The organism is Mucilaginibacter sp. UYP27 (genome assembly GCF_040547175.1).
Classification (GTDB): Bacteria; Bacteroidota; Bacteroidia; order Sphingobacteriales; family Sphingobacteriaceae; genus Mucilaginibacter.
The window spans coordinates 1,557,131-1,760,149 of the sequence record NZ_JBEPPE010000001.1 but is presented as its reverse complement, the minus strand read 5'-3'; the positions used below and the strand labels follow the sequence as shown (position 1 = coordinate 1,760,149).

Genomic DNA, 203,019 nt, shown 5'->3' with positions numbered 1-203,019 from the left:
AATTAATTATGGCAGCCTGACAGCCTGTAAGAGGCAATAAGGTCAAGGTGGAGAGCAAATAACTTTTAGGAACATGGAATAAATGGGTAGAGCAATGGCATCGTGGGTTTATGCCGTGAAAGCTCTAAATTTTTTGATACTACCTTGGATTGTGGGAGTAAGTGGGAAATGGCCACCGTTTGCGGCTTAACTGGCTAACTTTGCTTGCCAGTATTGATTATATTATGTATGTGTGGTGGGTTCCGCACATTTTTTATACAGAATAGATACTCTTATACCCTTTTGGAATGGAATGTAGGCGTTATTATAAATAGCCTCCCTTATTTTAGATAAGAGAGGCTTAAAGTCCGTAACTCCTTTTATAAGCTTACTTGCGACAAAACGGAATCAACCAGTTTGTTTACAAGTCCCTTTCTTCTTAAAAACCCAGGGTGATATGTACGAAACGTAAACTTTGGCAAATTCGGATGCCTGAGAACACAAAGTTCTTTTACATTCCAGCTATCGATAGCTATAAATTCAAGATCTCTGTAAAGGTTTTTCAACCGATAATCAGAATTATGGCTCGTGAAAAATACACAAATAGTAGGGTTAATAATTTTAATCTCTTCAATGATGATATCATCTAATTCACGAATTGGGCCTATTTGCTCTTCCGTCTTAGGTCTGCCACCCCGAACGTCAAATTTGTTTAAATTCAGTGCTGCACATGAATAGCGTGCATTACCAAGAGCCTCTTCCATCTTTCTAGCTACTGACCAAAACGGCGATGGATGTGTTTTGCCAACTTGGAATTCTTCATACGATTTCATTTGGCTAATAATGTCAGGATGGTTTTTCCAGCCATAAGTTTCTTGGCCAATTATGAGCAGCTTGTTGGCTTTTAGTAAGTATAGTTCAGTTGGCGAACTTAGATAAGGACCATGAATATCATGGTCTTTCAGAGTCTCTCTTACTAATTCAAATCGTGCTTCGTTTTCTGTGTAAAGGGCTTCTAATTGTTGAGTTAACATATAAGGTTTGTTTTATGTGTTTGGATTTCTTAAAATTATATTGATGGTTTACTTTTCGCAGAGCGCGATTAAGTTTTCAACAGCGGTTGTTATTGGAGTTAAGCGCGCTAACTGTTCATATTGTTGATGAGATGATAGTAAGCCTTTTAATATAATAATTTCTTGAAGGTGATGTTTTAAACTGATGTTGACTTTAGTTTTAGCCCTTTTGGTTAACTTATTAAACGCAGCAGCACTGTTGTTGATGTGTAACTTTATTAAGTTTAGGTCGTAGCTTTCCAGGAAAACATCGTTCTTAATTATAATAGTATTTTCAATGGTACCGAGCACAACTTTTGAACCTTTTGACATAGACGAGATCAATTTACTTAATGGATTATAGGCCTCGATTGAATTGTTATTTTCGTTGATTAGTACATAAAAATGCGGGGCTGATGCTACAACCTTTGAATTCGATACTTCGATAGAAGATATCACTTGATTGCCTTCATCATATACATTGAGGAAACCTTGATTGATAATTACTTTAGAAATCATAAAGAGTTTATTAAGTGAAATATTTTGAATTGCGCCCAAGGCTATAAACCCTTATAAAAGACGGATTCTTATTCACGGTAAGTTAAAGCCCTTAATTACCCTTAAAGTTCGTTTGGCTCAAGTATTCAAAGCCGTTATTGCTAGCTATGGTAACCAGCGGTTGTATCTGTTCAAAAAACTTCTCTTTATTAAAGTACGCGGTTGAAAGGTCAGGAAAGATAGTAAGGTAGTCTTGCAGAAATTTACTTTTAGGAAGTTTATAACTTATGACCTCTACAGCTTTCTGTTGAAGATTATAAAACGGTGTGAAGTGGCTTTCAAGAATAGGCAACTTGTCACTTTTCGTGCTATTGAAAGACCTATCAGCAGGAATTAGATTCCAAATCAAATCATGTGATACGAATGCGTAAGGCACAAAGTGCTCAACAGCATAATCTCCTATATGCAATGCCCGGTTTGTATAAATACAGTCGACGCTACCGAGTTCTTCAATTACTATATCCCAGTACTTCTTGCGTTGCTCATTTAGTGCTTTCCGAACAGGTAACTTAAAAAGTTTATTGGGTATGTCGGGAACGTTAGGGTTTTTTGATTGGAGATACATTGCCAGGTTCCAATAGCAAAAATCCTTTAACAAACGAGCATTCCTTTGTAGGTATGTAACCCAAGCCGGATTGATTTCTATCTGGTCTCTATACAAAGCATATAAACAATTATTGGTAAAAGATTGGGAAAGAGTGTATGCTAAACTTGAATTGTCGGCCTTGAACCAAGGACTCAGGAAGCGATGGGGCACTTCTGCATTGAAGTATTGCAATTCTTTATTCGTGTCCTTATGAGTGGTGCTCGACAATCGGCTAATTATTTTAAGTCGGTTCGCGTCTATTGTCAACCCCTCGATTAGTTTGATCCTCTCGACAGCTTTTTGTAACTGATCTTGTTTACCAAATGAAATATGAAAATAGTTAACTGTAAACCATGAATGGGCAACCATACTTATAAACAAATCTCGTTTACCGATGGTAGTGATGCCTGTCTCTACTTTTTCTAATATGGAAAGAAACCAGTAAAACTTATAGGTAGCTGATGTATTGTTAAAACTGGCAGCTAATAGATTTATAGGTAATTCCGGTTCGTAGGGTAGGTTCACATTGCTAAGATAAACCTATTCTTTAAAAGTTAGACTTCGAAACTGCCAGGAACGGTACCTTTTAGGAAAGAGGCTTATATTCTATCCTGAGTAGATGAATGTTGTTTTCTCCAACAACGGACGGTTGATTAAGATTTCCCAACTTCTTAAAGTAACTGGTTTTAATTAGTATCAGATGTAGTTTGGTATCGTATATTTTGTAAATTAGTTTTTCAAAAGAAATGTACAAATTCTAATTATAGAGTTACCTTAAACCTTAATTACATGAAAACAAAACTACTTCTAATGCTTTCAGCGGCATTATTCGCTGTTACTACCTGCTTTTCTCAAGAACTACCGATGATCAAAGGAGATACGCTGTATACAACGTCTGGATTCAAAATCATTAAAGGGCAAGATTTAAAAATTGGCACAGGGACGATGCCTGATGGCGATTTCAAGTTTATAAGAATAAATCAGGCCTCCTTATTTAGTTATTACTCCACAACCGGATATCAAGGATTAGCTAATCAAGCTAACGCACTATCAAGAGGCAAATCGGGCTCCTTAATGAAAGTAGCAAAGCTTCAAAAGAGAGGAAGTGAAAAGAAAGGGTTTATGTACTATGTTTTACTTTCAGGATTTACAAGATATGAGGTCGATGTTGAGAATGCGATAGCCGCTGGTGAGATCGTAGTACCTGATGAATATAAGTCGAAAAACACCATTGCGGCACAACCCGTAAGCGCAGCAGATGAGATTAAAAAGTACAAAGCGTTGCTAGATGCAGGTGCAATAACTCAAGCTGAATTCGATGCCAAGAAAAAGCAATTGTTGGGCTTATAAAACATAAGCGAAAGGAAAAATGAGAAACGCCAAGCTGAGGAGCCTGGCGTTTTTGTTTTATAACTAACTTACGATAGTTAACCTATTGTTTACGTTGCTTATTTACATTTGTCTTATGAGAAAGTACCTTGCCTTAAGCATCATCAGTTGCGTTTCCCTTTTCTTGATTTCCTGGGGAGTAGTCGGCCACAAAACAGTCGCAACAATTGCATACAACCACCTAACACCACAAGCAAAGGCAGCAGTAAAAGCTTTACTTGGTGATACAACAATGGCTGATGCAGCATCTTGGGCCGATCAAGTGCTTAGAGAGCCAACTTATAAACATACTTCATCCTGGCATTACTTAAATGTCCCTTTAGGTTTAAGCTATAAGACCTTCGCGGATTCGGTTACCCTGTCAAAAAACGAAAATGTTTATTCTGCGATTCAAAAAGCAATTCATGTTCTTAATCATCAAAACAATTCAATTGAAAAACAACGAGAGGCATTGAAGTTTTTAATTCACTTTGTTGGTGACTTACATCAACCGATGCACGTATCACGAAAGGAAGATAAGGGTGGTAACGCTATTCAAGTTCAATATGACGGTAAAGGGACAAATTTGCATTCGCTTTGGGATAGTAAGTTAATAGCCACTGAAGGCGACGATTTTACTCGAATGGCTGTTGACTATGACCAGGCCTCTTCAAAACAAATTCAACAATGGCAAGCTGATAAGCCAATGAAATGGCTTTGGGAAAGTTATCAGATAAGTACGAAGCTTTATGCTGAAGTTGCACAAAATAATAAGCTTGATCACAGCTACTATGAATCACACATCAATATCGTCCACGAGCGTATCGAGATGGCTGGAATCCGTTTAGCTGGTATTTTGAACGACGTTTTTAAAGGCGACAATTTTGAAGATGTAGTAGGCACTCTTGACGGAGCTGTTAACATAGACAAACAGTCAAAAATATTAGCTACTAATGCTACTAAACGTATAATTAGAAGTGTTGAAATTAAGGATATTGACAAGTGCGTTGGTCAGACAGTTCTAGTATGTGCTAAAGTTTACGGTTACAAAGTTTTTGAGAATATGACTTTATTAAATCTTGGAGCTGAATACCCTAACCAACTACTTACGGTTGTTCTTAAAGGGGAAGCCAAGAATAGATATGAAGGTTTAAATTCAATGACTGCATGTGTCACCGGTAAGGTAATAGAATATAAAGGCAAAGTAGAGATAGTTGTTACTAATCCTGATAATATCGGCTTGGCCGGCACCTTACATTAAACTTAAGACGCTAAGAACGCTCCCGTTAATGATTAGTGCTGCTTACCCAAATCAAGTACTAACTATTGTTTTAAAAGGTAATGCGCTTGAGGCCTATAACAAGATGGCTTGTGATGAAGTCGGTGCAATTGGTAAGGTAGTTCTTTATAAAGGTAAGCCTGAGATTATTGTAAGTGACCCCTTTAATTTGATCTGCAAATCAATCGTCTACTAGGCACTTTGAATATTTAACAGCTACATTGTAATTCGCTAACTGCGGTATTATTTTTAATTTTGTCGGTATAAACTAAAATATTGTCAATAACTACCGCGCCTAAAGAACTCCCAAAAGATAGAATTACTACACTTGATGGTTTTCGTTGCATCTGCATACTATGGGTGATGCTCTGCCATTATTTCGTGGCTTATACGCCAAACGAAACGGGAACGGATTTCTACCCCTTTCACGAAAGGTTTGTTCATATTGCTTTGATTAGGTATGGTCACTTAGGAGTACAATGTTTCTTTATCATTTCGGGTTTTGTAATTTTCATGACGCTTGAAAAAACGAAAAACATTAAGCAGTTTGTCATTAAGCGATTTATAAGGCTATGGCCGACACTATTTATTTGCTCGATCATTACATTTATAACATTAAGTATTATACCATACAACGGCTTACGCCCGGATATTTTTTCCTTTTTGCCGTCGCTAACCATTACACAACCTTATATATGGAACCGCTATTTTGGCATTAATACTCACTTCCTAGATAGTGTTGAATGGACTTTGGTTATTGAGGTTAGCTTTTACGCTATATCTTCAATCCTTTACTTCACTAACAAAAAAAGCTTTTTTAACAATTGGCTGATTTATTTAACGGTGCTTATAGCGCTGCACTTTGCTATTCAACCGTTAGGAAAAACTAAACTTAACTATTGGCTGGAATTGTATTTATTCCCAACACTGATGGTTTATTTTGCGGCAGGTATGTATTTATATATGCTATATGAAAAGCGCGCCTTGAAGCTTATACATCATCTTATAGTTGCTGTGCTCGTGGTAGTTCAGCTTGTCTTTTGGCAAAATATTGTAGAAGATATATTCATTCTTGCATTCTTAGGGCTGTTTTTCCTTTTTGTTTACAAACCGAAAGCAATCTCTTTTCTATCCAATGGCATCGTTACCAAAATAGGCTTGTGGAGCTATAGTATTTATTTGATACACAACTGGGTTGGAATTGCATTAATTAACAAATTTTCGGTGCTCTTTAAAACCGATTCCCCTGTGTTGATTATACTGCCAACAGTAGTAATCGTTGCCATATTAGTTGTAGTGATAGAAGCCTTAGCAAAGGCCCTCACAGACAAAATAATCAAGCCTATACTTTCTCGACTATGATTTTTGTTTTGTTAATCGCTAGCTTACCTTAGTTTAAGAAAGGAATAGAACAAAATGATACCTGATGAATTTGAGAGTTTAGATGAAGCTGAACAAGCAGATATTACTTGGAACGGTGTTTTTCTTGAAACGCGTATAGGATTTGGCTACAGGGTATTACTTTACTCTGTAAGCAATTTCTATGTAGAGATGTATTACAGTCCGTTGCTTAATGAGATATTCCAGATCAAAGCATTTAAAGATATTGAAGGGCTCGACCCTTATTTGAACAAGAAACGCCTGGCTGATTAAGCCAAGCGTTGAAAGTTCGATTAGTTAGCGTCTCCGAGTTGTAATTCATCAAGTCCATCAACAATCTTTTTAACAGATGAACCGTCTATATTACATGAGTAAAGTGAGCCTTTATCAGTAACCGTTGTCTTAGCTTGGAATATTAGCTTAGAAGCATCTTTCGTTAGTTTAAATGCACCACCATCGTTTACGTTAAACTCAACACCTGCTGGCAACACAATGTTGATCTTCTGATTTTGTGAACCATCTATATTTACTTTCCATATTTCTGTTTTAGTAGCGTTAAGTTTTGAGTATACCACTATGTCAGCAGATGTTGGTGAATTCGTCGATACAGCAGATATTTTACCTGTTGCATCAATTTTAATTGTGGTACCATCCGGTTTAACTAATCCAAGAGTGTTCGTAGTTGCGATTGGCGCACTTAAAGTAGGAGTTTCGGCAACCGCATCCTTTTTACAACTGATTTGAAATAAAACGATGGACAATGAGAAAGCGATTAGCACCACAGTGCTAAGTAGAATTTTTTTCATAAATGTGATAATTTTTAGTTGGCTCGAAGGTAGTTAAAGCATTGCACACTTCAAAACAGTGTGGCTTGTATACCATTAACAGATGCAATAATCTAACTGGTTGGAATAGTGTATCAAATATAGGTTTTGCGGCAGTACCTTTTAAATCATGTAGGCAGATGTAGCTTTCGTCAGCCTTGGCAAATTCTACAAAGTATGGCACATGATAGCCATTAACAATAGTTGTATTTGTCTTGTAACCTCTGTAAAATTCATTGCTAAGCGTATTTATGTGAGCAATCTCTCCAGTAAGAGAGTTAAGCATAATGTTTACTATTGCCATTTTGCAGCAGGTAATATCAAGGTCTGCACCATAAAAGTGAATATGCCGGTTTATCTTTGCAGCAGCAAGTAACATTCTACCTGAACCGCAAGCAGGGTCGCAGATGGTTTGACCTGGTCGTGAATTATCACCAATGCTCATTGCGCTCATCATATCACATATAGGTGTAGGTGTAAAATATTGTCCATTGTGGCCATTTGAAATTGCTTGCATACATAGTTCACCCAATGGGTCTTCGAAACCATCTGAAGGTCGCGAATGATGTTAATGAGCGATATAAGTTGGGTAACGTTAGGATGTGACTGGTAAATTTCCAGTGCTTAATTAATGCGAAGCTATTCACAAATAATCTGTTCTTTATTCATTTAAAGCACTTTTGAGAAAGCGTAGCTTTTTTAGATTGATTGTTTTAGCAAGACGTAAACGTAAGGTTTCCATCTTCAAATTGTAAGTTTCTTTGCCTTTTAATTTTTTAAATCGAAAGGCTAATAGAGGTAATAAATAGTCTTTGCCAGATACAATTTTGATAAGGGATTCAATATTGGAAGGCCATAAACTTCTACGGGTGTAGATTGTGTCGTTGTAATATTCGTCACTTGTTTTAGCAATAATATTGGTTCTTAAAGTGTTTATTAAACCTTCAACTTTGGCAATATCTAATACAGTTAAGCCTTTATCTTGCTTACATAAAGTTGCTACAGGAATTGAAACTGTTTTGGTGCCAAGGACGCATTCATGACAAATGGAGTAATGTAAAAATAGTTCTACAAGGATGTGAGCAATACCTTTAAGCCACTTTTCAAGACCTAAAGAAGCAGTAATTTTTTTCTTGTCAAGTATGACGCAATCATGAAGTGTTTCGATTATACCATCTTCGTCAATAAGTAAATTCTCTATACAATAATGATCAAGAACAAAAAGATGTTTTAAATCTTTACGATTGTTGTCAAATATCAAATCTAAGTCTCCATCAACAATGTATAATCTTTTGCGCTTTCTGTAGTCTTGGTCGGCTTCACATGCTGCAATGACTCGTTGTTTGCAGCCAAGTGATATGAGTTTATCAATTTTTACCTTTTCTATTACTAATCGATGCAAAAGAGATTTATAGAATTCTTCGTCATTTGAATCCTCTATAAAAACATCGATTTCGCTTTTAGATTTAAAAAACAAAGAAATTGTTGGAAGTACTTTGCTAGTATATCTAAGCATCATAGTTCCACGTTATGTAAATCAACACAAAATTGCTCGTTTTCAATAGCTCCAATTATAGTTGGTGAGTGTGTAGCCATTATAAATTGGGTGTTTGGACTTGCTTTCAGAATTGATGCCACAAAAATTTCTTGCCAACCAAGATGTAACGATAACTCTGGTTCGTCGATTATAAATACTTGACGTTTTGAGCCGAAGATAAGTTGTACTAACATCACCAGGATTTGTTTTTCTCCAGAAGATAATTCAAATATCGAAAATGGATCACCATTCGGAAAAGTAACTTCAATTATTCCGTTTTTCGTTATGCCAAGAATTTTGCCGCTATCTTTGAAAAACTCGTTTATAAGATCTTCAAAAATTATAAACATCTTATATGCTTCTTGAATTTTTGATTGTGCGTCTTCGTATAGTTTTATAATACTATCTATTCTTTGAAGTTGAGGAGAATTAATAAACCATTGTCTTAGTAGATTTAAGTAGTTACTCTTTGTTTTTTTTAGTAAGTCCTTATTCACCTCTTTCTTTAATTCTTTTTGAATTCTTTTTAATTCAATAAAATAATCTTTGATATTGGATTCTAAACCGGTTACATCTATGTTTTTTGAAGCCTCTGTAACTCGAATTTGCTTCGATTCCAAATCAACGTTATGATCAGTTTGGAAATTAAATGCATCATCCTTGATAATTGTAAATGATGAATAAATAATTTCATTCTTTAATTTGGATGAGATTTGGGCTTGTTTTTGAGAATAATCTAAAAATGCAGTCTTAACAAGGTTTTCGACGTCTAATAAGCTTTCATGTAAATTACCTTTAATACTTTGAGTAAAGTCTCGATCACGGGTATATGTGTCAAAATTAATTAAATCTATTTCGCTACCTATATGTATTCTACGATCAAGTCCTAAAAATATCGGCGTTATCAAACTCCTGATTTTTTCAACAACATCTAATTCCAAAAAGTGACTTTCGTACCGTGAATATCGATTTACAATTTGGGTTTTTTCGAACCTACTCAGATTTTCAATTTGACCCTTAGGAATATTTATTCCTTTAATTGTACCTTGAAGAATTGTGTCAACATTATTATCAACAGTAAGGGTTAGTCTTACTTTATCTCCATCTAAAGATTCAGCTTTAACGCCAATCATCTGCGATTCAGATTCGCAAACAACTTCAGCAAAATCGTATTTTATTTGAGTGAGATTAAACCAACTAGGACTTAACAGGCCTAGAATAAGTCTTACAGCAGTTGTTTTACCTGATCCATTATTACCGATTAAAAAATTTAAGTTACTGTCGAAAACGGCGTTAAAATTTAGATACCCATGTACGCCAGAAGCTTTAAAGCTGTTTAATTTCACTTGATATTTAGGTTTAGTATATTGCATATATAAGCATTTTTTTACAATAGGTAATAGTAAATAACAATATCGTTCTTATTAGCGAACCTACCTGCGAACAGAGCAAAACGTCTGTGAAGGGAGAGCCGATAGGCGGCTTCACAGAATGCTTCACAAAAGGCTGGCGTTGCATTTGTCCTGGTGGGCTGTGTAGTGGCAAACTCAAATGCCATGACAGCATTGAAGCGTTTTGCGAGATGCAGGTGAGCTAAAATTATGATGAGCGTATAGACTTTTAAATGTTGAGCGAAAACAAAGCTTTAGCGTAGTTACAGCGATGCGTTTAAAAGGATAGCAAGAGCGAATGTGAAGTGGCGACTCTCCGAAAATCAAATCGAATGACAAGCCGGCATCGACGGTTAAGCGTTAATGTGCTTTGAAAAAGCTTATTGATGCTTAACGAAGCTTGGCGTGATGGTTTGATGAGGTTAGAGCAACGTAACACCTATCTTCCTGGTGTGTGAAAGGCCCGGAGCGCAAAGAACAGATTTAACCATTCCCTCTTAAGCAACTCTTAGGAAATGGTTGAATATGGTTCTGTTTGCAATACTGCTAGCACTCTTAATCACATATAGTTAATTAACATCCGAAGAAGAACATATCATACTACACAAAGGTCCCGAGCGGCCGTTTACCAGTGCGTTGCTGAATAACAAGGCCGAGTGTGTTACGCTGTAAGCACTAAAATGTGTTACGCTGTAAGCACTAAAATATTTAACTATAAACTTCCGAATTAAAATTTAAATCGCACTGTGGCTGGCCGAATTTTGATGACGAAAGAGCCGGTGCCGTAAAAGGGAAACCCATGCTGATGGCCGCTGTACAGAAATACTGTGCGCTAATTGCGGTGCTCACCTGAGCCATGTTTAATAGGGAGAACACCTTACGCTAAATACCAGGCATTGCGCTAAATCAGTCACCATTTAATTTGAACTGGTTGACAAACTGAAAAAATAAGTCAGTGTGAACGTCCGCGGAGCCAGTAAAGTTTCAATTCCTGTCTATTTTTAGCGGGATTGTTTCTTTTTCCACATGGTGTCTTGTTAATTAATCAGTTACGAAAAGTTGACTTTTCTTCCTGTTAAAATGCAGGTTGAGTGGTTTTACCGTTGGTATTACTATAATCTTTAGGGCTGTTAACAACGTGTTTATATCCTGCAAGGACAACCCGTTTTTTATTTTCCGATTATCAATTTAACGCTTCAACATGTGGTAACCGCTTGTCTCTTAACAGATTGATTTTTTTGTCATGCCATAATAATATTGTCTTATTAAAACATATTGTGGACAACTTAGAGGGGATGTTAAAAACTTAGACTAACATACAAAGGCCTGTTACGCTATCTTTGAATTACAAGTTCTTACAGACAAGTTAATTTCGCGTAAGAATGAATGCTACCATTATAGTAAATGGTACTACTAAGAGATAAAGTGTAAGAACCTACTCTCTTGGTGAAAAAGGGAACTCCCCAATATAACGGGGTTATCCGATATAGATGAAACAGTACTGGGAACTAACCTAGTATTCGACGGTAAAATTCCGTCCGGCCTTCTTAAGACCTCAGGACTCGTACTCCTGGGGTTTTTTGTTACAACAAAGCTACACGGTCACTGACACTTGTACAAGTATATTAATCAATACTTTTAAACACGATAATAGTAGCAACTATGCATGATTAGCGTCTTTTATAACATCTTGTTGAAAACTTGTACAAGCTCTATACTCTGTAGCTGTATTATCACTATCATTATTGGTTCAATAGCAACTTCCATTTTATTACTCTATATAGTACAGCTATTACTATCGACTTGTACAATAACAGACACAATATCAATATTACTTGTATCTGCTACTGCACTTTATCTAATCAAATTTGAATACGATTCTTCAGAACGCTACTTTATTATCATTGACCAACATCAACCAACCATTTCGATACGATCAAACGACTTTGGAGATAAATTAAAATTGGTACCATCCCATGTAGCTTCACTGCTCGCCAAACGAAATGTATCTCCTTGATTCCATTTGGTTTCAATAATATCTTCTATAAGGTCACTTAGTATGACCGTTTCGCCTATAGCAATATCAGAAGGTATTAGATACGCAGCAAATGGCGATTCAAAATGATGAGGGTAATAAAATGTAAAAGGAATAACAGTATTATTTAGCGACTCTTCTTTGGCAACTAAACTGGCATCATCTGTTTCGCCAAAAGGATTTGAAAAACCTGTTGGTTCAATTTCAAGTATATAGTTGTCATCTCTTAAGTCATGTATAACGTTAATCTTGCCTGTTACTTTATCTTGCACTACTGCATACTTGCTTTTGATTTTAGGTGATGGTACTACCGGCTTAACTAAAGGCCAGTAGCCTTTTGCAACTGCATCGTTAATCGCTTTCTCGCTTCTTGCAGTTTTTATAACTCTTAGCTTCTTATCGTTCATTGGTATTGTATGTGATGGTTAGGTTACTTTGATTAAGGTCGACTTTTAGGCAAGTGTGCTCGTTGCTTTTTACTAGGCTTATCAATTCATCATCCTCGAACAATGACGTATCATAAACAGTACTTTGGCAATGATCGCACATCTTACCTTTTAATAAATCAGTTTGGCTTAGTTCTTCCCATTGCTTTGACAATGGACAGTGCAGCTTTTTTAAAAATGCGTTAGCATCTGTGTACAATTCTTTTGTAATTGGGTTGTATTTCATTCAAAATAAAAGACCCTACCAAAGTAGGGCCTTAAGTAAATGTAGTTAATTTTCCTTGTAATTGAGGATTTCAAACTGATAGCCATTGTACTCAATATCAAGTTTCTTTTCAGCTATAAATCGATGTGCATCGGCAGATCCATCACTAGTAAATCCTTGACCACCCTCTTCGTCAAAATACGAATCATATTCATTTTTTGAAAACACTAATTGGTCTTTGTAATAGAATTTAAAAGACTTTTTATTTGAACCTATTACTAACTTCCCAAAGCCTTCGCTAATCGGCGTATATCGCATTCGTGTATTATTGTTTTCAATTGTTTTCTTGTAACAAGTGCAGTTACCTGAATAGATAATAAAAGTAGGGTTTACATCAGGATTCATTTGTTTTTGGTTCGCATTTTCATCTTGTAGTTTCGACAGCGAGTTCGTTGGCTGTGGATTTTGGGATTTGTAAGAATTATTTGTGGTTATTGCGGCGGCCTTCGCTATCCTTTTTTGATTCCATTCATATATTGAGCCGATTCCACATATTATTAAAACTGCAAAGAAGATCAAAATGACGATACCCGCAGTACCTAAACTTTCCTTCTCAGTTGCGACTGTATGGGCAGAAGGTTTTGTGTTGTTGACGATGTCAATCTTTCCATTCTCATTAGGTTTTATTCTAAGCCCGCAATTTGAACAGTCGAAAGAGATATTTTTATCTACATATGCACGCCATGCCTTTCCGCATGATGGGCAATTAAAATCCATAATTGGCATTGTGATAAGTTTAAGGTATCAGCAGCCCTAACTGACAGGTTCGTAATCATTGTAGCGGACATACTACAACGCTAAATTAAGAATTTACTTAGTTATAACTAAGTAACATGTAAGGTTTGTTTTTATTCTTTCGTTGTTGATGGCAGCGAATCTTAAAACAGATATTGAAGCTTATGTAATTAACAAGGTGAAGGAGAAAAGAGAAGCTTTCAAGCTTACTCAATCAGAACTCGCTGTTCAATTAGATTTATCAGATGGGTTCATTGGACAGGTTGAAAGTTCCAAGTTTCCTGCTAAGTATAACCTAAACCATCTCAACAAGCTTGCTGTAATTTTCAAATGCTCTGTTAAGGATTTCTTGCCGGAAGAGCCATTTAAGTAAGAGCCGAAGCCCTTACTATAGTTAAGCAACCGCTCTCATTTGTTTTCTTTTAACACCACTTGCTTTATAAGGGAGTTGCTTAAATACGTGGTATTTATTGCGTTCTTCAATGTATTCATAAGCATCAGAGCATGAATTGAGAAGCCAGTCGGTCCGTATAGCCATTTCGATATTTATGGCTCCTGATTGTTTTGTTGTAACTGCGTAGAGTGCTCTGATAAACCTCGATGTAATATTGCTTAGAAGCTCATTGTTTTGAACTTGCTCTATTCCAAAATGGATAAAGAATGAACTGTCATTTTCTGCTTCTAATCTGAGATAAAGCAACGGATTAACAAACTCATGGGCGATGTAGCCGGTGCTGGTTGGGTTATCACTTCTTATAAGCGTATAACGTAACTCATCTTGCTCAATGGTGCAAAGCATTTGTTTTGCTTTTCTAAGTACTTTGTGATATGCCTTCACGACTGCTTCATTGTAAGGTGACTGGTTTTTTAGTTTTCTCATTATGTATTTGGTTTGGAATTGTGTTTAAATGAAAAATGCCTGGTGAATCTCACCAAGCATTTGTAATGTTGTTTGTAATGCAATTAGGCGCAGTAACCTTTAAGAAATAAGGTTGGAATAGATTTACCCTTGCGGTTCAATCTCTCCCATATAATTGCTTATATCGCCAACCTGCACTTCAAGCATGCGTTTGATGGGCACGAAGTAGGCCGAATCGTGATATTCCTGGTCGTCGGATGCATTGTGCAACAAACATTCTTTTCTGAACCAAGTGTATTCCATTAGATCCTGTACCCACGGCCATAGAACTAAAACATAAACGCTATCGCCTGGCGTCTCTTCAACAAAAGTTAATTCTGCTTTATTCATTATATTAAGGTTTTAAAGTGTGTGGATGTATTGAGGTTTTTGATAGGCCAATACCGCTGTATAGAACGCTGCAAGCGTTGGTTGTTTAGTAACCTCTCTAATGTATTGGGCTAAGTGAAACTCACGGAATAACGCTCTTATAGCGCCCTCGTGTGGGCAGTTCTCAAATTGATAGGTAACGTTAATATCGTAAAGCAGATCACATTCAATATCCCACCAAAACGTCTTCGTTAGGAAACTGTAGATGGTAAAAGGATTTTCATTATCAATTTTAAAGTTACGTTCATAGCAAACTTCACCCGAGTTTGCGTATAGCTGCTTAACTTTTTCAAGCACCAGTTCATATTGAATAATCCTTGTATCAATGGTTTGTTTAAGCTTATTCGGGTGTGATAAGTCACTAACTCTTCTCCATCGTTTTGAGATAGGTCTAACTTTTGTGAATGTAGGTGTCGTTATTGGTTTTTCAGGCTCTTCATGGTACTCTTTCATGGGTTTATGAGGGTTTTTAAGTGTCGATAATGATGTGAAATTGGTTTGGAAAGTTTCAAATGGATTGCGATTAGGCAGCATTCTTTGGAATTTGGGATATGCTTTACCATCTCTTGCGAAGGGAAGATATGTGGCGCGTTCATGACAGCCTGGCTGTGCGAACATCACGCTATATATAGCTTTTCCCTTCGAGACAAGGTAAGGGGGTCAAATCAGAGCTACAGGTCTGTTTAAAACACACTCAGAATATTTTTGAGAGAAGTGTTTTTCTATAGGAAAGGCAACTTTATATTGAAGCCCCAGGGGGGCGGCTTAATGGGGAGGGGCATGTTTGTATTTAACCTAAATTGTCGCAGTTGAACATCACCAGACTTCTTTCTTAAAGGTTACTTTTCGAAGCCTACCTTATAAAGAATTAGGGTAAACAGCACTTAAAATGGCTACAGAGAGGCTTTAAACAAAAAAAGCTGCACTATGGCAGCTTCTTTATTTATATAGAGAGATGATCTAAAATATTTTGTGTGACTTGTCCTGCTATTTCGTGTGTGAGATTGATATTCTCAGGCCTTTGACCCAACATTAATAACATCACAAAGCAATTAACTAGTGAGGCTACTTGTTTAATAGAACATTTACCATCCTCGAAAATAACATTATTAATCTCTATCAAGTTTCTGAAATCTTCATTTTCAGGTTGTACGCGGGACATTGCTAACGCCTCAAATGGCGCTAAGATATTATAGATAAAACTGCGTAATGTTATGTCTGTAACATCACTATCTGAAAGGTTTGATAATCTCGTAGTAGCCTTAGTGGTTAAAAATAATTGCGCGTTTGTTAGCGTTTCTGTGGTGTTCATTATAATTATATTGTTTCATATTTACTTCAATTATCTAATGTGCAGAGGGAATCTAAAAACAGCTGAAAGAAACAACAAACTATCAAATCGGCTATTCATAACATACTATCTTCCAGCTGTTTATTAACATAAAGATACGAAAATAAGACTGATTTAGCAAGTGAAATAGTTTACATTAGTTACTTGAAATACTTGCATATATCAATACTCTCGCCCTCTTTTTTAAAAGGTACTATTCGACATTCTATTCCTTAAGCTATCACTAAGCAATCAATGGTCTAGTAACCTTTTCTAGCCTAAGTATAAACTCAATTTGCCTTTCTAAATGGCCTGTCAATTCTACCCATTCTAAAAACCGCTCCTTACCAAGCAATATTTGATTTGTTGCAGTGTTCCAATATCCAGCATCAGGCAATAGATTTGATGATTCAGCTACTTGTATACTAATTACCTGTTTACTTAGCTTATCAAAGAAGGAGATGGTATGTTTTGATGCCACAGGCGTAATAATGGTGCACACAAAGGTAAATATTAAATCTTCAAAAATATTTCACAGGAATGGTACCTGATAATGAATATGGTAGATATGCTATCCATTATAACATCAGAAATATATTAACCAAGGCTACCCAAAAGTAGCCTTGGTTTTATTTTATGCATAATTTACTATCTTTCTATAAAATATGGCTCCCTCGTATGAAAACGAATCCTCAACTGTTAATAAGTCGAATCGATATATCTTAGCTCTTTCAGCTACTTCACTGGGTACAACGTAATATTTCTCGTGATTTGGATCGGGTTTTGGTAAGCCTAACACTTTGCCAATTTTTTTAATGAATATAGGGGCACCTCCTACTTTACTAACTTGTTCGAACTGTACTGAATCAAATCGGGCCTTGCCGACTGATGGTAAGATTATTAAAGGACTACCTGATGTATTGGTTAATCCTACGTCTTTACCTGTGTAATTTAGTATTTCCATTGTGGAATATATGTTAGATGTTTAAATGTTTATTTAAGTACTTTTAAGGCATTTGCGACACTTAGAAAAAAGGGGTATAAAACCCCTAATTCCAAATGTCGTGTAGCAATTATTACGTTTTTACTTTTTGTTATATATAGCCAATATAATATATCCTTTTACCTCCTTTCCTTCTGCGTTTCTTCCTATCGTTGTACGTGATGATATCTGACAATATTCTCTTAATAATTTGACCCCTGGGGTAAGTAACTTAAGGCCATTGTCGGTTAAGCAGTTTCGCAACCTATTGACAATGGTTCCCGATGAGCACTTTTCACCTTCTGAAAAAGCATCCTCTATTGAATTAACAAAGCCAAAGTGTGTTTTCTGACCGACTAACTCTTTCTCTTTTATAGCTTTACGAATTTTAATATGGTCAAATCCCAATTCTTTGGCTACATCAAGACCAATTTTGTCAAAAGCCACAAAAACCTCCGGGTACTCTTGTTGCATATCTTTTAATTGAAACTGCCACATAAAACCTAATTGATCTTCCATATCATACAGTGCCTTTATTTTTGGCATAACGACCTCAAATACGGTTTTCAAACGCTCTGCTGAACCAGCTTTGAATCTATCCCAATCGCTAAACTCATAGACCTCAGTAATAACGTTTAAATTAAAGTGTTTACCTGTATTGTATGATGCCGTCAAAGCATCAATCGACTGATAATATGATTTTACTTTTTCTTCGTATACATAGTTATCCTGCATGAAGTAGTTCTTGGTACCATCAGTATTTAAGTACTTTTTAAAAAATGAAAACCCCATCAACTCTTTAACCACTTCTCTGCCTTCTGATGTAGTAGAGCCATTATACCAGCTGGTTAAATATCCGTGAATAGTTTCCCACATATTGATATATGCAATACACGCCTCTTCTGTTTTGAAAGACACTTGCTGATCAATATTAGTTATGTGGAGTATTTCATTTACAGATTTGACACCTATTTCCTTTCTAAAACGCCCGACAATTTGTATAGCTTCACTTTGTGGATCTATCATGGTGTGGGATGCCATAGCCAGCTCAGTTATCATTATGATGGTCGGGTTTACAATACCTTCAATATCCACTGCGGAGAAGAACCTACTGGTGAAAAAGTTAAATTTTTGAAATGTGGCTATGTCAGTCGATAGATGCTTGAAACCATTAACGCGTAATTTATTCTTGCTCTCCTTTGCACAAAACACAGCACTCTCTTCAAGTATTCCCATAGCCAGAATTAGCGCCGCGATGGAATCAGTTGAGCTAAAAAATATAAAGTATTGCTCCCTGGGATTCTCCTCAATAAACTTTTTGAAAGTATAATGCACATTATTAGTGTGTATCAGCTTTAGTTTTTGTTTAAAATCAAAGTCGGGCTTGATGTAAATGTGTTTAAAACCCTGCTTAACAAAGGTTGGGTCAGAAGGAATTATAGGTGTTGCGGAAATAAACGCCTTATTTTGAAATTGAAAAAAGTCTGCAATCGGCAATATTATTTTGGCACGATAGCCAACATCCTGAACTGCTTTCTCGCATTCATCCCATAGCATAAAGCTGTGGGCGAAAATGTCGATATCCAACTCAGAAAACGCTTGTTTCACCTTGTAGTAAGACTCGGGGGTAGTTAAAATTTTCTTTGCCTTAACATCTGACTTAAGGTAGTCTATAATGGTGTCAACAGTTACACCCTCCCAAACGCCAAGAATAACCTTGCCATTTTTACCCTTGTTGTATTTTTTGCACTTTCCTTTGATAACCGGGAGGTTAGCTTCTATTATAATGCTATTTCGAGACAAATATTTTATCTCTAGCGTCGTTGCACCTATACCGGTCAGCATTTTAAACAGAATAATCAAGGATGGTATACATTCAATTATATCCTCTAAATACTGGCCCTCGCCAATATTAGGAAATGGTAGTAGTTTCTTTTTCATTTTTTGAGCATAATGATCCCTCAGCTCCTATTGGGCTTTAAAAATTTAGCAAAAGTGTTTTAAGATAAGGGTGGCAGATTTACCACCCTTATTTATCGGTAATTACTCGACGTTCATGCTTTTAATAATTTCATCAAAGCTTGGCACGTTTTGAATGCGGCCGGTTGCGTAGTCCTTTACGAAATCGTACATACCACACTCATTCAAAATTTGAAGATTTTGGCGCGTTTTGCCGTAGCTAAACCGGCACCAAATTATTTCCTGTCCATCGTCTTTCGACAAAGAAGGTTCGCCCGAGAGGCTCCTGCCTAACGCCATGTTATCAATCACGGTTTTAAGGTTGTCTACCCAAAACGGTTTAACCTTCTTTTGCCTTCTTAGACTGGCTAAGAAATCTTCTTGGCTAGTGTAGCCTTCAACGTCATTGTCGTTAAAAAAAACGAATTTACGAGGTTCCTTTGGGTCTTCAGAGCGACCTAACAGCTCATCAAGTAATTTACTCATGTGTTTGATATTTAAATATTTTAAACTTCAAACGAGGCCTCATTTTCCGTTTTGTGAGCTACAAATTTACCTAATGTTTAAAATGAGATTTTATGTCCTCAACCAATTTATAAAAAATATTTTTTTTATTATTTTGGTCGAGCTAATTAAAAAAACTCATGCCTTTGTGTAACTACGCTCGTAAATACGACGAAGATCTTTAGGAGAAATTACTTCTTTAATATCAGTTAGTTTAATGACATAATCACCTTGGTAGAAGCCGAAAATGTTTAAATATACGTCTATAAATTTCGCTTGAGGGCCAGTAATTCTTATATTTCTCACACCCTTACTTGGCGGGAATTGTGGCAAAAGTATTAGATATGATAAAAGTTTTGATATATATATAGCGATTTTAATATCAGCATCTGGTTTAAATCCACCTAAACCTGATTTTAATTTTTCATTCATAAGAGCAAGGGTGACAGGTTGTTTGTAACCTTTCCATAAGTACCATTTTTGTCCGAATCCTTCAGCAGTCTCAAAGTAGTATTTTAAAACAACGTCGCAAATGCGTTTAAATAATTCCTTAGAATTATTAGCTTGAGGTAAATTATATTTGTGACTAACGTTTCCTATTTTTATCGACATTGATAACTTTAGTAGATTTTCCTTATCTTTTAGTGATTGTACATTTAAAAAATCTACAAGTTTTGTAAACCAATCAAAATCACTATCTATGGCGTCCGACGTTAAAAAATCAAACTGAAAATCACGTAAAGCAGAGTAAATGAAAATTAATTCTTCGATTTGTTTTTGTAGATCCAATTTCGGTACTATCACCTTGTTATTTCTAGTTACCAGGTTCGCTAACATATTTTCTAGTTTCTTAATATCCGACTGACTCAAACCAAGTTTTGCCTTAACATCAGTGAAGATTGAAACCTCAGATGCAATTGCCATTTCATCACTTATACTGAGTCCACTCGCAAAACTTTCTAATCGCCCCCAATTTGTTTGGTCAATCTTAAATTCGACATCCATTTTTCCTGGAAACTTTTCGCTCTGAACAAATTTCATATTCATCACCAAATTTAAAAAAAGAAGGACAGTTACCCATCCTACTCTTAAACTTTATAGTTGAGGTGCTGCATCCCTAAGTTCCTCGCTGTTAAATTCACCAAGGCTTCGGAGATACTTAAGTGTGACGATTATATTAGAATGCCCTAGGAGCTTTTGGAGAAGATAAACATCTTTCGTCTTTCGGTAAACTTCGATGGCAGCGGTGTGTCGAAATGAATATATAGTTTGGTTTTCGAATATCAATCCTAAGGCGAACATCTTTTTATAGGCTCTTGACCAGGTGGTATTGAAATAGGATTCGTTAAAAGGCTCATTTGTTAAGCTAAAAATATTATCCTTCCTACCCAACTCGGAAAGCACGGGTAGAAGTACCTCGCGGGCGTAGTCAGGAATATAGACTACTCTAACTTTGCCACCCTTGTTATCACCGCCTGACAGGTGAATCTCCGTCCAATCTTTTTTAAAATCTTCGAGTGTTAATAGCCTAATCTCTTCATGGGGTCGGAGCCAGGAACTATAAGTAAGTAAACAGCATAAGTAAAGATTGGGATAATGGACTTTTAAATAATTGAGAATAGGTTTTAGTTGTGTTTTATCATAAGCCTTGTGCAGTTTTGCTTTTGCTTTCCGACGTTTTGTTTCCTTCACGGCCTTTACTTCTATATTATCAAGCCTACCAGCAGCAGAAAGTATTACTCCTAAATTTCTACGCTTGTTCATATAATATGTTCCAGAGGAACCAAACTGTGATAGAAATTTCTCTATTCTTACAGATGTTATTTCAATTATGGCTCCTTTTGCTTCATCGGCAAGGATGAAGTTTCTAAATTCTCTATAGACACTTTTTAAATCTCGTTTATAGGTTTTACTTAAATCTGAGCGTAATTTGTTCTTGATCGCCTCAAACATCAACTTTATAGCAGATAATTCCACTTCGGATTTTTTTGAAGTTAACTGTAAAGATTCGATGTTAATTACCGGATAACTTCCAGCATCTAAAGATTTATGAAGCTCAAATTGAAGCTTCTTAAGCAATTGACCCTTTTCTTCTAAAGAACTTGCGCGGTTGGGATTGATTTTAAGCCCAACATTCTTCCCATGATACTCTTTTTGTATTTCATCATTAAAGTAAAACGTAATATAAGAACGATGTTGAAGATTATCGTTGGTAACAATTTTTGGTTCCGTGTAATTTGTGATTTGTAAAGACATCTTGGCGCACTTTTGGCGCACTTATTACCTAAAATCGTAAAAAACGGCTTTTAAGCGCTTGTTAAGTTGGTAGAGCAAAGGACTGAAAATCCTTGTGTCGCTGGTTCGATTCCAGCTGGCACCACACCTTAAATTAGAAAGCCTTTAGTCGAAAGATTAAAGGCTTTTTGCGTTCTTATTAGTTAGAAAGTAACTCGCATGTAAATGTAACCGAAACAAATCATCGGTTAAATGGAACTGCTGTTTTACCGCTTCATAATTTCTGAAGTTTACAACGGACTTGTATGCACCCACCCGGGATAATTACGTATCTGAAGCTGGGGGATTTGATATCCACTATTTCAGTTAAACGCTTAAAGTAATTTAAGTGGAAGTTGCCGGTAGAAAACTTGGTTATGACGCAACAATATAATTTGTTATGCGTATAACCGTACTTTATATAACTTATGAATTTTTTAATATACTTTGCAATCTTCTTTTTGGCGATTGCCATACTCCTTATATTAGCAATATTATTCTTTAGCTTTCTCAAGTTAATTAAAAGGAAATATTATCCAAATTGGAAGTTCCCTGATTATGTTAGCGTAGGGTATGCGGAATATTTATATCATAAATATATTAAGAGAGACTTGAAGTAGAAATTTAACAATTTTTACGTTTATTAAAAGGTTTTATCTGCCGATTTACTATATCACAAACCACTATAGCCATCAAAAACCCAAAGCATTAACTCCAACGCCAATAACGCTTTACGTTGGGTAATTATTTTATTACCATTACAGCCGGCCCTCCTGTTTCATGGGCATAATTATTGCCGCAAGTTTAATACACTTTTTTTGGTAACTTAAAAGCTGCCGGGATGCCGCTAAATAATTAAAGCATTTTATAATATTCCATAATAATATCATGCAGCAAAATACCGAGATCATCTCATTTTTAGCAGATTCTTCTTTTTTTTACTCTATAGGTATAGGAATGGATGGCAATTACACTTATGTCAGCGCTAATTATGACAGGAATTTCGATTTTTTGAATGAATCTTTACTTGGGAAAAATTTTTCTATCACCCTTCATCCCGATGACATCGCTATTTGTGAAGAAGTTGGGGGAAAGTGTTTTGCAGAACCAGGCCGGCTTTTCCCGGCCACCTTACGCAAGCACGATGGGAAAGGCGGTTTTGTTGTTACCCAATGGGAAATGAAAGCCTATTTTGATGAAGACGGGCAACCAGGCGGCATATTTTGTATCGGCTATAATATTACAGAGTATATGGATACAAAATCAAGATTAGCTGACGCAAATTCGGAACTGTCAAACAAAGAAACGAGGCTTCAGGAAATCGGTTTCATTCAATCCCACCTCGTTCGTAAACCGCTGGCAAATATCATTGGGCTGGTCAATATCATTAATACCATGGATGTAAGTAAAAACATCAAAAATCTGAATGACATGTTATTAGAAAGTTCCGTTGAATTAGATGGTGTAATTAAATCCATCTCTAATAAGACATCATCGGATTAGCATTATGAAAACGGTAGGTGGGAGCCAGATGTGTGGATAACACTCTTTAGATATATTACTTACAGAAAAAATTTATCTTATATCTGTGGGCAGATCTTTACCTTGCTCCTCCCCATGCAAACGCCCACCCTCGAATCCTACTACCTAACCAAGCCCGAGCCTTACCAAAGCTGCCTGCTGGCTTTGAGGGATATTATTTTGCGGGTAGATGGTGAGGTAATTCACGAACGTAAATTCCAGATCCCGTTCTTTACCTACAGGGGCAAAAAGCTGGCCTACCTATGGCTTGATCGTAAGAAACTTAAAATGGGGTTCTGCCTTGATAAAAGTTTGCAACCTATACAGGAGGGCATCAAACCAAAAGACCAGTATGAATCAATCCTGATAGATCCTAATGAAGATTTCCCGGTAGAACTTATCTTACAAAAACTAAGCGATTATATAAACCAAATAAAAACCGATAGCTTGTTTTAAAGGATATAAACCAAGTTTGTATCTTAGCGGGCACTAATCCCCTAAACTGATGAAGCAAGCGCTTACCCGGCTTATTTATAATAAGCCTTTTGTGTACTCCTTATGGTTTGGCGTGTGCCTGCTTTTGGCTGTTAAAGGGTTATTGACGCAGCAATCCGTCAATAATTACCTCATATTTAAGCATAACTTTTTAAACACCATTCACCAGCAAAGCCTGTACGTTCAGCAGCCCGAATTTTATTACGACCGCAACCATTACGGGCCCATATTTTCGCTGATCATCGCACCGTTTGCCCTATTGCCGGATAATATTGGCGTGGTACTTTGGGTAGCGTTTAGTGCCTTTATATTATTTAAAGCCATACAGCTGTTACCCCTGGGGCCAAACAAGTATGTGATTGTTTTGCTGCTTTGCGCTAACGATCTTGTGGGGTCTACCATTTACTTTCAGTTCAATCCTATTATTGCAGCGCTTATAATCCTTAGCTTTAATTTCATTAAAAGGAAGCAAGATTTTTGGGCTGCGCTGATGATAGCCCTGGGTACGTTCACCAAACTTTATGGTATTGTAGGCCTGGCGTTCTTCTTCTTTTCGGATAACAAACTGAAATTTATTGCCAGCTTTATATTTTGGTCGGCAGTGTTATTTGTGTTGCCGATGGCTATCTCATCGCCATCGTTTATCATACGCACTTATCACGATTGGTTTTATGACCTTATTGCCAAAAATGCGGAGAACGAGGCCTCTAAAATGCAGGATTTTTCGCTGATGGGAATGATCCGCAGGTTGTTTAATTATCCTGCTTTAAACAACCTGTTTGTGATAGCCCCCGCATTAGTTCTTTTCGGCCTATCTTATTTGCGTATCAAATATTACAAAACCACCCAATACCAACTGCTTATCCTGGCATCGGTATTAATTTTCACCGTAATATTTAGCACATCGGCCGAGTCGGCAACTTTCATCATTGCTTTCGCGGGTGTAGCTATCTGGTTCATGAATTTGGACAAACTTACGGGCTTCGAGATCTTCCTGCTGGTTTTTGCCATTATCTTTACCAGCTTTGCCGCGTCTGATCTTTTCCCAAAAACCATTAATAAAATCTATATTCAGCCTTATCGATTAAAGGTGCTGCCCTGTTTCTTGATTTGGCTTAAAATAATTTATGAAACCTTATTCCGCGATTTCTCGCGCCAACACCTCGCCGAAAAGCATGCATAATTAGCTATCGTAAAACAAATGTCATTTAAATAAGTAGCCGCCTTTTGCAGGTGCTATTATCGTAATATTTTTATATTTGTAACGTAAATGTTACGCTAATTGATTGTTGTATCATTCCTGTTATAAAAATGATTATTTTAAAAAAGCAATGTAGCGTTCCAACTTAAATTAGCGTAACATACTTATTACAATTACCAAGCGACTACAGAAATAACCGATCACAATTATCCCCTAACCTATTGTTTAACATGGCATCCCTTGTAAAAAAGAAGATCTCTATTGTAATCCCCTCTTACAATGAAGAAAAAAACATCGCTTTTTTGATTGGACAGATCAACGAGACGCTGATGCCCACCGACTATGATTTTGAGCTTATTTTTGTTGACGACGGAAGTAAGGATAATACCCTTAACGAACTGAAATTTAATGCAGAACTGCATCACAACATTTACTATATAGAACTTTCGCGAAATTTTGGTAAAGACCACGCGCTTAAAGCAGGCATTGGCATGGCAAAAGGCGATGTAGTTATAACCATGGATGCAGATATGCAACACCCGCCCGAGATGATCTTAAAGATGCTGAACTATTGGGAAGATGGTTATGATATTGTTTACACTTATCGCCAAAACGCAAATCCGCATGCCAAAGGTTATCAAAAGGCAACATCAAAAATGTTTTATAAAGGCATCAACATGCTGTCGGACATTAAGCTGGAAAATGGCACCGCCGATTTTAGGCTTATGGATGAAAAAGTGGTAAAACAATTAAAGCAGATAGATGAGTACGAAATATTTTTACGGGGAATTATTAAATGGACGGGGTACAAACAGCTTGGCATCCCTTATACCCCATCTAAAAGGCATACCGGCGAAGCCAGTTACTCGTTTTTTAAGCTTTGCAAACTGGCTATCAGAAGCATCACCACGTTTAGCGCCCGCCCGCTTTACCTTGTAAGCGGTGTTGGCCTAACTTTTTCTACGCTTGCTATTCTCTACATTCCGTATGTGCTAATAAGTTATGTTACCGGTAATGCTGTTACGGGTTGGGCATCTATTATAGCTACTATAGCGTTTTTTGGCGGCCTGCAACTATTGGTATTAGGTATTATAGGTATCTATGTAGGTAAAATATTTATGCAGTCGAAAAACCGCCCTAATTATATCATCCGTTCCACCAACCTTATGCTTGTTAAAAATGATCTTGTTGGGGTTTGATGTAGAAGAATTTGACATGCCTTTTGAATACGGCAAATCGCTCCCTTTTGATGAGCAATTAGCAATTTCAACGGCCGGCACTGCACAAGTGTTAACCATGCTGCAGGCCGCCGGTATAAAAGCAACCTTTTTTTGCACTGCTAATTATGCCATCCATCAGCCGGATATGATCCGCAGTATTGTTGACCAGGGGCACGAAATAGCCTCGCACGGATATTATCATTCCAATTTTGAGACAGCACATTTAAAAGAATCAAAGCTTAAACTCGAAGAAATTTCGGGCACACCGGTAACCGGCTTTCGTATGGCGCGGATGATGCCGGTAGATGAGGCAGAGATTGAAAAAGCAGGGTACACCTATAACTCATCCCTTAACCCTACCTGGCTGCCCGGGCGCTATAATAACTTTGATAAACCGCGCACCTGGTTTTACGACCATAAGGTTTTACAGATCCCGGCATCAGTATCGCCCCTGGTTCGGATCCCTCTGTTTTGGCTCAGTTTCCATAACCTGCCCTTACCGTTTATTAAATGGTTGAGCAGGGCTGCTTATAAAAAAGATGGCTATTTAAACTTGTACTTTCACCCCTGGGAATTTACTGACCTGAACGATAAAGATAAATTAGGCCTGCCCGCATATGTCACCAAAAACTCCGGAGAACCATTTGTAAACCGGCTGAAAGATTTTATTGGCTGGGCGCAGGGCAAAGGATATGCTTTTGGTAGAACCTGCGATTTTGCGGATGGTATAAAAAACACCTGATAACGGTTACTTAAGCCACCTTGCATACACCGTTAATGCGCACCACCTTTTTGTATTGCCAATTTAGTTTGTAGATTTATCATTCAATATAAACCATTTATGAAAAATACACCTGTTTCAAAGCCGGGGCTTGTTGCCCGCTTTTTCGGCATTAGCCTGTTGGCGTTAACCTTAATTTGTGGTATTAAAGCTTCGGCACAAACCGCTGTAATGGCTAAAGATCCTGATGTGATTGGCCGCTGGGATATTACTATGGAGAAAGACGGTAAAAGCATCCCATCGTGGTTAGAGGTTCAAAAATCGGGCACGCATACGCTTATTGGCCGTTTCACTTATGCTTTCGGGAGTGCCCGCCCTATTTCAGAAGTTAAACCTGCCGGTGGTAAGTTCAGCTTTTCTATCCCGCCGCAATGGGAACAAGGCGACCGCAATATGGATTTTGAATTTGACGTAAGCGGCAACAGCTTAAAAGGCACCATGGTTTATACCGATGGCAAAAGTTACAACTTTACCGGTGTACGCGCGCCTGCACTTATCCGCAGTAAAGCACCGGTATGGGGCAAACCCATTCGCTTGTTTAATGGTAAAGACACTAAAGGTTTCCACACCGATGGCAAAAACCAATGGATTGTGGAGAATGGCATTTTACGGAGCCTAAAATCGGGCGCCAACCTTATCAGCGATAAGAAATTCAATGATTTTAAACTGCATATCGAGTTCCGTTACAAACAGGGCAGCAACAGCGGCGTTTACCTGCGCGGCCGTTACGAGATACAGGTGATAGATACCAAGAGCGGCGAACCAGAGCCTATCAACAATCAATTCAGTTCGGTATATGGATTTTTGCCGCCAAACAAAATGATGGCTAAAAACCCCGGCGAATGGCAATCATATGATATTACACTGGTTGGCCGCATGATAACCCTTTCGGCTAACGGCACCGAGGTTATTACCCGCCAGATTATACCCGGCCTTACCGGTGGCGCTATGGATAGCAAGGAAGGCGAACCAGGCCCATTATTCATTCAGGGCGACCACGGCCCTATAGATTACCGCAACATTGTGATAACCCCTGCTAAGTAACCGGCTAACTGTACACTTATTCGCTATATTTATGAAAGGGCTGTCTAAATAATAGACAGCCCTTTCTGTTTTCTGTACATCAAATTAAGGCATTTAGGTTGATCAATATTGCCGGATTAAAATTGGCACGGATTTAGATTAACCCTTATCATGAAAGTTGTACATATCAAAACAATCAGCACCGTAAAAACAATAGAGGCTAAAGTTATAAGCTTGTTCAGGAAAAAAGCATTTAGCCTGCGCGCTTTTAATCAACAGCAATTTACAGGCTTTATTGCCTGATCTATATATACCATCTACCTATGGAAAATAAGCTTCTCACAAGGGGCTTTTTTTATGAGTAACAATTATGAGCACCAAAGTAACTATATCATACTACTGTTTTAACAAAGCCTGTTTTGGCTCGGTTTATAACCATAAATATGCACAGGTGCTTCGGTTACCTTACGAGCTATCTACCTTTCGCCAAAAACATACCTGCCTGTTATGCTGCTCTAACTTAATATCTCTTGTAGACCTTGATATAAGACAGGTAATGGGCGATGGCATATCATTAGCTGCATAATCACCTCTTAACTCTACTTATTTAGAATACCATTTACTGCACTTCGTCCAGCTGGATCACCACGCTGGTATGGTAAGAGTTTACCTGCGGGTTGATGCCTACATTCATTAAAAAGTCTCCTTTGTATTTAGGTTCAGTTTCCAGTACAGTGCCTGTGCCGGGGTAAAGGTTTATCTCCTTCACTGAGTAGGTTTTATTAGGGTCGAGGCCTTTGAAACGGATAGGCACTTTGGCACCCGCATTATAACGGTTGTTCACCAAATAATTAAAAACCACAGCCTTTGATCTTGCATCGTTTACATACATCAATGATGCTACGTCGTTTGTCCACGGGCTTTGCAGGCGATATTGGTCGCCGTGCCAGATCACATCTTTTAGGGCATCGTAGTTTTTGAGGGCAAGATGGGCGTAAGCCAGTTCCTGTTCGCTTAGTTTACCTACTACAATATCAAAGCCCATTTTACCCATCATAGCCACATCTATCTTAAATTTAAGCGGCTGTTTACCCCAATCTGTAACGTGGTTAGAGCTGGCTATCGCCGGGAAGAAATAAGAATACTCCCATTGGATAAAGATGCGTTCCAACGGATCGGTATTATCGCTTGGCCAGTACTCTGTAAAATATTTAAGCGCGCCATAATCAACCCGGCCGCCACCGCCAGAGCAAAGCATCAGCGGTACTTTAGGGTATTTAGCACGCACCCTATCCAGCACTTTATAAAGCCCGCGAATGTAATCGGTGTACAGGTTCGATTGATCCTTCTTTAAGTAAGCCGAGTTAGCATTATAAATAACCGCGTTGCAATCCCATTTAATATAGGCAACTTTCGGGTTTTTGGTGAACAGGTTATCAACCACGCCGAATACAAAATCCTGCACCTTAGGGTTGCTCAGGTCAAGCACCAGCTGGTTACGAAAATACTTTTCGGGGCGGCCGCTTTCCTTGATCACCCAATCCGGGTGGGCTTTGTAAAGATCGCTGGCGGGGTTAACCATCTCAGGCTCTATCCAGATCCCGAACTTTACGCCATTTGCATCCGCCTCTTTCACCAGCGAACCAATGCCATTTGGCAGTTTCAACTTGTTTTCCTGCCAGTCGCCAAGGCCTGCATTATCGCCATTGCGGGGGTGGTTATTGCCAAACCAGCCATCGTCAAGCAAAAACAGATCAACGCCAAGCTTTTTGGCATCCTTTATCAGCCCGGCAAGTTTCTGCTCGTTAAAATCAAAGTAGGTAGATTCCCAGTTGTTAAGCAGTGTAAGCCTGGTGCCTTCGCCGTCCACAATTTTATATTTGCGTGCCCAGCGATGCATTTTGCGGCTGGCATCGCCTGTACCGTGGTCGCTGTAGGTATAAACCAGTGCGGGGGTTACAAAATCTTCGTTAGGTTTTAGGTGATACTCGGCAGCGGCGTTGTTGATGCCCGCAATAAGCCGCAGGTAGTTTGACGGCTCGGGGCTTAGCTCAAAATCAACCCTAAAATTCCCAGACCATTCCAATGAGCCCAGCAACACTTTGCCTTCGTCCTCGGTAGCGGGTTTATCCATCGATATGATAAAAGTAGACGGCTCGTACAGGTTGGCACGGGTGCCCAGTTTGCTGTCGATGGTTTTAATGCCGTGGGTAAGCTTGCTTTCTTCGGGCTTCATTTCTGATGCCCAGTTGCCGTGATATTGTTTCAGCCAAAAACCATCAGCCTTAAAATTAAGGTTGGCAGACGCAAATTTGTTAAGCGTAACCACCCCCTTCTCGTTATGTTTTATTACGCTCCATTGCTCGGTAACGTCCTCTTTAAAAAATGTTTTATAGTATAGCTTCACCTCGAACGGGTAAGCGGGATCTTTAAGCGTCACCGTTAACAACGACACGTTATCATCAACCTTGGTTACGGCGTGGCTTACATATTGCAGGACCAGCGATTTATTGCCATCGGCATGGGTAACCGTAATGGCAGGCTCTGCAAGGTTGGCCGATCCCGACGGCGTGTAAGCAACATCCAATATGCCCGAATCATCATTTGGTTTGTACATTTTTGCAATGCCTGCATACTCCTTAGCATCGCTAAGTTTGGCGCCGAAGTAAACCATCTTCAGGTTTTTGCCGGCATCGGTCTGTAACACCAGGGCATTGTGCTGGGTTTCTACCGGGATGGTCACTACTTGTGCATTGGCTATGAAAGAGGCCGCAATAAGGCATGCGGTGAACAGGTAATTTTTGCTTCTCACGTTGGATAAATTGATTGTATTGGCTATAGGCAATATTACGGTAAAGTAATTTGTAATTATTGCGCGCAAATAAATTTATCATTTTTGCACAATACATTACCAATATCGCTTATTAAATTGATGGGTAAATTTAGCCATTATAGTAACTTTTATAATGGACAAAAACTATAATATGATGGACATTCTTGTTAATTTACACCACCCATGATACGACAAGCAACCCCTGCCGACGCACCTGCCATATCCCGCCTTATTGCACTGGCCATGGGCCCGCTTGCCGCCAAATTCGCCAATAGCGATGACCCTGCAAAAGCACTCGAACTATTTGAACGCTTTGCCCGGCTAACCGGCAATCAATACAGCTACACTAATATTTTAGTTTGGGATGAACAAGGCGAAACCACAGGCATGATCATGGCCTACGACGGCGCAAAACTTGACGACCTGCGCAAACCCTTTTTAGATTACACCCGCACCCAATTTGGTTTCGCCGGTACACCCGAAGGTGAAACCCAGCCCGGCGAATATTACATCGACTGCCTTGCGGTATTCCCCGGCCACCAAGGCAAAGGCATCGCTAAAAAACTGATCACCGCCTTGTTTGGCCGTGCTAAAGAATTAGGACACCATACCGTTGGCCTGTTGGTAGATAAAGGCAACGATAAAGCTAAAAAGCTCTACACCGATCTGGGTTTTACCGAGCAAGGCGAAAAGCGATTACTGGGCGGCACTCATTACCATTTGCAACGCCCGGTATAACAGCCAAACATCCGGCAGGCAATAGCTGTTAATTAGCTATGGCCGATAAACCCTCGTACCTTAATTTTGATAAAGCCGCCTATCCATGGAAACCGGATATCGATTACCGCAAGCAGCCCGGGCATTACCGTGTGGGCAAAGGGGAACAAGGTGTGCTTATTTGCGAACCTTACAAAAGCGAGATAGGCCAGCACTGGCGTTTTAAAACCGAAGCCATCGCGCGGCAAAGCAGCGAGATAATTTACAGCATGTTTAACGACTATCTGGAACACGATAACTTTGTAGGCGCCGATATGGCCCGCAAGTTTTTGCAAATGGGCTACACCCGCGCCCGCCGCTATGCCAATTATAAAGGCGGCAAAAAATACGACGAGCAAAATAACTACGCGCAACTGGAACGTGGCACCGGCGAGGACGAAAAAGCCCGGGCAGCAGCCGTATTTTACAAGCTTTATAAACAAGCCGAAGCCAACCCGAAATACAAAGCCATGAAAACCGCGTGGAAGAAAGAAAAGGGATAGCCCACCAGGCAATACCTTAAAGATTATAAGGCAGGTAAATTCGATCAGCCAAAATCACCGGAATAAGCCTTCCTAAAACTTAATAACACGCCACCAAACTTTTTATCTGTTGAGAATTAATGCATTAGCCTTTAGCCCACCGAAACAGACAATTTACCGACAAACAAACCACAATATCAGGCGTTTTTATACGTCTCTATAGGACATCGCTCTACAACTACCTGCTATATATGAAACACAAAATTAAACTGCCCGATGGTACCGCTCAACTTATAGAAATTACCAGCGCTTACTTTAAAACCTGGCACGTGTGGAACATAAAATTCGCCGACGGCAAAGCTGCCACCTTGTTTAAACTGGGCAGCGAATGGATGCAGCGTAACGAAGATTTTTTAGACGAACAGATCCTTAACGCTATTGGTAAGCGCATAGATAGTATTTTGGTGAGAAGGAAGATGGCGTTTTAAGCAATTTATTGTATTGCGTTTTTAAGATAGTCCAGCGCTTTTATGAACGGCAGTCCGCTCATTGCCGCGGAGGGCTACTTCTTTTGTGTTGATACAAAAGGAAGCAAATACCAAGCGACAGCGAGCTCATGAACGCCTATAAAAACAAACAAAATGTGAATAAATCAGACAAAAAAATCCTTCCCCCCACAGGCATTTGCCCATCGGCCCCGGTTTTTTGTCGGCCCTACGCTCTTCAATAATTTAACAGTTAATCAATAAACAGTCACCCATTTTTTATTACCAGGTTTTCCTTTCCCCGTCAGACAAAACAGCTTCGCCTGAAATTGGGCAGAACAATGGTGGCCTTGTGCGCGGCAGGGGCATAGGGAACTTTTGCAGAAGCGGGGGATTGTGAAGTTGGGCAAAAGATTTCAAGCCCGTGGTTATGGCCGATTTGCGGCGGCGGGCCCGTGCGGCAAAGAAGCCTTTTTGCTGACTTGATTTTTGGTTACTTTGTATCAAGACAAAGTAACAGCCCTCCGCGGCTATTGAGCGGGCTACCGTAAATAGTAGCACTAACCGCATAACCCACCCACAAACTCATCTGATTGCCACGCTATCGCTCGCAATCACGGCTTTTTTAAAACCCCAACCACTCACTCCCCAACCACTCCCCACTCACTAAAACCACTCCCCCACTCATTACCCTAAAAACATAACCGTAAGGCAGTTATACTTGTATCAACAAACAAACAACCGCCATGAAAACATTAAAACTATCCATTGCCGTTCTGCTAACCTTGGCCATATCGGCCTGCAGCCAAATGAAAACCATAGGCCAAAGCATGCAGATGCCCGCCGGGATCGATAATACCGCGCCCCTGCCCACCGGCACCTATTTTATCGTGAATGGGTCTAAAGCCCTAACGCCTCTGCAGCCAACGGTTGCCCAAAACGTATTTCTGCGGCCATACAGTGGCAGCGGGATGCAAAAGTGGGAAGTAAAACAATTCCGCACTAAAAAAGGCTTCAGCTACACCATGCGTTTGGCGGGGACGGATAACATGTTCCTACAGCCAAATGCCGTTAAAGACCATACCCCAATGATAGGCCCTGCAGGCGCGGGCACAAGCTTCCGCATCTCGGCCGGGCCGGGCGCCAAAGAATGGTTCATCAAAAGCACATTTTATAATGGCGACGCCCTGCGCAGCTTTGTATATAGCGCCGATTCGGCAACCGAGATCCGTTTCGAAGCGGCCGAACCAACCGATAAATTCACCTGGAAATTTATCCCCACCACCACCGAATAATAAGCCGAAACAGTTCATAGTTAATTACCAATGCAAAGCCGCGTCCACTCGTTTGAGGATGCGGCTTTTGCTTTTTGGAGTCAATAAGGTTTTTATGAAAAGTAACGGCAGTTGTGCATGGGATGGGGTGATTCCGCTATGCGCTTATATGCACATAGGCCTTGCTCCCAATTATAGCACGCGGCATGCATGCGCCGGCAGGGGGTCTAAGCAACGTCAGGTAACGTGAACCAAAAGGACGACCCCTGCCCAAGTACACTATCTACTCCCATTTCGCCCCCATGCTGTTTTACGATCTCTGAACTAATGTAAAGCCCTATTCCGAGACCGGACTGGCTGTGCTGCCCATTGTCCGCCTTTTTAAAACGCTTAAAAATCGAAGTAACATCCTTATCGGCTATCCCGATACCCTTATCCTTCACCGTAATTTTAATAAAATGATCTTTATGTTCAACGCTTATCGAAATAGTTTTAGAATTTGGTGCATACTTTACCGCGTTATTAAGCAGATTAATCATTACCTGGTCAATTTTATACTGGTCAGCAAAGATCGGCAGTTTCATATCACCCGACTTTTCTACAGTATTTGTTCCATTCATAGCGATGTGGTTACAGCACCCATCTATTACGTCAGAAAATAAAAACATCGTTTTATTGAGTACAAGTTCTTCGTTAGACAGCACCGTCGTGATCAGCAGATCGTCAACCAACGCTCCAAGTTTTTTGGCATGGCGTTCCGAATTTTTCGCTAATTCAATCAGACGCTTATCTTCTATTTTTTTCTCCTGAATGATCCGGTTCATCAATTGAAGTGTTGCCCGCAAACTGGTGATGGGTGTTCTTAACTCATGGCTGGCAAGGTTTGTAAATGCATCTTTTTGCTTTTGCATTCTTAACTCCAGTTCTAAGGAGATCTCTTTCTGCTTTCTTAATGTAATATCGTTTTGTATGCCGATGTAATGGGTAACAATACCCTCCCTATCCTTTATAGGGGCTATATACAACTCGTTATAAAACATCGAGCCGTCTTTACGGTAGTTTGCCAGTTCAACATAACAATCAGAGCCAGCAGACAAGGCATCCTGTACTTTGTATCTTCCTATTTGTTCGCGGTTTTCTAATTGCAAAAACCTGCAGTTTTTTCCTAATATCTCTTCCCGGCTGTAGCCTGTCATTTCCTCAAAGGCGCTGTTGCAATATATAATAGGGTTATCCTCTTGCTGCCAGTCGGTTATTACCACTCCGCTTATAGATGCCCCCAAAGCTGCAATAAGTAATTGCTCCTGCCCCTCAATACTTTTTAATAATAATATGCCACGATCATCCATTTTCTTTACTGTATGTATAAATATATACAGCTAAAAAGTTGATTTGTGACAATTTTTTTAATTTTTAATTAAAAAGCTTACTCAGCTACTATTGGCTAACCAACAGGGCAGTTTTTAAGGCGTTAATAATGATTTCTTTAGTGATTTTTTTTGGATGTATTACAGGGGCGTGGAAGTTTTCTCTTCGCACCACCACATAACCGCTGTCCTGGCTCATTCGAAATGACAACGTGGTTATGGACACACGCGGCACGCGTGCGACAGCAAAAGGGCTGTCATGCTGAGCGATAGCGAAGTATCTATTATTGAACTGTGCAATCTCCGCCATGTAATCACTAACCGCACTCTCCACACTGTCATTTCGAGGGAAGCGCAGCGTCGAGAAATCTTCTGTAAGCGATGTGTAAACGTGCTGGGCGTAGAAGATTTCTCTTCGCCCCACCGCGCAGCCTTACCCTGACTCATTCGAAATGACAGGGTGATTAGAGACACACGCGGCACGCGTGCGCCAGCAAAAGGGTTAATTTAAGCATACGCAACATACTTGCGCAGTAAAACAAGCTAACATATATCAATTGACTACGAAATACCAACTGAATCCCGGCGTCTTTTTTCTCATATATTTTTTTATCTCATTAATACTTGATACCGTAATGCATGAGGTCTTTGTCTTTATAGTAATTGGATTTATAAAAGTATAAAACGAAGGTGGTATTGATAAATTACCACTTTTTATCAAAAAATCCTCCTTAGGGTAAATTTTATAACCTATCCCTGTGCAACAATCTCCTCTAGCCGCGATAACCTCTCTACTTTTAAGTCTTAAAGAATCTGTTACCCGTCCTTGGATTTTAGCCATATCTTGACCAACGTAAATCTGAACGGTATCGCCACTATTATTCCTTACGTATAACTTATATCCTGGATCACAGCTACTAAATGACCACAAAAAAAAGCAGGCTAACAATGTTTTAATAATCTTCATATCTTACGAGTATCAGTTGTTGCGTTTTTGTGTTTAGTTACTAAAAACGATTACGGTAGAATCTTTCATAATATCTTTTTCCGATAATATAAACAATTTCAGCACCTTACTTTCCAAGATCTGTGGCTTCGTTTGATACTTCATACACGTATCAGCATTTAGTACATAAACCATCAATCTACTATTGGGATTATATTTTAAAAACTCCTTTACACTTTTCATGTGGTCAACAAAAAGCATTTCTTTATGTAAAGGTGTGGTAAAGTAATGGTTTGGTGTCTGGAAATACAAAACGCTCATTATTAAACGCACTGTCTTTTAATAGTCTAATTTCATGAAATTCTGTGATATTGAACTTTGAGTTATTTAATAAATAGATTGAATTGTCAAATGGATGGCAACCTGCGATACTAATATCAAAATGCAATAAATTGCAATTTTCTTACTCATACAAACCTTTATAATTACTTATTAAATTTAATAAGTTTTAGATTTTCATTAGAATTGGATTTAAAGTAAACCGTTTTTTTCACCCCATCAACGCTATAACTCAAATTGGTCAATCCAAAACGAGCTTTTATTTTAAGTATATCAGCAATCCGCACCTCAAATTTGGCTTTATATAACGGTTCTACTATTAGTATCTCGTCATTTTGATTGTAATACACATCCTCTAACAATGGATACCTCCAAATTCCACCTACGAGAAATTGGAGTAACGCTATAACTAAATAAGCGATGGAAAAGGGCCAAAAATTAATGTTTATAATGCCCACAATTAAAAATATGTGAACCACTACCCCTAAGCTTGAGAATATAATTTTGTAGAAGACAAGGTTATCGGTTGAAAGCTTAATCATACAACTAAAATACTGTGAAATTATAACTATTCAAATTACCGCTGGCGCAAGCGTGCCGCGTGTGCCTCACTAATGCAACTATCCACGCCCTAATCAAAGTCAAAACCAAGACAAAATCATCACCAAAAAGGGTGTCCCGTTTTATCCCGTTCAGAGACCAATTTGTACCGTTTATGCAATCTTAAAGGCGAACCAAAGTCGAAAAAAGACGAAAAAAACCATAAAAACAAGGTGTCCCATTCTGTCCCATTCAGAAACCAGTGAGACACCTTTTCGAAATTTCAAACACTTAATAATCAGATACTTATATTTTAATTTGACTACTTATTTACAAAAGTCAAATAATTAACTAATTCATTATCAATATCTTGTATTTTTCTTATTCATATTTACTTATTCAAGATCTTTAAACACACGCGTAAAACCAATGTCTTTTATTTTTAATTCCTCTCTCTTTTGTTCAAATTCGTATGAGGTTAACGGTCCGTAAAAGCTTTTTTCAACCGATCTATTGAGCCTGTTCTTCAACGGAATGATGTAATAATTGATGACTGACTTGTTTTTATCAGGAAAATCTTTTGGGTGCTGCTTTACGATAATAAAGCTATCATTTTGGCCTACTGCATGTACTGTAGCCTTAATTACCCCAACTCCATATTTCCCATCTTGATATCCTATATGCATGTCTTTATTTACATCCATTGCATTTAAATAATAACCTCCTTTAAGTTTTTCCTGATGGGCTTCTCCAAAACAACTTAAAAGTAAGATGGGTATTATGATCGTGAATAAAGCAAATTTGAATATTTTCATGCTGCTATTAACTTCCATTAGTAAAAAATTCGACACTATTAACTTTAAGATTTTACGGGTGTGATTCATTAAATAACTATATCAAGCAATGTAATTTAGTCAACGCAGTAAATCATTAAGGTCTTCGATAGTAAGTTCAAAAAGAAGCTTATCTATATGATCAGCAGCGTTTAAGATAGCATGTTGATTATCTATATCATCCGCGGAGCTTAATTTTAATTCAGTTAGGCAGTCAAGTCCCGTATTTCCGATTTTATAACTTTCAATAATTATTGGCACGTATGAAATATATTCAGAATATGGCCAGCGCGAGTCTGCTATGTCAACTCCAATAGGATTCCACTGCGCCAAAGCGTTATTTATTTCGATTATTATCTTATTTTATTCATGATTAAAATACTACGAAAATTCATTTTATTAATTTATTAAAGTAATATAAATTTTTTTAATGTTTAACGCTGCAAAGTTTATAATTGACACATGTGCCACGCCACTGCAAACTACCAATGCCCACCCAAGTTAAAATTGAAAGTGTAAATCAATTCCAATATTGAGAACCAATAGTGTAAACCTTCTTCAGGACGGATCAAAAAACAGGGTGTCTCACCCTGTCCCACTCTGTACCGTTTTTTGCAGAATGGGACACCCATTTTATTTTTCAAATATCTTATTATCAATTATTTATATTTTTAGCTGACCATTTTAATAAATTAGTCAACATTTTAAATAACTTATTATCAATGGATTGCATTTAATTTCTCATTCCTGTCATAAATAGTGGGACACCCCGGTGCAGCAGATAGAAAAAGAGGGCTATTTGCGGCTGCTTTTTTGGTGGTTAACGGCTAACCTGCCTTGTGGTAAACCATAAATACCGTTATACTTGTATAACATTACCACCGCCGCATGACTAACGTAACTTTAGCCGATTTAAAGGCTTTCCCTGCCCTGCAAGATGTCCCGGATGATCAGTTGGAATGGCTGCTCGCCAACGGACAAACCATGGAGTTTGAAGAAGGCGTCCGCGTTTTTGAAAAAGGCGAGGCGCTGGACGGTACGATATTCATGATAGAGGGCCGCATCCGCGTGTGTGCCGAGCAAAATGGCAAACTGCGCGAGGTGTTCGTGATAAAGCCGCAGTCCATTACCGGTTACCTGCCCTTTAGCCGCGGCACCAATACTTTCGGCTATGGCGAGGCAGTAGAGGATTGCCGCATGCTACGCGTGCCCAAGGTAAAACTGCACGATGCCATCAAACTGCATTACGAACTTATTGCCGCCCTCGTCCACACCATGACCACCCGCGTGCGCGATTTTACGTCGCAGCAGCAGCAAAACGAAAAGATGTTTGCGCTTGGTAAACTATCGGCAGGCTTAGCGCACGAGTTGAATAACCCGGCATCGGCTATCAGCAGGGGCGCATCGTCGCTACAAAGCCAGATCAAACGCCTGCCCGAAATTTTCAAGGAGGTGGCGGCGCTCAATATCGTGCCCGAAAAATTGGATACCATAAACCAGATCCTCATCAGCAAAACCCACCAAACCGACCGCCCCGCCCTCAGCATGATGCAGCGCGCCGACCTGGAGGACGAACTAAGCAACTGGCTAAACAGCCACGGCATAAAAGATTTCGACATAGCAGAAAACCTAACCGAGTTTGGCTTTACACCCGATGACCTTGAGCATATGAACACTTGTACGCCGCAGCCCCAGTTAAGCGTTGTGTTGGATTGGATGAGCAACTACCTGCTGCAAGAAAAAATGGTGTCGGATATTAAGGAATCTTCCGGCCGCATTTCAGAACTGGTTAGCTCGGTAAAAACTTTTACCCACATGGATAGGGATACCGATAAGCAGCCGCTGGATATCCACGCCGGCATCCGCAACACCATCACCATGCTCAACTATAAACTGCGCAAGGGCAACATCAAGATAGAGGAAGATTTTGACCTGAAACTGCCGCTTGTAAAAGCCCTGGCCGGCGAGCTTAACCAGGTTTGGACCAACATTATAGATAATGCCATAGATGCCATGGAAGCGAACGGCAGCGGCATAATAACCATCCGCACCCAACTGGACAGAGATTATGTGTGCGTTTACATTAAAGACAACGGCGTGGGCATCCCCGAAGAGGTGCAGTCGCAGGTGTTCGATCCGTTTTTCACCACCAAGGATATGGGCAAAGGCACCGGCCTTGGGCTGGATGTGGTTACCCGCATTATCCGCCAGCATAATGGCACCGTAAAAGTGGCCTCGGTACCCGGCAATACCGAATTTACCGTTTGTTTCCCCCTAAAAGACAACTAAGCAATGGATCAACTCCCTATCATATTTGTAATTGACGACGACCAGCAAGTACTGCGCGCCATAAGCCGCGACCTTAAAAATCATTACCGGCAGGACTACCGCATCCTGAGCACCGATTCGGTAAAGGAGGCTTTAGACAGCCTGCTCGAACTTAAAAATAAAGGCGAAGTAGTGGCCCTTTTCCTGAGCGACCAGCGTATGCCCGAAATGGAGGGTGTAGACTTTTTATGCCGTACCACCTCCATCTTCCCCAATGCCAAACGTGTTTTATTAACCGCTTATGCCGATACGGATGCCGCTATCAAAGCCATCAACGAGGTTAAATTAGATTACTACCTCACCAAACCCTGGGACCCGCCCGAGGAAAAACTATACCCCATCCTAACCGATCTGCTGGAGGATTGGCAAGGCCATTACCGTCCCGATTTTAGGGGGATAAAGGTGATAGGCTACCAATACTCCCCGAAATCGCACGATATTAAGGAATTCCTGTCGGGTTACCTGGTGCCTTACCTTTGGATGGACGCCAATACCGAGGACGCCCAAAAAATCGTCGCCCTTAATAAACTGGATACTAAAGAATTGCCCGCTATTATTTTCGCGGATGGTACGTTGTTGAAAAACCCGGCAGTAAAGGATATTGCCGCCAAGATAGGCCTTAACCAGGAAGCCAAAAACGAGCTTTATGATGTAGTCATCATCGGTGCAGGCCCTGCCGGGCTGGCAGCTTCAGTTTATGGATCATCTGAAGGATTAAAAACCCTGCTGATAGAAAAGAAAGTACCCGGCGGGCAGGCAGGCACAAGCTCGCGCATCGAAAATTACCTGGGCTTCCCGGCAGGACTTAGCGGCGCTGACCTTACACGCAGGGCCATTACCCAATCGGCCCGTTTTGGTACCGATTTTTTATCGCCCCAGGCTGTGAAAGAAATTAAGCTGAAAGACAATTATAAAACACTGATCCTGGACGATGGCAAGGAGGTTATCACCAAAGCGGTTATCATAACCACAGGTGTAGATTACCGCCATTTAAATACACCGGGCATCGATAAATTTACCGGCGCGGGCATCTACTATGGTGCCGCCATGACGGAGGCTGCATCTTGCAAAGACAAACACGTTTTCGTGGTGGGGGGAGGCAATTCTGCCGGGCAAGCGGCCATGTACCTGTCCAAATTCGCCAAAGAGGTTTTCATCCTTATCAGGAAAGAAAGCCTGGCAGAAACCATGTCGTCATACCTGATAGACCAATTGGGCAACCAAAGCAATATTACACTGATGCCGTTTAGCGAGATCACCGAGGCATTGGGCGACAGCAACCTGCAGCAATTGAAAATTCAGAACCTGAAAAACAAAGAGGAAACTACGGTTGAGGCAGATGCGCTGTACATTTTCATCGGCGCAAAACCATATACCGACTGGCTTTGCAAGGACATCATCACCAATGGCAAGGGTTTTATAGAAACCGGCCGCGATCTTAACCTGTGTTCTGATTTTGAAAAGATCTGGAAAGGCAACCGTGACCCTTACTTGTTAGAAACCAGTTGCCCGGGTATTTTTGCCGCAGGCGATGTACGTGCCGGCGCCATGAACCGGGTAGCATCTGCCGTAGGGGAAGGCTCTATGGCAATAAGCTTTGTGCATAAATACTTGAACGAAGTATAATCAAGCCGATAAAAAAACAAAGGCCGGGAGCCCTCACAACTCACCGGCCTTTTTATAAAACTAATTATAGGATATAAAACACTTTTGATTTATTGTAGGATGCGCCATTTACGGGCTCTTCCTGCTTGTAATTCTCTTTCAGCATTTGTTTGATATCGCGTTCTATGGTGCGCGATATGGTAGTTGTTGGGGTATCGGTGGGTTTGTTCTCAAATGGGTCCTGCAGGTGGATGGCCATATTCTCTATCAAAAAGAAAGAAGAGGCTATCGCGATAACCAGCGGCACTTCTATCACACCAAAAAACTCTATCAACCCAAACGGCAGCAACAACACAAACAACAATACCGACAGGTGGATATAAACACTATACGTAGCCGGGAACACCGTGTTCTTGATGCGTTCGCAACCACCCATCTCGTTACTGAAACGGGTTAAGGTTTCGTCCATAGCTACTTGTTGGTACTCGTTTATCCAGCCCAGTTTGTAGGCGCTGCGCAAGTCGGCACCCTGTAGTTCTAAAAGGCCCATCGGTACGTTATCGTAACGTTTAACATGCTCCAAGTCTTCCGGGCAAAGCAAGCGGTCGAGGCCCTGCAAGGGGTTCTCTTTGCGCAGGTGATGGCTTAGGCTGTAGCACCAGGCTATCTGGCGTTTGGCCACGCGTTCGCAAAAGTCCTTCTGCTCTTGCTCGGCGTAAGGGGCATCAACAAAAGTTAACAGTTGGCGGGTTAGGCTGCGGGTATCGTTTACAATTGCGCCCCAAAGGGTACGTGCCTCCCACCAGCGGTCGTAAGCCTGGTTAGATTTAAAGGCAAGCAGCAGCGATATTACCGTACCCAAAATGGTAGGTACCGCAATTGGTATAGATATGCGGGTAAAGTGAAACGTGCTGTACATTACAGCGATAAAAACCGAGTACACGGTTACCAGCAACACTTCTTTTTTGATCTTCCCGAAGATGTAGGTAACGGGGATATTTTCTTTTAATAACATAATGGCAGATGTTTTTAGGGGTTATACTTCTAACAATTCTTCGTGCTGATTAGCAGGAACGGCGTCTTTTTGTTGGCGCACCATTTTAGCGTACTCGCCTTTGGGGACGTTAATTACCGGCAGGCCCGAGCGTTTAATGAGCAGGCCCGGGTCAACGCTTGATTGATGGATGGGCGTGAAAGTGTAGCTGTCGCTTTCTAAAACCACGTCCACCTCGTTATGCTCAATAAAATCCTTAAACATGCTCAGCGTACTGCCGTAAAGGAAATCTATCCTGATGTTTTGGATCTGCGGGTATTGGGCGCGCAGCACATTGCAGTAGCGGTAAAACTCGTCGCTCACCTTTTCGTACTCGCGGCTGCGGCGGCTAAGCATCAGCAGGTCGGTGTAGGAGTCTGACAGTTTAAAAACGTGTACAAATACAAGGTTTAGTTCCTCGTTTTTAAATTGGCGGCAAACCGTGTGGATGCTATCTAATGAGGTTGCCTGGTAATCGGTTGGGATCAATATGGTTTTCATGGGTAGATGTTTTAAGTTAAACCTTGTGTTATTGCTTATTACAATGCTACCTACAGCCCATTAAAATGAATTAAGAGCGCTATTAGAAGTTTATTAGAATTTGACGCTTATTGAGTGATATCAAAGAATTGATTATCAGTTAATAAAACCGATAAGAATAACGATTGAGGACGACTTATTAGAAAGTTATTAGAAGCGGTGTGACGATTCTTGGTCTTGTGAAGGTTGGTTTCCTTTTCATGAGCAGCACTATCCTGCTACCGGCAGCAAAATCTGTATTTCTGTCCCCACCAGCTCTTCCGAACTGATGCCAATACTGCCTTTGTGCAGGCGGATGATGTTCAGCGTTAGCGGCAGGCCAATACCGTGACCCTTAAAATCGCCGGTGTTTGACGCGCGGAAAAATGGCTGAAATATATGCTGTTGCTCGTGCTCGGGGATTCCAATTCCTTTATCGGCTACTTTAATAATAATGTGGCCGTCCTGCGCGGTAACCTGTATGCCTACCGGACGGTTGTTGGAGTATTTACAAGCATTGAGCACAATATTGCTTACAGCCAGTTGCAGCAGGTTTACATTGCCTTCGGTATAAAGCAGGCGTTCATCATCCGGCATGGCCGAAAAATCAAGATCGATAATGCTGTTACGGTCTATCTTTTTTACCGAATCGGCGACACCCATCACCAGCTCATCTACCCTTATCCTGGTCCAGTTTTGCTTTTTACCGTCGAAACCTGTTTGAGCTAAACCAAGCAGACTTGCTAAAATATGCCCAAGCTTTTCGGCCTCGGCTAATATTGTTTTGGCAGACTCCCGGCCCTCTTCGGTAACCTTATCCCCTTTCAGCAGCAGCTGGGTTTCGCCGCTGATGATGGTTAACGGGGTGCGCAATTCATGCGAGGCGTTACTTACAAAGTTGTTCTGCGTTTCAAAGGCGGTTTCCAATCGGGTTAGCATATTGTTGAATGTCAGCACCAGTTCGGCTATCTCGTCCTTTCCCTTTACCTCGTCCAGCCGCATGTGCAGATTATTGGCTGTTATATTTTTTACGCTTTTGATGATGCCGCGTACAGGCTGCACCGTGTAGTATGAGAAGATCTTACCCGCTACATACGTAAGCAGGATAGAAACCACGAAAATTATGAGGAGCACCCGCTTCAATTGTTCCAGTTCCTTAAAGCCGTAGGGATCATTAGCCGTTACAATTACGATATATTTTTCGCCGTGCACGGTAAACAGCCCCCCCGCATAAAAATGATTTTGCTGCGTATATCGTTCTTTCTTCTTTTTCAGTATGTTTTGGTAAAACTCATCGGGCAGGTTTACAACCTTGTTGTATGATGGCGATCTGGTGGTGTCTAACTTAATGATATACTCCTGCTCGTTCGCCAGTTTTTCGAGATAACGGGTACGCACTTCTTTGTAGGCCGCCGATTCTTTATCCGGGTGGATGTTGGTTTCGGCGGTAAGGTTTACGCGTGCTTCCAGTCGTTTAAAAAAATCCTCGAAGCTAAATTCAGATACAAAATAAAATATAGACGCGTTGAGTAATACCAGGCCTATGGTAGAAATTACGACAAACAGCAGGGTTATCTTAGTTTGAAGCTTCATCCCCGCCCTCTTTAAAAATATAACCCATCCCAAATACGGTATGGATCAATTTGCTATCATAGCCCGTATCTATCTTTTTACGCAGGTAGTTCACATACACATCAACCACGTTGGTGCCCATATTAAAATCGATATCCCAAACATTCTCCAGAATTTGGATGCGCGATAGCACCATATTTTGGTTCTTGGCAAAGTACTCCAATAAATGATATTCTGTTGCGGTAAGCGAAATCGCTTTACCCGCACGTTTGGCTGTTTTTGAAACGGTATCTATCTCCAGGTTGGCAATGGTAAGTACATTTTTGGGCGCGCTGCCAGCCTTGCTGCGGCGTACCAATGTACGGATGCGGGCTTCGAGCTCGGCAAATTTAAAGGGCTTTGCCAGGTAATCGTCTGCCCCGCTGTTGAGGCCGGTAACAATGTTTTCAGTACTGTTTAGGGCGGTCAGCATCAGGATAGCCACGGTATCATCCCGCTTGCGGATCTCTTTACAAACTTGGATGCCGTTCATGCCCGGCAGCATAATATCCAGCAATATAATGTCGAATTTATGCGCCTGCGCCATCTCCAACCCCATGATACCATCGGCAGCTACACTCACTTCCATACTTGCATCAGTTAAGCCGCGCACGATTACCGATACCAATCCCGGTTCATCCTCTACAAGCAGTACTTTCATTTAATTGGGGTTACGGAACTTAGAACCATCTGCCCAAAATAAATGTTTTAACTTATTAAGGCGATTAATTTTTGAACAAAGCGTCTTTTGATAGCCAAAAAAGGCAAAAACAAAAAGCGCCATACACGAAAAATCCCCCGAATTTCCGTTTATGGCACTTAATTGTATTAACTAATAAGGTTTAGGTGTTCTTATTAACGATGTAAAGCTACTTCACCCGCAAAAAAATCCATAGGCTGTAAAACACCTTTAATTAGGTTATTTTCCACCTATTAAAATTTCACAGAAAGCACTTGCAAATTATTGCAGGGCACTTTCTTATATACCGCACTGTTATTGTTAAGCTGTTTTGCCAAGGGCAATGATATCCTTACCCTCTATAACTGGTTTGGCGTAACCATCACGTGTAACCTTTATCATGGCCTCTGCTATCTCCCTTACCTGGGCAAACCCGCCGGAATATAACGATCTGCCTATCGGGTACATCCAGGCAATAAATTTAAAAAGCTTGTTTACCCGCGTTTGCCCTTCTATCGGTTTTATAAAACCCGGCCTAAAGGCAAACACCTGTTTAAATGGCAGCTTCATCAGGTCGTTCTCGGTTTTCCCTTTTACGGCTGCCCAGCCTGTCCCTTTTTCTTTACTATCGGTACCTGCGCCGGATACATAGCAGAAGGTCATATCCGTGTTTAGCGCCGCAAGTGTTTGGGCAACACCAAGGGTAATCATATAAGTGGTTTTGTAATAATCGTCCCTACTTACCCCTACCGACGAGATGCCGAGGCAAAAGTAGCAGGCATCATAGCCCACCAATTGATCCTCAATAGGCATCAGGTTATAAAAATCGGTGTGGACAATCTCGGTTAGTTTAGGGTGGTTATATCCCGATGCCTTACGGTTGATGATGAGCACAGCCTCTACATCCGCGTGTTGTAAACACTGTATCATTACGCCCTCGCCAACCATGCCGGTAGCGCCTGTTATAATCACCTTTAACTTTTTGCCTGCCATGTTTGTAAATATCTACTTAAACAAGCAAGTTATGGTAAGGGTTTTGCAATAATCAGGCAGGTACGTTTACGGTAACAGTTGTCCCCTTGCCCGGCGCCGACTTATAATCTATCGTTCCTTTCAAATATTCTATCCGGGTTTGGATATTTTTAAGGCCGATACCTTCGAAGCCGCCGGGTTTAGTGGTGTCGAAACCAACGCCGTTGTCTTTTATCATTGCTGTTATTTCATCAGCATCACGCCTCAAAACAATGTCCAGCTGGGTAGCATTGGCATGTTTAATAACGTTATTTATCGTTTCCTGGATGATGCGATAAAGCATTGTTTCCACATTGCTTTCCAGCTGATCTTTAAAGCCCGTGGTTTCCAGTTTTATTTTGAGGCTGTCGGCATCTATTTTCTCTATAAACTTTTTCAAATCCGATGCTATGCCCGATTTCAGCAAGGTATTTGGCATCATCTGGTGCGATATCACACGTACCTCCTTACAGCTTTCATCCACAAGGGCCAGGGTATTCTCGGCCAAAAACCTGTCCTCCTCGCGCTGTAATGTGATCCTGTCGAACAGCCCGTTCAGGTTCATTTTCACTGCCGAGAATAGTTGACCCACACCATCGTGCAGGTCGGCACCAATACGTTTGCGCTCATGCTCTTCCGCGTCAATAACCGCTTTAGTCAGTGTGTCCTGGTGTTGCAGCATTTGGGCTTGTAGCTGTGCCTTTTGCTTCAATTTGTTTCGGTTGTAAACCAGGCTGGCTACCACTATTGCAACCACCAGCAGGCCTATAATAATGGCAATGGTAGTTTCTTGTTTGCTTATGGATAGCTTTTGGATGGTATTCTCTTTGTGCAGCAAGTTTATCTTTTGCTCTTTCTTTTCGGTATCAAATGTGGTCTGCATCAGGGCAATTTGCTGGTTACTTTTCTCGTTGATCATCTCAACACTCATGGCCTGGAATTTTTGGTGGGTGGCCAGCGCATTTTTATAATCGCCCAATTGTTCGTAGATATTACTAAGCGCGCCCCAGCCTTGCTTTTCGCCCTGTTTGTATTTACTCTCCTGCGCATATGTTAGGCCTTTCTGCATCCAATCGAGCGCGGTTTTGTATTGCTTTTGCTCGGTATAAATGGCGCTGATGTTCATATAGGTATCACTGATGTTCTTTTTATCGCCAAAAAACTCGTCGATCTTTAATACCTCTAACTGGAATTTTAGCCCTTTGTCATATTGTTTCATTGCGGTGTAGCAATTCGCCATGTTGGAGTACACCTGCGACAAGCCGCGCATATCGTTATGCTGCTTACAAAGCACCAAAGCCTCGGCATCGCGGGCAAGGGCTTTGTCATACTTACCATCCTGGCCATAAACATTGGCCAGTAACTGTAAATTGCTGATAACGATGCTGCTTTTATTTGCTTTTTTGGCAAGTTGTACGCTTAGCAACGCGTTACGCTCGGCTTCCTTAGAATTTTGATTATCGAAATACACCAGCGCCAAATTACCCAGCGAAGTAGCTATCCCCGCTGTATCTTTCAGCTTTTCGCGAATAGCTAATGCTGTAAGGTGGTTTTTTATCGCTTCGCTGAAGTTGCCTGTTTGCCAGTAAAATATTCCCAGCCCATTATGGCCTTTTGCTATCCCTAACGGGAAACCGGCTTTTTTAGCTATGTAGATACATTTTTCGCTGTAAACCCTCATCGAATCAAACTCTCCCTTGTAGGAACTTTGTACTGATTTAAATGAATAGATATTGGCGAGACCTTTCTGGAAATTTTCTTTCTGCGCGATAGCCATGGATCGTTCTATCATTTTTTGGGCCTGAATGGGATCCATGCGCTGCAGTTCGACGGCTATTTTGTAGTACAGGTCACACCGGGTGGTATCAACCTTAGTAATGGCAAGCACCTTTTTTAAACTATCAACAGTTTTGTTTTGGGCAAGCGCGAAAACAGGAGCGCACAGCAACAGCATCAATAATAACTTTCTCATCAGGGGAATAAGATTTGGTTATTAAAGATATATATTATTGCTATTAATAAAAATATTTACCTGCAGAATAATAAGCTAATCGGCTGTACCTAAGCCTTCTTCATGGTTTGTTTGCGCAGCAGGTTAAGCACCACATAGGCGCCTATCAATGCCGGGAAAAACAACAGGAACGAGCGCTGCAACAGTGTAAAAATGGGTATCAGCGTGGCAGGCACTATCTTACCAAACAGGGTAGATATAAAACCTTCGGCAAAGCCACTACCACCCGGGGTTGGTGCAAAATAGATCATAAATTGGATCAGGATCTGGATAGATATTACCTGCACAAGGTTAGCATTAACGCCTAAGCCCATTAATAATACCCATTGCAGGCAGTATTTATTCAGGTATAATACCGTTGTTATCAGCAAACTTAGCGGGAATAAATATGGGTGTTTGCGAATGATAACACTACAGGTTTGCTGGTATTTGGTGATGCTCTGGAAAGAACTATCGGCCCATTGTTCAAGCTTCTCTTTACGTTTAGGGAAGATCTTTGATAAGCCGTTAGCCAATTTCTTAATGATTGTACCCACCCATAACGGCTTCCAAAATGCCATTAAAAATGCCAATAAAAAAAGCAGGAAAAAACTAAAGCCATACTTAAGCATGGCGGGTACCAGGCTTCCAACTTCGGTTGTATCCATTAGCATTATGGCAATAAACCCTGCCAAAGGCATAAATATCAACGTGGCGCCCAAGTTTAATAACGTTACCGCGAACGAATCTATAAACGTTACGCCATTGCTGGTGTAAACAAAAATTTGCGCGGGGCCTGCGCCACCATGCGCCGGGGTTACCGCCCCCATAAACATATTGGCAACATTGGCCCTAAAACTTACCCAATGTGATACACCGGGCGCCAGTTTGCGAATGTAGATATGGTTACGCCAGCTGCCCAGCATCAAATCGACAGCAATCATTACAAAACAAATTGCAATGTACTTGTATGAGATGTGCGATAGGGCCTTTAACGTATCGCCGGTGTTATTATAAAAAAATACAACCGCGATTGTAGCAATCGTGATCAGCGCGAACCAAAAGGCGCCTTTGACTATCACCTTTCTGTTAAATACGCTTTTCGCGTCCTGCTTTTCGGGTTCGGCGTTATGCTTATTAGTTTGTGTCATTTATACTTTGGCAGTAATAATTAAAATAATGGTTCGCCTTCAGAACTTGTTGGGGTGATGCCTTTCCATTTCAGGATGCTATCGAACAAGTCGGCGGTACGCATTGGCTTTTCGTCCCAACCTTTTTGGTTATAGATCATCGGCACATGGATGTGGTATTTGTGTAACGAACCATGCGAGCCTTTGTGTTCCGGGTACTCCCAAAAATCGCGCAGGTCATAACCCAAGGCCGCGCTGATCACAATATCCCCCGCCCTACGGCTTTGGAACAATTGGTAGATCTGGAATATAGCGTCAGGGTAATCGGTATCAAATGTAGCGGCAAGTATGGCACGGTGGCCGGCAGCTTCTATTTTGCCGCCGTATTTTAGCACATCGGCAGTAACAGGCTCATAGGTAAATATACTACCCTTAACAGAGATCTTCGCCTTACCTGTTTTGTTATGTACAATAAATGTTTGCTCCTCATCGCCACGGTAAATAGCAAAATCAACGGCGTCTTCCTTCAGGAGTAAAGCTAAGCGGTCGGCACCCATGGCTTCCATAATTCCTTGCTCGCGCAGCACGTGGTCGCCCTCGTGATTTAGGAAATGGATGCTCCCGAACGAATTACCCGAGATCATCACCGCACACTTTGGGTTGCTTTTCCAAATCACCGGGTAATACACAGATTTTATTCCATGATCGGTCATCCAGTCGGCAAGGTCAAGGTGCTTGGTGGTTGGTGTAAGGCCGTGGTCACTTGTCATTATAAACAGGATATCGTCCCATTTACCTTGCTCCTCTAATTTGGCGCGCACTTCACCCAAACTGCGGTCGGCAATTTTATAAGCTTCAACTGTGCGTGGGTCGCGGATGTGGTGATAGTGCGAATCCCAATCCACGCTTGGGAATACCGCGAACAGGAAATCGAAATCTTTGCCCGAGTTGAGCATTTCCATGATACGTGCATGCCCCTGTATATCAACCGGGTGGTGGCGCAGTTTAAAATGCGCGCGTGTGTACATTAAGCCTTTGCCTTTTTTACCCAAGTCGTACTCATCGGGCACGCTACGGGTTATCATGTTATATAGGTTGTAAGATTCGCCCATCAGTTCAAACAGCGTGGGTTTATCTGCGGGCATATCGGTATTAAACCATGCGGCTTCCGGGCCGCAGTAGCTACGCATAGCCATTTTATTTAGGCGGCTGCGTTTAAATTCCTTTTTATCAAACCAGCGGATGCCCGTAATATCCATAGTACCCGGAAAATGCCCGGTTAAAAACGGCAGGTATGCAGGGCCGGTGGTAGATGGGAAACAGGTGGTAGCCTTACGGTAAGTTCCCTCGTCTATTATCCGTTTTATATTTGGAAGTTCGCCTTGCGCTATCAGCTCTGGTAAAACTTCACTGTGGGCGCCGTCGACTAAATAAAACAGCACTCGCTTTTTGCTTTGCATCAATAGAAAAATATTATAAAAACCGACTGTAATGGGGTGTTAAGGCCGATATGAAAATTATGTTTGTAACTGTAAAATAACTAAATAATTATTAATTTTTGGGATATAACGTGTAACTAATATGCATATTATGATACCGATGCAATTGCTTTTAACTACAGTTTCCTGAAAAACCACCACGTTAACTTCAACATCAATAACCTAACAGATCAAAAATACTTTACCCCTCCATAAATATGTATCGCGGCCCCGGCATTTCGCCTGCTGATAACTTTTCGTTTAATATTGGATTGGGTGTGAAGTTGTAACCTGAGGCAAAAGTTAAAAGGCGCGACGTTTTAAAACCTCGCGCCTTTTATATGATGTTAAAACCCTTTCTCCTTAACCTTATAGGTGTTTCTTAACTATCCCAAACAACTCATCAAGGTTGAATGGTTTTTTGAGATATCCGTCAGACAGGCCCTCTTTCGCTATCTCGGCAATGTTGCTAACTGCCGATACGATGATAACGGGGATGTGTTTTGTTTTTGGGTCTGATTTTAATTCGCGGCTTAATTGCTGGCCGTTGGCATCACTTTTCCATTCAGTAAGCCAATTATCTATCAGGATCAGGTCCGGCTGGTGTTGGTCTAACGATTTTAGTATGCGGGAGTTATCAGACGAGATCACCTCATACCCTTCGCTTTCAAGCGCGAGTGTTACCGTGTCCCTAATATCCTTATCATCCTCAATTAATAAAATCTTCCTGGCCATAACCTTTAAAATATTGCTTTAAATGATAACAGTAAAATGTAAATATTGTTTATATCTACGAGGACAAACGACACGTTAAACCAATCGTGTCAGGATCTTTACATCAGCAGGCGTTTCTAAAAGGGCCGGCGATATATGTACAAAATATTTATGGTGAGGCGTTTCCATGTGGCGGCTCAAGGCATCTTCGTCGGCCCACTCCTCTTCAATAACATACTTGGTAGGCTCGTCTTTATATTGGTAAAGTTCGTAGGCAATACAGCCCTCTTCTTTTAACGATGCTTCAACCAATTTTTTCAATTCGGTATCAAACGCTCCCTCTGCATCTTTTTTGCAGTGTATAGAGGCAAGTAAGCTAATGCTCATGGTGTATCTTGTTTTGTAAGATAACCTTTATAATCGGTGTATTGTTTATTTGAGGAATGTAATTTTATTTACCAAAGTGGATTTGTGGGCTGTAGGCGAAGATTTTACCTCCCTGTCATCGCTACGTTTCGAGCTCCCGTTCTTCGCTGCGCGGAAGGGAAAAGACTTTTTTGTTTACTTCTCTCCTTCGGAGAGTGGGGCGGGGACAGGCTTGTGGGGGGGGTGAGTAACTCACCAGGCTAAAATAATGCTATATACTCCCGTCCAAATTAAAACAATTGCGGCAACGGGCTTCGTAGCTTTCTTTTTCGCCTAAAAGTATCTGGCTTTCGTTGGGTACTAAACGGTACGAGTACATGGCTTGCTGGCCGCATTTTACGCACACGGCATGCAGCTTGGTTACCGAATCGGCCATGGCCATTATCTGCGGCATGGTACCAAAGGGGCGGCCTTTAAAATCCATATCCAAACCGGCTACAATTACCCGGATGCCGGCATCTGCCAGGGCCTGGCAAACTTGGGGCAGGCCATCGTCAAAAAACTGCGCTTCATCAATCCCAACAACCTGGATATGGCCGGCAAGGGGCAAAATTTCGGCAGCTTTACTAACCGCTTTAGATGGGATAGAATTGAGGTTATGCGATACCAGGGCGCTTTTATCGTAGCGTGTATCGGCCACGGGGCTAAAAATCTCAACATTTACTTTCGCTATCCGCGCGCGGTTTACCCGCCTGATCAATTCCTCGGTTTTACCCGAAAACATTGATCCACAGACAACTTCCACACTCCCGCCAACCTCATTTCGCCTCTTAAAAACTTCCTCGGTGTACAATCTCTCAAAACTTTAGTGAGGGGCTAATATCAGAATTTTATGCTATTTTTGGTAAGCATTTTCCTAACATTACAGCCATGAAGCAGCAGGAAGTATTTAGAAAGACCGGCGCCATAATAAAAGAACTTAACGAGCAATATGAGTACCTGCAAAGTACTGCAGATAACCTTAACGACCTTGAACTTGAACTTTTTGTTGCCAACACCCACTTTTTAAAAGACCACGCCGAAATTTTAAGGAAACTAAACCTGCAAAAAGTACAGTTGCAGCATACCCTGCCCCCGCATGTGGAGGAGAAAAAGCTTGATTTGCCAAAACCCGCAGATTTAAGACCGGCGACTGTAAAAGCCGTTATTGAGGAAGTAAAAAAGCTAAGTACCAACGAACCCAAATATTTTGAACCGCTTGTGCACCAGGCAAGGCCGGTAGTTGAGCGTACGCCGTTTAAGCCCGAAAACCCTGTTGAACAAAAGCGCATTCAAATAGATATTACCCCTGTTGAGGATGAACAAGCAACCCTGCAGATAGACCTAAGCGGCGGTGCCGATAAAGACAGTTATTCGTTTGAACGCGAGGAGCCGGAAGTTATTAAGCATGACCTGATCCTGGATGAAGCCGATGACTGGGATGAGGAAGACGAAGCCCCGGTTGTTATCACCGAGAAAGAGGAAGAGCCAAAAACCGACGCGGTTTCCATGGAAGGCATCCTGGATGGCGAGACAATTAATACCGATGACGAAACACAGGAGCCTAACATAGTACCAACCAACCCCGAGCCGGTTATTGATAATACGCCAAAGGTTAAGGAAGAAGAAGCTGTACCGACTCCCGAACCTGTAAAGGAAACAAAACCATTATCGTTTAATGAGCGAATGTCGGCACAATTGAAGGGAACACAGGCGTCAACAAGCGCAGACCCTGCCCAAGCGCCGATAAAAGATATTAAAGCAGCCATTAGCCTTAACGATAAACTGCTTTTTGTAAAAGACCTGTTTAACGGGTATAGCCTTGCCTACAGCGAAGCTATTGAGATAGTGAACCGCTTTGCCAATTTTGAAGAAGCCGACCGCTTCCTGAAAACTAACTACGTCACCAAAAACAACTGGGAAGGCAAAAAGGCTACGATGGATAAATTTTATGCTTTACTAAAACGGCGCTACGCGTAGTTATTCGCTATCGCCATTAATTATCCGTCGTTAATATACCTGCGTTAATATGGTGTTTTTGGTGCTGTCTATTACCTTTCTGATCTGTAGTAAAGTATCGCCGGTTAATTGGTATTTGCCTTTGTAAAACACCACGTTTCCGCCAACAGTATAAAAATCTAAGGTCTTTTTCTTTTCGTTTAAGCGATACGTTAGTTGTTCACCGTTTTTGCCGGCCGAATCTAATTCCGAATAACTACCGTAAGAACCGAAGTAAACTTTCAAATTCCTTGCTTTTAATGTACTATCGCCTAACTTTTCACTTTTAAGCACCCATTCATTGGGGTGGCGGTTTATCCAGTCGCCGGTTAAAAAGTTTCTTTGTTTTATGTAAACGCTTAAGCCGCGTACAGCCATGTAACCTACAACAACAATCACTATAAAATTTATGGCAATTTCGGCTGCTGTGAATTTCAATTTTACTTTGCCTATGATGATCAGAGCTGCATTCCATAGTTTTCTCCACTCGAATACCAGCACTAAAATATTCAGCACAAGTAAGATTAAGGCAATCACTTTGGTGTTATGCGATATGTTTAGCGCCATATTAATGAGGAACACATTTAGTGTAAGTGGAAATATCAATATCGCCCCGGTGAGTGTAGTGCGCCTGAATAATAAAAGCACCGCAGGGATAAGCTCAAAAAAGCCAAGCATTATCTCAAACCAAGTCGAAAATCCTAAAAATGCCCACGCCAATGATTTACCAGAAAGATGCTCTAATGGTGTTTGCCAGGTTTCGAAGGGTATAATTACAAACTGGGCTTTTAATATTTTGGGGATGGCGTAAGCGATCATGACCGAACCCAGCAGATAGCGTAGTATCCCCAGGTAAAGGTCTTTCTTTTTGAGGAAGTTAAGGATTGCGCTCATTGTAATCACCTTAAAGTTAGGTATCCTAAATTAACGCTTTTTTGCAGTTATTAAAACCTATCATTAGATAAGCCCATCCGGTTAGAATCGAGCTTTAGCATGATAAACAGCAGGATAGTAAAGCTCCATAATGAAGACCCGCCATAGCTGATGAACGGCAGCGGAATGCCAATAACAGGCATGTAACCGATAGCCATGGCTATGTTTATGATAACGTGGCAGAAGATGATAGATGCCACTCCATATCCATAAATCCGCGCGAAAGGCGCACGTTGCCGCTCGGCAATAACAATTAGGCGCAATAGCAGGAACAGGTATAAGCCCAGCACCACAACAGATCCGGCAAAGCCCCACTCTTCGCCTACGGTGCAAAATATAAAGTCGGTGCTTTGCGCAGGGACAAAAGAGTATTTTGTTTGGGTGCCCTGCAAATAACCCTTACCCCAGACACGGCCCGACCCTATAGCAATTTTTGATTGATTTTGATTATACCCAACCCCGCGCAAGTCTTTACTTAAGCCCAAAACCTCATCGATACGTACGCGCTGGTGTGGTTTTAAACCATGCAGGTACAACGGTTTCGCGGCAAAAACAAAGCCGATAGCTACTACTAAGCCAATAATTATACCGGTAGCAAACTTGCGGTTACGGCCAAACATAAACAGCAGTAAAGCAACTGCAATTACCAAAACTATGATGATATACCAGGCGTTCACCAGCAATGCTGAAATTAACAGGGTAACCAAAAGGCCAATAATAATGAGGAAATAAACGGATAAACCTTCGCGGTAAAGCACCAATATTAACGAACAAAATACCAATGTCGACCCATCATCGGGCTGCATTTTAATAAGCAACATGGGCAGGAAAATGATCCCGCCGGCTATCAGAAACGATTTTGGGTCGGTAACTTTTACGTTGGTGGCACTAAGGTATCGCGCCAGCAAGAGGCAGGTAGAAAACTTAGCAAACTCGGATGGCTGCAGCCTGAAACCGCCGCCCATATCTATCCAGGCCTGGTTACCGCCAACATTATGCCCGGCAACAAGTACCACTATAAGCAAAAGTACCGTTACAATATAAAACACGGGCGCCAAGGCGGATAAGAACCTGCTTTCTAACAACAAGATCACGGAACCTATTACCAACGCCGAAATGATATAAACAAGTTGTTTACCGTATTCGGTATCCATATTAAAGATGGTTGTATTACTCTCATCATACATCGCAGCATGAATATTGAACCAACCAATTGTACACAGCGCAAGGTACAGCAACACCGTTAACCAGTCGACATTAAAAAAGAAGCTGCGCTGGTTATTCATTGTCCCTCCTGTTTGCCAACATGGCAGTTAACCTGTTCTGGTCAGTTTTTTTTGCCGGCTTGTTTTGTGCCGATTTAATTCTTTTTGCGGAATCTGCCGCTGCTTTTTTTAGTGAGTCGGCAGTAGCTTTTTTAAGGCTATCAGCTTTTATCTTTGCTTTATTGGCAGGTTTCAAAATTATTTCGGGCAGCAGGTTCCTCCCAATATAATACTCCGGGAAAATACCCGACGGGCGTTTAGAGATGCTCTTTTTTAAATATTGCTCAACAATAAAACTGGCAATGGGCGCTGCCCAGGTAGCGCCCTGTCCCGCGCTTTCAACAACCACAGCTATAGCTATTTTTGGATTGTCGCGCGGGGCAAACGCTACAAACACCGAATTAGATTCACGGTTCTTAACCTCTGCTGTACCTGTCTTTCCGCACATTACAATGCCCGGTATTTTTGAACTGCTGGCCGTACCAAAGTCAACCACGTTTTGCATTCCGTCTATAACAGGTTCAAAATATTGTGCATCAACACCTACATAATTCCGTAGGGTATATTCTTTCCTGATCACTTGTTTATCGCCAACAGACTTAATTAAATGCGGTTTGTAATAGTAACCGTGGTTAGCAATAGTAGCCTCGATATTAGCTAACTGCAGTGGCGTTGCAGATAATTCACCCTGGCCTATACCCAACGAAATTATAGTACTTGAACGCCAGCCGCCTTTACCGTAAACTTTATCGTAATATGCTGCTTTAGGCAAATTGCCACGGTTTTCATTTGGCATATCCAGGTCTAATTTTGCCCCCAGGCCAAACTTGGCCACATTATCACGCCAGTAATTAAATGATGTATCCGTTTTTTTTGCCCCGTTACGATTGATCAGCTTCTCAAAAACCATATCAAAATAACCATTACATGAATGGGCAACCGCGCTGGCCAGGTTAACATCGCCATGTACCTCGTGATGGAAACATGGAACGCGGCGGTTACCGGCCTGGTAATACCCCCTGCAATGGTAAACGGTTTGCGGGGTTATAACACCTTCCTGCATTGCTATAAGCGCGCTAAGCGGTTTGAATGACGAGCCGGGCGGATAGTATGCCTGAACGGGCCGGGTAAAAAATGGCTTGTAGGGGTTTTTATATAATGCGGCTGCATTGTTGCCACGCTGCCGGCCTACCAGCAGGTTAGGATCATAGGTTGGGCTGCTTACATAACAAAGTATCTCGCCGGTTGATGGCTCGATGGCTACGATACTGCCCACCTTGTTGGTCATCAGTTTTTCGCCAAGTTTCTGAATGGTCATATCCAGCGACGAGATGAGGCGTTCGCCGGCTACTGCCGATGTGTCGAATGCGCCATTGGCATATTTGCCTTTACGTACATTGCGCGAATCTACCATAATGTTCTCGACACCACGCTGGCCGCGCAAAACGGTTTCATATGATTTTTCGACCCCGGTTATTCCCACATAATCACCCGGACTATAATACCCGTTAGATCTTTTGATGATGGCATCTGTAGCTTCCCCTATATAACCTAAAAATTGTGCCGCGGCGGTATCCGGATAGGTACGTAACGATCGTTGCTGGGTATCAAAACCAGGAAACTCTGACAAGCGTTCCTGGAAGGCGGCATATTGCTCTACTGTTACCTGCTTCTCAAAAACAGAGGTGCGGTATGGCGAGTACTTGCGTGCCTTTACCATGCGCTTATCATAACCTTCACGGTCTATGCCAAGCAGTTTACAAAACTCAATGGTATCAAATGATTTTACTTGTTTGGGCACAACGGTAATGTCGTAAACGGGTTCGTTCTCCACCATTATTTTGCCGGTGCGGTCAAGTATTGGCCCGCGGGCAGGGTATTTTACAAATTTACGTACAACGTTTTGGCTGGCGTAAAGCGAGTAGCGGTCGTCCACCACCTGGATATAGAACAAGCGGGCAAGCAACACCAATATCAATGCGATAAAGATGCCTGCTATAACGTACCTCCGCTCAAAAAAACTATTCATTTATTTACGCTCTTTCTTTCTGAAAAACAATAAGCCCGAAACCAGCATCAAAAATACTGTAAATATCGAACTCAATAAAAACCGGCTTAGTGTGTAGCCTATCTCATCAAACCTAAAAACCTCGAGGTTGAAAAGGAAAAAGTGGTGAAAAAGTGTAAGGACAAGCGCGTAAGTAAAAAACCACCTGAAACCCATTATGCTTAGCGTAGGCTCAGGCTCATTATCAAAACCATCCTTTTGCACCGTTATGCTGATAAACAGCACACGCACCAATGCCAGCAAGGTACATGATGCAGCGTGCAGGCCCGGCGTATCATAAAAAGCATCTATGGTTAAACCCAGTACAAATGCAAGTACAAAAACCACCACGTTTGGAGTTTCGAACGGCAGCAAAAGTATAAACAGTATGTACAGGTACGGCGTTGAAAGGTTATAAAGCGAAATATTTTTCAGCAGGAAAACCTGTAGCGCTACAAGCACTACAAAACGGATAAGATTAATTATTAAGATCCTACTCATCGGCCTTTTTCTCCTGTGCTTCTAAAGTGGTTTGCTCCAGGGCAAACTTGTTGATCACTACATCCACGTATTCCAGTTTGCTAAAATCAACCGCGAAGGCTACTTCCATATTCAGGAAAAAACCGCCACCCTTGGCGTTAAGCTTGCTTACTTTACCAATCGGGATCCCCGCCGGAAACAGCGACAATTCGGACGTTACCACTAACTCCCCAACCTTTGGCTGGGCGTTGTTAGATACATCAACCAATAAACCTTTATGCGGGTCCATATCTTCGCCCCATTGCAAATAACCAATAGCTTTGTTGGTAGCCAGCATAGCGCTAAAGCGCGAATCTTTATGAAGCAGCGATTGTACGATAGACAAATGCTCGCCCACAAAAACAACCTTGCCTACCACACCATCGGCAGAGGTTACACCCATGCCTTTGGCAATACCATCTTTACTGCCGCGGCTAATGGTTAAATAGTTGCTACGCTTATTTACCGAATTGCTGATAACCTGCGCCGGGATGTATATATATTGCTGCTTATAAACAGAATCGGTTACCTGGTGCTTTGATACGGTATCTACATATTTAGATGAGCGCAACTCGTTACGCAACGCGGCATTTTCTTTAGCAAGCTTATCGTTAACTTCTTTCAGGCTCAGGTAACCTTTAAACTCATCTGCCCTGGCATATAAATTACCGGTAACCTGATTGGTGCTGTTAATGAAAGTTGCCTTTTGAAAAGAGTTGTATTTGATATAGATGATAAGCGAACTTATCTCGAAAATAAGGAATAGAAAGAATGCGTTGTACTTGGCAATAAATATCAGGAGGTTACGCATGCCTGGAAGATTTGCTATTAGAATCAAGAGTCAAGAATCAAGAGCCAAGACCTTATCTTAATTCTTGACTCTTATTTCTTGCTTCTACACTATTGCATTAAAAACTTAAAGTTACCTATATTTTTAAGGGCTGTGCCTGTACCGCGTACTACGGCGCGAAGCGGGTCTTCGGCTACGTGTACAGGTAGTTTGGTTTTGGCAGCCACACGTTTATCTAAACCGCGTAATAATGCGCCACCACCTGTAAGGTAAATACCGGTCTGGTAAATATCGGCAGAAAGCTCGGGCGGGGTAATCTCCAATGCCTTTAAGATCGCTTCCTCAATTTTAGAGATCGATTTATCAAGACAATGCGCAATTTCGGTGTATGATACGGTGATCTGTTTTGGAACACCTGTCATCAAATCACGGCCCTGTACCGCAAAATCTGCAGGAGGTTCGCTAAGCTCAGGCAAAGCTGCACCTACTTCAATTTTAATTTTCTCGGCAGTACGGTCACCTATCATAATGTTATGCTGGCGGCGGATGTACTGAACGATGTCCGAATCGAAGTTATCTCCCGCTACGCGGATAGACTGGTCACAAACGATACCCGATAAAGCGATAACCGCTATTTCGGTAGTACCACCACCAATATCGATGATCATGTTACCCATGGGCTCTTCCACGTCGATACCGATACCTACGGCAGCAGCCATTGGTTCGTATATCAGGTAAACTTCTTTAGCGCCTGCAATTTCGGCGCTATCGCGTACCGCGCGCTTTTCAACCTCGGTAATGCCCGATGGGATACAGATCACCATACGTAACGATGGGAAAAACCATCCTTTACCCTGGTTAATCATTTTTATCATGCCGCGTATCATTAGCTCGGCAGCGTTAAAGTCGGCAATTACACCATCTTTAAGCGGACGAACAGTACGGATGTTATCGTGGGTTTTGCCCTCCATTTGCATAGCCTGGCGGCCAATGGCAATTACTTTGTTTGTTGTACGGTCAAAGGCCACAATTGATGGCTCATCAACTACAACTTTATCATTATGTATGATAAGGGTATTTGCAGTACCCAGATCGATAGCTATCTCTTGCGTGAAAAAATTAAATAAACCCATTTGGCGTTATTTCTATTTAGCTGGAATGTGAAATTAAAAACTGTTTTTGGTGCCCAGGTAACACGGGCCTTGTATTCGTGTAAATTAGTAATTAATAACTCTAATTTTTTATAATTCGTATTTGTTGTGGTTGATTTGTGGGGAGTTTATTAAGTGAGTAGTTATTATGTTGTCAAATAAGCAACCACTCACCCCTCTCTAATCACCACTCACAATCAATGTTTAAAATGGCGAACTCCTGTGGTAACCATGGCAATACCTTTTTGGTTACACATATTTACAGAGTCCTGGTCTTTTATAGAACCACCCGGCTGTAAAACCGCGGTAATACCGGCATCGGCAGCGATCTCCACACAATCGGGGAACGGGAAAAAAGCATCAGATGCCATTACTGCGCCTTTTAGGTCAAATCCAAAGCCTTCTGCCTTGATAATAGCCTGTTTCAAAGAATCTACCCTTGAAGTTTGGCCAACACCGCTTGCCATTAACTGGTTGTTTTTGGCGAACACGATGGTATTTGATTTTGTATGCTTAACTACCTTGTTGGCAAAGTATAGGTCGTGCATTTCGTGATCGGTTGCTTTTTTATCCGTTACCGAATTCATTTGCGACGGGCCTTCTACTGTATTATCCTTATCCTGCTCGATAACACCGTTCAACAAAGTTTTAAATTGTTTAAGCGGCAGCTCAACCGGCTGGCGAACCAATACGATACGGTTCTTTTTAGCTGATAGTATCTGCACCGCCTCGTCGGTATAAGCCGGCGCAATTAAAACTTCGTAAAATATCTTGTCGATCTCTGCCGCGGTAGCGGCATCTATCTCATCATTAGCGATGATAACGCCACCAAAGGCCGAAACCGGGTCGCAAGCCAAAGCATCTATCCAGGCTTGTTTAATGTGCTGGCGCGATGCGATACCGCAGGCGTTAGTGTGCTTTAAAATGGCGATGGTAGGCTCGGTAAATTCATCAATTAAAGAAACGGCAGCATCAACATCAACCAGGTTGTTGTATGAAAGCTCTTTACCGTTCAGTTTGTTGAACATGGCATCAAGGTTACCATAGAATGTACCTTTTTGATGCGGGTTTTCGCCGTAACGTAAAACCTGGCTTCTTTGGATGCTTTGTTTAAAAACAGGCATCGGCTCGCTTTGGTCAAAGTATTGAAAAATATGGGTATCGTAGTTTGATGAGATATTAAATGCTTTTTGAGCGAAACGGCGGCGCTGATCAATCGTGGTAGCACCTTCCTGTGTTTTCAATATCTCTTCTAACTCGCTGTAATCGTCTTTTGACGCAAGTATAACCACGTCCTTAAAGTTTTTAGCCGCCGCGCGGATAAGCGAAATGCCACCAATGTCGATCTTCTCAATAATATCTTCCTGGCCTGCGCCGGAATTTACGGTTTCTTCGAACGGATAAAGGTCAACAATTACCAGGTCAATTTCGGGAATTCCGTACTGGGCCAGCTGCTGTTCATCGCTGTCAAAACTTCTGCGGGCAAGGATACCGCCAAACACCTTTGGGTGCAGGGTTTTTACACGGCCGCCAAGGATAGACGGGTACGATGTAAGGTCCTCAACAGCAATCACATCAACACCCAGGTCGCGGATAAAGGTTTCGGTACCACCGGTAGAATATATCTTCACACCAAGTCGGTTCAACTCGTGTATTATAGGCTCGAGGTTGTCTTTGTAATAAACAGAAATCAGCGCGTTTTTTATTTGAACAGAATGACTCATTACAACAGGGAATTTTTGAGCCGCAAAGGTAAGTAATTAAGTTAATTAGTGGTTAGATAAATAGTTAATTAGTGATTAGTTAATTGGCAGTTAGAGAAAGAGATCGGCAGCAGTATTTTTTAAGCTTGTGTCTCGCAAATTTGGTTGGTTTAATAAAATTTGTTCAATTTAAATAATTGAGCTAAATTAGAGGTATGACAACGGTGATTATTCAATCAAACTCAGACAAAAAAACCACGTTGCTTATGCAGCTTGCCGAAGAACTTGGCCTTCATGCCGAAACCTCTGAAATTAAAGAATTAAGTGAGGCTGACATGGTTACCGGCATTGGCAGAAATGCAACAGATGCGGAACTGGAAATATATCTAAACAAAGGGTTAAATGAAGAACCTATTGATTTAAACACAGTTTTGTCAAACTACATCAATCGCAAGTAGTGCGCGTGAAAGTTAAACTACTTCCTAAAGCGGCTCGTGTGCTGTATGCTATAGCTGACTTTGTTGAATCTAAAAACACACCTGGTAGTGGAGCCCGATTTGCCGTTAAATTTAAAGCTTCAATTGATAGGCTCGCGATACCTAATGTCCAATACACCATTTGCTCGCACCCAAAATTAGCGGCCCTAAGTTACTCTTGCACTAACTTTAACGACTGGGTGATTGCTTTTAAAATAGTCAATGGAGAATTGATTGTTTATGAAATCATTCATGGTTCGTTATTAGCGTAAAAACAGCCTCATTTTTGTAGCGTATTTACAACCCTTTGCGTAACACTATAAAAACCAATTTTATGAAACCTGCTGTTAAAATTTTATTGCTTGCTATGCTGGTGTTTATTAGTATGAGTGCCTGTAAAAAAAGTGTCTCCAACCCTACAAATTCTATAGTTGGCGAATGGAAGCTGGTGCGAACTAAAGCAGGCATAGGCCCGCTTGCTACAATTTGGACACCTGCAACCGGCAATACCAGCGCTGTATTTAAAGTAGGCGGCGCCATTGAAGGCACCATGTTTAAAGATTACAAAACCTATACTTTAACTGACAGCATCACCCTTACAGTTAGCGGCGCGGGCCAACAAAACTTTATATACCGAGTAAAAGGCGATTCGCTAAACCTTGGCAACAGAGCTTGTATTAAGGGCTGCGCCATGCAGTTTGTAAAGGTTAAATAAAACAGTTCGCCATCCCTGCGGTTACATTAGCGTTAACTAATTACCGCTATGGATCAGGATGTAAACGGTGTTGTAGAAATAGGTTTAAATAAGCTAAAAATAACTGCGTTGCTAATTGGTGCATTATTGTTTGTTGCCGCAGGCATCTGGCTTGTGAAAAACCCCGGCATCTTCCACAAAAGCCTTTTATTAATAACTATTGTTGGATACACAGCCATTGTATTTTTTGGCGTATGCGCCTTATTTATAGCCAATAAAATGTTTGATGCCGGCCCCGGTTTTGTTATAGATAATAACGGCATTGTAGATAATTCGAGCCCCTTTTCAGTTGGTTTTATACCCTGGGTAGACGTTGTGAGCTTATCTGTTATAGAAATTGGCAGTCAAAAATTTATGGTGGTTAAGGTAGAAGACGCAGAAGGCTACATCAAAAGGCAAAGCAATGTATTGGGCAGGCGCGCGGCCAGGATGAACTACCGGATGTACGGCTCGCCGATAAATATCAGCACAAGCACTTTGCGGATCTCTTTTGAAGACCTATACGAACAGGTAAATGAGAGGTGGAAGACAGTTTCCGAAGAGATTGAAGGTCAGTTATAATAACAAGCAACTCATAATAACCATAAGTCAACTAATTACTTACGAACGCATCTTCTTCAACAAATTTTCAATAACCTTCGGAAAATGCTGGTGTTCTAACTGCTGGCCTTTAAATTTCACCATTTCCAGGTTATCGCCCGGATCTATCCTAAAGCGCGATTGATGAATTATCTCGCCTTCATCAAACTGGGTGTTCACAAAGTGGATAGTAATTCCCGATTCCTCCTCGCCTGCTTCCAATACAGCCTTATGCACGTTATCGCCATACATACCCTTGCCGCCAAATTTAGGCAGCAATGCGGGGTGCAGGTTAATAATTTTATTGGGGAAGGCGCTTAGCAAACTTGGCGGCACCAGCCATAAAAAGCCGGCCAGCACAATGATATCTACCTGAAGATTTTTTAGCAGGCTTATCACATCATCGGTATCGTAAAACTCGTGGCGGTTAAATATGTGCGATGGGATCTCGAAGTTATCGGCACGTTGCAAAACGTAGGCCTGTGCGTTGTTGGTGAGTATCAGTACAACTTCGGCATCGGCGTTACGCTTAAAATGCTCCATTATCTTTTGGGCATTAGACCCGGACCCTGATGCAAAAATGGCAATTCTCTTTTTCAAAATGGATGGTAGCTTTTGTTACGCAAAATATAAAATTTATTCAAATTATTGTGCAACATTAGGCTTAATACGTATAAATCCATATCGCCGAATGGTTCGCGTATCGGTTGCGGTATAATAAGTTTGCAGGTCGCCGGTTTCCAGCACCATCGAAAATTCACCAAGATTAACAATGCGCGAATTGATGAAGGGCTGCGTTGTACCCGCTGTAGTTACGGTCGGATAAGTAAGATCTGCAAACAAAAACAACCTGGTATCAGATAACGACCATTTACCATTTACCGTAGACCCAAGGCAATCAAAGTAGCTGTAGCTACAGGTCATATCATCGTTAAACTTAAATATCTGGGCCGAATCGCATTGCAAAGTATCTTTGGAAGTTTCCTGGTTGCCCAAGTATTTATACTCGATAACGGTACCCAATTGCCAGTTACCGGTTGTAAATAAACTTTTTAGGCTGTCGGTCTTTTCCTTTTTGCATGAGTTAAACATAAAGCCCAAAACCATCAAAACGGCCAGTAAAAAGTATAATTGTTTGTTCTTCATTTACGCTACAAAGATAGTTTACTTAAGCAATTTCAAAAGCTGCTTTATTATAACTCATTATATGTGTAAATATTTCGGGGCGATATAATTATACAGGTTGCACAAGCCTGCTATATTTGCCTTATGCGCATACCCTACCAACAACTAAAAGCCGAATTTAAACGGGTGCTTACCAGCCTCGATATTGATAATACCATTGCCGATGCCATAGCAACCGTTTTTACCGATAACAGTCGCGACGGCGTGCACAGCCACGGCCTTAACCGTTTCCCTACTTTCATTGAATATATTAAAGAGGGTTTGGTGTTCCCCGGTGCCGTACCCACAAAGGTTAACGGCTTCGGCGCTATGGAACAATGGGACGGCAACCTTGGTCCCGGTGTGCTTAACGCGCAGTTTTGTATGCATAGGGCCATATCCCTGGCAACGGATAACGGCATTGGTTGTGTAGCCATCAAAAATACCAACCACTGGATGCGTGGCGGCACCTACGGCAACCAAGCTGCGGAGGCAGGTTACATTGGCCTTTGTTTTACTAACACCATTGCCAACTTGCCCCCCTGGGGCGGTACCGAGCCACGCCTGGGCAACAATCCACTCATCATTGCCATCCCTCGCGATGGCGGAAATGTGGTGCTGGATATGGCGATCTCGCAATATGCATTCGGCAAACTTTGGCAGTTTGAAGCGCAGGGTAAACCCCTCCCAGTCCCCGGTGGATATGATATGGAAGGTAATTTAACTATTGATGCTGCCGCGATAGTGGAAAGTAAACGCGCCCTGCCTATCGGTTTTTGGAAAGGCTCGGGCTTGTCGCTGGTGTTAGATTTGCTGGCCACTTTGCTTAGCGGGGGCGACTCTACTTCGGTTATCACACAATCGGGCAGGAAAGAAACAGGGGTATCGCAAGTATTTATCGCCATTAAAACAGATAACGAACGGAACGCATCGCTGATAGACCAGATCATCAGCTACACCAAAACCGGCGGTGGCGAAAGCAATAACGAGATCCTGTTCCCCGGCGAAAACATGCTGCGCACAAGGGAGCAAAGTTTAAAAGAGGGGGTTTGGGTGGATGAAAAGGCCTGGGAGAAATTAAAAAAATTGTGATATATCCACATGGATCAGGTTTATGCGAACCGATGCCGAATATGATAAAATTGCCGCCAAAACGATTTAAAACTATGCCAATAAACCTATTGAATAAGAAAAGAAAATACCTACAGAGGTGTTGATACAGGCTTACTAACCCTTAATCTATCAACCCCTCAAACTTTTCCCAAAAACCATCTTTAGGCAGGGAAGCTACAATCAGGATCGGCTCGTTTTTTACGGGGTGGATGAATTGCAGGCGGCGAGCATGCAGGCAAATACTTTTACGCAGGCTGCCACGGGGGTAACCATATTTATTGTCGCCAACTATTGGGCAACCCAAGGTTGATAGCTGAACCCTGATCTGGTGCGGCCTGCCGGTTATGGGGTCTACCTCTATTACAAAATAGCCATCCAGTTCGCCAACCAATTTGTAGTTTAATTCAGACCGTTGGCTGCCGGCCACTTCTTTATCATGGGCTTTGGTAACATTTTTTTGTGGGTTTTTAATGAGGTAATGCACCAGGTTACCTGCTTCTGGCTGCGGGCGTTTACGCACGATGGCATAATAGGTTTTATGCATTTCGCGGCCCTTAAACATTTTGTTGATACGCTCTAAAGCCTTGCTGGTTTTAGCAAACAGTATCACCCCGCTCACGGGCCGATCTAACCGGTGTACCACGCCCAGAAAAGCGCCGTTCGGCTTGTTGTATTTTTGAGCGATGTACCGCTTCACCTTCTCATCTAACGAATCATCGCCGGTATCATCTACCTGCACAATATCGCCCGCGCGCTTGTTCACCGCAATAAGGTGGTTGTCCTCATACAGCACATCCTCATCGGTAACATCTTTACTTATATAATTAAATTCCGGTCGAGCCATATTTTTAAGTCGGAAGTCCGTAGTCCGGAAGTCCGAAAGTGTTTATTTTATAACTCCCTCTCCTTCGGAGAGGGCTGGGGAGAGGCTTCATCTGCATATCTGCATATCCGCACATTAATACTCTTCCTTCTCGTTAGGGAAGCTTTTTGCCTTTACATCGCCAACATAATGGCTTATGGCATCGTTCATCACATCAAACAGGCTGGCGTACTGGCGTAAAAAGCGGGGTTTAAACCCTTTGTTTATTCCCAGCATATCGTGGATCACCAATACCTGCCCGTCGCAATGCTGGCCTGCGCCGATGCCTATGGTTGGTATAGTAAGGCTCGCGCTTACTTCTTTGGCAAGCTTGGCGGGGATCTTTTCTAACACGATCCCGAAGCAACCCAATTCCTGCAATTTCAAGGCATCTTCTTTCAACTTGGCAGCTTCAACCTCTTCTTTAGCCCTTACCGTATAAGTGCCAAATTTATAGATCGACTGTGGGGTTAAACCCAGGTGGCCCATTACGGGGATACCCGCGGTTAAGATCCTGCTGATAGATTCTGCAATTTCTACTCCGCCCTCCAGTTTCACCGCATGTGCTCCTGCCTCTTTCATGATACGAATAGCAGATGCCAGCGCTTCTTTAGAATTTCCCTGGTATGAGCCGAATGGCAGATCCACAACCACCAAAGCGCGTTTTGCGGCACGGACTACCGACGACGCATGATAGATCATTTGATCCAGCGTGATAGGCAACGTGGTTTCATGCCCGGCCATAACGTTACTGGCCGAATCGCCCACCAGGATAATATCCATACCGGCATTATCTACAATGGCAGCCATCGAAAAATCGTAGGCCGTAAGCATGGCTATCTTCTCGCCACGGTTCTTCATTTCCTGCAATATATGCGTGGTAATGCGTTTAACTTCCTTGTTTACCGACATGGCATCTTTTTGGTTTTGTAATGCAAAGGTATTCTTATTTCGGATTTTAGATTTACGATTTCGGATTTAGTGCGGTCAAGAAAGTCGACGTGGCTGCAATTCTTAAAAAATCTAAAATCGTATATCTAAAATCGTAAATATTTTTCTATTTTTGCGCCGTGAATAAAGAGGTATCTTACTTCAGCCATCCGGTTTGTTTTCACGGAGCTTCGTGCCAGAAAATCCGAATCAATAACCCTTTCAATTTTTTTGCTAAATGAATCATTTTACCAAATTACCTGCAGTTTTATTATTGGCCGACGGAACAGCCTTTTATGGCAAGGCCGCCGGGAAAATTGGTACTACCACAGGCGAAATTTGCTTTAATACCGGCATGACCGGCTACCAGGAAATTTTTACCGACCCATCTTACTTTGGGCAAATTATGGTGGCTACCAATGCGCACATTGGCAACTACGGTATCGCTACCGAAGAGGTTGAATCCGCCAATATCCAGATAGCCGGGTTGGTTTGTAAAAACTACAACATCGCCTACAGCCGCAAACAGGCAAACGAAAGTATCCAGGATTATTTTCAGGAGCAAAACATCGTTGGCATCTCTGATGTGGATACCCGCCAGATAGTTCGCCACATCCGCGATAAAGGCGCCATGAACGCTATTATCTCTTCAGAAATTTTAGACCTCGACGAACTGAAAGCCAAACTGGCCGAAGCACCCGATATGGATGGCCTTGAGCTATCATCACAGGTATCTACCAAAGAAACTTACACCTTTGGCGACGAGAACGCTGCCTACCGGGTAGCGGTGCTTGACCTTGGGGTTAAGAAGAACATCCTACGCAATTTTGACGACCGTGACGTTTACGCCAAAGTCTACCCGGCAAAAACCACGTTCGAAGAAATGGAGAAAGATTTTTCTCCTTCGGGATACTTTATCTCTAACGGCCCCGGCGATCCGTCGGCAATGCCATACGCAATAGATACTGTTAAAAAGATATTGGCTACAGATAAACCGTTGTTCGGTATTTGCCTTGGTCACCAGCTTTTGGCTTTGGCTAACGATATCCCAACCCAAAAAATGTTTAATGGCCACCGCGGTTTAAACCACCCGGTTAAAAACGTGATCATCAATCATTGCGAAGTAACATCGCAAAACCATGGCTTTGGTGTGGTGCAGGATGCCGTAAGAGCATCTGACAAAGTAGAAATTACCCACGTAAACCTAAACGACCAGTCGATTGAAGGTATCCGTGTTAAAAATAAGAACGCGTTCTCGGTACAATATCACCCCGAGTCGTCACCCGGCCCGCACGATAGCCGTTACCTGTTCGATGATTTCATCGGCATGATGAAGAAATAATATTTGATGTGCAGATGTGCAAATGATTAAAAGCCTTTCGAGTTTAACTTGAAAGGCTTTTTGTTTAACCTATGCGCCATTATGGGCGTAGCGTGGCAATCTTTGATAGCAAGGTCTGCGATTAGTTCTATCAAATTATCACCACGTCACTATCACTCCTTATAATGATGCTTGAAGATATTTTTCTATTTTCGCATCAATGAAATTAACAGGCACTACTCGCATTATATTTTTCCTTGTGATACTGGCGCTGAACGTAATTGCCGACCAGGAAACGAAAGCCATGATGCGTGCCCATATCGGCATTTACGACCAGTACCACTTTTTTAACGATCACGTTACCCTGCTACGGGTAGAAAATACCGGCGCGTTCTTAAGCCTTGGCGATAAACTGGTGCAGCCATTCAGGTTTATACTGCTTACCCTATTACCCGTTATAGCACTTGTTGGCGCATTAATATATAGCCTTACCAAAAAGGGGTTAAGCAACCTTATGGTTACCGGCATCATTTTTTGTATTGGTGGCGGCGTTGGCAACCTTTATGACAGGATCACAAAAGGATCGGTTACCGATTTTATACACATCCAATTCGGCGCATTGCAAACAGGCATTTTTAACGCGGCTGATGTTTCTATCATGATAGGGATCGGGCTGATCTTATTGGATGCCTTTTTGAAAAGAAAAGAGCAGAAAAAAGCGGAAGGGCTGGTTGAAGCAGGAGAACATACAGCGGAATAATACGTACCGCTTGTTTGAACAGGAGAGAGAACTTCGGCTTGCTACAAGTCGGTTACATGCAGCAGCTTTAGTTTCCATTTCCCGCCATCCTTAACTAACAACGCGCTTTCCAGCCATTTAAAAGATCTTGTTTTATCCCCGCGGGTAATATCGGCGGTATTGTAATAAACGGCCCATGCTACATTGCCATTTTGCTCTATCTTAGTATATTCCTGCTTATTAACCCGTTTAACGCCTGTCCCTTTCATAGGCGCCAGGGCCTTCAGCAGCGAATCGGTATTCCAGATTTTTTTATGCTCTACCAGGGTAAAATCGTTAGTTACCGCGGCGCCAATAGCAGCATCATCCAATGATGATAAGCCGTTATAAAAATTTACAATGGCAGCTTTTATCTTCGGCTCATTGGCAGCGCTTTGGCTAAAGCCTTTTACACTTATAAAGGCAAACAGGATAAGGCAGTATATTTTTTTCATAAACAAGTATAACAAATTTAACTGGTTTATAATGAGGCTACTTACGAATAGACAAGCAATCAAATAAGCGAAGTATAACTTCTCCACAAATGCAATAGTTGCTGCGAAAAGCACCCACTCAACATTTAACCACTCTCTACTTATCAACCTCATCGTCACTATTTCATCACATTACAGCTGTTAACACAACTTGTGTATAAAAAGCGTATCTTTGCGATAATTACCCGTCGATTTACGGTTTTGATTTATTAGACACTCTTCAGATCCGCTTAATGCTTCGCGTTAGCACATATACATTACAAACATTACATGTCATTTGAAAATTTAAATTTAATTGAGCCCATATTAAGGGCCTTAAAAACAGAGGGTTATACAACCCCAACCCCTATACAAGAACAAGCTATACCTTATATATTACAACACCGCGATCTGTTGGGCTGTGCCCAAACCGGTACCGGTAAAACGGCTGCATTTGCTATCCCTATTTTACAATTGTTGTTCCTGGACAAGCAAAAACATAAAGAGCAAAAACAAATTAAGGCGCTTATACTTACGCCAACCCGCGAACTGGCTATCCAGATCAGCGAAAGCTTTACTGCGTATGGTAAAAATACCGGCCTTAAAAATCTGGTTATTTTTGGTGGTGTATCGCAAAACCCACAGGTTGATGCCTTGCGCCGTGGTGTAGATATCCTGATAGCTACCCCGGGCCGCTTATTAGACCTGATGAACCAGCGCCACGTACACATTGACCAGATAAAAATGCTGATCCTTGATGAGGCCGACCGGATGTTGGACATGGGTTTTGTTAACGATGTTAAAAAGATCATCGCGAAAGTACCTGCCAACAGGCAAACGCTTTTCTTTAGCGCTACCATGCCTAACGAGATCCAGCACCTGGCAGACAGCATCCTGCAGAAACCTGCACGCGTAGAAGTTGCCCCGGTATCATCAACTGCCGATACCATTCAGCAGTCGTTATACTACGTAAGCAAAAACGATAAGCGCTTATTGCTTAACCATATTTTACAGGATAAAGGTATCAAAACAGCATTGGTATTTACCCGTACCAAGCACGGTGCTGATAAGGTGGTTAAAGACCTGCTTCGGGCCGGCATTACTGCCGAGGCTATCCACGGGAATAAGTCCCAAAACGCGCGCCAGCGCGCGTTGACTAACTTTAAGAACCGTACCACCCGCGTGCTTATAGCTACCGATATTGCCGCCCGCGGTATCGATATTGACGAGCTTACCCACGTTATTAACTACGAGATCCCAAACATCCCCGAAACGTATGTACACCGTATTGGCCGTACCGGCCGTGCAGGTGCAAGCGGCATAGCCCTTACGTTTTGCGATGGCGAGGAAGAGATAGATTACCTTAAAGACATTCATAAACTGATTGCCAAAGATATCCCCGTTGAGCTTGGTCATCCCTACCCGTTAAGCTACGAAGCCATGACGGAGAAGATGATGAGCAAAGCTAAAAACGGCACACCAAAAAGCCCGGCTTCGGCAGGTGGCAGGCATGGTGGCGGCAACAAAAGGGCCGGTGCAGGCGGCAGGCCGGCAGGCCATCGCGGTAGCGGCGGTGCAACCAACAGCCGTGGCGGTTCCAGCGGTATGAGCGGCGCCAGCAGGTCATCATCGGGCCGGAGATAATCCGGGCCGAAGGTTAGAGATTGGAGGATAGAGATTAGGATTTACTTAATCTCTATCCTCTTTTTATTGCTTTTTTTTCGGTAAGCAACCTTCTGTTTTTTGCGTTCAACTGTCGTTTTTAGGTGGTTTAAAGTCGAAAAACGATTAAATTCTTACTTGTTCCTTAGGGCCTTTTTCCATGCGATCATCTATCATAAAATTTTTATGTTAGGATGTTAATAACCATATTTGCAACCTCAAAAGAAATTAAATAGCTTTAAAGTGAAAATCGAACCGACACAAATGAGACGCCTTTTAAACCTTATCAAGAACAAATTCTTCCTGGTTACGGTGGCTTTTGTAGTGTGGATGACCTTTTTTGACAAGAACGACCTGTTCTCTCAGTACGATTATCACCAGCAACTCAACAAGTTAAAGCAAGAAGAGGCTTTTTACCAGGCTGAAACTGACAAGGTTAACAAAGACCTATCCGAACTTACCTCCGATAAAGTCAAGCTCGAGAAATTCGCCCGCGAAAAGTATCTCATGAAAAAAGATAACGAAGACGTATTTGTTATTGTACACGAGAAGAAAAAATAGATGTGCAAATGCGTGGATATGCAGATGTGTAGATAAATAACACCATCGCGCTTATCTCTCGTTCGTCATGCTGAACGATTTGAAGCATCTAATCGCCGACTTGACAATCGTTTATGCAAAGTTTGTTAATAGATGCTTCGCTATCACTCAGTATGAAAAAGTAAAATTTCCGCTCGCGCAAGTTAAGCATAGCGTAACTTGTTTGAAAACATGTGCAAGCTTTTAGCTTACGCCAGTATTTGTTTTATCCAAATCTGCAAATTCGCATATTCGCACATCTTCTCATCTAATTATTCCCTTTTGGGTCTATCTTGGGTATAGCAAACATTGCCTCTTTAATGTATTTAACCGGGGCGCTGCCATAGCTCAGGAATTTCTCGTTAAACTCTTTCAGCTTGTATTTGTCCGCTTTCTTTTTCTTCCACTCCTCGTGCAGCGCGTTTATTTCTTTGTAACCAGTATAGTAACTCGTTAGCTGTATATTGCTCACGCTAACACGTTTCCATTTGCCTTCGGCCTCAGCTTGTTGCTGAAACGCCTCTTTGGTTAGCATTTTAATAGCATCCTCTTTGGTCATGTTGCTGCTGTGTACACTGTAGTCTAATATGGTGTTACAAACCGATCGCAGGTGCCATTTATACCACATCAGGCGCATTTCCGGCGCGTTATCGCCAAAGCCGGCATCCATCATTTCCTGCTCGCTAAATACCGCCCAACCTTCTACCATCGCACCATTGCCAAAGATAGCTTTGATCATACTTGGCGCTTTGTTGGCGTATACCAGTTGGGTATAGTGGCCGGGGATTGCTTCGTGGATACAAAGGATCTGCAATATATAATCATTGTATTCGCGCAGATAACTCTCCGCTTTTTCTGCCGGCCAGCCCGAAAGGCTACCCACGTTATAATAGGTATTACCGTTCTTATCATACGGGCCCGGCGCGCTGATCGATGCACCGGCAACACCCGCCATATATGCAGGTTCTTTGCGTACAACCAACGGTTTTGTAGGGTCGAGCGTTACAATATCTTTACTCCTGATAAATGCTGTTAGCTTAGGTATCTCTTTCTCAATTGCCGACTGGAACTCACCCGGGGCAACGTGCTTAGCCGATAGCGTATCTATCACCCTGGCAATAAATTCTAAAGAATCTTTCGGGATTGGCTGCTTGCCAAAATATTTGGGCCAAAGCGCCCGGCTTAGCTTGGCCATCTCTTTGTGCAAGAATCTTTTACGCTCTACTGCCGAGTTATAAGTTTGCTGAGCAGTCCCCTCGGCTTGGATCTCGTATTTAAACTTTGCCTCGTAGAATTGCTTACCAAGCCTAAAGCTGCGTGGCTTATCATTTTTCAATACCTTTAACCATGCCGCGTATTCTTTAATAGCCGCCGCAGATATTTTAGCCCTGCCAAGCATTAATGTCTGCTCGCCAGCGGGGATGTTTGTCTTTTTAAGGGAGTCGGCAAAATCATTTTCAATAACACCAACACCACCCAGGTGCTGGTCTATTGCAAGTTGGGTGAGTTCAACAACTGGATTTTTTATTTGCTTCTCGGCCTCTTTATAATACGCAGGGATGTTTTCCATCTTTTGATAAAAACTGCGCAGGCGTTTGGTTAGCGGTGCATAATTTTCATTCAATATTGTAGCGAAAGATCCTATAACATTATATGATGAAGGGTCCCACTCGTATGCTTTAAGCTGCTCGTTGTAAAACTGGATCTTCTCCATTTCGTTTTGCATCAGGCGGCTATCCATCTTGTTAAGATCACTCAGCGTATTAGGCTGGTAGCGGCTCAACGAGTCTATCTGCACTTTGGCAAACTTTACGGCAAGGTCGCGGTTTTTGGCCGATGGTACCAGCAAAAGGCTATCGTATTTATGATAACCAACGCTTGTTGCCCAGTCGGGGTTATTCTTCCATAGTTCCTCTAAAAAGTGGTCTTCGTATCTTAAAAAGGCGGCGTCATCTTTCAGTCCCAACTCCTGGGACATGTTGCCATCTTTTTTACAACCGGTAAATGCAGCCACATACAGGGCCATTAATAGTAGTTTTTTTATCACTATGGTACAATTTAACTTTGGTGCATAAACTTAAAACTTTTGAACCATATAAATCAAACCTGTATCTAATTTGTTAAACAACAAACATATTCATTATGGACCAGCAACACGAAACACTTATAAACGAATTAATAAAACTGATAGAAGGTGGTGGCGCGCATGCTACATTGAAAGATGCACTGTCGGGCCTGCCTAAAGAATTGCGCGGCGTAAAACCCCATAACCTACCCTATAGTATCTGGCAACTTGCCGAGCACATCCGCATTGCGCAGTGGGATATGCTGGAGTTTAGTAAAGACGGCAGCCACCAATCGCCAAAATGGCCTGATGATTATTGGCCTACAGAAGCCGAACCTAAAGATGATGCCGCGTGGGATAATACCGTGAACAAGATTAATGCTGACAGGGCCGAATTTATAAACTTGTTAAAAAGCGACGATATTTACAAAAATATCCCGCATGGCGATGGGCAAAGCATCTTGCGCGAAGCCCTGCAGGTAGCCGACCATAACGCGTACCATACCTCAGAAATTATATTGTTGAGAAGGTTGCTGGGCGCCTGGAAGTAGTTAAAGGATGTGTAGATTTCAGATGTGCAAATATGCAGATGAACTCATTTGCACATCTGGATATCCGTACATTTACACATCTATTTCAATCCCTTTATAAAATTTACTATCCCGGTAACAAGTTCGGGTTTCAGGGGAAGGTCAGGTTTGCTATACGTAGCCGCATTTTGTTCCTTATCTGCCGGGGCCTCTTTTAAAACATGGTTCATATTTGGGATCATCAATAACACCGCGTCCGATTTTGCTTTTTTCAAAAGGTCGGCATCAGTGGCCGGTACCTGGATATCTGTAGTCCCCTGTACGATCAGTACCGGTATTTTTACTTTTTTAATCTCTCGGGCTGGCGAGTACCTGAACCATGATAATAGGTAAGGCTGGATATCCGGCCTGGCTATTGGGTAAAGCTTCGGGTCGATGTTATCCGTAAACTTTCCTTTTTTCAAGCTATCCAGCATTGTTTTAAAGTTATCCTGGATAAATTTAGGGTAAGCCTTCATTTGTTCAGTTACCACAATATCTGCCGAGCGGCCTGCACCCGCAACTGAGATGTAACCTCTAACCGGCTGATCGCGAATAGCCAGCATCCCTACTAACGAACCTTCGCTATGGCCCAAAACGATCACTTTAGAAAAGCGCTGATCTTCGTTCAACAAATTCACCAGGCCTACGGCATCATCCACATAGTCTTCAAAGCGCAGTTGCTTTTCTTTAGTAGTAGTTACACTTTGCCCCACCAGGCGTTTATCATAACGCAGGCTGGCTATGCCATTTTTACCAAGCTCGTTTGCCAGCATTTTATAGGTATTGCCATTAAGGCCAAGTTTAGGGCTGTTACCGTCTCGGTCTGTAGGGCCAGATCCTGCAATGATAATTACCACCGGTATTTTACCTTGTGCATTTGGCGGCGTGGTTAAAGTACCAGAAATAGAACCCGAAAAGGTTTTAAGCAGCACAGGAGACTCCTTTAGAGAGGCGTCCATGGCTATTGATTTAGCTTCCTCCACATACGGGCTAAGCAACAAAGCGGTCAGTTTATTTTGGCTGTTAAGCGATATATTAAGTAAAAAAACGGCATTATCAAACGTGGCCTTGTAAACAGCTAATTGCGAACTGTATTTTAAAAAAGTGTTTTGTTTGATGTTACCCAGTTGCGATTTTAGCTGTACAGTAGTTGGTTTAAACTTATCTAACGGTAAGCTTGCCTTCATTTCAGGGCTAAACATGGTAAAGATGCTATCGGGCTGGTTACTGTTATAAAATTGTTTAAATTTATTGGCAACTGCCGCGTAATTTGCAGGCTCTTGGGCCTTAAGGCGTGCTGCAAATAATAAAACAAACGCTATCAGGTATATTTTCTTCATGTGGTGTGCTAATTGTCTGTGGCGAAATTAATAAATAGAAAGGATTTACTTTTATACTAATAACTTAAAGCAACATTTAATAGTATAAAGTCGTAAAAAGCAATAATAGATTATTTTCCATTGTAAAATTGTTGTTATATTTAAGGCTTTAAATTAGATACTATAAGCAACATTTCTACAAGGTATATTAATGAGGGTTAAATTCGGGTGCTTATTTGCAGCTCTCCTGTCAAGTCTATTTAGTTTTTGTTATGCCCAAACGGGTTCTTCAACTATAAGCGGTAATGTTTTAATACAAAATAACCAACCGGCCCAAGCTGCCACGGTTATTCTATTAAACCTGCCCGACTCATCCGTGGCTATGTCTGCCCTTGTTGGCAATACCGGCAGTTTCCGCTTTTCGTATGTTAACCCTGGCAAATACATTGTTCTCGCTACAAGGCTTGGGTTTAAAAAAGCTTACTCCCCTAACTTTACAATTACAGCCGGGCTCGATAAAACCATCGCCTCCATCACCCTGTCATCAATTAATAAAGAGTTAAAAGAAGTTTCGATAGTTGCCAAAAAGCCCTATATCGAGGTAAAACCGGGTAAAATGATCATCAACCCATCGGCCAGCATCGTTGCCGACGGGCAATCTGTATTAGAAATTTTAAGGCAGTCGCCGGGGGTACGTGTTGATAATAATGACAACGTAAGCGTTAATGGCCGCCAGGATGCCCTGGTAATGGTAGATGGCAAAGCTACCAATCTTAACGGCGCCGATCTGGCAGCGTTGCTTAAAAGCACACAAGGTAGCAACATCGACCGGATAGAAGTGATCAAGGGAGGTTCTGCAAAATATGATGCTGCAGGCGGCGGCATCATCAATATCATTTATAAAAAAGGGACAAACATCGGTACAAACGGCACTTTCAATGCATCCGCTGGGTATGGCAAATACTATAAAGGAAGCACGGGTATTAGCCTAAACCACCGCACAACAAGCTATAATATTTTTGGCAGTTACAGTGTAATTGCGAACAAGACATGGAGAGATGTATATACCAACCGCACCATTAACTACGCGGGTGTCGAAAGTAATTACAATACGACTTATAAAAGTATTACCGAATCGCTTAACCATAATTTTAGGCTGGGGACAGATTTCTTCCTGTCGCCAAACCAAAGTATTGGCTTTTTAATAAACGGGATTGTAAACAATAACAATATTGATAAATACAACACGCTAAAGATCTACAACAACGGCGTATTTGATTCTACCATTGTTTCCCACTCACAGATAGACAGGAATATAAGCAACATCAATTACAACCTAAATTATACGGGTAAACTTGATAAAGCAGGCCGAAAAATAAACGCCAGTGCTACATACAGCAGATCTAAACGCCACTCTGACGAGTACATCACCAACACCTTTGCCAACGAGAACGGTTTTGCTTACCGCGACCCGTTGTTGCTGCAAAATTTATCGCCTACAAAAATAAATAACTGGAGTGGTTTACTAGCTTTTACCAACCCTTTAGCTAAAGGGAGCAAACTTGATGCAGGGCTAAAATATAGCTATACTAATACCGATAATAACCTGGTATTTGGCCCGCAGGTTAACGGCAGATATACAGTTAATACTACTTTTAGTAACCATTTCCTTTTTAACGAAAAAATTGGGGCGGCTTATGTTAACTACACAACCAAATTTGGCAAGTTTGATTTTGATGGTGGCCTGCGTGTCGAATACACAAAGAATGTAAGTAACTCGGTTACCACTAATGAAGTAACTACACGTAAGTATTTTAACTTGTTCCCTACAGCACTATTAAATTACCGCTATAACGACAAAAACGAATTTGCCTTAAACTTAACAAGGGGCATAACAAGGCCGGGATATGATAAATTGAACCCTTTTTTGTATTTTGTTGATCTGTACACCTACCAAGCCGGTAACCCTTATTTGAAACCCGAGTATCATAATACCATTCAGCTTAGCCACACGTATAACAGCGAAACGGTTACAACCTTACGTGCCGACCTTACAACAGGTGCAACATTCCCTTTTTACGGGCAAGACGATGCCAGCAAGTTAAGCCTGAGTGCCGATGTTAACCTGGGCAGGGTTTATACTTATGGCATTAACATCAACACACCCATAAAATTCAATAGCTGGTGGGCCAGTAATTATGACATTGATGCATCGTACCAACGCTACGTTGCTTATGCAGATTATGGCAACCTTAACAAAGGCACAGCAGATGTGATAATTTCCTCTACCCAAACCTTCACATTGCCGGGTGGGTTTGCCGCGCAATTAACGGGCCAATTTGAAACCGCTACGTTTTATGGTATAAAGCAGATTAGGCCTGCAGGCTATGTAGACGCAGGTATTAGCAAGCAAATATTTAACAAAATGGGCAGGCTAAGTTTAACGGGTACCGATATATTCAAAACAAACAGGGATAAGGTTTCTATCAACTACCAAAATGTTAACATTAATATTTTAGACAGGCGGGAATACCGAAAGGTTTATTTAAACTTTAGCTACCGCTTTGGCAAAACAACTCTAAAAGGCGCGGCAAGGCACGTTACCGGTAACGAGGATGAGCAAAACCGCATGAAAATCACTCAATAAAATCCACCTTTTCTTTGGGGTACTTTCCTTTTATACGGGTCACAAAAAAGTTGCCCAGCGATTCGGCGTTTACAAACTTTTTGTAGGATGCCGGCTTAAAATTAAAATATTGCCATACGCCTCCGTTATCCCTAAACTCCAGTTCGAGGATCTGTTGTTCGGGATCATACCCTATACTTTGTAGTGCTGATGACTGTACCTTCCGCCTGCGCATATTATAAAAGCAGGGCAAAGCAAAAATGGTTTTAGAAAATTAACCTGCGTGCCCGCTAAAAGCGCTGATGATAATTATAAGGAGTACGATGAAAGTGATGGCAGTATACAAATGATCTTTCTCCAGGATGAACCCAACAGCGCTAAACATAACCCTTACTATGGGCGTAGCTATTAGCAGTACTATCCCGGCCTGGATGATGGCCCTGCCCCGTAAATTGATGATACCGTTGATGATGCCCCCGGGGCTATGGATAAAATCGGGCACGCCTACAAATTTGTGGTAATTGGCAATGCTTTGTCCGTGGCGTTTCAAATAGATAACACCTCCAATAAAAACTACTGCCATAGAAATAAAAACGCCGGTACGCAGTACCCACCCTATTACCACTTGCATGTCTTTATCTTTAAACCGCTGTATCATTCAATGCCGAAAATAGTGCTTATAAAAGAGCCCGCCAACTTTAATGTTAACCTATATAATATATAGACTTTATTGAAAATCACCTATAAACGCTGATGTTAAAGCAGTTTTTACTATTTTCGCAACCTCAATACGGTAAATAAACAAATGGATTATCAATTTAAAGATATAGAGCAAAAGTGGCAGCAGTTTTGGGCAGAGCATAAAACCTTCAGGGCCGAAAATACCACCAATAAACCCAAGTATTATGTGCTGGATATGTTCCCCTACCCATCGGGCGCGGGGCTGCATGTTGGCCACCCGCTGGGTTATATTGCCTCCGATATTTTTGCACGGTACAAACGCTTAAAAGGCTTTAACGTGTTGCACCCTATGGGGTATGATAGCTTTGGGTTACCCGCCGAGCAGTACGCTATACAAACCGGGCAGCACCCATCTGTAACTACCGAAGCTAACATCGCTACTTACCGCCGCCAGCTGGACCAGATTGGTTTTTCGTTCGACTGGGACCGCGAGGTACGCACCAGTTCGGCCGATTACTATAAATGGACGCAGTGGATCTTTATGCAGCTATTCAATAGCTATTACGATAAAGATGCCGATAAAGCGCAAAGCATTGCCAAACTGGTTGAGCATTTTGAAAATAACGGCTCGGCAGGTATTAATGCCGTTTGCGATGATGAGACCTTAACATTTACCGCTGATGACTGGAAAGCCTTTAACAAGCAGGAACAACAGGCAGAGTTATTGAAATACCGCCTAACCTACCTGCGCGAAAGCACCGTTAACTGGTGCCCTGCCCTCGGTACCGTATTGGCTAACGACGAAGTAAAAGACGGCTTTAGCGAGCGCGGCGGCTACCCTGTTGAGCAAAAGAAAATGATGCAGTGGAGCATGCGAATTACCGCGTATGCCCAGCGCTTATTAACAGGCCTTGACCATATTGACTGGCCCGAGCCCCTTAAAGAAATGCAGCGCAACTGGATAGGCAAAAGCGTGGGAGCGAGCGTAAGGTTCCCGATAAGCCTCTCCCCAGCCCTCTCCGAAGGAGAGGGAGCAGGCAAGAAAGTCTCCCCTAACGGGGGAGATTTAGAGGGGGCTCATTACATAGAAGTTTTCACCACCCGCGTTGATACTGTTTTTGGAGTGAGCTTTTTGGTGATAGCGCCCGAGCATGAGTTGGTTGCAGCGTTGACCACTCCCGGGCAAAAGACCGATATTGATGCATACATCACCCAAACCAAAAAGAAAAGCGAACTTGACCGTATGGCCGATACCAAAACCGTATCGGGCGCGTTTACGGGAAGCTATGTAACCAACCCGCTTAACGGTACACAGATCCCTGTATGGATAGCTGATTACGTTTTGGCAGGATATGGGACAGGCGCGGTTATGGCCGTACCCAGCGGCGACCAGCGCGACTTTTTGTTCGCTAAGCATTTCAATTTGCCAATCATCCCGATCATTGATATCCAAAATATTGAAGCAGAAGCCGACCCCACCAAGGAAGGTAAATACATCAACAGCGATTTTATTAATGGCCTTGGCTACAAGGAAGCAACCGCAGCGGTAGTTGCGAAGCTTGATGAATTGGGCTTGGGTAAAGCAAAGGTGAATTTCAGGATGCGCGACGCCATTTTTGGCCGCCAGCGATATTGGGGCGAGCCTGTGCCCGTATATTTTAAAGGCAACCTGCCCTATTTAATTGAAGAGCAGCACCTGCCATTGTTATTACCCGAGATTGATAAATACCTGCCGACAGAAAGTGGCGAGCCACCTTTGGGAAGGGCTACAGATTGGAGTTACAAGCCCCAGGAATCAAGAGATAAAAACCAAGAGGAAGCTACTTATGCTTACGAACTAAGCACAATGCCGGGTTGGGCGGGCAGCAGCTGGTACTGGTACCGCTACATGGACGCCAACAACGACAAAGAGTTTGCATCGCGCGAAGCGATTGAATACTGGAAAGATGTTGACTTGTACATCGGCGGCAGCGAACATGCCACCGGTCACCTGTTATACAGTCGTTTTTGGAACAAGTTTTTGAAGGATCTGGATTTAGTTGTTGAGGAAGAGCCTTTCAAAAAACTGATCAACCAGGGAATGATACAGGGTAGAAGTAACTTTGTATATCGTTTAATTGACGATGAAGGTAAAGGCACCAACACATTTGTATCGCACGGTTTGATAAAAGAATATAAAACTTCGCCGCTACATGTTGATGTAAATATTGTAGAGAATGAAGTTTTAAACCTGAATAAATTTAAAGAATTTCGCTCGGAGTTTGCTAACGCGGAATTTATACTGGAGAACGGCAAATACATCTGCGGTGTAGAAGTTGAAAAGATGTCCAAGTCCAAATTCAACGTGGTTAACCCGGACGACCTGATAAGCCGTTACGGTGCAGATACTTTGCGCATGTACGAGATGTTCCTTGGCCCGCTGGAGCAAAGCAAACCGTGGAATACCAATGGTATAGAGGGTGTATTTAAGTTCCTTCGTAAATTTTGGAGGTTATTCCATGATGCGGAATGGAACTTTACGGTGAGCAACGAAGTACCTAATAAAGCAGAGCTGAAATCACTGCACAAGATCATCCAAAAGGTGGAGCAGGATATAGAGCGATTCTCTTTCAATACATCCGTATCCAGCTTTATGATAGCCGTTAACGAACTGACTGACCTGAAGTGCAACAAACGCGCTATACTGCAGGAGTTGGTTATCACCCTTGCCCCCTACGCCCCGCATATTTGCGAGGAACTTTGGGTGATGTTGGGTAACCCCGCAGGCAGTATCTCAACCGCGGCATATCCTAAATTTAACCCGGCCTATTTGGTTGAGGATGAGTTTAGCTACCCTATATCATTTAACGGCAAGGTGCGTACAAATATCAGCCTGTCGTTAACTCTGGAGCAATCTGATATAGAAGCCGCTGTATTGGCTAACGCCGACGTACAAAAACAGCTTAACGGCAAGGCCCCTAAAAAGGTAATTGTGGTTAAAGGCCGTATTGTAAATATCGTTATCTAATTACCTTAAATAATTACAGCCCCTGTGCATTGATGCTTTAATAAGCACACGCGCAGGGGCTTTTTGCTCTACCATAGTGTAACATGTACATTACAGTGATACATATTTTACATTAAACCGATAACTGCCTGTAACATTTTTGGCATTTTCGCCTCCAATTATAAAAACGCCCTAATATTTCTCAAATATGAAACGAATACTTTTACTTTTATTAGTTATATGTGCCTCAATATCAGCCAAAGCCCAATTTGGGGTTGGTGGTGGTGGCGGCTCAAATATCATCGGTAAGATCTCTGGTACGGTGATAGATTCACTTACCAAAAAACCGGTTGATTATGCTACCATCAGCATCTTTAAAAGCGGTGCAAAAGCGCCAATAAACGGTGTGTTAACAGATGAAAAAGGAAACTTTAGGCTGGATAACGTTCGTGCAGGTAAATACAAAATTACGGTATCGTTTATCGGTTACCCAACCAAAACTTACGACCCTGTTGAAACTACGGCTTCAAAACCGGACAACAATATGGGCCAGTTGATTATTGCGCCAAGTGCAAAATCATTAAAAGAAGTACAGGTGGTAGGCCAGCAATCACTTATCGAAAACAAGATTGACAGGATAGTTTACAACGCCGAAAAAGACCTTACCGCAGCAGGCGGTAACGCTACAGATGTATTGCAAAAAGTACCATTGGTATCTGTTGACATGAACGGTAACGTAGCCTTGCGTGGCGATCAAAACGTGCGTGTGCTTATCAACGGTAAACCATCGGGTGCAACATCAGCAAGCTTAAGCGATGTATTAAAAACCATCCCTGCCGATCAAATCAAAAGCATCGAAGTTTTAACTTCTCCGTCGGCTAAGTATGATGCTGAGGGCTCTGGTGGTATCATCAACATCATTACCAAAACCAAAAATGCATCTGGCATTAGCGGTGGTGTAAGCGGTGGTGTTGGCACACGGCAAAACAACGGTAACGTTAACTTAAACTATAACAAAAACCGTTTCAATTTTTCGGCTAATGTGGGTGGTAACCTTACCTGGCCGCAAATATCAAGTTCGATGTTCGACCAAACTTTAACCCTTAACGGCAGTACCCAACACAACACAAGCAGCACACAAAACGAAATTAAACGCCACGGTTTAAGAGGATCATTATCTGCCGGTTACGAATTTAACGGCTTCAACAGCATTAACAGTACCCTTACCTTAAACGATGGTGGTTTTGATGCTAACGGTGGTGGCAACTACCATTTTGAAAACGGTGCAATTATAGATTATTTCGGCAAAACAAGTTCAAAAAACAAGTTCAGCGGCTTCGACTGGAATATTGATTACACCCATAAATTTAAAAAAGAAGGCCATGAGATAGTAGTTTCGGGCCAGTGGAGCCATAGCATTGTTAAATCTGATTACCTTAACTTGTTTAGTCTGCGTTATGATAGCCAAAAAGGCAGCAACAATGGTAAAAACAATGAGTACACCGCGCAAGCCGATTATACCAACCCTATCAGCAAAACCTTAAAATTGGAGGCAGGCGGTAAAACCATCCAAAGGCGCATAAACAGTGTTTACGACATATATACCGTGCAAAACGACGATATATTATCAGATAACCCGGTTGGTGTTAACCCTGTTTTAGATACCGAGAACTCTAACTTGTACAACTACGATCAAAATGTATATGCGGGTTATAGTGTGTTTACTGTAAGCTTGCCTAAGAACTACTCCATATTAGCGGGCTTCCGTTATGAAAACACGCAAATAACCGGCGACCCGCAAACTCCTTACGCAACGCCGGGCACTAACTCACAGGCTTTACAGCCATTTACTGCGAGCTATAACACGTACATCCCAAGTTTAACCTTACAAAAGGTTATGGGTGCTAATACGTTTAAATTATCGTACAGCAAACGTATCCAACGCCCAAGCTTACAGGTATTAAATCCGTTTATTAACCGTAGCCAGCAACAAAGCCAAAGCGTTGGTAACCCCAACCTTGCGCCAGAGGTTTCGCAAACTGTTGAGTTAAATTACAACGCCTTTGTTAAATCATCGGTGTTAAACTTCTCGGTTTATTACAAAAACACCCGCGACCTGATAGAAGGTATTGCAACCCCAATCACAGATAACGGCATTGTGGTTAACCGTACCGTACAAAATAACGTTGCATCAAACAATTCAATTGGTGGCAGTTTTTTTGGTTCGATAAACCCTATTAAGGCCTTAACCATTCGTGGTAGTATCAACGTGTTTACTTATAACCCAACGGTTTACGATGCATATACGGGCTTTGTTAGCGCGGATGCTTTAAAAACCCGCCTGGTATCTACCATGTTTGGTAGCGCGCAGCTTACCTTGCCTAAAAACTTTATTGTAGAGGCATTTGGTTTCACCAACTCGGCCCGCAGGACCATACAAGGTAGCAGCCCGGCATTTGGTATCTATGCCTTCGGTATTAAGAAGCAATTTCTGGATAAAAAGGCCTCTATCGGTTTCAATACCGTACAGCCATTTGCAGTTAATAAATCGTTTAACCAAAATATCTCGAGCCCAACATTTACCCAGGTCTCGAAAACCCAGTTCCCTTTCCAATCTTTCGGTATAACGTTTAGCTACAGCTTTGGTAAAATAAGCTTTAAAGCACCAAACCCTACCCAGAAAAAGAAAGGTGTTAATAACGACGACCAGATACAAGGTGGCGACCAAAACGGTGGCGGTGCAGCACCTGCAGGCGGCAGATAATAGCCAAAACAACAATTAATATATTAAAAACGCCCCTCCGAAATCGGAGGGGCGTTTTTTTGTGTGTCAACCATCATCCTAAACCTGTTTCAGGATTTTTCAGGACAATTTAACCACTACGTAAACTATCGACCCTGCATGTGAGATGCCGAATTTATTCAGTGACGGAAACGTTGTGCAACAAAAAAGCCGGTCAATTACTTAACCGGCTTTAAATATTAAATCCTGCCCCCCTTTAGGGTTAAGGGCAAATTATTTCTTATTGTAATATTTAAAATCCTTACCAATAAAACGTGCTGCTTCGCCCAGTTCTTCTTCGATACGTAGCAATTGGTTGTATTTAGCTATCCTGTCAGATCGTGATGCAGAACCGGTTTTGATCTGGCCACAGTTAAGGGCAACGGCAAGGTCGGCAATGGTAACGTCTTCAGTTTCGCCGCTACGGTGGCTCATTACAGATGTGTAACCGTTGGTTTGTGCTAAAGTAACCGCGTTGATAGTTTCTGTTAACGAACCTATTTGGTTAACTTTTACCAGGATAGAGTTAGCCGTATGGGTAGAAATACCTTGTTGTAAACGTTTTACGTTGGTTACAAACAAATCATCACCTACTAACTGTACCTTATCACCAATTTTCTCGGTTAGTAATTTCCAGCCATCCCAGTCATCCTCGCCCATACCATCTTCAATAGAAATGATAGGGTATTTAGCTGCAAGTGATGCAAGGTAATCTGCCTGCTCGGCGCTGGTACGGATAGCACCTTTTTCGCCTTCAAATTTTGTGTAATCGTATTTACCGTCTTTGTAAAACTCAGAAGCGGCACAGTCAAACGCAAGGCAAATATCAACACCCGGTGTGTAACCGGCTTTTTCAATAGCCTGCAAAATGGTTTCAACGCCATCTTCGGTACCTTCAAACTTAGGTGCAAAGCCACCCTCGTCGCCTACTGCTGTAGACAGGCCCCTGTCATGTAATATTTTCTTAAGGTTGTGGAATACTTCGGTACCCCAACGCAAAGCTTCAGAGAAAGATGAAGCGCCAACCGGCATTATCATAAATTCCTGGAACGCGATAGGCGCATCTGAGTGAGAACCACCGTTAACGATGTTCATCATTGGGATAGGAAGCGTGTTAGCGTTAACACCACCAATGTAGCGGTATAAAGGCTGGCGGCTTTCTTGTGCTGCTGCTTTAGCAACTGCCAAAGAAACACCCAGGATAGCGTTAGCGCCCAGTTTACCTTTATTTTCGGTACCGTCAAGCGCTATCATGATAGCATCAACAGCATTTTGTTCAAATACATCAACACCTTTTAATTCATCGGCAATTATGTTGTTTACATTGTCAACGGCTTTTAAAACACCTTTACCCATGTAAACGGCTTTGTCATCATCACGAAGCTCAACAGCCTCGTGGATACCGGTTGATGCACCTGATGGTACTGCAGCGCGGCCAAGCACACCATTTTCTGTAATTACATCTACTTCTATCGTAGGGTTACCGCGCGAATCAAGTATCTGGCGCGCATGGACAGCAATTATTAAGCTCATAGTTTTTATTGTCGAATTTTGAGTGATATACTATACTAATTTGGTCGGCTAAGTTAAGTCCAAAAACAGGAAATAGCAACGCAAATTTTGCATTTGTAATGATTATTAATCGTTTGTGGTAGGCAGGCGCTCATGCTCCACGCTATTTTTACGGTTTATACGGTACATCAGGGTTAGCATCATATTGCTTTTTGCACTGCTGGTAACAGTGGTATAATTGCGCTGATTTATCCAACCTGCCTGTACTATCCATTTCTTATCAAACTGGTAACCTAAAGATGCAGATACCCGGTTACGCTCGAAGTTGGGTGCTTTATTGTTGAAGAAGATCTCGTCGAACACTGATATAAACCAGGTTTTAGCCACTATCTTTTTATTGTTTAGCGGTACAAACATATTTAAACGATAACGGAACCTGTTGCGGTAGTCGCCGTTCACCCAGCGCTGCTCTACCCGGTAACGGTGCTCAAATTTTAGCGGGGTAAGGAATTGGTTGATAGTCATCTGCTCCCAAACCCTAAACTCGTTGGTAAGCGGGCCTTTATCCACATCAAAATAATCGTAAGTATGATAAGTACCTGTACCCAATAAGGCGGTAAAGTTTTTATCGATATCGTAACTCACGCCCGCCTTAGCTTCGTAATACTGGAACTGGCTAAACCCCGCGCCATTTGTACGCGCCTGGAACTCGCTGTAACCGCCCCATTTATGAACGCTATCGCCCGGCATTACCACGGTTACGATCCCCCAGGTACCCGTTTTTGAATCTTGTGCGTTAACTTTAAATGAACAAACTGTTAAAATAACAAGCAGTAGTGTTAAGTGTGAGATATTTTTTAACATTTTTTTAATATTGATTTAATACAAATGTATTTCCTGATTGTTATCTACGTGTTAACTAAACAAGTGTTAATATTATTAATATGTTAAGAATTAACCTTCATGTTAATTTAATGTTAAGAAACTCAAGTGGGTGTATAAAGCTAAAATGTTGCGGGTTTGCGTTATCTTAGCCCTATGAAATTCCCTTTAGTAACCGTTGTTTTTGTATTGCTTACCGGATTTGCGTTCGCACAAGAGGTGCCTGATATACCCGAACCCAAAAAGGATAGCGCTACGGTTGCTTTGGAACAAGAAAGCACTTTTAGGGCAGTTGAGCAATCACCGTCATTTCCGGGTGGGATGGATCGTTTTAATACCTATGTAGCAAACCATCTGGAAATACCACAGCTTACAGCACTATTTGGTTTTACAGGACGCATCGTGGTTGGCTTTACTGTTGATAAAAGAGGGAAACTAACGGATATAAATCCAATAAGCAATAGCGGCTTAGGGTTGGAAAACGAAATAGCTTCGATAATAGCGCAATCGCCATCATGGAAGCCTGGGATACAAAATGGAATACCAGTAGATGTAAAATATACCATTCCCTTTAAATTTAACTTCCAGAAGCCCATTATCGATATGGCCGAATTAAAAGGTTGCGCATATCAGTTTACTTTTCAGATAAAAGATAAAACGTACAGCATAGATCAGGCTGAGCCAATATTAGGCAAAACATTCCCTGCCGATAAGATCGATTACGCAAGATCTTTCACAGAACAGCCCGAAGAAAATAAGAAAGCCAAAAAGTACCTGATACAAATAAAAGACTAAACAAAAAGATACGCGAAATAACGGTAACTACATTATTTCTTTTTGTCTTGTTTCTTGGTTCTATTAGTCTTGAATCTCCCCCTATTCCCACTTAAAGGTTTTAACCGCTACGGCATAAACTATTACGCCCCATATCAGCAGGATAAAAAGCTGGTGGGTAACATCGCCAAGGCCGGCACCTTCAAAAGCTACCTTGCGCATGGCGTTATTTAAGTGGGTTAATGGCAGGGCGTTACTTACATATTGCAGCCATTTTGGAAATGCTGTTATCGAAAAAAATGTGCCCGACAGCAGGAACTGCGGTAACGTAATGATATTTGACAACGGCGGTACGGTGCTTTCGTTTTTGGCGATGCCCGATATGGTAAAGCCGAACCCCATAAATATGACAAGCCCGATAGCGCAAAGCACCAGCATATTAAGCACCGTGACCACCCCGTGGATGAGCGTAAAGCCGAAAGCGAAGTGCCCCACCATAATAATAAACAATGCGCCCAGTAACGAGAACACGATCCGTGCTAAAGCCTCGCCCAGTACAATGCTGTAGCGCTTAACCGGGGTAGCAAAAAAGCGTTTAATAACCAGCGTTAACCTCAAACCAATGAACACGAATGCCGTACCAAACACGCCGCTGCTTAGCAATGAGAAACCCAACTGACCCGGTAATATAAAATCGATGTATTTGTACTCGCGGCCGGTAACTACTGTTTCTTTCAGGTTCACGGCATCCGGTATTTTGATGCCAGAGTAGGCTTTTATCTTGCTCAGCTGCTCGGACTGGAACCTGTAAAAAATATTATTCAACACCGATTTTAACACCCCGCCCTTATCGCCCGATGCATGGCTGTATTGCACGCTCATGTCGATTGGTTTCATCGGCGTGAACGGCCCAACGTTGATGATTGCATCTATGCTACCCTTTGCCAGGTTCTTGTTGATCTCATCAGCCGTTTGATCTTTTATCAAATGGACGATCTTAGTTTGGGCAAGTGCCTTATAAACCGGGTTAAGCGTATCGCAGCCTTTGCTTACGCCCACGTCTATAGACATGCCGCCGCCGCCAATATTGGCAAACACCAATATAAATATCAGCGGGAAAGCCAAACTAAACACCACCGCCGACGGGCTGCGTAAAATAGAACGGAAACTGGCTTTGGCAATGGCCAGGGTTGCGCGGGTATTGCTATAATTTTGGTTCATTGGTTCAATAGTTCATTTGTTCACTGGTATTTAAAACTGCAACCTGCCCACCGGCAACTGCCAAACGGGTCGTTAACTCTCCCGCCACTCCTTGCCGGTAAGGTTAATAAAAACATCCTCCAGATTGGCACCTTTGGTTTGTTTGGCCCGCTCGAAACCGGTTGCTACCAGTTGGTCAATAAAATGGTCTGGGGTATCTATACCGATGATGTGGCCACCGTCAACAAAGGCTACACGGTCGCAAAGTACTTCAGCTTCGTCCATATAATGGGTGGTTATTACAACAGTTGTACCCGCGTCGCGGATCTCGCGGATGAGATCCCAAAGGTTACGGCGCGCCTGTGGGTCGAGGCCGGTGGTAGGCTCGTCCAGGAAAATAATACGTGGATTGTTTATTAGTGTGGTAGCGATAGAGAACCGCTGCTTTTGCCCGCCGGATAGATCTTTGTATTTTGCTTTAGCTTTATCAGTTAGGGCCACCTTCTCAAGCATTTCTGTCGGGGTTTTGTTAACACCGTAAAGGCCCGAGAATAGTACGATCAATTCCGACAAGTTCAAATTTGGATAATAACCGGCTGCCTGTAGCTGCACGCCGATGCGCATTTTGATTTTATCGGCATCCGTTTCGATATTAAAACCATCTACCGTTATCTCGCCAGATGTTTTATCTCGCAGGGTTTCAATTACTTCCAGCGTGGTGGTTTTACCGGCGCCGTTCGGGCCAAGCAGTCCGAAGATCTCGCCCTCGTAAACCTCAAAGCTGATGCCCTTTACCGCCTCAAAATCGCCGTAATTTTTAACCAGGTTTTTAACCGTGATAATAGGTTTGTTTGCCATACGTAAATATGCGTTGTATTTGTTTAAAATGCAATGTACCGTCGGAAAACATCTCAGTATTTTCGGTAAGTAAGTTTAATTACAAAATTTTAAAATTGTTAATTTAGCGAACAACCTTAATTCATGAGAAAACTGTTTTTAATTATTGCCATTGGTCTTGTTTCATGTGAACAGAACACCAATAAAACAAAAAACAACATGAATCATTCTGTGGCTGAAAAAAAAGCACAAAGCGACTCATTATCATATACGGTGTTTCCTTATAACGTTGAAGAGTTTGACTGGAAAAATTTTGATAAACAAAATAACGAACTTAAAAACCAATTCATGCGATCCCCTCCTGTTGAATTAAAGGATGCTTATGAGTATTACAAAGGAGAATTTTCCAGTGTGACTGATCTGCAAAAGGCATTGCATATTTATGATATTGATGCAGATGGCACAGATGATATTATTTTTGAAGGACAAAGTGGTGGTGAACCATTAGAAACTGCTTTAATACTTAATACAAAAAAAGGACTGAAAGTAATTTTCATTACCCTTCAAACCGTAAAAGGTATTACGTTAGATAAAAATAAAAGAATAAGTAAATTATATATTAAAGACCCTGGTTGCTGTGCCGAATATATTGAATTTAATAAAATCTATGATGTTATCTACACTACCAGCCAGCCAAAAATAAAACTGCAATACCTGTCGGCCAATCATGTGAGCACATACTTCCCAGAAAAATACCTCTCACGGCCTATAAACTTTGAAGTGCTTAATGATAATTATAAACTACGCACAAAACCGATTGAGGATAATAAATCACAAATGGCACTTGATGGCGAAATACATAGTGGCAACGATGTGGCACTTCTTAAAAAGGCAACAAAGGGTAAAGCATTTGCGACCGCAACCGATAAAACTGGACGCGAATGGTGGTTAGTACAAATAAACCCTAAATTCACTATTAAAGGCTTCTTCCACGAAAGTGAGGACAGCGCTCTAAAGGCCTACAAAATTGGCTGGATAAGTAGCCGTTTTATAAAAAAGCTTGAATAAGCTGCTTACTCTCGTATATCCCAAGGTAAAACTTTTTAAAATATCAAATGGCCCAATAAACTGATGAGTACAACGGCTTTTGTTAACAAAGCTACAATGGTGGTTAGTGCAGGTAGTGTGAGTAAAGTTGTCATGATGTTTGTGTGTTTTAACACTACAAAAGTGTATCAAACCCAAACTTTTTAACAGCATTATTAGGCGAACGGAAACAAATTGTCGGTAAATGTATTCCAAACAGGAATGAGCATCGGAAAATTAGCGGTTGCCCCTACAACTTACTCCTCTCCCACGTTTATCCCTATCTGCTTTAGCAGTAACGATGCGTTAAAGGTTTTGCACTCGCCGTGTTTTATCTTGTAATCGAACAGCATTTCGGCATCAATTACTTGTATATCAAAATAGTAATTGCGTACGTAACCGGGGTATTTATCTTCCAGGCGGGCAATCTGCAGATCGTGTGTGGCAACCATGCCTACCCCCTTTTTGCTGATAAGCTGCTCTATCACGGCTTTACTGCCTAAATATTTATCCATGGAGTTTGTACCGCGCAGCATCTCGTCTATCAAAAAGAAAACCCGGTGCTCATTTTCTACCGCAGCAAGCAACATTTGCAGGCGGTCAAGCTCGGCTTTAAACGTTGAAGTGCTTTCGTTAAGCGAGTCTTTGATGCGCATGTAACTTACAATTGTGATCACAGAAACTTCCATCGCGCCTGCGCAAACAGTAGACCCGGCAAGTGCCAACACCGTATTGATGCCAACGGTGCGCAGGAAAGTGCTTTTACCCGCCATGTTACTACCTGTGATGATATCGATACTATAAGCATCCCGCAAGTTATAATCGTTATCAACCCGTTTACCTCGGATAAGCGGGTGGGCGATGTTTTTAGCAGTAACGGTATAACCTTCCGTATCGGCAATAATGGGGTACACCCAGTCGGGGTAATTGATGGCAGGCACGGCAATACTTATTAAAGCCTCAAAATCGGCAATCACATCAAAGGCTTCTTCCAGGTTTTCGCAGTTGCTGCGTTTCCAATTCTCAATGGCGATGATCTGGCGGATATCCCACAGTAAAAACAAATTAAGTATAACACCTACTATAACGTTAAGGTGGTAGTTCAACTTGCTTATCAACTCCGATAGCTCTTTTATTTTGGTGGATGTTTTATCGTCCTTTAATTTTTGGGCAAGGCTGTTGTTATAAACGGCATCCCAGGTTTGACTTTCTATTTTTTGGAATACCCCGGCATAATTGCCCAGCATGGTTCCAATTTTATCAGCTATCATATCAGCCTTCCTGATGTCGGTAGCCCGCGACAGTACCAGACCCATATTCACCAGGCCAATAATAATGGCGGCAATTTTAGCCAAAGGATAAAAATAAGCTATCGCGATAGCGCCTAACAAAAGCCAGGGTGCAATTTTAGCATACTTGCTTAGCCACTTTTCGCCGGTTAGGTTTAGTGGCAGGTGCAGGTATTTAAACAGGTTAGCAAGGCGGTGAATATCCCCGTCGTTACTGAATAAAAGCAGGGCTTGCAGTTCAATTTTCCAACTTTGTTTAAGGGCGATCTCTTTAACAGCTTCCTGTCGTAACAAAACTGTGGGTTTATCTGCCGGGGCATTTAACCACGCAGCCAATTTATCGTTTCCGGTTGTGGTAGCCGCCCGGTTTATCAAATTAAACAGCGAAGTGTTGCCAAAAATATCCAGATCGGAACTGTAAAAATGCTTTTCGTTACTGTATCGCTGGCCGTTATTATACAGGTTGGTGTTACCTTGCAGGCTATCTATCTCGTTAAGGTTAATGCGCTGAAGATCCAGATAGTAGTTGCGTTGGCGCTCGTACCCGCCCTGGCGGGCAACAAGCCATGCAAAGGCCGCCAATAAAACCACAAAGCCAACAGCCATAATGGTAAAATTATCCTGCACGATAGTAAGGTAGATGGCGAAAACCATCAGCCCGAAAATGCCCAGCCTTAACAGCGAATAGGTATTGGCCAACTTTTTAAATTTATCAGCTTCCTGCTTTGCCTGCGCGGCGGCCCCGGTATAGTTATCAATTATAGTTTGTTGCACAGATATTATAGATATTTTTGCACTTCAATGTTACAACAATAAGATAACATTTCAACCCAAATAGTTACATCTGTAAATGAAGATAACGTTTATCACCGTTGGTAAAACCGAGGACGCCTATTTAAAGGACGGTATTGAAAAATATATTAAACGCCTTAAACATTACACCAAGCTGGAACTGTTTGATATCCCCGAACTTAAAAATACCAAAGCCCTAACCGAGGACCAGCAAAAAGCCAAAGAAGCCGAACTGATCCTCAAAAAAATAACCGTTCAGGACCATGTGATACTGCTCGACGAAAATGGCATGGAATTTACCTCCGTGCAGTTTGCCAACTATATCAATAAACGTTCGGTATCATCAAGTGCCAACCTCATCTTCATCGTGGGCGGCCCCTACGGGTTCGATCAAACCGTTTACCAGCGCGCCAATGATAAGATCTCGCTTAGCCGAATGACGTTCTCACACCAAATGGTGCGCCTGTTTTTTGTAGAACAATTGTACCGCGCCTACAGTATTATTAAGGGCGAACCGTATCATCATCAGTAGATGGGAAGATGCAGGGATATGCAGATGTGCAGATGTGCAGATGTATTAAGCGTTGTATTGATGAGATACATATGCCAAAATGTAATTTTCATATGCACATTTGGATAGCTGCACATCTGCACATTAAAGAATAATCTGCACATTTGCATATCTGCATATTTGCAGGGTTAATTATGGCACACGACCACTCCCATCACCACGATCATGCTCCGAAATTAGACCACCTGGATGCTGCCTTTATCTGGGGCATTGTGCTTAACTCGGCCTTTGTGGTGGTAGAGGCTATTTACGGATTGATCAGCGGATCATTATCCTTGCTGACGGATGCCGGGCATAACCTGAGCGACGTGGCTTCTTTAGCCCTTGCCCTGCTTGCATTTAAGCTTGCCAAAGCCAAATCAAATAAGGATTACACTTACGGTTACAAACGGTCCACCATTATCGTATCGTTTTTTAACGCTTTGGTATTGATCATAGCAGTTGGTTTTATAGTATATGAAGCCGTGGTACGCTTTATACACCCCGAGCCTATTGCGGGCGGCACGGTTGCCTGGGTGGCCTTCGTAGGGATAGGTATCAACGGGTTTACCGCATGGCTTTTTGTAAAAGATAAAGACAGCGACCTGAACGTTAAGGGTGCTTACCTGCACATGGCGGTTGACGCCATCGTTTCGGTTGGCGTGGCAATATCGGGGATCATCATTTACTTTACGCATTTGGCCTGGATAGACAGCGCAGTTAGTATCATTATTGGCGCAGTGATACTAACCGGTACCTGGAACCTGCTAAAAGATAGCCTGCGATTGGAAATGGACGGCGTACCAAAAGACATCGACCTTAAAAAAATAAAATCTGAGTTAATAAAAGCCAAAGGTGTGGTAGATATCCACCATATGCATGTATGGGCACTAAGCACTACAGAGAATGCCCTTACCGCCCACCTGGTGGTTAGTCCGGAAGATATGGGCATCTTCGACGAGATAAAGCACGACCTGCGCCATAGGTTAGAGCACCTGTCCATAAGCCACAGTACTTTTGAACCGGAGTTTAGTAACGAAAAATGTGAGCAGCCTGATTGTTAGAGATTCTTCTATGACCAATCAGAAACCCCTTAAAATAATTTTGCTCTTTACGGTTCTCCAGATTATTGGGAGTGTAGTTTTGTTAGTACGAATTGCAAATCTTGAATTGGAGTTCATTTATGAATTATTGTGTCTTATATTACTACTCGCAATTATTTATTACGCCGTGTATCTCATTATTCTAATTCGACATATCAAACGCAACATTAGCTTTTGGCGGATTGTGGTTTTGTCTTTCTTTTGTTTTCTTCCCGTAATACTCTCCGGCCTTCTGATTATATTTGTTTATTTCTACACCAATAAACCCTATGAAAACCAACCGACGTAAATTCATCGCAACTGCAACTGCTGTTGCAGCAAGCACAGCCGTAGCATCGGCTATTCCATCTATTATAAAACCCAACAACATGACAAACAGATACCCGGTAGTACACCATGCGCTTTTCTGGTTAAAAAACCCTGATTCTAAAGCGGACCGCGATAAGTTAGTTGCAGGTGTAAAATCACTTGGAAAGATAGAAACCATTAAAGAACTGCACGTTGGCATTGTTGCCAGTACCGAAAAACGCGACGTGGTTGATAATAGCTGGGCGGTATCAGAAGTAATGTTCTTTGCCGATCTTGCCGGCCAGGCAACCTATCAAAACCACCCCATCCACCAGCAATTTATTAAAGACCACAGCCATCTTTGGGAAAAGGTTGTAGTTTATGACGCGGTGGACGCGTAACCACCCATCCGTCGTCCTGAACTTGTTTCAGGACCCCTCATAAAAAGTAGCAGACCTTACATGTGGGATGCCGAAACAAGTTCGGCATGACCGCATAGCTTATACATAAGAAAGCCCCGACAGGACCATCCTACCGGGGCTTTAATATTTCATCAGCGGATACCCTTATGCTTTTTTAGCAGGTGCTTTCTTCGCTTTGGCTTTTGGGGCTTCGGCGGCTGGTGCTTCTTCTTTTACAGGTCCGGCAGTTGGTGCTTCATCGGCAACCGGCGCGGTGGCAGGTGCTTCTTCGCTAAACAAAGGCATATCCTTTAATAACATGTACCAGCTAATTATCTTTTTAATATCAGATGAGTAAACTTTCTCCTCGTCGTGGTCGGCGGCAACTTCATAGAAAAACTCACGGAGTTTTTTACCATCGTCCTTAACCGCAGGTACGTTCTGGGAAGATTTCATGCGTTCAAAAACGTCAATCAGTTTAATATCATCCTCAAGGCCAAAGATCGTTATCTCGTTCAATGCAGCCAGTTTAGCGGTTGATAGGTTTACCACCAGCTTAGTTTTTTGCGCATCAAGGCTTTCTAAAACGTAACCGGTTTTGTTTTGCGCAAGCGCTTTCCATAAACCCGGTTTACCCGATACCGCAACAATTCCCTGTAAATTCATATGTTATTCTTCTATTACTTCAATACTTAAAATTTTATCGCCCTGGCGGATATCGTCAACCACATCAACATTTTCTACAACCTTACCAAACACGGTGTGGTTGCGGTCTAAATGCGCGGTATTTTCGCGACTGTGGCAGATAAAAAATTGAGAGCTACCAGTGTTACGTCCTGCATGTGCCATTGAAAGCACGCCACGGTCGTGGTATTGGTTATCGCCTGTCAATTCACAGTCGATACGTGTACCCGAACCACCTGCACCTGTACCTGTTGGGTCGCCACCTTGTACCATAAAGTTAGGGATAACACGGTGAAAAGTTACGTTATCGTAAAAACCTTTTTTAGCTAAACCTAAAAAGTTAGCTACAGTATTAGGCGCATCTTTATCGTAAAATTGAACGGTCATTTCACCTTTTTCGGTTTTAATAATTGCTTTGCTCATTTGTTTTAAATTTTAAACAGGTGACAAAGGTAAGTATTTGAGGTGAAAGGTAAAAGGCGAAAGGTTAAAGGTTTGTAATGGCTAATACTTCGTTATCCGAAATTAACATTCGGTGTTCGATGTTATCTAACTATAATACCATTTCCAATTAATCGTTACATTTGATATATCCGCATGAACAGATTCATTAAATACCTTTTTGCTTTTACCTTTTACCTTCTGCCTCTTTTCAGCAGGGCGGCCTCCCTCCTTATTCCGATGGATGAAGAGCAGAAGGACCACCTAAAATCGTACGGTATTGCCTTTTGGACGCTTAAGAACGGCGAAACGGTAGACTGGCTGCTGAACTATCGCGGCGGCAGTTTTATGATGAAGTATGATAAACGGCTGGAGGATGAGTGTAAGATCCGCGGGGTAAGCTACCAGGTTTTGGCAGATGCATCCGCGAACCAGATCCTGAACGAGGTAAGCGACCCATCCGTAAATATGGACATTGTAAAGCTGGAGAAAGCGCCTAAAATGGCTGTCTATTCGCCCAAAAACAAACTACCCTGGGATGATGCCGTTACCCTGGTTTTAAAGTATGCAGAGATCCCCTATGATGTAATTTACGACGAAGAGGTTATCCGCGGCGACCTGCCCAAGTACGACTGGCTGCACATGCACCACGAAGATTTTACCGGGCAATTCAGCAAATTCTACGGGGCTTACCGCTACGCGCAATGGTATATGGACGATGTGAAGGGCCAGCAGGCGATGGCCGCTAAACTGGGCTTTAAAAAGGTATCACAAATGAAACTGGCCGTGGTAGAGCACGTGCGCGATTTTTGCGCGGGCGGCGGCTTCCTGTTTGCCATGTGCAGCGGTACAGACACTTTCGATATTGCCCTTGCGGCTTCTAAAACAGACATCGTAGAGAGCATGTTTGACGGCGACCCTACCGACCCGGAGGCGCAATCTAAGCTTGATTTTACGCAGACTTTCGCTTTCCAGAATTTCACTTTAGACCAAAACCCTACGTCGCATCAGTTTGCCAATATTGATGTTACCCCCGTTAGGCAGGTAGAACGCAACCGCGACTTTTTTACACTGTTTGATTTTTCGGCCAAATGGGATGTGGTACCCAGTATGCTCACGCAAGACCATGATAAAGTTATAAAAGGTTTTATGGGGCTAACTACAGCCTACAATAAAAGTAAACTGAAGCCCGGCGTTACCATTATGGGCGAAATGAAAACCGCCAACGAAGCCCGCTACATCCACGGCGAATACGGCAAAGGCCAATGGACCTTCTATGGCGGCCACGACCCCGAAGATTACCAACACGCTGTTGGCGACCCTCCAACCGATCTTAAGCTGCACCCAAATTCGGCAGGATACAGGTTGATACTAAATAACGTGTTGTTCCCGGCGGCAAAGAAGAAGAAACAGAAAACGTAGAATCAGTTTGCAGTTATTAGTTGGCAGTTTGCATCTTTATCTGCAAACTCGAAACTGCAAACTGCCAACTTAATTATAAAACGTCCAGGCTACGCCGAATTTTAGCATTTTATCCATCTGCGGATAGCGGTTTACGGTGTAGAAACCATTGGTGAATAAGCCTTGGTTTACGTAATCGTATTGGATAAACAAGTTTGTTTTCTCGAGCGTTGCCTTAAAAAATATGGTAGCAATTGGGTACGAAGTAAAGGTAACATCCGGCCCGTTGTAAAACTGGCCAAGGCCAACCGCGTAAGATGGTGCAAGGTACGGGCTATTGTAACGCGCGCTTACGCCAAACTGCGAATTTAACACATGGAACAAATTTGCACCATAATACAAACTGCTGTAGGTGTAAACTTCGGGCGTGCGTAAAATAGCGGCGTTGTCTGTTTTTTGGTAAACAACATAGTTATCAAAGTGGAACTTGCGCCACTCCAGGTTTTTACCAATACTAACTTTAAGCATGTTGATGGTAGAGCCATACTGCCTCGGGCTGGCATCTATCCCGCCGGGCTGTGCTGCAAAATACAGGTAATCGGTTATCAAGAAATATTCGGCTTTCAGATCAACCTGCAACATATCGTTCACATAATTGAACGACAGGTTGGTGGTTTTTTGGTTACTAAATTTATTGTTAAAAATATAATGGTTAGAGATCCAATTGGTGTAAACCAACCCCGGCGAACTGCTTTGCAGGTATGCACCTAAAACAATGCGCCCTGCCTTTTGCCCGCCTGCAAGGCTCAGCTTTGCATCATACAAAAGGTCGCCAAAGTTACGGCCCTGTACTATCTGGCGCAGGTCGGCATCCAGCACAATGCGGTCGCTAAATTTATAACCCAGCTTTCCTTTAAGTGTAATATTCTGGAAACTTTCGTTCTGCACCCTTGATGGCTTTACTTCTTTGTTACCAAACTGGTTAATAAGCGTGTCGGCTACAAATTGGCTTACTTTATAATAATCCTGCGTAATGCCAACGTCCAGTTTCAGTTCGTTCTTCACCATTTTTAAGGATTTGCCGCGCAAGTAAAAGCTGTACGAGAAATCATTTTGCAGGTGCAGCACATTTAGCGAATCCCTTGACCGTGCCGAACTGAAATAATAATCGGGAAACACGCCATAGTTATCTAACCCATTTTGCAAGTAGTTGTATTTGCGCTGGTTATAATAAAAAGTATAGGCAACACGCTGGGTGGGTAATACGGTTTTAGAAAAAGCCTTACCCTGGTTCAGACTATCTATATGCCCTATGTAATAAAATTGCTTTATATAAAAGCCGGCGCTTTTCCAATTGGCAAAGCTACCGGGCAGGCGCACAGGCTCGCCGGTTTTGTCAAACGACGACGCGGTGCTATTGAAGATAGTATCTTTTAATATCGACCCCGTTTCTGGCGCCTTAAGGTTATTAAACAATACATTCGCCAGTAAATTATAGCGTTTATTAACGCTATGGTACCAGGTAAAAAGGCCAAAGTTAAAGTCGCTTACATTTTGCGCAAGGATGCCGTTGGTACTATAATACCCCTTCGATCCATTAAAGTTCATGATGAGCCCTACGTTCCAGTTAGGCTTTACATTTTGGGTGTGCACAACCTTAAACAATTGCTCTTTTGACCCACCCAGCGAACTGAATAGCGACAACAGCGTGTATGGCGCCCGGGCATTAAAATAATTAATGTCTTGCGGGTTTACCATGTAGGCATCCAGCGAATGCAACCCTTCATCAAACCCAATGGTTTTGCGGGGATTAAAAAGCAGGTCGCGCTGGGCAACACCAGGGTAGCCCAGGCTTATTTTGGGATTACGCGGCTGGTTTAGCGGGCTGTAATTTTCAAAGTTGACCAGGCCGGTATCCAGCGGGAAAAGCTGGATGCTATCCATCAATAAACGCTCGCTGGTAACCTTAATAAATTTGGAAGTGAATACAACCGAATCCTTACGGTTCTCTTCGCGCTTACGGATCGAATCGAGGTTTTTTGAGTCGCCACCGTTGGTCCTGCCATTTTTGATCGTATCACGCTTATAAACGGGATCGCTTTTATTTTGACCGGGGAAGCGCGTGTTATTTATCTGCGCAAAAACACCCTGCACAGATGCGCAAAGCAATAAAATAAGTAAGTATTTAAGCTTATTCGTCATTAAAGCCCTGCTATTAATTCTTTAAGTATGGTGGTCAGTTTTGGTTCGGCCTCGCGTGCTACGGCCAATATTTCTTCAAGTAATATCGGTTCAAGCACTTCCGGGAAACCCTCATCTGTAATTACCGATATGGCAAAAACAGGAAGCCCCATGTGGTTCGCCACAATAACTTCGGGCACGGTGCTCATACCTACAATATCGCCGCCAATAATGCGCAGGTATTTGTATTCGGCACGTGTTTCTAAGTTAGGGCCTGTAACCGCAACATAAACTCCTTTATGGCAGGTAATATTGTTTGCTTTCGCGATGCCAAGTCCTTTTTCTACCAGGTTGTGGCGGTAGGGTTCGCTCATGTCCGGGAAACGGGGGCCCAATTCCTCATCGTTACGGCCGGTAAGCGGGTTAAGCGGCTGCAGATTGATGTGATCCTCGATGATCATCAGGTCGCCCTTTTTAAAATCGGGGTTAAGCGATCCGCTCGCGTTTGATACGAACAGCGTTTTGATTCCCAGCATTTTCATCACCCTAACCGGGAAAGTGATCTGCTGCATGGTGTAACCTTCGTAATAGTGCAAACGGCCTTGCATCGCAACTACTTTTTTACCACCCAGTGTGCCAAATATCAATTTACCGGAATGGAACTCCAGGGTCGAAATAGGGAAATCAGGAATATTGGAATACATCAGTTGCTTTTCAACTTCAATCTCGTTCACCAAAGCGCCAAGGCCTGTGCCTAAAATTATACCAGCTTCGGGTTCAAAATCACCGATGCGTTTTTTAATATATTCGGTGGTGTTGCGTATGCTCTCTAACATAGTTTAATAGTAATGTATCAAATTGCTGCTGCCCGTTATTTAAAAAGTTGACCCCTATTGGCTGTACCAAAATGGGCAGTTGCGCAAGGGCAGGCAACAACTCATTTACCCCTAAACGCTGTGCATCCTTTTCTGTTGTGATAATAACTTTTTTTTGTGATTTACAGGCAGAAAACTCACCCGCAAGTTTAGCGATATTTTTTAAGCTAAACTGGTGATGGTCGGGATAATTATGGTGGATAATATTTGCGGTTGATTGGCTAATATGCTGCACCAACGGTTTCGGGTTGGCAATACCCGTTAATAAAAACACGGTGGTATCGTCATAGATAACAACATCGGCCGGTTTACCCTGTATATCCTTCAATTGTTGGTAAGCTATCGACGTGAAAAACAACGGCTGCCAGTTTAAAGGTGCTATTTCATTGTAACGTTTTGTCATCTGCTCTTCGGTAAGGTTGCCGGGGCATTTGGTCACTACTAAAATATCGGCACGCCAGCGCCCGCTAAAAGATTCGCGCAGGTTACCTGCAGGGAGCAAGAACTTGGGCTGCTGCAAGTGGTTATAATCGAACAATAAAACACTTAACCCCGGCTTAACTGCACGATGTTGAAAGGCATCATCCAGTATCACCAAGTTATGACTGGCTTTAAGTTTATTCATACCTGCCACCCTATCCTCGCAAACGGCAACGGTAACATCCGGGAATTTATGCTTAAACTGCGATGGCTCGTCGCCTATTTGGGTGGCGGTGCTTTTAGCATCTGCCAAAACAAACCCCTTAGTTTGCCGCCCATAACCCCGGCTAAGCGTGGCTAATTTATAATCACTCTTTAGCAGGCGCACCAGGTATTCGGTCATTGGGCTTTTGCCTGCGCCGCCAACCTCCAGGTTACCTACGCAAATCACGGGCAAATCAAACTGCTTACTTTTAAACAACCCCGCATCATAAAACCAGTTACGGATGGTAACCACCAAACCATAAACCAACGAAAACGGTAATAAAAGCCAGCGCAGGTATTGCATAGATGGCGTAAAGATAGGAAAAGAGTTGTAGAGGATTATTGAGAGATTAAGTCTATAAGGAGTAAATCAGGGATACGCTCAAAGTGCTTTTTGTTTAATGTGGCGATAGGTAGATTGTTCCTCATAGCGGTCGCGGCTATAAATAGATCGGCAGTATCAATTTGTTTGCTTATTTGCTTTAGCTTATTATGAATAGATACAGCATGCTTTGCTGCAGCGGTGTCAAAACTAAGTACTTGTATATCGTGTAACAAATCATGCCAATATGCCCGCTGTAGTTCCGGCGCACCAGAATAGATCTCAAATTCGGTTACAACAGAGATACAAAATTCGTAACCGGCATCGTATAAGGCCACCAATTTTGAATTAGATTTATTTGACTTACGAAAATGATCTATGAGGATAGAAGTGTCGATTAAAATTATTTTGTCCGCCATTGGTTAATAGCTTTCCTGGTTTCTTCCATGGTTTTAGCTTGCTCATCAGAGATGGTAGGGCCGTTTACTAAAAGATCTCTAAAATGTACTTTATTAGAGTTCGCCGGCTTATCTTGCAGTTCCTTTTTTAATTGCAATAGTTGGTCTGCTGGTAAGTTTTTTACAATCTCTACCAAATCATTAAAGCCAATGTCGACCTGTATCTGCATACTCAAATTTACAAAATAAATTTAATTTAGTAACTTATAAATCATCACCCATGAAATATCTTCTATCCTTATCCCTACTCCTTTCCACCCTAACCACCTTTGCCCAAACGGACACCAAACTTACTTCCCTATTAAAATCGGCTACCAATGGTTTTAACGGTGATGTTGGCATCTACGTGCATAATTTAAAAACGGGTAAAACGGCCCAAATAAATGCTGATACACTGTTCCCTACCGCCAGTATGATCAAGGTAAGTATTTTAAGCGGGTTGATGGATAAGATAGAGAAGGGCGAAATGCAGTACAACCAAAAATTGGTTTACCGCGATTCGTTATTGTATGCCGGCGAAGATCTCCTCGGTTCGTTTAAGGATAAAGATACCATACAGGTTAGCAAGGTTGCCCTGCTGATGATCACCATGAGCGATAATACCGCGAGTGTGTGGCTGCAAAAACTGGTGGGCGGCGAGTATATTAATAACTGGCTGGATGCGAATGGTTTTAAAGTAACGCGGGTAAACTCGCGCATCCCCGCACGGCGAGCCGTTTGGGAAAAGTATGGATGGGGCGTTACCACGCCCCGAGAAATGTGCCGACTGTTTACCATGATACGGCAGGGCAAGGTAGTTAGCCCGGCTGCCAGCGAGCGCATGAGCCGGATGCTTAACCGTATCTTTTGGGATAATACCGCATTGTCACAGATCCCGCCGTATGTGCAAACGCTATCTAAACAAGGGGCGGTGGATGCCTCAAAAAGCGAAACCGTTTTGGTGAATGCCCCGCATGGCGATTATGTATTTTCCATCATCACCAAAAACAATAAGGACCAGCGCTGGGTGGCAGATAATGAGGCCTCGTTGCTCATCAAAAAAATATCGGCCCTGTTGTGGCAATATTATGAGCCCGGCAGCAAGTGGAAACCTGCCATCGGTGTAGATAAATATATGCTTAACGAGTAGTTATTTTAATAAGCCCAACAAACCGGGGATATCCAACTGATTTGTGTACATGGTAAGGTTTCCATGCTCGTCGGTAGGCCAATGGTCTTTAGGCCTGTCCCAGTATAGTTCAACACCGTTACCATCCGGGTCGTTCATATAAATCGCTTCAGACACGCCGTGATCAGAAGCCCCGGTGAGCGGATATTTGGCATCTATAAGGCGCTGTAATATTTCGGCAAGGTCCTTACGCTCGGGGTATAAAATAGCGGTGTGGTATAGTCCCGGCGCATACTCCGGCGCGGGCGAAGCCCCTTTGCTATGCCAGGTATTCAGCCCGATATGGTGATGGTAACCACCTGCCGAAATAAAGGCGGCCTGGTCGCCGTACATCGTCACTAATTCGAAACCGAGCAGATCGCAGTAAAAAGCCATGGACTTTTGAATATCGCTTACTTTTAAATGCACGTGGCCAATGCGGGTTTGGGTCGGGATCTTATAATCGTTCATAGTCTTAATTGTTATGTCGTAAAGTTACACGGTTATAAGGTTGTTTTTATCAAGAGCAAGTAAAAAGATGTTTAAACATTTACTTTAAGCCTGCACTAACATTTCCACTTTACAACGTTTCAACATAATACCCTACCTTTGCAGTATGATCATAAAATCTGCCGACTTTATTTGCAGCAATACCCAGGTATCTAAACTGCCACAACCGCTAAAGCCCGAATATGCTTTCATCGGCCGCAGTAACGTTGGTAAATCGTCGTTAATAAATATGCTGGTGCAAAAAAAAGGCCTGGCAAAAACATCGCAAACCCCCGGTAAAACACAGCTTATCAACCACTTTTTAGTAAACGAAACCTGGTACATTGTAGATTTACCCGGTTATGGTTACGCCCGTGCATCTAAATCAAAAAAAGCCGACTGGAATAAATTCATTCAAAATTATCTTAATAAGCGCGAAAGCCTGCAATGCGTAATGGTTTTGATAGATAGCCGCCTCGAGCCCCAAAAAATAGACCTTGAATTTTGCAGCTGGCTTGGCGAAAAAGGCTTGCCTTTTGTTTTGACATTTACCAAGGCCGATAAACAAAGCAACCTTAAAACAGACCAAAATGTAGCCAAGTTCCGCAAGGCGATGCTTGACTTTTTTGAAGAAGCACCGCAGCACTTTGTAACTTCATCAGAGCTGCATACCGGCCGCGACGAGATTTTAGGCTTTATTGCTAACATCAACAATAGCTTTGAAGTGCCCGAATTTGACGAAGAACACTATAAATAATTTTTGTTCCCCTCTTGAGAGGGGTTAGGGGTGTGTTAATGAGGCGACAAATTATACCATACAATCCTAAACTTAAACAATTAGCACGTGACCTCCGTAACGACAGCACGTTGAGAGAAGTATTACTTTGGAAAGAATTAAGAAACAAACAACTATATGGTTTCGATTTTCAAAGGCAAAAACCGCTGTTAAATTTTATAGTAGATTTTTATTGTTATGAACTAAATTTGATAATTGAAATTGATGGCCGCTATCATGATAATGAAGAGCAATATAAATCAGATTTGTTAAGAGAAACAGAACTTTCAGAATATGATTTAACCACAATTCGTTTTACAGAGATGGAGGTAAGAAAAGATATGGTTAATGTGATAAGAACAATTGAACATTATATTTTAGACCACACCGATAAAAACGAATTTTAAAATTTCCAGTTTCCTATTTGTAGGGCTGCAAACAAATAACAACTTCTGCTAACATTGATGATATGTTAGTAAGCTAATTTTAGAACACACCCCTAACCCCTCTCAAGAGGGGAACTGAAGTTAAACAATGAAAAAATATTTCTCTCTCGTAACCTTTACGCATACCATATTTGCCATGCCATTTGCCTTTATCGGCTTTTTTTTGGCAGTTACCACTACCGACCATAAATTTGAGTGGCAAAAACTGGTGATGATGCTATTATGTATGGTATTTGCCCGTAACTCGGCTATGGCGTTTAACCGCTATCTGGACCGGAACATCGACGCTAAAAACCCGCGCACCAAACAGCGCGATATCCCGGCGGGGAGGATAAGTCCTGCTGCAGCGCTTACCTTTACTTTGGTAAACTGTGGTTTGTTTATCTTAACCACATGGTTTATAAACCCGCTGTGTTTTTACCTGTCGCCAATTGCATTGATGGTGGTACTGGGTTACAGCGCTACTAAACGGTTCACCGCGCTTTGCCATATGGTATTGGGGTTGGGCTTGTCGCTTGCCCCTATCGGCGCTTATTTGGTTGTGACTGGCGCATTTGCGCTAACACCTATTTTCTTTTCATTATCTGTACTTTGCTGGGTAAGCGGGTTCGATATTATCTACGCCTTGCAGGACGAAGATTTCGACCGCGACCAAAAGCTACATTCTATCCCTGCTTGGTTGGGTAAGGTAAATGCTTTAAGGTTATCATCTGTATTGCACGTATTTTCGGCTGCGTTTGTGCTGATGCCAATATTTACCATACCACATGTAGGTTTACTGTATTATATCGGTATCGTTTTCTTTTGCGCCATGCTTATCTATCAGCACACCCTTGTAAAACCAAACGACCTGAGCCGTGTAACTTTCGCCTTTATGACCACAAACGGCATCGCCAGCGTGGTATTCGCTGCCTTCTTTTTAATGGATAGGGTATGGATGCGCTAACACAGGCACAGTTGAACCAGTTTCGCGAGCGTATTACGCCTTATGTTACCTTTAACGAGGCCGAGTGGATCGTATTTATCCAACATTTACAGGTAGCCAGCTACAAAAAGAAACAGCATTTTGTAGAAGCCGGCACGGTTTGTAACTATTTTGGTTTTATCCTCAGCGGATCTGTACGGTATTACAATGTTATAGACGGGAACGATATTACCGGTTACTTCAGTTTCGAGAATGAACTGGCAAGTTCTTACAAAAGCTTCTTAACCGGCGAGCCTGCCATCAATTATATACAAGCGTTAGAGCCCAGCACCATCATCCTTATCAACAGGAAAAATATGGATGCCATGCTCAATAACCCGATGCTGGCCTATAAAATGGAACGCTTTGGCCGCTTGGTAGCCGAGCATTACCTGATGTGCTATGAAGACCGCGTAACTTCCTTCTTAACCGAAACGCCCGAAGAACGCTACCTGAAACTATTAAAAACCGGCAAGGATGTTTTACAGCGCATGCCGCAGCATTACGTCGCCAACTTTTTAGGCATCACGCCTGTGTCGCTTTCGAGGATCAGGAGAAGGATATTGGTAGAGGGGAGATAATTCATGGCCGTTTCTTTAGCCAACCCTAACGCAATTTACTCACCCCGACTACGCGACGCTGGTCGACCCTCTCTGCTTCGCAAAGAGGGTAAGAAATGATAGTTTTTAACCCGCTTTACGCGCAGCGAAGAGAGGGTGGTCGAGCGAAGCAATGACCGGGTGAGTAGACTCTACTACAAGCGAACTAATCTCTAATCACTAATTTTCTTATCTTTTGTTAACGTTTTGATTTTCAAGGTTACAGTACATTTGTACTATACTAAAAACTAAAACATTATGCACACAATATTAGGAGCCGGCGGGCCGGTAGCAAACGCGCTAACGCACGAACTTTTAAACCATAACGAAAACGTAAGGTTGGTTAGTCGCCGCCCCGTAGATATAAATGGCAACAACCTCACCTGGCGCAAGGCAGATCTGCTCGACTATAAGCAGGTGCAGGAAGCGGCACAGGGCTCAACCATTATTTACCTATGCGCGGGCTTGGTTTATGATGCCGAGATCTGGCGCCAACAATGGCCCGTCATCATCCAAAACGTGATCAACGTTACCAAAGAGAATAACGCGAGGCTGATATTTTTTGATAACGTGTATATGTACGGGTTAGTTAACGGGCCAATGAAAGAGGATACGCCTTACCATCCGCTTAGCGAAAAAGGTAAAGTACGTGCTGCTATAGCCAATACTATTATGAATGAAGTTAAGGCTGGCACCCTCAATGCCACCATTGCCCGCGCGCCCGATTTTTATGGCACCACCAGCACCAATGCTTTTTTAGATATGATGGTACTATCTAAATACGCCAAAAAGCAAACCGCGCAATGGATGGGCGACCCAAACAAATTGCACAGCTTTATATACATACCCGATGCCGGCCGCGCCATGTACCTGCTGGGCCAGCACCCCGAAAGCGATAACCAGATCTGGCACCTGCCAACATCGCCGGTAATGAAGGGACAGCAGTTTTTAGAACTTGCCGCACGCATCTACGGCGTTAAACCAAAATTTATGCGCGTGCGCAAATTTATGCTTTGGATCTTGGGATTATTTGACAAACTCATCGCCGGCACGATAGAGATGTATTACCAAAGTGATCATGATTACATTTTTGACTCGGGCAAATTTGAAAAAGCTTTCAATTTTAAGCCAACCAGTTACGAGGATGGGATAAGTGAAGTAGCGCGGACGATTTATAAACCGGAATAGCCTTTTCGCTTTGCGAGTTGACTCACCCATACCCCCTCTCTGCTACGCAAAGAGGGGGTTTCCTTCTTTCTTCATTTTTTTTATTTTCTACCCTCTTTGCGCAACAGAGAGGGTCGCGCACGAAGTGCTGCGGGGTGAGTAAAATTCGATAATTGGTTCTTCTGTCTGTTCCCTCTAATCTTTCTTGTTTTCCTCGTTTCAAATCTTTCCATCCTCCCAAATAATCTGCACATTTGCATATCTGCATATCTGCACATCAATTATATGATCCATAAAAAAACCCGTACATACATCCCGGCCGACCTTGAAATAAAATGGGAAACGCTGGAACCGATATACAAAGAACTGCTTAACCGCCCTATTGCTTCTGTTGAGGAACTGGAGCAATGGCTTAAAGATGGCAGCGAACTGCAAGCCGCCCTCGAAGAGGATTTTGCATGGCGCTATATCCGCATGACCTGCGATACCACTAACGAAGAACTTCTGGCAAGCTTCCAGTACTTTGCTACCGAAATTGAGCCCAAAACCGCGCCCTACAATAACGACCTTAACAAAAAACTGGTTGAGAGTGAGTTTGTGGACCAACTGAGCGAAGAGAAATTCTACATTATGCTGCGCGCGGTTAAAAAATCACTGGAGCTTTTCCGTGAGGAGAATATTCCGTTGCAAACCGAGATCCAGGTGGAGCAGCAAAAATACCAGTCGATAACCGGCGCCATGAGCGTGCATATCGGCGAAAAAGAATATACCTTAGAGCAAGCCTCCGTTTTCCTGAAAGATACCGACCGCAGTAAGCGCCAGGAAGTTTGGCAGAAGATAACTGCCCGCCGCCTGCAAGAAAAAACAGTGTTGGATACCTTGTTCGATCACTTACGCGCGCTTCGCCATAAGGTAGCTTTGAACGCAGGGTTCGAAAACTTTAGGGATTATATGTTCCAGGCTCTTGGCCGTTTTGATTACACCCCGCAGGACTGTTATGCCTTCCATGCGGCTATCGAAACCGAAATAGTACCCATCCTGCGCGAACAAGCTGAAAAACGCCAGGTAGCTTTAGGCCTTGATGCATTAAAGCCCTGGGACATGGATGTTGATATATCGGGCAAGCCTGCGTTGAAACCATTTAACAGCGGCGCCGAACTGGTAGAAAAATCTATCCAGTGTTTCAGCAACATTAACCGCTATTTGGGTGAGCGTTTAGAGATCATGAAAGACAATAACCTGTTTGATGTGGAAAGCCGAAAAGGCAAGGCGCCGGGCGGTTACAATTATCCGCTATCTGAAACGGGCGCGCCTTTCATTTTCATGAATTCGGCAAATACCTTCCGCGATTTAACCACCATGGTGCACGAAGGTGGCCACGCGGTACATACCTTCCTAACTGCCGACCTGGAGTTGAATGACTTTAAACATTGCCCGAGCGAGGTTGCCGAACTGGCCTCTATGTCGATGGAGTTGATATCGATGGACAATTGGGATGTGTTTTTTGATAACGAGGAAGACCTGAAACGCGCCAAACGCGACCAGCTTTTTGATGTATTAAAGACCCTGCCGTGGGTAGCCGTGGTAGACCAGTTTCAGCATTGGATCTATACCAACCCGGATCATACCGATGCCGAACGCACCGAGGCCTGGTTAAAGATCTATGAGCCGTTTGGCGCAGGCTTCGCCGATTGGAGCGAACACCCGCAGGCAGAGCAAAACCTGTGGCAAAAACAGCTGCACATATTCGAAGTGCCTTTTTATTACATTGAATATGGTATGGCCCAACTTGGCGCGATAGCTGTTTGGAAAAACTACAAGGAAAACCCGGAGAAAGGCCTGCAGCAATACATGGATGCCTTGAAACTGGGTTACACCAAAACCATCACCGAAATTTACGAAACCGCCGGCATCAAGTTTGATTTTAGCGCGGGCTATGTTAAAGAACTGGCCGAATTTGTAAAAGCCGAAATGGATAAAATTTAAAAAGCAAGAGCCTCCCGTTAACCGGGAGGCTCTTTTAATATGAACCAAGCCATCAACTTCTTCTGGACTATCATCTGTTTTATCCCGGTCATCGCGTTTTGGTGGGGGGCAGGTGCCATGCAGTTGTTGTATGTGCTTATATTCATCAGTGTTTTAAGCTTGGTTGTTCCCGCCAGGGTATTGCAACTGAGTAAAAATCCTAAATTCTACGAGGGTTTGGGCGTAAGGTTTATCCGCAAGTGGGTACAGAATGGTGAATTTGCCAATCGCATCTCCCGCAGAAAAAATCCTCGGTACAAACTCATCAAAAACCGGGCGCATGCAACCCAATACCAGCGTACTATTGTAATGTATGAGCGGTACCATTTCATGTGCTTTATCTTCTTTCTGCTTACTGCTGCCTTTGCTTTTGTAAACCATAGCTACTTATTTTTTGCAACTATTTTCATAGCGAATATCATTTATAATAGTTGCCCCATTTTGTTGCAGCAATACAATAGGGCGCGGGTTTTAAGGGTAATAACGTCCCGGGAAATAACCTATAAATTAGGTGTTTAGATAGATTTTAAAACTTATATGTGTTTTTTAAGTTTAACCATCTATGAAAAAGATACTTGTAATATTTAGCCTTATATTGACGGCAACTGCCGCTTTTGCACAGATCCCTTTAAAACCGGTTAAAATAGATAGCCTTGTTACTATTTCCTTACCGGAGAAATACACCAAGAAAGACACCCTCGGCCAATCCATATATACGGGTAACGGCTCCTTTGGTTATATGGTAGTTATCCGCGCGCCAAACGCAGATAATAACAAACCACTTAAAAAAGAACGCGACCTAAACAAGGTGCTTCAAGACTATATTAAAGGCATAAAAGGCCAGGCAGACGGCAGCACCCAAAACGTGCGCGATACGCTTATAGGTCATTTAAAAGCAAAAACATTTACCCTTGAAACCGACCTGGGCGCAGGCCTGCAGGAGCGTAACTTTATTGTTATTTACACCCAGGACGTTACCTACACTTTTGAATACTACTACGAGGAGCTAAGGAAAGATGTAGTTAAAGAAGAGTACAAAGCATACTCCGGTTCCATTAAAGTATCCCCGGAGTTAAAACGTACCGATCAATATTTATCAATGGCTAAGGGCTTATCGCCGGCTGTTAAATATGCATTGTATGGAGGTATTCCGCTAATCATCATAATTGTGGTAATACTAATGCGCCGCAAAAAGAAACAACGCGAAGAAGCATAATCTAAGATCTTGTAAGCAGCCCCCTATCCCAACGGGGGGTGTTTATAAATTTTTTACGGTCGATAAAGCTTAGCCACGCCATCGTTATAAAAACACCCACCATTGAGCCAACGGTTACGTCCTCAAAAAAATGCTGGCTCAGGTACATACGCGAGTAGCCAACCATTACTGCTACAAAAAATAGTAACAAGCCCCAGGTTTTATTTTTACTTAAATAAGTAATTACCACCGCTGCCGAAAAAGCGGTTACCGTATGTCCGGATGGGAAACTGTGTACCGCTAAAACATACAGCCCTTTAACAAAGTGGATCTTTTCTAATTGATCTTCAAAGTAAATGCGTGGCCTCGGCATGTCAAAACTAAATTTTAATACCTGTGCCGTTAGCGCTGTTACAGCATAACTGGTTAGCACTAAAAATGATACCCTATAATTCCAAAGTGCTAAAAGCAACGATATTATTATCACAACAAAACCATCCCCAATATAGGTAATATAGGGTTCTATGCTGTCCAGGAAATCCGTATGGATGCCGTTAACTGCGAAGAAGATCTGCGAGCGGCTGAACAATAATTTGATGACAAGACAGGCACACAAAACGACGATATAAGGGATAAAAAGGTATCGTATTCGGTGTAAAACGTCTTTTGCGCCTGCATTCATCGGCACAAAGTAAGCATATAGTTTTTCAATGCAAAAAAATGGCTATGTTTGGTTTGGAAAGACTAAACTGATTAAAATACATGTCGAAGAGTATATTTCGAAGAAAATCTGTTTCTAAAATTTTGGCCGATGTAGCCAGCGGTTTCAGCGACAGCGAACACCCGGGCACCGCCTCCCAACTCGAAAAAGCGCTAAATGTTAAGGATTTAACCCTGATGGGGATAGCCGCCGTTGTTGGCGCCGGCATCTTCTCTACTATCGGCGAAGCCTCGTTCCAAGGTGGGCCTGGTGTGAGCATCCTATTCGTTATTACAGCTATTACCTGCGGCTTTTCGGCGCTTTGTTACGCAGAATTTGCATCGCGCATACCCGTTGCGGGCAGCGCATACACCTACGCATATGCTTCTTTTGGTGAACTTATCGCCTGGATAATAGGCTGGGACCTGTTGATGGAATATGCTATAGGCAACATAGCTGTAGCCATTTCCTGGAGCGAGTATTTTGTGAACCTGTTAGAAGGTTTCAATATACACATGCCTACGTTTTTGACAATGGACTACTTTTCTGCCTTTACCGCGCATGAGAAGATCCAGGAACTTACCGCAAGCGGCCACATTGCAGATATTACCGACCGGATGCGCATTGCAGCATCGGCATGGGCAACTGCCCCGGGGTTTGGCAATAACATCAAATTAATAGCTAATATCCCCGCCCTGGCTATTGTATTCGCGATTACTTACCTGGTTTATATCGGCATCCGCGAAACTAAAAAGGCTACCAATGCCATGGTTTATTTAAAGATCGCCATTGTGATAGCGGTTATTGTGATAGGCTTTTTTTATGTTACACCTGCCAACTGGCACCCATTTTTACCAAACGGTTTTAGCGGTGTTATGAAAGGTGTATCGGGGGTATTTTTTGCTTACATTGGTTTTGATGCCATATCTACCACTGCCGAAGAATGCCAGAACCCTCAAAAAGATCTGCCCCGCGGCATGATTTATTCTTTAGTGATCTGTACCGTGTTATACATATTAATAGCCCTGGTGTTAACGGGCATGGTGAGCTATAAAGATCTTAGGGTTGGCGATCCGTTAGCATTCGTATTTGCTAAGGTTGGTTTAAAAAACATCAGCTATGTGATCTCCATCAGCGCGGTTGTTGCTACCGCCAGTGTGTTGTTGATCTTCCAGCTGGGCCAACCCCGCATTTGGATGAGCATGAGCCGCGATGGTTTGTTGCCGAAAGCGTTTTCGCGTATCCACCCAAAATATCGCACACCATCATTCGCTACTATCGTTACCGGTTTTGTGGTAGCTATCCCGGCATTGTTCCTTAACCTTACCGAGGTTACCAACCTTACCAGCATAGGCACCCTGTTTGCATTTGTACTTGTATGTGGCGGCGTGCTTTTATTACCGCGCGAGGCTGCCGTTAAAGGCAGGTTTCATCTACCATACGTCAATTCGCAATTTATAGTACCTGTGTTGTTTATAATAGGTGTCTATTTTTTCAGGAACAATATCATAAACTTATTTAGCGGTACAGAACTGCACCAAAAGTTCCCATACTTTTTATTCATCGTATTATCTACAACTTTAACAGTGCTTGCCTTTGTTAAAAAACTATCGCTAATACCTGTATTAGGGCTTTTAAGCTGCTTTTACCTAATGGCCGAATTGGAGTATGAAAGTTGGATCCGTTTCCTTGCCTGGCTTATAATTGGCCTGGTTATTTACTTTACCTATGGCTACAAGCACAGCGTAATGGGTAAACCAGAGAATGCTGACCTGCCGAGGTAGGCATTGTTGCTGTAATATTTTAATGCCGGTGGAAACGCCGGCATTTTTTGTTTGGCTACTTGTCATCCTGAGCGATAGCGAAGGATCTGATCTACAACCTACAAGTAGGCAATATGGCGGCGAGCAGATGCTTCACTATTGTTCAGCATGACAAATCACTTTTTTTCGTAGTCGCAGAGTTTCTTGAAAAGCACCCTCCGCTGCAATTTCGTACATTCTCAGGGTCCTCTGCGAGAGACCCCGAGGGGACATAACCCCTCCATGCCACCGCGCAGTCCATCACATCGATTTTCTCGGCATGGCAAATCACTTTAAAAACGAAAAAAGGCTGCCTTATTTCTAAGGCAGCCTTTCAAATTATTTTGATGATACTTATTGTGGCATGATGCGCTCTATCTTAACACTCTCCGGCGAGGTAAGCATCAACGGCACTTTCTCTACCGTTACAAAGCTTAGGTCCAGGCCAAAGTTGCGCTCTTCCGACAGACTGATCCTTTTTAGCTGACCGTATAAGAACATCACTACCTTTTCGTAGAACGATAAGTTATGAGAGCGAGATAATACTTTCTCAATCACTACAAACCTAAAGTCGCCCACAATTTTATGTTTGTTTAGCGATTTGTAGGTACTGATGATGTCAACTTCACCATTCTTAACTAGGTCCTCAACCACCTTGCGGAACAATAGGTTTATTTGCTGCTCAACCCTGAATCCAAGTTTAAAATCTATCCGGATAAGCTTACCCGGTACCAGGAAGTCAACCTCGTATTCGCTTTTGTAAGGTTCGTCCACCACATCAACGTGCACCAGCCAGTAAACATCGGCGCGTTTAGGTTGCTTTTGCAAAATGGAATAAATGATCTTAGATTCCACCTCAGAGTTAAAGTTGGCGCTGGTTAAATACACCAGTTGCGAAGCATATTTTGGTACGCTTTCGTCTTCGCTCATTTCTTTGATGATGTTGAAATAATCATCTATCTCAATAAACTTAACATAACGGTTCTTGATCTTGCGGGCGTCGTGCCATGTCCACATAATGATAAACAGTACGAGGCCAATGGATAAGGTAAACCAACCACCATGTATAAATTTAACCAGGTTACCTAACAGGAAAGTTCCCTCAATAACCAAATAAACCAACAGGAACGACCCTATAATATAGGTAGGCAGTTTCTTCCGTTGCAGAAATTTAGATACTAAAATGGTGGTCATTAACATGGCTACAGTAATACTTAAGCCGTAAGCAGCCTCCATCCGTGCCGAATGCTGGAACAATATTACAACGCCGATACAGCCTGCGCATAGCAACCAGTTAACGCTTGGCACATATAATTGTCCTTTTTGCTCGGATGGGTAATTGATGCGCACTTTGGGCCACAAGTTTAGCCTAACGGCCTCGGCTATCAGCGTGAAAGACCCTGATATTAAGGCCTGACTGGCAATAACCGCGGCAATGGTGGCTATACCTATACCAAATATCAGGAACCACTCGGGCATTATTTTGTAGAACGGGTTGTTCACGTTCAGGTTAATTACCTGTCCCTCGCGCTGTAAAAGCCATGCGGCCTGCCCAAGGTAGTTTAACACCAAACAGGTTTTTACATAGATCCAGCTGATGCGGATATTATCGCGGCCACAGTGCCCAAGATCTGAATATAAGGCCTCGGCACCCGTAGTACACAGGAAAACCGCTCCCAAAATAATGAAAGCGTTATAATCTGACGCAAGCAACTGATATGCGTAATAAGGGTTTAACGCCTTTAAAATAGATGGCATTTGCACAACGAACGATATACCCAAAACCCCCATCATGGTAAACCAGATGAACATGATTGGCCCAAATGCCTTACCCACCAGCGATGTACCAAACTGCTGTATAATAAACAGCCCTGCAATAATTGCTATCACTATTTGCACCGTGGGCAAATGCGGATAATACGTTTGTAAACCCTCAATAGCCGATGAAATGGTAATTGGCGGGGTAATGATACCATCGGCAAGCAAGGCACACCCCCCAATAACGGCCGGCACAATAAGCCATTTGGCTTTACGGCGCACTAACGAGAATAGCGAAAATATACCACCCTCCCCTTTATTATCAGCCCGGAGGGTTATTATAACATATTTAAGCGTAGTTTGGAGCGTAAGCGTCCAAAAGATGAGGGAAACACCTCCCAGTACCAAAACTTGCGATATGGGTTGCGAATTGCTTGAATGTTCGGAGCCAATGATAGCTTTAAACACGTATAGGGGTGATGTACCTATATCACCGTAGATTATTCCTAAACTAATAAGCAGCCCAGCGGCTGATAGTTTCTGCAGATCTTTATGATTTGACACTATATTTTAAAAAGATACAAAACTATTAAAAAAAACCATTACAACTTAAACTATCTATAAACGTATAAGTCTTATAATTACAATAACTAACAAAACCTTATTTTGTTAAAATTTGTTAAAACTATTTAAATATTCGTTACATTATCATTTAGTGAGCGCTTTATTTATACTTTTGTGAAGTTTATAATATTATGGGTCGAAAATCTACTTATCTTAATTCCTGGTTCACCGTAATTGCGATGGCAATAGCTGTGAATTTTGCGCTTGCAAGAGGGGTTAATGCCCAAAAAAGTGATACTTCTTACCTTCGTGCCCTTAAAAACAAATCCGCCAAAACATCTTATCTAAAAAATGGCCTGCACTTAGCTTTGCCACCGTTAAAGCCAAACGCGGTTTCGACAGCAAAGATAAACCTTGCCCGCCCCGATGATAAATTGCTTACTAACGTGCAGGTTTACCCTATCCCGGTAAGTGATATTATCAACGTAAAATATACCGTATCCCGCAGTGCATTTGTTAATGTAAACGTAATGGATATCCTTGGCAACAACGTACTTACCCTGCAATCGCAACGGGTGGAGTTTGGCGATCAAAGCAATACCTACAATGTTTCCAATAAATTAACCCGCGGTTTTTACTTTGTGAGGATAGTAGTTGGTACCGAATCTGTAAATAAGCGCATCTCGGTAATATTGTAGCCCCCACCCCTGACGAGGCGTAATTCCCAACGCCCCATTCCCGTCCCTTTCTTCTTTAATTATTCGAAACTGGTTGTTTAATATTTTAAGTATTAAAATATCTGATACTCATGGTGGCGTTATTTTGTCAGTTGCCGTATTTTTTTAACTACTTGATTATAAGACCCTCCAACATAAACCCTTGCGTTCATGGCCGTGAACGTGAACATTTCGAGGTTTGCAAGGGCATATTTTCACCTACCGTGAAATAATTCACCCATATTTTTGTACTCCGGATAGCTATGGGGATTAGGATTTACCTTGTAGAGTTTATAATTTCGGCGTTATAACATTTGCTTATGAAAATAATAGCCATCGGCCGCAATTACGCCGAGCACGCCAAAGAATTGAATAACCCTGTACCTACTACCCCGGTAATATTTATGAAACCGGATACCGCTTTACTTAAGGACAATAAGCCCTTTTATCACCCGGAGTTTTCGCAGGATATCCACCACGAGATTGAGATCGTACTAAAGGTGAGTAAAGAAGGCAAGCACGTTAGCGAGAAATTTGCTTCAGGCTATTTTGAAGAGATAGCCCTTGGTGTAGACTTTACCGCACGCGATATCCAAACCAAGCACAAGGAGAAAGGCCTGCCCTGGGAACTGGCCAAGGCATTTGATAACTCGGCGCCTATCAGTAACTTTTTACCAAAAGATAAATTTGCCGATCTGTATAATGTAAACTTTAACCTGGATATTAACGGCGAAACCCGCCAAAAAGGTAATACCAAAGACCTCTTGTTTTCGTTTGAGCGTATCATTGCCTTTGTTTCCCAATACATCACCCTAAAAAAAGGCGACCTGATATTCACCGGCACGCCCGAAGGCGTAGGAAAAGTTGCCGTTGGCGACAGATTGGAAGGATTTTTGGAGGGAGAAAAGCTTTTAGATTTTTATGTTAAATAACTATAGTACTACGCAATTGTCATTTCGCTTTTTTATAATCGCTATCGCGATATTTTTTAGCACCACCACACAAGCACAGGATATTATTCAAAGCAAAGAATATCCTAAAAACCAATTTCGATACCCTTTAGATCTGCCGCCAACTACGGCCGGTTCTTTTGGTGAGTTACGGGCAAACCACTTCCACTCGGGGTTAGATTTTAAAACCAATCAGCGTATTGGTTTCCCGGTGCATGCCGCCTATGATGGGTATATTTCTCGTGTACGAATCCAGTTTGGTGGCTTTGGGCAGGCATTATACATCAATCATCCCAACGGTTACACTACCGTTTATGGCCATATTGAAGCCTTTACGCCCGAGATAGCCAAGTACATCCGCGATTACCAATACAAGAACCAAACTTACGAAGCTGATATAGCCCTGCCGGTTGGTATGTTTAAAGTAAGCAAAGGCGATGTTGTTGCGGTATCCGGCAACCGCGGAGCATCTGCAGGGCCACACGTGCATTTCGAGATCAGGGACACCCTGACGCAGGAAACCATTAACCCGCAATTATTTGGCTTAACCATTGATGATAAAGTCCCGCCGGCTATTACGGCTATCGGCATTTACCATTTAAACGGCAACCCTTTTAGTGAGAAAACACCCAAAGATTTTTTGGCCGTTACAGGTGCGAACGGTAATTACCATTTAACCAAACCGCAGGTGCTTAACTTAAGTGGCAATACAGGTTTCGGTATTTCGGTTATCGATCAAAACAGCGTGTCCATTAACAGAAACGGTATTTATTCGTTAGAACTGAAATTGGATGGCATTACCATGTACACCTTCGCGGTAGAACGTTTCGCGTTCGATCAAACTCACGCCATAAACGCTTATATAGATTACCCTACTTTTGTTACCACTCACAGTTGGATGCAGAAGTGTTTTATATTGCCGGGCAGCCGCATTTCGCTTTACCCGCAATCCATCAACCGTGGCATTATGGCCTTTAATGACGATAAAATTCACGAGGTGGAATACATTGTAAAAGACATTGCAGGGAACACCTCTACCTTAACCCTAAAAGTGCAGTCCAACACATCGGCTGCTAACGCCGTACCGGACAAACCTGTTGGCACCTTGCTACACTACGACCGTAAAAGCGAGTTTGCCAACGATAAAGTTAAGGTGAGTATTATGCCGGGTAATTTATATGACGACCTGGATTTTATCTATTCCACCACCCCTGCAAAACCGGGTGCTTTATCGGCAACACACCGCATTCATAACAAGCTTACGCCCATACATGACGAGTACAACCTTTGGATAAAACCTGATTTAAACCTTGGCACCAATGCCGATAAAGCCGTTATTGTAAACGCGGCAACAGGAGCAATTAGCAGCGTTTACGAAAATGGCTGGGTTAAGGGTACAGCGCATGCGTTTGGCGACTATTACATAAAGCTGGATACCGTAGCGCCGGTTATCACCCCCGTCAACATCCGTAACGGTAGTAATATGAAAGCCTTACGGGCTATTAAGATGCGCATGAGTGATAATTTAAGCGGAGTAAAAAGCTATATTGGTAAAATTGACGGTAAATGGGTTCTTGTTGAGTGGGATTATAAAACAAAGGTTTTAAGTTATACCTTTGATAGCAGCATTAGCGCCGGCAAACACACTTTTGAGTTTACCGTTACCGATGCGAAAAACAATGTTAGTACATTCACAGCAGAATTTAACAGGTAATGGCAACAGAACTTAAAGCGGGCGATAAAGCCCCAAACTTTACCGCTAACAACCAAAATGGCGAGGCGGTATCGTTAGGCGATTTTAAAGGCAAAAACATTATCCTTTACTTTTACCCCAAAGATGACACCCCGGGTTGCACTGCCGAAAGCTGCGATTTTAGGGATAACTACCAATCGTTGTTAGGCAAAGGTTTTGAGGTTATTGGGGTGAGTGTAGATGACGAGAAATCGCACAAAAAATTCGAGACCAAATACCAGCTGCCATTTACTTTAATAGCCGATACCGACCATAGCATTGTAGAAGCCTACGGCGTTTGGGTAGAAAAAAACATGTATGGTAAAAAGTATATGGGCACTGCCCGGGCCACGTTTATTATTAATGGCAATGGTATTATTGATAAAGTGATAGAGAAAGTTGATACTAAAAACTCGTCTCAGCAGGTGTTAGATCTGTTAGGATAATTGTATTTTTAACAGATATCAAACAAAAACGCTTTATTTTTATTTAAAGAATAAATTTTAATAGATGGCCATTCAGGCAGAAGACGAAGAGATACTCAGCAAGTTTAGGGACGAAAAGACCCGTAACGAGGCATTTAACCTTTTGCTGAAAAAGTATCAGCAAAAGATATACTGGCATGTGCGCCGTATGGTTATAAATCATGACGATGCCGATGACATTGTGCAGGATGTATTCATCAAGATCTGGAAAAACCTTCCGGGTTTTAGGAACGATGCCCAGCTATACACCTGGATGTACCGCATTGCCACCAACGAGTGCATTACCTTTCTGAACAAGAAAAAAGCGAAGAACAATATATCGCTTGATGATGTGGATTACGAGCTGGCAGATACCCTGTCGAGCTCGGATCAGTTTACCGGAGACCAAATTCAACGCAAATTGCAGGAAGCTATTTTAACCCTGCCAGATAAACAGCGCCTTGTTTTTAACATGAAGTATTTTGACGACATGAAATACGAGGAGATGAGCGATGTTTTAGGCACAAGCGTGGGGGCCTTAAAAGCATCTTATCACCTTGCGGTTAAAAAGATAGAAGCGTTTGTTACGAATACCGATTAAGTTAGTAGATTTTTATTTTAGCATTAAACCTTTTGAAACTTTATTCATCTATAAGAGTGTATGAAAAGCGATATGGAGAATAACGAATGGGCGGACAATGAAATGTCACTTGAACGGTTTTCGAAAGAAACCCCGTTTACAGTGCCATCCGGCTATTTTGAAGAGGCCGGTCAGCGCATATTGTCCCTTATAAAAATAAATGAGTTAACAAGTGGTAATGCGGCACAGGGTTATGCTGTGCCAAATAATTACTTTGAAGAGTTACAGGCTAATATCCAAAGCAGGATAAATATCGAGGCAATTGCAGGTACCGAGGAAAATAAATTTGAAGTGCCAACAGGATATTTTGACCAGCTTACCCAAAACATCCAAAGCCGCATAAACATTGAAACTGCCGCAAGTGCCGAAGCTGAAAGCTTTAGCGTGCCCCAAGGTTATTTTGATAACCTGCAGCAACAAATAACAGCCAGGATAGCGGTTGAGGAGCTGTTGGAAAAACAGCCTGTGTTTGCTGTTCCTGATAATTATTTTGAGCACCTTAATAATAACATATTAAACAAAACCGTAAACCAGGAAGCTGTTATACGTAAAACTATTGTACGCAAACTTTGGGCATCAAACACCTTTAAGTATGCTACTGCTGCCTGTTTATTACTGATTGTTGGCGCGGGCGCGTTCTTAAGAGAAGCACAGCAACCGGTTACGCATTCGCAGACGCTTTTGCACAAGCAGGTGTCAAACATACCGGTAGATGAAATAAAAGACTACCTTGAACTAAATATAGATGCCAACGATACACGTGGTATAATGGATAACGACAAGCAAATTAATACTGATGCCCTGGATGCCGATCTTCAGGATTATATTGATATTAATTAATAATACTTTTAATGAACAGGCTGCTTAAATATATTTTCTTTTTATTAGTATTTGCAATAAGTAACGACGATGTTTTTGCGCAGGTGAAAAATTTCCGTCGCCCTGCTCCTGTCACAAAAGCAAGGATCATTCGCAACCCAAAATTACAGGCAGCCCGCGACAAATTTATAGGTCAGCAGCTTTCACTTACTGCTGAGGAGTCCCGCAAGTTTTGGCCGATATACCGCCAGTACCAGGAAGATATGACCGCAATCAAGATCCTTAAACGCCAAAACAACTCAAGTGCATCTGCCAACGGTATGGACCAGATAGATAAAGAACTGGAGTACGATAACCAAATGGTTGTGATCCGCAAGCACTATCGGGATGAGTTCCTTAAAATATTACCTCCCGAAAAGGTAAGTGCCCTTTACAAAAGCGAAGTTGAGTTCACCAACGAACTTATAAAAACGTTCAGCGAGCGCAGCGTACGCGCGGGGAACTAAATTATTTAGTGATTTTTTGAATTAGTGATTTAGTGATTTGCTTGCCTGTAGCGAATTGTTGACCTTTGCGTTGACTGCTTTTAAAATCACTAATTCAGTCAATCACTAATTCACTAATTAAACATGTTAACCCTTCGCCAGCTATTTCTTAATAACAACGCCCAAACAACCCATTTCCCGCTACTACTGGAATTTGAGCGTGCCAAAGGCGTTTATATGTACGATAGCGAAGGCAAGGCATATACCGACTTAATATCGGGCATTGGAGTGAGCAACCTGGGCCATAGCAACCCGAAGGTAGTGCAGGCTATAAAAGACCAGGTTGATAAATATATGCACCTGATGGTGTACGGCGAATATGTGCAAACCCCGCAAGTGCGCTTTGCCGAAAAACTGGTAGGCATCCTCCCAAAAACATTAAATTCTGTTTACTTCACCAACTCGGGGACCGAAGCGGTAGAAGGCGCGCTTAAATTAGCTAAGCGTTTTACCGGCAGGCAGCAAATAATAGCCTTTAACGAATCTTATCATGGCAGTACCCACGGCGCGTTAAGCGTAATGGGCAATGAGGAATATAAACAAGCCTATCGCCCTTTATTACCGGGTGTAAATTTCATCACCCTTAACAATCTGCCCGGTCTTGATCTGATAACCGAGCAAACCGCTTGCGTTATTTTAGAAACTATCCAAGGCGAAGCCGGCATCCGTGTACCGGATGTTGCCTACATGCAGGCCCTGCGTAAACGCTGTACTGAGGTAGGCGCGCTGCTGATACTTGACGAGATCCAAACTGCCTTTGGCCGCACGGGCAAACTCTTCGCCTTTGAACATTTTGATATTGTGCCCGATATACTATTGCTTGCCAAAGCGCTTGGCGGCGGCATGCCTGTAGGCGCTTTTGTATCATCGGCGGACACGATGTCGGTATTTAAAGAAAACCCTATTCTTGGGCACATCACCACCTTCGGCGGCCACCCGGTTTGCTGCGCCGCCGGCCTTGCAGCATTAGAGGTTTTGCTTGATGAAAGCCTGATAGATAACGTTACCGAAAAGGAAGCCATCATCCGCGAACACCTAACGCATCCGGCAATCAAACAAATTCGTGGCAAAGGCCTCATGCTGGCTGCCGAGTTTGAAAGCTTTGAATTAAACAAAAAAATAATAGACACCTGTATAGAAAATGGTGTAATTACCGATTGGTTCCTGCACTGCAGTAATTCTATGCGTTTGGCGCCTCCATTGGTAATTACTAACCTACAACTTATTGATGCCTGCAAGGTGATTATACAGGCTACTGATTTTCATACACATACAGCATAGGCCCATATTATCTTATAACAGCTTTAATTATAATTAATAATTTAACTGTAAAAAGAAAGCTCCGGCTACTCTGTTTTCGTTTATTGGTATAATTTATGCTTGTAGATACACACCTATACAAATTATGCCCTAAAGCTGTATAAACGCTTATCTTTGGCTTTATCGTTGCATACTTTTTGGGTCATAATGGTTTAATTCTCATTAATAAACAACCATTAACATATCAAAACGATAATAACATCTGCTATATAATATGAAAATCGCATACATATCTACCTATCCACCGCGCGAATGCGGCATCGCTACCTTCAATCATAATTTAATGAATGCCATCAACGCCAACTTCCCCGACAGGAAAGGCCCGCTTGACGGTGGCTTTGTGGTTGCACTTAACGATTCGGAAGACATGCAGGAGTACGAATACCCCTCTCATGTTAAATATGTTATTCGTCAAAACCATCAGAAAGATTATATCCGGGCAGCAAATTATATCAACACCAGCACAGCAGATGCCGTTATTTTAGAACATGAGTTCGGTATCTACGGCGGCGAAAGTGGCATCTATATTTTGCCGCTCATCAATCGTTTAGAAAAACCGCTTATCTCAATTCTGCATACTATATTAAAGGACCCAAGTTACGTACAGCGCATCATCATCCGCGAAATTGCCGAGCAATCGTCAAAGGTCATCGTGATGAGTAAACGTGCGGTTGAATTCCTGACTACCATTTACGATATCCCTGAAGATAAAATTCAAATTATAGAACATGGCGTGCCGGATTTGGAAGCACCGGAAGTTAACCCGGTTAAAAACTTAAGTCAGTTTAAAAGCCATCGTGTTTTGCTAACCTTTGGTTTGCTTAGCCGCAATAAAGGTTTAGAAACCGTAGTGAAAGCCCTGCCGAAAATTGTAGAAAAACACCCGGATGTGATGTATGTAGTGCTGGGCAACACCCACCCGGGCGTTATTAAGAACTCGGGTGAAGAATACCGCGATCACCTGAAAAGCCTTGCCGCGCAATTAAATGTATCAAAGCACCTGTCGTTCATTAATAAATTTGTGGCCGAGGATGAGTTGATAGATTACCTAACTGCCGCCGAGGTTTATGTTACCCCATACCTTAACGAAGCGCAAATAACAAGCGGTACGCTATCATACGCAGTAGGCGCGGGCGCCGCTGTGGTATCAACCCCCTACTGGCACGCTACCGAATTATTAGCTGATGGCCGTGGCCGATTGTTCGATTTTAAAAATGCCGACGCTTTAGCCGAGACGGTCAACGAATTGTTGGACGATGAGGAAGTACTTAACGACCTTAAATCAAACGCGTACGAATATGGCTTACACCTACGCTGGCCTGCTACCGGTGCCGAGTTTATCCGCGTAGCGCAAACAGCTGCAGCTAAACATGATTTTAGCGACAAAATATTAAAGAATAGCATTGTTGACCCGGAGATATTACCAAAATTTAGCCTTACACACGTAATGCGTTTAACTGATGATACCGGTATTGTGCAACATGCTAAATATGGGATCCCTAACTTAAAAGAAGGTTACTGTTTGGATGATAACTCGCGCGCATTAATTATGGCGCTGATGGCATACCAACGCAGTAAAAGCAATGACGCATTTAAGCTGCTGCCAATTTACCTGAGTTACATCCACTACATGCAAACAGATGATGGTAACTTCCGCAACTTTTTGAGTTTTAGCCGCCAGTATTTGGATGAGGTGGGTTCTGAGGATTCATTCGGCCGTACCATTTGGGCATTGGGCTATTTAATAAGCTGTGCGGCGAGTAACTCCTACCGCGAATTCGCGATGGAGATCTTCCACAAATCATACCCGCACTTTAGGGCATTAAAACACATTCGCGGGCAGGCAAATACCATTATCGGTATTTCCTTGTATCTACAGGCCTTCCCTACCGATGAAGGTATGGTTGAAGAACTGGTGCGCCTTACACAGCCGTTGATTGATGCTTACGAAACCACCCGCAGCGACGACTGGGAATGGTTTGAAGAAAGCATGACCTACGATAACGCTATACTTCCGTTGGCCCTTTTACATTCTTGTGAGATAACAGGTAACCAAAAAGCGAAGGAGATCGCGCTGAAGACAATGGCATTCCTCGATAAACTAACGCTATCAAACGGTTACTTAAGCCCGGTTGGTAACGAGGGTTGGTATCATCGTGGTGGCAAGTTCCCGGTTTATGACCAGCAGGCTATAGAAACTATGGCGATGGTGCTGATGCATTTCCAGGCATACCAAATCTTCCGCAAGCCACAATATATCGAGAAGATGTTCCTGAGCTATAAATGGTTTTTGGGCGAAAATTCGTTACGTGCACCGCTTTACGACCACGAAACTAAGGGCTGTTGCGATGGCTTGCTGCCAACAGGTATCAACCGTAACCAGGGTGCCGAAAGCACCTTGGCTTATATGATATCGCACCTTACTGTATTAAAAGCCTTTGAACTGGAATACGAGTACAACAAAATAGCCGATGACCAGCAGTTAAAAGTCTGCTAACCAATGAAAGCAGCGATATTAGCCCCCGTTGCCTGGCGCACACCGCCCAGGCATTATGGCCCCTGGGAACAGGTTGCATCCAACATAGCCGAAGGCCTAATTAAATTGGGCGTCGAAGTAACACTTTTTGCAACTGGGGATTCTATCACCGAAGGTAAATTGCAATCTATATGCAAGCAGGGTTACGAGGAAGACCGTACACAGGATGCCAAGGTTTTAGAATGCCTGCACATCAGCAACCTAATGGAGCAAGCGGATGATTTTGACATCATCCATAATAACTTTGATTTTTTACCGCTGAGTTATACCGGGTTGATAAAAACTCCGGTGATAACCACCATACACGGCTTTTCTTCGCCACGGATCATCCCGGTTTACAAGAAATATAATTCGCGCGGCCATTATGTGTCTATCAGCAACGCCGACCGCAGCGACGAATTGGATTATATCGCCACCGTGTATAATGGTTTGGATACTAAAGATTTTAAGTTTACCGAACAACCACAAGATTACCTGCTCTATTTTGGCCGCTTGCACCATGATAAGGGCCCTGTAGAAGCTATTGAAATAGCTAAAAAAGCGAATAAGAAATTGATCATGGCGGGCATCATTCAGGATGAGAATTATTTTAAGGAGAGGATAGAACCGCAACTTAACGACCAGGTCCAATACATTGGCCCCGCCGGCCCTGATAAACGCAACGAACTTTTGGGCAATGCCCTTGCCCTGTTGCACCCCATAAACTTTGCCGAACCTTTTGGCATGAGCGTGGCCGAATCCATGCTTTGCGGCACCCCGGTAATCGCCTTCAACAAAGGCTCGATGCCGGAACTGATCCAACATGAAAAGACTGGTTTTTTAGTGAATACGATTGATGAAGCTGTAGATGTAATAGGCCAGCTTGGCTCTATAAATCGCGCTTACTGCCGCGAGTGGGCAGGTTCACAATTCTCTAAAGAAAAAATGGCCAACGATTATTTTAAGCTGTATCAGCAGATATTGGACATTTAATTTCTTCATTGCGAGCGAGATCTACGCTCCTCCAATAAAATAAGTTCATAAAAAGAGCGATGAGATCTAATCTCATCGCTCTTTTTATATCGACAAAGGCAAAACCGTTTACCTTTCTCCTCAAAACTAATCTATTCCGTCTTCTTTAAACTTAGAAAGTAGCTCATCCAGGTCAACCTCGGCGAAGGATGTTGATGAATCGGAGATCCCGTAAGGGATAATGAGTTTATTGTTGTGGACAATGGCGCCGCAAGAATAAAGTACGTTGGGTACGTAACCTTCACGTTCGTCGCTGTTAGGAACAAGCAGGGGCTCTTTCAGGCGGCCTATCTCTACGGTAGGGTCATCCAACTTTAGCAGGCTCGCACCAAGCACATAGCGGCGCATAGGGCCTACACCGTGAGTAATCACTATCCAGCCGTCCTTAGTTTCTATCGGCGAGCCACAGTTACCTATCTGTACAAATTCCCAGGTAAACTTTGGTTTTTGCAGCAGGTCTGGTTTCTCCCAGATGTTGATCTTGTCCGAATACATGATGTAGTTGTTACATCCGTCAATACGGGAGATCATGGCATATTTGCCATTTATTTTCCGTGGGAACAGTGCCAGGTTCTTGTTTTGAGCACCTGCGCCATACAACGGCATAATTTTGAAATTGTAAAAATCGGTGGTTTGGAGCAGCTTCGGCATTATCAAAGAACCGTCGTATGCGGTGTAAGTAGCGTAATATACATAAGTACCATCTTCGTTATAAAACTTAACAAAGCGGGCATCCTCGATACCTTTACGCTCATATTCCGAGATCGGGAAGATAACCCGGTCGGAGATATCCGTATCAAGCGAGAAAACGATCTCGTAGTAAGAATCGGCAAGCCAAAGCACCTTATCGTACTCTAACCTCATGTTATCATCTTTCTGGATCTTTTGCGAATCGAGGATAATACGGCGGAGGTTCGAATACTCAAAGTGATGGTCAAGTTTTTCTTCCAGTTCCTTCAGTACACTAATATCTATCTGTGTTATAGCAGCCTTATCAAGAAATAACTTTTTATTGTAAACCGCGTTCCGCACAATCTCGGCTTCATCAATATAACTACCTGCCGGTAATACAGTTATTTGGTTGTTCTTATCAATCAATGCCCTGCGGAAGGTGATAGAAGAAATGTGCCCCTCGCCCACCGCCCTAAAGCTGATAATAACGCGGCGCTGCCCGTCTTCCATTTCGGTCTGATCCGGGTCTTCCACTATGGACGGGTTGAAAAACGCCGCCGACTCGATAGAATACTCGTGCGTAAAGTACGAACCAATTAACAGCTTGCGATACACGGTTAGCGTATCAAAATCGATCCCCAGTTCGGCAATAAGCGGCTTTAATTTGCTGCAGTGGCGGTTAAGTACGCGGGTAATATTACGGTGTCGTTTAGAATATTCTTGTAATAATGGAGAAACAATACCAAAGGCGGTTTCTTCGCTGATGCCCATTACACGCTCCAGGACTTCTTTAGCCCGATCATTACCATTAAAAAAAAAGCGCGCTATTACACGTTTTGGGTCGGGGTTTACTCTTATTGGTTTTCGTTCTACAGAAAGTCTCATACTAAAAATATGCGTTTATTCTTTAACACTACGCCTGCTAAATTGATTTGAGCAATTTCACAAACCTATTAAATGCTGTAACAATTACAGTTAACTCTTCAAATAACTGTTTTAATTTTCAAATCCAGCCATTTATTTAAAAAAAGGCTCATATACCAGACCGATAATCGGATCGATAGTTTAAATCATGCTATTTCTTTTGATGAGGTAGGTTTTCAGGATCTCGTTATAACCTTGTTCAATATCGGCATCAACCAGTTGTATATGGTGCTGCGCGCACTTTAATTCTAACTGGTGGCGGTATTCTTTTAGTGCAGACCGGTAACTATCGCGAATCTTATTTGGATGCACACGCACCTCGGTACCTGTCTCGATATCTACAAAATGGTGCGGGCGGTTATCAAAGTTAAAATCGAGTTCGTGCTGTTTGCTGGTAACGTTAAATATCACCACCTCGTGCTTTTTATATTTCAGGTGCTGAATGGCCGCGAAAAGCTGCTGCATTTTTTCCGGGTTGAGGCTGTTCTCCAGCATGTCGCTAAAGATGATCACCATTGACCGCTGGTGGATTTCGCCCGCAATATGGTGCAGCACTTGCGTAATATTAGTGGGGGTATTTTGCTTTGGGTTATCGTAAGCTTTCTCTAACTCGGCATACAGACGAAACATGTGGCTTGATGTCGACCTTGCCGGGCTCATCCAGTCCAGCTTATCAGAAAACAAACACAGCCCAAAGGCATCTCTTTGTTTCTTGAACAGGTACATTAGCGAAGCAATAGCGTAAACCGAAAATTGTAGCTTATTAACCCCGTCCGCCGGGAAATTCATGCTTGAGGAAGTATCAAGCAGCAGGTAACAGCGCAGGTTGGTTTCTTCCTCAAACTGTTTTACAAAAAGTTTATCGGTACGGGCAAGCAGTTTCCAATCGATATTTTTTACCGATTCGCCATTATTATAAAGCCTGTGCTCGGCAAACTCTACAGAAAAGCCGTGGAAAGGGCTTTGGTGCAAACCTGTAATAAAACCCTCAACCACTTGCCGGGCAAGCAGTTCCAGGTTGGCCAGCCGGCGGATATGTTGGTCGGTATTAAGCTGCGGCATAGTGCAAGTTAATAAACTAAACGTTTACAGCCTTGTATAAATTGCTGCCTGCAAAACATGGTTGAAGTAAGTAGCAGAGGCCTGCTGTACAAACTGGTTGAGGTAACCAAACTCGATATCGGCTTTTTTATGCAGGCGGTAACCCAGGGCTATGTAAGCACGGTTTTGGTCGAAGAAGTGCTTGTTTACCTTATGGTTGTTTTGCACATTGGCCATGATCTCGTTCTGCAAACCAAGGAACGCACCTTTTGTAAATGCATCCGTTTTTTTAAGTGGTACAACTGCGCGGGCAAAATAGCGCAGGCGCTGGGCAAAGTAATGGTCGTTTTTGGCGGTGGTGTTACCCAGGAAACGCTGCTCGAGCCTAAAGCGGTGCTGTAAGGTGGTAGCTTTGCTTATTTTGGTGTTGATGATCAATTGCTCCCAGATGCGGCTCTCGGGCCTGAAGGTTTCTACACCCGCCACTTTATTATTGGTGGCGACGTAGGCATAACCCACAGCGGCCATCTTATTTTTATCGAAGTAATAGTTTAACGATGGGCGAAGCAACACGTTCTGCAAGTAATCGTAATGGTTAGCCGATCTAAACTGCGCATCAAACGACATCCCCCATTTGTCAGAAAACTTTTGCGAATGGAACAACGCCGCCCAGCCGGAAAAACGATTATCCTGGGCGAAGAGTTTACAAGGAACTAATATGGTGATGAGTAAAAATGCAGTTAGTGCTTTTTTCATAGGAATGTGTGTAGAAGCGCTAAAATAAAAAAACAATGTCATTTCGAACGAGGTACGAGGAGAAATCTTATGCACGCGATAACTATGCGGGATACCAGGCGCAGAAGATTTCTCCTCGCCCCATCACATGTGCCATCACGCTCGTTCGAAATGACATTTTGTTGATTGTTCCTAATCCTTAAACTTCACCAAATTTTTCCTGCCGATATCATAGATCAAACGGAAAGCCTCCTGGTTGCTGCTGAAGCCGGGGGTGTTGTGCAGGCTAAATACAAACTGGCCTTTTAAGCCTTTGGCGATGAATGGCGTGTAAATAACATCTAAACGATTGTAGGTGCTTTTCTCGTAAAAAGCATCACCAAAAAGGATGCGGTGTCCGTCGCCTTTGTAAAATTCATCGAACAGGGCAAAACGTTTGTAACTTAAGTAAGCATTGGCAACAACCCCTTTAGGCTTCTGGAACCCGTCTAAACCCCTTGTACGCTCTAAAGACATCATCCCGCCAGCCTCAATACTTAACGAATCAAGAAACGTGCGGTGGCTCAGGTCTACACCCAACTTTACCTGGGCAGCGCCATTATCCTGGATATGGTCGTTAGGCAGCAACACCGTCGCCCCTGCATCATGCAGCAAAAAGAAATAATGCGCTATATAAAACGGGCTTTTTAATGATGGTTGGTACTTACCCGAAAACCCGAACAGGAACTGCTCCCTATCGGTATTGGTTTGGCGGCTCACCCAGTCAATCCAAACAGTTTCGGTAACATGTTTACTTTTAAATCGCGTGAGCAAACCCTCTATATTTGGGCGAAAGTAACGTAAAGTATCGTTCAACATCGATCTTGGGTAATCGGTCAATAAACCCTCACGACTAAATGCACCTGCATTAAACAACCAGTTCTTACCCGTGTAACTGTAGTATGCTATTGGGTTTACACGAACAAAAAACGGGTTGCCGCCAAACTCGTGCAGGGCGTTGGCACCAAAAATAAAGTGGTTGTTACTGTCGATATTAAAACCAACATCAGCTGCAATGCGCACTCCCGAGTAGGTGCGTGAGCGTGCTACAAAATCTTTGTATTCGCGGTTATCAAAAAAGCTCATCCCGTTCAGGTGGAAATCTACATTTTGGGCTTTAGCTGCCCCTGCTAATAATGTGGTTATAAATAAGGCAAAGTATATCTTTCTGATCATGCTGTATCGGTTATTCAACTATAAATTTTATTATGCCGCTGTTCCTGCTGCCCGTAAATGGCTGGGTGCGCAGGGAAAAGAACAGGTCGTAAGTCCCTTTTTCAGTCGGTGCTGTTGCTGTTACTTTATAACGGGCAGTTTGGCCTTTTTGCAGGGCAATATTATTAAAAGAACTATCGGCCTGCTGGATGCTTACCGGCGTTGTGTGTGTAAAAAAGCAGGTTTCTAACACCACGGGGTGCTTGTAACCAACGTTGGTAAAATTAACCGCAAACGCGTAAGGGTTGGTTATAGAAAGGTCAAATTTGATTTTTTGCGCCTGCCTGGCAGTAATGGTAGTTTTACCAGCATCGATGACTATTTTCTGGTATGTTCGGAAATCATCAACCCAGCCACCATACCAGGTACCAGCCTCGTTTTGGATGGTATCGGTAACCACGCCCTTGTTGTAATAATTAAGCACCAGGTAAACACGCTTGCGCTGCATGCTGTCCTCAATTGGCCAAATGCTGAACTGTGTGCGGCGGTAATCGCGGGCATCATAACTGAGGCCTTTGGTGGTGTTATTATAAAAATCGTATTTGCTCGGGTTTTGGAAACCTTCGCTGAAAACCACGTAGCTATCGCCAGCTTTCTGTTTTATTTTAAGCGCCCAATCTTTAAATCCGTAATAACTGCGCAATTGTAAAGGCTTTTTAAGGATGGCAGGGCCAAACATAATACCTACCCTTAATCCCACAATAAATACAATATTGATAATGGCAACGATGCTTAACCATTTATAAGGCTTGTTTTGCTTAGTGATATAGATCAGCGCCAGCATCACCAGGGGGACGAAAGCAATCAGCGTCCAATGGGCTTCTACCCCGCCTTTTATAGTATTTAGTAAAAAGAAAATGAATGTACCGGCGGCATTTACAATTAGTGTGCGGATGAATACATTGGTAATGCGGTTCCTGAAAGCGGCATAAAAAACAAACCAGCCAATAAGCGGGCCGCCCATTGCCAGCTGCGCGGGGATGTAATCGCCAATGCGGGCAAAACTATAATCGGAACCATTGCGCTCGAATAAATGGTATTTTACGGATGGGTAACCGTGGCTAACCTGCCACCAGATATGCGGGATAAACAACACTATTGACCCAATCACCACTAACCAAAACGACTTCCGTTTTAACAGCGATATATTTGACGCCAGCGTAAATACGATGAGTAATACACCGTGATATTTACTATATAAAAGGCAGGCGATGATCAGCGCTAAGAGCAAAGCGTATTTTAAACTATCATCCTCCAAATATTTTTTGTACACGTAATAAAACAGCACGGTGAATAAAAACAACGGTACATCCGGCGTGGTGGTAAACCCATAGATATGGAAGATAAATAGCCCGGATACCAATAGGATAAACCATTTGGCTTTTACACCGTATTGCTTCACTATTAGCCACATTACATAGATGCATACGCTGTTACTTAATATCGTAAGTATGCGGGTACCGAACTCGTTATGGAACAGACTGTAACCTGCCTTTATAAACAAGGCCACCATAGGCGGATGATCGAAATATCCCCAATCTAAAAAACGGGAATAAATCCAATAGTAGGCTTCATCTGCATGGATCTCTAAGGTGTAGGCTTGTATGGTGTTCAGCAGCGTCCAGCACAGTAGAAAATACCAGATGGGTTTGTTGGACTGGATAGCGTTGTTTGCCGTAGTTGCCTGCATTGTTGCAAAGGTAAAATAAAAGCAGCAAGCACGATACGCCAAATCAGCAGGATTATTTTAGATTTGAGCTCATAAAAACTAACACCCATACCATGCTTGATAAACAATTGGAATTTATCCGCCAGCCGCGCCTGATGATCCTGAATACACTAAAAGATTTTACGCTCGAGCAATTGAACACCATCCCTCCCGGCTTCAACAATAATATCGCCTGGAACCTTGGGCATATGTTAGCCGCGCAACTGGGTATATGGTACAAACGCGCAGGACTGGATGTAGACGAACCTTTTTACCAGCTATACAAACCCGACAGCAAACCGGAAGGCCCAATAACGCAAGAAGAATTAGACGAAATTAAATTAAGACTAATCACCAGCCTTGATGATTTTGAGAAAGATTACGCCGCCAACATCTTCGCCAACTACCCTACCTGGACCACCCGCTATGGCGCGGTAGTTAGCAGTATTGATGAAGCCATCGCCTTTTTACCCTTCCACGAAGGGTTACATATTGGGTATATGATGAGTTTAAGGAAGTTGGTGTGAGACCCTCCTCTCGAAGCTGTCATGCTGAGCGATAGCGAAGCATCTATAGCCTACTGCAAGGTGTATATTAGATCCTTCGCTATCGCTCAGGATGACAATTTATATTTAAACAAAAAAGCCCCAATAAATTGAGGCTTTTTTGTTTAAAAACTATCGTTACACGCCTAACAGTAACCTCGCCGGGTCTTCCAACAGTTGTTTTACACGTACCAGGAAGCTTACCGATTCGCGACCGTCAATAATGCGGTGATCGTAAGAAAGGGCCAGGTACATCATCGGGCGGATAACCACTTGTCCGTTTACGGCAACCGGGCGCTCTATAATGTTGTGCATACCTAAAATAGCCGATTGTGGCGAGTTGATGATAGGTGTAGACATCATTGAACCAAACACCCCACCGTTGGTGATCGTGAAGGTACCGCCGGTCATTTCTTCTAAGGTCAGCTTGCTTTCGCGGGCTTTACCTGCTAAAACAACAATCGCTTTTTCAATTTCGGCAAGGCTCATGCTCTCCGCGTTGCGGATAACCGGCACTACTAAACCTTTTGGCGCAGAAACCGCGATAGAAATATCAGCAAAGTTGCTGTAAACCACTTCTTCGCCTTCTATACGGGCACCAACTGCAGGCCATTCTTTCAAGGCCTCGGTAACCGCTTTGGTGAAGAACGACATAAAGCCTAAGCCAACGCCATGTTTCTCTTTAAATTTATCTTTGTATTTGCCACGCAGTTCCATAATCGGCTGCATATCCACTTCGTTAAAAGTGGTAAGCATGGCAGTTTCGTTTTTAACGGCCACCAAACGCTTGGCAACTGTTTTACGCAACGACGACATCTTTTCCCTACGGTCGCTTCTTGGGCCCTGCGGCGTGGTCGGGGCAGCAGGTGCAGCTGCGGCTAGTTTGGCAGCAGGAGCAGCAGCAGGTTGGTTATGCGCGTTTAGGGCATCACCTTTGGTAATGCGGCCATCTACTCCTGTACCATTCACTGATGTGGTCTCAACACCTTTTTCGGCTAATATTTTGGCAGCAGCAGGCGATGGTGTGCCCGATGCGTAAGTTGTTCCTTTTGACGGGGCAGCCTGTGGTGATTCGTTCACCTTATCGGCTACGGCCGGGGTAACCGGTGAAGCAGCAGGTGCCGAAGCGCCGCCACCTTCAATAGTACAAACTACCGCCCCAATGGCTAAGGTATCGCCTTCTTTAGCTATGGTTTTTAACGTACCCGCTTTTTCGGCAGTAAGTTCAAAAGTTGCTTTGTCAGATTCCAGTTCGGCAATGGCTTCGTCCATTTCAACGGCATCGCCGTCTTTCTTCATCCAGCGTGATAAAGTCACCTCGGTGATAGATTCGCCAACGGGTGGTACTTTTATCTCTAATGATGACGAACCACCTTGCACAGGCGCCGGAGTTGAACCACTTTGATCTGGTGCCGGTGCGTAACCGTTAGCAGGTACTTCAGGACTTACCGCCGTACCCGGCTCTTCCGTTTTAGCAGTTACAGGTGTGGCAGCAGGTGCTTTATCAGCAGCTACCGCAGGCGCAGCAGCGCCGCCATCTTCAATACTGGCTACAACCGCGCCAATAGCTAATGTATCGCCTTCGGCTGCAACAATTTTTAAAGTCCCGGCTTTTTCAGCAGTAAGCTCAAAAGTTGCCTTGTCTGATTCCAACTCGGCTATCACTTCGTCCATTTCTACCTGGTCGCCATCCTTTTTCTTCCAGGCTGACAGGGTTACTTCGGTAATGGATTCGCCTACCGGCGGAACTTTTATTTCTAAACTCATATTGGTAAATAGTTGTAGTTTTTATTTTTTGGAACGAGGACTTGAGTGCGTGGTGCGGTTTTGATTAGCTATTACGCTCTTCGCTCTCATCACCGGCAACATCAGTATCAATCTGCCCCTGCGTTAGCCATTTTCTCTGTTGTTTTTTTGATGGTTTCTTTAACCGCTTTGCCTGCAGGTGCTTCAAACGCTTTTGACACGATATGCAGCTGTTGCGCGGCATGTTGTTTGGCAAAACCGGTGGCTGTGCTGCTCCCCTCTAAACGAGAGATCACATTCAGGTTCATCAATTTGTCATTATGGAACTTGCGGCAAATATATGGCCACGCGCCCATGTTTTCCGGCTCTTCCTGCACCCAGATAAATTCGGTGGCCTTATCGTATTTAGCTTTTATTTTCAGGATCTGTTGTATCGGGGTTGGGTATAACTGCTCCACGCGTACAATGGCAACATCCTTACGTTTATCTGTCTGTTGTTTCTCTAACAGATCATAATAAACCTTACCGGTACAAAGCAATACGCGTTTTACTTTTTTAGCGTCAACGTAGTTGTCGTCTATCAGCTCGTAAAATTTACCATCGGTAAAATCGGCCATCGGCGACACACAGTTAGGGCTGCGCAATAAACTTTTTGGTGTAAAGATGATGAGCGGTTTACGGAAACTGCGTTTCATCTGCCTCCGTAATATATGGAAGAAGTTTGCAGGCGTAGTACAGTTAGCCACCTGGATGTTATCGTCCGCGCAAAGCTCTAAAAAACGCTCCACACGTGCCGATGAATGCTCAGGGCCCTGGCCTTCGTAACCGTGCGGCAATAGCATTACCAAACCGTTACCGCGCTGCCATTTTGTTTCGGCACTGGCAATGTACTGGTCAACAATGATCTGTGCACCGTTAAAGAAATCGCCAAATTGGGCTTCCCAAATAGTTAAGGCATTAGGGTTAGCCAAAGCATAACCATATTCGAAACCTAACACACCATACTCGGACAGCAGCGAGTTAAATATGCTCAGTTTTGCCTGGGTGTCGATAGTTTCCAGCGGGGTGTATTCATCCTCAGAATCGGCCAGGGTTAATACCGCGTGGCGATGCGAGAACGTACCGCGTTTAACATCTTCACCACTCAACCTTACCGGGAAACCATCTTTCAATAATGTACCATAAGCAAGCAGCTCGCCCATTGCCCAATCGAATACGCCGGTTTTGTTAACCATAGCATTACGGTCCTGGAACAATTTCTCAATTTTCTTGAAGAACTGTTTACCTGTTGGCAAAACCGTCAGTTTATTACCAATTTCGATAATGCTTTCTTTGCTTACCGATGTATCAATCGCGCTGATCAGTTCGCTGTGGTTAGCTAAGTGCAGGCCACTCCAAGCGCCTTCAAACATTGGGATGGTATCGGTAAACCTATCCGAAGCCTTGGCGTCGTCGAGCATTTTCTGTAATTCGCCGCGGAAATCTTTCTCCAGTGTTTTCACATACTTATCGTCTATAGTGCCTTCCGTTATGAGTTTTTTGCTGTAGATCTGTAGCGGGTTAGGGTGCGCTTCAATAGCTTTGTACAACACCGGCTGGGTAAACTTAGGCTCATCCGCCTCATTGTGGCCATAACGGCGGTAACAAAGAATATCGATAAACACATCCTCGTTAAACACCTGGCGGTATTCCATTGCCAGGTTTACAACGTAAACCAATGCTTCAACATCGTCACCGTTTACGTGGAACACAGGCGAAAGCACTGTTTTTGCAACATCGGTACAGTAAGTACTAGAACGCGCATCTTTATAGTTGGTGGTAAAACCTATCTGATTGTTGATCACCAGGTGAATGGTACCACCGGTGCGGTAACCGTCCAGTTTTTCCATCTGTAAAACCTCGTAAACAATTCCTTGCCCGGCTACAGATGCGTCACCATGTATTAATATAGGGGCTATCTTTGAATGATCGCCATTGTATTTAAAATCAATTTTTGAACGCGTGATACCTTCCACAACCGGGTCAACCGCCTCTAGGTGCGATGGGTTGGGGCAAAGGCTCAGGTGTACTTTTTTACCTTGTTTGGTCTCGATATCTGTCGAGTAACCCAGGTGGTATTTAACGTCGCCGCCAAAAGGTGATTCTGAATCGAAATTTTTGCCTTCAAACTCAGTGAACACTTCCTGGTAGGTTTTCTCCATTATATTGGTAAGCACGTTCAACCGACCGCGGTGGGCCATACCGATGATGAATTCCTCTAAACCCAATTCAGATCCTTTTGTAATAACCGAATCAAGCGCGGGAATCAAAGCCTCGGCACCTTCTAACGAGAAACGTTTTTGTCCCAGGAATTTGGTACCTAAAAAGTTTTCAAACACTACCGCTTCGTTTAGCTTGGCAAGCATTTGCTTTTTCTCGTCGGCATTAAAGCTTGGGGTATTGCGCTTGGTTTCCATCCTGTCCTCAAACCACTTTAGTTTTATAGGGTTACGGATGTAAGTATATTCGGCACCAATGGCCTGGCAATAGGTTTGTTCTAATAACCCGCGGATATCCCGCAACTTGGCGGGGCCTAAGCCAACTTCAACACCTGCATTAAATACGGTGTCCATGTCGGCTTCGCTTAAGCCAAAAGTTTCTAATTCTTTACCCGGAAAGTACTTGCGGCGTTCGCGCACGGGGTTTGTTTTAGTGAATAAATGGCCACGTGTACGGTATCCATTTATCATGTTCATCACATTGATCTCTTTTAGCAAATTTTCCGGCGTGGCAACTGACGCTGCAGGTGCTGCCTGGTTATCCTTACCAAAATCGAAGCCTTCAAAAAACTTTTGCCAGCCAAAATCTATCGACTCGGGGTCTTGTTTATAAGCTTCGTAAAGGGTATCAATGTAAGCGGCGTTAGCGTTATTTATATAATTTAGGCGATCCATGAGCAACCAATGTTTTGAAACGGTAGCAAAATTAAGCATTATACATCCAAATGCTGAAAATATATGCAATTAGTTTAAGATAAAATCTCCAAAAAAAACTAACCGGTATGTTTTGAACCCGTACGGAGAATTTTACGCGCAAAATAGCGCAGATAGGACGCCCCTTCAAGCAATATTGCAAGTAGCCCTATAATTATAGTGAATTGTTCAAAAGGGTTCATAATATTTATACGATATATCATGCCAATTGTTGCGTAATACGCCTGTAATATTAGGCTTTAACAGGGTATGCCGCGGCAGGGAGCCACGTATCAATATAATCGCTTTTGCTATCCAGCTGGTCTGTTGATTTGGCGGCGTTAAAAAAACGGTTGCCTTTAATATCGTTGCCTACGCCTGCAACAAAGGCCCAATTACCCCAGTTACTTGCCGGCGAATAGTCTATCAGTTTCTCTTCAAAATACAGGGCACCTTTTGTCCAGTCTACCTGTAACTCCTTAGTTAAATAGTTTGCAACAGCCTGCCTGCTGTAATTGGTAATATAACCCGTAGCATTCAGCTGATGCATGGCTGCGTCGATAAATGGGACCCCGGTTTCGCCATTTTTCCATTTTTCAAAGAGTTCGTCCTGATTATCGGCAGTATCCGGAACATCGCCAAAACCCTCCGACCTGAAAAATTCTTGCCCGTGCTTTTTAAACATAAAGCGGAAGTAATCCCTCCACAAAAGTTCCAGCATTATCGGGTCGGTATTGGTGAGGTGGCGGTCGCGGTGATAGTTAACAACTTCCCAGTAAACCTGCCTTGGGGAGATACAACCAACCGCTAACCATGGGCCTAATCCCGATGAATTGCAGTCGGCAGTACGCACCGCCTTGCCCTGGTTTTGGATGCAATTTTCAAGATAAGCATGCAATTGTTTTATCGCTGCAGTTTCGCCACCGGTAAACTTTTCAGTAGCACGGGCATCGTCAATGGGTTCGGGTACGCCCAGGTCTGCAAGTGTAGTCAACTCGCCCGCCTCAGTAATTTCGGGTACAATAATTTGCTCCGGACTAACCACACTTGGCCTTACCGTGCTATCACGTTCAACCTTCTTTTTAAAGGTTACAAAGCTGTCCGGGATATCTTTTATGGGGAATGGCAGGTCTTCCTTATGGTACATGGTATGCCCGATGAAATGCTTCAGATTGAGCTTCATTTTCCATAAGGCGGCCTCCACCCTTTCAGATACATCGGTTTCATCGGGTGCAACTTCGCGGTGATGGTACACTTCGCTTACCTGGTATTCCTCGGCTAATTGGGTAAGCACCTCGGCAGGGTCGCCGGTGCGGATGATGAGATCGGCACCAAAAGCTTGCAGGTTTTTCTTAAGATCGGCAACGGCTTCTAACAGGAAACGCGCACGAAAACTGCCCGTTTTTTGCGCGCCTAAAGCACTGGTTTTAAAGTAGAATGGGTCAAAAATATATACGGGCAATACTCGGTCGGCACGGCGCACGGCTTCGGATAATATTTCATTATCATGTATGCGCAGATCATTCCTAAACCAAACCAGTATAACTTTATCACTCATATGAACAACTAATCTAAACTTATTTAGATTGATTACAAAAATGGTAATTATTTATTTCCCTTGCACCGTTCGCTGCAATATTTGACATCATCCCAACATTTTGCCCATTTTTTTCGCCACGTAAACGGCCGTTTACACACCGGGCAAAGCTTTGCAGGGAGGTTTTCTTTCAATGTTCTGGCCATATTATCAAGATAACAAATAGCAACGATTACTGTTATACTATATATGAGTTTAAAAAATAAAAATGTTGTTGTGGTGGGTGGCAGCAGTGGTATAGGCCTGGCATTGGTAAAGCATTTGGCAATACAGGGAGCAAACATATTTAACATATCGCGTAACCCCGCAAATGACTGGCCTGAGGGTGTAACGCATATCCAGGCAGATGTTTTGGGTGATTTGAGTAGTATTGAGAACCGGTTACCGCAAGTAATTCATGGGTTAGTTTACTCGGTAGGAAGCATCAACCTAAAACCATTTCAGCGCCTGACAAAAGATGATTTTTTAAACGATTATAAACTGAATGTAATGGGTGCTGCCGAGATCATCAGGCTAAGCCTTAAGGCTTTGAAGGGTGCCGGTGGCGCAAGTATCGTGCTTTATAGTTCCGTAGCGGCAAAAGCGGGGTTACCGTTCCACGCAAGTATCGCGGCGGCAAAAGGCGCGATAGAAGGGTTGACACTCTCATTAGCGGCCGAGTTCTCTTCAAACCAGATCCGGGTTAACGCCATTGCGCCGTCATTAACCGATACGCCACTCGCTAAAAACCTGCTAAGCACTGATGAAAAACGTGAGGCATCAGCCAAAAGGCACCCGCTTGGTAAAATTGGCACACCGGATGATATTGCCCTTGCAACCCAGTTTTTATTGAGCGACCACAGCGGCTGGCTTACCGGACAGATCATCGGTATAGACGGTGGCCTTGGTAACTTAAGGCCACTGTAAAATATGGTTGTAAATCAACCGTTAAATTATAGATAAGAATGACAAATGAGATTGAGATTATCCTTAATTTTATAGTGTAAAACCAATATTATGGCAACAACAGAAAGCATCCAAACAGCGTATATAGATTATGTATTGACCGAAGGCCAACAGCCAAAATCGGTTTATGTATTTGCTAAAAAGAATGAAATGGCCGAGGAAGAATTTTACCGTTTCTTTGGATCATTCGACGCGGTTGAACAAAGCGTATGGGCAGATCTTGTCCTAAAAACCTTAAGTGAAGTGCGTGCGCAGGAAATTTGGGCGCAATATTCATCGCGCGAGAAAGCACTATCTTTTTTCTACAGCTTTTTCGAGCTGTTGAAAAGCAACCGCAGCTTTGCCGTTTACAGCATAAGAAAGCATCGCAGCTTAGGTACGCCAAAGGTATTGGAGCCAACCAAAGAGATTTTTGAAAACTTTGCGGAAACCATTTTGAATGAAGGCATAGAAAGCCAGGAACTAAGCGACCGTAAATTTTTCAGCAAGCGCTATAAAGATGCCCTTTGGGTACAGTTTGGTTTCGTGCTAAATTTCTGGGTAAAAGATAATTCTACCGGATTTGAAAGGACGGATGAAGCTATCGAAAAAGGTGTTAACGTAACTTTCGATTTGTTCCAACGCTCGCCGATAGATAACCTGTTTGAGTACGGTAAGTTTTTAGCAAAGAATGGCGGGTTAAAGGAGAAGATGGGGTTTTAATAAGCCCACCCAAACCCTCCCCGAAAGGAGGGCTTATAAATACAAATGAACAATAATAATAATAAAGTCTCCCCTATTGGGGGAGATTTAGAGGGGATTGCCGCCATATTCGATATGGATGGCACGTTGATAGACAATACGCCCTACCACTACCAAGCCTGGCAGCAGCTTTTTAAAAAGTATGATATGCCCGATTTGAGCAGAGAAACTTACCTGAGTGGCATTAGTGGTGTCCCCATTTTAAATACCTTGAAAAAGTATTTTGGCGAGGAGACAAATGAGGCGAAAATGCAGCAACTTATTAAAGAAAAAAAGGACTTTTATGAGCAAGCTTTTAAGCCTTTTTTACTACCAATAAACGGCCTTGAAACGTTTTTAACCGACCTCCAAAACGCTGGTGTTAAGATGGCTTTGGCTACATCATCAAATATGGATGATGTGGAATTTATATTCGGCACGATACCTATCCGCAAATACTTTGATGCCATAATTATCGGCAGTATGGTAAACGAGCCTAAACCTTCACCACTGATTTTTTTAAAGGCTGCCGAACATTTAAATACCCGCCCCGAAAAATGTGCGGTGTTTGAAGATTCAATTTCGGGCCTAAAGGCTGGCCGCAACGCGGGTATGAAGGTGGTAGGTATTACCACGGCGCATCCAGCAGAAACCGTTACCAAATTGGCCGAACTGGTAATTAATGATTATGCCGACATAGATCTGCATAAGATGGCCGCACTATTTGAGAAAGATTAACATGAGCGAGAATACCTCTAACGAACAAAACAGCATCCCCACCAGCAAGGTTGAACGCAGCGCCAAGTTTGTAAAAACAGGCTTCAAAATTGGTGGTAACTATATTAAGCATTACTCTAAAAAACTTTTCAACCCCGAGTTGGATAAATCGCAGTTGAATGAGGATAATGCTACAGACATCTACCAATCGCTTAGCGAACTTAAAGGCAGCGCGCTTAAAGTAGCGCAGATGCTAAGCATGGATAAAAACCTGCTGCCGCAGGCATACGTGGATAAATTCACGCAGTCGCAGTATAACGCACCACCTTTATCGGGGCCGCTTATTGTACAAACGTTTAAGAAATACTTTGGCAAAAACCCCGACCAGATCTACGATAAATTCAACATCCGATCTACCAACGCCGCATCTATAGGCCAGGTGCACCAAGCAGAACTGAATGGTAAAAAATTAGCGGTAAAAATTCAATACCCGGGCGTGGGTGATTCTATCTCATCTGATCTGAAACTGGTAAAGCCATTTGCATTCCGGATGCTGGGCATGAGCGAGAAGGAACTTAACGTTTATATGAGCGAGGTAGAAGAACGTCTGTTAGAAGAAACAGATTACAAACTGGAGGTACGCCGCTCTATCGAATTTTCTATAGCCTGCAAAAATCTTAACAATGTTGTGTTCCCGGGGTACTATCCCGACCTCTCCAGCAAACGCATCATCACTATGGATTGGCTGGAAGGGCAGCATTTAAAAGAGTTTTTAGCTACCAATCCTTCCCAAGAACTACGCGACCAAATAGGCCAGGCGCTTTGGGATTTTTACAATTACCAGCAGCACGAACTGCGCGCCGTACATGCCGACCCCCACCCAGGCAATTTCCTGATAACCCCTGAGGGTAAATTGGGTTGTATCGACTTTGGCTGTATTAAAGTAATGCCCGATGATTTTTACTATCCGTTCTTCGCGCTTACTTCGACAGACCTATTCGAAAATAAGGAAGAAACTATCAAAGCGTTCAGGAAACTGGAAATGATATTGCCTAACGATACCCCGGCGCAGATCGACTTTTATCACAATATGTTTAAACAAATGATAAGCCTGTTTGCCAAGCCATACATCACCAACACATTTGATTTTGGTAAGAAAGAGTTTTTTGACGATCTGTTTGGTTTCGGCGAAAAAGTTGCTAAAATGCCCGAGTTTAAACAGGCACGTGGTGTTAAACATTTCATCTATGTAAACCGTACCAACTTTGGCTTGTACAATATTTTGCACGAGTTACAAGCACGCGTAAACACAGCTTCTTATAAACCACATATAGAGGAATTAGCCGGCTAAATAGAATTATAAAGGGAATTAAATAAACGTAATAACTACCCCAAGCGAAAGGCAGGCTGTTGATACCCAAGCAACATTTGCACGCAGGTACCAAGTCTCAATTTCAGCAATTCGGCCGGTGCCGATGTAAGAGTTTGAGCGGTGGCGGCAATACACGCCAAATGCGATCAGCAAAACAAAAACAACACAGAAAAAGCAAATAATTAATCGTTGAAAATCTTGTGTTAACATAGTTTTAATTCAGCAAGGGTTATTTGTTCATCTAATATGATAACAAAGAGGCAAAACTTTATAGTTAGCTATTACCAACTTAACAAACCCTTACAGTATCTATACGGGTATTACACGGCAAGGGTTACGTATCATAATATATAGCGGCGGGAAATATTAAACTAATGGGGGAATTTTAGCAACTTTTTATTCTTCGATAATAATTTGTGCTACGATGATCAAAGAAAGTATAATGCTTATTGCCCAACTTATAGACGCCTTTGCAGACCACGACTGTATATCGGTTACGCGGCCACTACCTAAATAAGACTGGTATTTTTTACGGCTGTAGATACCATAACCAGCAGCACAAACAACTAATGTTGCCAGCAAGCAAATTACGATGAGCCGAAAATTAAGATTTAACATCTGGTTTATAACTATACGCTAACTACATAAACGTCAACCAGCTGCACTTAGATTTGCGTGCAACCGTTACCTTTAAAAAAATCAAACTCCAATAAGCTATAATATATCGCCGGCATATATTGCCGGGTAAATAATTGGTCTAATCAAGAAGGAACGGTGTTACCGCAGCAAATGAAATAACAAAGGTCGCTATCCAGCTTAGGGTGGCCCTCATGGACCAATCCTGAACATCTGTTAACCTGCCCGTGTTTGCAAACGAACGTGCCTTGCTTTGGCAATAAACAGCATAAGCTGCCAATAAAACAACAATAGTAACTGTACTACAAATCAAAATCAATTTAAAACTGTGCGTAAACATCTCTCTATATACTTTTTCTTAATATATACTTAACATTGGTATGCCATAAAAAGTTTACACGGCTTGATATTTTTTTAATAGCTAACAAACTTGTTACAAACCTATTAAGAGGAAGTTCCTGTAGCTTCCTGGCATTCGCGCCTATAAACAGCAATTTAAAACACCCCGCCAAAAACGTTGTTGCACCTACATGAAAGTGCTACTTGCAGGAGCTAACGGATACATTGGCACAAGGCTTATCCCCGTTTTATTGGAGAAGGGACATACCGTTGTATGCCTGGTACGTGATAAACGCCGCTTTCATGAACAGAACGATTACAGCGACAGGGTAACCCTGCTAACCGGCGATCTTCTTAAGGAAGAAAGCATTGAAGCCATTCCCGAAGATATTGATGCAGCTTATTACCTGGTACACTCCATGGCACAGGCTGATGATTTTTCCAAGTTGGAAGCGCTATCGGCACATAATTTTGTAAAAGCGCTCAATAAAACAACCTGTAAGCAACTTGTTTACCTAAGCGGAATCACAAATGCTGCCAACTTATCTAATCATTTGCTATCGCGAAGGCATGTAGAAGATGTATTAAGAGAAAGTACGGTAGCCCTAACAGTATTACGTGCCGCCATAATCATCGGCTCAGGTAGTTCATCGTTCGAGATAATTCGTGACCTGACGGAGAAACTCCCCATTATGACTGTGCCGCGCTGGGTAAATACCAAATGCCAGCCAATTGCTATCCGGGATGTATTAGGTTATTTGGAAGGCGTGCTTTTGAACGAGGCAACGTTCCAGAAAACATATGACATAGGCGGGCCGGATGTGCTCACCTTTAAACAAATGATGCTTACTTATGCCAAAGTACGTAAGCTAAAGCGTTACATCGTTACTATACCTTTCCTTTCACCCAAGATCTCGTCGTACTGGCTGTACTTTGTAACATCTACCAGCTACTCGCTTGCCCAAAGCCTGGTAGATAGCATGAAGAACGAAACCATCATGAAAAACCATGATATTGACAATGTGGTAAAACGCCAATGCTTAACTTACGAGGATGCACTTAAACTGGCGTTTGAAAAAATAGAACAAAACTCCATAGTAAGCAGCTGGAAAGACGCGCTGAACAACGGGTATCTGACCTCGGGATTTATGGACCAAATAAAGGTACCCCAAAATGGCACTTTGGAGTATAAAGTAAAACAGCCTTTCAATCGCGACAGCGCCGAGGTACTTAAAAACATTATGGCTATTGGCGGCAACCGCGGATGGTATTATTGGGATTGGATCTGGAGCATCCGCGGCTTTTTAGACAAGCTGTTTGGTGGTGTGGGCAGCAGGCGCGGGCGCACCAGTAATGTAAGCATATCTGCCGGCGACGTGGTAGATTTTTGGCGGGTGTTACTTGCTGATAAAATAAATAACCGCCTTTTACTTTATGCCGAAATGAAGCTGCCCGGCGAGGCCTGGCTGGAGTTTAAAATTATTGAGCGCCACAACCAAACCTTCCTGAGCCAAATTGCTACTTTTAGGCCGAGAGGCCTTTGGGGCAGGCTGTACTGGTACATCATGTGGCCATTTCACCTTTTTATATTTAAAGGGATGGCCAAACGGATAACAGATTTTGAGGAGGGTTCATAGACCATGCTTCATAGTTGACTTCAAAACTTCATCAATGAACTAATCATCTACAAACTCCTACCATGAACTATAAACTATAATTTACTATCATGAACTACGATCTATGAACCATAAACTAACTAAAAACATCCTCATTACCGGCGGCTCGGGTTTATTAGGCAGGGAACTAACTAAAGCACTGTTAGCGCTTGGCCATACCGTAAACCATTTAAGCCGAAGCCCGGGTAAAGACCTACACGTAAAAACCTTTTTGTGGGATGTTGCCAAAGGGCAGATAGACCCGCATTGCATAGATGGCGTTGATACCATTATACACCTGGCGGGCGCGGGCATTGCCGATAAACGTTGGACAGATGAACGTAAGCGCGAGATAGTGGAGAGCCGCACCAAATCTATAGGCCTTATTTACGGGTTAATGAAAGATAAAGCACACAAGGTAAACACGGTTATATCGGCATCGGGCATTAACTATTATGGCAACCGTGGCGAGAACTTGCTTACCGAGGATAGTGCCCCTGCAAAAGACTTTATTGGCGACTGCTGCGTAGCATGGGAAAAAGCGGTTGATGCAGGCAAAGCGTTCGATTTGCGAATCGTGAAATACCGTACCGGTGTGGTGCTTACTGCAGAAGGTGGCGCGCTGCCCCAACTGGCAATGCCTGTAAAACTGGCGGTGGGTTCGCCCTTGGGCGCGGGCGGGCAGTGGGTGCCGTGGATCCACCACCGCGATGCTATTGATATGTATTTGTATGGTTTGGATGATGAACAACTTACCGGCGTTTATAATATGGTGGCGCCGCTACCTGTTACCAACAAAGAGATGACCGTGGCCGTTGCAAAACAACTACACCGCCCGTTATGGGCACCCAACGTACCTGCGTTTTTAATAAAAATACTTTTTGGGCAAATGGCAAGCCTGGTATTAGGCAGCACGAAAGCATCGGCACAAAAAATTGAGGACGCCGGTTTTAAATTTAAATACCCTGATGTAGCGTCGGCATTAAAAGAAATTTATGGATAAGGATACCCCTGTAAGCATTTTTTGGTTTCGCCGCGACTTACGGGTAGCAGATAATGCCGGCCTGTACTATGCCCTTAAAAGCGGCAACCCTGTGCTGCCTATTTTTATTTTTGATAAAGAGATCCTGGACAAACTGGACGATAAGGACGATGCCCGCGTAAGTTTTATTTACAAAGCTATTGAGGAGGTTAATAAAGAATGCCACGAGCACAACAGCAGCCTATTAGTAGTTTATGACAAACCCGAACATATCTGGAAAAAACTCATCAAAGAATATAAAATAGCCGCTGTTTACACCAATCACGATTATGAACCGGCTTACGCCAAAGACCGCGATGGCGATATAAAAGAGCAGCTTGCAAAACAAGGCATCGAATTTAAAACCTATAAGGACCAGGTAATTTTTGAGAAAGACGAAGTAACGAAAGACGACGGCAAACCCTACACGGTTTACACCCCTTACAAAAACAAGTGGTACCAAAAGCTGAAACCGTTTTACCTGAAGGCTTATCCGTCTGAAAAATATTTGAAAAACCTGTACAAATTTAAGGCCCCCGCTCTGCCCACTTTAAAGGATATGGGTTTTGTTAAAAGTGAAATAGACTACCCCGAAAAAGAATACGATAAGGTAATTGAAGATTACGCCAAAAACCGCGACTTCCCCGCTATCACGGGCACCTCGCATGTTGGGGTGCATTTGCGTTTTGGTACAGTTAGCATAAGGCGATGCGCACGCGATGCACACAAAGCGCATGAAAAAACATGGCTGAACGAATTGATATGGCGCGAGTTTTATATGATGATCCTCCATCATTTTCCGCGAACTATGGACCATGCCTTCCGGCCGGAGTATGATCGCATTAAATGGATAAATGATGAAGCCCAGTTTGAGGCCTGGTGTAAAGGCGAAACGGGTTACCCACTGGTAGATGCGGGTATGCGCGAATTAAATGCCACAGGTTATATGCATAACCGCGTGCGCATGGTTGTAGCCAGCTTTTTAAGTAAGGACCTGCTGATAGACTGGCGCTGGGGTGAAGGCTACTTTGCCCGCAAGCTATTAGATTATGAAATGGCAAGCAACGTTGGCGGCTGGCAATGGGCTGCAGGTAGTGGTACTGATGCCGCGCCCTACTTCAGGATATTTAACCCGGATAGCCAGCTTAAGAAGTTTGATCCTAAATTGGAATACGTAAAAAAATGGGTTCCGGAATATGCCGACTTCAGCAAGTATCCAAAACCCATTATTGACCACGCTTTTGCGCGTGACAGATGTTTACAAGTTTTTAAAGAAGCGCTAAATAAATAGCAGCCCGTTACTCAACCTTAGTTACCTGGAACTCGAACCTTAGTGCCGAATTTGAAGGGATGCTGTTTTGTGCCGCGGTACCGTAACCCAAAGGCGATGGTATAAGTATTGAAATTGAAGTACCGGTAACTGCATGTTTTATAAGGGCATCCTTAACGCCATCTATAAGGTTATAAGGGGTTAAGGTAGTAGCCGTTGTTTTGCTCGATTCATCAAACGCAACGCCATTTAACAATGCACCGCTGTAGGTGGCTGTTACGGTAGAAAATTCGCTTATCTCGCCGGCAGCACCTGTGCCCGGGGTTATAATTTTATAGTAATAGCCAAGCGCATCTTTGGTATAACCTTTTAAGCTATTTGCAGCCATATAGTTATTTATTACTATATCATCGTAAGCCGGCTGGTCGCCAATTACGTGTACATAGTAATCAAGGCATTGGTTACCTGCAATACGCGTGTTAACATTGGTAATACTACCAGATCCAAAACCGTTAACGCCATAAGCTAGGCGCGATGGTATCAGTACACGCATACTGCCTCCCCTGTATTGCAACAGGTTATGTATAGCCAGCTGCAAACCTTTTGGCAGGTTATCGGCAGTTAAATGGCCCAAATATTCTTCGATATGGTTACTTATGGTGTCAGACGAGGTGTACTTGCCATCAAAAGATTTTAAAGTATAAACAATAGATATTTTATCGGCATATTTTATTGAATCGCCGCTGCCCGGTGTTAAAATCTTGTAGTACATGCCGGTTGTGCCCGTACCGTCAGGTGTTGGGTCCTGAATAAAATCGTTTAAACCGTTGCCACTTATGTATTGTTCAATCTGCTGTTTATCATACTCCCTGATGTCCGGTTGGTTATCAAGTTTTTTGCAAGCTGTAAGGCCTGCGGCAGCTATTAATAAAAAAGTAAAAATCTTTTGTTTCATCTAAAATTAGTTCGTTACATCTAAAAGTTCAATCTCAAAATCAACCACACTATTGGCGGGTAATTTAATTTCGGGCTGGTCATAAGGGCCGTACGCATAGCGCGATGCTGCTATAACACGGATCTTACCGCCCTTTTTTATATTAGGGATACCCAGTTGCCAGGCCCTTAAAACTTCACCCAAACTAAACGATGGATGAAAATTATTGCTTTGGCCAAATACAAATCCCGTGGTAAGTATTTTGCTGGTATAATCAATAGTTATCCGGGTAGAGTTTGTAAACACATCATTACCTATTCCGGCTTTTTCTTCAACATAATAAACACCGGTTTTAATCCCGGCGCTATCTACCTGCTGTATTTTAGCACTTAAACCGGGCGTAGCGGCTATATAATCCTGTATTATTTCATCATCTTTTGCCGCTTGTGTCCGTTCCTCCTCTAAAGAGTCGTAACCCTTTTGGCAGGATGAGAAACAAACTACACTCAAAAATAATATCAGCAGTACCCTGTTCATTTTCAAAAGGCAAATTTATTGTTTTATATGGCAATTACAGCAGCTTAACACTTTTTAACACTTAGCGGTTGCTAAATGCTAACGTTCAGGGTTTGTAATTAAGTGTAAGCTGGTTGATTTTTTTAAGCATATCTGTTAAATACTGCTTATCTGCATCGCTTATATGGGCGTTTAGGTAGTTATTAAACTGTTTTACAACGTTTTTGGCAAGCTGGCGTTTCTCTTTGCCCAGGTCGGTTAAATATATTTTTACAGATCGCTTGTCGCCTTTATTAGATTCGCGGTAGATAAGGCCCGTTTGCTCCAGTTGGTTTAGCATCCGCGATAAACTGGTAGACTTTAGCCCCAGCAGCGCCGCCGCCTGCGATACCGTTGTACCTTCTTCTTCAATATTTATAAGCAGGTAACCTATAGATTGTGTAATACCAAATTCGGTAACTAACTGGTTGTACCGGTTAGCAACAGTTTGCCAAACGATCTTTAAAAAGTAATCAATTGTTTCCTGGTGTTTTACACTGCTTCTCATAACTTGACAAACATAAGATTTTTAGTTGATTGGTAAGCGGGGAATGAATAGTTGATGGTTCTTAGATAATAATTCATGGTGGCAACAATTACACACCGTTTACTAATTATTAACCGCAATTACTGTTTTGCTATGATCTATAAGCCATCAACTATCAATCAAATTAATACCCCAACGCTGTATCATCCCCTCTGGGGTCGGCACCGCCGTGATAGCCGGTTTTGGTTTTCAAAATGGCATCCACACGGCCAATTGCACCCTGGTTGGTTAGCTTATACCCTTTTCTTTGGAGTTTAGCCTTTACCGTATCACTTAAGGCACCGGCCTCGCTTTCGATCTCATCCGGCAGCCACTGGTGATGAAAACGCTTTGCAGCCACCGCTTGTTGCATATCCATATCAAATTCTATCACATTTAATACCGTTTGGAAAACCGACGTAATAATGGTAGAGCCGCCCGGCGTGCCAACCACCATACACAATTTTCCATTTTTTTCAACGATTGTAGGCGTCATGCTGGATAACATACGTTTACCCGGTTGGATGCTATTGGCCTTGCCCCCAATTAAACCGTACATATTTGGCACGCCCGGTTTCGAACTAAAATCATCCATCTCATTATTTAGCAAAAAGCCCGCGCCTGCCACAAATATTTTGGAGCCGAAGGTATCGTTCAAAGTGGTGGTAATAGAAACCGCGTTGCCATCCTTGTCTACGATTGAATAATGGGTGGTTTGGTTGCTTTCGTAGCCTATGAAGGTACCGGGTTGTATGCTGGTGCTGGGTGTAGCGGCATCCCAGTTAAAGTTTTGCATTCGGCCGGCAATATATTTCGGCGCAAGCAGGCTATCTACAGGCACCTTAAAAAAATCAGGGTCGCCAAGGTATTTAGAGCGGTCGGCATATACGCGGCGCTCTGCCTCAGTAATTAATTGTACCGTGCTATCACTGTTGAAACCGTAACGGTGTAATGGATATCTCTCTACCGACCGCAGCAATTGTAACAGTGCTACCCCCCCGCTTGATGGCGGCGGCATAGTGATGATCTTGTAACCTTTATATTTCCCCGTAACCGGTTTGCGCCATACCGAATGATAATTCTTTAGGTCAGCTTTGGTGAAAAGGCCTTTGCCGGCCTTCATTTCGGCAACAATCAGATCGGCTACCGGCCCTTCGTAAAAACCGGCGCGGCCTTTATCGCGTATGGCGGCCAGTGTTTTGCCAAGGTCTTCCTGTATCAGTATGTCCCCTTCTTTATAACCACCTTCTTTAATGAGGTAATTTTTACCCGGATTTAGTTTCCTGAACTCAGCCTCGGTACGGGTAATATCTGATGCCAGGCGCTTAGTCATTTTAAACCCTTTGAAAGCCAAATTTATAGCCGGCTGCACTAAGGTTGTCCATTTTAACCTGCCATATTTTTTATGTGCCTGCACCATGCCATCTACCGCGCCTGGTACACCAGATGCCTCGTGAGTGTATAAACTCATATCGGGTATCACATTTCCGGCTGCATCAAGGTACATGTCTGCGTTTGCCTTTGCGGGTGCCATCTCCCTGAAATCGAGTGTTTTTGAGGCACCTTTTGCCGGGCGATACACCATAAATCCGCCGCCGCCAATGTTGCCGGCCTGTGGGTGGGTAACCGCCAGCGCAAACTGCACTGCTATAGCCGCATCAACCGCGTTGCCACCTTTTTTTAATACATCAAGCCCGGCTTTAGCTGCATCGGGATAGGCGCAAACAACCATCCCATTTTTGTATTTGGGGTTAATGGGCGGCTGATCCTGCGCATAAGCGACTTGACCAAATAATATAATAATTACGATTAATTTAAAAGATGACTGCGACCGGAAGCTCATATATGCAGATGTAAATATTTGGCAATTTAACCCATTTAAACCCACATTTGCAACGCTTGCAGGTTCAATATTATCAATTTGTAAATCAACAGCATAATCAATAAAGCCTTTTTAAATTTCTTAAAAAGAACACAAAAAGCCATTTTCGCCGTTTATTACGCAAAAGCAAAAATTTACATCAGGTGGCAAAGCTTTAAATTTCAGGCAAAACACCCACCTAAATAACTACCTTTTATGAAAAAATTTACTCTCATCGCAGTATTGTTTACTTCGTTTTTATTGTTCAGCAAAACTTCGCAGGCGCAAGATTATAATACTGCCGTTGGTTTAAAATTTGGCGGTTACGAAAACGGCATTTCAGTTAAATATTTCATGAACAGCACCGCCGCAATTGAAGGCGTGCTTGGCCTCCGCAACCATGGCGCGGTGTTAACAGGGTTATATGAATTACATCAACCTGCATTTAACACGCCGCTACTGAAATTTTATTATGGTTTTGGCGCGCACGTTGGCTCGGTAGGTAAAGGTGTTTACAAACGCTTTGGCAGCGACGATAACATTTACAACGACAGCCATATTTTACTTGGTGCCGATGGTGTGTTGGGTTTAGAATACAAATTGAAGGAGTCGCCAATAGCCTTCAGCCTTGACCTTAACCCACGCCTTGAGTTAGCTACCGGTCCTTTCTTTGACCTTGCGCCGGGCCTGGGACTAAAGTACACGTTTTAAGCATCCCTTACCATTATAACAACAAAGCCTGTGCAGATTGCATAGGCTTTGTTGTTTACTTCACAATAATTATCTTTTTCGAATACACTTTATCGCTTAGGTTTAGCTTGAGCAGATAAGTACCCGGTAGCCTGTCGGTAGTGTTTACTACCGTACTGTAATTACCTGCTGCACCTACTTTTTGCGTGGCTTGGTAAACTATTTGCCCTGCAGTGTTCAGTAATGAAATGCCGAGATTACCTGCAGCCCTGGCCTCAAACACCACATTAAAATAAGTTGTTGCCGGCACCGGGAACACACTTAAACCAATATCTGTACCCTTATCCGGGTTTTTGGCTACAATGGCATAGGTGAATTTATCAGACATTGCCACGCAACCATTATCGAGCGTAACTTGTACCTGGTAATTACCACTTACCAACGGCGTGTAGGTGGCGCCGGTAGCGCCTGTTATCAGTTCATCGTTCAACAGCCATTGGTTGCCTGTAGTTATGTTAGATGCTAACACATCCCCGGTTTGGGTGATCGTCGGTTTTGTAATAGTTACAGGCACACGTGTTACCGAGGCACAGCCGGGGCTGCGCACCTGCATATCGTACAGGTAATAGTAAAAGTTTTTATAATAGGTAGTATCCGTTTCGCTGGTGCCGGATACTGCCTCGTTACCGGTAATACTAAATATATTACCAATAGTGAATGGATAACCCGTTACCCCGCCGTTGTTACGATAAATAGTCGCGTTGTTTTCGTAAGATGGCGTTATTGTGTAGGCACCGGCTTCCGGCAGTGTTAGGTTAAGGTTATACACCTTTCCCTGGTCGGCAGGATCGTCGGGCTGTACGCCTGCAGCGGCGGTGGTGCGTGTTGCCGTAACATTTAGCGTAACCGTTGATACCACCTCGCCATTAACATTGGTAGCCGTAAATATAACCCGGCCAGGGTTGCCAATATACAAGCGGGCGCTCTCTATAACAACAGGCACTTTCGTGTTTATTTTGATGCCGGGCGTAAACTGGTTGTAGCCGCCAGCGCCAAATACATTTTTGTTGGCAGGACCAACCTTACCGCTAAAATCATTAAGCCCGGCGTAAAAAGTATTGTTAACAGGCGCTGCTGTAACACTTGCCGGCGAACCGTACCCTACCGGGATAGCATCAGTAAGTGACTTATACCAGAACAGTTCGCCATCGCCATTGCCCGATAATAAATACGTTTTGGTATTCGTGCAGAAATAGGCCAATAAATTGCTAACCTCGGGCGAGAAGCCGATGCTAATGTTACCTGTAGTTTTATTGTTAGACGCAAGCGGATCGCCGGTTAGTTTAGTTTCGGCAGTTACCGTGTAAGTGGCACCCGGCGTAGTGTTAAATTTACCGCTCAGGGTAAAATCTGTTTCCTCTTCGGGGTTTAGCGTGCCGGTGTATGTTTCAGTAAAAGTATTAACCGTATTGCTGTTAACCGAAACCACTACCGTAACCGGGATATTGCTGATGGCCGCGCTGCCATAGTTTTTAAGCCTTACCGTAACGGCTAAGGCCGGCGCACAGGTAACCCCGGCATCAGAATTTACTATCGCGATGGCACCCGCGTCAATAGCAGGTTTTAAAAATTGCACGCGGTAATCCTGGGTCTCGCCTTTACCATAAGTTCCGCATGCGGTAATGGTTGACGCCGCGTTGGTTTCGTTCAATACAATGCGCAACAGGCTTATATTGCCAGGCGACACCGTAGCAGGAACCGCGATATTGCCACTAATAGTGCCTGTAGCATTTACAATAGCTGTTGTGGCCACCAGTTCATCAGCATCAAAAGTCCCGTTGCCATTCCAGTCTATAAATATTTTGGCGGCTTTGTTAAAGTTAGCCCCGCAGGTGCCCAATGCAATGCTAAACGGATAAGTTTTTCCGGCTTCTAATTGGACGGAAAGCGCAGTATTATCGGTAAAGGAAGTGCATCCCGCAGGCGCGGTGTAATTAATGTTAGATAGAGAGAAACTGTTAACCTTAGCATCGGCAGTTGATGTTGGGGCCGACGCGCAATACGGGTTACCACCTGCACCAGTTACGATAACAGAGTACGCCTGGCTGCCGGACCTAAGCGTGCCCTTGTGCGAAATGGTGATGGTGTATTCTTTCCCGGGTACAGCGTTGGCAATGTAAACCTGCTCCAGGTTATCCCTAATATTATCACCTTTTGTGGCTGGTGCCGATGGGTTATCGGGCGTTAATACCCATGGTGTGTATGTGGTTGCTTCGTCGGCTATGCGCAGGTCAAGGTCGTTTACCAGTTTTGGGGTGCGGTCGTTTATTGTTGTTCCTGCTGTAGGGGTACCTTCGGGGTCGGTCCATGAGATGCTAACCGCCAACGGCCCTACGCCCGAAGCTGTCACTTTAAAGGTGCGGGTTTGCCCCTGCGTTAACGTCGCTTCATCCAGGATGCTTTTGGCGCCGTTATCGGTAATGGCTTGCGCGGCTTTGGTCATATCCAGCAAACCCCAGCCGTAAATATAATCGGGGCCAACGTTGCCGGCGTCAAACGCGGTGTGGCATGCCAAACCTTTTAAGGTAGCGGCGCGCATAAAATTACCCCCGTTTTTTTGCGCGTAGTACTCCTGCAACAGGTATAACGAGCCCGTAACATTTGGCGCCGCCATTGAAGTACCCGACAAGGTTAAGTAAGAACTTGTGCCCTGCACACCTGTAGATAATACCTGTTCGCCATCGCCAACAAGATCCGGTTTAATACGGCCATCATCTGTTGGCCCCCAACTGCTAAAAAACGATACAGCAACGTCGGTACGGTTAACCGGCCCGTTGGGCAGGGGACCAACCGAACCAACCGTTAATATATTTTTAGCGTTACCTGTTGTAGTGATAATATCGTAGCCATTATTACTGCTTATAGTTGCCGGCCGGGGCCCTTTGTTTACAAAAGTTGGGTTAGTGCGGCTACTGAACCCGTAATATGTTGAGCCCACAGCAGGCCCATTACTGGACCTGCTGTTACCTGCCGATTCTACAATTAAATAGTAAGGCGCGTTGTAGGCTACCTGATCGAACGATTGCACCCGCGAGTCATAGAATCCAAAGTTATAATCTTCGTTATCGCCGGGCAGGCCGTACCATTCCCAGCGTGCATCACTACTGTTATAATCCCAGCCGCCTACGTCACCGTAAGAATGGTTAGAAAGCAGCAAACCTGTTGCCGCCGCGCTCATTTCAGAAACATCGTTATCAAAATCCCAGGCAGACAGCGTGGTTGCGCCAAAGCTCATTCCCTTTGCAGGGGCGTACACACCCTTTGCTATCATGGTACCGGCCACGTGGGTAGAGTGATCAAGGATGGCGGTATTATCTTTGGCCGTAATGGTTTTACCTTCAAACTCGCGATGGGCCTGGTAAACTTGCCCCCCATCCCATATACCCAGTTTGTTATTTAAAAATGCGCTGCTGCCACTTAAATTTAAACCTAAAGCGCCACCCGGCTGCACGGTATTTGTACCCGTTGTTGCTGCCGCAATTGTATTATTATGTGTTATCAAATACACGGGGAAGCCGTGGCTGTTGATACCCTCCAACGCAACCAGGTTGCCCGCTTTGGTAGTACGGCGGATAGTCCATCCATTTGCGGGGGCTAATGAAAGTGCCCTTTGATACCCGGTTCTGAAGCTTTCTCGCGAGCGGACAGACAGGGCATCCAGCCGCTGTTTTTTGTCGGCATCTACAGGTATTTGCCGCTGTGCAACAGCCGGGGCCAAACAGCTAAATAAAAGGATGTTAAATAACAGTGCCGCGTAAAATTTTCCCATAAAGTTCAAAGCCGTAGTATTTACAAGTTTCCGCATTTAGCGCCGTATTAAAAAATATTGGGGATTGATAATTGCATTAATTTATTAATGCAATTATAAGACGACAATTTGCAGCTGTTAAACATCTATATGCGCGGAAATAGAAGTTTATGACCCATTTACGACATTCTAAAGGTGTATTTTTTTACCCGTTTTGGGGATTTTATTGCGCACTTTTTGAGTTAATTGAATTAAAACATATTTTTTAATTCAAAATCCGTGGGGATAAATATCACGCCCCTAACGTCATATTGAATTTTATAGCAATAATAGGGTGATTTTGTTGGCCTTGCATTGTTTTTGCAATGCGCAAGTGTTGATTAATTAAAACCTAAACTTTGAAAAAACATTTACTTAATTATATTTTAATTATAGGTTGCCTTACGCTCAGTTTTCAAAAAACTGTAGGACAAGTTGTTTTTACCTCCCTCCCTGGTAATTCTTCTACATTTACTAAAGGTGCAGGAAGTAGTGTTGTATACGGGTTTAGTATGCGCGTACCCGCAGGCGGAAGTTTTTCTGGCGGTGTTTTAAATATAGGTGTAACGCAAGGTTTAAATGGTTTTGTAGGTAACCCCGCTTCCATAGCACGTGTAGCAAGCGCTGATCCTACATTGGCTCAAAATGGGGGCACGATTTTAAATTCCTATTCAGTTAGCGTTAATGGCGGCCCGGGCAACAACGCTTTCTCCGTTACAAGTTGGCCCGCTTTCACAGGTGGCACTAATGGCACTACATACTATTTTTATCTTATCTTAAATTATAATTCCATTAATAATACGCCACAACCAACCGGCTACCAATTTTATTTACCTACCAGCGGGTCGCCGGGGATTACACAAAATACTTACAGCGGTGGAATAACGGTTAACAATACCAATTCGCAAACATATAATTTCTCGGCTCAAATAGATTGGATAGGTGCATCGGGTACAGCTAATGCTAACTGGAATAACAGTGCTAATTGGTCGCCGGCTACTGTACCAGGCACAACCGACCTGGCGAGGATCGGCGTAGTTGCTTTCACCAAACAACCTGTAGTTACAGCAACAACTCAAGTTGGGTCAGTTACCTTCGGCACACTAAAAAGCAGTTTAACGGGTACGCCCGATAAAATACTTACTGTAAATGGCTCTCAAACCTTAACCGTAAACGGTGACATTAACCAAATTTCCGGAACAAACGTCAGTATTAAATCGATAGTTGCGGGCACTGGCACTATCACTTGTGCAGGTAACTTTAATATAGGTTCAACAACGCAGCCATCTGCTGCAGCCAACAACCTTGTAAACATTAGCAGCCAGATCAATCAATTTAATATTTTAGGTAATATTCTTTTAAGTTCGCAGGGAAACGGAGGTAATGGTATAAACTATCCGGCCTTTACTTTAGATGCAAATAAAGTTAGTTTAACGGGCCAGGTTTCGTTCAGCACATTAAACAGCCCAACCTTTGGCGGTTTAAATAACGCGGCCTACCAAGGTATAGGAATATTTAAAACAGACCCCGGTACTTCTGCAACCACTTTAGAGTTATTAAATGCCAATGCAATTGCAACACCTATACCTACAGGCTTTTATGTAGATTTTACTGATAATGGCACGGGCAATGGCTATACTATATATAATAAACCTTTTGGTACCCAAACAGTTTATACATCTACTACCACGGGTATAGGTTTAAATGCATTTAACTATGATAACCTTACCTTAAGTGGTGCAAGCAGCAAAATATCGGGCGGTGGCACATTAACAATTGGAAATAGCTTTGTAAGCAGTGGCGGCGCAGTGGATCTAAACACCAATAACCCGGATATTACAGTTGGTAACAGTTGGACCAACACGGCGAACGTAACCCAGGGCTCGGGTGATATTACATTGGCAAATTCATTACAAAACAATGCCGGTGCATTTCAATTGGGTGCAGGGAATTTAACAACAACTGTTATACAAAATAACGCCGGGACGATTAGCGGCGGTGCAGGCCCGGGTGTAGTTACCGTTACAAATATATTTCAAAACCAGGGTGGCGCTTATATCTGTAACGGAGAAGACCTTATAATGACCGGCACTACTTATACAAATAGTGCGGCATCCACATTTACTGCAGGCACAGGTACAGTGTTTTTTAATTCCGGAACCGCACAGTCATTATCTGATGTTACAACAAGTGGCACAACATTTAATAAAGTCACATTTCAGGGCAATGGAACAAAAACCATGTCGGGTAGTGGTGGGTTTGGTGTTTCGTCAACCGGCCTGCTAACCGTGAGCGCCGGGTCGTTAGCTGCCGGGGGTGTTTTAACATTGAGATCTGATGAGGATGGGGCAGCAACAGTAGCATCTATGCCTACGGCGGCATCTGTAACAGGTACAGTAAAAGTAGAACGCTTTTTATCAGGAAGCCCAACAAGCCTTGCGCGAAGGGGCTATCGCTTAATGTCGTCACCTGTGTACGCTGCTACAGTGTCGGGCGCTAATGTATACGATCTTAATTATCTTAAAAACTCTTCGATAGTTACCGGTATAGGCGGGTCGGGCAATGGCTTTACTACAGGCACAAGCACAACAGCAAATGCCAGTATTTATCTTTTCAGAGAAGATCTGGTGCCAAATAACAGTTCGTTCGCAGCAGGTAATTTTAAAGGGATAACACAGTTAAATAAAACTCCCGCATACAATTTTGGCATTAATGCATTAAGCACTTTAACAAACGCGAACGATGCTTCTACCTATTTGCCGGTAGGCAATGGGTTCATGTTCTTTTTTAGGGGTAACAGCACATTAAACACTACAGCACAAACCGGCACTAAAACCACCTCGCCCTATGACTATCCTGAAGATGTAACATTTACACAATCGGGAACGCTTAATCGTGGTACTATAATAGTAAGGCCCTGGTCAAACGGCGGCACTGCGCTCCTATATTCGACAGGAATCGCAAATAACGTCCCACACAGTGACGTAAGAGGTTATAACCTGGTAGGCAACCCATATGCGGCAACCATTAACTGGGAAAAATTTAATCGTAATGGTATAAATTCGTCTATTTACGGTGGAAACGCTGCCGGTACTGCACCTATTAATACCACCATTTGGCAATTCAATTCAACAACCAAACAATACGCGTCTTATCAGCCAAAAGCTACCGTAACTGCTGCAGATACCACTTTAAATACCGTTATACCTACAGGCGCTGTTTCGAGCGACGGGGTTGTCAGCAATTTGATCTCAAGCGGGCAGGGATTTTTTGTCATTGCAAACGCGCCCGGTCAAACGTTAACTTTCCGCGAGTCGGCTAAAGTTACTTCACAGGCACCCGCGGCAAGTGTTGTAACGCTAATGAGCACATCGCTGCCACGATCTGGCAACGGAGGGGTAAACGGCTTTATGCGCTTAAAATTAATAAAGGATAATATTAATACGGATGCAGTTGCACTGGTATTAAACAGCACTAACGACGCAAATTATAAGAACACAGAGGATGCTGTAGACCTTGGCGGTAATGGTGCACAGGTAAGCATATCTGCCTACTCGGCAGATGACATAGGCTTAAGTATAAACAGGTTACCTTTACCTAAATTAAGCCCGGAGATAGTACCTGTTTCAGTAGATGCTAATACAAACGGTTTATTTTCCTTAAAAATAGAAGCATTGAGCGGCTTGCCATCTATTTACCAGGTTTGGTTGATGGATAGCTATAAAAAAGATTCGCTTGATATGCGCGCGCATGACACCTACAATTTCAACATTGACAGAGCTGTTGCCGAAACTTTTGGCAAGACACGCTTTAAGCTTGTTATACGTCAAAATCCCGAGCTCGCTTTAAAACTGCTGGATTTTACGGGCACTAAAGTAACCGCCGGTGTTAAGCTTAACTGGGTAGCCGAGAACGAAGGCAACTACACCAACTATTCGGTTGAACGAAGTATCGATAATGGCAATACATTTGAAATTGTAGGCGGGCTACACGCCACCGGTGACGGAAAATATAATATTACAGACGCTACACCTGTAAAAGGCCTAAATCAATACCGCCTTAAGCAGGATGATATTAACGGTACAATTACGTACTCTAAAGTTGTTGACATAATGTATGCTGATGTTGAAGGCATAACTATTAAAACGTTTAACGTGTATCCTAACCCGGTTAGCAATACGGTAAACGTGAGCATTATAAACCCTGCAACCACGGCAACCACTTATAACATCAAAATATCTGACGGTAGCGGGTCGTTAATTAAAAACGCGGTATCAACGCAGGCAACCTGGCAGGCAAATGTGGGTAACCTTTTACCGGGCACCTATTTTGTACAGGTAGTTAATAACACAACCAAGGCCGTTATAGGTAATGGTAAATTTATAAAATTGTAATAAGCGTTGCTATAAGATAAGTGATAATGATAAAAAAGATATTCGCCCTGTTTTTGCTACTGACAATAAGTACCATTTCTTTTGCACAAATAACCAACCCATGTGGTGGTACCGATGATGACGATGTATGCCCTTTAGATACCTGGGTTTACGTTTTGGTTGTTGCTGCCGTAATTTATGGCGCTTATAAAATGAACCAAAAACAAAAAAGCGTTTCGTTATAGATCAAAAAAGCCGCCCTTGGCTTTCTTATAAAAACATTTCAACAACTTTTAATTAATTAACATACTTTTGTTAACTTTAATTAAATTGGTTTTGGGTTAATTAATAAAACCAACCTTTCATGTAATTCGTTCGTATAAATGACAGTTGTAAGGGCACCTAATACAATCCTTAAAATTGTATTCCGCGCCATAATACCCCTGTAATTTGAAAACACGTTTACATAATCTCATCACTACAGCAGTACTGTTACTTGCTGGTACGCAATTGTTTGCGCAGGCCCCTGTTATTACTTATACTACTCCTCAAAATTTAACAGTAGGCACTGGTGTTACCATAACCCCAAGCAACAGCGGCGGCGCGGTCACTACAAACCCGGCTTATACAGTAACTACCTTTGCAGGCAGCGTAACTGGAGCTAACGTTGACGCTACAGGTACAGCTGCCCGGTTTAACAACCCATTAGGTATTGGCCATGACGCCGCCGGAAATCTCTACGTAACGGACTATAATAACAATACCATCCGCAAAATAACTGCTGGCGGCGTTGTAACTACCTTTGCGGGTAGCGGTACAGCTGCATTGGTTGATGGTACCGGCGCGGGCGCCTCTTTTAATCAACCTGCCGACATTACCAGTGACCCCTCCGGCAACTTATACGTTGCTGATATTGGCAATAACAGGATTAGGAAAATTACTTCCGCGGGAGTAGTTACTACCCTGGCAACCGTTACTGCACCTGCCGGCATTTTATATAACTCAGTAACCAATACATTATTTGCGAGCAGTTACACAGGCCACATCATCGTACAAATTACACTAACCGGTACGGTTACTACTTTTGCGGGCAGCGGCACGCAAGGTGCTAATAATGCCACGGGAACAGCCGCTACGTTTTTTAACCCTGTCGGCATAACTGATGATGGTAACGGCTTTATATTTGTAGCCGACCAGGGGAACAACCTGATCAGAAAGATAACCGCGGGTGGTATAGTAAGCACCTATGCCGGCAGCGGTGCAGGCTCTGCCGATGGTATAGGTACAGCAGCCACATTCAATCGCCCATCAGGTATTTCAATTGCAAACGGTAACATTTACGTAGGGGATGTAAACAACAACAAAATAAGAATGATTACCATGCCAGGTGCTGTAGTTACTACCATAGCGGGCACAGGTACTGCCGGGGCGGGCAATGGCACCGGGGCCGCTGCTACTTTTAACGGGCCATGGGGCATTCAGGCAGATGGAACAGGCAATTTATTTATAGCTGACAGGTATAGTAACCAGATCAGAAAACTTGCACCTACCAGTGGCTATACGGTAAACACCCCTTTACCAACCGGGTTAAGCCTTAATAACGTTACCGGCGTAATAAGCGGTACCCCAACAGTAGTTACAGCCGCTGCAAACTATATTGTTACGGCCACAAACCCTAACGGTACCAACAGTACTACCATTAACATATCTGTGGCAAACAGTTTAAGCACGCCTATTGATAATAACGCTGCTGCAAATACTGCCACATCATATTCAGCCATAGGTACAACCACCGGGGTTACCGCTTTTTCTACCATAAACGGCAATATCGCGCTTAACGCGCCTGTAACCGTATCGTCTTTAGAAGCAGGAGCCACTTACCCTGGTTCGGCCGCGGTAGATGGTGCCATCACCGGCGCGCGCTGGTCAAGCGCGTTTTCAGATCCCCAATACATCATCATTGACCTTGGTAATACTTACACGGTTAGCCAGGTAACATTATACTGGGAAGCAGCATATGGTAAAGCCTACTCGATAGATATATCCGCCACTAACGGTTTCGGCGCGGGCACCTATACTACCTTGTATAGTACCACCACCGGGGATGGAAATATAGATAACTTAACCGGCCTGTCCGGCACTGGCAGGTATATCAGGATGTATGGTACGCAACGTGCCATAGCGGCCGGTTACTCATTATTTGAATTCCAGGTGTACGGCACAACTGCTATAACTTACGCGCTTACTACTAATCCAAGCTCCTATTTTGCTATTAATTCAACAACAGGCGTTGTAACATTAGCTTCTGCCACGGTACCTGCAGGTGCATACACTATAGGCGTTACTTCTACCGCTACGGGCCTTGGCCAAACTTCAAGCCCCGCCAGCTTTGCCGTTACTATTGCTACTGCAACCCCCACAATAAGCGGCAGTAGCGCCGGATGCGGCGCCGGTTCGGTAACACTTACCGCTGCAGGTGGCCAGCCCACAGGCGGTGTTTATAACTGGTATGGCACAGCCACGGGCAACGCTGTATTAGCTACTGGAACTACATTCGCCCCTATTACCAGCGGTAGCTACTATGTAGATTATACCTCAGGCGGCGTAACCAGCGGTAGAAGCACAGCTAAAATAGTAACCATTAATCCTATAGTATCGTCACCAATAGCCGCCGCCGTTCTTTCTTATCCGTTAGATGGTAATACCAATGACGTATCTGGCAACCAAAATAATGGCGTGGGCCAAAATACGCCGGCATTTACAGCAAACAGGTATACGGCAACACCCGGCGCATATAGTGCCAACGGCTCAACACAATATATCACCAGTACAACACCTTTTGTTAACCCTCAAACTTTCTCGTTAAGCCTTTGGTTTAACACAAATACGTCATCGGGCGGTAAGCTCATCGGGTTTTCATCGCAGCAAGCAGGCGGCGGCCAGCGCGACAGGCAGATCTATATGAATAACGCGGGCCAACTTTATTTTGGCGTGTACAACGGCGCTACCAACACTGTTAATACAGCGGGCTCTTATAACGATGGTAACTGGCACCATGTAGTAGGTACCTTTTCGCCAACCAACGGTATAAAATTATACGTAGATAACGTTTTACAGGCGGCAAATGCTACTTACACTGCCGCAGAAACCTATACCGGTTACTGGAGCATCGGCGGCAATACGTTAACAGGTTGGCCATCTATCCCTACCAGCGCTTTTTTTGCAGGTAGCATTGATGATGTAGCTGTATACAGTGCAGAGTTACCGGCAGCAACTGTTACAACATCTAACGATAATTATCAAATAGGTGCATATGGCCCCATTTGTGTTGGCAGCCCTTTAACCCTTTATTCTCCAATAATTACAGGCGCCACTTACAGCTGGACAGACCCTAACGGCGCTGTTTTAGCAGGAACAAGCAACAGCACCACATTTGCCGCCGCGGTAGCGGGCACCTATACGCTTACTGTAACAAACGGGCCGGGTGGCTGTTCATCTACAGCAAATTATACCCCAACATTAAACGCGCTGCCTGCAGCAACCATTACAGGGCCAACTACTGTAGCAACCGCCACAGCCGCGGCTTTTAGTACAACCCCTGTTGCCGGCGTTACCTATGCATGGACAACAGATGGCGGTACGCCTGCTACCGGTACAGGTACCGCTATTAGTGTAACATGGGCTACGGCCGGGCTTAAAGAAGTGACACTTACGGCAACAAACACCAATGGCTGTAGCGTATCTACCACGCAAACCATAGCGGTTACAAAAACAATTGCATCCGGTAATTATGTCTTTAGTCAGCCTATTACAGTAGCCGCACTTGGCAATACAGCAACACTCGCCAATTTCCCGATGCTTGTGTATATAAAAGAAGATGCCCTAAAATCCGGGATTAATTGCGCAAACAATGTTCAGTTCCCAACGGGTTTATCTGCTACCAACGGTTACGATTTTGCATTTACCACCAATGGCGGCACAAACGAGCTTTTTTACCAGGTAGAAAGCTTTGATGCAACCAACGGAATTTTAACGGCATGGGTACAAGTACCCTCCGTAACTTCGGCAGCTACACAGCTTTCATTTTATTTTGGATCTACTGCGCCTGCGCATGATGCCAGTTTTGCTTACGGTACCTGGAGCAGCGATTACCTGGCGGTTTACCATTTTAACGAGGGTAGCGGTACGGTATTGGATGCAACAACTAACCAGCGGTCGGCCACGGCAACCAATGCTACAAGCACAACAAGTGGTAAAATATCTTCGGCATATACTTTTAATGGTACAAGCACAAAAATCATATCTGCAACTGCTGCAGATGCCACCGGCAATTTTACACTATCCGGCTGGGCATTTGTTACAGATTTTGCAACCAGTTCCGATCAAAAAATAGTAACAAATGAAAGCAGCTACGCAAGCGGCGGTTATAAACTTGGGTACTATGGCTCAACTACTACCAATGTTAAAACTGAAGTGGAAACACGCTCATATTCTGGGGCTGCCGCTTTAAACAGGGGCGAAGCGGGTGGTACTATAGTTACAACCGGCCAATGGCATTATGTACAAGGTGTATATAACGGCACAAACTTTATCACTTATTTTGATGGTGTATCTGACAGAGGCGCCACTACCGGCGTGGCTGCAGGCACGGGTGGCCCTATTTATATAGGATCAGACTTTGCATCCGCCAATTTCTTTAAGGGTACAATGGATGAGATAAGGGTATCTAATGTTGCGAAACCGGGAGACTGGATAAAGGCCGAATATAACAATCAAAACAACTACTTAACCTACACAACAACCAATACGGCAATTACAGCTACGTCTGCAGCCGCAGTATCTGCAATAGGCGGTGGTATACCTTTCGCGTGGAAAACCACAGCTACCACTACCGACCCTGCCACTGCCGCCAACTGGACTTCATCGTCAGGCAGCATACCGTCGGTAGCTGTGCTTGCACCTCCACTTGATGGTACTGTAACACTTACCATCCCTAATACCACTTCAAATGTTTATCCTAAATTAACGGCTAATGCCATTATATCCGGTCTTACGCTTTCAGGAAATACCGCAACCTTAGATCTTAATGGTTTTAATTTAAGCATAGGGTGTAACATTTACAACAGCAACGGCGGTCAAATTACCAGTACAAACGGTGCATCGGGGTTATCATGGACGGGAGCTGTTGCATCGCAAACCTACACGGGTTCGGCTACAGCAAATACAGCTAAACTTGGCAACATGACCATCAATAACTCGGTTAGCGGCACAGTTACTGTAAGCGGTGGCCCTATAGATATTTACACCTCGCTTAACTTTACAAAAGGCAATCTTACGATAGCTCCTACTACAACGCTTACACTAAAGTCCGACGCTACCGCTACTGCTTATGTTGCTGCTGTACCAACCGCATCAACCCTAACCGGCCTGGTTAGTGCAGAACGTTATGTATCCGGCAGCCCTACCAGTTTGGCACGAAGGGGTTACCGTTTAATGTCGTCTCCGGTTTATGCGGCTACCGTAGCGGGCAATAACGTTTACGACCTTAATTTTCTTAAAGCATCCTCAATAGTTACCGGTGTAAACGGTGCTACAAACGGCTTTACAGCAGGTACAAGCGCCACGGCAAATGCCAGTGTTTACTTGTTCAGGGAAGATCTTGTACCGGGTAACACAACCTTTGCCTCGGGCAATTTTAAAGGCATTACGCAATTAAACAACACGCCGGTGTACAACTACGGTATCAACGCGGTAAATACGTTAACAAATACAAACGACTCGCAAACCTATTTGCCGGTTGGTAATGGCTTCTTGTTCTTTTTTAGGGGCAATAACACATTAAACACCGCAGCACAAACCGGCACAAAAACCACATCTCCTTATGATTATCCTGAAAACGTTACCTTTACACAAACAGGTACGTTAAACCGGGGTACGGTTGTAGTAAGGCCATGGGCAAGCGGCAGTAACGTACTTTTATATACAACCACACTTGCAAATAACGTGGCCCCTAATAATATAAGGGGATATAACCTGGTTGGTAACCCTTACGCGGCAACCATAAACTGGGAGAAATTTAACCGCAATGGTGTAAACTCATCCATCTATGGTGGTACTACACCTGCAGGCACGCCTATTTCAACTACCATTTACCAATTCAATTCAACCAGTAAACAATACGCGTCTTACATTCAAAAGGCTCCGGTAGGCTCTGTGGCCGATACAACTTCTGTTATAAACTTACTCGCGGCAAATTCAAGCGATGGTGTGGTTAGTAATATGATATCAAGCGGGCAGGGTTTCTTTGTAATAGCTAACGCGTCAGGCCAAACTTTAACCTTCCGCGAATCGGCCAAAACTACTACACAGGCAGCTGCGGCAAACGTTATAACGCTTATGAGCACCTCGTTACCACCATCCGGCGATCAGTCGGAAGCTTCGATGAGGATAAAACTTGTAAAGGACGACGTAAATACCGATGCTTTCTCCATAGTATTAAACAACAATACCGATACAAAATATGTGCTTGATGAAGATGCCATAGACCTTGGTGGCAATGGCGCCCAGGTTAGTTTAACGGCCTATTCTTCAGATAATGTGCCATTAAGTATCAACAGGTTACCATTACCAAAACTACAACCGCAGGTAATACCTGTTTTGGTTGATGCTACAACCGACGGCTTATACAGCTTAAAGCTGCAAGACCTTAATGGCCTGCCATCTATTTACCAGGTTTGGCTGATGGATAACTTTAAGAAAGATTCGCTTGATCTGCGTGCGCATAATACGTATAACTTCAACATTCTAAAAGGAACCCCCGAGAGTTTTGGTAAAGAAAGGTTTAAAATTGTTATCCGCCAGAATGCCGAGCTTGCCCTAAGGTTGCTTGACTTTAACGGCACTAAAGTAACCGGGGGTAATAAACTGGCGTGGATAGTAGAGAACGAGGCCAACTACACCAACTTTACAGTTGAGCGCAGCACTGACGGCGGCAAAACGTTTGAAGTGATAGGAGGCTTGCTTTCCACAGGGAAGGGCACGTACACTTTAATTGATAAAAACCCGCCGAAAGGCACAGCCCAATATCGTTTAAAACAAGACGACATCAACGGCGCGATCAGTTACTCTGAAATAGTTACGCTGATGTACGCCAATACAAATGGCCTTACCGATAGGTTATTTAACATATATCCTAACCCGGTTATTAATATGGTTAACGTAGCAATTACAGACCCTGAACAAAAGCAGGAGGCTACCTATACCATTAAAATAAGCAACGGAAGCGGTATAATTGTCAGAACCACAAAATCGGCAAAAGCAAGCTGGCAAGACAATGTAGGCAACCTTTACCCGGGTACTTATTTTGTACAGGTGATAAACAACAGCACCAAAAAAGTGATAGGTACCGGAAAATTCGTAAAATTGTAATCTCAAAAGATAAGTGCAACAGATGAAAAAGATTTTAGCGTTACTTACGCTTCTAATTATACAAACCGCATCATACGCCCAAATTACTAACCCCTGCGGCGGCTTAGATGAAGACGATGTATGCCCTTTAGATACATGGGTATATGTATTAGTATTTGCCTTTATGATGTTTGGCGCTTACAAAATGTACCAAAAGCAAAAGGCTTTAACCGTTTAAAGGTCGTTTTTAAGACGAATTTGTAGCACATAATGTAAGCCTTTTCTGCGCGCTGTGAAGTAATTTTTAACTTGTTTGGCGGCCCCGCAGCTATTGTTTAATCCCTAATAATTAAACGAAATCGTACGCTTGGCAGCCCGTATTTCAGATAAACAAAAATACTCACACAAAGTACTGACAGTACTTTGTCAGTACCACACAAAAATTAACAACCTGATTATCACCATGTTCACGAAAAACAAACGCTGTTCACACCGTGAACGTGAACAACATTGACCATAAAAAAGGGGGATGCAGCTTGCATCCCCCTTTTTTATGGTCTTGGTACCGGATTATGATTTGCGCATTGGCGGCGCTAATTCCAGTTGTTTTATAATACCTTCAACCACCTTAGGGATATCCCGCATGGTTTGTTTAGGGTTTTGCAATTCGCCAACGCCGTAACCGCGCCATACCACCTGCTGTGTCTTACTGTCTATCAGGTCGATGATGATCGTACCTTCTTTATAGTGTACCTTTTGCGAGTAACCGCCGCCCCAGCCGCCGTAACCACCGTAACCCCAAGGTCCACCCCAGCCGCCGTAACCAAATCCCCAAGGGCGATAGAAGCCACCATAACCGAAGCCAAAGCCACCACCATAAAAGCCGCCGTAGTACGGCGAGTAAAATTCAGTTTTGCTGCCACGGCCGGTAACCGTTAAGTAACGCACCAACAGGTCGGGATTTTGATCTTGGAGCGACAGGCCTTTACCTACCAGCGCCTGCCTTGTTGCCTCCTGGATCTTACCGCGGCCAATTTCGTCGAGCGGGCGCCATTGCTTGTTTGGGTTTTGTTGCGTTGCAGCCCAGGCAAATGTTTTGTAAGATGATAAGTTGGTTTTGTTTTGGGCCGCAGTATAGTAATTATAACTGCTGCAAGCCGATAGCAGCGATACGAAAGCCACCGTCAGCGTTAAATAGATATATTTTTTCATAGCCTTACCAGTAATTTATGTGTATTAGACTAATAAGCACGCAAAGGTTTAATCGGTTTTACCCTAAATAAAATTATTTTTACGGTGACCGACGATGCTTTGCGTTTCTTACCTGCAGGTAAAAATACTCATCTGCAATTTGCAATCATAATACGCTGTAACAGAAAATATATTATGTAAGATATTTACCAACTATCGGCATACGCCTGCCCATCCCAAATGCCTTTGGCGATACACGGAGTATTGGCGGGGTTTGGTAGCGTTTGTGTTCGGCCAAGTTCACCAGCCGCAGCACTTTATGCACTACTGCATCTTCAAACCCCTGTTTAATGATCTCGGCAGATGACCTGCGGTGTTCCACATATTGTTTTAATATGGCATCAAGTATATCGTACTCGGGCAGCGAGTCGGTGTCTTTTTGATCCGGCCTTAACTCTGCAGATGGTGGTTTAACAATGGTATTTTCAGGGATTATCTCGCGGTCGCGGTTTATGTGGCGGGCCAGCTGGAAAACCTGTGTTTTAAATACATCGCCAATAACAGATATACCACCGCACATGTCGCCATAAAGAGTACCATAACCCACGGCAGCCTCGCTTTTGTTGGATGTATTGAGCAAAATATAGCCAAACTTATTGCACATGGCCATCAACACCACCGCCCTACTGCGCGATTGGATATTCTCTTCTGCAATGTTAAATGGCAGGTTATTAAACTGCGGGTGCAACGAACTTTCGAACGCGTCTGTTATCTTCTCGATAGCGATGGTCTCTGATTTACAACCCAGGTTGGCAACCAGGTCTTCCGCGTCTTTCAACGAGTGGTCGCTGGAGAATTTGGATGGTAGCAATACAGCCATTACATTCTCGGCACCTAAAGCCTCGGCAGCCAGGGCACATACCACGGCAGAATCTATCCCGCCCGACAAGCCCAATATAGCCTGCTTAAAGCCTGATTTATAAAAGTAATCCCGGATGCCTAAAATAAGGCCCTGGTGAATTTGCTCAATATCGTTTGGACGCTCCGCTTTTTGGGTGGTTTGATGTTCAAAAGTGATGCTTGCATCATCATGCAAGGTATAATAAGCAATACTCTCGGTAAAATAAGGCAACTCATCGGCTACCTCACCCTTGTTATCAAAAACTAAAGAGCCGCCGTCAAATATCAGTTCGGTTTGGGCCCCAACGTGGTTAACGTAGAATAACGGCAGGTTGTACCTGCGCGCATTGTCGCTTAGTATGGAAATACGCTCTTCATCGTGGTTATAAGCAAAAGGCGATGCCGCAATATTGATCATCACATCCGGCTTTTCCTGGATCAGTATATCCATTGGGCGGGTAACGTAAAGCGGGTTCTCGATGGTGTTCCACAGGTCCTCGCAAATGGTAAGCGCTATGCGCTTGCCCTTAAAATCTATACAGCTAAACTGGGTAGATGGTTCAAAGTAGCGGTACTCATCAAAAATATCGTAATTAGGTAGCAATGCTTTGTTAACCACAGCCTTCACCTCGGCGTTCTCTATAAAGTATGCCGAGTTATTCAGGTCTTTACCCTCGGGGTTATTATTAGGGGTGGGCAAGCCGATGATACAGGCGATGCCGATACATTCTGTAGCAATTTTTTTGGCGGCATCATCGCACAGGCTTATAAATTCGTTAAACTCCAAAAAATCACGCGCGGGGTAGCCGCAAACACATAATTCGGCAAAAACCACCAGATCGGCGCCGTTTTGCTTTGCTTCGCGGACGCCGGCAATGATCTTATTTGTGTTAGATTCGAAGTTGCCTACGTGGTAATTAAGCTGTGCTAATGCTATCTTCATAATAATTGGTGAATGGTGAACAGTTCATCGGTGAATGGTTGTTAAGCTTATAATGAATTGAGCCATTCACTAATCGCTACTTAACTACTCTCCTATCCTCCCTAATGCAAATAAAAAAATTATTTTTGCTAAAACGCTATTATGATGTCTAATTCATGTAAAACAACGCTTATTTACACAAGTTTTTTATTGTGCCTGGCTTTTACAGCTTGTAAGCGCAACAAAAAGATCGATGTAAGCAATATCCCTGTTGATGTTAAAATTGAACGCTTCGATAAGGATTTTGACTTGTTGCGTACAAAACCCCTTGCCTTGCAGGTAACTGCCCTGCAAAGCAAATACGGGATGTTTTACCAGGATTTTATTGAACGTGTTTTAAAGATAGGTAATAGCGCCGATACAAACTATTACAAAAACCTGCGCGATGTATTCGCCGGCAAGGCATACACCGATCTGAAACATGATGTTGATGCCGCCTACCCCAATACCGATAAGCAGGATGCAGAACTAACGGATGCTTTCCGGAGAATAAAATATTATTACCCGCAAAAAAAGCTACCAAAAGTTTACGCATACTTTTCAGGTTTTCAAGCGCAAACTACTATAGGCGATGGTTACCTGGGTATTGGGCTGGATCTTTTTTTGGGTGCCGATTCTAAATTTTATCCGGCTTTGGTAGAGAGCTTCCCACACTACCTTTCGCGCAGGTTTACGCCGGATAATATTACGCCAAGGGTTGTAGAGATCATGGCACGCGAGGAAATGTTCCCCGAGGATGACCGCGACCAATCACTACTTTCAAAAATGGTATATAATGGCAAGATCCTATATTTTATGGATCAGACCATGCCGGACGTGCCCGATTCTACTAAGATAGGTTTTACCGCGAAACAGTTAAAATGGTGCGAGGATTTTAAAGGGAACATCTGGGGATTTTTCCTGGAGGAGAACCTGTTGTATGAAACCGATTTCCAAAAGATCCAAAAATACCTTAACGAGGCGCCCTTCACCCCCGGCCTTGGCGAGAAAAATGAATCGGCACCAAAGCTTGGTGTTTGGACAGGCTGGCAAATTGTGAAACAGTATATGGATAAGCATCCCAACGTTACCCTGCAGCAGCTAATGATAGATAGGGATGCTCAAAAGATCCTGAACGAATCTAAATACCGGCCTAAAAACACCGGGGAATAAATGAATAATACTTGTTTATTGAGGCAGATACTTATTTAAAGTCTTTCCGCTTTTGTAAGCCGTCGAACTTTCCAGGTTCAAAATTTTGCGTTCCTTAAAAACTGAGAGGCCCGCGCCAATAGCCACCGGGTTACGGATGATGTAATATTCATCAATTAGGTTCAAGTCCACCAATGAAGTTACGAAATCGGCACCGCCATAAACCAATAGATCTTTACCTTGCTGTTGTTTTAGCGCATTAACTGCCGTAGCCAGGTCGCCGTTTTCTGTTTCCAAATTCCTGCCTCTGATGTTATTTTCGGTATGGCTAAAAACTATCTTACGCGTATTTACCATGGTTTGGGCGAAGGAATGCATTGGGCTGTCGGGCTGATTGTCTACTACATTTTCCCAATAATCAATAAACTCGCGGGTCATTTTGCGGCCCAGTAAAATAACGTCGCTGCTTTCGGCAATATCTATCACAGTCTTAAAACTATCCGGATCTGGCGTGGCACCCGGTAAAAATTGCCAGTCTAACTCGCCATTAGGCCCGGCTACAAAACCGTCGATGCTCATTTGTATCTGTAATTTTAACTTTCTCATATCGATGCTTATTAAATAGCTTTTGTTTATCACAAATATCGACAAATACCTATATACTGATAAGGTATGAATACGACAAAACACAAGGCCGTTTGCGCTGTAAGCTTGCGATCAAAGTCTCACAATAAAAACTTAGCCCACAAAAAAAGCGCTACCGAAACCGGTAGCGCTTTTTTATATTTTTAGTACGTGCTTATTTCAAAATACCGAAAACTGCTCTAAGGCAAATAATGGAAGCGAACAATAATATGATGTTAGATACTAATGTAGCGTGTGGAAATTCTGCAAAACGTAAATATACCCCTACTAAACCGATCATTACGGTAATAACTAAAAATGTATAGTGACTTACTGAATTGGCGTTTTCTGTTGAATTTTGCATTTGCTTATTTATTTGCCACAAAAATATAAATGTTTCTCGAAAAACCGATAATCTTTTTTTACGAATTAAACCGCCTTTTCTTTCTTGCCCCAGCCTTGTGGTAAGTTTTCTGCTATCTCTATATTTTCAAACTCGGCGCTGGCGCGTAAGCCAACTACTTTTGCCCATGCAGCCATTTCAATGCCTTCTTCAAGGCTTACTTTTTTACTGTTGCCAAATACGCTTGAGGCTTTAGAGTGGTCGCTGTAGCTGCAAAAAAGCCGCGATACCTAATGGTATTGCGGCCTAAAAATAAGCTATATTGCTAAGCAATCAATTTTTTACTGCCCATACTGATACCGAGCCCGGGCGGACGAAAAATTCGGCCCAGCCATCATCACCAATGGTTATTTCGGCATCATGCTTGCCCAGGTAATCTACAAAGGTTTTGCCTGCGTGTCGCTGGCCTACCTCCATTTTTTTGTTACTTTCTTCGCCGTTTGAGATCAATGTTGCGCAGCCGGAGTTTTCGTGCTCGTCATCGCCTTCGCGTGTCCAGCCTATGCAGTTAGGATGATTGAAATAATCGAGCTGCCGGCCGTAGGCAATATGCTTACGGATGTGAAGCAGGCTCTCCAACTCGGCAACCGGGGCAAGGATTATCTCGTGGTCGTTACCGTCTTCGCCCTTATCCGTATAAGTAGATCCGTACAGGTCGGGGTAAAAAACGCATGGGTAACCACTTTCACGCAATAAAATAAGCGCGTAGCCTATTGGTTTAAACCAAAAATCAACAGGTTGAGTTAACGATTGCAAGGGTTGGGTATCGTGGTTTTCTACAAGTGTTACAGCCTTATCCGGGTTGGCCGCTACAAGCGAATTATTAAAGATAGTGGTCAGGTCATAGTCCTTGCCCTGTACCGATGCTTGGTGTAAGTTATTATGCAAGGGCGCATCAAAAAGCGACATGCGGCCAGCCGTAGCTTCGAGATACTCTTGTAAAAGGCTTACGTCATAACTCCAATACTCGCCCACCGTGAACAGTTCCTGGCCGGTTTCGTTGCGCATATAGTCCAGCCAGTCGTTATAAAAATCGAACGAGATATGTTTAATGGCATCCAGGCGCATACCGTTAAAGCCAACCGTGTCATAGTACCATTTACCCCAACGTTTAAGCTCGTCGCGCACGGCGGGGTTGCGGGTATCAATATCATCAAGCATTAAATAATCAAAGTTACCGTTCTCGGTGCCTACTACATCTTCCCAAGCCTCGCCGTATTGGTTTTGAATGCTGAAGACTGCGTTCTCGCCTGTTGCGCTATCGTTATCTACACCGCTAAAGCATTGCCAGTCCCACACAAATTGAGAGTACTGCCCCTGCCTGCCCGGGAAAGTAAATTTAGTATATGCTTCTATCTCATACGGTTCGCTTATAAACTCGTTACGGTTATCGGGGTTTACCTTACGCACGGTAAACTTTTCGGCTTCATCTGCGCCGCCCATGTGGTTTAGCACTACGTCAACATAAACATTTAAGCCAGCTTCTTTTGCAGCATTTACTGCATCAAGTAATTGTTGTTTTGTACCGTATTTGGTACGTACCGATCCTTTTTGGTCAAACTCGCCCAGGTCATAAATATCGTAAACATCATAGCCTACCGAGTAGCCACCCGCGGCGCCTTTTTGCGCCGGCGGTAACCATACGGCATCTATCCCTATACTTTTTAAACGTCCCGATTCATTCTTTAAATGCTCCCACAGGCTGCCGTCGCCAGGGTAATACCATTCAAAAAACTGCATCATTGTAAAATTTTCCATTCAGTGTAATTTATCATGGTACAACTTTACAGATGTAGTTTTGGTTTTGGACAGCCATAAAAAAGAAGTTGCAACACCTTAACCTACGGTTTTTTTGAACTAAAATCGGTCAAAATGTTCACGTTCACGGCCGTGACCACGCAAGGAAATTTATAAGGCCCTAATAATTAAATACTTCAGAAAATTCAACTACTGACAAAATGATGCCACCACGTTTATCAACTATTTAAATATAGCTACCCGGATGTAACAACACCCCGCCTTTGGCATCATACTTGTAATTAAATCTTAAAACATACATTTACTTAAATTATAAATATCATGGGCTTATTAAAATTTATAGCGGTAGGTGCCGCCATTGGATACGGAATAAATTACGTCACTAAAAAAGGCCCTAACGGCCGCTCTATCCTTGATGATATTACCGAGGATGCGCCGGAATGGTTTGATAAAGCAAAAGCCTACGCTACCGAAAAAGTAGAGCAGGTAGTGCAGCAAGCCAAGCCAGATGCCGGGTACCAAGGCGGTCAATAGTCGATCAACTAACATTATAAAGAAAGCCCTTCTGTTAACACAGGAGGGCTTTCTTATTACAACTAAATTTAAAGCGCAGCCGTATAAGTCATCGTTCTGTTTATTTTGTTCATTGATTACGAGTTAATAAGACACTTATTTGAATTTATTAACTTGCCTCTGCTTTGCGTGTGGTGTTAGTTTTTAACAAAGGTGAAACACGATCATCAAATACACACCCTCCAAATAATCAGAAGCATCATTGTGATTTTTTAACCTTTAACCTTAAAATTATATGCCAACTACCGATCCTGATGGGACCATCCCCGTTGCAACCGCTAAAGAGTGGGCTGCAAACTGGCGCGCTTATCTAACCGCTACCAACCCCGATTTTGAAATCCGTTCGTTTACTATCCCGATTGTGGATTTTCAAAACATTATGCTTTACAACCCTGCTGCCGAAGCAGTAAAGGCATTTATTGGTTTAACAGATGAAACAGACCCCATGAGCGCGCAACTAATGCTGGTGCCAATAACCGAGGGCGAAGAAGTACACACGCTTCCACTTGTTGGCGGCCCGGTTGGCGATTCGCAAAGTAACATTTATGATATGACTACGGCCTGCCCGCCAACCTGCGGCGCCGGAGTTGGCGATACCTTAGACATGTAATTTTTATTATTCCAGTTATGTTTATAAGCTTTATTATATATTTAAGGCTTATGAACGTAACTGCTTTTAATATTTACGCCAGCTATATAGTGCCTCCTACTGTGCTGATACCCATTGTATTTGCACTGCTTAATTTTACTCAACTAACAACACCTCTAAAAATAATTGTTTGGTACTTGATATTTTCGGGGCTATTTAACTTGTTGTCTTTGGTATTAATTTCTATGCACCATACCACTACCTGGATGATGCACCTTTATGGGATTATCGAGTTTATAGCACATTCGCTTTTTTACAGCATGTTTTTTAGCAAAGAAAAACGAAAGTTATTTACAGGGTTGATTTTTGGATTTACTATCTTATGTATTGTAAATTACTTTTTTATTCAAAATAAAATTGAGTTTAACACGTACACAAGGCCATTAGGCGCTATTATTATCATTGTATATAGCTTGCTTTTTATACTTAAAAACCAAAACGACGAGGAAAGTTGGGGCGATAACATATACAATTGGATAAATGCAGGTATCTTGTTATACTTTGCAAGCTGCCTGTTCATGTTTATATTCTCTAATTATTTACTTGCAAGCCCGGATATCAGCCGGTTGGTTTGGGCCATACATGACACCGTTTTAATATTTGAATACCTTTTATTTGCCGTAGGATTTTATAAATGCAGAGCACTACAGACAATATCCTCATATTAGTAGCCTTAGGGATGGCAGGGATCTTTTTATTGGTCGTGTCGTTCATACTTTTTTCCATCCGTAACCAAAACCGGCTATTGAAACAGCGGCAGCAATTTCAACAGGCCCAAATTGCGCATCAGAAGGAGTTATTAAAAGCGGTGATAGAATCGCAGGAGGCCGAACGCAAACGAATTGGGCAGGATCTGCATGACGATGTAGGTACAACTATATCCGGTTTGCGGCTACTGATAGAAATGTTTAAACCCAGCGGTGGCAATGATAAAAACCATCAGGATTTTACTCAATCTACCAAAACCATTATTGATAAAATTGTAAAGGATGTGCGCAACATATCGCATAACCTATCGCCTACAACATTAAGATATTACGGGCTTGCGGCGGCTGTTAACGAGCATTGCACCATTATCAATCAATCTGGCAAGTTAGAGATAGCACTTGGCAACAACGCCGATAAGGTTTTAGAACAATTGCCTATAACAACATCCACAGCTATTTATAGGGTGATGGAGGAGTTGCTGAATAACACCATTAAACACTCGGGCGCAAGTAAGGCCAGTATTGATTTTAATGCCGGTACCGAACAGATAGTTATTGAATATGCCGATAACGGCAAAGGCCTGCCGGCTGATATCGAAACGGCAAAAAAAGGCATGGGCATGCAAAATATAGAAAGCCGTTTACTAAGCATTAACGCTACTTATAAGCTGGAACCATACGCAGGCAAAGGTTTCCAGATTAAAATTGAGTGCCCAATAGTTAACGCGTAACCATGACAGAGATAAGCTTAGCTATAGTAGACGATCAAAATTTGTTTAGGCAAAGCCTGGCATTGCTGGTAAACTCTATAGAAAATTTTACGTTGGTTGCCGAGTGTTCAAGCGGGCAGGCATTTATTGACACCCTTAATACCTTTAAGATCCAGCCGGATATTGCTATTATAGATATGGATATGCCCGGCATGAACGGTATCGAGCTTAATAAGCACCTGCACATACATCACCCCGCTATAAAAGTTATTATATTAACCGTACATGCTAACGAAACTTTAATAACCCAAATGATAGACGGCGGCGCAGCATCATACCTTGCAAAAAACTGCGATAAGGATGAATTGTTGTTAACCATAAACACTGTACATAAAAATGGGTTTTATTTTAATGCCGATGTTATAAAAGCGTTGCGCAATAGTGCAAACCACCGCTCAAACTCGCAAGATATATTAAATGGGATGCTCATTACGCTATCCAAACGCGAAGGGCAGGTGCTCAAGCTTATTTGTAAAGAATTTAGCAATGCCGAAATTGCCGCCGAGCTGTATTTAAGTGTGCGCACTATTGAAGGCCACCGTATTGCCCTAATTAATAAAGTTAAATGCCGAAATACTGCCGGATTAGTGCTTTTTGCATTAAAACACCGGCTTGTTGATGTTGCTTTTTAAAACCACGTATTTCTACTTGATTTTAAAAAAACGTATTTGTACTATCCCCCTATTTTTTGAATACTCCCAATTAATATATTTCTTAATATATAATATATTTAAACAAATATTTATTTTCGTGAGAAATATTTCTCAGTAAATAACAATCAATTTACACATAACACTTTCAAGCATTTTTTTAAGTAATGTATTGCTTATATTTACGTATAAATTAAAATATTCTTAAAAGTTATAGGCCGATGGATATAGTTTTTATTAGTAATCAAATCAAATACGATATTTTAAATATTTGTGGTTTACCGGTAGATCACTCTTATAATTTACTAACAAACACCCCTTTAAAATCGATAGGTTATGACAGGGACGAGGAACTATGCAGGCAGCTTGAAGAGAAGTTGCGCATAGTTGCAGAAGAGTATAACACAGGGAGAAGAGTTGCGAGGGGAGATGTATCAAAAAACTTAACCGTGCGCGAATGTATTCAACTTGTTATAGCATAAACACTAACAATACTTACTACCAAACCCAATCACAATTGCAAAGCGGCGCTACTTAAGTAGCGCCGCCGTTGTTTAAGCGTATTTATAACGATACTACAATTTTGCCCCGTGTACGCCCGGTTTCGATAGCAAGATGGGCATCCCCTAATTTATCAAACGGGAACACCTGCGATACTTCTGCCTTTAATTTGCCTGTTGCCAGCCAATCGGCTATTTGCCGCATATCCGCCCCGCTGCTTTCTACCAACTGAAATACCGCATTAACGCCTAAGACTGAGGCCACCTCTTTAATATCATCGCTAATTACACCAGATGGCAGCGAAACCACGGTACTCCCTTTTTTTACAATATTTAATGCCTTTTTAAAAGGTTCGCCACCGGTGGAATCTAACACAAAATCAAGGTTAGTTAAGCCTTGTTCAAATGGTTGCGCGGTATAATCAATAACGGTATCAGCGCCAAGGCTTTTAATAAACGCCGTATTTGTTGCCGAGCCTGTCGCTGTTACGTTCGCACCTATAATTTTCGCTATTTGTACAGCAAAGTGCCCTACCCCTCCTGCGCCCGCCTGTATCAAAATATTATCGCCGGTCCTAACATAGTTTCGCAGAATTTGCAAGGCCGTTAGTGCGGCCAATGTTGCGGCAGCAGCTTCTTCATGGCTAATATTAGCGGGTTTCTGTACGACGTGTTTTGCCGGGGCGGCCACATATTCAGCATAAGCTTTACCGTGGCCGGGAAAGTTCACCATCCCAAAAACTTCATCACCAACCTTAAAGTCTGTAACATTAGCACCAACAGATTCAACCACACCAGATACATCCCACCCTAATATAATAGGCGAGTGTTTGCTTTTAAAATCGTTATAAAAGCTTTTACCGCTCCGGGTTTTAGCTTCAACAGGATTAATGGAAATAGCTTTGGTTTTAATAACAATCTCGCTTGCAGCGGCAATTGGTTTTTCAATTTCTATTATTTGAAGCTGATCTACAGACCCGGCTTCCTTTAGTTCGTACGCTTTCATTTTATACTATCTTTTTTATAGTTGCAAAACTATTGATAGTATAATACCTTTGCAATAACTATCCAAATGGATAGCATTACATTATGACAATTGATACAGAAACCGAACTCTACAAGATAGACGATAAATTTTATCCCTGTAGCACCAGTATTACCATGGATTACGTTGGCGGTAAGTGGAAGATGGTGATATTGTATTATTTAAAAAATGGTAAAAAGCGCTATAACGAATTACGCAAACTAATGCCCGTGGTTACCGAGCGCACTTTAAGCATCCAGTTAAAGCAACTGGAAGATGACGGGCTGATAAACCGTATTGTATTTACAACCAAGCCCCCTTTAAAGGTTGAATACTCGTTAACTACCTTTGGCGAAACATTAATACCACTTTTGTTAGCCGTAGCCCGATGGGGGAATAATTTGGCCGAAGAACGTGCCGAAGTAGTTAAGATAAAGCTGAAATAACTATCTATCTATAACTTCAACCTCCGCAACGTTACCAATAAACAATACAATATTGGATACTGATAAGCAAAACCTGCAACACTTGCTTTATTTTAAGCTAAGTTTTATATGTAGGTAAAAAACAAAGACAAAAGCCGTAAATAAAACAGAATTAAACAACATTAGCCGTTTTTATTTGAATAATTACACAAAACTCTAAAATAACTCTACTTTTAGATGAATAAAAACAACAAAAAAGTATTTAATTGAAAATATTTCTAATAATCGATGCGATTCTGATCTTTTTTAAACACAAAACAGTTAAATGCACAATTATTTAATAAATTAACATTATTTTAAACATTTGTTAACCGAAATGTTGTATTATTGCAAATGCAATAACTTATTTGGCGCATTAGATAAAATGTTACAAAAAAATTACAAAAAAATTCGTTGCATATAAAAACTTAGTGTTACTTTTACACTATTAAACATAACAAACAAGTCTTCTCATAATTTAGGTTTATAATTGGTTAGTAAAGGCCCCTGCCCATCAGGGGCTTTACTTTTTTAAAGAATTTTGTAAGCCCTAAAATAAAATCACAACAAGCATTTGACGTTTCACAAATTTTACTACTTTTGCCATCCCAACACACGGGGGATTAGCTCAGTTGGCTAGAGCGCTTGCATGGCATGCAAGAGGTCATCGGTTCGACTCCGATATTCTCCACTTGATAATCAGGCTTTTAGAGTAACTTCTGAAAGCCTGATTTATTTTAGTCCAACATAAGTCCAACACTTTCCTGTATTTTTATTGCGTTTTCTTCGCCACAACCTGCCTGAAAAAAAGAAACAGTACGTTTTTTTTAGTCGAATAGCTTATCGCCAATGCCCGCTGTGCAAATAAATTATTGAACACACCACCCCATATTTACCGCTTAAGCAATAAACAGCGCGAGCCGGGTAAATAGTCAAGGCCGGGCCACAGCTAAAAAACAAAATAAAATGGCCCGCTCTGCATGGCCTTTACTTTTTATCCCGGCATGGGCTACATTTGCGGATGTGGTGAATATTTACTTTAGTCAATTATAATGCGAAAGGAAGTAATCGAAATTGCTTTAAGTGTTTTAAAAGTTAATAACATCAATCACAATTTATTTAATAAAAATCAAATTATTCCGTTCTCAGACTTTTTATTGGATTTGTAAAAGCTGCTTTTATAGTTTGTAAGATTATCAAAAATGCGGTTATACCCGTCAATAATACGATTGAAAAGATAAACGGCGAAACCGATATATCGATTTTATAGGCGTAATCACTCAGCCATTTTTGCATAACTAAATAAGCCAGCGGACAGGCTATGGCTGCTGCGATCAAAACTACCCCTAAAAAATCATTTAAAAAAAGTAAGGTGATACCCATAGCAGACGAGCCTAAAACTTTACGTATGCCAATTTCTTTTGTGCGCTTTTGTATACTTAATGATATTAGACCTAATACGCCGAGTAAAACTATAATCACAGCTAAAATAGTGGCTACGTAGGCCGCTTTTTTTAATTGCAGTTCTGTAGCGTATAACTTGTTCAGAGCATCGTCCATAAAATGATATTCAAACGGTGCACCCGGCATTAATTCTGACCACTTTTGGCTTAACGCGGATAAGTTTTTTTGTATATTCCCTGCTTTCAGTTTAATTGAAAAATAGCGATAAGCAAGGGACCAATTTACATTGGTAAAAGTGACCGGTTGTATGCGTTGCTGCATGGAGTCGAAATGAAAATCGGCGGTAACGCCGCAAATGGTAGAAGCTATCGGGCTACCAGGAGACATTAATTTCTGTCCGATAGCCTCATCAGGATTTTTAAATCCTAAAGCTTTTGCTTCTGTTTCGTTGATAACCACTTCTGTAGAATCCGCAACACCAAAAACGGGCTGAAAAAACTTGCCCGCTTTTAATGGTATGCCATAGGTAGCAGCATACTGGTTATCAGCAGCCAAACCTTTGGTAACTATACTTTGCGCCGGGTTGGCACCTTGCCTATAAATTTGGTAATTACCCCCATTGGCCCCATCGGGTATCTCAAAAGAAAGTGCTATGCTTTTAACTTGCGGCATTTGTGCCAACTGATAACGGATATTTTCCATTTTATGAACTCCCTTGGGCGACCAATCTCTTGGTAACTGTGCATAAACTACATAGTCTTTAGTATAGCCCAGGTTATTGCTGAAAAATAAGTTGACTTGTTGCGATATGATAAATGCGCCAATTAATACTATTGCAGCTGTTGCAAACTGAAATGCAACCAGCGACTTACGAAAAAGTACGCTTTCTTTAACGGAAGCTAACTTGCCTTTTAATGAGTCGATTGATTTTAAGGCAGATAAAACTAACGCCGGGTAAATTCCTGCCAACAGCCCTACACTTAGCGCAAATAAAAATATAATGGGTATAAAATATATCGGGAGCACAAATAAGCTCATGATATCTTTGCCAAGAACATCACTAAAATAAGGCCTTGCAAGTACGTAAATGACGAGAGCCAAAATTGTCGCGATAATTACTAACAAAGTCGATTCGGCTAAAAACTGCCAAATTAGTTGCTTGCGTAAACCACCCATTACTTTTCTGATGCCCATTTCCTTCATTCTACCCGAGGCGCGACCTATGCAAATATTTACAAAATTGATGATGGCCATAAGCAAAATAAACAGTGCGATGCAAGACAGCGTAGAGGTCATTTTTTTTACAATGCTGCCTTCAGCTATCATATTATAATCCTTTAATGCTACCAAATAGGGTGTAAGGTTTTTACTGATCTGTTCCGACGCATTTTTATGAAGCAGTATCTTCATTGCAGCTTCAACTGTTTTCGGGTTAACACCTTTTTGCAGTTCAACGTAATCAACTATATAAGTATTTGTCCAGCCGGTTATATTACGTTTAAAGTATTTGCCTGCATCAGCATTAAAAAAGAAATCAGAAATGTTAGATGAATTTAAAGAAGTGACCGAATTTTTAGGAATGTCATCCAATACGCCTGAAATTGTGAAGTCATGTTTATCTCCTGAAAAGTTCTCGATATTCAATAACTGCCCAACTACATCTTTCTTACCAAAGTATTTCATGGCCATCTTACGGGTTATTACAACCGAAAATGGATCGTCTAGAGCGGTTCGTGAATTTCCTTGCATTAGATTAAAACCATACATATTTAACATAGAGCTATCACCCACCTGTAAATTTTCACGAAAGTGCTTATCGCCCTTTGATACATTGGTTGTAATCGCATCGAAATGATAAAAGTTTTTCACCAGACTCGGATAATTTTCCTTTAGCGCTTTAGGTAGCTCCGCGACTGATACAGTTTCAAAACCCATATCGGGGTCTTTCCATTTACTTTGGATTATATATTGATTATCTGCATCTTTAAGCTGATGATTTACTTGCAGTTCACCCCATACATATGCACCAATTAATAAAGTGAAGGCTATACCTACCGAAAGGCCCCCAATATTAATAATGGAAAATATCTTTTGTTTCCAAATATTTCGCCAAGCGATTTTGATGTAATTTTTGAGCATAGCATCAGTATTTGTTATTGTATCTATAAATAAAATGCCAAGTTATAACTTATTAATTATTAGCAATATAAGTTACATGATATTTAAATTGTGTTCATTATCGAACACTCACCGTATGATTACAGTACAATTTTGCAAATTCTGTGGCTAAGGTGCATTTATGACTAAATTCTGAATCAATCTAATATCTTGAAGGATAACACAATTACACCATCCCATTTTCAACGCTTAGGCACCAAAAGCGCAAGGCGGATGAAAGGTCAAGGCCGAAGCACCGCTAAAAAACAAACAAAACTGCTTCGTTTATATAGCCTTGAACTTTCAATCCGCCGGTCGCTAACTTTGCCGGATGCGGTGAAATGAGGATGTTTTTATTTGTGGGCGGGGGAAATGGCAAGTGTGTTGCGAAGCCTCACTCTTGCCGCGCATCAGGCAAAGCGGGTGAAGGAATGGTCCCCGGATACCGGGGATTCATGTATGAACCTGCTTTGCCTGAATGGATGGCTTTTATCAATTAGGTTGTTTTTTTAATGCTTTCAAACTATCTGTTTCACTTTCCAATTGTTTGATACGCAATTCCGTCTCCTGTCCTTTTTGATACCTTTCTATGCTATCGGTTCTATAGCTGTTGATATTGGATACCTTAAAACTATCAAGGTCATTAACCATTTCCTGTTTGCCATTTTTATCCAGTTTAATATAATTCCAATACCAGGCGTTGCGGAAACGGGTGTTCTCGCTATCCATATACCAGTACCGGAAACCAAACCAGCTAAAAAAGCAGGCAATGATGGCAATGCCTGTTAAATACATAGACCGTTTACCCATAATCTTTAAAAAGCCTTTACCGCCATCCTCCGGCAATACCAGTATGCGATTTTTGATGAAAAGATCATTAAGCTGCCTTTGAACCGAATTTTTTGTGGTGGTAAAACCATCCGCTATAATTTTGTGTACGGGTAATAAATCCGGCGTGGGTGCTGTTATCTGTATGTTTTCCACCTTGTTTTTAAAACCATCTACTTTATTAGTGAGTTCATCAACCTTTGCAGGTAACACTTTAACCACCTCTTTTACTGCTTGTAATTCTTTGGTGAAATCTTCCATCACCGAATTAAAATTTGTTTCGTTTATCATAGTCTAAATCCTCCCGATTGTTTAATTTGCTGTTCTTCTTCTTTTTTCTTTAGTTGTTCTTGCTGCCTCTGCTGCTGAATCACCTCCCTTAGCTTTTGAGCCATGCTTGGTTGTTGTTGCTGCTCTTGCTGTTGTTGCCTGTTTTGCGCTAATTGCTTTTCAATTTTCAATAAGGGATAACCAACTTGGCTGCCTTTAAACCTGACCGCCTGCGCATCTGTAAAAGCAATACCCCTGCCTAATTCAATTTCATAGCCTTTTGCTGTTATCTTATTCTGAAATTCTTTCATAGTTGTGGATTGCTTCAAGAATTTAGCAATGGCTTCTTTTAATGCTTCTTTACGGATGTCCTGCCGTGGCAGCATCCTTTCTTCTTTAGACAGGAATTTACGCGGGCTAAGTACCTGTTCCAATTGATGCTTCTTTTCTATGCTCCGGCAGAAGTTGGCTATCCGCTTATAGTTGTTGCTATCGGAAACCGTTTTGGCATCATAACCAACCCTATTAGCCACAATATGCAAGTGTTGGTGCTGCCGGTCGGCATGTTCTATAACCACGTATTGGTTATTTTCAAATCCAAAGTCTTTAGCCATCTGCTTACCAATATCAATTTTATCTTGGTTGCTTAACTGATCTGAATGGGCAAAGCTTATAGAGGCATGTAATACTGGTTTGGACAGCTTTGGGTTTAAATACCGGACTTCATTGAACTGTTGTATCAATTCCTTTTTATTACCGAAGCATTGATTATAGCAAATAACCTGCGCTTGCTTTTTCTCCTGCTCAATCTCCTGCAAAGCTTTATTCTGTTGTAATCTGCCTTCATGCAGGTAGTTCAAACACCCCCGAAAACTTTTTCCTGTACTTATCTTACCGATCATTGTAAATAGGCCTTAATATCCGTAACCAATTGTTGCAGGCTGGTGCTTTGCTGGTTGAGCCTTGCACGTTCAAGTACGCTTAATTCATCAAAGCTATTTCGCTTTTTAGCGATCTGGTTAAGGTTGGCGGCTATATGGTTCAGCATTCCCGCGAACTGCAATACTTCTTTTGGAAGTGTTCTTACCCTGACTTTAACCATTCCTTTCAAGCCCATTTCCCGCAAGTATTCCGATACGCTTAAACCAACGTTTTTAGCCTTGTTCTCAATCTGCATCCCCTCAAAAAAGGAACACTTAACGGAAAGCGTGCGCAATCGCTTTACTTCTTTTGGCGGCCTGCCGCCTTTGTTATTTTTTAGTTTTTCAAACATCTTTAATCCTTTCCTGTCTTAAAAATCTCCCCATGAATGCGATAGCATGAATGGGGCCAGCAAGTTTTGGTAACACCAAAACATAGCTGGCTCCCACATCCGGGCTAACGCCCGTCGTGGTATCCCGATACTTCGTATCGGGGATTTAAGCCTTTGCTATTGTTGCCTTGTTTCCACTCCAGGCGAAAGCCTGTCGTTGTTTCCGATACTTCGTATCGGGGTTATCAGTATTTGGTAACAGAGTCTTTAAGGGGTAGCGATGGGCGTTTTAAACCTGGGGCGTGATTACCTCCTTCAATCCATTCGATTAGTTTTCTTCGTGAAAACAAAAGTTTTCCTTCGATCTTACAAAAGGGGATTTTTTTGCGTTTGACTAATCCATAAATGGAAGTGACCTCGTATTTGATGAGGCTGGCCGCTTCTTTGGTATCCAATAAAGTATCATCTTCATTTGACATCTTAGGACTTACCTGTACGGCGTTTTTAACGGATAACTCAATCAGCTCCTGGAGCTCCTGAGTAGATAGTGTGGTTACAAATGTTGCATTCATCATAAATAATTTGATGAAGCAAAACAATACGAAAATAACCCAACGTTACTGAACGTAGTTTAACGAAGTCATACCGTGATCCGGTAGTTTGGTATTTTGGATAAGATTTGTAAAGCATTTTTAGCGTAGGGACTGTTCTCCAGTTCTTTAATGGCGGCAATAGCGACTGACTGTTTTTTCGTAAAATTACCCGGCATATAATTTAGTTCTATCGCATCATAAACTGAAAATGTAGCTTTCAGGCATTTGCTATATTCCTCCAATGGCAAACGGGTATAGGTGTAGTTAAGTTTGTAAGTGGCGTGCATCAGCAAATAAAGGATGGGTTGATAATCAAGCGGTAAATCATAAAAGCGGTGCAGGCTGTTGGGTAATTTGCTGTGTTCTCCCGATATATCGGCAAACATGCTCCCTAACAATTCTACTACATCACTTTCCGCGTTAAACTCTGGCGTTAAACTTAAAGACTTAAATTTGGGTAGATCCAACAACACCAGCCATATTGTAATAATATCACCTACGGGGTATTTTAATGGTATTTTGGAAAGTGCAGATTTAGTGTCTGTAGTAATAGGTGCTTGTACCGATGTATTCTCCGGCAAGGTTTTGGGGATTTGTACAGGTTCGGCTTTAGTGGTTAAAAGACTTAGGTTTTTGTATTCCTTGAAAGCCCTTACTAAGCAAGCTTGAATATATCCTAAATTATGCAGCAACTGCGGAATGGCAAAACCTTCAAAATATAAATCCCGCTGGCAATACTCCATAAACTGTTCCAACATTTCCTTTTGATGGGATAGTCCCAAGGATGGAAAGGCGGGGCCGATCTCCATATTAAAACCGTCAAGACCTAACAAATAGCCTTTGTAAAATAGCTGCATGAGTTTTTTGGTGTATTCTTCCGTGATGGGTCGGGTAGTCTCCAATAGTATTTCGTTGTGTCCTGCTACCTTGTTTTTAAATACCTTAGTCAAGTTGGGTTCGCTCACATAAAAAACTTGCTGCTCGTCCATTTCAATCCTTTCAAAAGGAAAACCTGATTGATATTCAAACAACGGGGCTGGTTCAAATAAACCACTTATAGATGAGAGGAAAGGAAATTTACCATGTTTAATGGTATTCACACCAATTTGGGGGTTGTAATCAGGTAGTTGTAAAAAATACATACACGGGCGATCATTGGTTAAAGTGTATTATATAAAAGGAAAAATCAAGCATTTGGTTTGTAATAGTTAGTTTTGTTTACCCTACATTAGCAACATATCCTGTTCATAAAATCATCATGTGTATTATGTTCTCACAGAATCCATTTTGATTTTAAATCCCATTGAATAAACTGAAATCTGCTATATTTGGAAAGCATATCCCGAATTACAGGAGAATACCCACACGAAACCTATGTCAACAAGTCTCAAAACAATTGAAATATCAACCTTAAAGGAATTCTCAAGTTTTCTGGAAGAACATTTGCCATCTTCGAAAGAGTCTACATTATGGTTCAGAGGGGCGGGTAGAGCCTCCTATCCACTTTCGCCATCCCTTCACCGTCACGCCACAATAAGCGAAGGTGATAAAATTATCGATCTTGAAATTGATCTAGTTGATAGGTTTAAACAGCGCTCAGTCCCTTTTCTTAGTAAGTCCATAGATAAACAAAATGATTGGGAAGTGCTATTCTTTATGCAACATTATGGTATGCCTACTCGTCTTTTAGACTGGTCTGAAAGCCCTTTTGTATCGATGTATTTCGCACTGACCAGTGCTCCGTATGAATTAAATGCAAGGAAAAGAGTTTATAAAGAAGATTGCTGCGTATGGGTTCTTGATCCAGTTAGCTGGAATCAACATTCTCTGAAAGACTTTACATATGATAAAGGTATACTTTCTGTAGAAAATCATTTCGCTGATAGTTACAAACCTAGAACACCTTTTGCCAACATTAGAGAAAAACCAATTGCCATATTTGGAACTCACAATAGTCCTAGAATTGTTGCACAAAGAGGAGTTTTCATTGTGTTTGGGAAAAGCACAACACCTATGGATCAGGCTTATGTTGACTATTCATTCCCTCAAGATTGTTTATTGAAAATTGTCTTTCCTCAAGCAAAAATTCAACATTTAGTTGAGTCTTTGACATCGATTGGAATTACCGATTCAGTTATTTATCCAGATTTAGAAGGTTTTTCCAAAGAATTAAGAAGATTCTATAAATTCGACCTATAAAATTATGTTTACAATAAGAAGCTTCGAATCACGAACCATAAGTTGGTGGTACGATCAAAAAGATAATATAGATTTTGACCCATCATACCAAAGAAAAGGACGTCTGTGGTCAAAAGAAGATAAATCTTATTTAATAGATTCTATACTCAACGGATTTGATATGCCCAAGATTTATCTAGCAGACTTCACCTTTTTTAATTCTGGCTTGAATGAGGATCGAAGACCATTTGCTGTTGTCGACGGGAAGCAACGATTTGAGGCAATGTTTGACTTTTTAAATGGTCACCTTACGCTTGACAAAGATTTTGTTTTCAATGAGGATACAACGATAAAGCTTGGAGGTTTAAGTTTTAAGGACTTAAAAATAACATACCCTAAAATTGCAAGCAAGTTCGAAAATTTCAACCTTTCAATCATAAGCATTATTACAGACAGCGAGCCTTTGATTAATGAAATGTTTATTCGGCTAAATAAAAGTAAACCGCTAACCGGAGCAGAATTAAGAAATGCTATGAAAGGTGAGGTTCCAATACGGATAAGAGAAATAATAAAGCACCATTTTTTTACAGATCGAGTAAAATTCAACACCAACAGAGGGCAGGACTCAAATGTGGCTTCAAAGCTGCTTCTTATAGAATTTAGAGGGAAATTTGTTGATACTGGAAAGGGGCAACTCGATAAATTAGTAGATGATGTGGTTGCTGCGGAATCTACTAGTTTAAATAGTTCTTATTTATCTATTATTAATGTTTTAAACAATATGGATAATTCATTTATAAGTAAGGATCCACTTTTATCGTCGTCTGGATTAATACCTGTTTACTATTGGTTTTATAGAGCCTACGGCGATACCCACAAAGATATAAGAAACTTTTTAGTTCAATTTGAGCTGATGAGGAAGGGTAATCGAAGTGCAGTTTTAAACGAAGCAGAATACATCAGCTATGATACATTAACCAGAAGTGTTAATAGCCAAACGAATCTCCAAGGTCTTTTTAATATACTTGATAGTAAATGGAAAGTTTGGTTAGAAACAGGAGTTTTATAGTGATTGAGTGGTTGTATAGTTAGTTATTTCTTTAATGATCGGAGCGTCCACATTGAGAGTGTAAAGTAATTAAATAATATCTGTCATATTTTATATAAAAATGCGACGAATATTATGGTATTTTTATTAATGGCTACTTTTAAAAATTTCCTGGTAAGCGGTTTCCATACTTGTTATTTCTTTTTCTGTTAATTTAGCAAAGTCTTTACGCCGCCGGGTTGGAAACGCACCTTTATTTTGATGCAGAAACATAATCATAAGGTTAATATCTTTATCCGGCATATCAACAATGTTCTGCAACTCCCATTTTAATTCATCATAGTGCTGTATAAATTCTAACTCTTCCGGCATATCCTGGTTAATTGTTTCCTGTATGGTTTGGGCTAAAAAAACACATTGCGCTGTCAGGTCAGGATAACGAAAATAAGCTTCGACTTCTTTGGGATTAGTGACCTCTAATGTTCCATCCGCTTTTTTGGTATAATTAATTTGCTGAATTAGTGGCTTGGAATATTGTTCCAAAGCGCTATCATAGTCCTGCATATTGTTGAGCATGTGCGCGGATACAGGAATAATTAAACCATCTGGCACCATACCATCCCTAACCAGCATATCATGTATCAGGAAACGATGCAATCTTCCGTTTCCATCCTCAAAAGGATGAATAAACACAAATCCAAAAGCGACCAATGCCGCTCTTATGATAGGGTATGTACCTTCAGTTTTACCTGCGGCTATCTTTAGCCCATCCATTAATGAAGCCAAATATTGTGGTGGCGGACAGATATAATGGATTAGCTCATTGCCATAAGGTAGCGACTGGCCAATATAGTTTTGAAAATCGCGAAAGCCTGGAGAAGCAAAGCGGGGGTCAACAATCGAATTTTGTAATGTGGTCAAACTTGCTTCACTAAGCATTTTTTCGCTTGGCTCTCTGCCGGCTTGCATTAATAGCGCGATAAATCGGTTCATCCGCTCTGCCGATGGTTTTTCCTTTTCTATTTCATAGGAGGAGCGGGTTTCTTTACTATACAGGTAATTGGTGGCTCTCCGAAAAACATCCGCCGAATAATTTGCCTTTAGGTTTTCGATCTGCGATCTAATGTCTGTGCTTAATTGTTGATTTAAAACAGCAGTTCTTCTGATTACCGGGCAAAATAAAAAAGTACCTAATAAATTATTATTGATCCGCCAGCGGTTATCTTTCATAACCCGGCCGGTTATATATTCGGCTTCTTCCAGCAGGTCGGTATAATTACCTGAAATCAGGTATGGTAAGTCTAATACTATATCACAAAGAAATTCATATAGAAAACCAATTTTGCGTGCGTACTTGCCTGATGGGGAGACCGAAATGAAATCTATAATTTCTTGTGGGCTAAGCTGATTGAAAACCGCTTTTAGAAATGGAAGATCTAAATCATCATATTTTAATGAAAAAACGACATGTGCTAAAGGCGTATCTTCGTCCGGTATATATTTTCTACCGTAAATTTGACTTACCTCACCTTGAGCGTTTAGTTCCACTTTCTCATTGTTCCCTATATAAGAATTATGTGTTAAGCGGTATTTTTTGAGATTGAAATGCTCCCGTAGCCATAAATTTCCAACAGTTCTTAATGCCATGTGTTATTAGTTACGGTAAAATCGATTTTTATACTGTAATTTAATTGCAATCATATAAATGTACGGTAAAACAATTATTTGATATAATATTTTAGCAAAAAATAGTAAATGTTACTGTAATCCATAAACCAATAAAGTAAAATGATTTAATAATCGAGGAACTACTGTAAAATGATTATAGTTGATTGAAATGGCAGGCACTGCCTGCCATTTCAAATTAAATTATAGAGTTGATAAGATCATCCATTACCGGATCGCCTATATCATCTAAATAAATATCGGTCGTTTTAGTATTATCATGCCCTAAACTTTGGCCTATAATTTCTTTAGATACCCTATTGCGCCGTAATACAGTAGCATAGGAATGTCGGGCTACATAAGTTGTTATGTTTTTTTCTACGCCAGCCAAACCAGCCAGTTCTTTAAGGTCTTTATTAACACGTTTAATAACCTTCAATTTTCGATCCCGAATAGACTGTTCCGAATGATGCCTTTTATAAAGAATAGGAAAAATGTAACCGGCATCACTATTGCCCTCTAAGGATTGGTAATAGTCCAGTATTACAATTGCTTGGGGATGAAGCTGAAAACGAAATTCTTCTTTGGTTTTTGCGCGAAAGTAATTCAGTTCACCATCTTTGATGTTTTCCCATTTCAAACTTGCCAGGTCAGTAAAATTCAGTCCACGGCAATAAAAACTAAATAAAAAATAGTTTCTTGAATTGATTAAGGTGTCTTGTTCTATGTTTAGTTCAAGCTCTGCAATTTTATCTATTTGCTCTTTCGTAATTGCTCGCTTCTTAGTACGTGGATTATTGTATTTTGAAAAGTTAAAATCCTTAAACGGATAATGCTCGGGCGGACAAGCTTTATCCTTCATGGCATTTTTCCATAGCGTTCTGAATGTTCTAAAATAAACACTTCGTGTAGTTGCTGCACATTTTCGCTCCAATAAATAGGTTTCATATTTTAAAACAAACTCCAATCCAATACTGGTAAAATCAAAATCTTTTTCTTTTGTAAAATTTGACAGGCTGTTTTTCGTTGACTGAAACGTAGCCGCATAACCCAATCTATTTTGAGTTTTAAGTATTTCAATCTGCTGATCGAAATAGGCTAAAAGTTTACCCGCTTTTGGCTGAACAGCACCACCTGTATATTTTCTTACCAGTGCTTTGACATCTTCAAATGATATAGGTGCATTATTCCTACCTGCCGATAAGACAAATAAATCAACCTCCGATGAAATTGTCTTTAGTAGTAAATTGATCGATTTATTGGTATCATGGTTCTTATTAACCCGTTGCTCTTTATCATCCCAATCTTCTACACTGCTATATTTCTTTGTAGAAACCAATTGATCCTTTCGATTGATGGTAATACGCATCATTATAGGAAAGGTCAACCCATTTGGGTTACTTTGTTTTCGCAAAATAAATTTTGTGGATACTGACATAGCTAATTTTTTATTCGTTCCTTATCTTTAATTTGTCGGACTATATTAATTTAGTCCAACATTAGTCCAACATTTCTTGTCTAACCCTACTTAAGTAAACTTAAATAAAATGACTTAATGTATTGATAATGATAAATATAAGAAAAAATATTAAATCCAAAAATTTAAAAATTAGTCGAAATTAAGGCATGGCATGCAAGAGGTCATCGGTTCGACTCCGATATTCTCCACCTTAATTAAAGCTTGACTTAACAGTCAGGCTTTTTTGTTTAAGTACTTTCCCATCGCCCCCAACCGAACAACCCCCTGTTCTAAAACGAACACTTTATTACACCATCAAAACGGAGTGTTGACTATTCTTTACAACAGCGTGTACTGCTTTTGCATACACCTTTTACTACATACTGTTTATTATTCGTTGTAAAAACGCCCTTTTTAACGCTTTTTTGGTTTCAAGGTCAAAATATATTGTGCCTGATGTCATTTTTTTTATCGGGATGAAAAAGTTTGGCATCAGTTTGGAATAGTACTTATCAAACGGAGATGAAATTATGATCGACGAAATAAATGAAAAGCCGGATGAAGAGAAAGAGTGGGAAAACCCCGAAGCTCCCGAAGAAACATCCGACGATAGAGACAAAGAGCAAATAGCAAGGCAATACAAAGAAGCAAAACGCAGACATGATAACCTTAGCGAAAACCAGGACAACGAAGACGACAAACAAACTAAAAACTAAAAAACTTTAAAATATTTGAACTATGAAAACTTACCAAAAACCAGCTACCAGCAAATTAGTTAACCGTTTCGACAAAGAGTTAATGAACATCTTGATGAGCGATCTTAAAAAATTAAAAACTACAAGCCGCACCGCTGCTTAATAAAAAATTACAACTATTACTTACAACACTATATATCACCTATGAAAGCTCAATACAAACCTGCAACAAGTAAATTAGTTACCCGTTTTGATAACGAATTAAAAAACTTATTAATGGAAGACCTTAAGGCTTTCAGAGAGAGAAATCAGTTTATAACAAGCAACAAACAGAAAGCCGCTCAACAACAGTTGGTAGCCGCCTGATCAATCATATAATCTACAACATCTATTTAAAACACCCCTTTGAGACAAGAAAGCCCGGCTATTTTAGCAGGGCTTTCTTGTTTTGAGCATATTTTACAATCAGTTTAGCTGTTTTGGCAGAGGCACCGGGCGTGCCCATTCGCTCATCAAGTTCATCATAATCGGCCAGCATTTGTTGGCGATGGTGGGCGTTATGTAGCAGATTGTTTAATTCCTCTGTTATATTTATTGAAGTACAATCGGCCTGTATTAGTTCAGTAACCACCTGCTTGTCCATTATAAGATTTACCAGGGATATAAATTTTATCTTAATCAGCATGCGGGCTATACCAATAGTTAGCGCGTTGCCCTTGTAAACCACTACTTGCGGCACATTAAACAATGTGGTCTCCAGCGTTGCAGTGCCCGACGCCACAACCGCGGCTTCTGCATTAGCGAGGATATCATAGGTGGCATTAAATATCACGGGGATATTTTTATCGCCCAGGTATTGGCTATAGTATTCTTTATTGAATGATGGTGCACCTGCCACAACAAATTGATGATGCGGAAATTTTTCCATAGCCCCAAGCATCTCGGGTAGTAAACGGCTTATTTCCTGCTTACGGCTGCCGGGTAGCAGGGCGACTATCTTTTTACCGGATAGGTTATTATCTGCAAGGAAATTGGTATTATGGTGAAAGGCGTCTACCGCATCCAGCAGCGGGTTGCCTACGTAGTCAATCTCCATCCCCCAGCTTTTGTAAAACTCGACCTCGAACGGCAGGATGCAGAACAGATGATCTACCACGCGTTTAATTTTCAGTACACGCTTTTGGTTCCAGGCCCACACTTTTGGCGAGATGTAATAATATACTTCTATACCCTGCGCTTTGGCAAACTCGGCTATCTTTAAATTAAACCCCGGGAAATCTATCAGTACTAAAACATCAGGCTGGTAAGCCATAATATCCCGCTTACATTTTTTCAGGTTTTTCAGGATAGTATTAAGGTTGATAACCACCTCCACAAAACCCATAAAAGCCATATCAACGTAGTGCTTCACCAGCGTACCACCTTCGGCCTGCATTAGGTCGCCGCCAAAAAAACGAAAATCAGTCTGTCCATCCAGCTCTTTCAAAGCTTTCATCAAGTTTGCCCCGTGCATATCGCCCGAGGCCTCGCCGGCTACCAAGTAGTACTTCATCTATCCATGCATTTTAAATACAAACACCAATAGCGTGCACGCAAATGTGGCTATCATTATCCCGTAGGCTATTTTATCCAGATGTGCCCTTGCTGCAAAACGCAACGCTACCAAATTCAGTAAAACAGCTATCAGGTATGGCGCGGCAGGTTTATCCATAATAATGGCATCGTTCTTCAACAACACCGCGAAGATTAGCCATGCAAGTACGGGGGCTACGCATCCGTATAAAAAGCCTATACAAATATTATTCTTTTTAAACATTAAACGTCCAGGTGTTTAAAATGGGTATAGCGTGATGGGCGGTCATATCAAATTGTACGGGCACAACAGATGCATAATTATGCTCCAGCGCCCAAACGTCGGTGTCTTCGCCGTGGTCATTATTTTGAAACACGCCGGTAAGCCAGTAGTAAGGGCGTTTATACGGATCCATACGCATATCAAATTCTTCGGCCCATTTGGCGTTGGCTTGGCGGCATATCTTGATACCTTTAACTTTATCCCCCGCCGGGAAATTCACATTTAGCACCGTACCAACGGGCAACCCGTTCGTTAAAACTTGCTGCGCTATCTCTTTTACGTATTTCTGACAAGGTTCAAAATCGGCCTCCATTGTATAATCATCCAACGAAAACCCTATAGAAGGGATGCTTTCTATCGCACCCTCAACAGCTGCCGACATGGTGCCCGAGTACAGTACATTGATGGAGTTATTTAACCCGTGATTGATACCCGACACACAAAGATCAGGCTTTACGCCGTTAAACACCTTGGTTACTGCCAGCTTCACACAATCTACAGGGGTACCACTGCAACGGTACATTTCTATGCCTTCGTAAATATCAACCTCATCTAACCTGAGTGGTTTACCTATAGTTATAGCATGCCCCATACCCGACTGCGGACTATCCGGCGCTACTACCACTACCCTGCCCAATGTTTTCATGGTATGCATCAGGGCTTTGATGCCCGGCGCCGTTATACCATCATCATTTACTACCAGTATAGTGGGTTGTTTAGATTTTGCCATGCGGCAAAAATAACTATAATTGAATTAAGCTTTGGTTGGATGTGTATTAAATTATATTATTTACGCCCGGTATTTTAACCAGCACCAGCCCCAATAAAAAGCTGCCTGCCACCGCCAATGGCGCCACTATAAGCAATTTAATAGCTGGTTCTATTGCCCAGACGCTAAAGACTACCGTTAGCGAAATTATTAGCAGCGGGTGAAATATATAAACCGCGAATGTGCTGCGCGATAATGTTGCCAGGAAAGTAGAGGGGCTATTCCATTTGTGTTTGCCGATGCATAGCAATGCTGTGACAATGGTGAAGCCAACCAACTGCTCCCATATGGCATACCAAGCCTGCTGCCAGTGCGCGCCGCTGCTAAACCACTCTACCGGGAAGTTCAGGGTTTTGCGTGCGATGAAGAACAATACAAAACCTATCAGCACAACGCAAATGGCAATGTTGCGCATTCGTTTGCCGGTTTTAAGTTCAACAATGGTAAGCCATTTATTTTTAGCGGCTATCAACCCTAAAATAAACAGGGAGATATATTGTGGAAAATGCCCTAACTGGAAACCGAGCGGCTTCAGCACCCACCCCACCGGGAAAACAATACGTACGGCGTAGCTTAACAAGCCTATGCACATCGCAAAAACAATTATTCTCGTCACCGAAGGCAAGGCAACGGGCTTTTCTACCCTGCCTGCTATAACACGGTACAAAACATATAAAAGGGTAAACAACAGCAGGGCGGCCACAAACCATAACACACCGAAGTTTATCCAACCATCAAACCCGCTTAAGTATTGCAGGTAGGTAATATTGTGCCCCTGGGCCCATTTGTAGGATATAAAACTTAAAAACGGCGACAATACCCATGAGTAAAATAGTAAAGGCACGCCAAGCCTGATAAGCCTATCGGTAACAAATTTTACCGGGCCCTTTTTATCGTACGATGCAGGTACGAAAAGCGCCGACAGGAAAAAGAAGAACCCCATAAAAAACGCCTGGTTAACAGCCACAAAAACGGTCATAGGTAATATGACCGCTGCAAGCGTTGTTTTTTGCGTGTAATACCACCCACCCGGCGCGCCGTAAGCAATAAACGTATGGTGCAGAATAACCAGCATGGTTAGCAGCACTTTTAAATGATCTATATAATTGATCTTTGCTTTGGGTTGCACCAGGGCAGGTTGCTGGCTACTATTCGTCATTATATTCTGATAAGGTATTCAAATATAATTGAAAAAGGCATTATACGTTTAGCATTTTGACCATTTGTACGAATAAGGTGACATAAAAATCCACAAAGACATTTACTCTACTTTTATTTTTATAGCATTTACCCAAAGGGCTTGCCTGTCGAAATGCTTTAAAAAATTATTCAGTAAAAATTGCTTATCTGAATTTATTTTAGCTTTAAACACCTGCTTACCGTTAACGATAACTTTTACTGGCTGATCCATGTCCACCATTACCGGGCTAATCATCAATTCAAATTCATTTGTTGCCGATGTTTGCAGTGTAAATATATTGTCTGCATAGCTTGCCTTAACGACTGCACTTTTTAATGGGTTATAATAGTTTAATTCTAACCATTGCTTCCTTGATTTTATATATTCCCTTTGCTTAAATTCAAAAGGTTTGTACCAAGTTTCGACATTTCGGTTTGTATCAGGTTTAGTAATACTAAGCCAATCGCAAGAATTATACGGGCTATTTTGTGTAGTTTCCAGGTAGATGTTGGATTGGTAGGGATTACGCTCAATACCTTTCATAAATTTAGCTGCATTAGGGGCATCGATACCAAGGTGTTTATCCCAATGTTCATAACCGATATATTCTTTATAAGTTATTCTTTTATCAAATTTCCTTATAGAATCAATTATCTGGCGATTAACACCTATTCTGCGCAGTTCGTCTTTATCTGAATGAACTTCGTACAACGGCCGGTTTTGTATGTTACGGATATAATAATCACGCGCAAATAAGTTCGTAAACATAGTATTATAAGCCACTACCCCTGCAAATTGATCAGGTTTATAAACCGCAAGGCCAATAGCCCCGTCCGAACCATCTGAGTGCCCGAATGCATAAAGCCGGTTATCATCAATATTTAAAATCTGTTTAAGGGCTGTGACAATTTCGGTCAGTTTTTTATAGGTTAGATTAAACTGGTAGACTTGACTATACAGCCCTCCTTTATTGGCACCCCAGGTAAATCCTTTAGCCTGATCGCCTAATGGTTGTATAATAATATAGTTATTAGCTTTCAGCGGGTCTGTAAGTATTCTCTCGTCACTATCTGCAAGGCTATCAATATCGCTAAACTTACTTGCTCTTACTGCACCATGCAACTTCAAAACACATGGCGTTTTTTGATTGCTTTTATAATTAGCCGGTACATAAACACGCAAAGGTATTTTACCTATTGTACTATCCTGATAATAGTAAACATAGTTGCAGCCTGTTTTAGATAATTTTGGATATGCACCCCATCCAGATAAAAGTTTACTGGCAGAATCTGCTCCGATCTTGGGGTTCGAGGCAATACCGCGGATATATTCAGTAATGTTTATCGACGGTGGCAATCGCGAGAGTTTGGTTTGAGCGACTATTGTAGATGGAAGTACTAACCCAAGTAGGAAGTAAAAATGGCGTAATTTCATATTAATAGTTAATATCTAACTGACGCCTTTTTTTCCGGCACGTTGCACAATTATAAAGAAAAAAGCCCCGCTATGCAGGGCTGTTTAATTAGAGGCTGTTTATCCAGTTTACCAGGTCTTCGCGGGTTTTGCCCGTTTTTTGTTGCAGGCGGCCCAGTGTTTCATCGTCCTTACCTTCTTCATGCGCCAGGTCGTCATCTGTCAAATCGCCGTAGGCTTGTTTTATTTTACCTTTCAACTCGTTCCAGCCGCCTTTTAATTCTAACTTATCCATGGTTTGTTCCTCCTTAATTTAGATGTATAGAAAGATTAACAACTGAATAACTTTAGAGTTTTATTAATAATGATATCTTAATTGCGCTATATAAACAGTATCATTATCTACCTTATATACAATGCGGTGTTCGCTTGTTATGCGCCTGGACCAATAGCCATTCCAGTTATGTTTTAATGCTTCCGGTTTGCCTATACCTTCGTATGGGGTTTGTTGTATCTCTGCTAAAAGTTGCTTTATTTTTTCTATGACTTTTTTATTGCCGCTCTTTTTCCAATATTGTAACTGGTATAAAGCATCCGCAGAAAAAACTATTTCCATAGGTCCTCGAGTGAAACCTTTATCCCTTTACCTGCTTCCAGCTCTTCTATACTCTTATTTAAAGCTTGCTTATTTGTTTCGCTCGACGATAAGTATTCTGTTTCATCGAGTTCTTTCTCATAATCCACGCTAAAGGCATCAAAAATGGCTTTTAAAGCTTTTTCCTGTTGTTCGTTTTTGGGATGGACTGTTAGTGTCGACATATCTTAATGTATATAAAACAAATTTAAGCTATTTTGATAAAAAAGAGAAAGGACAAAAGGTTTTACGCCTTTGCCCTTTCTCTAAGCTAATTCCTGTTCTTTATTTTACAAAGCCCCTGCCTTTATCTCTTCAACAATAGCAGGGTCAAGCAGGGTGCTAGTATCGCCTAAGTTAGCAGTATCGCCTTCGGCTATCTTTCTTAAAATGCGGCGCATAATTTTGCCGGATCGTGTTTTTGGCAGGCCGGTCACAAACTGGATCTTATCCGGCCTGGCGATGGCACCAATAATGCGCGATACCGTCATCATGATATCCTTGCGGGTTAAGTCGTCATCGCCGTGCTTGTTGGGGCTTACCACAAAGGCGTAAACACCCTGGCCTTTAATATCGTGCGGGTAGCCTACTACCGCGCTTTCTACCACGCTGCTGTGCATGTTAATGGC

191 protein-coding genes and 2 tRNA genes (1 of these 193 running past the window's edge) are annotated in these 203,019 nt (G+C 42.3%); 86 read left to right on the top strand and 107 right to left on the bottom strand.

Annotated elements, in window-relative coordinates; all coding sequences use genetic code 11:
- Window positions 1-359: 359 nt before the first annotated feature.
- The 3 genes from ABIB39_RS07825 to ABIB39_RS07815 form a co-directional block, all read right to left on the bottom strand.
- Window positions 360-1,013: a hypothetical protein gene (locus ABIB39_RS07825; protein ID WP_354428776.1), complete on the bottom strand. Its 654-nt coding sequence runs from the start codon at window positions 1,011-1,013 to the stop codon at window positions 360-362.
- 48 nt (window positions 1,014-1,061) lie between these two features.
- Complete coding sequence (locus ABIB39_RS07820) at window positions 1,062-1,550, bottom strand: hypothetical protein (protein WP_354428775.1); 489 nt, start codon at window positions 1,548-1,550, stop codon at window positions 1,062-1,064.
- A 91-nt stretch (window positions 1,551-1,641) separates the two neighbouring features.
- The gene (locus ABIB39_RS07815; protein WP_354428774.1) at window positions 1,642-2,700 is read right to left on the bottom strand and encodes an HNH endonuclease domain-containing protein; all 1,059 of its coding nucleotides are present in this window, start codon (window positions 2,698-2,700) and stop codon (window positions 1,642-1,644) included.
- 264 nt (window positions 2,701-2,964) lie between these two features.
- Here ABIB39_RS07815 and ABIB39_RS07810 point away from each other — a divergent pair, with 264 nt between their 5' ends.
- The 4 genes from ABIB39_RS07810 to ABIB39_RS07795 all read left to right on the top strand — a co-directional run bounded on the left by ABIB39_RS07810 (window position 2,965) and on the right by ABIB39_RS07795 (window position 6,475).
- On the top strand, window positions 2,965-3,525 hold the full coding sequence (locus tag ABIB39_RS07810) for an SHOCT domain-containing protein (RefSeq protein ID WP_354428773.1): 561 nt from the start codon (window positions 2,965-2,967) through the stop codon (window positions 3,523-3,525).
- Between the two features lie 115 nt (window positions 3,526-3,640).
- Window positions 3,641-4,804 (top strand): S1/P1 nuclease, encoded by a 1,164-nt coding sequence (locus ABIB39_RS07805; RefSeq protein ID WP_354428771.1) that lies wholly within the window; start codon window positions 3,641-3,643, stop codon window positions 4,802-4,804.
- A gap of 294 nt (window positions 4,805-5,098) precedes the next feature.
- Entirely contained in the window at window positions 5,099-6,184 is a 1,086-nt protein-coding gene (locus ABIB39_RS07800; RefSeq protein ID WP_354428769.1) for an acyltransferase family protein, read from the top strand.
- Window positions 6,185-6,238: 54 nt separating this feature from the next.
- The gene (locus tag ABIB39_RS07795) at window positions 6,239-6,475 is read left to right on the top strand and encodes a hypothetical protein (protein WP_354428767.1); all 237 of its coding nucleotides are present in this window, start codon (window positions 6,239-6,241) and stop codon (window positions 6,473-6,475) included.
- A 20-nt stretch (window positions 6,476-6,495) separates the two neighbouring features.
- On the opposite strand, the gene ABIB39_RS07790 is transcribed toward ABIB39_RS07795, so the two are convergent.
- The 7 genes from ABIB39_RS07790 to ABIB39_RS07760 all read right to left on the bottom strand — a co-directional run bounded on the left by ABIB39_RS07790 (window position 6,496) and on the right by ABIB39_RS07760 (window position 13,426).
- Window positions 6,496-7,008, bottom strand: coding sequence for a hypothetical protein (locus ABIB39_RS07790; protein ID WP_354428765.1), 513 nt, complete (start codon window positions 7,006-7,008; stop codon window positions 6,496-6,498).
- A complete protein-coding gene (locus ABIB39_RS07785) occupies window positions 6,989-7,543 on the bottom strand; it encodes an N-6 DNA methylase (protein ID WP_354428763.1) in 555 nt (184 codons plus the stop codon). Before ABIB39_RS07785 ends, ABIB39_RS07790 begins: the two co-directional genes overlap by 20 nt.
- A 144-nt stretch (window positions 7,544-7,687) precedes the next feature.
- On the bottom strand, window positions 7,688-8,545 hold the full coding sequence (locus ABIB39_RS07780) for a DUF4435 domain-containing protein (RefSeq protein WP_354428761.1): 858 nt from the start codon (window positions 8,543-8,545) through the stop codon (window positions 7,688-7,690).
- Entirely contained in the window at window positions 8,542-9,936 is a 1,395-nt protein-coding gene (locus tag ABIB39_RS07775; RefSeq protein WP_354428760.1) for an AAA family ATPase, read from the bottom strand. Before ABIB39_RS07775 ends, ABIB39_RS07780 begins: the two co-directional genes overlap by 4 nt.
- 1,932 nt (window positions 9,937-11,868) lie before the next feature.
- Window positions 11,869-12,396 (bottom strand): hypothetical protein, encoded by a 528-nt coding sequence (locus tag ABIB39_RS07770; protein WP_354428758.1) that lies wholly within the window; start codon window positions 12,394-12,396, stop codon window positions 11,869-11,871.
- Window positions 12,386-12,661, bottom strand: coding sequence for a hypothetical protein (locus tag ABIB39_RS07765; protein WP_354428756.1), 276 nt, complete (start codon window positions 12,659-12,661; stop codon window positions 12,386-12,388). Before ABIB39_RS07765 ends, ABIB39_RS07770 begins: the two co-directional genes overlap by 11 nt.
- A gap of 45 nt (window positions 12,662-12,706) precedes the next feature.
- Window positions 12,707-13,426 carry a hypothetical protein gene (locus ABIB39_RS07760; RefSeq protein WP_354428754.1) on the bottom strand — a complete coding sequence of 240 codons (720 nt, stop codon included), beginning with the start codon at window positions 13,424-13,426 and terminating at the stop codon, window positions 12,707-12,709.
- Between the two features lie 139 nt (window positions 13,427-13,565).
- Between ABIB39_RS07760 and ABIB39_RS07755 the strand changes: the two genes are divergently transcribed.
- Window positions 13,566-13,808: a helix-turn-helix domain-containing protein gene (locus ABIB39_RS07755; RefSeq protein ID WP_354428752.1), complete on the top strand. Its 243-nt coding sequence runs from the start codon at window positions 13,566-13,568 to the stop codon at window positions 13,806-13,808.
- A gap of 21 nt (window positions 13,809-13,829) precedes the next feature.
- Here the strand turns inward: ABIB39_RS07755 and ABIB39_RS07750 are convergent, their stop codons facing one another.
- The 10 genes from ABIB39_RS07750 to ABIB39_RS07705 all read right to left on the bottom strand — a co-directional run bounded on the left by ABIB39_RS07750 (window position 13,830) and on the right by ABIB39_RS07705 (window position 21,754).
- Window positions 13,830-14,315, bottom strand: coding sequence for a hypothetical protein (locus tag ABIB39_RS07750; protein ID WP_354428750.1), 486 nt, complete (start codon window positions 14,313-14,315; stop codon window positions 13,830-13,832).
- Window positions 14,316-14,438: 123 nt separating this feature from the next.
- Complete coding sequence (locus ABIB39_RS07745) at window positions 14,439-14,684, bottom strand: hypothetical protein (protein WP_354428748.1); 246 nt, start codon at window positions 14,682-14,684, stop codon at window positions 14,439-14,441.
- A gap of 12 nt (window positions 14,685-14,696) precedes the next feature.
- Window positions 14,697-15,341, bottom strand: a complete 645-nt coding sequence (locus ABIB39_RS07740) for a hypothetical protein (protein WP_354428746.1) — start codon at window positions 15,339-15,341, stop codon at window positions 14,697-14,699.
- 325 nt (window positions 15,342-15,666) lie between these two features.
- Window positions 15,667-16,035 carry a hypothetical protein gene (locus tag ABIB39_RS07735; protein ID WP_354428745.1) on the bottom strand — a complete coding sequence of 123 codons (369 nt, stop codon included), beginning with the start codon at window positions 16,033-16,035 and terminating at the stop codon, window positions 15,667-15,669.
- A 262-nt stretch (window positions 16,036-16,297) separates the two neighbouring features.
- Window positions 16,298-16,534, bottom strand: coding sequence for a hypothetical protein (locus ABIB39_RS07730; RefSeq protein WP_354428743.1), 237 nt, complete (start codon window positions 16,532-16,534; stop codon window positions 16,298-16,300).
- Window positions 16,535-16,687: 153 nt separating this feature from the next.
- Window positions 16,688-17,017 carry a hypothetical protein gene (locus ABIB39_RS07725; RefSeq protein WP_354428741.1) on the bottom strand — a complete coding sequence of 110 codons (330 nt, stop codon included), beginning with the start codon at window positions 17,015-17,017 and terminating at the stop codon, window positions 16,688-16,690.
- A 120-nt stretch (window positions 17,018-17,137) separates the two neighbouring features.
- Window positions 17,138-18,976 carry a hypothetical protein gene (locus tag ABIB39_RS07720; protein ID WP_354428739.1) on the bottom strand — a complete coding sequence of 613 codons (1,839 nt, stop codon included), beginning with the start codon at window positions 18,974-18,976 and terminating at the stop codon, window positions 17,138-17,140.
- Between the two features lie 102 nt (window positions 18,977-19,078).
- Window positions 19,079-19,480, bottom strand: a complete 402-nt coding sequence (locus tag ABIB39_RS07715) for a hypothetical protein (protein ID WP_354428738.1) — start codon at window positions 19,478-19,480, stop codon at window positions 19,079-19,081.
- Between the two features lie 156 nt (window positions 19,481-19,636).
- Entirely contained in the window at window positions 19,637-20,539 is a 903-nt protein-coding gene (locus ABIB39_RS07710; RefSeq protein WP_354428736.1) for a hypothetical protein, read from the bottom strand.
- Window positions 20,540-20,593: 54 nt separating this feature from the next.
- Window positions 20,594-21,754, bottom strand: coding sequence for a tyrosine-type recombinase/integrase (locus ABIB39_RS07705; protein ID WP_354428734.1), 1,161 nt, complete (start codon window positions 21,752-21,754; stop codon window positions 20,594-20,596).
- Window positions 21,755-21,807: 53 nt separating this feature from the next.
- Between ABIB39_RS07705 and ABIB39_RS07700 the strand changes: the two genes are divergently transcribed.
- The 9 genes from ABIB39_RS07700 (at window position 21,808) to ABIB39_RS07660 (ending at window position 28,599) form a co-directional block, all read left to right on the top strand.
- Window positions 21,808-21,878: transfer RNA gene (locus ABIB39_RS07700), tRNA-Phe, on the top strand.
- A gap of 782 nt (window positions 21,879-22,660) precedes the next feature.
- Window positions 22,661-23,275: a PAS domain-containing protein gene (locus tag ABIB39_RS07695; protein WP_354428733.1), complete on the top strand. Its 615-nt coding sequence runs from the start codon at window positions 22,661-22,663 to the stop codon at window positions 23,273-23,275.
- A gap of 114 nt (window positions 23,276-23,389) precedes the next feature.
- The gene (locus ABIB39_RS07690) at window positions 23,390-23,749 is read left to right on the top strand and encodes a DUF1801 domain-containing protein (RefSeq protein ID WP_354428731.1); all 360 of its coding nucleotides are present in this window, start codon (window positions 23,390-23,392) and stop codon (window positions 23,747-23,749) included.
- A 49-nt stretch (window positions 23,750-23,798) separates the two neighbouring features.
- On the top strand, window positions 23,799-24,971 hold the full coding sequence (locus ABIB39_RS07685) for a glycosyltransferase family 87 protein (RefSeq protein WP_354428729.1): 1,173 nt from the start codon (window positions 23,799-23,801) through the stop codon (window positions 24,969-24,971).
- A gap of 248 nt (window positions 24,972-25,219) precedes the next feature.
- A complete protein-coding gene (locus tag ABIB39_RS07680; RefSeq protein WP_354428727.1) occupies window positions 25,220-26,188 on the top strand; it encodes a glycosyltransferase family 2 protein in 969 nt (322 codons plus the stop codon).
- Window positions 26,169-26,951 carry a polysaccharide deacetylase family protein gene (locus ABIB39_RS07675; RefSeq protein WP_354428726.1) on the top strand — a complete coding sequence of 261 codons (783 nt, stop codon included), beginning with the start codon at window positions 26,169-26,171 and terminating at the stop codon, window positions 26,949-26,951. The genes ABIB39_RS07680 and ABIB39_RS07675 overlap by 20 nt, the downstream gene beginning before the upstream one ends.
- A gap of 99 nt (window positions 26,952-27,050) precedes the next feature.
- The gene (locus ABIB39_RS07670) at window positions 27,051-28,034 is read left to right on the top strand and encodes a 3-keto-disaccharide hydrolase (protein ID WP_354428724.1); all 984 of its coding nucleotides are present in this window, start codon (window positions 27,051-27,053) and stop codon (window positions 28,032-28,034) included.
- Between the two features lie 150 nt (window positions 28,035-28,184).
- Complete coding sequence (locus ABIB39_RS07665) at window positions 28,185-28,316, top strand: hypothetical protein (protein WP_354428722.1); 132 nt, start codon at window positions 28,185-28,187, stop codon at window positions 28,314-28,316.
- A 67-nt stretch (window positions 28,317-28,383) separates the two neighbouring features.
- Window positions 28,384-28,599, top strand: a complete 216-nt coding sequence (locus ABIB39_RS07660; protein WP_354428721.1) for a hypothetical protein — start codon at window positions 28,384-28,386, stop codon at window positions 28,597-28,599.
- 33 nt (window positions 28,600-28,632) lie between these two features.
- Here ABIB39_RS07660 and ABIB39_RS07655 read toward each other — a convergent pair whose 3' ends face one another.
- Entirely contained in the window at window positions 28,633-30,825 is a 2,193-nt protein-coding gene (locus ABIB39_RS07655; protein ID WP_354428719.1) for an alpha-galactosidase, read from the bottom strand.
- A 204-nt stretch (window positions 30,826-31,029) separates the two neighbouring features.
- Here ABIB39_RS07655 and ABIB39_RS07650 point away from each other — a divergent pair, with 204 nt between their 5' ends.
- The 4 genes from ABIB39_RS07650 (at window position 31,030) to ABIB39_RS07635 (ending at window position 33,864) form a co-directional block, all read left to right on the top strand.
- Complete coding sequence (locus ABIB39_RS07650) at window positions 31,030-31,584, top strand: GNAT family N-acetyltransferase (protein ID WP_354428717.1); 555 nt, start codon at window positions 31,030-31,032, stop codon at window positions 31,582-31,584.
- Window positions 31,585-31,622: 38 nt separating this feature from the next.
- Window positions 31,623-32,105 (top strand): DUF4385 domain-containing protein, encoded by a 483-nt coding sequence (locus ABIB39_RS07645; RefSeq protein WP_354428715.1) that lies wholly within the window; start codon window positions 31,623-31,625, stop codon window positions 32,103-32,105.
- A gap of 230 nt (window positions 32,106-32,335) precedes the next feature.
- On the top strand, window positions 32,336-32,572 hold the full coding sequence (locus ABIB39_RS07640) for a hypothetical protein (protein ID WP_354428713.1): 237 nt from the start codon (window positions 32,336-32,338) through the stop codon (window positions 32,570-32,572).
- Between the two features lie 743 nt (window positions 32,573-33,315).
- Window positions 33,316-33,864: a hypothetical protein gene (locus tag ABIB39_RS07635; RefSeq protein WP_354428711.1), complete on the top strand. Its 549-nt coding sequence runs from the start codon at window positions 33,316-33,318 to the stop codon at window positions 33,862-33,864.
- Between the two features lie 206 nt (window positions 33,865-34,070).
- On the opposite strand, the gene ABIB39_RS07630 is transcribed toward ABIB39_RS07635, so the two are convergent.
- The 6 genes from ABIB39_RS07630 to ABIB39_RS07605 form a co-directional block, all read right to left on the bottom strand.
- A complete protein-coding gene (locus ABIB39_RS07630; protein ID WP_354428710.1) occupies window positions 34,071-35,192 on the bottom strand; it encodes an ATP-binding protein in 1,122 nt (373 codons plus the stop codon).
- An 88-nt stretch (window positions 35,193-35,280) separates the two neighbouring features.
- Entirely contained in the window at window positions 35,281-35,634 is a 354-nt protein-coding gene (locus tag ABIB39_RS07625; protein WP_354428708.1) for a hypothetical protein, read from the bottom strand.
- Between the two features lie 129 nt (window positions 35,635-35,763).
- Window positions 35,764-36,177, bottom strand: coding sequence for a hypothetical protein (locus ABIB39_RS07620; RefSeq protein ID WP_354428706.1), 414 nt, complete (start codon window positions 36,175-36,177; stop codon window positions 35,764-35,766).
- Window positions 36,178-36,210: 33 nt separating this feature from the next.
- The gene (locus ABIB39_RS07615; RefSeq protein WP_354428704.1) at window positions 36,211-36,477 is read right to left on the bottom strand and encodes a hypothetical protein; all 267 of its coding nucleotides are present in this window, start codon (window positions 36,475-36,477) and stop codon (window positions 36,211-36,213) included.
- Window positions 36,478-37,430: 953 nt separating this feature from the next.
- The gene (locus ABIB39_RS07610) at window positions 37,431-37,868 is read right to left on the bottom strand and encodes a DUF3997 domain-containing protein (RefSeq protein ID WP_354428702.1); all 438 of its coding nucleotides are present in this window, start codon (window positions 37,866-37,868) and stop codon (window positions 37,431-37,433) included.
- Window positions 37,869-37,949: 81 nt separating this feature from the next.
- Complete coding sequence (locus ABIB39_RS07605) at window positions 37,950-38,201, bottom strand: hypothetical protein (protein WP_354428701.1); 252 nt, start codon at window positions 38,199-38,201, stop codon at window positions 37,950-37,952.
- Between the two features lie 555 nt (window positions 38,202-38,756).
- Here ABIB39_RS07605 and ABIB39_RS07600 point away from each other — a divergent pair.
- Both ABIB39_RS07600 and ABIB39_RS07595 read left to right on the top strand, forming a co-directional pair.
- Window positions 38,757-40,157, top strand: coding sequence for an ATP-binding protein (locus ABIB39_RS07600; protein ID WP_354428699.1), 1,401 nt, complete (start codon window positions 38,757-38,759; stop codon window positions 40,155-40,157).
- A 3-nt stretch (window positions 40,158-40,160) separates the two neighbouring features.
- The gene (locus ABIB39_RS07595) at window positions 40,161-41,822 is read left to right on the top strand and encodes an NAD(P)/FAD-dependent oxidoreductase (RefSeq protein WP_354428697.1); all 1,662 of its coding nucleotides are present in this window, start codon (window positions 40,161-40,163) and stop codon (window positions 41,820-41,822) included.
- A gap of 64 nt (window positions 41,823-41,886) precedes the next feature.
- Here the strand turns inward: ABIB39_RS07595 and ABIB39_RS07590 are convergent, their stop codons facing one another.
- The 11 genes from ABIB39_RS07590 to ABIB39_RS07540 all read right to left on the bottom strand — a co-directional run bounded on the left by ABIB39_RS07590 (window position 41,887) and on the right by ABIB39_RS07540 (window position 53,185).
- Window positions 41,887-42,816 (bottom strand): bestrophin family protein, encoded by a 930-nt coding sequence (locus tag ABIB39_RS07590; protein ID WP_354428695.1) that lies wholly within the window; start codon window positions 42,814-42,816, stop codon window positions 41,887-41,889.
- A gap of 21 nt (window positions 42,817-42,837) precedes the next feature.
- A complete protein-coding gene (locus ABIB39_RS07585) occupies window positions 42,838-43,335 on the bottom strand; it encodes a hypothetical protein (RefSeq protein ID WP_354428693.1) in 498 nt (165 codons plus the stop codon).
- A gap of 249 nt (window positions 43,336-43,584) precedes the next feature.
- Complete coding sequence (locus ABIB39_RS07580) at window positions 43,585-44,946, bottom strand: sensor histidine kinase (RefSeq protein ID WP_354428691.1); 1,362 nt, start codon at window positions 44,944-44,946, stop codon at window positions 43,585-43,587.
- A complete protein-coding gene (locus tag ABIB39_RS07575) occupies window positions 44,930-45,625 on the bottom strand; it encodes a response regulator transcription factor (protein ID WP_354428689.1) in 696 nt (231 codons plus the stop codon). Before ABIB39_RS07575 ends, ABIB39_RS07580 begins: the two co-directional genes overlap by 17 nt.
- 339 nt (window positions 45,626-45,964) lie before the next feature.
- Window positions 45,965-46,636 (bottom strand): NAD-dependent epimerase/dehydratase family protein, encoded by a 672-nt coding sequence (locus tag ABIB39_RS07570; RefSeq protein ID WP_354428688.1) that lies wholly within the window; start codon window positions 46,634-46,636, stop codon window positions 45,965-45,967.
- A gap of 52 nt (window positions 46,637-46,688) precedes the next feature.
- On the bottom strand, window positions 46,689-48,626 hold the full coding sequence (locus ABIB39_RS07565) for a tetratricopeptide repeat-containing sensor histidine kinase (RefSeq protein WP_354428687.1): 1,938 nt from the start codon (window positions 48,624-48,626) through the stop codon (window positions 46,689-46,691).
- 89 nt (window positions 48,627-48,715) lie between these two features.
- The gene (locus ABIB39_RS07560) at window positions 48,716-49,795 is read right to left on the bottom strand and encodes a lysylphosphatidylglycerol synthase transmembrane domain-containing protein (RefSeq protein ID WP_354428685.1); all 1,080 of its coding nucleotides are present in this window, start codon (window positions 49,793-49,795) and stop codon (window positions 48,716-48,718) included.
- A gap of 20 nt (window positions 49,796-49,815) precedes the next feature.
- Window positions 49,816-51,234 (bottom strand): alkaline phosphatase family protein, encoded by a 1,419-nt coding sequence (locus ABIB39_RS07555; protein ID WP_354428683.1) that lies wholly within the window; start codon window positions 51,232-51,234, stop codon window positions 49,816-49,818.
- Window positions 51,235-51,621: 387 nt separating this feature from the next.
- The gene (locus ABIB39_RS07550; RefSeq protein WP_354428681.1) at window positions 51,622-51,987 is read right to left on the bottom strand and encodes a response regulator; all 366 of its coding nucleotides are present in this window, start codon (window positions 51,985-51,987) and stop codon (window positions 51,622-51,624) included.
- Between the two features lie 75 nt (window positions 51,988-52,062).
- Window positions 52,063-52,353 (bottom strand): putative quinol monooxygenase, encoded by a 291-nt coding sequence (locus tag ABIB39_RS07545; RefSeq protein ID WP_354428679.1) that lies wholly within the window; start codon window positions 52,351-52,353, stop codon window positions 52,063-52,065.
- 250 nt (window positions 52,354-52,603) lie between these two features.
- A complete protein-coding gene (locus ABIB39_RS07540) occupies window positions 52,604-53,185 on the bottom strand; it encodes a thymidine kinase (protein ID WP_354428677.1) in 582 nt (193 codons plus the stop codon).
- 77 nt (window positions 53,186-53,262) lie between these two features.
- Between ABIB39_RS07540 and ABIB39_RS07535 the strand changes: the two genes are divergently transcribed.
- On the top strand, window positions 53,263-54,351 hold the full coding sequence (locus ABIB39_RS07535; protein ID WP_354428675.1) for a DUF8457 domain-containing protein: 1,089 nt from the start codon (window positions 53,263-53,265) through the stop codon (window positions 54,349-54,351).
- A gap of 30 nt (window positions 54,352-54,381) precedes the next feature.
- Here the strand turns inward: ABIB39_RS07535 and ABIB39_RS07530 are convergent, their stop codons facing one another.
- The 7 genes from ABIB39_RS07530 to purH form a co-directional block, all read right to left on the bottom strand.
- On the bottom strand, window positions 54,382-55,263 hold the full coding sequence (locus ABIB39_RS07530) for a hypothetical protein (RefSeq protein WP_354428673.1): 882 nt from the start codon (window positions 55,261-55,263) through the stop codon (window positions 54,382-54,384).
- A gap of 50 nt (window positions 55,264-55,313) precedes the next feature.
- A complete protein-coding gene (gene rodA, locus ABIB39_RS07525) occupies window positions 55,314-56,588 on the bottom strand; it encodes a rod shape-determining protein RodA (protein WP_354428671.1) in 1,275 nt (424 codons plus the stop codon).
- Window positions 56,581-58,596 carry a penicillin-binding protein 2 gene (gene mrdA / locus ABIB39_RS07520; RefSeq protein ID WP_354428669.1) on the bottom strand — a complete coding sequence of 672 codons (2,016 nt, stop codon included), beginning with the start codon at window positions 58,594-58,596 and terminating at the stop codon, window positions 56,581-56,583. The genes rodA and mrdA overlap by 8 nt, the downstream gene beginning before the upstream one ends.
- Window positions 58,597-59,115: a rod shape-determining protein MreD gene (gene mreD / locus ABIB39_RS07515; RefSeq protein ID WP_354428667.1), complete on the bottom strand. Its 519-nt coding sequence runs from the start codon at window positions 59,113-59,115 to the stop codon at window positions 58,597-58,599.
- Complete coding sequence (mreC, locus tag ABIB39_RS07510) at window positions 59,108-59,944, bottom strand: rod shape-determining protein MreC (RefSeq protein WP_354428665.1); 837 nt, start codon at window positions 59,942-59,944, stop codon at window positions 59,108-59,110. Before mreC ends, mreD begins: the two co-directional genes overlap by 8 nt.
- Window positions 59,945-60,033: 89 nt before the next feature.
- On the bottom strand, window positions 60,034-61,056 hold the full coding sequence (locus ABIB39_RS07505; protein ID WP_067054626.1) for a rod shape-determining protein: 1,023 nt from the start codon (window positions 61,054-61,056) through the stop codon (window positions 60,034-60,036).
- Between the two features lie 215 nt (window positions 61,057-61,271).
- Entirely contained in the window at window positions 61,272-62,798 is a 1,527-nt protein-coding gene (purH, locus tag ABIB39_RS07500) for a bifunctional phosphoribosylaminoimidazolecarboxamide formyltransferase/IMP cyclohydrolase (RefSeq protein ID WP_354428664.1), read from the bottom strand.
- 194 nt (window positions 62,799-62,992) lie between these two features.
- Here purH and ABIB39_RS07495 point away from each other — a divergent pair, with 194 nt between their 5' ends.
- The 4 genes from ABIB39_RS07495 to ABIB39_RS07480 all read left to right on the top strand — a co-directional run bounded on the left by ABIB39_RS07495 (window position 62,993) and on the right by ABIB39_RS07480 (window position 64,568).
- Window positions 62,993-63,235, top strand: a complete 243-nt coding sequence (locus tag ABIB39_RS07495; RefSeq protein ID WP_354428662.1) for a hypothetical protein — start codon at window positions 62,993-62,995, stop codon at window positions 63,233-63,235.
- Between the two features lie 5 nt (window positions 63,236-63,240).
- Complete coding sequence (locus ABIB39_RS07490; RefSeq protein WP_354428660.1) at window positions 63,241-63,525, top strand: type II toxin-antitoxin system RelE/ParE family toxin; 285 nt, start codon at window positions 63,241-63,243, stop codon at window positions 63,523-63,525.
- A 62-nt stretch (window positions 63,526-63,587) separates the two neighbouring features.
- Window positions 63,588-63,968 carry a hypothetical protein gene (locus ABIB39_RS07485; protein ID WP_354428659.1) on the top strand — a complete coding sequence of 127 codons (381 nt, stop codon included), beginning with the start codon at window positions 63,588-63,590 and terminating at the stop codon, window positions 63,966-63,968.
- 48 nt (window positions 63,969-64,016) lie between these two features.
- On the top strand, window positions 64,017-64,568 hold the full coding sequence (locus ABIB39_RS07480) for an STM3941 family protein (protein WP_354428657.1): 552 nt from the start codon (window positions 64,017-64,019) through the stop codon (window positions 64,566-64,568).
- A gap of 39 nt (window positions 64,569-64,607) precedes the next feature.
- Here the strand turns inward: ABIB39_RS07480 and purN are convergent, their stop codons facing one another.
- Together purN and ABIB39_RS07470 are read right to left on the bottom strand one after the other, a co-directional pair.
- Window positions 64,608-65,186, bottom strand: coding sequence for a phosphoribosylglycinamide formyltransferase (purN, locus tag ABIB39_RS07475; protein ID WP_354428655.1), 579 nt, complete (start codon window positions 65,184-65,186; stop codon window positions 64,608-64,610).
- A 45-nt stretch (window positions 65,187-65,231) separates the two neighbouring features.
- The gene (locus tag ABIB39_RS07470; RefSeq protein ID WP_354428654.1) at window positions 65,232-65,732 is read right to left on the bottom strand and encodes a hypothetical protein; all 501 of its coding nucleotides are present in this window, start codon (window positions 65,730-65,732) and stop codon (window positions 65,232-65,234) included.
- A 123-nt stretch (window positions 65,733-65,855) separates the two neighbouring features.
- Between ABIB39_RS07470 and yiaK the strand changes: the two genes are divergently transcribed.
- The gene (gene yiaK, locus ABIB39_RS07465) at window positions 65,856-66,842 is read left to right on the top strand and encodes a 3-dehydro-L-gulonate 2-dehydrogenase (protein ID WP_354428652.1); all 987 of its coding nucleotides are present in this window, start codon (window positions 65,856-65,858) and stop codon (window positions 66,840-66,842) included.
- Window positions 66,843-66,984: 142 nt separating this feature from the next.
- Here yiaK and ABIB39_RS07460 read toward each other — a convergent pair whose 3' ends face one another.
- Both ABIB39_RS07460 and panB read right to left on the bottom strand, forming a co-directional pair.
- Window positions 66,985-67,707, bottom strand: coding sequence for an RluA family pseudouridine synthase (locus ABIB39_RS07460; protein WP_354428650.1), 723 nt, complete (start codon window positions 67,705-67,707; stop codon window positions 66,985-66,987).
- 114 nt (window positions 67,708-67,821) lie between these two features.
- Entirely contained in the window at window positions 67,822-68,637 is an 816-nt protein-coding gene (gene panB / locus ABIB39_RS07455) for a 3-methyl-2-oxobutanoate hydroxymethyltransferase (RefSeq protein WP_354428648.1), read from the bottom strand.
- Between the two features lie 256 nt (window positions 68,638-68,893).
- Here panB and carA point away from each other — a divergent pair, with 256 nt between their 5' ends.
- Together carA and lspA are read left to right on the top strand one after the other, a co-directional pair.
- Window positions 68,894-69,997: a glutamine-hydrolyzing carbamoyl-phosphate synthase small subunit gene (gene carA / locus ABIB39_RS07450; RefSeq protein ID WP_354428647.1), complete on the top strand. Its 1,104-nt coding sequence runs from the start codon at window positions 68,894-68,896 to the stop codon at window positions 69,995-69,997.
- A gap of 199 nt (window positions 69,998-70,196) precedes the next feature.
- The gene (gene lspA / locus ABIB39_RS07445) at window positions 70,197-70,736 is read left to right on the top strand and encodes a signal peptidase II (RefSeq protein ID WP_354428645.1); all 540 of its coding nucleotides are present in this window, start codon (window positions 70,197-70,199) and stop codon (window positions 70,734-70,736) included.
- A 41-nt stretch (window positions 70,737-70,777) separates the two neighbouring features.
- On the opposite strand, the gene ABIB39_RS07440 is transcribed toward lspA, so the two are convergent.
- Window positions 70,778-71,209, bottom strand: a complete 432-nt coding sequence (locus tag ABIB39_RS07440) for a nuclear transport factor 2 family protein (RefSeq protein ID WP_354428643.1) — start codon at window positions 71,207-71,209, stop codon at window positions 70,778-70,780.
- Between the two features lie 309 nt (window positions 71,210-71,518).
- Between ABIB39_RS07440 and ABIB39_RS07435 the strand changes: the two genes are divergently transcribed.
- Both ABIB39_RS07435 and ABIB39_RS07430 read left to right on the top strand, forming a co-directional pair.
- Complete coding sequence (locus ABIB39_RS07435; protein WP_354428641.1) at window positions 71,519-72,871, top strand: DEAD/DEAH box helicase; 1,353 nt, start codon at window positions 71,519-71,521, stop codon at window positions 72,869-72,871.
- Window positions 72,872-73,153: 282 nt separating this feature from the next.
- A complete protein-coding gene (locus ABIB39_RS07430) occupies window positions 73,154-73,450 on the top strand; it encodes an FtsB family cell division protein (protein WP_354428639.1) in 297 nt (98 codons plus the stop codon).
- A gap of 286 nt (window positions 73,451-73,736) precedes the next feature.
- Here the strand turns inward: ABIB39_RS07430 and ABIB39_RS07425 are convergent, their stop codons facing one another.
- Window positions 73,737-75,515 (bottom strand): DUF885 domain-containing protein, encoded by a 1,779-nt coding sequence (locus ABIB39_RS07425; protein WP_354428638.1) that lies wholly within the window; start codon window positions 75,513-75,515, stop codon window positions 73,737-73,739.
- Between the two features lie 95 nt (window positions 75,516-75,610).
- Between ABIB39_RS07425 and ABIB39_RS07420 the strand changes: the two genes are divergently transcribed.
- On the top strand, window positions 75,611-76,084 hold the full coding sequence (locus ABIB39_RS07420) for a DinB family protein (RefSeq protein ID WP_354428637.1): 474 nt from the start codon (window positions 75,611-75,613) through the stop codon (window positions 76,082-76,084).
- 80 nt (window positions 76,085-76,164) lie between these two features.
- Here ABIB39_RS07420 and ABIB39_RS07415 read toward each other — a convergent pair whose 3' ends face one another.
- The gene (locus ABIB39_RS07415; protein ID WP_354428636.1) at window positions 76,165-77,445 is read right to left on the bottom strand and encodes an alpha/beta fold hydrolase; all 1,281 of its coding nucleotides are present in this window, start codon (window positions 77,443-77,445) and stop codon (window positions 76,165-76,167) included.
- 190 nt (window positions 77,446-77,635) lie between these two features.
- On the opposite strand from ABIB39_RS07415, the gene ABIB39_RS07410 reads away from it, so the two are divergent.
- Window positions 77,636-80,071 (top strand): outer membrane beta-barrel protein, encoded by a 2,436-nt coding sequence (locus tag ABIB39_RS07410; RefSeq protein WP_354428634.1) that lies wholly within the window; start codon window positions 77,636-77,638, stop codon window positions 80,069-80,071.
- Here ABIB39_RS07410 and ABIB39_RS07405 read toward each other — a convergent pair.
- Window positions 80,061-80,285 carry a KTSC domain-containing protein gene (locus ABIB39_RS07405; RefSeq protein WP_354428633.1) on the bottom strand — a complete coding sequence of 75 codons (225 nt, stop codon included), beginning with the start codon at window positions 80,283-80,285 and terminating at the stop codon, window positions 80,061-80,063. The two genes, ABIB39_RS07410 and ABIB39_RS07405, sit on opposite strands and share 11 nt — an antisense overlap.
- A 39-nt stretch (window positions 80,286-80,324) precedes the next feature.
- Complete coding sequence (locus tag ABIB39_RS07400; protein WP_354428631.1) at window positions 80,325-80,708, bottom strand: DUF1634 domain-containing protein; 384 nt, start codon at window positions 80,706-80,708, stop codon at window positions 80,325-80,327.
- A 147-nt stretch (window positions 80,709-80,855) separates the two neighbouring features.
- Between ABIB39_RS07400 and leuS the strand changes: the two genes are divergently transcribed.
- Both leuS and ABIB39_RS07390 read left to right on the top strand, forming a co-directional pair.
- Window positions 80,856-83,738, top strand: a complete 2,883-nt coding sequence (gene leuS, locus ABIB39_RS07395; RefSeq protein WP_354428629.1) for a leucine--tRNA ligase — start codon at window positions 80,856-80,858, stop codon at window positions 83,736-83,738.
- 187 nt (window positions 83,739-83,925) lie between these two features.
- Window positions 83,926-86,481: a TonB-dependent receptor gene (locus ABIB39_RS07390; RefSeq protein ID WP_354428627.1), complete on the top strand. Its 2,556-nt coding sequence runs from the start codon at window positions 83,926-83,928 to the stop codon at window positions 86,479-86,481.
- Window positions 86,482-86,733: 252 nt separating this feature from the next.
- On the opposite strand, the gene eno is transcribed toward ABIB39_RS07390, so the two are convergent.
- Window positions 86,734-88,032 (bottom strand): phosphopyruvate hydratase, encoded by a 1,299-nt coding sequence (eno, locus tag ABIB39_RS07385; RefSeq protein WP_354428625.1) that lies wholly within the window; start codon window positions 88,030-88,032, stop codon window positions 86,734-86,736.
- 105 nt (window positions 88,033-88,137) lie between these two features.
- On the bottom strand, window positions 88,138-88,875 hold the full coding sequence (locus tag ABIB39_RS07380) for a DUF2490 domain-containing protein (protein ID WP_354428623.1): 738 nt from the start codon (window positions 88,873-88,875) through the stop codon (window positions 88,138-88,140).
- A 174-nt stretch (window positions 88,876-89,049) separates the two neighbouring features.
- On the opposite strand from ABIB39_RS07380, the gene ABIB39_RS07375 reads away from it, so the two are divergent.
- A complete protein-coding gene (locus ABIB39_RS07375) occupies window positions 89,050-89,688 on the top strand; it encodes an energy transducer TonB (protein WP_354428621.1) in 639 nt (212 codons plus the stop codon).
- An 81-nt stretch (window positions 89,689-89,769) separates the two neighbouring features.
- Here the strand turns inward: ABIB39_RS07375 and ABIB39_RS07370 are convergent, their stop codons facing one another.
- Window positions 89,770-90,888, bottom strand: a complete 1,119-nt coding sequence (locus tag ABIB39_RS07370) for an ABC transporter permease (RefSeq protein WP_354428620.1) — start codon at window positions 90,886-90,888, stop codon at window positions 89,770-89,772.
- A 72-nt stretch (window positions 90,889-90,960) separates the two neighbouring features.
- Window positions 90,961-91,725 carry an ABC transporter ATP-binding protein gene (locus tag ABIB39_RS07365; protein ID WP_354428618.1) on the bottom strand — a complete coding sequence of 255 codons (765 nt, stop codon included), beginning with the start codon at window positions 91,723-91,725 and terminating at the stop codon, window positions 90,961-90,963.
- A gap of 123 nt (window positions 91,726-91,848) precedes the next feature.
- On the opposite strand from ABIB39_RS07365, the gene ABIB39_RS07360 reads away from it, so the two are divergent.
- A complete protein-coding gene (locus ABIB39_RS07360) occupies window positions 91,849-92,772 on the top strand; it encodes a hypothetical protein (protein WP_354428617.1) in 924 nt (307 codons plus the stop codon).
- A gap of 275 nt (window positions 92,773-93,047) precedes the next feature.
- On the opposite strand, the gene ABIB39_RS07355 is transcribed toward ABIB39_RS07360, so the two are convergent.
- Complete coding sequence (locus ABIB39_RS07355; protein WP_354428615.1) at window positions 93,048-94,853, bottom strand: MutS-related protein; 1,806 nt, start codon at window positions 94,851-94,853, stop codon at window positions 93,048-93,050.
- Window positions 94,854-94,929: 76 nt separating this feature from the next.
- Between ABIB39_RS07355 and rlmH the strand changes: the two genes are divergently transcribed.
- The 3 genes from rlmH to ABIB39_RS07340 all read left to right on the top strand — a co-directional run bounded on the left by rlmH (window position 94,930) and on the right by ABIB39_RS07340 (window position 97,213).
- Window positions 94,930-95,403 carry a 23S rRNA (pseudouridine(1915)-N(3))-methyltransferase RlmH gene (gene rlmH / locus ABIB39_RS07350; RefSeq protein WP_354428614.1) on the top strand — a complete coding sequence of 158 codons (474 nt, stop codon included), beginning with the start codon at window positions 94,930-94,932 and terminating at the stop codon, window positions 95,401-95,403.
- 173 nt (window positions 95,404-95,576) lie between these two features.
- The gene (locus ABIB39_RS07345; RefSeq protein ID WP_354428612.1) at window positions 95,577-96,485 is read left to right on the top strand and encodes a cation diffusion facilitator family transporter; all 909 of its coding nucleotides are present in this window, start codon (window positions 95,577-95,579) and stop codon (window positions 96,483-96,485) included.
- Window positions 96,486-96,793: 308 nt separating this feature from the next.
- Window positions 96,794-97,213: a Dabb family protein gene (locus ABIB39_RS07340; RefSeq protein WP_354428610.1), complete on the top strand. Its 420-nt coding sequence runs from the start codon at window positions 96,794-96,796 to the stop codon at window positions 97,211-97,213.
- A 165-nt stretch (window positions 97,214-97,378) separates the two neighbouring features.
- Here the strand turns inward: ABIB39_RS07340 and ABIB39_RS07335 are convergent, their stop codons facing one another.
- Window positions 97,379-97,879, bottom strand: a complete 501-nt coding sequence (locus ABIB39_RS07335) for a DUF5606 family protein (protein WP_354428608.1) — start codon at window positions 97,877-97,879, stop codon at window positions 97,379-97,381.
- A gap of 3 nt (window positions 97,880-97,882) precedes the next feature.
- On the bottom strand, window positions 97,883-98,320 hold the full coding sequence (locus ABIB39_RS07330) for a peptidylprolyl isomerase (RefSeq protein ID WP_354428606.1): 438 nt from the start codon (window positions 98,318-98,320) through the stop codon (window positions 97,883-97,885).
- A gap of 258 nt (window positions 98,321-98,578) precedes the next feature.
- On the opposite strand from ABIB39_RS07330, the gene ABIB39_RS07325 reads away from it, so the two are divergent.
- Window positions 98,579-99,760, top strand: a complete 1,182-nt coding sequence (locus ABIB39_RS07325) for an asparagine synthetase B (protein WP_354428797.1) — start codon at window positions 98,579-98,581, stop codon at window positions 99,758-99,760.
- A 69-nt stretch (window positions 99,761-99,829) separates the two neighbouring features.
- On the opposite strand, the gene ABIB39_RS07320 is transcribed toward ABIB39_RS07325, so the two are convergent.
- Genes ABIB39_RS07320 through ABIB39_RS07300 form a run of 5 tightly spaced genes read right to left on the bottom strand, consistent with a single transcriptional unit; the run spans window position 99,830 to window position 104,429 of the window.
- The gene (locus ABIB39_RS07320) at window positions 99,830-101,941 is read right to left on the bottom strand and encodes a putative porin (protein ID WP_354428604.1); all 2,112 of its coding nucleotides are present in this window, start codon (window positions 101,939-101,941) and stop codon (window positions 99,830-99,832) included.
- Complete coding sequence (locus ABIB39_RS07315; RefSeq protein WP_354428602.1) at window positions 101,941-102,756, bottom strand: purine-nucleoside phosphorylase; 816 nt, start codon at window positions 102,754-102,756, stop codon at window positions 101,941-101,943. Before ABIB39_RS07315 ends, ABIB39_RS07320 begins: the two co-directional genes overlap by 1 nt.
- Window positions 102,719-103,783 (bottom strand): tetraacyldisaccharide 4'-kinase, encoded by a 1,065-nt coding sequence (gene lpxK, locus ABIB39_RS07310; RefSeq protein WP_354428600.1) that lies wholly within the window; start codon window positions 103,781-103,783, stop codon window positions 102,719-102,721. The genes ABIB39_RS07315 and lpxK overlap by 38 nt, the downstream gene beginning before the upstream one ends.
- Window positions 103,784-103,818: 35 nt before the next feature.
- Entirely contained in the window at window positions 103,819-104,220 is a 402-nt protein-coding gene (locus tag ABIB39_RS07305) for a type II toxin-antitoxin system VapC family toxin (RefSeq protein WP_354428598.1), read from the bottom strand.
- Window positions 104,205-104,429 carry a hypothetical protein gene (locus tag ABIB39_RS07300; protein WP_354428596.1) on the bottom strand — a complete coding sequence of 75 codons (225 nt, stop codon included), beginning with the start codon at window positions 104,427-104,429 and terminating at the stop codon, window positions 104,205-104,207. Before ABIB39_RS07300 ends, ABIB39_RS07305 begins: the two co-directional genes overlap by 16 nt.
- Window positions 104,430-104,479: 50 nt before the next feature.
- Here ABIB39_RS07300 and ABIB39_RS07295 point away from each other — a divergent pair, with 50 nt between their 5' ends.
- Entirely contained in the window at window positions 104,480-105,388 is a 909-nt protein-coding gene (locus ABIB39_RS07295) for a serine hydrolase (RefSeq protein WP_354428594.1), read from the top strand.
- Here the strand turns inward: ABIB39_RS07295 and ABIB39_RS07290 are convergent, their stop codons facing one another.
- A complete protein-coding gene (locus ABIB39_RS07290; protein ID WP_354428593.1) occupies window positions 105,389-105,877 on the bottom strand; it encodes a VOC family protein in 489 nt (162 codons plus the stop codon).
- Window positions 105,878-106,022: 145 nt separating this feature from the next.
- On the opposite strand from ABIB39_RS07290, the gene yihA reads away from it, so the two are divergent.
- The 8 genes from yihA (at window position 106,023) to ABIB39_RS07250 (ending at window position 113,087) form a co-directional block, all read left to right on the top strand.
- A complete protein-coding gene (gene yihA, locus ABIB39_RS07285; protein WP_354428591.1) occupies window positions 106,023-106,652 on the top strand; it encodes a ribosome biogenesis GTP-binding protein YihA/YsxC in 630 nt (209 codons plus the stop codon).
- Between the two features lie 38 nt (window positions 106,653-106,690).
- Window positions 106,691-107,077, top strand: a complete 387-nt coding sequence (locus ABIB39_RS07280; protein ID WP_354428590.1) for an endonuclease domain-containing protein — start codon at window positions 106,691-106,693, stop codon at window positions 107,075-107,077.
- Window positions 107,078-107,204: 127 nt separating this feature from the next.
- Window positions 107,205-108,062, top strand: a complete 858-nt coding sequence (locus ABIB39_RS07275; protein ID WP_354428589.1) for a UbiA-like polyprenyltransferase — start codon at window positions 107,205-107,207, stop codon at window positions 108,060-108,062.
- Complete coding sequence (locus ABIB39_RS07270; protein WP_354428587.1) at window positions 108,050-108,661, top strand: Crp/Fnr family transcriptional regulator; 612 nt, start codon at window positions 108,050-108,052, stop codon at window positions 108,659-108,661. Before ABIB39_RS07275 ends, ABIB39_RS07270 begins: the two co-directional genes overlap by 13 nt.
- A gap of 276 nt (window positions 108,662-108,937) precedes the next feature.
- Entirely contained in the window at window positions 108,938-109,867 is a 930-nt protein-coding gene (locus tag ABIB39_RS07265) for an NAD-dependent epimerase/dehydratase family protein (protein ID WP_354428585.1), read from the top strand.
- Between the two features lie 264 nt (window positions 109,868-110,131).
- Window positions 110,132-111,832, top strand: a complete 1,701-nt coding sequence (locus ABIB39_RS07260) for a M3 family oligoendopeptidase (RefSeq protein ID WP_354428583.1) — start codon at window positions 110,132-110,134, stop codon at window positions 111,830-111,832.
- A 39-nt stretch (window positions 111,833-111,871) separates the two neighbouring features.
- Window positions 111,872-112,390 (top strand): glycosyl-4,4'-diaponeurosporenoate acyltransferase CrtO family protein, encoded by a 519-nt coding sequence (locus ABIB39_RS07255; RefSeq protein WP_354428581.1) that lies wholly within the window; start codon window positions 111,872-111,874, stop codon window positions 112,388-112,390.
- Between the two features lie 43 nt (window positions 112,391-112,433).
- Window positions 112,434-113,087, top strand: coding sequence for a GGIII-like transmembrane region-containing protein (locus tag ABIB39_RS07250; protein ID WP_354428580.1), 654 nt, complete (start codon window positions 112,434-112,436; stop codon window positions 113,085-113,087).
- Between the two features lies 1 nt (window position 113,088).
- On the opposite strand, the gene ABIB39_RS07245 is transcribed toward ABIB39_RS07250, so the two are convergent.
- Window positions 113,089-113,748 carry a phosphatase PAP2 family protein gene (locus ABIB39_RS07245; protein WP_354428578.1) on the bottom strand — a complete coding sequence of 220 codons (660 nt, stop codon included), beginning with the start codon at window positions 113,746-113,748 and terminating at the stop codon, window positions 113,089-113,091.
- 80 nt (window positions 113,749-113,828) lie between these two features.
- Here ABIB39_RS07245 and ABIB39_RS07240 point away from each other — a divergent pair, with 80 nt between their 5' ends.
- The gene (locus ABIB39_RS07240; protein ID WP_354428576.1) at window positions 113,829-115,550 is read left to right on the top strand and encodes an amino acid permease; all 1,722 of its coding nucleotides are present in this window, start codon (window positions 113,829-113,831) and stop codon (window positions 115,548-115,550) included.
- A gap of 372 nt (window positions 115,551-115,922) precedes the next feature.
- Here ABIB39_RS07240 and ABIB39_RS07235 read toward each other — a convergent pair whose 3' ends face one another.
- Window positions 115,923-117,890 carry a KUP/HAK/KT family potassium transporter gene (locus tag ABIB39_RS07235; protein WP_354428574.1) on the bottom strand — a complete coding sequence of 656 codons (1,968 nt, stop codon included), beginning with the start codon at window positions 117,888-117,890 and terminating at the stop codon, window positions 115,923-115,925.
- 239 nt (window positions 117,891-118,129) lie between these two features.
- On the opposite strand from ABIB39_RS07235, the gene ABIB39_RS07230 reads away from it, so the two are divergent.
- The 10 genes from ABIB39_RS07230 (at window position 118,130) to ABIB39_RS07185 (ending at window position 128,584) form a co-directional block, all read left to right on the top strand.
- The gene (locus tag ABIB39_RS07230) at window positions 118,130-118,588 is read left to right on the top strand and encodes a T9SS type A sorting domain-containing protein (protein ID WP_354428572.1); all 459 of its coding nucleotides are present in this window, start codon (window positions 118,130-118,132) and stop codon (window positions 118,586-118,588) included.
- A 338-nt stretch (window positions 118,589-118,926) separates the two neighbouring features.
- Window positions 118,927-119,538, top strand: a complete 612-nt coding sequence (locus tag ABIB39_RS07225) for a fumarylacetoacetate hydrolase family protein (RefSeq protein ID WP_354428571.1) — start codon at window positions 118,927-118,929, stop codon at window positions 119,536-119,538.
- Window positions 119,528-121,270 (top strand): M23 family metallopeptidase, encoded by a 1,743-nt coding sequence (locus tag ABIB39_RS07220; protein WP_354428569.1) that lies wholly within the window; start codon window positions 119,528-119,530, stop codon window positions 121,268-121,270. The genes ABIB39_RS07225 and ABIB39_RS07220 overlap by 11 nt, the downstream gene beginning before the upstream one ends.
- Window positions 121,270-121,734 (top strand): thioredoxin-dependent thiol peroxidase, encoded by a 465-nt coding sequence (gene bcp, locus ABIB39_RS07215; RefSeq protein WP_354428568.1) that lies wholly within the window; start codon window positions 121,270-121,272, stop codon window positions 121,732-121,734. The genes ABIB39_RS07220 and bcp overlap by 1 nt, the downstream gene beginning before the upstream one ends.
- Window positions 121,735-121,798: 64 nt before the next feature.
- Window positions 121,799-122,353, top strand: coding sequence for an RNA polymerase sigma factor (locus tag ABIB39_RS07210; protein ID WP_354428566.1), 555 nt, complete (start codon window positions 121,799-121,801; stop codon window positions 122,351-122,353).
- 60 nt (window positions 122,354-122,413) lie between these two features.
- Entirely contained in the window at window positions 122,414-123,232 is an 819-nt protein-coding gene (locus ABIB39_RS07205) for a hypothetical protein (protein WP_354428565.1), read from the top strand.
- A gap of 11 nt (window positions 123,233-123,243) precedes the next feature.
- On the top strand, window positions 123,244-123,717 hold the full coding sequence (locus tag ABIB39_RS07200; RefSeq protein ID WP_354428563.1) for a hypothetical protein: 474 nt from the start codon (window positions 123,244-123,246) through the stop codon (window positions 123,715-123,717).
- A 123-nt stretch (window positions 123,718-123,840) separates the two neighbouring features.
- The gene (locus ABIB39_RS07195; RefSeq protein WP_354428561.1) at window positions 123,841-125,037 is read left to right on the top strand and encodes an aspartate aminotransferase family protein; all 1,197 of its coding nucleotides are present in this window, start codon (window positions 123,841-123,843) and stop codon (window positions 125,035-125,037) included.
- 253 nt (window positions 125,038-125,290) lie between these two features.
- Window positions 125,291-127,573: a glycosyltransferase family 4 protein gene (locus ABIB39_RS07190; RefSeq protein ID WP_354428559.1), complete on the top strand. Its 2,283-nt coding sequence runs from the start codon at window positions 125,291-125,293 to the stop codon at window positions 127,571-127,573.
- A gap of 3 nt (window positions 127,574-127,576) precedes the next feature.
- Window positions 127,577-128,584 carry a glycosyltransferase family 4 protein gene (locus tag ABIB39_RS07185; RefSeq protein ID WP_354428558.1) on the top strand — a complete coding sequence of 336 codons (1,008 nt, stop codon included), beginning with the start codon at window positions 127,577-127,579 and terminating at the stop codon, window positions 128,582-128,584.
- Between the two features lie 126 nt (window positions 128,585-128,710).
- On the opposite strand, the gene ABIB39_RS07180 is transcribed toward ABIB39_RS07185, so the two are convergent.
- From ABIB39_RS07180 to ABIB39_RS07160, 5 genes are all read right to left on the bottom strand, one after another.
- Window positions 128,711-130,180, bottom strand: a complete 1,470-nt coding sequence (locus tag ABIB39_RS07180; protein WP_354428557.1) for a glycoside hydrolase family 130 protein — start codon at window positions 130,178-130,180, stop codon at window positions 128,711-128,713.
- Between the two features lie 180 nt (window positions 130,181-130,360).
- Complete coding sequence (locus ABIB39_RS07175; protein WP_354428555.1) at window positions 130,361-131,281, bottom strand: DUF58 domain-containing protein; 921 nt, start codon at window positions 131,279-131,281, stop codon at window positions 130,361-130,363.
- A gap of 24 nt (window positions 131,282-131,305) precedes the next feature.
- The gene (locus ABIB39_RS07170) at window positions 131,306-132,016 is read right to left on the bottom strand and encodes a DUF2490 domain-containing protein (protein WP_354428553.1); all 711 of its coding nucleotides are present in this window, start codon (window positions 132,014-132,016) and stop codon (window positions 131,306-131,308) included.
- 171 nt (window positions 132,017-132,187) lie between these two features.
- Window positions 132,188-133,210, bottom strand: a complete 1,023-nt coding sequence (locus ABIB39_RS07165) for a lipid A deacylase (RefSeq protein ID WP_354428551.1) — start codon at window positions 133,208-133,210, stop codon at window positions 132,188-132,190.
- 10 nt (window positions 133,211-133,220) lie between these two features.
- A complete protein-coding gene (locus ABIB39_RS07160; RefSeq protein WP_354428549.1) occupies window positions 133,221-134,939 on the bottom strand; it encodes an ArnT family glycosyltransferase in 1,719 nt (572 codons plus the stop codon).
- A gap of 92 nt (window positions 134,940-135,031) precedes the next feature.
- Between ABIB39_RS07160 and ABIB39_RS07155 the strand changes: the two genes are divergently transcribed.
- The gene (locus ABIB39_RS07155; protein ID WP_354428547.1) at window positions 135,032-135,484 is read left to right on the top strand and encodes a DinB family protein; all 453 of its coding nucleotides are present in this window, start codon (window positions 135,032-135,034) and stop codon (window positions 135,482-135,484) included.
- 156 nt (window positions 135,485-135,640) lie between these two features.
- Here ABIB39_RS07155 and odhB read toward each other — a convergent pair whose 3' ends face one another.
- From odhB to ABIB39_RS07135, 4 genes are all read right to left on the bottom strand, one after another.
- Window positions 135,641-137,269, bottom strand: a complete 1,629-nt coding sequence (gene odhB / locus ABIB39_RS07150) for a 2-oxoglutarate dehydrogenase complex dihydrolipoyllysine-residue succinyltransferase (protein WP_354428546.1) — start codon at window positions 137,267-137,269, stop codon at window positions 135,641-135,643.
- 107 nt (window positions 137,270-137,376) lie between these two features.
- Complete coding sequence (locus tag ABIB39_RS07145) at window positions 137,377-140,181, bottom strand: 2-oxoglutarate dehydrogenase E1 component (RefSeq protein ID WP_354428544.1); 2,805 nt, start codon at window positions 140,179-140,181, stop codon at window positions 137,377-137,379.
- Between the two features lie 271 nt (window positions 140,182-140,452).
- Window positions 140,453-141,757 carry a DASH family cryptochrome gene (locus ABIB39_RS07140; protein ID WP_354428542.1) on the bottom strand — a complete coding sequence of 435 codons (1,305 nt, stop codon included), beginning with the start codon at window positions 141,755-141,757 and terminating at the stop codon, window positions 140,453-140,455.
- Window positions 141,758-141,804: 47 nt separating this feature from the next.
- Window positions 141,805-141,942 carry a DUF2256 domain-containing protein gene (locus tag ABIB39_RS07135; protein WP_354428540.1) on the bottom strand — a complete coding sequence of 46 codons (138 nt, stop codon included), beginning with the start codon at window positions 141,940-141,942 and terminating at the stop codon, window positions 141,805-141,807.
- A gap of 43 nt (window positions 141,943-141,985) precedes the next feature.
- On the opposite strand from ABIB39_RS07135, the gene ABIB39_RS07130 reads away from it, so the two are divergent.
- The 4 genes from ABIB39_RS07130 (at window position 141,986) to ABIB39_RS07115 (ending at window position 145,529) form a co-directional block, all read left to right on the top strand.
- Window positions 141,986-142,702, top strand: coding sequence for an SDR family NAD(P)-dependent oxidoreductase (locus ABIB39_RS07130; RefSeq protein ID WP_354428539.1), 717 nt, complete (start codon window positions 141,986-141,988; stop codon window positions 142,700-142,702).
- A 90-nt stretch (window positions 142,703-142,792) separates the two neighbouring features.
- Window positions 142,793-143,443 (top strand): TetR family transcriptional regulator C-terminal domain-containing protein, encoded by a 651-nt coding sequence (locus tag ABIB39_RS07125; protein ID WP_354428538.1) that lies wholly within the window; start codon window positions 142,793-142,795, stop codon window positions 143,441-143,443.
- A 45-nt stretch (window positions 143,444-143,488) separates the two neighbouring features.
- Entirely contained in the window at window positions 143,489-144,199 is a 711-nt protein-coding gene (locus ABIB39_RS07120) for an HAD family hydrolase (RefSeq protein ID WP_354428536.1), read from the top strand.
- Between the two features lies 1 nt (window position 144,200).
- A complete protein-coding gene (locus ABIB39_RS07115) occupies window positions 144,201-145,529 on the top strand; it encodes an ABC1 kinase family protein (RefSeq protein WP_354428534.1) in 1,329 nt (442 codons plus the stop codon).
- 18 nt (window positions 145,530-145,547) lie between these two features.
- Here ABIB39_RS07115 and ABIB39_RS07110 read toward each other — a convergent pair whose 3' ends face one another.
- A complete protein-coding gene (locus ABIB39_RS07110; RefSeq protein WP_354428533.1) occupies window positions 145,548-145,760 on the bottom strand; it encodes a hypothetical protein in 213 nt (70 codons plus the stop codon).
- A 186-nt stretch (window positions 145,761-145,946) separates the two neighbouring features.
- A complete protein-coding gene (locus tag ABIB39_RS07105) occupies window positions 145,947-146,168 on the bottom strand; it encodes a hypothetical protein (protein WP_354428531.1) in 222 nt (73 codons plus the stop codon).
- Window positions 146,169-146,716: 548 nt separating this feature from the next.
- On the opposite strand from ABIB39_RS07105, the gene ABIB39_RS07100 reads away from it, so the two are divergent.
- The 3 genes from ABIB39_RS07100 (at window position 146,717) to ABIB39_RS07090 (ending at window position 150,492) form a co-directional block, all read left to right on the top strand.
- Window positions 146,717-148,162: an SDR family oxidoreductase gene (locus ABIB39_RS07100; protein ID WP_354428529.1), complete on the top strand. Its 1,446-nt coding sequence runs from the start codon at window positions 146,717-146,719 to the stop codon at window positions 148,160-148,162.
- A gap of 103 nt (window positions 148,163-148,265) precedes the next feature.
- Window positions 148,266-149,183 (top strand): TIGR01777 family oxidoreductase, encoded by a 918-nt coding sequence (locus tag ABIB39_RS07095; RefSeq protein ID WP_354428527.1) that lies wholly within the window; start codon window positions 148,266-148,268, stop codon window positions 149,181-149,183.
- Window positions 149,176-150,492 carry a cryptochrome/photolyase family protein gene (locus ABIB39_RS07090; RefSeq protein ID WP_354428525.1) on the top strand — a complete coding sequence of 439 codons (1,317 nt, stop codon included), beginning with the start codon at window positions 149,176-149,178 and terminating at the stop codon, window positions 150,490-150,492. Before ABIB39_RS07095 ends, ABIB39_RS07090 begins: the two co-directional genes overlap by 8 nt.
- A 7-nt stretch (window positions 150,493-150,499) precedes the next feature.
- On the opposite strand, the gene ABIB39_RS07085 is transcribed toward ABIB39_RS07090, so the two are convergent.
- The 4 genes from ABIB39_RS07085 to ggt form a co-directional block, all read right to left on the bottom strand.
- Entirely contained in the window at window positions 150,500-151,426 is a 927-nt protein-coding gene (locus ABIB39_RS07085; protein ID WP_354428524.1) for an FKBP-type peptidyl-prolyl cis-trans isomerase, read from the bottom strand.
- A 6-nt stretch (window positions 151,427-151,432) separates the two neighbouring features.
- Window positions 151,433-151,942, bottom strand: a complete 510-nt coding sequence (locus ABIB39_RS07080) for an FKBP-type peptidyl-prolyl cis-trans isomerase (protein ID WP_354428523.1) — start codon at window positions 151,940-151,942, stop codon at window positions 151,433-151,435.
- A gap of 85 nt (window positions 151,943-152,027) precedes the next feature.
- Window positions 152,028-152,468 carry a MarR family winged helix-turn-helix transcriptional regulator gene (locus ABIB39_RS07075; protein ID WP_354428521.1) on the bottom strand — a complete coding sequence of 147 codons (441 nt, stop codon included), beginning with the start codon at window positions 152,466-152,468 and terminating at the stop codon, window positions 152,028-152,030.
- Window positions 152,469-152,631: 163 nt separating this feature from the next.
- Complete coding sequence (gene ggt, locus ABIB39_RS07070; protein ID WP_354428519.1) at window positions 152,632-154,329, bottom strand: gamma-glutamyltransferase; 1,698 nt, start codon at window positions 154,327-154,329, stop codon at window positions 152,632-152,634.
- 234 nt (window positions 154,330-154,563) lie between these two features.
- On the opposite strand from ggt, the gene ABIB39_RS07065 reads away from it, so the two are divergent.
- Complete coding sequence (locus ABIB39_RS07065; protein ID WP_354428517.1) at window positions 154,564-155,058, top strand: hypothetical protein; 495 nt, start codon at window positions 154,564-154,566, stop codon at window positions 155,056-155,058.
- Between the two features lie 55 nt (window positions 155,059-155,113).
- Here ABIB39_RS07065 and ABIB39_RS07060 read toward each other — a convergent pair whose 3' ends face one another.
- Window positions 155,114-158,902 carry a S8 family serine peptidase gene (locus ABIB39_RS07060; RefSeq protein WP_354428515.1) on the bottom strand — a complete coding sequence of 1,263 codons (3,789 nt, stop codon included), beginning with the start codon at window positions 158,900-158,902 and terminating at the stop codon, window positions 155,114-155,116.
- A 494-nt stretch (window positions 158,903-159,396) separates the two neighbouring features.
- On the opposite strand from ABIB39_RS07060, the gene ABIB39_RS07055 reads away from it, so the two are divergent.
- From ABIB39_RS07055 to ABIB39_RS07040, 4 genes are all read left to right on the top strand, one after another.
- Entirely contained in the window at window positions 159,397-163,278 is a 3,882-nt protein-coding gene (locus ABIB39_RS07055; RefSeq protein WP_354428514.1) for a DUF8693 domain-containing protein, read from the top strand.
- 26 nt (window positions 163,279-163,304) lie between these two features.
- Entirely contained in the window at window positions 163,305-163,502 is a 198-nt protein-coding gene (locus tag ABIB39_RS07050) for an Fjoh_0651 family PID-CTERM protein (RefSeq protein WP_354428513.1), read from the top strand.
- Window positions 163,503-163,707: 205 nt separating this feature from the next.
- Complete coding sequence (locus tag ABIB39_RS07045) at window positions 163,708-170,685, top strand: DUF2341 domain-containing protein (RefSeq protein WP_354428512.1); 6,978 nt, start codon at window positions 163,708-163,710, stop codon at window positions 170,683-170,685.
- Between the two features lie 22 nt (window positions 170,686-170,707).
- Window positions 170,708-170,902, top strand: a complete 195-nt coding sequence (locus ABIB39_RS07040; protein WP_354428510.1) for a hypothetical protein — start codon at window positions 170,708-170,710, stop codon at window positions 170,900-170,902.
- A 332-nt stretch (window positions 170,903-171,234) separates the two neighbouring features.
- Here ABIB39_RS07040 and ABIB39_RS07035 read toward each other — a convergent pair whose 3' ends face one another.
- Entirely contained in the window at window positions 171,235-171,876 is a 642-nt protein-coding gene (locus tag ABIB39_RS07035; RefSeq protein WP_354428509.1) for a DUF4136 domain-containing protein, read from the bottom strand.
- Between the two features lie 172 nt (window positions 171,877-172,048).
- Window positions 172,049-173,698, bottom strand: a complete 1,650-nt coding sequence (locus ABIB39_RS07030; protein WP_354428508.1) for an NAD+ synthase — start codon at window positions 173,696-173,698, stop codon at window positions 172,049-172,051.
- 141 nt (window positions 173,699-173,839) lie between these two features.
- Here ABIB39_RS07030 and gldB point away from each other — a divergent pair, with 141 nt between their 5' ends.
- On the top strand, window positions 173,840-174,889 hold the full coding sequence (gene gldB, locus ABIB39_RS07025; protein ID WP_354428506.1) for a gliding motility lipoprotein GldB: 1,050 nt from the start codon (window positions 173,840-173,842) through the stop codon (window positions 174,887-174,889).
- 15 nt (window positions 174,890-174,904) lie between these two features.
- Here gldB and ABIB39_RS07020 read toward each other — a convergent pair whose 3' ends face one another.
- Complete coding sequence (locus ABIB39_RS07020) at window positions 174,905-175,474, bottom strand: dihydrofolate reductase family protein (RefSeq protein ID WP_354428504.1); 570 nt, start codon at window positions 175,472-175,474, stop codon at window positions 174,905-174,907.
- Window positions 175,475-176,168: 694 nt separating this feature from the next.
- Complete coding sequence (locus ABIB39_RS07015) at window positions 176,169-177,653, bottom strand: alpha-amylase (RefSeq protein WP_354428503.1); 1,485 nt, start codon at window positions 177,651-177,653, stop codon at window positions 176,169-176,171.
- Between the two features lie 321 nt (window positions 177,654-177,974).
- Between ABIB39_RS07015 and ABIB39_RS07010 the strand changes: the two genes are divergently transcribed.
- From ABIB39_RS07010 to ABIB39_RS06985, 6 genes are all read left to right on the top strand, one after another.
- Window positions 177,975-178,187 carry a YtxH domain-containing protein gene (locus tag ABIB39_RS07010; protein WP_354428502.1) on the top strand — a complete coding sequence of 71 codons (213 nt, stop codon included), beginning with the start codon at window positions 177,975-177,977 and terminating at the stop codon, window positions 178,185-178,187.
- Between the two features lie 274 nt (window positions 178,188-178,461).
- Window positions 178,462-178,836, top strand: a complete 375-nt coding sequence (locus ABIB39_RS07005) for a hypothetical protein (RefSeq protein ID WP_354428501.1) — start codon at window positions 178,462-178,464, stop codon at window positions 178,834-178,836.
- 50 nt (window positions 178,837-178,886) lie between these two features.
- On the top strand, window positions 178,887-179,543 hold the full coding sequence (locus tag ABIB39_RS07000) for a hypothetical protein (protein WP_354428499.1): 657 nt from the start codon (window positions 178,887-178,889) through the stop codon (window positions 179,541-179,543).
- Window positions 179,510-180,313: a sensor histidine kinase gene (locus tag ABIB39_RS06995; protein ID WP_354428497.1), complete on the top strand. Its 804-nt coding sequence runs from the start codon at window positions 179,510-179,512 to the stop codon at window positions 180,311-180,313. Before ABIB39_RS07000 ends, ABIB39_RS06995 begins: the two co-directional genes overlap by 34 nt.
- A gap of 2 nt (window positions 180,314-180,315) precedes the next feature.
- On the top strand, window positions 180,316-180,984 hold the full coding sequence (locus ABIB39_RS06990; RefSeq protein WP_354428495.1) for a response regulator transcription factor: 669 nt from the start codon (window positions 180,316-180,318) through the stop codon (window positions 180,982-180,984).
- A gap of 239 nt (window positions 180,985-181,223) precedes the next feature.
- Complete coding sequence (locus ABIB39_RS06985) at window positions 181,224-181,484, top strand: hypothetical protein (protein ID WP_354428493.1); 261 nt, start codon at window positions 181,224-181,226, stop codon at window positions 181,482-181,484.
- Window positions 181,485-181,566: 82 nt separating this feature from the next.
- Here ABIB39_RS06985 and ABIB39_RS06980 read toward each other — a convergent pair whose 3' ends face one another.
- The gene (locus ABIB39_RS06980) at window positions 181,567-182,508 is read right to left on the bottom strand and encodes an NADP-dependent oxidoreductase (protein WP_354428492.1); all 942 of its coding nucleotides are present in this window, start codon (window positions 182,506-182,508) and stop codon (window positions 181,567-181,569) included.
- An 83-nt stretch (window positions 182,509-182,591) separates the two neighbouring features.
- Between ABIB39_RS06980 and ABIB39_RS06975 the strand changes: the two genes are divergently transcribed.
- Both ABIB39_RS06975 and ABIB39_RS06970 read left to right on the top strand, forming a co-directional pair.
- Complete coding sequence (locus ABIB39_RS06975; RefSeq protein WP_354428491.1) at window positions 182,592-182,972, top strand: winged helix-turn-helix transcriptional regulator; 381 nt, start codon at window positions 182,592-182,594, stop codon at window positions 182,970-182,972.
- A gap of 635 nt (window positions 182,973-183,607) precedes the next feature.
- Window positions 183,608-183,681: transfer RNA gene (locus tag ABIB39_RS06970), tRNA-Ala, on the top strand.
- Window positions 183,682-184,124: 443 nt separating this feature from the next.
- Here the strand turns inward: ABIB39_RS06970 and ABIB39_RS06965 are convergent.
- The 6 genes from ABIB39_RS06965 to ABIB39_RS06940 all read right to left on the bottom strand — a co-directional run bounded on the left by ABIB39_RS06965 (window position 184,125) and on the right by ABIB39_RS06940 (window position 190,636).
- On the bottom strand, window positions 184,125-186,533 hold the full coding sequence (locus ABIB39_RS06965; protein ID WP_354428489.1) for an ABC transporter permease: 2,409 nt from the start codon (window positions 186,531-186,533) through the stop codon (window positions 184,125-184,127).
- A 510-nt stretch (window positions 186,534-187,043) separates the two neighbouring features.
- Window positions 187,044-187,670 (bottom strand): hypothetical protein, encoded by a 627-nt coding sequence (locus ABIB39_RS06960; RefSeq protein WP_354428487.1) that lies wholly within the window; start codon window positions 187,668-187,670, stop codon window positions 187,044-187,046.
- Window positions 187,667-188,551: a relaxase/mobilization nuclease domain-containing protein gene (locus ABIB39_RS06955; RefSeq protein ID WP_354428485.1), complete on the bottom strand. Its 885-nt coding sequence runs from the start codon at window positions 188,549-188,551 to the stop codon at window positions 187,667-187,669. Before ABIB39_RS06955 ends, ABIB39_RS06960 begins: the two co-directional genes overlap by 4 nt.
- Entirely contained in the window at window positions 188,548-188,922 is a 375-nt protein-coding gene (locus ABIB39_RS06950) for a plasmid mobilization protein (RefSeq protein ID WP_354428484.1), read from the bottom strand. The genes ABIB39_RS06955 and ABIB39_RS06950 overlap by 4 nt, the downstream gene beginning before the upstream one ends.
- Window positions 188,923-189,146: 224 nt before the next feature.
- On the bottom strand, window positions 189,147-189,476 hold the full coding sequence (locus ABIB39_RS06945; RefSeq protein ID WP_354428482.1) for a helix-turn-helix domain-containing protein: 330 nt from the start codon (window positions 189,474-189,476) through the stop codon (window positions 189,147-189,149).
- Window positions 189,477-189,541: 65 nt separating this feature from the next.
- Window positions 189,542-190,636 (bottom strand): hypothetical protein, encoded by a 1,095-nt coding sequence (locus tag ABIB39_RS06940; protein WP_354428480.1) that lies wholly within the window; start codon window positions 190,634-190,636, stop codon window positions 189,542-189,544.
- A gap of 232 nt (window positions 190,637-190,868) precedes the next feature.
- Between ABIB39_RS06940 and ABIB39_RS06935 the strand changes: the two genes are divergently transcribed.
- Together ABIB39_RS06935 and ABIB39_RS06930 are read left to right on the top strand one after the other, a co-directional pair.
- Window positions 190,869-191,693, top strand: coding sequence for an FRG domain-containing protein (locus tag ABIB39_RS06935; protein ID WP_354428478.1), 825 nt, complete (start codon window positions 190,869-190,871; stop codon window positions 191,691-191,693).
- Between the two features lie 4 nt (window positions 191,694-191,697).
- The gene (locus ABIB39_RS06930; RefSeq protein WP_354428476.1) at window positions 191,698-192,741 is read left to right on the top strand and encodes a DUF262 domain-containing protein; all 1,044 of its coding nucleotides are present in this window, start codon (window positions 191,698-191,700) and stop codon (window positions 192,739-192,741) included.
- Between the two features lie 126 nt (window positions 192,742-192,867).
- On the opposite strand, the gene ABIB39_RS06925 is transcribed toward ABIB39_RS06930, so the two are convergent.
- The gene (locus ABIB39_RS06925) at window positions 192,868-194,367 is read right to left on the bottom strand and encodes a Fic family protein (protein WP_354428474.1); all 1,500 of its coding nucleotides are present in this window, start codon (window positions 194,365-194,367) and stop codon (window positions 192,868-192,870) included.
- 217 nt (window positions 194,368-194,584) lie between these two features.
- Window positions 194,585-195,823: a phage integrase SAM-like domain-containing protein gene (locus ABIB39_RS06920; protein WP_354428472.1), complete on the bottom strand. Its 1,239-nt coding sequence runs from the start codon at window positions 195,821-195,823 to the stop codon at window positions 194,585-194,587.
- 551 nt (window positions 195,824-196,374) lie between these two features.
- Between ABIB39_RS06920 and ABIB39_RS06915 the strand changes: the two genes are divergently transcribed.
- Entirely contained in the window at window positions 196,375-196,560 is a 186-nt protein-coding gene (locus ABIB39_RS06915) for a hypothetical protein (RefSeq protein ID WP_354428470.1), read from the top strand.
- Between the two features lie 183 nt (window positions 196,561-196,743).
- Window positions 196,744-196,905: a hypothetical protein gene (locus ABIB39_RS06910; RefSeq protein WP_354428469.1), complete on the top strand. Its 162-nt coding sequence runs from the start codon at window positions 196,744-196,746 to the stop codon at window positions 196,903-196,905.
- 58 nt (window positions 196,906-196,963) lie between these two features.
- Here the strand turns inward: ABIB39_RS06910 and lpxB are convergent, their stop codons facing one another.
- The 9 genes from lpxB to acs form a co-directional block, all read right to left on the bottom strand.
- Window positions 196,964-198,091 (bottom strand): lipid-A-disaccharide synthase, encoded by a 1,128-nt coding sequence (gene lpxB / locus ABIB39_RS06905; protein ID WP_354428467.1) that lies wholly within the window; start codon window positions 198,089-198,091, stop codon window positions 196,964-196,966.
- Window positions 198,092-198,355: a hypothetical protein gene (locus ABIB39_RS06900; RefSeq protein ID WP_354428466.1), complete on the bottom strand. Its 264-nt coding sequence runs from the start codon at window positions 198,353-198,355 to the stop codon at window positions 198,092-198,094.
- The gene (surE, locus tag ABIB39_RS06895; RefSeq protein WP_354428465.1) at window positions 198,348-199,124 is read right to left on the bottom strand and encodes a 5'/3'-nucleotidase SurE; all 777 of its coding nucleotides are present in this window, start codon (window positions 199,122-199,124) and stop codon (window positions 198,348-198,350) included. Before surE ends, ABIB39_RS06900 begins: the two co-directional genes overlap by 8 nt.
- Window positions 199,125-199,170: 46 nt before the next feature.
- Window positions 199,171-200,322: an acyltransferase family protein gene (locus tag ABIB39_RS06890; protein ID WP_354428463.1), complete on the bottom strand. Its 1,152-nt coding sequence runs from the start codon at window positions 200,320-200,322 to the stop codon at window positions 199,171-199,173.
- A 102-nt stretch (window positions 200,323-200,424) separates the two neighbouring features.
- Window positions 200,425-201,777 (bottom strand): alpha/beta hydrolase-fold protein, encoded by a 1,353-nt coding sequence (locus tag ABIB39_RS06885; RefSeq protein WP_354428461.1) that lies wholly within the window; start codon window positions 201,775-201,777, stop codon window positions 200,425-200,427.
- Window positions 201,778-201,865: 88 nt separating this feature from the next.
- The gene (locus tag ABIB39_RS06880) at window positions 201,866-202,051 is read right to left on the bottom strand and encodes a CsbD family protein (RefSeq protein WP_354428460.1); all 186 of its coding nucleotides are present in this window, start codon (window positions 202,049-202,051) and stop codon (window positions 201,866-201,868) included.
- Between the two features lie 63 nt (window positions 202,052-202,114).
- Window positions 202,115-202,372: a Txe/YoeB family addiction module toxin gene (locus ABIB39_RS06875; protein ID WP_354428458.1), complete on the bottom strand. Its 258-nt coding sequence runs from the start codon at window positions 202,370-202,372 to the stop codon at window positions 202,115-202,117.
- On the bottom strand, window positions 202,363-202,575 hold the full coding sequence (locus ABIB39_RS06870) for a DUF2683 family protein (RefSeq protein ID WP_354428456.1): 213 nt from the start codon (window positions 202,573-202,575) through the stop codon (window positions 202,363-202,365). Before ABIB39_RS06870 ends, ABIB39_RS06875 begins: the two co-directional genes overlap by 10 nt.
- A 105-nt stretch (window positions 202,576-202,680) precedes the next feature.
- Window positions 202,681-203,019, bottom strand: the final stretch of a protein-coding gene (gene acs, locus ABIB39_RS06865; RefSeq protein ID WP_354428455.1) for an acetate--CoA ligase. The gene runs 1,563 nt beyond the window's last position; only the last 339 of its 1,902 coding nucleotides appear in the window; its start codon lies beyond the right edge, outside the window; it ends in the stop codon at window positions 202,681-202,683.

Excerpts from the sequence above, each read along its gene's own strand:
- ABIB39_RS07825 (WP_354428776.1), bottom strand. The coding sequence starts at position 1,013 with ATGTTAACTCAACAATTAGAAGCCCTTTACACAGAAAACGAAGCACGA.
- ABIB39_RS07820 (WP_354428775.1), bottom strand. The coding sequence starts at position 1,550 with ATGATTTCTAAAGTAATTATCAATCAAGGTTTCCTCAATGTATATGAT.
- ABIB39_RS07810 (WP_354428773.1), top strand. The coding sequence starts at position 2,965 with ATGAAAACAAAACTACTTCTAATGCTTTCAGCGGCATTATTCGCTGTT.
- ABIB39_RS07805 (WP_354428771.1), top strand. The coding sequence starts at position 3,641 with ATGAGAAAGTACCTTGCCTTAAGCATCATCAGTTGCGTTTCCCTTTTC.
- ABIB39_RS07795 (WP_354428767.1), top strand. The coding sequence starts at position 6,239 with ATGATACCTGATGAATTTGAGAGTTTAGATGAAGCTGAACAAGCAGAT.
- ABIB39_RS07790 (WP_354428765.1), bottom strand. The coding sequence starts at position 7,008 with ATGAAAAAAATTCTACTTAGCACTGTGGTGCTAATCGCTTTCTCATTG.
- ABIB39_RS07785 (WP_354428763.1), bottom strand. The coding sequence starts at position 7,543 with ATGCAAGCAATTTCAAATGGCCACAATGGACAATATTTTACACCTACA.
- ABIB39_RS07780 (WP_354428761.1), bottom strand. The coding sequence starts at position 8,545 with ATGATGCTTAGATATACTAGCAAAGTACTTCCAACAATTTCTTTGTTT.
- ABIB39_RS07775 (WP_354428760.1), bottom strand. The coding sequence starts at position 9,936 with ATGCAATATACTAAACCTAAATATCAAGTGAAATTAAACAGCTTTAAA.
- ABIB39_RS07770 (WP_354428758.1), bottom strand. The coding sequence starts at position 12,396 with ATGAACGATAAGAAGCTAAGAGTTATAAAAACTGCAAGAAGCGAGAAA.
- ABIB39_RS07765 (WP_354428756.1), bottom strand. The coding sequence starts at position 12,661 with ATGAAATACAACCCAATTACAAAAGAATTGTACACAGATGCTAACGCA.
- ABIB39_RS07760 (WP_354428754.1), bottom strand. The coding sequence starts at position 13,426 with ATGCCAATTATGGATTTTAATTGCCCATCATGCGGAAAGGCATGGCGT.
- ABIB39_RS07755 (WP_354428752.1), top strand. The coding sequence starts at position 13,566 with ATGGCAGCGAATCTTAAAACAGATATTGAAGCTTATGTAATTAACAAG.
- ABIB39_RS07750 (WP_354428750.1), bottom strand. The coding sequence starts at position 14,315 with ATGAGAAAACTAAAAAACCAGTCACCTTACAATGAAGCAGTCGTGAAG.
- ABIB39_RS07745 (WP_354428748.1), bottom strand. The coding sequence starts at position 14,684 with ATGAATAAAGCAGAATTAACTTTTGTTGAAGAGACGCCAGGCGATAGC.
- ABIB39_RS07740 (WP_354428746.1), bottom strand. The coding sequence starts at position 15,341 with ATGTTCGCACAGCCAGGCTGTCATGAACGCGCCACATATCTTCCCTTC.
- ABIB39_RS07735 (WP_354428745.1), bottom strand. The coding sequence starts at position 16,035 with ATGAACACCACAGAAACGCTAACAAACGCGCAATTATTTTTAACCACT.
- ABIB39_RS07725 (WP_354428741.1), bottom strand. The coding sequence starts at position 17,017 with ATGGAAATACTAAATTACACAGGTAAAGACGTAGGATTAACCAATACA.
- ABIB39_RS07720 (WP_354428739.1), bottom strand. The coding sequence starts at position 18,976 with ATGAAAAAGAAACTACTACCATTTCCTAATATTGGCGAGGGCCAGTAT.
- ABIB39_RS07715 (WP_354428738.1), bottom strand. The coding sequence starts at position 19,480 with ATGAGTAAATTACTTGATGAGCTGTTAGGTCGCTCTGAAGACCCAAAG.
- ABIB39_RS07710 (WP_354428736.1), bottom strand. The coding sequence starts at position 20,539 with ATGAAATTTGTTCAGAGCGAAAAGTTTCCAGGAAAAATGGATGTCGAA.
- ABIB39_RS07705 (WP_354428734.1), bottom strand. The coding sequence starts at position 21,754 with ATGTCTTTACAAATCACAAATTACACGGAACCAAAAATTGTTACCAAC.
- ABIB39_RS07695 (WP_354428733.1), top strand. The coding sequence starts at position 22,661 with ATGCAGCAAAATACCGAGATCATCTCATTTTTAGCAGATTCTTCTTTT.
- ABIB39_RS07690 (WP_354428731.1), top strand. The coding sequence starts at position 23,390 with ATGCAAACGCCCACCCTCGAATCCTACTACCTAACCAAGCCCGAGCCT.
- ABIB39_RS07685 (WP_354428729.1), top strand. The coding sequence starts at position 23,799 with ATGAAGCAAGCGCTTACCCGGCTTATTTATAATAAGCCTTTTGTGTAC.
- ABIB39_RS07680 (WP_354428727.1), top strand. The coding sequence starts at position 25,220 with ATGGCATCCCTTGTAAAAAAGAAGATCTCTATTGTAATCCCCTCTTAC.
- ABIB39_RS07675 (WP_354428726.1), top strand. The coding sequence starts at position 26,169 with ATGATCTTGTTGGGGTTTGATGTAGAAGAATTTGACATGCCTTTTGAA.
- ABIB39_RS07670 (WP_354428724.1), top strand. The coding sequence starts at position 27,051 with ATGAAAAATACACCTGTTTCAAAGCCGGGGCTTGTTGCCCGCTTTTTC.
- ABIB39_RS07665 (WP_354428722.1), top strand. The coding sequence starts at position 28,185 with ATGAAAGTTGTACATATCAAAACAATCAGCACCGTAAAAACAATAGAG.
- ABIB39_RS07660 (WP_354428721.1), top strand. The coding sequence starts at position 28,384 with ATGAGCACCAAAGTAACTATATCATACTACTGTTTTAACAAAGCCTGT.
- ABIB39_RS07650 (WP_354428717.1), top strand. The coding sequence starts at position 31,030 with ATGATACGACAAGCAACCCCTGCCGACGCACCTGCCATATCCCGCCTT.
- ABIB39_RS07645 (WP_354428715.1), top strand. The coding sequence starts at position 31,623 with ATGGCCGATAAACCCTCGTACCTTAATTTTGATAAAGCCGCCTATCCA.
- ABIB39_RS07640 (WP_354428713.1), top strand. The coding sequence starts at position 32,336 with ATGAAACACAAAATTAAACTGCCCGATGGTACCGCTCAACTTATAGAA.
- ABIB39_RS07635 (WP_354428711.1), top strand. The coding sequence starts at position 33,316 with ATGAAAACATTAAAACTATCCATTGCCGTTCTGCTAACCTTGGCCATA.
- ABIB39_RS07630 (WP_354428710.1), bottom strand. The coding sequence starts at position 35,192 with ATGGATGATCGTGGCATATTATTATTAAAAAGTATTGAGGGGCAGGAG.
- ABIB39_RS07620 (WP_354428706.1), bottom strand. The coding sequence starts at position 36,177 with ATGAAGATTATTAAAACATTGTTAGCCTGCTTTTTTTTGTGGTCATTT.
- ABIB39_RS07615 (WP_354428704.1), bottom strand. The coding sequence starts at position 36,477 with ATGAGCGTTTTGTATTTCCAGACACCAAACCATTACTTTACCACACCT.
- ABIB39_RS07610 (WP_354428702.1), bottom strand. The coding sequence starts at position 37,868 with ATGGAAGTTAATAGCAGCATGAAAATATTCAAATTTGCTTTATTCACG.
- ABIB39_RS07600 (WP_354428699.1), top strand. The coding sequence starts at position 38,757 with ATGACTAACGTAACTTTAGCCGATTTAAAGGCTTTCCCTGCCCTGCAA.
- ABIB39_RS07595 (WP_354428697.1), top strand. The coding sequence starts at position 40,161 with ATGGATCAACTCCCTATCATATTTGTAATTGACGACGACCAGCAAGTA.
- ABIB39_RS07590 (WP_354428695.1), bottom strand. The coding sequence starts at position 42,816 with ATGTTATTAAAAGAAAATATCCCCGTTACCTACATCTTCGGGAAGATC.
- ABIB39_RS07585 (WP_354428693.1), bottom strand. The coding sequence starts at position 43,335 with ATGAAAACCATATTGATCCCAACCGATTACCAGGCAACCTCATTAGAT.
- ABIB39_RS07580 (WP_354428691.1), bottom strand. The coding sequence starts at position 44,946 with ATGAAGCTTCAAACTAAGATAACCCTGCTGTTTGTCGTAATTTCTACC.
- ABIB39_RS07575 (WP_354428689.1), bottom strand. The coding sequence starts at position 45,625 with ATGAAAGTACTGCTTGTAGAGGATGAACCGGGATTGGTATCGGTAATC.
- ABIB39_RS07570 (WP_354428688.1), bottom strand. The coding sequence starts at position 46,636 with ATGGCAGGCAAAAAGTTAAAGGTGATTATAACAGGCGCTACCGGCATG.
- ABIB39_RS07565 (WP_354428687.1), bottom strand. The coding sequence starts at position 48,626 with ATGAGAAAGTTATTATTGATGCTGTTGCTGTGCGCTCCTGTTTTCGCG.
- ABIB39_RS07560 (WP_354428685.1), bottom strand. The coding sequence starts at position 49,795 with ATGACACAAACTAATAAGCATAACGCCGAACCCGAAAAGCAGGACGCG.
- ABIB39_RS07555 (WP_354428683.1), bottom strand. The coding sequence starts at position 51,234 with ATGCAAAGCAAAAAGCGAGTGCTGTTTTATTTAGTCGACGGCGCCCAC.
- ABIB39_RS07550 (WP_354428681.1), bottom strand. The coding sequence starts at position 51,987 with ATGGCCAGGAAGATTTTATTAATTGAGGATGATAAGGATATTAGGGAC.
- ABIB39_RS07545 (WP_354428679.1), bottom strand. The coding sequence starts at position 52,353 with ATGAGCATTAGCTTACTTGCCTCTATACACTGCAAAAAAGATGCAGAG.
- ABIB39_RS07535 (WP_354428675.1), top strand. The coding sequence starts at position 53,263 with ATGAAGCAGCAGGAAGTATTTAGAAAGACCGGCGCCATAATAAAAGAA.
- ABIB39_RS07530 (WP_354428673.1), bottom strand. The coding sequence starts at position 55,263 with ATGAGCGCAATCCTTAACTTCCTCAAAAAGAAAGACCTTTACCTGGGG.
- rodA (WP_354428671.1), bottom strand. The coding sequence starts at position 56,588 with ATGAATAACCAGCGCAGCTTCTTTTTTAATGTCGACTGGTTAACGGTG.
- mrdA (WP_354428669.1), bottom strand. The coding sequence starts at position 58,596 with ATGAATAGTTTTTTTGAGCGGAGGTACGTTATAGCAGGCATCTTTATC.
- mreD (WP_354428667.1), bottom strand. The coding sequence starts at position 59,115 with ATGAGTAGGATCTTAATAATTAATCTTATCCGTTTTGTAGTGCTTGTA.
- mreC (WP_354428665.1), bottom strand. The coding sequence starts at position 59,944 with ATGCGTAACCTCCTGATATTTATTGCCAAGTACAACGCATTCTTTCTA.
- ABIB39_RS07505 (WP_067054626.1), bottom strand. The coding sequence starts at position 61,056 with ATGGGTTTATTTAATTTTTTCACGCAAGAGATAGCTATCGATCTGGGT.
- purH (WP_354428664.1), bottom strand. The coding sequence starts at position 62,798 with ATGAGTCATTCTGTTCAAATAAAAAACGCGCTGATTTCTGTTTATTAC.
- ABIB39_RS07495 (WP_354428662.1), top strand. The coding sequence starts at position 62,993 with ATGACAACGGTGATTATTCAATCAAACTCAGACAAAAAAACCACGTTG.
- ABIB39_RS07485 (WP_354428659.1), top strand. The coding sequence starts at position 63,588 with ATGAAACCTGCTGTTAAAATTTTATTGCTTGCTATGCTGGTGTTTATT.
- ABIB39_RS07480 (WP_354428657.1), top strand. The coding sequence starts at position 64,017 with ATGGATCAGGATGTAAACGGTGTTGTAGAAATAGGTTTAAATAAGCTA.
- ABIB39_RS07470 (WP_354428654.1), bottom strand. The coding sequence starts at position 65,732 with ATGAAGAACAAACAATTATACTTTTTACTGGCCGTTTTGATGGTTTTG.
- yiaK (WP_354428652.1), top strand. The coding sequence starts at position 65,856 with ATGCGCATACCCTACCAACAACTAAAAGCCGAATTTAAACGGGTGCTT.
- ABIB39_RS07460 (WP_354428650.1), bottom strand. The coding sequence starts at position 67,707 with ATGGCTCGACCGGAATTTAATTATATAAGTAAAGATGTTACCGATGAG.
- panB (WP_354428648.1), bottom strand. The coding sequence starts at position 68,637 with ATGTCGGTAAACAAGGAAGTTAAACGCATTACCACGCATATATTGCAG.
- carA (WP_354428647.1), top strand. The coding sequence starts at position 68,894 with ATGAATCATTTTACCAAATTACCTGCAGTTTTATTATTGGCCGACGGA.
- lspA (WP_354428645.1), top strand. The coding sequence starts at position 70,197 with ATGAAATTAACAGGCACTACTCGCATTATATTTTTCCTTGTGATACTG.
- ABIB39_RS07440 (WP_354428643.1), bottom strand. The coding sequence starts at position 71,209 with ATGAAAAAAATATACTGCCTTATCCTGTTTGCCTTTATAAGTGTAAAA.
- ABIB39_RS07435 (WP_354428641.1), top strand. The coding sequence starts at position 71,519 with ATGTCATTTGAAAATTTAAATTTAATTGAGCCCATATTAAGGGCCTTA.
- ABIB39_RS07430 (WP_354428639.1), top strand. The coding sequence starts at position 73,154 with ATGAGACGCCTTTTAAACCTTATCAAGAACAAATTCTTCCTGGTTACG.
- ABIB39_RS07420 (WP_354428637.1), top strand. The coding sequence starts at position 75,611 with ATGGACCAGCAACACGAAACACTTATAAACGAATTAATAAAACTGATA.
- ABIB39_RS07415 (WP_354428636.1), bottom strand. The coding sequence starts at position 77,445 with ATGAAGAAAATATACCTGATAGCGTTTGTTTTATTATTTGCAGCACGC.
- ABIB39_RS07410 (WP_354428634.1), top strand. The coding sequence starts at position 77,636 with ATGAGGGTTAAATTCGGGTGCTTATTTGCAGCTCTCCTGTCAAGTCTA.
- ABIB39_RS07405 (WP_354428633.1), bottom strand. The coding sequence starts at position 80,285 with ATGCGCAGGCGGAAGGTACAGTCATCAGCACTACAAAGTATAGGGTAT.
- ABIB39_RS07400 (WP_354428631.1), bottom strand. The coding sequence starts at position 80,708 with ATGATACAGCGGTTTAAAGATAAAGACATGCAAGTGGTAATAGGGTGG.
- leuS (WP_354428629.1), top strand. The coding sequence starts at position 80,856 with ATGGATTATCAATTTAAAGATATAGAGCAAAAGTGGCAGCAGTTTTGG.
- ABIB39_RS07390 (WP_354428627.1), top strand. The coding sequence starts at position 83,926 with ATGAAACGAATACTTTTACTTTTATTAGTTATATGTGCCTCAATATCA.
- eno (WP_354428625.1), bottom strand. The coding sequence starts at position 88,032 with ATGAGCTTAATAATTGCTGTCCATGCGCGCCAGATACTTGATTCGCGC.
- ABIB39_RS07380 (WP_354428623.1), bottom strand. The coding sequence starts at position 88,875 with ATGTTAAAAAATATCTCACACTTAACACTACTGCTTGTTATTTTAACA.
- ABIB39_RS07375 (WP_354428621.1), top strand. The coding sequence starts at position 89,050 with ATGAAATTCCCTTTAGTAACCGTTGTTTTTGTATTGCTTACCGGATTT.
- ABIB39_RS07370 (WP_354428620.1), bottom strand. The coding sequence starts at position 90,888 with ATGAACCAAAATTATAGCAATACCCGCGCAACCCTGGCCATTGCCAAA.
- ABIB39_RS07365 (WP_354428618.1), bottom strand. The coding sequence starts at position 91,725 with ATGGCAAACAAACCTATTATCACGGTTAAAAACCTGGTTAAAAATTAC.
- ABIB39_RS07360 (WP_354428617.1), top strand. The coding sequence starts at position 91,849 with ATGAGAAAACTGTTTTTAATTATTGCCATTGGTCTTGTTTCATGTGAA.
- rlmH (WP_354428614.1), top strand. The coding sequence starts at position 94,930 with ATGAAGATAACGTTTATCACCGTTGGTAAAACCGAGGACGCCTATTTA.
- ABIB39_RS07345 (WP_354428612.1), top strand. The coding sequence starts at position 95,577 with ATGGCACACGACCACTCCCATCACCACGATCATGCTCCGAAATTAGAC.
- ABIB39_RS07340 (WP_354428610.1), top strand. The coding sequence starts at position 96,794 with ATGAAAACCAACCGACGTAAATTCATCGCAACTGCAACTGCTGTTGCA.
- ABIB39_RS07335 (WP_354428608.1), bottom strand. The coding sequence starts at position 97,879 with ATGAATTTACAGGGAATTGTTGCGGTATCGGGTAAACCGGGTTTATGG.
- ABIB39_RS07330 (WP_354428606.1), bottom strand. The coding sequence starts at position 98,320 with ATGAGCAAAGCAATTATTAAAACCGAAAAAGGTGAAATGACCGTTCAA.
- ABIB39_RS07325 (WP_354428797.1), top strand. The coding sequence starts at position 98,579 with ATGGATGAAGAGCAGAAGGACCACCTAAAATCGTACGGTATTGCCTTT.
- ABIB39_RS07320 (WP_354428604.1), bottom strand. The coding sequence starts at position 101,941 with ATGACGAATAAGCTTAAATACTTACTTATTTTATTGCTTTGCGCATCT.
- ABIB39_RS07315 (WP_354428602.1), bottom strand. The coding sequence starts at position 102,756 with ATGTTAGAGAGCATACGCAACACCACCGAATATATTAAAAAACGCATC.
- lpxK (WP_354428600.1), bottom strand. The coding sequence starts at position 103,783 with ATGCAATACCTGCGCTGGCTTTTATTACCGTTTTCGTTGGTTTATGGT.
- ABIB39_RS07305 (WP_354428598.1), bottom strand. The coding sequence starts at position 104,220 with ATGGCGGACAAAATAATTTTAATCGACACTTCTATCCTCATAGATCAT.
- ABIB39_RS07300 (WP_354428596.1), bottom strand. The coding sequence starts at position 104,429 with ATGCAGATACAGGTCGACATTGGCTTTAATGATTTGGTAGAGATTGTA.
- ABIB39_RS07295 (WP_354428594.1), top strand. The coding sequence starts at position 104,480 with ATGAAATATCTTCTATCCTTATCCCTACTCCTTTCCACCCTAACCACC.
- ABIB39_RS07290 (WP_354428593.1), bottom strand. The coding sequence starts at position 105,877 with ATGAACGATTATAAGATCCCGACCCAAACCCGCATTGGCCACGTGCAT.
- yihA (WP_354428591.1), top strand. The coding sequence starts at position 106,023 with ATGATCATAAAATCTGCCGACTTTATTTGCAGCAATACCCAGGTATCT.
- ABIB39_RS07280 (WP_354428590.1), top strand. The coding sequence starts at position 106,691 with ATGAGGCGACAAATTATACCATACAATCCTAAACTTAAACAATTAGCA.
- ABIB39_RS07275 (WP_354428589.1), top strand. The coding sequence starts at position 107,205 with ATGAAAAAATATTTCTCTCTCGTAACCTTTACGCATACCATATTTGCC.
- ABIB39_RS07270 (WP_354428587.1), top strand. The coding sequence starts at position 108,050 with ATGGATGCGCTAACACAGGCACAGTTGAACCAGTTTCGCGAGCGTATT.
- ABIB39_RS07265 (WP_354428585.1), top strand. The coding sequence starts at position 108,938 with ATGCACACAATATTAGGAGCCGGCGGGCCGGTAGCAAACGCGCTAACG.
- ABIB39_RS07260 (WP_354428583.1), top strand. The coding sequence starts at position 110,132 with ATGATCCATAAAAAAACCCGTACATACATCCCGGCCGACCTTGAAATA.
- ABIB39_RS07255 (WP_354428581.1), top strand. The coding sequence starts at position 111,872 with ATGAACCAAGCCATCAACTTCTTCTGGACTATCATCTGTTTTATCCCG.
- ABIB39_RS07250 (WP_354428580.1), top strand. The coding sequence starts at position 112,434 with ATGAAAAAGATACTTGTAATATTTAGCCTTATATTGACGGCAACTGCC.
- ABIB39_RS07245 (WP_354428578.1), bottom strand. The coding sequence starts at position 113,748 with ATGAATGCAGGCGCAAAAGACGTTTTACACCGAATACGATACCTTTTT.
- ABIB39_RS07240 (WP_354428576.1), top strand. The coding sequence starts at position 113,829 with ATGTCGAAGAGTATATTTCGAAGAAAATCTGTTTCTAAAATTTTGGCC.
- ABIB39_RS07230 (WP_354428572.1), top strand. The coding sequence starts at position 118,130 with ATGGCAATAGCTGTGAATTTTGCGCTTGCAAGAGGGGTTAATGCCCAA.
- ABIB39_RS07225 (WP_354428571.1), top strand. The coding sequence starts at position 118,927 with ATGAAAATAATAGCCATCGGCCGCAATTACGCCGAGCACGCCAAAGAA.
- ABIB39_RS07220 (WP_354428569.1), top strand. The coding sequence starts at position 119,528 with ATGTTAAATAACTATAGTACTACGCAATTGTCATTTCGCTTTTTTATA.
- bcp (WP_354428568.1), top strand. The coding sequence starts at position 121,270 with ATGGCAACAGAACTTAAAGCGGGCGATAAAGCCCCAAACTTTACCGCT.
- ABIB39_RS07210 (WP_354428566.1), top strand. The coding sequence starts at position 121,799 with ATGGCCATTCAGGCAGAAGACGAAGAGATACTCAGCAAGTTTAGGGAC.
- ABIB39_RS07205 (WP_354428565.1), top strand. The coding sequence starts at position 122,414 with ATGAAAAGCGATATGGAGAATAACGAATGGGCGGACAATGAAATGTCA.
- ABIB39_RS07200 (WP_354428563.1), top strand. The coding sequence starts at position 123,244 with ATGAACAGGCTGCTTAAATATATTTTCTTTTTATTAGTATTTGCAATA.
- ABIB39_RS07195 (WP_354428561.1), top strand. The coding sequence starts at position 123,841 with ATGTTAACCCTTCGCCAGCTATTTCTTAATAACAACGCCCAAACAACC.
- ABIB39_RS07190 (WP_354428559.1), top strand. The coding sequence starts at position 125,291 with ATGAAAATCGCATACATATCTACCTATCCACCGCGCGAATGCGGCATC.
- ABIB39_RS07185 (WP_354428558.1), top strand. The coding sequence starts at position 127,577 with ATGAAAGCAGCGATATTAGCCCCCGTTGCCTGGCGCACACCGCCCAGG.
- ABIB39_RS07180 (WP_354428557.1), bottom strand. The coding sequence starts at position 130,180 with ATGAGACTTTCTGTAGAACGAAAACCAATAAGAGTAAACCCCGACCCA.
- ABIB39_RS07175 (WP_354428555.1), bottom strand. The coding sequence starts at position 131,281 with ATGCCGCAGCTTAATACCGACCAACATATCCGCCGGCTGGCCAACCTG.
- ABIB39_RS07170 (WP_354428553.1), bottom strand. The coding sequence starts at position 132,016 with ATGAAAAAAGCACTAACTGCATTTTTACTCATCACCATATTAGTTCCT.
- ABIB39_RS07165 (WP_354428551.1), bottom strand. The coding sequence starts at position 133,210 with ATGATCAGAAAGATATACTTTGCCTTATTTATAACCACATTATTAGCA.
- ABIB39_RS07160 (WP_354428549.1), bottom strand. The coding sequence starts at position 134,939 with ATGCAGGCAACTACGGCAAACAACGCTATCCAGTCCAACAAACCCATC.
- ABIB39_RS07155 (WP_354428547.1), top strand. The coding sequence starts at position 135,032 with ATGCTTGATAAACAATTGGAATTTATCCGCCAGCCGCGCCTGATGATC.
- odhB (WP_354428546.1), bottom strand. The coding sequence starts at position 137,269 with ATGAGTTTAGAAATAAAAGTTCCGCCGGTAGGCGAATCCATTACCGAA.
- ABIB39_RS07145 (WP_354428544.1), bottom strand. The coding sequence starts at position 140,181 with ATGGATCGCCTAAATTATATAAATAACGCTAACGCCGCTTACATTGAT.
- ABIB39_RS07140 (WP_354428542.1), bottom strand. The coding sequence starts at position 141,757 with ATGAGTGATAAAGTTATACTGGTTTGGTTTAGGAATGATCTGCGCATA.
- ABIB39_RS07135 (WP_354428540.1), bottom strand. The coding sequence starts at position 141,942 with ATGGCCAGAACATTGAAAGAAAACCTCCCTGCAAAGCTTTGCCCGGTG.
- ABIB39_RS07130 (WP_354428539.1), top strand. The coding sequence starts at position 141,986 with ATGAGTTTAAAAAATAAAAATGTTGTTGTGGTGGGTGGCAGCAGTGGT.
- ABIB39_RS07125 (WP_354428538.1), top strand. The coding sequence starts at position 142,793 with ATGGCAACAACAGAAAGCATCCAAACAGCGTATATAGATTATGTATTG.
- ABIB39_RS07120 (WP_354428536.1), top strand. The coding sequence starts at position 143,489 with ATGAACAATAATAATAATAAAGTCTCCCCTATTGGGGGAGATTTAGAG.
- ABIB39_RS07115 (WP_354428534.1), top strand. The coding sequence starts at position 144,201 with ATGAGCGAGAATACCTCTAACGAACAAAACAGCATCCCCACCAGCAAG.
- ABIB39_RS07110 (WP_354428533.1), bottom strand. The coding sequence starts at position 145,760 with ATGTTAACACAAGATTTTCAACGATTAATTATTTGCTTTTTCTGTGTT.
- ABIB39_RS07105 (WP_354428531.1), bottom strand. The coding sequence starts at position 146,168 with ATGTTAAATCTTAATTTTCGGCTCATCGTAATTTGCTTGCTGGCAACA.
- ABIB39_RS07100 (WP_354428529.1), top strand. The coding sequence starts at position 146,717 with ATGAAAGTGCTACTTGCAGGAGCTAACGGATACATTGGCACAAGGCTT.
- ABIB39_RS07095 (WP_354428527.1), top strand. The coding sequence starts at position 148,266 with ATGAACCATAAACTAACTAAAAACATCCTCATTACCGGCGGCTCGGGT.
- ABIB39_RS07090 (WP_354428525.1), top strand. The coding sequence starts at position 149,176 with ATGGATAAGGATACCCCTGTAAGCATTTTTTGGTTTCGCCGCGACTTA.
- ABIB39_RS07085 (WP_354428524.1), bottom strand. The coding sequence starts at position 151,426 with ATGAAACAAAAGATTTTTACTTTTTTATTAATAGCTGCCGCAGGCCTT.
- ABIB39_RS07080 (WP_354428523.1), bottom strand. The coding sequence starts at position 151,942 with ATGAACAGGGTACTGCTGATATTATTTTTGAGTGTAGTTTGTTTCTCA.
- ABIB39_RS07075 (WP_354428521.1), bottom strand. The coding sequence starts at position 152,468 with ATGAGAAGCAGTGTAAAACACCAGGAAACAATTGATTACTTTTTAAAG.
- ggt (WP_354428519.1), bottom strand. The coding sequence starts at position 154,329 with ATGAGCTTCCGGTCGCAGTCATCTTTTAAATTAATCGTAATTATTATA.
- ABIB39_RS07065 (WP_354428517.1), top strand. The coding sequence starts at position 154,564 with ATGAAAAAATTTACTCTCATCGCAGTATTGTTTACTTCGTTTTTATTG.
- ABIB39_RS07060 (WP_354428515.1), bottom strand. The coding sequence starts at position 158,902 with ATGCGGAAACTTGTAAATACTACGGCTTTGAACTTTATGGGAAAATTT.
- ABIB39_RS07055 (WP_354428514.1), top strand. The coding sequence starts at position 159,397 with ATGCGCGTACCCGCAGGCGGAAGTTTTTCTGGCGGTGTTTTAAATATA.
- ABIB39_RS07050 (WP_354428513.1), top strand. The coding sequence starts at position 163,305 with ATGATAAAAAAGATATTCGCCCTGTTTTTGCTACTGACAATAAGTACC.
- ABIB39_RS07040 (WP_354428510.1), top strand. The coding sequence starts at position 170,708 with ATGAAAAAGATTTTAGCGTTACTTACGCTTCTAATTATACAAACCGCA.
- ABIB39_RS07035 (WP_354428509.1), bottom strand. The coding sequence starts at position 171,876 with ATGAAAAAATATATCTATTTAACGCTGACGGTGGCTTTCGTATCGCTG.
- ABIB39_RS07030 (WP_354428508.1), bottom strand. The coding sequence starts at position 173,698 with ATGAAGATAGCATTAGCACAGCTTAATTACCACGTAGGCAACTTCGAA.
- gldB (WP_354428506.1), top strand. The coding sequence starts at position 173,840 with ATGATGTCTAATTCATGTAAAACAACGCTTATTTACACAAGTTTTTTA.
- ABIB39_RS07020 (WP_354428504.1), bottom strand. The coding sequence starts at position 175,474 with ATGAGAAAGTTAAAATTACAGATACAAATGAGCATCGACGGTTTTGTA.
- ABIB39_RS07015 (WP_354428503.1), bottom strand. The coding sequence starts at position 177,653 with ATGGAAAATTTTACAATGATGCAGTTTTTTGAATGGTATTACCCTGGC.
- ABIB39_RS07010 (WP_354428502.1), top strand. The coding sequence starts at position 177,975 with ATGGGCTTATTAAAATTTATAGCGGTAGGTGCCGCCATTGGATACGGA.
- ABIB39_RS07005 (WP_354428501.1), top strand. The coding sequence starts at position 178,462 with ATGCCAACTACCGATCCTGATGGGACCATCCCCGTTGCAACCGCTAAA.
- ABIB39_RS07000 (WP_354428499.1), top strand. The coding sequence starts at position 178,887 with ATGAACGTAACTGCTTTTAATATTTACGCCAGCTATATAGTGCCTCCT.
- ABIB39_RS06995 (WP_354428497.1), top strand. The coding sequence starts at position 179,510 with ATGCAGAGCACTACAGACAATATCCTCATATTAGTAGCCTTAGGGATG.
- ABIB39_RS06990 (WP_354428495.1), top strand. The coding sequence starts at position 180,316 with ATGACAGAGATAAGCTTAGCTATAGTAGACGATCAAAATTTGTTTAGG.
- ABIB39_RS06985 (WP_354428493.1), top strand. The coding sequence starts at position 181,224 with ATGGATATAGTTTTTATTAGTAATCAAATCAAATACGATATTTTAAAT.
- ABIB39_RS06980 (WP_354428492.1), bottom strand. The coding sequence starts at position 182,508 with ATGAAAGCGTACGAACTAAAGGAAGCCGGGTCTGTAGATCAGCTTCAA.
- ABIB39_RS06975 (WP_354428491.1), top strand. The coding sequence starts at position 182,592 with ATGACAATTGATACAGAAACCGAACTCTACAAGATAGACGATAAATTT.
- ABIB39_RS06965 (WP_354428489.1), bottom strand. The coding sequence starts at position 186,533 with ATGCTCAAAAATTACATCAAAATCGCTTGGCGAAATATTTGGAAACAA.
- ABIB39_RS06960 (WP_354428487.1), bottom strand. The coding sequence starts at position 187,670 with ATGATAAACGAAACAAATTTTAATTCGGTGATGGAAGATTTCACCAAA.
- ABIB39_RS06955 (WP_354428485.1), bottom strand. The coding sequence starts at position 188,551 with ATGATCGGTAAGATAAGTACAGGAAAAAGTTTTCGGGGGTGTTTGAAC.
- ABIB39_RS06950 (WP_354428484.1), bottom strand. The coding sequence starts at position 188,922 with ATGTTTGAAAAACTAAAAAATAACAAAGGCGGCAGGCCGCCAAAAGAA.
- ABIB39_RS06945 (WP_354428482.1), bottom strand. The coding sequence starts at position 189,476 with ATGATGAATGCAACATTTGTAACCACACTATCTACTCAGGAGCTCCAG.
- ABIB39_RS06940 (WP_354428480.1), bottom strand. The coding sequence starts at position 190,636 with ATGTATTTTTTACAACTACCTGATTACAACCCCCAAATTGGTGTGAAT.
- ABIB39_RS06935 (WP_354428478.1), top strand. The coding sequence starts at position 190,869 with ATGTCAACAAGTCTCAAAACAATTGAAATATCAACCTTAAAGGAATTC.
- ABIB39_RS06930 (WP_354428476.1), top strand. The coding sequence starts at position 191,698 with ATGTTTACAATAAGAAGCTTCGAATCACGAACCATAAGTTGGTGGTAC.
- ABIB39_RS06925 (WP_354428474.1), bottom strand. The coding sequence starts at position 194,367 with ATGGCATTAAGAACTGTTGGAAATTTATGGCTACGGGAGCATTTCAAT.
- ABIB39_RS06920 (WP_354428472.1), bottom strand. The coding sequence starts at position 195,823 with ATGTCAGTATCCACAAAATTTATTTTGCGAAAACAAAGTAACCCAAAT.
- ABIB39_RS06915 (WP_354428470.1), top strand. The coding sequence starts at position 196,375 with ATGATCGACGAAATAAATGAAAAGCCGGATGAAGAGAAAGAGTGGGAA.
- ABIB39_RS06910 (WP_354428469.1), top strand. The coding sequence starts at position 196,744 with ATGAAAGCTCAATACAAACCTGCAACAAGTAAATTAGTTACCCGTTTT.
- lpxB (WP_354428467.1), bottom strand. The coding sequence starts at position 198,091 with ATGAAGTACTACTTGGTAGCCGGCGAGGCCTCGGGCGATATGCACGGG.
- ABIB39_RS06900 (WP_354428466.1), bottom strand. The coding sequence starts at position 198,355 with ATGTTTAAAAAGAATAATATTTGTATAGGCTTTTTATACGGATGCGTA.
- surE (WP_354428465.1), bottom strand. The coding sequence starts at position 199,124 with ATGGCAAAATCTAAACAACCCACTATACTGGTAGTAAATGATGATGGT.
- ABIB39_RS06890 (WP_354428463.1), bottom strand. The coding sequence starts at position 200,322 with ATGACGAATAGTAGCCAGCAACCTGCCCTGGTGCAACCCAAAGCAAAG.
- ABIB39_RS06885 (WP_354428461.1), bottom strand. The coding sequence starts at position 201,777 with ATGAAATTACGCCATTTTTACTTCCTACTTGGGTTAGTACTTCCATCT.
- ABIB39_RS06880 (WP_354428460.1), bottom strand. The coding sequence starts at position 202,051 with ATGGATAAGTTAGAATTAAAAGGCGGCTGGAACGAGTTGAAAGGTAAA.
- ABIB39_RS06875 (WP_354428458.1), bottom strand. The coding sequence starts at position 202,372 with ATGGAAATAGTTTTTTCTGCGGATGCTTTATACCAGTTACAATATTGG.
- ABIB39_RS06870 (WP_354428456.1), bottom strand. The coding sequence starts at position 202,575 with ATGTCGACACTAACAGTCCATCCCAAAAACGAACAACAGGAAAAAGCT.